This is a genomic window from Thioclava sp. F36-6 (assembly GCF_002020305.1).
Lineage (GTDB): Bacteria > Pseudomonadota > Alphaproteobacteria > Rhodobacterales > Rhodobacteraceae > Thioclava > Thioclava sediminum.
Genome location: NZ_MPZX01000001.1, coordinates 1364407 through 1533108 on the forward strand (window position 1 = coordinate 1364407; position 168702 = coordinate 1533108).

Annotated in this window: 160 protein-coding genes, 4 tRNA genes, 1 pseudogene and 3 riboswitches (1 of these 168 only partly in view); of the genes and pseudogenes, 78 read left to right on the forward strand and 87 right to left on the reverse strand. The window is 64.7% G+C overall.

The window, feature by feature from the left end; all coding sequences use genetic code 11:
• Positions 1-21 carry the 5' portion of an IclR family transcriptional regulator C-terminal domain-containing protein gene (locus tag BMI88_RS19485; protein ID WP_168173952.1) on the reverse strand. It extends 726 nt beyond the left edge of the window, so the window shows 21 of its 747 coding nt (coding positions 1-21); the start codon lies at positions 19-21; its stop codon lies off the left edge, out of view.
• A 159-nt stretch (positions 22-180) separates the two neighbouring features.
• Here BMI88_RS19485 and BMI88_RS06295 point away from each other — a divergent pair, with 159 nt between their 5' ends.
• From BMI88_RS06295 to BMI88_RS06305, 3 genes are read left to right on the forward strand one after another with little or no spacing between them, the layout of a single operon-like run.
• Entirely contained in the window at positions 181-1746 is a 1566-nt protein-coding gene (locus BMI88_RS06295; protein WP_078546920.1) for a 4-hydroxyphenylacetate 3-hydroxylase N-terminal domain-containing protein, read from the forward strand.
• 60 nt (positions 1747-1806) lie between these two features.
• Positions 1807-2436 (forward strand): FAD synthetase family protein, encoded by a 630-nt coding sequence (locus BMI88_RS06300; RefSeq protein WP_078546922.1) that lies wholly within the window; start codon positions 1807-1809, stop codon positions 2434-2436.
• Entirely contained in the window at positions 2423-2896 is a 474-nt protein-coding gene (locus BMI88_RS06305) for a flavin reductase family protein (RefSeq protein ID WP_078519234.1), read from the forward strand. The genes BMI88_RS06300 and BMI88_RS06305 overlap by 14 nt, the downstream gene beginning before the upstream one ends.
• Before the next feature lie 7 nt (positions 2897-2903).
• On the opposite strand, the gene BMI88_RS06310 is transcribed toward BMI88_RS06305, so the two are convergent.
• Genes BMI88_RS06310 through BMI88_RS06320 form a run of 3 tightly spaced genes read right to left on the reverse strand, consistent with a single transcriptional unit; the run spans position 2904 to position 6038 of the window.
• Positions 2904-3956, reverse strand: a complete 1053-nt coding sequence (locus tag BMI88_RS06310; protein WP_078546924.1) for an ABC transporter substrate-binding protein — start codon at positions 3954-3956, stop codon at positions 2904-2906.
• A complete protein-coding gene (locus BMI88_RS06315) occupies positions 3953-5365 on the reverse strand; it encodes a sensor histidine kinase (RefSeq protein ID WP_078547320.1) in 1413 nt (470 codons plus the stop codon). Before BMI88_RS06315 ends, BMI88_RS06310 begins: the two co-directional genes overlap by 4 nt.
• Entirely contained in the window at positions 5358-6038 is a 681-nt protein-coding gene (locus BMI88_RS06320) for a response regulator transcription factor (RefSeq protein WP_078546926.1), read from the reverse strand. Before BMI88_RS06320 ends, BMI88_RS06315 begins: the two co-directional genes overlap by 8 nt.
• 114 nt (positions 6039-6152) lie before the next feature.
• On the opposite strand from BMI88_RS06320, the gene BMI88_RS06325 reads away from it, so the two are divergent.
• The 3 genes from BMI88_RS06325 (at position 6153) to BMI88_RS06335 (ending at position 9165) form a co-directional block, all read left to right on the forward strand.
• Positions 6153-7118, forward strand: coding sequence for a tripartite tricarboxylate transporter substrate-binding protein (locus tag BMI88_RS06325; RefSeq protein ID WP_078546928.1), 966 nt, complete (start codon positions 6153-6155; stop codon positions 7116-7118).
• Between the two features lie 67 nt (positions 7119-7185).
• Entirely contained in the window at positions 7186-7617 is a 432-nt protein-coding gene (locus tag BMI88_RS06330) for a tripartite tricarboxylate transporter TctB family protein (protein WP_078546930.1), read from the forward strand.
• A 9-nt stretch (positions 7618-7626) separates the two neighbouring features.
• Complete coding sequence (locus tag BMI88_RS06335; protein WP_078547322.1) at positions 7627-9165, forward strand: tripartite tricarboxylate transporter permease; 1539 nt, start codon at positions 7627-7629, stop codon at positions 9163-9165.
• Between the two features lie 107 nt (positions 9166-9272).
• On the opposite strand, the gene BMI88_RS06340 is transcribed toward BMI88_RS06335, so the two are convergent.
• Genes BMI88_RS06340 through BMI88_RS06350 form a run of 3 tightly spaced genes read right to left on the reverse strand, consistent with a single transcriptional unit; the run spans position 9273 to position 12741 of the window.
• Positions 9273-10076: a 3-hydroxybutyrate dehydrogenase gene (locus tag BMI88_RS06340; RefSeq protein ID WP_078546932.1), complete on the reverse strand. Its 804-nt coding sequence runs from the start codon at positions 10074-10076 to the stop codon at positions 9273-9275.
• On the reverse strand, positions 10076-11578 hold the full coding sequence (locus tag BMI88_RS06345; protein WP_078546934.1) for an AMP-binding protein: 1503 nt from the start codon (positions 11576-11578) through the stop codon (positions 10076-10078). The genes BMI88_RS06340 and BMI88_RS06345 overlap by 1 nt, the downstream gene beginning before the upstream one ends.
• Positions 11575-12741, reverse strand: a complete 1167-nt coding sequence (locus tag BMI88_RS06350; RefSeq protein WP_078546936.1) for an acetyl-CoA acetyltransferase — start codon at positions 12739-12741, stop codon at positions 11575-11577. Before BMI88_RS06350 ends, BMI88_RS06345 begins: the two co-directional genes overlap by 4 nt.
• 94 nt (positions 12742-12835) lie before the next feature.
• Between BMI88_RS06350 and BMI88_RS06355 the strand changes: the two genes are divergently transcribed.
• Positions 12836-13402, forward strand: coding sequence for a PAS and helix-turn-helix domain-containing protein (locus tag BMI88_RS06355; RefSeq protein WP_244176527.1), 567 nt, complete (start codon positions 12836-12838; stop codon positions 13400-13402).
• Positions 13403-13471: 69 nt separating this feature from the next.
• Here BMI88_RS06355 and BMI88_RS06360 read toward each other — a convergent pair whose 3' ends face one another.
• Positions 13472-14605 carry a cache domain-containing protein gene (locus BMI88_RS06360; RefSeq protein WP_146673486.1) on the reverse strand — a complete coding sequence of 378 codons (1134 nt, stop codon included), beginning with the start codon at positions 14603-14605 and terminating at the stop codon, positions 13472-13474.
• Positions 14606-14883: 278 nt separating this feature from the next.
• Here BMI88_RS06360 and BMI88_RS06365 point away from each other — a divergent pair, with 278 nt between their 5' ends.
• Positions 14884-15462 carry a hypothetical protein gene (locus tag BMI88_RS06365; protein WP_078546940.1) on the forward strand — a complete coding sequence of 193 codons (579 nt, stop codon included), beginning with the start codon at positions 14884-14886 and terminating at the stop codon, positions 15460-15462.
• A 16-nt stretch (positions 15463-15478) separates the two neighbouring features.
• On the opposite strand, the gene BMI88_RS06370 is transcribed toward BMI88_RS06365, so the two are convergent.
• A complete protein-coding gene (locus BMI88_RS06370; RefSeq protein ID WP_078546942.1) occupies positions 15479-17467 on the reverse strand; it encodes a cellulose synthase catalytic subunit in 1989 nt (662 codons plus the stop codon).
• 12 nt (positions 17468-17479) lie between these two features.
• On the reverse strand, positions 17480-18619 hold the full coding sequence (locus tag BMI88_RS06375; protein WP_078546944.1) for an HlyD family efflux transporter periplasmic adaptor subunit: 1140 nt from the start codon (positions 18617-18619) through the stop codon (positions 17480-17482).
• Positions 18620-18863: 244 nt separating this feature from the next.
• Between BMI88_RS06375 and yghX the strand changes: the two genes are divergently transcribed.
• Positions 18864-19778, forward strand: coding sequence for a YghX family hydrolase (yghX, locus tag BMI88_RS06380; RefSeq protein ID WP_078546946.1), 915 nt, complete (start codon positions 18864-18866; stop codon positions 19776-19778).
• 109 nt (positions 19779-19887) lie between these two features.
• Positions 19888-21564 (forward strand): thiamine pyrophosphate-binding protein, encoded by a 1677-nt coding sequence (locus BMI88_RS06385; RefSeq protein ID WP_078546948.1) that lies wholly within the window; start codon positions 19888-19890, stop codon positions 21562-21564.
• A gap of 12 nt (positions 21565-21576) precedes the next feature.
• On the opposite strand, the gene BMI88_RS06390 is transcribed toward BMI88_RS06385, so the two are convergent.
• From BMI88_RS06390 to BMI88_RS06425, 8 genes are all read right to left on the reverse strand, one after another.
• Complete coding sequence (locus BMI88_RS06390; protein WP_078546950.1) at positions 21577-22272, reverse strand: SDR family NAD(P)-dependent oxidoreductase; 696 nt, start codon at positions 22270-22272, stop codon at positions 21577-21579.
• A 105-nt stretch (positions 22273-22377) separates the two neighbouring features.
• Entirely contained in the window at positions 22378-23376 is a 999-nt protein-coding gene (locus BMI88_RS06395) for a hypothetical protein (protein WP_078546952.1), read from the reverse strand.
• A complete protein-coding gene (locus BMI88_RS06400) occupies positions 23373-24071 on the reverse strand; it encodes an ABC transporter ATP-binding protein (RefSeq protein WP_078546954.1) in 699 nt (232 codons plus the stop codon). Before BMI88_RS06400 ends, BMI88_RS06395 begins: the two co-directional genes overlap by 4 nt.
• 10 nt (positions 24072-24081) lie before the next feature.
• The gene (locus tag BMI88_RS06405) at positions 24082-25224 is read right to left on the reverse strand and encodes an FtsX-like permease family protein (RefSeq protein ID WP_078546956.1); all 1143 of its coding nucleotides are present in this window, start codon (positions 25222-25224) and stop codon (positions 24082-24084) included.
• Positions 25221-25544, reverse strand: a complete 324-nt coding sequence (locus BMI88_RS06410) for a hypothetical protein (RefSeq protein WP_078546958.1) — start codon at positions 25542-25544, stop codon at positions 25221-25223. The genes BMI88_RS06405 and BMI88_RS06410 overlap by 4 nt, the downstream gene beginning before the upstream one ends.
• Positions 25544-26047, reverse strand: a complete 504-nt coding sequence (locus BMI88_RS06415) for a nitrous oxide reductase accessory protein NosL (protein ID WP_078547326.1) — start codon at positions 26045-26047, stop codon at positions 25544-25546. Before BMI88_RS06415 ends, BMI88_RS06410 begins: the two co-directional genes overlap by 1 nt.
• 134 nt (positions 26048-26181) lie before the next feature.
• The gene (locus BMI88_RS06420) at positions 26182-26796 is read right to left on the reverse strand and encodes a nitrous oxide reductase accessory protein NosL (RefSeq protein WP_078546960.1); all 615 of its coding nucleotides are present in this window, start codon (positions 26794-26796) and stop codon (positions 26182-26184) included.
• Between the two features lie 111 nt (positions 26797-26907).
• Positions 26908-27423 carry a DUF2946 family protein gene (locus BMI88_RS06425; protein WP_078546962.1) on the reverse strand — a complete coding sequence of 172 codons (516 nt, stop codon included), beginning with the start codon at positions 27421-27423 and terminating at the stop codon, positions 26908-26910.
• Between the two features lie 581 nt (positions 27424-28004).
• On the opposite strand from BMI88_RS06425, the gene BMI88_RS06430 reads away from it, so the two are divergent.
• Positions 28005-28895 (forward strand): aldo/keto reductase, encoded by an 891-nt coding sequence (locus BMI88_RS06430; RefSeq protein ID WP_078546964.1) that lies wholly within the window; start codon positions 28005-28007, stop codon positions 28893-28895.
• 73 nt (positions 28896-28968) lie between these two features.
• Here BMI88_RS06430 and BMI88_RS06435 read toward each other — a convergent pair whose 3' ends face one another.
• The 7 genes from BMI88_RS06435 to BMI88_RS06465 form a co-directional block, all read right to left on the reverse strand.
• Positions 28969-29205 (reverse strand): thioredoxin family protein, encoded by a 237-nt coding sequence (locus BMI88_RS06435; protein WP_078546966.1) that lies wholly within the window; start codon positions 29203-29205, stop codon positions 28969-28971.
• Between the two features lie 11 nt (positions 29206-29216).
• Positions 29217-30242, reverse strand: a complete 1026-nt coding sequence (locus BMI88_RS06440; RefSeq protein WP_146673512.1) for a permease — start codon at positions 30240-30242, stop codon at positions 29217-29219.
• A gap of 32 nt (positions 30243-30274) precedes the next feature.
• A complete protein-coding gene (locus BMI88_RS06445) occupies positions 30275-30565 on the reverse strand; it encodes a metalloregulator ArsR/SmtB family transcription factor (protein ID WP_078539336.1) in 291 nt (96 codons plus the stop codon).
• Positions 30566-30816: 251 nt separating this feature from the next.
• Positions 30817-31587 (reverse strand): SDR family NAD(P)-dependent oxidoreductase, encoded by a 771-nt coding sequence (locus BMI88_RS06450; RefSeq protein WP_078546970.1) that lies wholly within the window; start codon positions 31585-31587, stop codon positions 30817-30819.
• Positions 31584-32522 (reverse strand): SDR family oxidoreductase, encoded by a 939-nt coding sequence (locus tag BMI88_RS06455; RefSeq protein WP_078546972.1) that lies wholly within the window; start codon positions 32520-32522, stop codon positions 31584-31586. The genes BMI88_RS06450 and BMI88_RS06455 overlap by 4 nt, the downstream gene beginning before the upstream one ends.
• Positions 32519-33421: a bile acid:sodium symporter family protein gene (locus tag BMI88_RS06460; protein ID WP_078546974.1), complete on the reverse strand. Its 903-nt coding sequence runs from the start codon at positions 33419-33421 to the stop codon at positions 32519-32521. The genes BMI88_RS06455 and BMI88_RS06460 overlap by 4 nt, the downstream gene beginning before the upstream one ends.
• Positions 33418-34737: an NAD(P)-binding domain-containing protein gene (locus tag BMI88_RS06465; RefSeq protein ID WP_078546976.1), complete on the reverse strand. Its 1320-nt coding sequence runs from the start codon at positions 34735-34737 to the stop codon at positions 33418-33420. The genes BMI88_RS06460 and BMI88_RS06465 overlap by 4 nt, the downstream gene beginning before the upstream one ends.
• Positions 34738-34801: 64 nt before the next feature.
• Between BMI88_RS06465 and BMI88_RS06470 the strand changes: the two genes are divergently transcribed.
• A complete protein-coding gene (locus BMI88_RS06470) occupies positions 34802-35467 on the forward strand; it encodes a TetR/AcrR family transcriptional regulator (RefSeq protein ID WP_210401999.1) in 666 nt (221 codons plus the stop codon).
• Positions 35468-35471: 4 nt separating this feature from the next.
• The gene (locus tag BMI88_RS06475; RefSeq protein WP_146673487.1) at positions 35472-36212 is read left to right on the forward strand and encodes a sulfite exporter TauE/SafE family protein; all 741 of its coding nucleotides are present in this window, start codon (positions 35472-35474) and stop codon (positions 36210-36212) included.
• 21 nt (positions 36213-36233) lie between these two features.
• On the opposite strand, the gene BMI88_RS06480 is transcribed toward BMI88_RS06475, so the two are convergent.
• The 7 genes from BMI88_RS06480 to BMI88_RS06510 form a co-directional block, all read right to left on the reverse strand.
• Positions 36234-37310, reverse strand: a complete 1077-nt coding sequence (locus BMI88_RS06480) for a site-2 protease family protein (RefSeq protein ID WP_078519204.1) — start codon at positions 37308-37310, stop codon at positions 36234-36236.
• 151 nt (positions 37311-37461) lie between these two features.
• Complete coding sequence (locus BMI88_RS06485) at positions 37462-38223, reverse strand: enoyl-CoA hydratase/isomerase family protein (protein WP_078546980.1); 762 nt, start codon at positions 38221-38223, stop codon at positions 37462-37464.
• Positions 38220-39524 carry an AMP-binding protein gene (locus tag BMI88_RS06490; RefSeq protein ID WP_078546982.1) on the reverse strand — a complete coding sequence of 435 codons (1305 nt, stop codon included), beginning with the start codon at positions 39522-39524 and terminating at the stop codon, positions 38220-38222. The genes BMI88_RS06485 and BMI88_RS06490 overlap by 4 nt, the downstream gene beginning before the upstream one ends.
• The gene (locus BMI88_RS06495) at positions 39521-40159 is read right to left on the reverse strand and encodes a TetR/AcrR family transcriptional regulator (RefSeq protein WP_078546984.1); all 639 of its coding nucleotides are present in this window, start codon (positions 40157-40159) and stop codon (positions 39521-39523) included. The genes BMI88_RS06490 and BMI88_RS06495 overlap by 4 nt, the downstream gene beginning before the upstream one ends.
• Positions 40160-40296: 137 nt before the next feature.
• Positions 40297-41286 carry an MBL fold metallo-hydrolase gene (locus tag BMI88_RS06500; RefSeq protein ID WP_078546986.1) on the reverse strand — a complete coding sequence of 330 codons (990 nt, stop codon included), beginning with the start codon at positions 41284-41286 and terminating at the stop codon, positions 40297-40299.
• Positions 41287-41349: 63 nt separating this feature from the next.
• A complete protein-coding gene (locus BMI88_RS06505; protein WP_078546988.1) occupies positions 41350-42273 on the reverse strand; it encodes a histone deacetylase family protein in 924 nt (307 codons plus the stop codon).
• Positions 42274-42461: 188 nt separating this feature from the next.
• A complete protein-coding gene (locus BMI88_RS06510) occupies positions 42462-42767 on the reverse strand; it encodes a hypothetical protein (protein WP_078546990.1) in 306 nt (101 codons plus the stop codon).
• Positions 42768-43008: 241 nt separating this feature from the next.
• On the opposite strand from BMI88_RS06510, the gene BMI88_RS06515 reads away from it, so the two are divergent.
• On the forward strand, positions 43009-44742 hold the full coding sequence (locus BMI88_RS06515; protein WP_078546992.1) for an AMP-binding protein: 1734 nt from the start codon (positions 43009-43011) through the stop codon (positions 44740-44742).
• A 52-nt stretch (positions 44743-44794) separates the two neighbouring features.
• Here BMI88_RS06515 and BMI88_RS06520 read toward each other — a convergent pair whose 3' ends face one another.
• The 4 genes from BMI88_RS06520 to BMI88_RS06535 all read right to left on the reverse strand — a co-directional run bounded on the left by BMI88_RS06520 (position 44795) and on the right by BMI88_RS06535 (position 50564).
• Positions 44795-46039, reverse strand: coding sequence for an MFS transporter (locus BMI88_RS06520; RefSeq protein WP_078546994.1), 1245 nt, complete (start codon positions 46037-46039; stop codon positions 44795-44797).
• 27 nt (positions 46040-46066) lie between these two features.
• Positions 46067-48475 carry a plasma-membrane proton-efflux P-type ATPase gene (locus tag BMI88_RS06525; RefSeq protein ID WP_078546996.1) on the reverse strand — a complete coding sequence of 803 codons (2409 nt, stop codon included), beginning with the start codon at positions 48473-48475 and terminating at the stop codon, positions 46067-46069.
• The gene (locus BMI88_RS06530) at positions 48456-49601 is read right to left on the reverse strand and encodes an alpha/beta fold hydrolase (protein WP_210402000.1); all 1146 of its coding nucleotides are present in this window, start codon (positions 49599-49601) and stop codon (positions 48456-48458) included. The genes BMI88_RS06525 and BMI88_RS06530 overlap by 20 nt, the downstream gene beginning before the upstream one ends.
• Before the next feature lie 150 nt (positions 49602-49751).
• A complete protein-coding gene (locus tag BMI88_RS06535) occupies positions 49752-50564 on the reverse strand; it encodes an alpha/beta hydrolase (protein WP_078546999.1) in 813 nt (270 codons plus the stop codon).
• Between the two features lie 174 nt (positions 50565-50738).
• Between BMI88_RS06535 and kynU the strand changes: the two genes are divergently transcribed.
• Positions 50739-51929 (forward strand): kynureninase, encoded by a 1191-nt coding sequence (gene kynU / locus BMI88_RS06540; RefSeq protein WP_078547001.1) that lies wholly within the window; start codon positions 50739-50741, stop codon positions 51927-51929.
• A 21-nt stretch (positions 51930-51950) separates the two neighbouring features.
• On the opposite strand, the gene BMI88_RS06545 is transcribed toward kynU, so the two are convergent.
• Positions 51951-52859: a LysR family transcriptional regulator gene (locus BMI88_RS06545; RefSeq protein ID WP_078547003.1), complete on the reverse strand. Its 909-nt coding sequence runs from the start codon at positions 52857-52859 to the stop codon at positions 51951-51953.
• Positions 52860-53002: 143 nt separating this feature from the next.
• Between BMI88_RS06545 and BMI88_RS06550 the strand changes: the two genes are divergently transcribed.
• Entirely contained in the window at positions 53003-53686 is a 684-nt protein-coding gene (locus BMI88_RS06550) for a type 1 glutamine amidotransferase domain-containing protein (protein WP_078547005.1), read from the forward strand.
• A 66-nt stretch (positions 53687-53752) separates the two neighbouring features.
• Positions 53753-54436, forward strand: coding sequence for an SDR family oxidoreductase (locus BMI88_RS06555; RefSeq protein ID WP_078547007.1), 684 nt, complete (start codon positions 53753-53755; stop codon positions 54434-54436).
• A gap of 93 nt (positions 54437-54529) precedes the next feature.
• On the opposite strand, the gene BMI88_RS06560 is transcribed toward BMI88_RS06555, so the two are convergent.
• From BMI88_RS06560 to BMI88_RS06570, 3 genes are all read right to left on the reverse strand, one after another.
• Positions 54530-55978 (reverse strand): aldehyde dehydrogenase, encoded by a 1449-nt coding sequence (locus BMI88_RS06560; RefSeq protein ID WP_078547009.1) that lies wholly within the window; start codon positions 55976-55978, stop codon positions 54530-54532.
• 212 nt (positions 55979-56190) lie between these two features.
• Entirely contained in the window at positions 56191-59334 is a 3144-nt protein-coding gene (locus tag BMI88_RS06565) for an efflux RND transporter permease subunit (protein ID WP_078547011.1), read from the reverse strand.
• Positions 59331-60743 carry an efflux RND transporter periplasmic adaptor subunit gene (locus BMI88_RS06570; RefSeq protein ID WP_168173953.1) on the reverse strand — a complete coding sequence of 471 codons (1413 nt, stop codon included), beginning with the start codon at positions 60741-60743 and terminating at the stop codon, positions 59331-59333. Before BMI88_RS06570 ends, BMI88_RS06565 begins: the two co-directional genes overlap by 4 nt.
• A gap of 221 nt (positions 60744-60964) precedes the next feature.
• Between BMI88_RS06570 and BMI88_RS06575 the strand changes: the two genes are divergently transcribed.
• The 7 genes from BMI88_RS06575 (at position 60965) to BMI88_RS06605 (ending at position 67339) form a co-directional block, all read left to right on the forward strand.
• Positions 60965-61870 carry an ABC transporter substrate-binding protein gene (locus tag BMI88_RS06575; RefSeq protein WP_078547015.1) on the forward strand — a complete coding sequence of 302 codons (906 nt, stop codon included), beginning with the start codon at positions 60965-60967 and terminating at the stop codon, positions 61868-61870.
• A gap of 38 nt (positions 61871-61908) precedes the next feature.
• Positions 61909-63063, forward strand: a complete 1155-nt coding sequence (locus tag BMI88_RS06580) for an ABC transporter permease (protein WP_246831828.1) — start codon at positions 61909-61911, stop codon at positions 63061-63063.
• Positions 63060-63995, forward strand: a complete 936-nt coding sequence (locus BMI88_RS06585; protein WP_078547017.1) for an ABC transporter ATP-binding protein — start codon at positions 63060-63062, stop codon at positions 63993-63995. The genes BMI88_RS06580 and BMI88_RS06585 overlap by 4 nt, the downstream gene beginning before the upstream one ends.
• Positions 63992-64747 (forward strand): ABC transporter permease, encoded by a 756-nt coding sequence (locus BMI88_RS06590; RefSeq protein WP_078547019.1) that lies wholly within the window; start codon positions 63992-63994, stop codon positions 64745-64747. Before BMI88_RS06585 ends, BMI88_RS06590 begins: the two co-directional genes overlap by 4 nt.
• Positions 64748-65032: 285 nt before the next feature.
• Positions 65033-65803: an amino acid ABC transporter substrate-binding protein gene (locus BMI88_RS06595; protein ID WP_078547021.1), complete on the forward strand. Its 771-nt coding sequence runs from the start codon at positions 65033-65035 to the stop codon at positions 65801-65803.
• 73 nt (positions 65804-65876) lie between these two features.
• Entirely contained in the window at positions 65877-66557 is a 681-nt protein-coding gene (locus BMI88_RS06600) for an amino acid ABC transporter permease (protein ID WP_075774679.1), read from the forward strand.
• Entirely contained in the window at positions 66554-67339 is a 786-nt protein-coding gene (locus tag BMI88_RS06605) for an amino acid ABC transporter ATP-binding protein (RefSeq protein WP_078547023.1), read from the forward strand. The genes BMI88_RS06600 and BMI88_RS06605 overlap by 4 nt, the downstream gene beginning before the upstream one ends.
• 19 nt (positions 67340-67358) lie before the next feature.
• On the opposite strand, the gene nrdF is transcribed toward BMI88_RS06605, so the two are convergent.
• The 6 genes from nrdF to BMI88_RS06635 form a co-directional block, all read right to left on the reverse strand.
• The gene (nrdF, locus tag BMI88_RS06610; RefSeq protein WP_078547026.1) at positions 67359-68336 is read right to left on the reverse strand and encodes a class 1b ribonucleoside-diphosphate reductase subunit beta; all 978 of its coding nucleotides are present in this window, start codon (positions 68334-68336) and stop codon (positions 67359-67361) included.
• 8 nt (positions 68337-68344) lie between these two features.
• Positions 68345-70504, reverse strand: a complete 2160-nt coding sequence (nrdE, locus tag BMI88_RS06615; protein ID WP_281480154.1) for a class 1b ribonucleoside-diphosphate reductase subunit alpha — start codon at positions 70502-70504, stop codon at positions 68345-68347.
• Positions 70486-70908, reverse strand: a complete 423-nt coding sequence (gene nrdI, locus BMI88_RS06620; protein WP_078519982.1) for a class Ib ribonucleoside-diphosphate reductase assembly flavoprotein NrdI — start codon at positions 70906-70908, stop codon at positions 70486-70488. The genes nrdE and nrdI overlap by 19 nt, the downstream gene beginning before the upstream one ends.
• A gap of 12 nt (positions 70909-70920) precedes the next feature.
• Positions 70921-71142 (reverse strand): glutaredoxin-like protein NrdH, encoded by a 222-nt coding sequence (nrdH, locus tag BMI88_RS06625; protein WP_078547028.1) that lies wholly within the window; start codon positions 71140-71142, stop codon positions 70921-70923.
• A 95-nt stretch (positions 71143-71237) separates the two neighbouring features.
• Positions 71238-71433, reverse strand: a riboswitch (cobalamin riboswitch).
• Between the two features lie 77 nt (positions 71434-71510).
• Positions 71511-72560 (reverse strand): homocysteine S-methyltransferase family protein, encoded by a 1050-nt coding sequence (locus BMI88_RS06630; RefSeq protein WP_078547030.1) that lies wholly within the window; start codon positions 72558-72560, stop codon positions 71511-71513.
• Between the two features lie 130 nt (positions 72561-72690).
• Positions 72691-72996, reverse strand: coding sequence for a hypothetical protein (locus tag BMI88_RS06635; protein ID WP_078547032.1), 306 nt, complete (start codon positions 72994-72996; stop codon positions 72691-72693).
• A gap of 124 nt (positions 72997-73120) precedes the next feature.
• A riboswitch (cobalamin riboswitch) is annotated at positions 73121-73324 on the reverse strand.
• Positions 73325-73452: 128 nt separating this feature from the next.
• Here BMI88_RS06635 and ppsA point away from each other — a divergent pair.
• Positions 73453-75840 carry a phosphoenolpyruvate synthase gene (gene ppsA / locus BMI88_RS06640; protein ID WP_078547034.1) on the forward strand — a complete coding sequence of 796 codons (2388 nt, stop codon included), beginning with the start codon at positions 73453-73455 and terminating at the stop codon, positions 75838-75840.
• A 68-nt stretch (positions 75841-75908) separates the two neighbouring features.
• Here ppsA and bioB read toward each other — a convergent pair whose 3' ends face one another.
• The 3 genes from bioB to BMI88_RS06655 all read right to left on the reverse strand — a co-directional run bounded on the left by bioB (position 75909) and on the right by BMI88_RS06655 (position 78205).
• The gene (bioB, locus tag BMI88_RS06645; RefSeq protein WP_078547036.1) at positions 75909-76895 is read right to left on the reverse strand and encodes a biotin synthase BioB; all 987 of its coding nucleotides are present in this window, start codon (positions 76893-76895) and stop codon (positions 75909-75911) included.
• A 2-nt stretch (positions 76896-76897) separates the two neighbouring features.
• Positions 76898-77452, reverse strand: coding sequence for a biotin transporter BioY (locus tag BMI88_RS06650; protein ID WP_078547038.1), 555 nt, complete (start codon positions 77450-77452; stop codon positions 76898-76900).
• An 84-nt stretch (positions 77453-77536) separates the two neighbouring features.
• Positions 77537-78205, reverse strand: a complete 669-nt coding sequence (locus BMI88_RS06655; protein ID WP_078547040.1) for a GntR family transcriptional regulator — start codon at positions 78203-78205, stop codon at positions 77537-77539.
• 131 nt (positions 78206-78336) lie between these two features.
• Here BMI88_RS06655 and BMI88_RS06660 point away from each other — a divergent pair, with 131 nt between their 5' ends.
• A complete protein-coding gene (locus tag BMI88_RS06660) occupies positions 78337-80406 on the forward strand; it encodes an ATP-binding protein (RefSeq protein WP_078547042.1) in 2070 nt (689 codons plus the stop codon).
• A gap of 47 nt (positions 80407-80453) precedes the next feature.
• Here the strand turns inward: BMI88_RS06660 and queE are convergent, their stop codons facing one another.
• Genes queE through queC form a run of 3 tightly spaced genes read right to left on the reverse strand, consistent with a single transcriptional unit; the run spans position 80454 to position 82215 of the window.
• The gene (queE, locus tag BMI88_RS06665) at positions 80454-81164 is read right to left on the reverse strand and encodes a 7-carboxy-7-deazaguanine synthase QueE (protein WP_078547044.1); all 711 of its coding nucleotides are present in this window, start codon (positions 81162-81164) and stop codon (positions 80454-80456) included.
• On the reverse strand, positions 81161-81514 hold the full coding sequence (gene queD / locus BMI88_RS06670; RefSeq protein ID WP_078547046.1) for a 6-carboxytetrahydropterin synthase QueD: 354 nt from the start codon (positions 81512-81514) through the stop codon (positions 81161-81163). Before queD ends, queE begins: the two co-directional genes overlap by 4 nt.
• Positions 81514-82215, reverse strand: coding sequence for a 7-cyano-7-deazaguanine synthase QueC (queC, locus tag BMI88_RS06675; protein WP_078547048.1), 702 nt, complete (start codon positions 82213-82215; stop codon positions 81514-81516). The genes queD and queC overlap by 1 nt, the downstream gene beginning before the upstream one ends.
• Positions 82216-82410: 195 nt before the next feature.
• Positions 82411-82505: riboswitch (TPP riboswitch) on the forward strand.
• Between the two features lie 62 nt (positions 82506-82567).
• On the opposite strand from queC, the gene thiM reads away from it, so the two are divergent.
• From thiM to tenA, 4 genes are read left to right on the forward strand one after another with little or no spacing between them, the layout of a single operon-like run.
• The gene (thiM, locus tag BMI88_RS06680; RefSeq protein ID WP_078547050.1) at positions 82568-83356 is read left to right on the forward strand and encodes a hydroxyethylthiazole kinase; all 789 of its coding nucleotides are present in this window, start codon (positions 82568-82570) and stop codon (positions 83354-83356) included.
• Entirely contained in the window at positions 83353-83964 is a 612-nt protein-coding gene (gene thiE / locus BMI88_RS06685) for a thiamine phosphate synthase (RefSeq protein WP_078547052.1), read from the forward strand. The genes thiM and thiE overlap by 4 nt, the downstream gene beginning before the upstream one ends.
• Positions 83961-84764 (forward strand): bifunctional hydroxymethylpyrimidine kinase/phosphomethylpyrimidine kinase, encoded by an 804-nt coding sequence (gene thiD, locus BMI88_RS06690; protein WP_078547055.1) that lies wholly within the window; start codon positions 83961-83963, stop codon positions 84762-84764. The genes thiE and thiD overlap by 4 nt, the downstream gene beginning before the upstream one ends.
• Positions 84761-85432, forward strand: coding sequence for a thiaminase II (tenA, locus tag BMI88_RS06695; protein WP_078547057.1), 672 nt, complete (start codon positions 84761-84763; stop codon positions 85430-85432). Before thiD ends, tenA begins: the two co-directional genes overlap by 4 nt.
• Before the next feature lie 77 nt (positions 85433-85509).
• On the opposite strand, the gene BMI88_RS19855 is transcribed toward tenA, so the two are convergent.
• The 4 genes from BMI88_RS19855 to BMI88_RS06715 form a co-directional block, all read right to left on the reverse strand.
• Positions 85510-85737 (reverse strand): SIP domain-containing protein, encoded by a 228-nt coding sequence (locus BMI88_RS19855; RefSeq protein WP_281480156.1) that lies wholly within the window; start codon positions 85735-85737, stop codon positions 85510-85512.
• Between the two features lie 31 nt (positions 85738-85768).
• On the reverse strand, positions 85769-86674 hold the full coding sequence (gene rlmF / locus BMI88_RS06705; protein ID WP_168173954.1) for a 23S rRNA (adenine(1618)-N(6))-methyltransferase RlmF: 906 nt from the start codon (positions 86672-86674) through the stop codon (positions 85769-85771).
• Between the two features lie 218 nt (positions 86675-86892).
• Complete coding sequence (locus tag BMI88_RS06710; RefSeq protein WP_210402001.1) at positions 86893-87582, reverse strand: lysophospholipid acyltransferase family protein; 690 nt, start codon at positions 87580-87582, stop codon at positions 86893-86895.
• Between the two features lie 100 nt (positions 87583-87682).
• Positions 87683-87952, reverse strand: coding sequence for a DUF982 domain-containing protein (locus tag BMI88_RS06715; RefSeq protein WP_078547064.1), 270 nt, complete (start codon positions 87950-87952; stop codon positions 87683-87685).
• A 1641-nt stretch (positions 87953-89593) separates the two neighbouring features.
• Between BMI88_RS06715 and BMI88_RS06720 the strand changes: the two genes are divergently transcribed.
• The 11 genes from BMI88_RS06720 (at position 89594) to cobA (ending at position 104137) form a co-directional block, all read left to right on the forward strand.
• A complete protein-coding gene (locus BMI88_RS06720; protein WP_078547066.1) occupies positions 89594-90178 on the forward strand; it encodes an ANTAR domain-containing protein in 585 nt (194 codons plus the stop codon).
• Entirely contained in the window at positions 90175-91353 is a 1179-nt protein-coding gene (locus BMI88_RS06725) for an ABC transporter substrate-binding protein (RefSeq protein ID WP_078547068.1), read from the forward strand. The genes BMI88_RS06720 and BMI88_RS06725 overlap by 4 nt, the downstream gene beginning before the upstream one ends.
• Before the next feature lie 283 nt (positions 91354-91636).
• On the forward strand, positions 91637-92998 hold the full coding sequence (locus BMI88_RS06730; protein ID WP_078547070.1) for a CmpA/NrtA family ABC transporter substrate-binding protein: 1362 nt from the start codon (positions 91637-91639) through the stop codon (positions 92996-92998).
• Positions 92999-93075: 77 nt separating this feature from the next.
• Positions 93076-94161, forward strand: a complete 1086-nt coding sequence (locus tag BMI88_RS06735; protein WP_078547072.1) for an ABC transporter permease — start codon at positions 93076-93078, stop codon at positions 94159-94161.
• A 5-nt stretch (positions 94162-94166) separates the two neighbouring features.
• Positions 94167-95831 carry a nitrate ABC transporter ATP-binding protein gene (locus tag BMI88_RS06740; RefSeq protein WP_078547074.1) on the forward strand — a complete coding sequence of 555 codons (1665 nt, stop codon included), beginning with the start codon at positions 94167-94169 and terminating at the stop codon, positions 95829-95831.
• Positions 95831-96766: a GAF domain-containing protein gene (locus BMI88_RS06745; RefSeq protein WP_078547076.1), complete on the forward strand. Its 936-nt coding sequence runs from the start codon at positions 95831-95833 to the stop codon at positions 96764-96766. The genes BMI88_RS06740 and BMI88_RS06745 overlap by 1 nt, the downstream gene beginning before the upstream one ends.
• Positions 96767-96778: 12 nt before the next feature.
• Positions 96779-99217: a nitrite reductase large subunit NirB gene (gene nirB, locus BMI88_RS06750; RefSeq protein ID WP_078547078.1), complete on the forward strand. Its 2439-nt coding sequence runs from the start codon at positions 96779-96781 to the stop codon at positions 99215-99217.
• On the forward strand, positions 99214-99546 hold the full coding sequence (gene nirD, locus BMI88_RS06755; protein WP_078547080.1) for a nitrite reductase small subunit NirD: 333 nt from the start codon (positions 99214-99216) through the stop codon (positions 99544-99546). The genes nirB and nirD overlap by 4 nt, the downstream gene beginning before the upstream one ends.
• Before the next feature lie 13 nt (positions 99547-99559).
• On the forward strand, positions 99560-102196 hold the full coding sequence (locus tag BMI88_RS06760; RefSeq protein ID WP_078547082.1) for a nitrate reductase: 2637 nt from the start codon (positions 99560-99562) through the stop codon (positions 102194-102196).
• On the forward strand, positions 102193-103164 hold the full coding sequence (locus BMI88_RS06765; RefSeq protein ID WP_078547084.1) for a glycosyl transferase family protein: 972 nt from the start codon (positions 102193-102195) through the stop codon (positions 103162-103164). The genes BMI88_RS06760 and BMI88_RS06765 overlap by 4 nt, the downstream gene beginning before the upstream one ends.
• A 13-nt stretch (positions 103165-103177) precedes the next feature.
• Positions 103178-104137, forward strand: coding sequence for a uroporphyrinogen-III C-methyltransferase (gene cobA, locus BMI88_RS06770; protein WP_246831830.1), 960 nt, complete (start codon positions 103178-103180; stop codon positions 104135-104137).
• Positions 104138-104306: 169 nt separating this feature from the next.
• Here cobA and BMI88_RS06775 read toward each other — a convergent pair whose 3' ends face one another.
• A complete protein-coding gene (locus BMI88_RS06775) occupies positions 104307-105026 on the reverse strand; it encodes a hypothetical protein (RefSeq protein ID WP_078547088.1) in 720 nt (239 codons plus the stop codon).
• A gap of 47 nt (positions 105027-105073) precedes the next feature.
• On the reverse strand, positions 105074-107539 hold the full coding sequence (locus tag BMI88_RS06780; RefSeq protein WP_078547090.1) for a heavy metal translocating P-type ATPase: 2466 nt from the start codon (positions 107537-107539) through the stop codon (positions 105074-105076).
• 187 nt (positions 107540-107726) lie between these two features.
• Between BMI88_RS06780 and BMI88_RS06785 the strand changes: the two genes are divergently transcribed.
• The 6 genes from BMI88_RS06785 to BMI88_RS06810 all read left to right on the forward strand — a co-directional run bounded on the left by BMI88_RS06785 (position 107727) and on the right by BMI88_RS06810 (position 111302).
• Positions 107727-108122 (forward strand): MerR family transcriptional regulator, encoded by a 396-nt coding sequence (locus BMI88_RS06785; protein WP_078547336.1) that lies wholly within the window; start codon positions 107727-107729, stop codon positions 108120-108122.
• A 50-nt stretch (positions 108123-108172) separates the two neighbouring features.
• Positions 108173-108514: a hypothetical protein gene (locus tag BMI88_RS06790; RefSeq protein ID WP_078547092.1), complete on the forward strand. Its 342-nt coding sequence runs from the start codon at positions 108173-108175 to the stop codon at positions 108512-108514.
• An 80-nt stretch (positions 108515-108594) separates the two neighbouring features.
• On the forward strand, positions 108595-109029 hold the full coding sequence (locus BMI88_RS06795) for a cytochrome c (RefSeq protein ID WP_078547094.1): 435 nt from the start codon (positions 108595-108597) through the stop codon (positions 109027-109029).
• Positions 109030-109072: 43 nt separating this feature from the next.
• A complete protein-coding gene (locus BMI88_RS06800) occupies positions 109073-110401 on the forward strand; it encodes a multicopper oxidase family protein (RefSeq protein WP_281480160.1) in 1329 nt (442 codons plus the stop codon).
• A gap of 22 nt (positions 110402-110423) precedes the next feature.
• Entirely contained in the window at positions 110424-110861 is a 438-nt protein-coding gene (locus tag BMI88_RS06805; protein ID WP_168173955.1) for a cytochrome c, read from the forward strand.
• 6 nt (positions 110862-110867) lie between these two features.
• Positions 110868-111302 (forward strand): cytochrome c, encoded by a 435-nt coding sequence (locus BMI88_RS06810; protein ID WP_078547099.1) that lies wholly within the window; start codon positions 110868-110870, stop codon positions 111300-111302.
• Between the two features lie 563 nt (positions 111303-111865).
• Here BMI88_RS06810 and BMI88_RS06815 read toward each other — a convergent pair.
• Both BMI88_RS06815 and BMI88_RS06820 read right to left on the reverse strand, forming a co-directional pair.
• Positions 111866-112240, reverse strand: coding sequence for a group 1 truncated hemoglobin (locus BMI88_RS06815; RefSeq protein WP_078519148.1), 375 nt, complete (start codon positions 112238-112240; stop codon positions 111866-111868).
• Positions 112241-112317: 77 nt separating this feature from the next.
• Positions 112318-113763 (reverse strand): FAD-binding oxidoreductase, encoded by a 1446-nt coding sequence (locus tag BMI88_RS06820; RefSeq protein ID WP_078547101.1) that lies wholly within the window; start codon positions 113761-113763, stop codon positions 112318-112320.
• A 220-nt stretch (positions 113764-113983) separates the two neighbouring features.
• On the opposite strand from BMI88_RS06820, the gene BMI88_RS06825 reads away from it, so the two are divergent.
• On the forward strand, positions 113984-114673 hold the full coding sequence (locus BMI88_RS06825) for a helix-turn-helix domain-containing protein (protein WP_078547103.1): 690 nt from the start codon (positions 113984-113986) through the stop codon (positions 114671-114673).
• An 85-nt stretch (positions 114674-114758) separates the two neighbouring features.
• On the opposite strand, the gene BMI88_RS06830 is transcribed toward BMI88_RS06825, so the two are convergent.
• Positions 114759-116330, reverse strand: a complete 1572-nt coding sequence (locus BMI88_RS06830) for an oleate hydratase (protein ID WP_078547105.1) — start codon at positions 116328-116330, stop codon at positions 114759-114761.
• A 620-nt stretch (positions 116331-116950) separates the two neighbouring features.
• Here BMI88_RS06830 and BMI88_RS06835 point away from each other — a divergent pair.
• The 3 genes from BMI88_RS06835 (at position 116951) to BMI88_RS06845 (ending at position 120131) form a co-directional block, all read left to right on the forward strand.
• Complete coding sequence (locus tag BMI88_RS06835) at positions 116951-117535, forward strand: hypothetical protein (protein WP_078547107.1); 585 nt, start codon at positions 116951-116953, stop codon at positions 117533-117535.
• 79 nt (positions 117536-117614) lie between these two features.
• Positions 117615-118835, forward strand: coding sequence for a surface lipoprotein assembly modifier (locus BMI88_RS06840; protein ID WP_078547109.1), 1221 nt, complete (start codon positions 117615-117617; stop codon positions 118833-118835).
• Between the two features lie 279 nt (positions 118836-119114).
• Positions 119115-120131, forward strand: coding sequence for a LuxR C-terminal-related transcriptional regulator (locus tag BMI88_RS06845; protein WP_168173956.1), 1017 nt, complete (start codon positions 119115-119117; stop codon positions 120129-120131).
• 197 nt (positions 120132-120328) lie between these two features.
• Here the strand turns inward: BMI88_RS06845 and BMI88_RS06850 are convergent, their stop codons facing one another.
• The 3 genes from BMI88_RS06850 to BMI88_RS06860 all read right to left on the reverse strand — a co-directional run bounded on the left by BMI88_RS06850 (position 120329) and on the right by BMI88_RS06860 (position 123235).
• The gene (locus BMI88_RS06850) at positions 120329-120955 is read right to left on the reverse strand and encodes a DedA family protein (RefSeq protein ID WP_210402002.1); all 627 of its coding nucleotides are present in this window, start codon (positions 120953-120955) and stop codon (positions 120329-120331) included.
• Between the two features lie 247 nt (positions 120956-121202).
• Entirely contained in the window at positions 121203-122561 is a 1359-nt protein-coding gene (locus BMI88_RS06855; protein ID WP_078547113.1) for a HAMP domain-containing sensor histidine kinase, read from the reverse strand.
• Positions 122561-123235 carry a response regulator transcription factor gene (locus tag BMI88_RS06860; protein WP_078547115.1) on the reverse strand — a complete coding sequence of 225 codons (675 nt, stop codon included), beginning with the start codon at positions 123233-123235 and terminating at the stop codon, positions 122561-122563. Before BMI88_RS06860 ends, BMI88_RS06855 begins: the two co-directional genes overlap by 1 nt.
• Before the next feature lie 159 nt (positions 123236-123394).
• Between BMI88_RS06860 and BMI88_RS06865 the strand changes: the two genes are divergently transcribed.
• The 9 genes from BMI88_RS06865 (at position 123395) to BMI88_RS06905 (ending at position 131584) form a co-directional block, all read left to right on the forward strand.
• Positions 123395-124018: a hypothetical protein gene (locus BMI88_RS06865; protein WP_078547117.1), complete on the forward strand. Its 624-nt coding sequence runs from the start codon at positions 123395-123397 to the stop codon at positions 124016-124018.
• An 8-nt stretch (positions 124019-124026) separates the two neighbouring features.
• Positions 124027-124806 carry a hypothetical protein gene (locus BMI88_RS06870; RefSeq protein ID WP_078547119.1) on the forward strand — a complete coding sequence of 260 codons (780 nt, stop codon included), beginning with the start codon at positions 124027-124029 and terminating at the stop codon, positions 124804-124806.
• Positions 124807-124981: 175 nt separating this feature from the next.
• Entirely contained in the window at positions 124982-125728 is a 747-nt protein-coding gene (locus BMI88_RS06875; RefSeq protein WP_077701066.1) for an ABC transporter ATP-binding protein, read from the forward strand.
• Complete coding sequence (locus BMI88_RS06880; RefSeq protein WP_078547121.1) at positions 125725-126657, forward strand: ABC transporter permease subunit; 933 nt, start codon at positions 125725-125727, stop codon at positions 126655-126657. Before BMI88_RS06875 ends, BMI88_RS06880 begins: the two co-directional genes overlap by 4 nt.
• Positions 126650-127633 (forward strand): ABC transporter permease, encoded by a 984-nt coding sequence (locus BMI88_RS06885; protein WP_078547123.1) that lies wholly within the window; start codon positions 126650-126652, stop codon positions 127631-127633. The genes BMI88_RS06880 and BMI88_RS06885 overlap by 8 nt, the downstream gene beginning before the upstream one ends.
• A gap of 2 nt (positions 127634-127635) precedes the next feature.
• Positions 127636-128247 carry a hypothetical protein gene (locus tag BMI88_RS06890; RefSeq protein WP_078547125.1) on the forward strand — a complete coding sequence of 204 codons (612 nt, stop codon included), beginning with the start codon at positions 127636-127638 and terminating at the stop codon, positions 128245-128247.
• 58 nt (positions 128248-128305) lie between these two features.
• Positions 128306-128857, forward strand: a complete 552-nt coding sequence (locus BMI88_RS06895; protein ID WP_078547127.1) for a sulfur transferase domain-containing protein — start codon at positions 128306-128308, stop codon at positions 128855-128857.
• A gap of 380 nt (positions 128858-129237) precedes the next feature.
• The gene (locus BMI88_RS06900; RefSeq protein WP_078547129.1) at positions 129238-130236 is read left to right on the forward strand and encodes an LOG family protein; all 999 of its coding nucleotides are present in this window, start codon (positions 129238-129240) and stop codon (positions 130234-130236) included.
• A complete protein-coding gene (locus tag BMI88_RS06905) occupies positions 130205-131584 on the forward strand; it encodes an MBL fold metallo-hydrolase (RefSeq protein ID WP_078547132.1) in 1380 nt (459 codons plus the stop codon). The genes BMI88_RS06900 and BMI88_RS06905 overlap by 32 nt, the downstream gene beginning before the upstream one ends.
• A gap of 6 nt (positions 131585-131590) precedes the next feature.
• On the opposite strand, the gene BMI88_RS06910 is transcribed toward BMI88_RS06905, so the two are convergent.
• The 8 genes from BMI88_RS06910 to BMI88_RS06945 form a co-directional block, all read right to left on the reverse strand.
• Positions 131591-132511, reverse strand: coding sequence for an endonuclease/exonuclease/phosphatase family protein (locus BMI88_RS06910; RefSeq protein ID WP_078547134.1), 921 nt, complete (start codon positions 132509-132511; stop codon positions 131591-131593).
• 474 nt (positions 132512-132985) lie between these two features.
• Complete coding sequence (locus tag BMI88_RS06915; RefSeq protein ID WP_078547136.1) at positions 132986-134305, reverse strand: MFS transporter; 1320 nt, start codon at positions 134303-134305, stop codon at positions 132986-132988.
• Between the two features lie 168 nt (positions 134306-134473).
• On the reverse strand, positions 134474-134797 hold the full coding sequence (locus tag BMI88_RS06920) for an SHOCT domain-containing protein (RefSeq protein ID WP_078519137.1): 324 nt from the start codon (positions 134795-134797) through the stop codon (positions 134474-134476).
• A 104-nt stretch (positions 134798-134901) separates the two neighbouring features.
• Positions 134902-135678 carry an anti-sigma factor gene (locus tag BMI88_RS06925; RefSeq protein WP_078547138.1) on the reverse strand — a complete coding sequence of 259 codons (777 nt, stop codon included), beginning with the start codon at positions 135676-135678 and terminating at the stop codon, positions 134902-134904.
• Positions 135675-136199, reverse strand: a complete 525-nt coding sequence (locus BMI88_RS06930) for a sigma-70 family RNA polymerase sigma factor (protein ID WP_246831831.1) — start codon at positions 136197-136199, stop codon at positions 135675-135677. Before BMI88_RS06930 ends, BMI88_RS06925 begins: the two co-directional genes overlap by 4 nt.
• A 56-nt stretch (positions 136200-136255) precedes the next feature.
• Entirely contained in the window at positions 136256-136627 is a 372-nt protein-coding gene (locus BMI88_RS06935; protein WP_078547140.1) for a hypothetical protein, read from the reverse strand.
• A 101-nt stretch (positions 136628-136728) separates the two neighbouring features.
• A complete protein-coding gene (locus BMI88_RS06940; protein ID WP_078547142.1) occupies positions 136729-137559 on the reverse strand; it encodes an FTR1 family protein in 831 nt (276 codons plus the stop codon).
• 27 nt (positions 137560-137586) lie between these two features.
• Complete coding sequence (locus BMI88_RS06945) at positions 137587-137928, reverse strand: cupredoxin domain-containing protein (protein WP_078547144.1); 342 nt, start codon at positions 137926-137928, stop codon at positions 137587-137589.
• Between the two features lie 201 nt (positions 137929-138129).
• Here BMI88_RS06945 and BMI88_RS06950 point away from each other — a divergent pair.
• A pseudogene (locus BMI88_RS06950) lies at positions 138130-138871 on the forward strand (IS5 family transposase); the annotation flags it as partial.
• A gap of 276 nt (positions 138872-139147) precedes the next feature.
• Here BMI88_RS06950 and BMI88_RS06955 read toward each other — a convergent pair.
• Entirely contained in the window at positions 139148-140215 is a 1068-nt protein-coding gene (locus tag BMI88_RS06955) for a LacI family DNA-binding transcriptional regulator (protein ID WP_210402003.1), read from the reverse strand.
• Positions 140216-140387: 172 nt separating this feature from the next.
• Between BMI88_RS06955 and BMI88_RS06960 the strand changes: the two genes are divergently transcribed.
• From BMI88_RS06960 to BMI88_RS06990, 7 genes are all read left to right on the forward strand, one after another.
• Entirely contained in the window at positions 140388-141401 is a 1014-nt protein-coding gene (locus BMI88_RS06960; protein WP_078539249.1) for an ABC transporter permease, read from the forward strand.
• 32 nt (positions 141402-141433) lie between these two features.
• Positions 141434-142441, forward strand: coding sequence for a substrate-binding domain-containing protein (locus BMI88_RS06965; RefSeq protein ID WP_078539248.1), 1008 nt, complete (start codon positions 141434-141436; stop codon positions 142439-142441).
• 121 nt (positions 142442-142562) lie between these two features.
• Entirely contained in the window at positions 142563-144092 is a 1530-nt protein-coding gene (locus BMI88_RS06970) for a sugar ABC transporter ATP-binding protein (protein ID WP_078547146.1), read from the forward strand.
• Positions 144092-145147 carry an ABC transporter permease gene (locus tag BMI88_RS06975; RefSeq protein WP_166504566.1) on the forward strand — a complete coding sequence of 352 codons (1056 nt, stop codon included), beginning with the start codon at positions 144092-144094 and terminating at the stop codon, positions 145145-145147. The genes BMI88_RS06970 and BMI88_RS06975 overlap by 1 nt, the downstream gene beginning before the upstream one ends.
• Before the next feature lie 4 nt (positions 145148-145151).
• On the forward strand, positions 145152-146153 hold the full coding sequence (locus BMI88_RS06980; RefSeq protein WP_078547148.1) for a dihydroxyacetone kinase subunit DhaK: 1002 nt from the start codon (positions 145152-145154) through the stop codon (positions 146151-146153).
• A gap of 8 nt (positions 146154-146161) precedes the next feature.
• Complete coding sequence (locus BMI88_RS06985) at positions 146162-146794, forward strand: dihydroxyacetone kinase subunit L (RefSeq protein ID WP_146673490.1); 633 nt, start codon at positions 146162-146164, stop codon at positions 146792-146794.
• 8 nt (positions 146795-146802) lie between these two features.
• Entirely contained in the window at positions 146803-147843 is a 1041-nt protein-coding gene (locus BMI88_RS06990) for an aldo/keto reductase (protein ID WP_078547150.1), read from the forward strand.
• A gap of 291 nt (positions 147844-148134) precedes the next feature.
• Here BMI88_RS06990 and BMI88_RS06995 read toward each other — a convergent pair whose 3' ends face one another.
• The 11 genes from BMI88_RS06995 to BMI88_RS07050 form a co-directional block, all read right to left on the reverse strand.
• Positions 148135-148923 carry an outer membrane beta-barrel protein gene (locus BMI88_RS06995; RefSeq protein ID WP_078547152.1) on the reverse strand — a complete coding sequence of 263 codons (789 nt, stop codon included), beginning with the start codon at positions 148921-148923 and terminating at the stop codon, positions 148135-148137.
• A gap of 148 nt (positions 148924-149071) precedes the next feature.
• Positions 149072-149905: a hypothetical protein gene (locus tag BMI88_RS07000; RefSeq protein ID WP_078547154.1), complete on the reverse strand. Its 834-nt coding sequence runs from the start codon at positions 149903-149905 to the stop codon at positions 149072-149074.
• A gap of 86 nt (positions 149906-149991) precedes the next feature.
• Positions 149992-150747 (reverse strand): hypothetical protein, encoded by a 756-nt coding sequence (locus tag BMI88_RS07005; protein ID WP_146673491.1) that lies wholly within the window; start codon positions 150745-150747, stop codon positions 149992-149994.
• Between the two features lie 554 nt (positions 150748-151301).
• The gene (locus BMI88_RS07010) at positions 151302-151607 is read right to left on the reverse strand and encodes a hypothetical protein (protein WP_078547159.1); all 306 of its coding nucleotides are present in this window, start codon (positions 151605-151607) and stop codon (positions 151302-151304) included.
• Positions 151608-151710: 103 nt separating this feature from the next.
• Positions 151711-152013, reverse strand: coding sequence for a hypothetical protein (locus BMI88_RS07015; protein ID WP_078547161.1), 303 nt, complete (start codon positions 152011-152013; stop codon positions 151711-151713).
• A 53-nt stretch (positions 152014-152066) separates the two neighbouring features.
• Positions 152067-152414, reverse strand: a complete 348-nt coding sequence (locus BMI88_RS07020) for a GlsB/YeaQ/YmgE family stress response membrane protein (RefSeq protein ID WP_210402004.1) — start codon at positions 152412-152414, stop codon at positions 152067-152069.
• Between the two features lie 310 nt (positions 152415-152724).
• A complete protein-coding gene (locus tag BMI88_RS07030; protein WP_078547165.1) occupies positions 152725-153072 on the reverse strand; it encodes a hypothetical protein in 348 nt (115 codons plus the stop codon).
• 42 nt (positions 153073-153114) lie between these two features.
• A complete protein-coding gene (locus BMI88_RS07035) occupies positions 153115-154212 on the reverse strand; it encodes an SH3 domain-containing protein (protein ID WP_078547167.1) in 1098 nt (365 codons plus the stop codon).
• Positions 154213-154485: 273 nt separating this feature from the next.
• Positions 154486-154746 (reverse strand): hypothetical protein, encoded by a 261-nt coding sequence (locus tag BMI88_RS07040; protein WP_078547169.1) that lies wholly within the window; start codon positions 154744-154746, stop codon positions 154486-154488.
• Positions 154747-154771: 25 nt separating this feature from the next.
• A complete protein-coding gene (locus tag BMI88_RS19495) occupies positions 154772-155536 on the reverse strand; it encodes a hypothetical protein (protein ID WP_146673492.1) in 765 nt (254 codons plus the stop codon).
• A 224-nt stretch (positions 155537-155760) separates the two neighbouring features.
• Complete coding sequence (locus BMI88_RS07050; protein ID WP_210402005.1) at positions 155761-156414, reverse strand: helix-turn-helix transcriptional regulator; 654 nt, start codon at positions 156412-156414, stop codon at positions 155761-155763.
• 206 nt (positions 156415-156620) lie between these two features.
• On the opposite strand from BMI88_RS07050, the gene BMI88_RS07055 reads away from it, so the two are divergent.
• Together BMI88_RS07055 and BMI88_RS07060 are read left to right on the forward strand one after the other, a co-directional pair.
• The gene (locus BMI88_RS07055; protein WP_146673493.1) at positions 156621-158138 is read left to right on the forward strand and encodes a ShlB/FhaC/HecB family hemolysin secretion/activation protein; all 1518 of its coding nucleotides are present in this window, start codon (positions 156621-156623) and stop codon (positions 158136-158138) included.
• Positions 158139-158142: 4 nt separating this feature from the next.
• Entirely contained in the window at positions 158143-159435 is a 1293-nt protein-coding gene (locus BMI88_RS07060; RefSeq protein ID WP_146673494.1) for a hypothetical protein, read from the forward strand.
• 368 nt (positions 159436-159803) lie between these two features.
• On the opposite strand, the gene BMI88_RS07065 is transcribed toward BMI88_RS07060, so the two are convergent.
• The 3 genes from BMI88_RS07065 to BMI88_RS07075 form a co-directional block, all read right to left on the reverse strand.
• Positions 159804-160343: a hypothetical protein gene (locus BMI88_RS07065; protein WP_246831832.1), complete on the reverse strand. Its 540-nt coding sequence runs from the start codon at positions 160341-160343 to the stop codon at positions 159804-159806.
• 291 nt (positions 160344-160634) lie between these two features.
• Positions 160635-160709 (reverse strand) — tRNA-Asn (locus tag BMI88_RS07070).
• A 71-nt stretch (positions 160710-160780) separates the two neighbouring features.
• On the reverse strand, positions 160781-161653 hold the full coding sequence (locus tag BMI88_RS07075; RefSeq protein WP_246831833.1) for an MBL fold metallo-hydrolase: 873 nt from the start codon (positions 161651-161653) through the stop codon (positions 160781-160783).
• Between the two features lie 36 nt (positions 161654-161689).
• Between BMI88_RS07075 and BMI88_RS07080 the strand changes: the two genes are divergently transcribed.
• The 8 genes from BMI88_RS07080 to BMI88_RS07115 all read left to right on the forward strand — a co-directional run bounded on the left by BMI88_RS07080 (position 161690) and on the right by BMI88_RS07115 (position 168702).
• Positions 161690-163024 carry an ATP-binding protein gene (locus BMI88_RS07080; protein ID WP_078547179.1) on the forward strand — a complete coding sequence of 445 codons (1335 nt, stop codon included), beginning with the start codon at positions 161690-161692 and terminating at the stop codon, positions 163022-163024.
• Between the two features lie 210 nt (positions 163025-163234).
• Complete coding sequence (lon, locus tag BMI88_RS07085; RefSeq protein WP_078547181.1) at positions 163235-165649, forward strand: endopeptidase La; 2415 nt, start codon at positions 163235-163237, stop codon at positions 165647-165649.
• 111 nt (positions 165650-165760) lie between these two features.
• A complete protein-coding gene (locus BMI88_RS07090) occupies positions 165761-166222 on the forward strand; it encodes an HU family DNA-binding protein (RefSeq protein ID WP_078547183.1) in 462 nt (153 codons plus the stop codon).
• Between the two features lie 14 nt (positions 166223-166236).
• Positions 166237-166311, forward strand: a tRNA-Val gene (locus BMI88_RS07095).
• Positions 166312-166448: 137 nt separating this feature from the next.
• The gene (locus BMI88_RS07100) at positions 166449-167162 is read left to right on the forward strand and encodes a dimethylsulfonioproprionate lyase family protein (protein ID WP_078523362.1); all 714 of its coding nucleotides are present in this window, start codon (positions 166449-166451) and stop codon (positions 167160-167162) included.
• A 42-nt stretch (positions 167163-167204) separates the two neighbouring features.
• Positions 167205-167280 (forward strand) — tRNA-Val (locus BMI88_RS07105).
• A gap of 135 nt (positions 167281-167415) precedes the next feature.
• The gene (locus BMI88_RS07110; RefSeq protein WP_078547185.1) at positions 167416-168357 is read left to right on the forward strand and encodes a pirin family protein; all 942 of its coding nucleotides are present in this window, start codon (positions 167416-167418) and stop codon (positions 168355-168357) included.
• Between the two features lie 268 nt (positions 168358-168625).
• Positions 168626-168702 (forward strand) — tRNA-Asp (locus BMI88_RS07115).

Below are 168702 nucleotides of genomic sequence, written 5' to 3' on the forward strand. Positions count from 1 at the left end.
CACCTTGCGTAATGTCTTCATCTGGACCCTCCCGCGGTGATTTCGGGCCTCAGAATTCCGGCATTGCCGGAAAAAGTCGCGGTATTTGTCGATACCTTTCGGTATCAGCCCGGCTCCGGCACCGTGAAGGGGACAGGTCGGACATGTCTTTCGTTCATCCGACCTGATGGAGGAGGAACCATGAAAGACCAAGTGAAAGACGCCCAAAGCGGCGTCACGACCCCCTATACCGGTGACGAATATCTCGCGAGCCTGCAGGACGCCCGCGAGATCTATGTCCATGGCGAGCGCGTCAAGGATGTGACCAAGCACCCGGCCTTCCGCAACTCGTCGCGCATGGTGGCGCGCTGGTATGACAAGCTGCATGCCGAGAAGGACACGATCGGGCGTCCCACCGATACTGGCTCTGGCGGCTGGACGCACCCGTTCTTCAAGGGCGCGAAGACGAAGGAAGACCTGATCGCGGGCCGCGACGCCATCGCCGAGACGCAGCGCGTCGCCAATGGCTGGATGGGGCGCGCGCCGGATTACAAGGCGGCATTCCTTGGCACGCTGGGCGCGAATTCCGGCTATTACGGAGAATACGAGCAGAACGCGAAGAACTGGTATGCCAAGTCGCAGGAGCGTCTCGACTACTGGAACCACGCGATCATCAACCCGCCGATCGACCGTCATCTGCCGGCTGAGGAGACCGGCGACGTGTTCATGCAGGTCGAGAAGGAAACCGATGCGGGGATCGTGGTGTCTGGCGCCAAGGTCGTCGCGACCGGCTCGGCGCTGACGCATTACAACTTCATCGGCTATTACGGCGTCCCGATCAAAGACAAGAAGTTCGCGCTGACCTTCACCGCGCCGATGGACAGCCCCGGCGTGAAGCTGATCTCGCGCGCGTCTTACGAGCTCAACGCCGCCGTCATGGGCACGCCTTTCGACTATCCGCTGTCCTCGCGCCTCGATGAGAACGACGCGATCCTCGTCTTCGACAAGGTGCTCGTGCCGTGGGAGAACCTGTTCCTCTATGGCGATATCGAGAAGGTGAACGGCTTCTTCCCGGCGTCCGGCTTCGCGCCGCGCTTCACGCTGCATGGCTGCACCCGTCTTGCGGTGAAGCTCGACTTCATCGCGGGTCTGTTCTCCAAGGCGCTCGATGCGACCGGGGCAGGCGGCTTCCGCGGGCCGCAAACGGCGGTGGGCGAGGTGATCGGCTGGCGCAACTTGTTCTGGGGCCTCTCGGACGCGATGGTCATGAACCCCGATGACTGGGTCGGCACCGATGGCTATCTCGCGCCGAAATCGTCCTCGGCGATGGCCTACCGTGTCTTCGCGCCGATGGCCTATTCCCGGATCAAGGAGCTGATCGAGCGCCACGTCGCCTCGGGTCTGATCTACCTGCCGTCCTCGACGCTCGATTTCCAATCGGAAGACGTGCGCCCCTATCTCGACCGCTTCGTGCGCGGCTCGAACGGGATGGTCGCGGTCGACCGGGTGAAGCTGCTGAAGCTTCTTTGGGACGCGATCGGCTCGGAATTCGGCGGCCGTCACGAGCTGTATGAAAGCAACTATGCGGGCAATTACGAAGCGATCCGCATGGAGACCATGTTCACCGCTCAGGCCACGGGCGAGTTGGATATGATGCGCGGCCTCGTCGACAATTTCATGAGCGAATACGACCTCGACGGCTGGGTGTCGAAAGACCTCGTGAACCCCTGGGACGTGAACCGCCTCAAGGGCGGGTTCCAGGCCTGAGACTGAAGGGGCTGCGCGGGATCCTCGCGCAGCCCACGACCCCGGGGAAGGAGGAGCCCCATGAGTTTGGATTTCACAGGGATGAAGACGCAGGTGCTGCGCGACGATCAGATCGCGCTGCCCGCGAGCGTCCTCACCATCGGCGCGTTCGACGGCGTCCATCGCGGCCATCAGGCGCTGATCTCGCGCGCCGTGGCCGAGGCGCGGGCGGCAGGCGTGGCGTCGGTCGTCTGGACCTTCGATCCGCCGCCGAAAGTGTTCTTCGGGCGCGCCAAGCAATTGTCGCCGGTGTCGGAGAAACTCGCGCGGATCGCGCGGCTCGGGCCGGATTACATCGTGCTGGCGTCGTTTTGCAAAAGTTACGCGGCGCGCAGCCCGCAGGCCTTTCTGGACGATCTGGCACGGATCAACCCGGCCCGCATCCATGTCGGCGCGGATTTCCGCTTCGGCGCGAAACAGGCGGGCTGCGTGACCACATTGGCCGAACGCTTCGACGTGACGTTGGCGCCCGCGGTGCTGTGCGAAGGCGGCGAGGTGATCTCGTCCACGCGCATCCGGGGCCTGCACGCCGAGGGCCGCGCGCGCGAGGCCGTGGCCCTTCAGGGCTCGACCGATGCCGCCGCGCTGATGTCCGGCGCGCTTCTGACACAGGATATGAGATTTGGGGAGGAATTCGATGTCCGGAATTGATCCGCGCGATCTGCGCGACGCTTGCGGCAGTTTCGCAACCGGCGTGACGGTGATTTCGACGCGCACCGAAGATGGCGATCACGGAATGACGGCCAATGCCTTCATGTCGGTCTCTCTCGACCCGCCGCTGATAACCATTTCGCTCGATCACAATTGCAAGCTCCGCGAGAAGGTGCGCGCTTCCGGGCGCTACGCGGTCTCGGTGCTCAATCACGAGATGGAGGGGCTGGCGATGCATTTCGCGGGCCGCCACGATCCGGCGCATAACGACCCCTTCATCGAGCGCGCCGGGATGCCCGTCGTGCCGGGGGCTGCCTGCGTTTTCGTGACCGAGGTCGCGCAGGAGGTTGAGGCGGGCGATCACACGCTCTTCATCGGCAAGGTCGTCGAAATCGAGCGCGATCTGGAGGCCCGGCCGCTTCTGTTCTGTGGTGGCAAGTTCGGCGCGCTGGCGAGCTAGGCCAACGCTATTGCGCGAAGATATCCCGCCAGCGTTCGAGGAAACGCGCGGTTTTCATCGTGTCGGTGGCAACCAATAGCGGCGGGCCAAGAGCGATGAGGCGTTGCAGGGCCAGCGTCTCGTCGCTGTCGCTGCCGCCACCGTCGCGCGTGATCGGGTCGATCAGCTTGGTCTTCGCCAGCGCCCTCTGACCCGCTGGCGAGAGCAGGAAATCCAGCAGCTTCGCGGCGGTCGGGTTGGGCTCGCGCCCCGGCAGATAGGCTGCGCGCGACAGAACCAGCGTGTAATCGGCGGGCGCGATGATCCCCAGATCGGGATTGTCGCGCGCGGCCTGCGCCGCATAGGAGCCGAGGATATTATAGGCGATCAGGTAGCGCCCGCCCGCGACGCCATCGATGATCTCGGCCGAGCAGCAGGTGGCGACCGCGCCGGAGCGCGCGAAGGCCTCGGTCAGTGCGCCGAAGGTGCTGGCCTCCTGACTGTCGAGGAAAGCGAACAGGAACCCGAGCCCGGAATCCGCGATGTCATAGGTCGCGACCTTGCCGATGTAGGGCGATTGCGCGGGCCGCAGCAGGTCCACCAGATCGAAGCGCGTGCGCGGCACATCCTCAGGCGGGACCAGCGCGCGGTTGTAGATCATCACCGCAGGCTCGCGCGAGATGCCCCAGACCTGATCGCGCCAACGCAGGTCCTTCGGCAGCGCCGTGGTCTCGGGCGAGACCCATGTGGCCGCGCAATTGTCGTTCACCAGCTTCACGACATGCTGCACGCCCGAGCTGATCACCAGATCGGCGCCGGGTTTGCCGGACGCGCAATCGGCCTCGGAAATATCGTAGAGGTCGTTCGAACCCCATTGCTCGAACCGGATCGCGAGGCCGGGCTGGGTGTCCAGAAACGCCTCGATCGCGGGGGCGAGGATGTTGACGTCGGTCGTGGTGCGCAGGGTGATTTGCCGCGCGGGCTGATCGGGGCCGAAGGCGCGGACGGCCTCGGGCTCGGCGGCTGCGAGGGCGGAGCTCAGGCCCAGCCAGAGCGTCAGGGTCAGGAGCGCGCGGATCATGTTGTCTCCTCCGCCTGGGGCAGGGTGATCGCGATGGTGAAGCCTGTCGTATCGCTCTCCATCTCGAGCGTGCCGCCATAGGTTTCCGCAACCGATTGCGCGATGGCGAGGCCCAGCCCGCTGCTCGCACCGCGCCGACGCGTGTCCGAATGTCCCGGCGCGAAACGCTCGCCCAGACGCGCGCGCAGCTCGGGCGTGGGGCCGGGGCCTGCGTCGCGCACCCAGAGCCGGGCGCGCCCGTCGCGCATGTTCGCACCGATGGTGACCGGGGCCTCGCCATGCGACAGCGCATTGCCCAGCAGGTTCTTCGCCGCCTCCGACAGCGAAAGCTCATCGGCCAGCACGGGTACCTCCGCCTCGGCGATCTCCAGCCGGATTTCGCTGCCCGGCGCGAGGGTGGCGTGATCGCCTTCCTCGAAGATATCCAAGGCGATGTTGCGCAGATCGACCCGCTCGCGCCGCGCACTGTCGGCGCGGTGGATCACAAGCGCCCGCGACAGCATCTGATCGAGCAGGCGGCTCAGCCGCACTGTGCCGGAATGAATCTTCGCGACGATCTGGTCGCGCCGGGCTGGGTCGTCCTCTTCGGCGGCGAGGTCGGATTGCGCGCGCAGGGCCGCAACCGGGGTGCGCAGCTGATGCGCGGTGTCCGAGATCAGGCTTTTCATCGTCGCGAATTGCCGGTCCAGCCGCCCCATGAACCCGTTCGTCGCCTGCACCATCACATCGACCTCGCGCGGCACGGCGGCGCGGATCGGGGTGAGGTCCTGCGGGTCGCGTTCCGAGATGCGATGGGCCAGCCGCTCCAGCGGGCGCAGCGCGCTATGCACGATGATGATCGCGAAGGCGAGCATGGCGATGCCGCCGACCGCCAGCCCGCCAAGCGCGTTGCGGGTGATGCTGAGCGCAAGCTGGGTGCGGGCCCGCAAGGTCTGGCCCACGATTACCTCCACCGTGCCGGAGAACTGGCGCTCCGCGAAACGGCGCGTGACCCGGATGTAGCGTGCGGGCTCTCCCTTGAAGCGCGCGTCGTAAAGCTCCGAGTCCTGGGCGGTCGTGTCGGGGCGGGGCAGGTCCTCGTAGCCCGTCAGCACCGCGCCTTTCGGGCCGCTCACCTGATAGGCGATACGGTCATCGGGCGCGAGGGCGAGTAGCTCAAACGCCGAGACCGGCAGATCGACCACCGGCGCGCCGTCGCGGATCGAGATCGAGGCGGCGATGTCATTGGCGGCGCCGACCAGCAGCCGGTCGAAGGCATCCCGCGCGGCCGCGCGCCCATAGGCGAAGGCCGCCAGCGCGAGGATCAACCCGCCGACGATCATCAGCCCCGACAGCCCGGTCACGAGCCGCGCGGTCAGCGAGCGCGTGGCGGAAAGGCCGGTTTCGCGGGGGAGAGCGCCGTCAGACATCGCCATCCCGTGCCGCCAGACGATAGCCGCGTCCGCGCAGGGTTTCGATCTCGACCCCGCTGCCGGTCAGCTTCTTGCGCAGCCGCGCGATATAAAGCTCGATCGCATTGTCGCCCGGCACCGCATCGTCGAAGGCGTAGAGCCCCTCGTGCAGCCGATCCTTCGACATCACTTGCCCCGCATTGCGCATCAGAATTCCCAGCAGCGCGAATTCGCGCCCCGTCAGTTTCAGCGCCTGATCCCCGACCGTGGCGCTGCCTGCTGTCGCGTTATAGCGCAGATGGCCGAGTTCGAGATCGGCAGAGCGATCCGTGGTCTGCCGTCGCCCGATCGCATGAAGTCTTGCCTCCAACTCTCGATGATCAAAGGGTTTTACGAGGTAGTCGTCCGCCCCGAGCTCGAAGGCGGAGATCTTGTCATCGACCGAGAATTGCGCGGTCAGCATCAGCACCGGCATCGTGGCGGCCTGCGCGCGCATCTCGCGCAGAAGGTCGGTGCCGCTGCCATCGGGCAGGTTGATGTCGAGGATCACCGCGTCATAGGCCTGCACCGCCAGAAAGTCGCGCGCTTCCTCGACGGTGGCGGCGAGATCGCAGGCCATGCCCGAGCGCGCAAGCCTGCGCTGCGTGGCCTCGGCCAGCTCCTCGGCATCTTCGACAAGCAAGAGCCGCATTCTTCCTCCCTCATGCGCCTCTGAACCTGTGACAGGTTCGTGACAGGTTCAAGCGGTAAAACCCGGCAGATAGCCCGCTGCGGGAGGCAACGGGCGGACAGTGGAGGATATACCATGGCTTTTAAACTCATGCGCGCGGCGATTGCCGTCGCGGCACTCACCGTTGCGACCGGCGCCTCGGCGCAGGAATGTATCGCACCCGCGAACCCCGGCGGCGGCTGGGACTTCACCTGCCGTCAGGTCGGCAAAACCATGCAGGATCTGGGTCTCATCGACTCGACCATGCAGGTCGTGAACCTCGCCGGTGGCGGCGGTGGCGTGGCCTTCGCCGAAGTGGTGAACAAGCGCAATGACGACGACAACCTGATCGTCGCGGCTTCCTCGGCGACCGCGACCCGTCTGGCGCAAGGCGCCTATCCGGGCAACTCGATGGATCAGGTCCGCTGGGTCGGCTCGATCGGCGCGGATTACGGCGTGATTGCCGTCGCAGCCGACAGCGAAATCCAGACGCTTCCCGAACTGCTCGACAAGATCAAGGCCGATCCGAATTCGGTCTCCGTCGCGGGCGGCTCGGCCGTGGGTGGCTGGGATCACCTCAAAGTGCTGATCGCGGCTGACGCTTACGGCATCGATGATGTGCGCAAGGTCAAATACATCGCCTTCGACGGTGGCGGCGAAGCGGTGACCCAGCTTCTGGCGGGCTCCGTGCAGGCCTTCACCGGCGATCTGTCGGAAGCCAAGGGCTTCGTCGACTCCGGCGATATCCGCGTGATCGCGGTGCTGGCGCCCGAGCGTCTGGACGGCGAATTCTCGGAATTCCCGACCGCGAAAGAGCAGGGCGTGGACGCGATCGGCGCGAACTGGCGCGGCTTCTACGCTCCGGGCGGCATGTCCGACGAGGCTTACCAGGCTTGGGTCGATAAGGTCGGCCAGCTCTATGCCTCCGACGAGTGGAAGCAGGTGATGGCGGCCAACGGTCTGGCCCCGCTCGACCTGCAGGGCGCTGAATTCGAGAGCTTCGTGCAGAACTCGGTCCAGCAGATTCAGGACATCTCGCGCCAGATCGGCATCATCAAGTAAGCGAGACAACCCATGCGCGCGGCGGGCTTTCGAGCGCCGCCGCGCCTTCATACCAAGGGAGGGGATCATGAGTGATCGCATCTTCGGCGCCGTCGGCCTGTGCCTTGCGCTGTTCTACGGCTGGGCGACGCTGCAAATCCAAGAAAGTTTCCTGTCGGATGCGGTGGGGCCGAAAACCTTCCCGCTGGTGATCGCGGTGATCCTCGGGCTGGCCTCGCTCGTGATCTTGCTGCGCCCCGATCCCGACCCGGTCTGGCCGAGCCTCTCGCGGCTCGCCGAAATCCTCGCCGCCGTTGTGGTGATGATCCTCTATGCCGAGTTCCTGCCCGTCGTGGGCTTCCTGATCGCGACCGCTTTTGCCAGCGCCTACCTGACATGGCGGCTGGGGACAGGGCCGCTTCAATCCATCGTCGTCGGCGTCGCCACCTCGATCGGTATCTACGTAATTTTCAAGCTGGTTCTGGGCCTCTCGCTCGCCAGCGGCCCCTTCGGCTTCTGAGGTGAAATGATGGACACCTTAATGTCACTCGCAGACGGTTTTCACACCGCTCTGACCTTCGAGAACCTGCTGCTCGCCCTGCTGGGCACGTTCCTCGGGACCATGATGGGCGCGCTGCCCGGCCTCGGGCCGTCCAACGGCGTCGCGATCCTGATCCCGCTGGCCTTCACGCTGGGGCTGGGGGCCACGCCCTCGCTGATCCTGCTGACTTCAGTCTATTACGGGGCGATGTATGGCGGGCGGATCAGTTCGATCCTGCTCAATATTCCGGGCGACGAGCCCGCGATGATGACCTGTCTCGACGGCTATCCGATGGCCAAGAAGGGCCTTGCGGGCGAGGCGCTGTCGCTCTCGGGTATCGCGAGCTTCGTCGGTGCTTTCATCGCCACCTGGGGCCTGATCCTGTTGGCGCCGCAACTGGTGAAATTCGCGCTGCTTTTCGGGCCGGCGGAATATTTCGCCCTCTTCGCACTCGCTTTCGCGACGCTGGGTGGGGTCTCCTCGACCAATCAGGCGAAATCGGCTTTCGCCGCGATGCTGGGCCTCGGCCTGTCGGTGATCGGGGTGGACACGCAGACCGGCGTACCGCGTCTAACCTTCGGCGAGGTGCACCTCTATGACGGTCTCGATTTCCTCGTCGCCATCGTCGGCCTCTTCGCGCTGTCGGAAGTGTTCATCTTCCTTGAGCACCGCCACGGTTCGGCCACTGGCGCGGGCCACAAGGTCTCGGTCGGGCGCATCACGCCGCCGTGGAAGATGGTGAAAGAAACGACGCCGACGATGCTGCGCTCGTCGCTCTTGGGTTTCGTCGCCGGCGTGCTGCCGGGGGCAGGGGCGTCGCTGGGCTCCTTCATCTCCTACTCGATGGAAAAGAAGCTGGTAGACCGCAAGAACACCTTCGGCACGGGCGATCCGCGTGGTGTGGCCGCCCCCGAGGCAGGCAACAACGCGGCAGCCGGTGGCGCGCTGGTGCCGATGCTGGCGCTCGGCGTGCCGGGCTCGGGCACCACGGCGGTGCTGCTGGCGGTGCTTCTGTCGCTCAACATCACGCCCGGCCCGCTTCTGTTCCAGAACAACCCCGACGTGGTCTGGGGCCTGATCGCGGCGCTGTTTATCGCCAACTTCATGCTGCTCGCGATGAACATCCCGATGGTGGGCATCTTCACCCGCGTGCTGATGATCCCGCCGCGCATCCTGATGCCGATCGTCGCGATGGTGTCCTTCGTGGGGATCTACGGGATTTCCGGCTCCAGCTTCGATCTGCTGGTGATGATCGGATTCGGTGTGATGGGCTGGCTGCTGCGCAAGCTCGACGTGCCGCTGGTGCCGATCATTCTCGGGACGCTTCTGGGCAACACGATGGAGAACAACCTGCGCCGGGCCGTCACGATCTCGAACGGCGATTACTGGACGCTGGTCGGCAGCCCGCTGGCGATCGGTCTGTGGACCGTGGCGATCGTGGGCTTCATCCTGCCGCTGTTCCTGAGCCGCTTCGTGAAAGCGCGGATGCATGAGCGCCGCGATGACGAGGGTGCGATCTCGGACTGAGACCGCACCCCCTAGCGCAGGCATCACACCTCCCCCGAGGTGCCTGCGCCGGTTCGAAGGAAGGGGCGGCGGTGGTCAACCCGCCGCCCCTTTCTCACCTCCGAGCCTTATTGCGTGGTCCAACCCCCATCGACCGGGATCGAGGTGCCGGTCACGTTGTGCGCGATTGGCGCACAGAGCCACAGCGCGAGCGCCCCGATCTCGGAGGGGTCCGAGAGGCGCCGGGTGGGCTGTTTCTCCGCCAGAAGATCCGCGATCCCCGCCGCCCGGTCGCCGCCATGCGCCGCCGCGCGCTCCGCGATCTGAGGCCCGAGAATGTCGGTCTCGGTCCAGCCCGGGCAGATGCAGTTGACGGTGACGCCGCCCGCTTCGCGCGTGCCCGCCTGCGCATATTCCAGCGCCGCCACCCGGCTCATGCCGACGAGACCGAATTTCGAGGCGACATAGGGCGCCTTGTTGGCAGAAGCCACGAGCCCATGCACCGAGGCGATGTTCACGACACGGCCATAACCGCTCTCGGCCATGCCCGGCATCGCGCGGCGCATCGTGTGGAACGCGCCCGACAGGTTCACCGCGAGAATGGCGTTCCAGATTTCGGGCGTGGCCTCGGCAAGGCTCGCCGTGCGCTGGATGCCCGCGTTGTTCACGAGGATATCCGCGCCGCCCCAGTCCGCGACCGCATCCATCATCGCGTCGATCTGCGCCGGATCGGCCATGTCGGCGTCGAAGAACTTTACCTCCGGCGCGCCCGCCGCCTCCAGCACCGCTGTCGCCTCGGCGACCTGCGCCGCATCGGCAATCCCATGCAGCGCGATGCGCGCGCCCGCCTCGGCCAGCGCCTTCGCGATCGCAAGGCCAATGCCTTGCACCGAACCCGTTACCAGAGCCGTCTTTCCATCCAGTCGCGACATTAGTCCTCCTCCGTCACTTTCTTGCGCAGCTCGGTCTTGAGGACCTTGCCGTAATTGTTCTTGGGAAGCTGCGCGATCACGCGATACGCCTTGGGGCGCTTGAACCGCGCGATCTGCTCGCAGCAATGCTGATCGAGGGCGGCGGGGTCGATCTCGGACCCCGGCGCAGGCGTGACGAAGGCCACGACGCTCTCACCCCATTCCGGATCGGGCTTACCGACCACCGCAACCTCGTGGACCGAAGGGTGCAGGAGCAGCGCCTCCTCGACCTCGCGGGGATAGATATTCGTGCCGCCCGAGATGATGACGTCCTTGGAGCGGTCCTGCAGCGTGACGAAGCCGTCCGCATCCATCGTGCCCAGATCGCCGGTCCAGAGCCAGCCTTCGCGCAGCGCCTTCGCGCTCGCCTCGGAGTTCTGCCAGTAGCCCGCCATCACGGCGGCTCCGCGCACGAGGATCTCGCCGGTTTCGCCAGCGGGCAGGGGGCGGCCTTCGCTGTCGGCGATGCGCACCGAGACCGGGCTATGTGCTTGACCGACCGAGGCCAGCCGCTCGCGCCAGCGCGGATGGGTTCGGTCCGCCACCAGCTCGCGCGACAGGGCTGTGATCGTCATCGGGCTCTCGCCTTGGCCGTAAATCTGGACGAAGCGTGGGCCCATCACCTCGACCGCGTCGATGATATCGGCGACATACATCGGCCCGCCGCCATAGACGATGGTCTTGATGCCCTCGCCGGTCCGCCCCGTGGTGCGGGCGCGGTCCACCAGACGGCGGATCATCGTGGGGGCGGCGAACATCGACACATGTTGCAGCTTCGGCGCGAGATCGAGGATTTCGTCGGCCTCGAACCCGCCCGAGCGCGGCACCACATGGCGCGCGCCGCGCATCACGTGGACGAAATTGTAAAGCCCCGCGCCATGCGACATCGGTGCGGCGTAGAGGATCGCGTCTTGCGGTTCGACGCTGTCGACATCCGAGAAATAGCCCAGACACATCGCCTGCACATTGGCCGAGGTGATGCACACGCCCTTGGGCCGCCCGGTCGTGCCGGAGGTGTAGAACAGCCAGACCGTCTCGCTTTCCGCGATCTCGACCGGGGCGGGCATCGGGTCATGGCGCAGAAGATCGGCATAGGCCGGGCCTTTCAGGTCCACCGTCTCGACGCCCAGATCGTTTTCCGGGCCGCCGGTGAAGGCCAGCTTCGCCTCGGAAGCCTCGATGATCCATGTGGCCTCGCGCGGGTGCAGCTTGCCGTTGATCGGTACCGCCACCGCGCCCGCGAACCAGATGCCATAGATCGCTTCGAGATATTCGGCGCAATTCTTGGCGAATAGCGCCACGCGGTCGCCCGGAGCGATCCCTTTCGCCACCAGCCCAGCCCCGATCCGGGCGGCGCGGTCGGCGAACTCCGCATAGGTGGCGCGCAACTCCTCGCCCTGCAGCAGCGCGGGGGCGTCGGGGGTGCGGACCGCACTGCGGATCAGCCACTCCGCCGGGTTCATGCCGCGCGCTCCACTTCGAGGATCGAGCAGTAATTCGCGACGCCCGAGCCGCCCATGTTGAAGACGCAGCCCAGTTCCGGGCCGGGCAGCTGCATCTCGCCCGCCTGACCGGTGAGCTGCATCGCGGCCAGCACATGCATCGACACGCCGGTCGCGCCCACGGGATGGCCCTTGGCCTTCAACCCGCCCGAGATATTCACCGGAAGCCGCCCGTCGCGCAGTACCAACCCCTCGTCGATGGCCCGCGCACCGGAGCCTTGCGGCACAAGCCCCATCGCCTCGTAGACGAGCAATTCCGCGATGGTGAAACAGTCATGGACCTCGGCGAAGGAGAGATCATCGACCCCCACGCCCGCCGAAGCATAGGCGCGGCGGAACGCCTCTGCCGGGCCCTCGAAAGCCAGCAGATCGCGGCGCGACATCGGCAGGTAGTCATTGACCTGCTCGGCGGCGCGGAAACCGATGGAATTGGCGAAATCGCCCGCGCGGTCGTCGGCAACCATGACCAGCGCAGCAGCGCCATCGGAGATCAGCGAGCAATCGGTCATCCGCAGGGGCGGGGCGATCATCGGGTTCTTGTCGCTGACCGTGTTACAGAACTTGAACCCCACATCCTTGCGCATCTGCGCGAGCGGATTGGCGAGCGCGTTGTGGTGGTTCTTCGCGGCGATCCGGGCGAGTGCCGCGGAACGGTCGCCATGCGCCTGATAATAGGCCTGCGCGAAACGTGCGAAAATCTGCGGGAAGGAAACGCCCGCTTCCTCCATCTGGTAGGACGCCCCGGCCAGCGCCTCGGTGACGCCTGCGGTGTCCTTCGCGGTCATCTTCTCGGCCCCGATCACCAGCGCGGCCTTCACCCGGCCCGAACGGATCGCATCGCGCGCGGCATAGATCGCAGCCGAGCCCGACGCGCAGGCGTTCTCCACGCGGGTCGCGGGCGTGAAGCGCAGCCTGTCGTCGATCCCCAGCGCCAGCGAGCTTGCGAACCCATCCGGCACCAGCCCGGAATTGAAATGCCCCAGCCAGATGCCGTCGATCTCCGCCGGGTCGATCCCTGCGTGCTCCAGCGCGCCGCCGCCCGCATCGAGAACCAGATCCTCGAGCGTGCGCCCCTCCAGCTTGCCGAATTTCGTATGGCCCCAGCCGACGATCTTCGCGTCCATGCGGGTCTCCTCCCAATGATCCTCCGTTGCGGGGGAGACTAGCGCAGGGGCGGCACGACCTCTATTCGTAGAACTACGCTATCGGGAGAAGTGGATGGAGCAGGATCTGCTGGACAGCGATGAGATGGCGCTGCTGGCGTTCGAGCATGCGCCGGTCGGGCTGGCGGTCACCCGCGACCGGGTGATCGAGCGGTGCAACGCGCGGTTTTGCGAGAGTTTCGGCTATCGCGAAGACGAGCTGCCGCAGCGCTCGCTCGCGGTGCTCTACCCGTCGCAGGAGGAGTTTCTGCGCATCGGGGAGATCGGGTTGCGGCGAATGCGCGAGACCGGGCGCTATGCCGATGAGCGGATCATGCAGCGCCGCGACGGGTCGCTCTTCTGGTGCCGGGTGCGGGGGCAATCGCTGACGCCCGACGATCCCTTCGCGCGTGCTGTTTGGAGCTTTGCCGATCTGTCGGAATTGCGGCCCGTCGTCGATCTGACCGCGCGCGAGCGGCAGGTGGCAGCCCTTCTGGCCGAGGGGCAGACCAACAAGGAGATCGCGCGGGTGCTGGAGCTGTCGCCGCGCACCGCAGAGGCCCATCGCGCGCGGCTGCAGGCGAAACTCGGCGCGCGCAACACCGCCGAACTGGTGGCGCGGCTGACGGGGCTGCCGCTCTAGACGCGTTGCCCCAATGAAAAAGGGGCGCCGATGCGCCCCTTTTTGTCTCGTTTCCAGATCTGGCCCAGATCACGAATGCGGTTCAGGTGTCGCCTCAGGTGTCGACCGTGGCGGCCGCTCGCTGCGCTGCGGGGTGAGCTTGCTCTGGATGATCGCGAGCGCGCTCGACAGCGAGGCGGCTTCCTGAGAACTCGTCGCTTCCTCGGGGAAGACGTATTTGCCGTTCGCGATGCTCTTGGCATCCTCTGCCAGCCGCTCGACCGGGCGCAGCAGCAGCTTGAGGAACACCAGCGTCACGCCCAGCAGGCACAGCGCCGCGGCTGCGACCGTCGCCAGCGTCACCTGCGTCAAAACCGGCAGATCGTTCGAGATGTTGTCGCGGCGCAGAACCGCGAAGACGCGCCAGCCGAAGTTGGGCAGTTTGTTCCAGACGAAATCCGGCGCAAAGGCATAGGTCCCGCCGTCCTTGCCGTCGACAAGGTGGAAGACGCCGGAAGACTTGCTGCGCAGGCTCGCGCTCGAGGTCAGGCTTTTGGGCAGGGGCGTGCTTTCGTGACGGGTGTCGATGACGGGATCGCCGTTGATGTCCTGCACGACCACGTCGATGCCAAGCTCCTTGCTCGCCTCGAACAGGAAGCTACGCACCCATGCGATCCGCACGCGGTAGACCAGGACGCCGATCTTCTGGCCGTTCGCGCCCTTCACGGGGGTCGAGAGGTTCAGGAATTGCTCCATCTTGCCGGTCAACGCATTGGTGGCCGTCTCGGTGATCGAGTCGACCGACGGCACGCGGATACCATCGCGGAACCACCGCTTGGAGCTGACATTCTTGCCGACCTCATAGCCGTTCGAGCCGGAGATGATCGTGCCATCGGGCGCGGCGAAGCCTGCCCAAGCGACCTGGCCCCCGGTGCGGGCGACGGCGTCCATGAACTTGTTGATGTCGTCTTGCGACGCGGTGCCGATGCTTCGCGCAACGGCATGCATACTGTCCCATTCGCGCATCAGGGCCGTGTTGAAGCTGAGCGCGATCGCATCCGAGCCTCTCAGGACAAGTTTGTGTTCAATGGCTGTCTGAAATTCATGGGCCTGATCCGACACGACCTTGGCGACGAAGACGGCCGTCGCTGCCACGACGAGCACCATCGCCAGAGCGGTGCGTAGGAAAATGCCTCCGAGATTGTGATGTCGACGAATGGTCATCTTCGCTTCAATCCTACGTTAATTGTAGAAGGGGTCCGATTTAAATCATGGTTACTGAGTAAATACGGCGAGAAAGTGGTGCGGGCCCATTTCAAGGTAAATTTTTTCGCGGACCGGAAGGATGGCTTGCAAAGCGTAAAGCGATGTCAAACACTCGAAGGAACAAGCTCCCGGGGCACGGGGCTGCGAGGGCTCGATCGACGGGTCTTTCCGCAAAAACCAAATAGCAGATCGAGGGGCCGCAAAGGTCTCGGGCACAGGCTTACAGGACACGTAATATGCAAAAGATTCAAGGAGTAAGCGTCGCGATCGCGACCTGTCTGGCACTGTCACTGGGGGCGGGCTCGCAAGCCCGCGCGGATGGCGCGTTTGTGCAGTTCGACGCGGCGCAGAATACCTCCGACACGGTCTTTTCGATGTCGCGCGGGAAAGTGAGCTTCAGCGCGAATTTCTCTGACTACGATGGCGGATGGTCGACCGGCGCGGCCGTGACGCGGGACTTCGCGCTCGAGGGAATCGGCACGCTGAAGCTCGGCCCCAGCATCGGGCGCACCTTGGCGGACGATAACTGGCGACTCGGCGCGCGCGTGGGGCTGGAGCGGTATACGCCGACCAGCTTCGGGCATGTCTTCATGCTGGGGCAATACAACACGATCGATCAGGACTGGTTTGCGGTGTTTCAGGCCGGGAACCGCTCCGGGCTGGGGCTAGAGCTCTCCGCAGGCGGGAGCGACACCTATTCCGAGCGTACCATCGCGGTGACCCAGAAAATCGACGGCGGGCCGGTCTCGATCCGGGCGGGGTGGCGTGCGTTGGCCAAGGAAGCCTTCGTCGGCATCTCCATCAATACCTATTAATCGCACGCCCCGCGGCTCACTCGTCCGAGGAGAATTTCGGCAAGAAGCGGCGGTAGATGTCGTGCAGAAGCGCGCCGGGGCGAACATGGCTGACGCCCGGCTCGTCCCCTTCGGCATAGAAGCGCACGAACAGTTCTTCGCGCTGCTCCTCGGTCGGCAGAAGTTGGAGGCGCGCGCCGTCGCGGGTCTTCGCGATGACGTAGCATTCGATCGGGTCGGTGATCTGGTCGATCGTAAGCATTCCGCGGGTCTGTTCCGGCAGGGTCAGGCCGCGCAGGCGCACCGTGTCCATCGTGAAAGAGGTCATCCAGACCCAGTATTCCGTGCCGTCGGAGACGAAGGAAATCCGCTCGGGCTTGTCGGCCACATGGATTTCGCGCCGGGGCAGCTCGACGCAGGCACGGCAGGTCGCGGCCAGCAGGAACAGGTTATAGATCGTCCAGAACAGGATCACCCATTTGCCGTCGCCCGCGTCGTAATAGGCGAAGCGGTCCCAGACGATCCCGATCAGAAGGCCGCCCAGCGTCAGGAAAAACAGGATCAGGAACGGCATCATGATCCGCCATTGCACGACGACCTTCGACCGATCCCCGCCTTTCGCCGTCACCGAAAACGGGTGGCCATGGGGCCGCAGCAAACCGGTGAAGGCGGCGCGGGCGATCGGGATCGCGCCGATCAACTGGCTCACGTCGTTCAGGAGCGGTACGACCATGCCGCGGCTGAGCATGTTCAGTATCATCAGGCTCCACAGGTAATAGACCCCGAAATAGCTCAGCACATCCGCGAGGCCCGCATTCACCACCGTGATGTTGAAATACCAGTAGAGCAGCGGGTAGCAGATCGCCGCGATCCGGAAGGGGAAGGTCGTGGTCCAGTAGAAGATCGAGTCGATGACGCTCCACCGGTCGCGCAGGCGTAGATTGCTTTTCGAGAACGGGCCAAGCGAGGAGCGCGCGATCTGCATCAGGCCGAGACACCAGCGGGCGCGCTGGGTGATGTATTCCTTGAGCCCTTCGGGGGCGAGGCCTTCGGTCAGCGGCTCGGCCAGATAGACGGTGCGCCAGCCTGCGTTTTGCAACGCCAGCGTCAGCATGAAATCCTCGGTCACGCTCTCGGTGTTGAAGCCGCCGATCTCGCGCAGCGCGCTCCAACGGCAGACCGAGGAGGTGCCGCAGCAAAAAGCGATCCCCCAGCCGTCGCGCGCGGGCTGCATCTGGTCGAAGAAGAAGCGCTGCTCGTCGGGGTAGGAGCTGTCGAGCCGGAAATTGTGCTGGATCGGGTCGGAGTTGAAGAAGTGTTGCGGCGTTTGCACAAGGCCCACCTCGGGGTTGTGGAACAGCGCCAGCGTGCGGGAAATGAAGCCGCGATGGGGTACGAAATCCGCATCGAGGATCGCCACGAAATCGGGCTGCACCTCTTCCTCGGCCAGCCGGTCCAGCGCGTGGTTGATATTGCCCGCCTTCTGCCCTTCGTTATCGGCCCGGCGCATGTAGCGCACGCCCTTGGTCTCGCAGAAATCGCGCAGCCAGTCGCGGCGGCTGTCGTCGCAGACCATGATCATCTTGTTGCGATGGCGCAGGAATTTCGCGCCCACGATGGTGCGTTCGAGAACGTCGCGATCCTCGTTATAGGTAGCGATCAGGATCGCGACGAGCGGCTCTTTCTCCGTTGGGAGATTGGCGTATTTGTCCGCTTCCTCGCTGCGCAACTTGATCCGCGACAGAACCAGAAAGGCGCTGAGCGAGCCGATCAGGGTGAAGACTTCGAGCGCGTAGAGAGACCAACTCGCCAGAACATCCAGCGTCAGGCCCGGCGGGGCGAGGGTCTCGGTTCCGCGCCACCAGATATAGCGCAGCGCGAGCACCGCGCTGATCCCCAGCAAGACGGCCCGGTGCCAGTTGCGCCGCGAATTGACGAAGCTCGGCAGAATGGCTGTGATACCCACCACGAGGATGAGCTGCATCGCCGCCGAGCCAAGCTCTCCCAGTTGCGGATAGAAGAACATGCCGCCCCGCCCTCAGCGCAGGAAGTCGAGGGGGCGGTGCTCGAAGAACACCCGCCCGGTGCGCCCCACGGGACAGTCGAGATCGGCATCGGATTTCAGGTCCGGAACGAGAAGCGTCACATCGTAGCGCTCGAGATGTTTCTGGCTCGGCGCGATGGCAAGGGTCTGGTAGACGCGCGCCGCGCCGCTGCCGGCGAGCCGCGCGATCGTCGCGTCGTAGATCTTGTCGCGCGAGGCCAGCTTGAAGGTCGCGGAATCGCCCACCTTGAGGTTGTTGTAGACGCCTTCGCTCACCGAGGCGGTCACCAGCGAGACGTCGCAATCGACGAGCGACATGATCGGATCGCCGCGCTGCACCGTCACGCCATCCGCCTGCAGGGTTTCCCAGTAGATCCCGTTCGCGGGCGATGTCACCTGGCTCGAGCTCAGTGTGTTCACCCGCGTCTGTTCCTTCGCCCGGCGCGCGTCGAGCGTCTTGACGCGGGCTTGGGCCTCGGTGAGGTCCGCGTCGAGCGAGGCGATCTCCTCATCGAGAAGCGCACCGCGCTGTTCGGAGCTTGGGGCGTCGTTATAGCCGTCGCCCAGATAGACGCCGGACTTGGCGGCATCGAGCGCGTTTTCGAGCAGCGCCACGTCCTCGCGCGCTTGCGTCACGGGGCCATTCTCCGCCGGGGCGGCAGGGGCGGGCTGCGCCACTTGCGTGGCACTCGTCTCCGTGCTTTGCGCATCGGGCTGCAGCCGGTCGAGCCGCGCGCGGGCAAATTTCAGCTTCGTCTCGATCTCGGCGATGCGATGCGTGCGATAGAGCTTAGTGCGCGCGCTATAGGCGTCGCGTTGCGTGCGTTTGGCGGCGAGGTCGCTTTTGATCCGCGCGACATTCGCCTCGGCATTCGCCAGCTCCATTCGCAAATCTTCGAGCCGCGTCGTGTCCGAGAGGATATCATCGACGGTGGCCAGCCGCTCGCCCTTGTCGACATGGGCACCGAGCGGTCGTTTCGGCATCGAGAGTTTGCCGGCGGTGCTGCTGCGCACCGTGACCACGGGCGCATTGACGACGGCATCGGCGCTCACGCCCGACATCTGCTCTCCGACGATCACCCAAAGCGCGCCCGCGACTAAAACGATACCGATGACAGGGCGAAAAGTTTTCAATTCGGGGCTCCTCGAGATGACACGTTACAGCGGGGCGGGGCCAATAGGTTTAACAACCTATAAACGTAACGTAATTGCAAGATGCAACCCAAGGTCTATTGAGAATATTTGGTTTGTGATGCGACGCGGCACGCTAGATCAGCCGCGGCGTGAGGAGGGCGCCTCGCATGAAATGCGCGTCGATAATGCGACGGAAAATCACTCGTTCGTGATATGCTTCCCGGTCTCAGGAGGAGGATTCACCATGACCGATCCAGCCCATGCGCGTCGCTTGACGGCGGCCGATTTCGACCAGGAACTTCTCGATCTTTACGATTACTATGTCCATGGCAAGATCTCGAAACGGGAATTTCTCGATCGGGCGGGGAAATGGGCGGTGGGCGGCGTGACCGCTCTGGCGATCCTCGGGGCGCTTGCGCCCGATTATGCGCTGGCCCAGCAGGTGGCCGAGGACGATCCCGACATTCTGGGCGAGGACATCACCTATGACAGCCCAAACGGCACCGGCGAGATTACCGCCTATCTCGTGCGCCCGACGCAGATCGATCCGGACAATCCGCCTGCAGCGATCCTCGTCGTGCATGAGAATCGCGGCCTGAACCCCTATATTCGCGACGTGGTGCGCCGCCTCGCCAAGGCGGGCTTCGTGGCGATGGGCCCCGATGGGCTGTCCTCGCTCGGCGGATATCCGGGCAATGATGACGAGGGACGCACGATGCAGCGCAGCCTCGATCAGGGCGCGTTGCTCAACGATTTCTTCGCCGGGTTCGAGTATCTCCAGACGCTCGACGGCACGAATGGCAAGGTCGGCGCGACCGGATTCTGCTATGGCGGGGGCGTGGTGAACAAGCTTGCCGTGGCGTATCCCGAGATGGGCGCGGGCGTGCCGTTCTACGGGGCCGCCCCCGACTCTGCGCAGGTCGCGATGATCGAAGCGCCGCTGATGATCCAGCTCGCAGCGCTCGACCAGCGGATCAACGCGATGTGGCCGGAGTTCCAGAAGGCGCTCGAGGAGAACGATAAGCGCTACGAGGCCTATATCTATCCGGGCGTGAACCACGGTTTTCACAACGACACGACGCCGCGCTACGACGAGGCCGCTGCCAAGCTGGCCGAGGAACGCATGATCGCGTGGTTCCGGACCTATCTCGCTGGGTGATCTGGCGCGCTCGCGACCTGCCGGGGGTGCGCTCCGATTTGGCGCGTGCTACGCCTCTCGCAAGATCCGCGTCATCGCGCGGAGCCGCAAACGGGAGAGAGGCGCGCGCATGAGAAACGGTGGTCAGGTTCTGGTCGAAAGCCTCGTGGGGCTTGGTGCGCGCAAGGCATTCGGGGTGCCGGGCGAGAGCTATCTCGCGGTGCTCGACGCGCTGTATGACACGCAAGGCACGCTGGATTTCGTGCTGTGTCGTCAGGAAGGCGGGGCGAGCTTCATGGCTGCCGCTTACGGCAAGCTGACCGGGGAGCCCGGCATCTGCATGGTCACGCGCGGCCCCGGGGCCACCAATGCCGCGATCGGGGTGCATACCGCGATGCAGGACTCCGCGCCGATGATCCTGTTCGTGGGGCAGGTCGGCACCGATATGAAGGGCCGCGAGGCGTTTCAGGAGCTCGATTACAAGGCGGTCTTCGGCACCATGGCGAAATGGGCCGTCGAGATCGACCGGGTTGAGCGCATCCCCGAAATTCTCTCCCGCGCCTGGACGATGGCTGTCAGCGGGCGGCCCGGCCCGGTCGTGGTCGCGCTGCCCGAGGATATGCTGACGTCGATGACCGAGGCCGCGCCGCTTGGCGCGCCCGTCCGGATCACCGAGCCTCAGCCCGATCCGGCGGTGATGGGCGAGTTGCGCGAGATGCTGGCCGGGGCCAAGCGTCCGCTGATCCTCTATGGCGGGTGCAACTGGCGCGGGGACGGCACTGCGCACATTAAGTCCTTCGCGGAAGTCTCTGATATCCCGGTGCTTTCGGTATTTCGCTATCAGGACCAGTTCGACAATAACTCGCCCGTCTTCTGCGGCGATGCGGGTGTCGGAATGGCGCCGCATGTGAAGCGTCTGATGCGCGAGGCCGACGTGATCCTCGCGATCAATGCGCGGTTTGGCGAGAACACGACCGAGGGCTACACGCTGCTCGATGTGCCGCAGCCCGCGCAGCGGCTGATCCATGTCCACGGCTCGGATCTGGAGATCGGCAAGATCTACCGTCCCGAACTGGGCATCCATGCCGGGCCGAACGCCTTTGCCGCAGCTCTTGGCGCGCTGGAGCCGGTCAAAGGTGACTGGGCCGACTGGCGGGCCGAGGGCCGCGCGGCCTATGAGGCCGGCTTCGATCTGCCCGATCTGCCCTCGCCGGTCGATATGGGCAAGGTCTGCGCCTATCTGCGCGACGAGTTGCCCGAAGACATGATCCTGACCAACGGGGCGGGCAATTTCGCGGTCTGGCCGGGGCGGTTCTTCCGCTTCGGGCCTAACGCCACGCTGCTTGCGCCGCAATCGGGCGCGATGGGCTACGGGGTGCCGGCGGCCATCGCTGCCAAGGTGGCGCAGCCCGAGAGAACGGTGGTCTGTTTCGCGGGCGATGGCGATTTCCAGATGACCTCGCAGGAGCTTGCCACCGCCGCGCAGGCGGGCGCGCAGCCGATCATCCTGATCCTCAATAACGGGATTTACGGCACGATCCGTGCCCATCAGGAGCGCAATTATCCGACCCGCGTGTCGGGCACTTCGATGGCGGTGAACCCGGATTTCGCGGCGCTCGCGAAGGCCTATGGCTTCCACGGCGAGCGGGTTGAGCGGACGGAGGATTTCGCCGCCGCGTTCGAACGGGCGCGGGCGTCCGAGACCGGCGCGGTGCTGGACCTCGTGATCTCGCCCGAGGCGCTGACCCCGCGCCAGTCGCTCTCGGCGATGCGGGCTGCGGCGCTGGAGGCGGGCAAGGGGCGCTGAGCGCCCGTCGCCTCAGAACGTCTCGACCCAGGGGCGCAGCGTGATCTCGTTCGTCCAGGTGCTGCGATCCTGCTCGATCAGCTGGCGATAGGTCTTCGCTATCGCCGCAGGGCATAGCATCGAGCCGGGCTTGTCGGGCGCCTCGCTGCGGCCCGGATTGAGGATCATGCCGTCGATGTTCACCCAGGTGACGTGGATGCCTTGCGGGTGCAATTCGCGTGCCATGCTCTCGGCCAGTCCGCGCTGTGCGAATTTGCCCATCGCGAAGGGTGCGGAGCGTGCGAACCCTTTCACCCCGGCGGAGGCCCCGGTGAAGAGGATCGTGCCGCGAGTGCCCTCGGCGGGCTCGGCTTCGAGCATCCGTCGCGCGGCGTGTTTGCCGGTCAGAAACGCCCCAATCGCGGTGATCTCGACGGCGGCGCGAACCTCGGTGGCATCGAGTTCCGCCACCGGGCCGCGCACGCGTCCCGAGGGGTTGTAGACGACGACGCGCGGCGGCGCGGGCAGGGCGTCGAACAGATCGGCGATCGCGGCCTCGTCGGTTGCGTCCAGCTGCACCATACGCGCGCCGGTTTCCTTGGCCAGCGCCTGCATCTTCTCGGCGCTGCGGGCCGCGAGAGTCAGGTCATAATCGGGCGCAAGCTCCCGCGCCACTGCGGCTGAAAGCCCGTCGCCCACTCCGATAATTACCGCCTGTGCCTTGCTCATGGTCTGTCCTCCTCCAGTTCGCGTTCCCGCGCCCGGCGCGGATGCCTTACGACATAGCCCGGCGCGACACTGGTCCAAATCGGGGCCGCCCGCATCGCGGACAGCTTACCCGAAGAGGATCAGATGCGAGCGCCAGATCACGATCAGGCAGACGATCCCGTACACGGCGAACCCGGCCATCGACCAGATCAGCAGCCGCCGCATCAAGCTCGGCAGCGGCCCCGCCAGGGAGGCGCGCTTTTGAAACGGGCTGAGCGCGCCCGCCCCAAGCCCGGCTGCGGTGGCAAGAAACAGCGGCACATACAGCGCGTAGCCGACATAGCCGTATTCGGGCTTGAGGATGCAGAACGGGCAATGATGGTTGGGGTTTTCATAAATATAGAGCGAGATCGTGGCGACAATCGCGGTCAGCCCCATCCCGAACACCAGCGCCGAGGCCAGCGCGTAAAGCCCGTAGCCGCGCTTGCGGATCAACGCGGCGATCCCCGCAGCCAAGGCGATCAGCGCGGTGAGGCCAAGCAGCCAGAGCGCCTGCGCCTCGCCGACGCCCGCCATCTGGTTCGCGAGATTGGGATTGTTCGGCGTGAACAGTTTCGAGCAGCACGAGGTGATCACATCGGTCTGCATGTCGAGGAAATAGCTCAGCTCGACCGCGCCATCGGCAAGGATCAGCGGCGTGATCGCGAGGAGGGCCGCGTATTTCACGCGGGTCAGCGGGTAGTCCCGGCCCAGCCTGTCGGCCCGGTCGAGGATCAGCCAGATCACGGCGGCGAAGAACACCCCGATCTTGAGATAGAGCGCGGGGAAGCCGTAATCGTTCACGTTGAGCGTGCCGACCGCACACATCGCGCCGACGAATAGCGACGACATCCGGTCGGCATTGAAAACAAACAGCAAAAGCGCGGCGAGCTCGGCCAGCATGACAGCGGCGAAGAGGGTCGAGACGAGCTCGGTCATGCGCTCCATGCGCAGCTGGCGTGCGCCCATGTCCGTCAGGTCCCAGCGGCGCAGCACGGTGACGGCGAAGCCACCCGCCCAGAGGGCCGTCAGCGCGGCCAGACCCGCCACCAGCAACAGCGCCATGATCGGCGTTTGAAAGATCATGGCTGCGGCTCCTGCTGGGCAGGCGCGTCCTCGATCCGCCCGTCACGCATCGAAACCACCCGGTCGACGCAGTCCGCGCCCCAGACACGTGGGTCGTGGCTCGACATGATGACGGTGCGCCCGCGCGCTTTCTCCTCGGCGACGATCTGCAGGAAGGTCTCGGAGAGCGCGCTGTCGAGATTGGCCGTGGGCTCATCCGCGATCAGGATCGGCGGATCGTTGATGAGCGCCCGCGCAATCGCTGCGCGCTGCGCCTCGCCGCCCGAGAGCAACTCGATCCGGGTCTGGGCGCGCGGCCCCAGACCCAGCGCCTCGATCCGGTCCATCGCCCGCGCGCGGAGCTCTCCGAAGTGCTGGCCCAGCGGCGCGGCGGGCAGCATCACGTTTTCCAGCACGGTCAGGCCGCGCACGAGGTTGAACCGCTGGAAGATGAAGCCGAACCGCTCGCGCCGCAGTTCGGTCTGGAAGTGCTCGGGCAGGCCCGAGACGACCTCGCCATCGAGGCTGACGCGGCCCGTGGAAGGCCGCGCCATACAGGCGACGACCGACAGCAGCGAGGATTTCCCCGAGCCCGACGGCCCCTTGAGCACGGTGACGGCCCGGCCCTCGATGCTCAGGTCGATCCCGTCCAGCGCGGTCACCGCATTGGGGCGGCCCGCATTATAGGTCTTGGTCACGGATTGCAGAGTGATCATGGGGGCCTCCTCAGCGCATTACGGCATCGGGATCGGCCGAGGCCGTGCGCCAGATCGGCACCACGGTCGCGGCGATATAGGGCAGGGTGGTCAGCAGCGCGAGCGTCAGCAATTGCAGCCCGTCCACATGCGGGCTCAGCGGGAAATCGGGATAGATCACCGCCCAGCCCTTCAGGATCGGCGCGAAGAGCGGGGCGCCGAAGAAGAATACATGGGCGAAGCCCGCGACGGTGCCGATCAGGAAAGCCGCGAGCGAGATCAGCCCGCCTTCCCACATCTTCATCGCGATCACGTCGCGCGTATTCCAGCCCACCGCCTTGAGGATGCCGATCTCGCGCGCTTCCTCGGCCGAGAGCCCGCTGGCTTTTTCGGCGGCGAAAATGACGAAGGCGAGGATGCCCGCGAAGGCCAGCGCCGTCAGCAGCCCCTCGCGCCAGTCGAAGAGCTTCTGATAGGTGCGCGCGATATCGGCGCGGGTGACGAAGCGCATCTGCGGCAGCGCGTTCGAGCCTTTCTGGACGATGGTAGCGACCTCGTTGGGGTTGCGCACGCGGGCCACGACATCGGTGTAGCGGCCTTTGGGTATGTCGAAGAAGTCGCGGAAATCAGCCTCGTTCATCAGCATCAGGTCCGAGGTCATCAGCGCGGAGTCGCGGCTGAAGGTCTTGGCGACGTCGAATTTCTTCAGATCGCCCTCATAGCGCGACAGGAAAACCGGCGCGCCCGCCCATTCGAGGCCGCGTGCGCGGGGGATGCCCTCGCCAATCGCGATCTGACCGGGGTCGGTCATCATCCCGGGGTCGTTGGGCACCATGACGGTGTAATTCGCGCCATTGATCCGGTCGTAATAATAGCCCCAGAGCCGGGGATGGGCCTCGGTCACACCGCGGATCGCCGCGATCTCGTCCGCGACCGAGCCGTCGATCAGGTCCTGACGGCCCAGCGTGATCTTCTGCACGGTGATCTCGGGCGCGCCTTCGAGCACGGTCGTGGTCTCGAACCGCAGGCTTGCGGCGAAGAACATCGCCGAGGCGAGCACGAAGACCACCACGGAATAGACCGCGATCAGGGCGATATTCTTGCCTTTGCGGCGGGCGAGAGCGGCGAGGGTGAAATCGGCCAGCGCGCGCTGGCGGCGCAGGAATGGGGTCATTTCGCGGCCTCGGGTTGGAACAGGAGCCAGCCCTTGCCGGGCGTGGCGGGGGGCGGCACGAAGGTGCCGGAGGGGAAGTGGTCGAAGCTGCCCGGGTGGTCCTGAAACGGCGTGTTCAGATCGGCGAGGCTGGGGTTCCGGGTATAGCGCGCCTCGGTAAACAGTGCCGGATCGGTCAGCCCCAGCCGCGCGACCAGTGTGCGCTCTTCGAGCAGACGCCCATCACGATGGGGGCGCGCGAAGACGGGGTAATATAGCTCCACCGCCAGCAGCAGCGTCAGGCAACCGAGCGCCGCAAAAACATAGCTCGAGCGTCGCATCAGAACGGGCCGCCCTGATCGAGCGCGTCGATCAGCTCCGGTGTGACCTCGTCATGGCGCAACAGCTTCTGGCCCTTGTGGTCGCGCATGAAATCCTGCGCATCGACCGCGTTCATCAGCGGCACCAGCTCGTGCCCCATCGGGCCCAGAACGTCCGAACCCACGACATAAAGCGCCTCGCGCGCGTCGATCAGCTTGAGCCCGTAATACTCGGTCACGCCCATGCCGGTGATCTGGTCGGCTTTGCGGCCAAGGGCGTATTTCTCCATGTCGAACATGTATTTGAAGTAGTCCTTGGCACCGTCGAAATGATCGGCATAGCCATCCGCGTAGAGCACCGTGGTGACCCATTCGGGGTATTTGTAGACGAACATGCCGCAGACCGGGCAGGTGTCGCCGGGGCCGGGCGGGGGCAGGTCGAGTGTGGGCGCATCGGCACGCGCAGCACTCAGCCCCGGGCCGAGCGAGAGGGCAGCGGCGAGGCCCGCCGCGCGTTGGAGCATCTGGCGCCGCGTCGGGCGCGACGGGGGGCGTGCGGGCGTGCCCCCGTGATGGCAGGGATGGTTGCACATCGTCTTGCAACTCCTTGAAACGTATTCGGAAAGGACGGGGCCGCGCGGGCCCCGCCTTGAGGCGATCACTGACCGGCGCGGGCGCGGCGCTCGGCGCGGCGTTTGCGGATGTTGATCGTGTCGCGCGCCATATCGGCATAGGCCATGACCAGCGCCTCGTCGAAGCTCGCCAGCTTGCCCCCGTCCTTGGCCGCCGCGTCCGCCTTGGCCGGATCGGCATAGGCGTATTTCGACGTGCCCGTCATCGTGCCGGGCTTTTTCGTGTCGATCACGTAGGTCATGTCATCGACCACCGCGAGCGGCTTGACCTTGGCGGTGGCCCCCGCATCGCCCGCGTAGATCGTCTTCGGACCCGCATCCATGTTCAGCGCGAGGCTGATCGCCGCGCAATGCAGCGAGCAGGTGCCGTCGACCGTGTCGTTGTCATAGACGATCAGGTGGCGCGTCTGGCTGAACATCTGCCGCATCATGCCGCAATAGGGGCAGCGGGGGTATTTCTCGAACTCGTTCTCGAGCGGTGCGGTGTCGGTCTTGAGAAAGCGGGTCAGCCCGTTCTGGTCGGTCCAGTCCATCGGCGACATCGGCATGCCGTCCATCGGTTTCATATCCTCGGCAGCGGCGCCGGAGGCCACCAGCGCGAGGCCGGTTGAAGAGGTCAGAAGAAAGTCGCGTCGTTTCATCGGGATCATCCTGTCATATCGCAACGCACCGCCATCGAGAGACGGGCGCAGTCGCGAGCCATGTGTCTGGTTTGTAAAAAGGCACGTCCGGATCGACGTGCAGGGACGAACTCAGACGACAGGAGGGGCGCGGGCATGCCGGAAACGGGGCGCGGTCTGCACCGGGAGTGAGAGCCGCTCAAGGGACGCGTGGAGCGGGGCGATCTCGCGGTCGAGACGGGCCGGGGTGACGATGGTGTCGGGGGCCTCAAACGCGCAGACCGAGGCCGAGCCGCAGACTGCGCATTGGCTGTGGACCTGACCCGTGGGCGCGGTATGGCCGGGCAGGGGCGCGGCCCCATCCGGCGCGGCGACCGTTTCGCCCTGCGGGGTCATGTAGACGATTCCCTCGCCGGTACAGATCTGCAGCAGCCCCATCTGCGCGCCGGGCGCGGCCCGGCCGGTGGCGGCGATGGCGGCCGCGCCCAGATGATCGGTCAGTAGGACGACCTGCAGCAGGATCGCGACGAGCGCGGTCAGCAGCGCCGATTGCGCGCGGCGCAATCCAGCGAAGCGCGGCGCGTGCAGGCGCGGGCCGCGGTCGATCTTGCCGTCAAAGGCTCTGGAGGCGCGTTGGGGTCGGGTCATCACTCAAGCTCGTATCACACGAGGGTGAGCCGAGAATTGATCCGCGTCAAACGCTTGAGGGGTGACTCAGCGTCGCAGTGTCGCACGCCCAGAGCAGAGGCGGCCAGGCCATGGTCCGGCCTCACCCCTGAGCCTTCAGGCCACGCGCCGCCAAGGCTGTGCGGGGAAGTGCACGGCCTCGCCGGTCTCGATCGAGCGCTGCACCGCGCCTTTCGGGTTCCGCTGCGATATCTCGATACAGCAACTCGGAAACCTGATGATAGATCGGCAGGCCGGTGCGCAATCAAGCAGGTTGTTTACCTAAGCTAAGTCGAAGAGAAATCGCGAGGGAGAGACGCATGACTGCAGTGCGGATGAGAACGGCTATGTCGCGCCGAACCTTTGAACCGGGGTGGGGCGCGCGGGCTGTCCGCGCGGCGCTGGTGGGCTCACCCGATCAGGTGCTCTCGAAGCTCGAGGACTACCGCTAGATGGGCATTCGCACCTTCATCTTGTAGGACTATCCGCATATCGACACGGTCTCGCTGCCCGAAATCTATGGGGCTGCCCTCAACACCGCTCGCAGAAGGGAAACGCCGCTAATGGAAAAGATCGACCTTACCTCGGATGTCGCGCTCAGCCGGATCGTCTATGGCATGTGGCGGCTCGCCGACGATGCCGACACCTCGTCCGCCCATGTGCGCGCCAAGATCGACGCCTGTCTGGCGCAGGGGATCACCACGTTCGATCATGCCGATATCTATGGCGGCTACACGGCGGAGGGGGTCTTCGGCGCGGCGATGCGCGAAGACCCGTCGCTGCGCGATCAGATGGAGATCGTCACGAAATGCGACATCATCGTCTCGGCGGGCCGTCATGCGCATCGCAAGGTGAAGCATTACGACACCTCGCGCGCGCATATCGAAGCCTCGGTCGAGGCTTCGCTGCGGGAATTGGCCACCGACCGGATCGACCTGCTGCTGATCCACCGCCCCGATCCGCTGATGGACCATCACGAGACAGGGGCGGTGCTCGATGATCTGGTCGCCTCGGGCAAGGTGCGCGCGGTCGGCGTGTCAAACTTCCGCCCGTGGGATTGGGAGCTGCTGCAATCGGGGATGAAGACGCCGCTGGTGACGAACCAGATCGAAATCAGCCTTGGCTGTCTGCAGCCCTTCACCAACGGCGATCTGGCCTTCCACCAGCGGCAGGCGCAGCCCGTAATGGCGTGGTCGCCTCTGGGCGGCGGCGCGCTGATGACGGGCGAGGGTCGGGTGCAGAGCGTTCTCGATGAGATCGCGCAGACGCAGGGTGTCGATCGCGCGGCTGTCGCGACCGCTTTCCTGCTCGCCCATCCGGCGCGGATCATCCCGGTGATGGGGACGAACAATCTCGAGCGGATCGCGAAGCTTTCCGATGCGCTCAAGGTTCAGATCGACAGGGAGACGTGGTTCCGCCTCTACGAGGCCGGGCTCGGTCAGCCGGTCCCGTGACGGACGCCACCCACGAATTCGCCCCGCGCCACCCGGCGCGGGGTCTTCTTTTTCGGGAGGGTTAAGTGGCCCCTCAGGCCGACAGCCAACCCTCGAGCTTTCCGCTATCCGGCAGGCCGCCCGTGTGGACGAGCTTCCCGTCGACCGAGACACCGGGGGTCGACATCACGCCCGCCATGGCGATGGCGCGGGGATCGGTCACCTTCTCGACCGACACCTCGATGCCGAGCTTGGCGGCCGCTTCCTTGACCATCTCCTCGGTCTTTTCGCAGCGCTTGCAGCCGGGGCCGTAAACCTTGACGTCCTTCATGTCTTTTCTCCTTAGAACAATGCGTTGAACAGGAAGCCGACGGCGAGGATGCCGCTGGCGACGACCCCGATGAACACCGCGATCAGGCGCAGTTTCAGGACCTGACGCAGGATGATCATCTCGGGCATCGACAGCGCGATCACCGACATCATGAAAGCCAGAACCGTGCCGAGCGCCGCGCCCTTACCCAGAAGCGCCTCGACGATCGGGATGACGCCGGCGGCGTTGGTGTACATCGGCACGCCCATCAGTACCGCGGTCGGCACCGACCACCACGTGCCCGAGCCCATGATGCGCACCATCAGATCTTGCGGCACATAGCCGTGGATCAGCGCGCCCATGGCGATCCCGACGATGATCCAGATCCAGACCTTGGCGAAGATCTCGCGTACGGCCTCGAGGCCCAGACGATAGCGGTCGGTCATGCTCAGATCGTCGCTCTCGACTGCGCCCGGCGTGGTCGCGCCGGAATGGATGTCGCGCACCCAGTCCTGCAGCCAGCCCTCGACATGGAGTCTGCCGATCACCCAGCCCGCGACGATCGCGATGGCGAGGCCGAAGGCGAGATAGACCAGCGCCACGGACCAGCCGACGAGGCCGACTAGCAGGATCAGCGCCACTTCGTTGACCATCGGGGCTGCGATCAGGAAGGAGAAGGTGACGCCCAGCGGGATGCCCGCGGAGACGAAGCCGATGAAAAGCGGCACCGCCGAGCAGGAGCAGAACGGGGTCAACACGCCCAAGCCCGCCGCCATCACGTTGCCGACGCCCTCGCGCTTGCCCGAGAGAAGGGCGCGGGTCTTTTCCGGGCTGAAGAAGCTGCGCACGACCCCCATCGCGAAGACGATCAGGGTGAGCAGCATCATCACTTTCGGCACGTCGTAGAAGAAGAAGGCCAGCGCCTCGCCGGTATGGGTGTCGCGGGCGACCGGCAGCAGCGAGACGATCCATTCGGAGAGGGCCGGGAGCTGGTGGTAAACCACCCACCACGCGACGAGGCCTGCCGCGACGACCACGCTCCACGCCCAGCCGGGCATCCCGCCATGCGAGGTTTCATGCTGTGTCACACTCATGCCGCGGTCCTTTCCGTCTTGGCGCTGGCTTTCATGACCGCGCTCAGGATCTGCTGGATTTCCGGGGAGAGGTCGGGGTTCACCCGATACCGAACCCATTGCGCATCGCGCCGGTCGACCACCAGCCCGGCGGCTTTCAGCACGCCCATATGGCGCGACATGCGCGACTGGGTGGCATTGAGACGCGCCATCAATTCGCAGGCGCAATGCTCGCCCCCGTCATGCAAAAGCTGCATCGCCCCCAGCCGGGTGGGTTCGGCAAGCGCGGAAAGAACAGTCACGATCATCGGTGCCTCCATTTCTACATTCGCATATGCGCATTCGCGCAAATGGAGTCAACGCGCCCGAGGTGGAGCATTCGGTCGCACCCATCCACCGGGGTACGGGAAACTATCGATGAGAGTGATCGCATCACGGGCCTCCGACCTTCACAGGGTCGGAGCCAGATTAGCGCTGAGGGGGCGCATCGCTTCAATGCGCTCGATCAAGTCGGGCGCGATTTTTCTCGATCTCTAGCGAAAGGTCACTGTGTTCGGCCTCAGGATTGGCCCTTCGCGATGTTGCGCTCCATGAGCCGCTGGAACAGCCGGGGCGAGGCGCGGTTGATCCACCACGCGAGCCGCGCGACGCGGCCCACCGGGATCATCGGGCGGCCTCGCTTGAGCCCGGCGAGGGTCACCTGTGCGGCAGCCTCGGGCGTCATGTAATCCACCCCGTCGGCGGCCGCTCCGGGGCGCGCGATGCCGTCGGATTGCCGCTCGGCCCGGTCGAGATTGGTCGCCACGAAAGACGGCGCCGCGATCTGCACGCGCACGCCGTGAGGGGCCTCCTCCGAGCGCAGCGATTTGAAGAAACCTTCGAGCGCGTGTTTCGACGCCGCATAGGCCGTGCGGTGGTAGAGCGGCGAGAACCCCGCGACTGAGGAAATCGCCAGATGCGTGCCGTGGCTTTCCCGCAGGGGGGCGAGGAAATGCCGCGCCATCGCGGTCGCCGCGAAATAGTTGATCTCGAAGACCTTGCGATGCGCGGCCTCGGTCAGCTCGGAGTACGGCCCGATCTGGGTGACGCCTGCGTTGTAGATCACAAGGTCGATGCGGGGACGACGCGTCAGGATTTCTTTGCAGGCGCTGGCAAGCTGCGCCGGATCGGTCAGATCGCAGGCGATGGCATCCTCGTTCGGCTTGGCCGTCAGACTTGAGATATCCCGGTCGAGCAGCACGACCTGCCAGCCTTCGGCGCGCAGCCCCGCCGAGAGCGCCTGCCCAAGCCCCCCGGCGCCGCCCGAGATTACCGCAACCCGCGCGCTCATAGCCCGGCCTCGCGGGCCCAGAGATCGAAGACCTCGGCGCTGGTCAGCTCGGGCGTGTAGCCGAAGACCTCCTTCAGCGCGTCATTGGCCAGCACGGGGCGGTATTGCAGGAAGCGCACCTGCTCTGGCCCGTAGCGGCTCAGCCCCAGCGGATGGGCGAGGGCGAGCGCGGCCTTGATGCCAAGCGCGGGCAGGCGGCGCACCGGTTTGCGCAGACGTCGCGCCAGATCGGTGACGCCCAAAGCGCCGTCGCCCGCCACGTTGAAGATGCCCGGCGGGCCATCGGTCGCGGCGCGGATCAGGATGCGCGCGAGATCGCGGGTCCAGATGAAGACGAAGGGGCTCTCGCAGCCTCTCAGCGCGAGCAGGCGCGGCTTGCGGAAAAGCGCGGTGATCTGGTTGTCGGTGCCCTTGCCCAGAACCGTACCCACCCGCAGCACGACCTGCTCGAGGGCAGGGTGGGTGTCGCGCGCCTCGGCCAGCATCTCCTCGACCTGCCGCTTGTGATCGGCATAGGCGAACTCGGGATTGCCGCGCACAGGGTCGCTCTCGCGCAGCGGCACGGGATTGTCGGCGTGATAGCCATAGGCCGCGCCCGAGGAGGTGACGACGAGCCGCCGAACCCCGACCGAATGCGCCGCCTCCAGCACCTTGCGGGTGCCCTCCACATCGACCTTATAGGCCAGCTCGCGCCCCATGCCGGGGCCGGGGGTCACGATGGAGGCGAGATGCACGATCACCTCGGGCCGCTCGCGCGCGATGACCTTGGCGGGGGCGTCGGTGGTCACATCCATCGCCACGAAGCGCACGGCTTCGGGCAGGGTGTCGGGACATGCCAGATCGGTCGCGATAACCTCGTGGCCGCTCTCAGACAGTTCGGCGGTGAGTACGCGGCCGATCATGCCGCCCGCTCCGGTAATCAGGATCCGGGTCATCGCGCGGCCTCCTTTCGTCTCATGATGGTCGAGATCGCGAAGCCCGCGATGATGTGCCAGATGCCCCAGAAGGCCGCGACGATTGCCATGCCGCCCAGGCCTCCGAAGAAGGCGAAGATCAGCACGAGGCCGAGGCCCGAATTCTGGATGCCCGTCTCGATGGTGATCGCGCGCCGGTCGAAGGGCGACAGCCGCGCCAGCGTCGCGGTGCCATAGCCGCCCGCGAAGGCCAGCGCGTTGTGCAGCACCACCATCCCCGCGATCAGCCCGACGAATTGCACGAAATACTGCCAATTGGCGCTGAGCGAGAGCGCCACGAAGGCCACGAAAATCGCCATCGAGATCCATTTCAGCGGATCGCGAAGGCGCGTGGTCAGATCGTAGCGGTAATGGTTCAGCGCAATCCCGGCGATCAGCGGCAAGAGCAGCATGACGCCCACGGTGATCGCCACGCTCACCGGGTCGATATGGGTCTCGTGCAGCAGCGCGCGTGTCGGTGCGTAAAGGCTGCCCCAGAACGCGATATTGAGCGGCGTCAGCACGATCGCCGCCACCGTGGCGAAGGCGGTCAGCGAGACCGAGAGCGCGGTGTTCCCGCCCGCCCGATGGGTGAAGAAGTTCGAGACATTCCCGCCCGGGCAGGCCGCGACGAGGATCAGCCCCAGCGCGATCGAGGGGCTGGGCTGCAACGCCAGCACCAGCCCGAAGGTCAGCGCGGGCAGCACCAGAAATTGCGACGTGAACCCCACGATCAGCGCCCAGGGCCTCCGCACCAGCGGGCGGAAGTCGCGCGGGGATAGGTCGATCGCGACCGAGAACATGACGATGCCGAGGATCGCGTTGAGCAGATGCAGGGCGCCGGGGCTGAAATTGAGCCGAACCGCGTCGAGCCCCGTCATGCCGTGGCCTTCCCGCCGAGCGCCTTGATCCAGCCGGTGACCGCCTTGCGATAGGTCGCCTTGTCCACGTAATAGGCCATCCGCGCGAGCTTGAGATAGGCCATGCCGCCGGTCGCTCGCTCGAACCCTTCGGCCTTCTTCGCCTGCAGGCGCTTCGCGGCCTCGGCGCCGTCGCGCAGCCCGCGAATGTAGCGCGCCACCATCTCGGCCTGCTCGTGGCGGCCCTGCCAGCCAAGCCCGCTCGCCTCCAGCATTCCCAGCACGAAGAGATCGTCGCGCTTCGGGTGCATCGCGTTCAGGTACAGATGCGGCGCATCGCCCTGCCAGTTCAGCAGCTCGGGCGCGATGAATGGGTAATGCAGCTTGTAGCCGGTGGCCGCGAGGATCATGTCATACGCGGCCTGCGTGCCATCCTTGAAATGCACCGTTTTGCCGTCGAGCCGTTCGATATCCGGGCGCACTTTCAGATCGCCGTGGCCTGCGTGGAACAGCACCAGCGAGTTCACGATCGGATGGCTCTCGTAGAGCTTGTAATCGGGCTTGGGAAACCCGTATTTCTGCGGATCGCCGACGAACCATTTCAGCAGCGCGCCGTCGATCTTGCGCTTGAGCCACATCGGCAGCTTGATCGCGCCGCCCAGCGTGTCGGCGGGTTTGCCGAAGACGTATTTCGGCACGAAGTAATAGCCGCGCCGCATCGAGAGATCGCAGCTTTTGCCGTGATGGATCGCGTCCACCGCGATGTCGCAGCCGGAATTGCCCGCGCCCACGACGAGCACGCGTTTGCTGGTGAATTGCGAGGGGTCGCGATAGGCCGAGGAATGGATCAGCTCGCCGTCGAACTGGCCGGGGAACTCCGGCATGTTCGGCTCGGAAAGCGTGCCATTGGCGATCAGAACGCCTGCATAAATCTCGGAATGCTCGCCTTCGGCATCGCGCCAGCTGACCCGCCAGCCTTCGCCATCGCCGCCCAGCGGCTCGAGCTTCGTCACCTCGGCGCCGAAACGGTAATGGCGGCGAATGTCGAAATGATCGGCGAAATCGCGGAAATACTGCGCCATCTCGCGGTGGCTGGGATATTCCGCCACCTCCTCGCGCATCGGAAAATCGGTGAATTCCGTCATCCGTTTCGAGGAAATCAGATGCGCGCTTTCATACATCGTCGAATGCGCGCCCTCGATATCCCAGAGCCCGCCCACATCGCTGTGCAGCTCGAAGCCCTGATAGTCCACTCCCTGTTCGCCCAGCACCTTGGCCGCGGCCAGACCCATCGGGCCCGCGCCGATCAGGGCGAACGTGCCCCTCGTATTTGTCATGTTGCGTCTCCTCCCAGACATTCTTAAATTGAACCATTGTTCAAAATAAGCAAGCCCCGATCTGATGACGAAAAAGACGACCGAGAAACAACGACTTAGAGCGCCCTCGAAGCGCTCTCTCGCGAGTCGTTCACGGATTCTCGATGCGGCGGAAACGGTGTTTGCGCGGGACGGATTCGAAGGCGCGAAGGTGCGCGACATCGCCGCGCTGGCCGAGGTGCCGCTGGGTCTGGTGAACCATCACGGGGGCTCGAAAGAAGCGCTGTTTCGCGAAGTGGTAGAGCGGCGCGCCGAGGAGCTGGCGCGTCTGCGTCTGGAGGCTTTGGCGCAGGCGAAGGGGCAGGGGGCGCTCGATCTGACCGCGATCCTCGGCTGTTTCTTCCGGCCCTATCTGGCGAAGGCGGCGGGCAGCGATCCGCAATGGCTGGCCTATGCGCGGCTTGTGGCGATGGTCTCGGCCGATCCGGCTTGGGCGGATATTTCGACCGATCTGTTCGACCCGACCGCGCAGCGTTTCATGGATGAGATCTGCGCGCTGCATCCCAAGGTCAGCCGGGCGGTCGTCGCCGAAGGGTTCGTCTATTCGGTCGCAGCCCTTCTGGCCTTCCTGACCTCGGAATGGCGGATCGCGGCGCTGGCCTCGCAGTCCGATGCGCAGGGGTCCGTCGAGGGGCTGGTCGCCTTCTGCGCGGCAGGCTGTGCGGCGCGCATCGCGCAGGCCGCGACGTGACCGGATGTTGAGCACGACGACCCTGCTGGTCATTACGGCGGTGTTCTTCTCAGCCTTCCTGCGCGGCATCGCGGGGTTCGGTTTCGCGCTGGCCGCAGTGCCGATCGTCTCGCTGATGGTGCCGCCGATCGAGGCGGTGACGCTGGCGGTGCTGCTGCAGGTCGTGGTCGGGTGCCGCGATCTTTTCACCCTGCACGGGCATGTGCACAAACCCTCGCTCGCGCGGCTGTCGCTGGGCGCGATTGTGGGTACGCCGGTGGGGATATTCGCGCTCACCGCCGTCAGCGCCGACGCCGCGCGGGTGATGATCGCGCTCGCCGTGCTGGCGGGGCTGGCGCTGCTATTGCGCTACAAGCCTGCGCGCCCGCATCCCCATGGTGGGCTCGCGCTGTTGGCGGGCGTGGCCTCGGGAGCGTTTTCCGGACTGGCCGCGATGCCGGGGCCGCCTGCGGTGGCCTATTATCTGGGCGCGGGCACCACGGCGGTGCAGACGCGGGCCTCTTTGCTTCTGTTCTTCTTCGTGGCCTCGCTGCTGGCCACGCCGGGACTGATCTGGGCGGGCGCGGTGAATGGCGATGCGCTCTGGCTGACGCTGGTCTCGGTGCCCGCGCTGGCTCTGGGGACATGGGCGGGCACGGCTGCCTTCGCGCGGCTCGACAACACGCAGTATCGCTCTCTCGCCATCGTTGTCATGGCGATTTCGGCGGTGCTGGCGGGCTGGCGGGGGCTGTCGGTCTATCTCTAGGGCCGGGAGCGAGCGCCCCTCTTAGCTACCACGGGCGAGGATGAACCACTCGCCGATATTCTCGCGATTGATGAAGCCCACGAAATTGCCGGTCTTGCCGATCACCGCCACGGCCGGAATACGCCCTTTCGCGAACGCGTCGAGCACATCGTCCATCCCCGTCTTCAGCGACACGACGGGCACATTGTCGAACATGATCTCGGAAACGGGGCGCTGGCGGAATTCGGGGTCGGGCCGGGCCAGCACGCTCTCGCGGGTGACGAAGCCGACGAATTGCCCGTCCGGTGTGAGCACGGGGAACTCCGATTGCGAGCTGTGCAGGATCGCCTGAGCGGCTGTGTCGAGCGTATCGTCGGGCGTGAGCGACACGAAGGAGGTGATGACCGCGTCACGCGCGGCCGAACGATGGGCCAGACCACGCATCGCCGCATCCGAGCTTTCCGCCCCGGCCGCGAAGAAGATGAACGCCGCGATCAGCACGAGGATCGGGTTGCCGCTCGTCAGCCCCCAATAGGCGAAGAGCACGGCGATGACCTGCCCGGTGCGCGCCGCGACCTGCGTGGCTTTCACCCGGTCCATGAACAGTGCAAGCACGGCGCGAAACACCCGCCCGCCATCCATCGGGAAAGCCGGGATCAGGTTGAATGCCACGAGAAGCGCGTTGACCAGCGCGAGCCGGCCCCAGAAACTCTGGCCCGGATTGTCGAGCGATTGCAGATCGCTCAGCCAGCCGCTGCCGCCAAGAAAGATCGTCAGGATCAGGAAGATCACCACATTGACCGCAGGGCCCGCCACCGCGATCAGGATTTCCTGCTTGGGGTTTTCCGGAATCCGCTCCAGCCGCGCCAGTCCGCCGATCGGCAGAAGGGTGATGTCGGGGGTGCGCACGCCGAACCGGGCCGCCATCGTCGCATGGCCGAATTCGTGCAGCACGACACAGGCGAAGACCGACAGGATGAAGAGCATGTTCACCAGTGCGGCCTGCGGTCCGTCCGCCGCCCAGGCCGAGGCGGTGATCCAGATGATCAGCAGAACGAAGGTGACATGCACCCTGAGAACCGTGCCGCCGATCTTGCCGATTGAATAGGACCAGCTCATGTCATCCCTCTCTTTCCGCCGTGCGGTTGCCCCGCAACCGGGGCGCGGCACACGGATGTCCGCCGACCTCAATCTGACCCTTCGTTCCGGTCACCACAAGCAAGCAATCCCAATAAGTGACGGAGTTTGAAAAAGCTTCTGCCCGCGCAGATCAGAACTCGGTCACGCGCCGCGTCGTCTCCGGGTCGAGGAAACCCGCGACCGTGGCATCGGTCTCGAGCTGCAGCGCCCGGTGCAGGTCCGGCACCGCGGCGTGATTTAGAACGCGTTTCATCGCGCGGACCGACAGGACGGGGAGGTCGGCGAGGCGCTCGGCGGTCTGGACGGCCACCGCCATCAGCGCGGCATCGTCAACCACCTTCCACGCCACGCCGATCTCGCCCATGTCCTTCGCCGAATACCGGTCGCCGAAGATCAGCATCTCGCGCGCCTTGTTCAGCCCGACCAGCGCGGGCAGGAGCGAGGTGACGGCCCCGGTGACGAAAAGGTTCAGCGAGACCTCGGGGAAGAAGCCCTTGGCGCTTTCGGCCCAGATCGGGAAGTCGCAATTGATCGCCCATTCCAAGCCGCCGCCGACGGCCCAGCCGTTGATCGCGCCGACCACCGGCTTCGCGCCGAGCGTAATCGCATGGGTCGCGCGCTGGATCGCGTGCACGATCTCGCGCGCCTCTTCCTCGGTCTCGGGATGGGTATGGGCCTTGCGGTCGTCGCCCGCACAAAACGCTTTGCCCGCGCCGGTGAAGATGATCACCTTGGTGGCCGGGTCGGCATTGGCGTCCTCGAATGCGCGCGCGGCATCGACGACCAGCTGACGGTTCATCGCGTTGAGGCGTTCGGGGCGGTTGAGGGTAATGGTGCGCACGCCCTTGGCGCCCAGCTGGCTCAGGACGGTGTCGTAGCTGAAATGGCTCATTGGAAACTCCGGATGACGCGTTTGGTCTTGCCCTCGGTGCGCGGGAAGCTGTGGGCGGGGAGCAGGGTGACGCTCGCCGTTGCACCCAGTTTCGACTTGATCCGCTGTTCCACCTTGCGCGCAAGATCGGGCGTGGCGTGCTCGCCTTCCGCCAGTTCGGCGCTGACGGGCAGGGTGTCATAGGGCGGCGGCGTGTCGAGCGTGATGCGGTAGTCGCCCGACAGCTCGGGGATCTCGTTGAGCACGGCGGCGACCATCGAGGGGAACATGTTCAGGCCCCGCACGACCACCATGTCATCGGAGCGCCCGACGACCGAGAAACGAAACCCGGTGCAGCCGCAGGCGCAGGGCTCGGTCTCGCCGATGGTGATGATGTCGCCCGTGCGGAACCGCACCAGCGGCTGGCAGTCGCGCACAAGATGGGTCAGAACCAATTCGCCGCTCGCCCCGGCCTTCAGCGGGATCGGCGCGTCGGTATCGGGGTCGATCAGTTCGGGATGCAGCACGTCGGCGGCCATGAAATGCAGCTTCGTGTCATGCGGGCATTCCGCCGCGAAATTCGAGAAGACATCCGAGACGCCGTAATTCGCGTTGCGCGGCTCCATCCCCCAGGTCTCGCGCAGGCGGGCGCGGAAGGCGGGGTCGTCAAGGCCGGGCTCGCCGCCGAACAGACCCAGCTTGAGGCCCAGATCGCGCGGCGTCAGTCCGGGGTGTTTCTCGGCGATGACCCGTTCGAGCACGGACGGATAGGAGGGCGTGCAGGAAATCGCGGTGATGCCGACCTCGCGGATCGTCTGGATCAGCAGCTCGGTCGAGCCGACGCCGAAGGGCACGACCAGCGCGCCCGTCGCCTCCAGCGTCATGTGATCGGTAAGCCCGCCCATCCACATCTGGTAATTCAGGCAATGCACCACCGTATGCTCCGCCGTCAGCCCCGCAGAGCGGTGACAGCGCCCGCCGACCTCCTGCGTCACCAACGCGTCGCGGGCCGAGAGGGCGAGGTTCATCGCCTGACCGGTGGTGCCAGACGTCCGATGCAGGCGGTTGGCGGTGCTGCGCGTGGCGGCGAGGTAGTCGCCGAAAGGCGGATGCTCGGCCTGCGAAATCCGCAGTTGCGATTTGTCGGAGAGCGGCAATTCGGGCAGGTCGCGCAGGTCCTCGGGCGGTCTGCGCCCCTGCCAGAGCCCCTGGTAGAAGGCAGAATGCGCGGCGACATGGGCGCGCTGAGCCTGCCAGCGGCGTTCGATCTCGGGCTGCAGCTCCGCGCGGGAGAGTGTCTCGGCGCCGGGAATTGTGCTCATGCCGTCATCCCCCGGTCCCAGAGCAGCGAAAGCGTCTCCAGCACCGCATCGCGATCCTGCGATATCTCGATCACGGCGGGGTCCTTCGCAAGCAGAAGGTTGGAGAGGTATTGATCGACCATGCCCCCCAGCGCATAGGCGCGGCGCAGCAATTCGTCGCGTGGGGGCGCCGTCTTGCCCTCATGCCGCTGCCTGCGTTCCACGGAGGCGACCACCGCCTCGATCCACTCCCGGTTCAGCGTCTGAAACGCCGCCTGCGCCTCGGGGAAGCCGTCGGTCGGGTGGATCAAGCTGCGCATCAACCCGCTATTTCGCTCGAACAGACGGAGATAGGCGCGGGTCGCCGCGCGCGGCGCATCATGGCCTTCGCGCTCGCTCGCCGCGCGCATCGCCAGTTGGAGGAAGGCCACGAAGTCGCGCAACAGGCTGTCGAGCAGGGCGTTACGATCCTTGAAGTAAAGGTAAAACGTGCCGTTCGAGACGCCGGCTTCCTTGCAGATTTCCGCCACGGTCAGGCCCTGCGGCCCGCCGTCCTGAAGCACCTTGCAGGCGGCGATCTGAAGCTGGGCGCGGGTGCGCTCTCCCTTCGGGCGTCCGGCGCTGGTCGTGGCAAGATGCTCCGGGAAAGAGAACACGGCGGCGTCCTGTGACGCATTTGCGAGAGAGGGCTTCACGTTTCCGCTCCAAATATGAAACTGACGTCAGTTTTATATTTAGGGAGCGAGACTCCGTCAACGCTGACGTGACCCTGCGTCACGTCAGGGCAATGCGCTCAGGTCGTGGAAGGTGCCAGATAGACCTCGCCCGGGGCGAAGGGGAGGAAGCGCTCCGCCGCGATCCCCGAGGCTGCGAGGCTACGACCCAGCAGGGCGGGCGGTTCCTCGCGCGGCTCGTCGGTCAGCTGGAACGTCCCCCAATGACAGCCAAGCGCCTGCGTGGGGCCGATATCGGTGAAGATGCGCACGGCCTCCTCGGGCGCGACATGCTGGGGCTGCATGAACCAGCGCGGTTCATAGGCGCCGATCGGGATCACCGCGATGTCCGGCGCGCCGTGCCGGGCGCGGATATCGCGAAAAAGCGCCCCGTCGCCATAACCGGTATCGCCCGCGAACCAGATCCGGCTCTGCGGCGTGTCGATCCAGAACCCGCTCCAGAGCGCCATGCGTCGGTCGCCGAGACCGCGCGCCGACCAGTGGTTCGCAGGCGTCAGCGTAACCGAGATGCCGGGGGCCAGCGCGATCCGGTCGTGCCAATCCCCGGTTTCGATCTGCGCGTCGCGCACCGCTTTTCGCACCGTCGCATCCGTGCCCAGCGGCATAATCATCTTCGGGCGGTGGCGCTTATGCAGCTTCCGTAGAGTGACGGTGTCGAGATGGTCGTAATGGTTATGGCTGATCAGAACCGCGTCGATCGGCGGGAGAGTGTCGAAGGCGACACCGGGCGCGGTGACGCGCCGGGGCCCGGCAAAGCGCAGCGGGCTCGCGCGCTCCGACCAGACCGGATCGGTCAGCAGGTTTAGCCCCGCGACCTGAATGAGCACCGAGGCATGCCCGACCATGGTCAGCCGCGCCGTGTCGCTGCGCTCGGGCGGGACGTTCGGCTCGACAGGGACATGCTTGGGCCAGCGCGCCCGCTGCCCCTCGCGGTGCCATTTGAGAATGTCGCGAAAGGAGCGATCGGTAGAGGGCTGTCCATGCGGGTGAAACCGCTCGCCGTCGAAATGGTCGCTGACCGGGCCGGAATAGTAGCGGTTACGTGCCATCTCGTGCCTGCCTTTGTCTTTAGGGGGGAGCGGATCGGGCCCGGCCTGTCGCGTCCCGGGATATCAGCGCGCCAAGGCCTCGAGATGGGCGGCGGCGCCTTCCGCGAGCGCGGTCGGGTTGTAGCCGCCCTCCAGACAGGAGACGATGCGACCCTCGCAACAACGGCGCGCGACGCCCCGGATCGCGTTGGTCAGCCACCAGTAATCGCCCGCGGTCCAGAGCAGTCCGGAGATATCGTCCTCGCGATGCGCGTCGAACCCGGCGGAGACGATGATCAGCTCCGGCTTGAAGGCCTCGAGCCGCGCCAGCCCGTCCTCCCACGCGACCTTCATCTCGGAGCCGCCGCTCCCACTGGCCAGCGGCAGGTTGAGCACGTTGTCATGCGCCCCGGTCTCCGAGCGCGCCCCGGTGCCCGGCCAGAGCGACTTGGGCTCCTGATGCGACGAGATGAACAGGCTGCGCGGCTCGTCCCAGAGAATATCCTGCGTGCCATTGCCGTGATGCACGTCGAAATCGAGCACCGCGACGCGCGACAGGCCATGCCGTTCGAGCGCATGGAGCGCCGCAAGCCCGGTATTGCCATAGATGCAGAACCCCATCGCCCGCGTCCGCGTCGCATGGTGCCCCGGCGGGCGGGTCGCGACGAAGACGCGCTTGGCCTCGCCCGAAAGAACAAGATCGACCGCCTGCAAGGCACCGCCCGCGCCCAGACGGCTTGCACGGCGCGAGCCCGGCGAGACATGGGTGTCCGAGTCGAGATCGGCATGCTCTTGCCGCGCGAAGACCTCTTCGAGCGCTTCGAGATAGGCCGGATCATGCCCCAGCAGGAGATCCTCGTCGCTGGCCTCGCGCGCCTCGATGACGGGCAGCTCCATCTCGTCGATCAGTCCGCGCACCGTCTCGAGCCGCCACGGACGCTCGCGATGATGAGGCCCGGTGTCGTGACCGAGGCAATCCTCGTGGGTGATCGTGACGAAACTGCTCATGAAGCTCTCCAGAGAAGGGGCGTATCGGGGCTATAGGCGCGAGCCGTGACTCGCCGCACCGTTGCAAGTCCGGTGCTGCCCGTTGCGAAGCTGCGTCAGCCTTGGGGAAATGACAAGCACCCCCGGCGGAGGAAACACGCGTCCACCGTGACTTTGAAGGGACGTCGCCTAGACGCGGCGCATTGCTGTCAGCAGGGCGGCCCGATCAGAAACACGGGCGGCAGTTCGCGCGCGCGGCGCTCTGCCAGCCGTTGTTTCGCGGTGGCCAGCTTGACCTGCGTGACCTCGAGGCGCACCAGCGCCCGGCTGCGCGCGTCATAGAGCCGCCGTATCGGTGAACCCGGATTTCCGATCATTCCCGGACGACGGTCCGCGCTCGGCGGAAACCAGTCGTTCAAGGCCACAAGCGCGTCTCGCCACGCTCTGTCCGCCTCGATGTAACGCTCGAACGCAAGACGCAAAGCGCGGCGGCGCGTCGTGAGTTCCGGTCGCATTCTCTCTCCTCCCCAGAAGATTCGACATCGTTCAATTATAGCAGAAACGCGGCGAGTCGTCAGGTTTTGCTGGGCTCCGCGGCGATCGCCGTCTCGAACACGGTTTCGCGAGCAGGGCAGGAATTCCTTGTCTTGACGCTTTGGGGTTGCATTAAATGAACCATCGTTCATTTAATATGAGCGCCCCCATGGAGGATCGTTGGCCCGACGTGCCGGCGATGGGGTGTCAGAGGAGGAAATCATGCATAGCGAGACGAACCCGCACCCGGAACTCGGTGTGGCCCCGAAACGCGGTCTGGCCCATGTCGCCGGGCCGACCGATACCCCGTTGATCGAGGATACGATCCCGGCCGTGCTGAAGCGCACCGCCGCGCGTTGGCCCGATCGCGAGGCTGCCATCTTCACCTCGGAAGGCATCCGCTGGACCTGGGCCGAGTTCGCGGCACGGGTCGACCGGCTTGCCTCGGGGCTGCTCGCGCTCGGGCTTCGGCATGGCGACCGGCTTGGCATCTGGTCGCCCAACCGCTCGGAATGGCTGCTGACGCAATTCGCGACGGCGCGGATCGGGGTGATCCTCGTGAACATCAACCCGGCCTATCGCCTGCACGAGCTGGAATTCGCGCTGCGCAAGACAGGTTGCCGGGGGCTGGTGCTGGCGGAGACCTTCAAGAGCTCGGATTACCTGTCGATGATCCAGCGCCTGCTGCCGGAGCTTGCGAAGAGTGAGCCCGGCCAGCTGGAAACCATGAAACTGCCCGACCTGCGCGACATCATCACGATTGGCGAGACCCAGCATCCCGGATGCCATCGTTTCTCGGATGTGGAGGCGCTGGGCAAGGCGCAGGACCGTAGCGCGCTCGATCCGATCACCGCTCGGCTGGACCCGAACGAGCCGATCAACATCCAGTTCACCTCCGGCACGACCGGGTCGCCGAAAGGCGCGACGCTGACCCATCGCAACATCGTCAACAACGCGCATTTCGTGACCCACGCGATGCTGGCGACCGAAGCGGACCGCGTCTGCATCCCGGTGCCGTTCTACCACTGTTTCGGCATGGTGATGGGCACGCTGGGCTGCGTCACCAAGGGCGCCACCATCGTCGTGCCGAGCGAAGGCTTCGATCCCCAGAGCGTGCTGGAATGCGTCGCCGCCGAGCGCTGCACCGCGCTTTACGGCGTGCCGACCATGTTCGTCGCGATCCTGGAGCATCCCGATTTCGCGAACCACGATCTGTCCTCGCTGCGCACCGGCATCATGGCGGGCGCGCCCTGTCCGATCGAGGTGATGAAGCAGGTGCAGTCGAAAATGCACATGTCGGAAGTAACCATCGCCTACGGGATGACCGAGACCGCGCCGGTCTCCTTCCAGTCGGCCACCGATACGCCTTTGGAAAAACGCGTGTCCTCGGTGGGTCAGGTGCAGCCGCATCTCGAAGTGAAGATCGTGCGCGAGGATGGCTCGCTTGCCAATGTGGGCGAGCAGGGCGAGTTGCTGACGCGCGGCTACTCGGTCATGTGCGGCTATTGGGGCGAGCCCGAGCGCACCGATGAGGCGCTCGATGCCGACGGCTGGATGCATACGGGCGATCTCGCCCGGATCGACAGCGAGGGCTATTGCAACATCACGGGCCGGGTGAAGGACATGATCGTACGCGGCGGCGAGAACGTCTATCCGCGCGAGGTCGAGGAGTTCCTCTACACCCATCCCGATATCAGTCAGGCGCAGGTCTTCGGCATCCCGGATCACAAGTTCGGCGAGATCGTCGCCGCGTGGATCGTGCCGCGCAACGGCGCCGAGCTGACCGAAGACGCTATCCGCGCGTTCTGCCGCGACGAGATCGCGCATTTCAAGGTTCCGGCGGTGATCCGGTTCAAGGACAGCCTGCCGCTGACGGTCTCGGGCAAGCCGCAGAAATTCGTCATGCGCGATGCGATGATCGAGGAGCTGGAACTGGAGGTCGAGGCGACCGCCTGAGACGTCTCAAGCTTTAAGCGTCGCGCGGGGTCTCCGCGCGGCGCTCTCTGCGTCAGCCCGCGTCCTTGGGTTTATGCGTGCCGTTGAACCGCGCGCGCAGCGGCAACAGGCTCAGCGCCGCCGTCGTCGCAAAACCCGCGCCCGCCAGGAACGTCCATTGCGCGCCGCCGATTTCCCAGAGCGCCCCGGCAAGCACGCTTGCAATCAGAAGCCCCACGCCGGTCACGAGGTTGAACATGCCGAAGGCGGTGCCGCGCAGCTCTGCCGGGACCGCTTCGGCTACCAGCGCGGCGAGCAGCCCCTGGGTGAAGCCCATATGCATCCCCCAGAGCAGCACGCCGACCGCAAGCCCGCCGATCCCGCCGACCAGCGCCAGCGTCAGGTCCGCCGCGATCAACAGCCCCAGCCCGACCAGCAGCAGCCCGACGCGCCCGACCCGATCGGACAGCGCGCCCACCGGATAGGCGATCAGCGCATAGACCGCGTTCATCCCCACCAGAACCAGCGGCACGAGCATCACCGGGATGCCGTCGTCATTGGCGCGCAGGATCAGGAAGGCCTCGCTGAACCGGGCGAGGGTGAAGAGCGTCGCGACCACCACGACCCACCAGAACATAGGGCCCAGGAGCTTGAGTTCCGAACGGGCGAGCGGGTTGCGCACGCGGCGTTGCGTGCGGGGATGGGCGGGCTCTTTCACGACGAACAGGATCAGCCCGAGCGACAGGAAGGCGGGGATCACCGCGACCCAGAAGACCGAGCGGAAATCATCCGAGAACAGCCACATCAGCCCGATCGCGGCGAGCGGCCCGAGGAACGCGCCCACCGTGTCGAGCGATTGCCGCAACCCGAAAGCCGCACCGCGCATCTTGCCCGGCGCGAGGTCGGCGATCAGCGCGTCGCGCGGCGCACCCCGGATGCCTTTGCCCACCCGGTCGATGAAGCGCGCAGCCACCAGCCAGTCGAATGTCGGGGCGAGCGGAAAGATCGGTTTCGTCACGGCCGCGAGCCCGTAGCCGAGCGCGGCCAGCTCCTTGCGTCGTCCGATGCGGTCCGACAGCGCGCCCGAGAAGACCTTGGTGATCGCGGCGGTGGCCTCTGCGATCCCTTCGATCACGCCCACCGCCAGCGCCGTCGCGCCGAGCCCGGTCATCAGATAGACCGGCAGCAGCGCGTGGATCATCTCGGAGGAGATATCCATGAAGAGCGATACGAACCCCAGCGCCCAGATGCCCACCGGCAATCCGCGTCCAAACTTGCCCGCTGGCGTGTCCTGTGCCTCTTGCGCGTCGTCCGTCATGTGCCTCCTGCGCGCGCCGTGAGGGGCTTAGTGCCCGCGCGCCTGTGCTCTGCGATCATAAAGCGCGCGTATGAGCAAGGCCATCGCCCCCTCAAGCGGTAGCCAGACGAGACAATAGAGCCAGACCAGCAGCGCGGGCCCCCAGCCGATCGGCGTCACGAAGAGCCCGTAAACCGCAATCAGCGTGCCCAGAAATTGCGTGGCCTCGGTCGTCGCGAACAGCCGCAGCGCCGGGAAGGGCCGCCGCCAGAACCAGCTTTGGTGGCGCGTGACGAACAGCGTCATATGCCCCGAGACGAGGAGCTTGAGGAAGATGATCGTCTGGATCTCGTTGCGCGGCAGGCCGAGATAGGCATCGACGAACCAGAACAGTACGAAGGTCTCGATCACCCCGGTCACGCCCAGCGTCGCGGCCACCGTCAGCACGCGCCGCATGTCCCAGCGCACCGGGCGTGGCGAGACCGAGACATTGTCATAGGCGATCATCATGATCGGGAAATCGTTGAGCACCGCCAGCAGCACGATCATGATCGCGGTGACGGGGTAGAAATCGAAGATCAGGATCGAGAGCGTCATGAACAAGAGCACACGGATCGTCTCGGCCACGCGGAAGGTCGCGTAGCTCGTCATCCGCTCGAAGATCCGGCGCGCTTCCTCGATCGCCGTAGTGATGATCGACAGCCCCTTGTCGGTCAGCACCAGATCGGCGGCGGCGCGCGCGGCATCGGTGGCCCCGCTCACCGCAATCCCGGCATCGGCCTTGCGCAGGGCAGGGGCGTCGTTCACCCCGTCCCCGGTCATCGCGACGATGGAATGCCCGGCCTGCAACACCTCGACGATGCGGAACTTGTGCTCGGGCAGGACGCGCGCGAAGCCGTCGGCGGCGCGGACATTGGCCTCCACCGTCGCCGGGTCGCCATCGAGCAACTGGCCCGCCGGGTAGATTTTCTGCCCGAGATCGAGCTTGCCCGCGATTTGACGCGCAATGGCCTCGTGGTCGCCGGTGATAATCTTGACGTCGATCCCCATGTTGCGGGCCTCAGCGATGGTGCTGGCCGCATCCGGGCGCGGCGGGTCGATGATCGGCAGCAGACCGAGGAATTCCCAATCCTGCCCGGCGCGCTTCTGTGCGGCCCCGAGCGCGCGGTAGCCTTGCTGCGCGAGGGTTTCGACCTCGTCCTCCACCGCCTTGCGCGCGTCATCTGCGAGGGCTGCAAGCTCCACGATCACCTGCGGCGCGCCCTTCGCGACCTGCCAGTGATCGGCCTCGTGCCGGACCTCCGCCTCGCTGCGTTTGCTGACCGGATCGAAGGGGGTGAAGCTGAGCGTCTCGATAGCGTCGAGCGCAATGCCCTCCGCCGCCGCCAGCACCGCCTTGTCGATCGCATCGGGCGCGTCGCGGTCGCAGGCCAGCGCCGACGCGCGCAGCAGATCGTCGACCGCGATGCCCTCTGCCGGGCGCGGGTCCTCGACGGTCAGCTCGTTCAGCGTCAGCGTCCCGGTCTTGTCCGAGCACAGCACATCGACGCCCGCCAGTTCCTCGATCGAGACCAGCCGCGAGACGATCGCCTTCATCCGCGCAAGCCGCTCGGCGCCCACCGCCATCGTCACCGACAGAACCGTGGGCAGCGCGACCGGGATCGCGGCCACCGTCAGGATCAGCGCGAACTGAATCACCTCGAGCGGCGGGTTGTGCCGCTGAAACGAGACGATCACGATCATCGCCACCAGAACCAGCGCCGCCGCAATCAGGAAATTCCCGATCTGCATCACGGCTTTCTGGAAATGCGATTTGCCATTCGTGCTCTGCACGAGCGAGGCCGTGTGGCCGAAATAGGTCTCCATCCCGGTCGCGGTGACCTCGCCCGTCATCTCGCCCAGCTTCACGACCGAGCCGGAATAGGCGCTGTCACCGACGGCCTTGTCGACGGGCAGCGACTCGCCCGTCAGCGCCGCCTCGTCGATGGAGAGATATTTGCCCTCGAAGAGCGTCAGATCAGCCGGGACGATCTGGCCGATCGACAGCCGCACGATATCGCCCGGCACGAGATCGCGCGCGGCGATCTCCTGCCATTGCCCGTCCCGTTTCACGCGGGCGCTCGGGGCCAGCTGCGCCTTGAGCGCCGCGATGGCCGAACTCGCCTTGCTCTCTTCCTTGAAACCCACGGCGGCGTTGAGCAGCAGCATCACGAAGATCACCGCGAAGTCGGACCAGTCGCGCAGCACGAGCGACAACAGCGCCGCCAGTTCGATCAGCCACGGGATCGGCCCCCAGAAATAGCCCGCGATCCGCTGCAGAAGGGTTTTCTCGTCGCTTTGGAGCGCATTGGGACCGTATCGCTCGAGCCTCTGTGCCGCCTCTGCCGCGCTCAGACCTGTCTTGCGGTCCGTTTCCGGCACATCCTGCGTCATCGGTTCAGCGACGGTCTGATCCATTGTTCGTGTCTCCAGCTTTGGCCCCGAGCTTGCCGAGCCACTGACCGATTTCCGGCCAGACATTCGAGAGAGTGTGGCTGCCCATGAAGAGGCCGATATGACCGCCCTCGACGAGGCGGCTCACGATATTCTTGCGCGGCGTGCCGAGCAGCGTCTCGGCCGCGAAGACCTGTTCGCGCGTGGTGATGTCATCCGCCTTGCCCGCAAGCAGGAAGGCCGGGCAGGTGATCGCGCCCAGATCGAGCTTGCGCCCGAGGCCCACGAACTCGCCCTTGGCAAACAGGTTCTGTTTGAACAGCAGGTCAATCGCCTGCAGGTAATAGCGCCCCGGCAGGTCGATCGGGTTCTCGTACCAGCTCTCGAACCGCTCGGTGCGTTTCATGAAATTGCGGTCGTCGATATGCTCGTAGAGATCGACGAACTTGCCGAAATACTGCTGATCGGCATGCATGTTCTTCCAGCCGGTGAGCATGAACCGCCCCGGCATCCGGCCCTCACCGGCCTCGACCATCTCCTGATAGGCCGAAAGGGGCATCTCATGGGCGAGCTTGCGGATCGGGCCGTGCCCGGCATCGGTGTCGATGGGCGAGCCCGCCAGCACGAGGCCTGCGACTTTCTCGGGGAAGCGCGCGGCATACATCGCCGACATCCAGCCGCCCTGACACAGCCCCACCAGCATCACCCGCCCGCCGAGCTCATCGACTGCGACATTGATCTCGGCGAGGTATTTGTCGATGTCGAAATCGCGCATCTCGGGCGTCGCGCTTTTCCAGTCGGTGCAGAGTACTCGCCCCAGCCCTGCATCCAGAAGCGTCTCGATCAGGCTCTGGCCCTTTGCGTAATCCGCGATGGTCGAGGAATGCCCGGCATAGGGCGCATCGACGATCACCGGAATGCCGCCGCCCGTGCCGCCGAAATCGCGTAGCCGCATCGTGTCGAGATCGAGCAGAACGTCGTTCTTGGTGGCCCATTTCGGATCGGGCGGGTGCGTGATCTTCGCCGCCTCGTCGAGATAGGTCAGCCCTTTCTCGACCGCGTCGAGCCCGATCTTCTGCCATTCCATCGCCGCAGCCATCGGCCAGAAGAAGGGAACGCTGTGTTCGTAGGTGTTCTTGGCATCGCTCATGTTCGACACTCGCAAGACGCTTTGGTGCACAGATGCACTCTTTTGAGACCCTAAGGCCGGTTAGAATGCAAGCGCAGCAAAGCCCGAGCGCGCGAACGTGAAGCTGATGTGTGGATCGGTGAGGCGGTTTTGGCGGCGGGTGACGCTTTCTTAATCCGTGCTCAGAAGCGCCGTGACCAGCGCGCTGGACGGGTCGGACAGCTCCTCGATCACGTCGAAATGGTGCCGCCCGTAGGCCGCGACCAGATCTGCCGAGGGCCAGTGCTCGGCCAGCAAGGACGACTGACGCAGGAATTCCGGACGCTCCGCCGCGCCGACCCAGACGGTGACTTTCACGCCGGGGCGCAGTTTCAGAAGGGCGGGGCTCTCGCTCGCGGCAATCTCGGGCGTGATCCCCAGCCGCGCGTTCATCGAATGCATCTGCAGCGGGCGCAGATCATGCACGCCGCTCACCGAGATCACCCGCCGGATGCGCGCTGCGGTTTCGTCGGACAGCGCGCTGCCCTCGGACACCGAGCGCGTCACCAAATGCCCGCCTGCGGAATGGCCGACGAGATGGATTGGCCCCTCCACCAGCCCCGCTGCGTGATCGATGGCCCGCGCGATCTGCTGCGCGATGCCGGGAATGCTGTTCTCGGGGGCGAGCGTGTAGCCGGGCAGGGCGACGGTCCAGCCCTGCGACAGCGCGCCCTCTGCCAGATGGGACCACATGTCCTTGCTGAATTTCAGCCAGTAGCCGCCATGGACGAAGACCACGAGCCCCTTGGACGCGCTTTCGGGGCGGAAGATGTCGATCTTTTCGCGGGGCGCTTCGCCATAGGCAGTTTCGCTCATCCGATTGGAATGGCGCGACCGGAATTCTGCGGCGCGCTCGGCCCAGAGATCGGGATAGCTGCTGCCATTCTCGATATAGCCGCCGTTCTCGAAAGCGTCTTCCCAGTCGATCCCGCTCAGGTCTTCCATGTTCCCTCCCGCTCGTTTTGCGTCCTGTCCGGAGACAGAGCATATAGCGCGGGATATTGCGAGGGCATGGTTGCGCGGGTAGCGTGCGCCGGAGCCGAAACTTTCGTGATCCATCAGCCGATTGCCGGGTTTCGAGACTCGCTTTCGAGCCTTGAGAACAAGAGGAATACGACCATGCCGAACCTGCCGAGAAAGCATCTTTTCGATCTGCCCGAGGGGGTGATCTATCTCGACGGGAACTCGCTCGGGCCGTTGCCGCGCGGCGTGGCGGAGCGGCTGGAGAGCTGCGCGCGCGACGAATGGGGGCAGATGCTCATCCGGGGCTGGAACGAGGCGCATTGGATGGATCAGCCCGCCCGCGTCGGCAATAGGATCGGTCGGCTGATCGGCGCGCCGGAGGGCTCGGTCGTGCTGGGCGATACGCTCTCGATCAAGGTCTATCAAGCGCTGGCCTCGGCCCTCGAGATGCGCCCCGATCGCAAGGTGATCCTGTCGGACAACGGCAATTTTCCGACCGATCTCTACATGGCGGACGGGCTGATCCGCTCGCTGGCTCGCGGGCACGAGCTGCGCACGCCGGCCCCGGAAGATGTGGCGGACGCGATCACCGAAGAGGTGGCGGTGGTGATGCTGACGCAGGTCGATTACCGCACGGGACGGATGCACGATTTCGAGGCGATCACCCGCAAAGCCCACGCGGTCGGGGCGGTCATGATCTGGGATCTCGCCCATAGCGCGGGCGCGGTGCCGGTCGACATGACGGCGAACGGAGCCGAATTCGCGGTCGGTTGCACCTATAAATATCTCAATGGCGGCCCCGGCGCCCCGGCTTTCATCTATGTCCGCCCCGATATTGCCGAGACAGTGCGCCCCGCGCTTAGCGGCTGGCTCGGCCATGAGGCGCCCTTCGCCTTCGATCTCGACTATCGCCCCGGCCGCGCGGTCGAGCGGATGCGCGTCGGCACGCCGCCGGTCCTGCAGATGACCGCGCTCGAAGAGGCGCTCAAAGTCTGGGACGGGCTGACGATGGAGGAGGTGCGGGCACGCTCCGTAGAGCTGTCGGAACTCTTCATCCGCGAGGTCGAGGCGCGCTGCCCAGACCTCAAGCTGTTCAGCCCGCGCGACGCGGAGGCACGGGGCAGTCAGGTCTCGTTCGGTTTCGCAGAGAGCTACGCAGTGGTTCAGGCCCTGATCGCGCGCGGGGTGATCGGAGATTTCCGCGCGCCCGATGCGATGCGTTTCGGCTTCACGCCGCTTTATCTCGATGAGGCCGACGTGACCCGCGCCGCCGAAATCCTCGGCGATGTGATAGCCGAGCGGGCCTGGGATACCCCTGCGTTCAAGGAACGCGGACGGGTCACCTAGAGGTACGCCTTTGCGCAGCCGTCAGCCCGGCGTCGTGAACTCGGCGACCAATTCGCGGATCAGCTCGCGCAGCCAGACATGGCCCTGATCTCGGCGCAGATGCGGGTGCCAGGCAATCTGGCTGGGGAAGGTGCCGAGGTCTATCGGCACGGGAACATCGCGCAAGCCATAAGGTCCGGCGGTCATCGCGGCCACCCGCGCGGGCACCGTGGCGATGCCGCCCAGACGCGCGACTGCGGGCGCGGCGGTCAGGAAATGCGTGACCACGACGGCCGTATTCCGGTGCAGCCCCGTCGCCTCGGTGCGCTTATGAACCCCGGTGCGCCACTTGCCGGGCGGGGCGACGACCACATGCGGCAACGTCTCATAGAGGTTCCGGTCGAGCGACGCGCCCTCGGGTAACGCCTGTGGCGCGACGATGCAGCGGAACCCGTCCTCGAACAGGTCCGAGACCACGAGATCCTCGGGCGGGGCGTCAAACCGCCCGACCGCCAGATCGAAGGCCCGCCCGGCAAGCGCGCGGGGGTCCAGATCGGGCCCGATCGGCGAGATTTCGAGACGGGCCGACGGGGCCCTGTCGGCAAAGGCCGCCGCAAGTTCCGGCGCGAGAACGATCTCGGCATAGGGTCCCAGCAACAGCCGGAAGCGGCGCGTGGTGCGCGCGGGATCGAAGGGCTCTGCGGCGCGGAAGGCCTGTTCCAGCCGCTCCAGCCCGGCGGCGATGTCGGGCGCGATCTCGAGCGCCTTCTCGGTCGGCTCCACGCCGTAGCGGGCGCGCAGAAACAGCTCGTCACCCAGCGCCGCACGCAGACGTGACAGCGCCGCGCTCACGGTGCTCTGGGATTGGCCGAGCCGTTGGGCGGCGGCGGTGACATTGCGTTCTTCCATGACCGCATGGAACACGCGCAAAAGCGATACGTCGGGTGTCATGTCTCCAGAATATCGATTTCTGACGTTGACTGCATCAATTTCTCGATCAGTGAACGCAACCTATCTCTGTTGGGACGCGTTGACGGCCCGAGACGAACAGGACCGGAAATGCCCTGAAACGCACAACGAAGGAGGCCAAACCCATGGCACGTATTCTTATTCTTTCGACCGCAGCTGATGCCCTTGGCGACACCGGCAAACCGACCGGCGTCTGGTACGAGGAACTGGCGACCCCGTATTACGCCTTTCTCGATGCAGGCCACGAGGTGAAAGTGGCCACCATCGGCGGTCGTTCGATCCCGATCGACCCGAATTCCGACGTGACCGGCGACGACGCGCCGGCTTCGGTCACCCGCTTCCGGGATGACGCCGACGCCAAAGCGGTTCTGGAAAACCCCGCGCGGATCGAGGACGAGGATATCACTTCCTATGATGCGCTCTACATCCCCGGCGGCCACGGTGCGATGTATGATCTCGCCGAGAGCGATATCTCCGCGAAAGCGATCAGCACCGCCTGGGATGGCGGCAAGATCGTCGCCTCGGTCTGCCACGGCCCCGCAGCCTTCGACAAGGTGAAGGACAAGAACGGCGACTCCATCGTGAAAGGCCGCAAGGTTTCGGCCTTCACCGATAGCGAGGAACGCGGCGTGGGTCTTGCCGACGCGGTGCCGTTCCTTCTGGAAACCCGCCTGCGCGAGCTGGGCGCGAAATTCGAGAGCGTCGACGACTGGCAGCCCCATGCGGTGGCCGACGGGCGTCTGGTGACCGGCCAGAACCCGGCGTCGTCCGAGGCGGCTGCGAAAGAAGTGCTGGCCCTGCTGGGCTGATATCGAGAGGCGCCGCCCAGTCCGGGTGGCGCCTTTTTCGTTCCACATCAATTCAGAGAGGCTGGCATGTCGAAAATCATTCTCATCACCGGCGCCTCCACCGGGATCGGCGAGAGCTGCGCGCGCCATGCGGTCGAAGCGGGTCACAAGGTGGCGCTGGCCGCACGGTCCGAGGAGAAACTCGAAGCGCTCGTCAAAGATCTGGGCGCAGACAACGCCCTTGCGCTGCCCACCGACGTCACCGACCCCGACGCTCAGGAACGCATGGTCGCGCGTGCGGTCGAGCATTACGGTCGTCTCGACGTGGTACTGGCCAATGCGGGCGTCGGCGCTTCGGCGCGCGGGACCGAGGCCGGATCGGTCGAGAGCTTCCAGAAGATGATCGAGGTGAACTGCCTCGCCGTGACCTACACCGCGAAATTCACCCTGCCGCATCTGCGCGCCTCCAAGGGGCATATGGTGCTGACCGGCTCGAAGGCGTCGCAGGGCGCGATGTTCGGCTCGGTCTATTCGGCGACCAAATGGTTCATCCGCGGCTATGCCGACAATCTCGGTGAGGAGCTTGGCGAGGCGGGCGGTCGCGTCACCTGCCTGCATCCGGGCATGGTCGACACGCCGTTCTTCGACGAGGCAAAGCCCGACGCGCTGCGCCCCGACGATGTCGCGCGGGCCTTCCTCTTCGCGATCGACCAGCCCGATCACGTTCTGATCCCGCATTTGCCGGTCTACCCCAAACCGAAAACGGATTGATCCGAGCGGGCCGCCTCTGCGGTGATCCGACATTGAAAGGAGCCGGCCCATCGGGGTCGGCTCCTTGCTATTTCGACCCTCTGAGAGCCCGACTCAGATCGGGTAATGCTGTTTCGGGTCCTCGACGGTGATCCAGCGTAGATCGGTAAATTCGGCAATGGCCGCGCGCCCGCCGAACCGCCCGTAGCCCGAGGCCTTGACCCCGCCGAAGGGCATCTGCGGCTCGTCGCCCACCGTCGGGCCGTTGATATGGCAGATCCCGGTCTCGAGCCGGTTCGCCAGGGCCATCGCGCGCGAGACATCGGCGCTAAAGATCGCGCTCGACAGCCCGTATTCGGTGTCATTGGCCACTTTCAGCGCCTCTTCGTCGCCCTTCACGCGGATGATCGATTTCACCGGGCCGAAGCTCTCCTCGGCATAGATGCGCATGCCTTCCGACACCCCGTCGAGCAGCGTCGCCGCAACGATCGTCCCCTCGCGCGAACCGCCGGCGACCAGTTTCGCGCCTTTCCCGGTGGCATCGGCAATCAGGGCGTCCATCTTCTCGGCCGCCGCTTCGGAGACAAGCGCCCCCAGCGCCACCTCGCCACGCGGATCGCCCGCGGGCAGGGCACTGGCGCGTGCGGCGAGCTTTTCGACGAAGGTGTCGGCCACTTTCTCGTCGACGATGATTCGCTCGGTCGACATGCAGATCTGGCCCTGGTTCATGAAGGCGCCGAAAATCGCGGCATTCACCGCCCCGTCGAGATCGGCATCGTCGAGCACGATCAGCGGCGCCTTGCCACCCAGCTCCAGCAGCGAGGGCTTCAGATGCTCGCCCGCAAGCCGCCCGATGATCCGGCCGACGGCGGAGGAGCCGGTGAAATTCACATGCTTGACCGCGGGATGCGCGATCAGCGCCTCGACGACATCGGCCGCGTCCTCTGGGGCGTTGGTCACCACATTGAGCGCGCCCTCGGGCAGTCCGGCTTCAGCGAAACATTCCCCGATCAGGCGATGCGTCGCGGGGCACATCTCGGACGCTTTCAGCACCACGGTATTGCCGCAGGCAAGCGCCATCGCGACCGCGCGCGTGCCGAGGATGACGGGCGCGTTCCACGGCGCGATGCCGAGGCAGACGCCCTTGGCGCGCGCAACGCCCATCGCCATCGTGCCGGGCTTGTCGGAGGGGATGATCTCGCCGCCGATCTGGGTGGTCATCGCCGCAGCCTCGCGGATCATGCCGGCCGCGAGATGGACGTTGAATCCGGCCCAGGGCCCGGTCGCGCCGGTCTCGGTGATCATCGCCTGAATGAAGTCGTCGGCTCTAGCCTCCATTACATCGGCGGCTTTCGACAGGATCTTGCGCCGCCCGTTCGGCCCGGTCGCGGACCAGCCGGGAAAGGCGCGCGCGGCAGAAGCCACGACCGCCTCGACATCGTCACGTCCCGCCGCGGCGGCGCGGGTGGCGACCTCGCCGGTCACCGGATCGATCCGGTCGAAACTTGCGCCCGAGGCGGCAGGGGCGGAGGCCCCGTCCAGCAGCATTCCGATCTCTTTCATGGGTAGTCTCCTCCTCAATTTCCGTCGCATTTGCGGAGTACCGCGCGCGCCCGTCGGGTGTCGCGTCTTCCCTGGCAATCACAGCGATAGTCCGGGCACCAAGGCGCGGATTGCAAGGGGGTGTGACGTCACAAAGCCGCAGCGGCGGGATAGCCTTTAGTCGGAGAGCGTCAGGCCGACGCTCTCCGAACCAGATCGGGCGAAGACCTCGGTCAGACGCGCAGGGCGTCGGCGGGGTGCTCGACCGAGGGGTCGGTCTCCTCGGGCTCGGGATCGGCGGTACGGATGCCGAAATCCTCGAGCACGGCGAGGATAGCCGGGGTCACGAAGAGCGACAGCACCGTCGCCGCGCTCAGACCGAAGGCGAGGCTCGCCACGATCGGGCGCAGGAATTGCGCCTGCGTCGAGGTCTCCAGCAAAAGCGGGCCGAGCCCGACCACCGTCGTCAGCGAGGTCAGGAAGATCGCGCGGAAGCGGTCGCGCACGGCCTCCTTTCCGGCCTCGAGCATCGGGGTGCCGGTCGCACGTCGCTCGCCGATGAACGCGTCGAGCAGGATCGCGTCGTTCACCACCACGCCTGCCAGCGTCGCGAGCCCCACGAGGCTCGGCAGCGAGAGCGGCAGCCCAAGCAGCACATGCCCCCACATCACGCCGATCAGGCTGAGCGGGATCGTCGCGATCACCGCGACGGGGCGGATGAAGCTGCCCATGTAGAAGGCCAGCAGCAGGTAGACCCCGACCGCCCCCGCCGTCATGAAACGCACGAGCGACGCGCCGGTGGTCGCGGTGTCCTGTTCCTCGCCCAGAACCTGCACCTTCACGTCGGGACGCTTCTGCGCCAGTTCGGGCAGGTAATCGGCCCGCATCGCCGCCATCAGCTCGCGCGAATTGGCCCGCGTCGGGTCGATCGTGCCCTGCACCGAGACCGCGCGCTGCCCGTTCACATGGGTGATCGTGGTGTAGCCGCGGGTCTCGCTGACCGTGGCCACCGCCGAGAGCGGCACCAGCGCGCCGTTCTTGCCGGGCACCCGCAGTGCCAGAACATCGCCGATAGCGCGCCGCTCGGAGGGCGCGAGCCGGGCCACGATATCGACCTGACCGCGCGCATCGGCGAAGCTGACGGCGCTGTCGCCACGGAAGGCCGCGCGTAGCTCACCCGCCAGCGCAGCAGGCGTCACGCCCAGCAGGTTCGCCACCGCCGGTTTCATCCGCACCACCAGCTCGGGCTTGCCCGGCTGCAGATCGAAGGTCACATCGCGCACCCCGTCGAAGCCGCGGAAGAAGCGGCGCAGCTCGCGCGCGGTGGTTGCCAGTTCGCCAAGATCCGGGCCGGTGACGAGCAGATCGATCGGCTTGCCTCCCGCACCGCGCTCCTTGTCGGTGATCCGGAAGGCGGCCATGTCGGGCATCTTGCCGACCAGCTGCTTCCAGCGGTCGAGCACCGTGCCGACATCGGTGGTGCGCGTCCCTGCGGGCAGCAGCGAGGCGCTCACAGTGGCCATGTTCGGCCCCGTGGTCGGGCTGTCGGCATTGCTGCCATAGGTGATCGTGTAGCTTCGGACGAGGGGCTGGCCGTCCGGCTGAGCGGGGCTCAGCTCGGCATCCATCTCCTTGAGCGCCTTGACGACCTTGCTCACCCGCGCCTCGGTCAGCGAGAGCGGCGCGCCCGCGGGCAGCAGAAGCCGCGCCTCGACCGTGTCGCTCTCCAGCGTCGGGAAGCTCTGGTATTTCAGGAAGCCCCCGGTGAAGGGCGCGACCGAGAGCGACACGAGCAAGATCGCAAGCCCAAGCGTCAGATAGCGCCAGCGAAGAGCGACCCCGGCAAGCGGGACGATGACACGGTCGCGCAGCCGCTCGAAGACGCCGTTGACCGCGCGTTGCACGGGGCCGGGGCGCATGTCGTGTTTCAGCGAGTGGCGCATATGGGCGGGCAGGATCAGGAAGGCCTCGATCAGGCTGACCGTCAGCGTGATCAGCAGCACGATCGGGATGTATTTCAGCAGCGCGCCGATATTGCCGGTCAGGAAACTGAGCGGCCCGATTACCATCGCCGTGGTCAGGAAAGACGCCAGAACGCCGGGAAAGACCTGCATCGTGCCTTTGACGGCGGCGACACGGGCGGGCTCTCCCGTTTGTCGCCTGCGCACGATGTTTTCCGAGATCACGATCGCATCGTCCATCAACAGACCCGTGGCGACCAGCAGCGCCACCATCGTCATCATGTTGATCGTGTAGCCCAGCATCTGCATCGCGAAGATCGCGCCGAGGAAGCTGATCGGCAGACCCATCGCGACCCAGAAGGACATGCGCAGCCCGAAGAACAGCCACATCGCGACGAGCACGAGGATCAGGCCCTGCAGCCCGTTGACCCCGATGATGCGCAGGCGCTCGACGATGTTGCGCGTGGAATCCGCCGAGATCGCGAGCTGGATATTGCCCGGCGCCTCGGCCTGCGCCTGTGCCATCTCGCGATCGAGTGCGGCGCGCACCCGCAGCGCATCCTGCGAGGCGGTCTTCTGGACCGAGACGATGGCGGCGCGCTTGCCGTCGAAATAGGTGGCCTGCGACGGATCGGCGAAGCCTTCGCGGATCGTCGCGACATCGCCCAGCCGTACCTCGCCGCCCGCCGCACTGCCCGCAATCGGGATCTGCGCAAGCTCGGCGGGCGTGCGCCTCTCGCCGAGGAAGCGGATCGCCACCTCGCCCGAGCGCCCCTCGAGCGAGCCTGCGGGCATGTCGAGGCTGTAGCGCGCCAGCGTCGCACCGACGGAGCCCATGTCGAGCCCAAAGCGCTCCAGCGCGGCGCGGTCGAACTCGATCGCGATCTCGCGGTCGGAGAAGCCGTTCACCGAGACCAGCGAGATCGCGGGATCGGCGCGCAGCTGATCGGCGAAGCTCTGGGCATAGGCGTAGAGCACCGCCGGATCGTCCGGCCCGGTCACCGCCACCGACGAGACCGAGGCGGTGCGCTCGACGATCTGCACCACCGGATCGTCGGCCTTGTCGGGGAAGGAATTGATCCCGTCCACCGCATCCTTGATGTCGTTGTAGAAGCGCGTCATGTCCGCGCCCTCGATCATCTCGGCGGTGATCTGGGCGCTGTTGTCGCGCGCGAGGCATGTCAGTTTCGCAAGGTTCTCGACCCGCGTCAGGACCGGATCGGTCACGGTGCAGATGCCGGTCTCGACCTCCGAAGGCGCGGCGCCGGGATAGGTGATGCGGACCGAGACATCCGAGGGCGGGGTCGCCGGGAAAGTGTCGCGCTGCAGGCTCGGCAGCGCCATCAGCCCGAGCCCCGCAATCGCGATCATCGCGATATTGGCCGCCGTGCGATGACCAGCAAAAAGCGCGATCATTGCGCATCTCCCGCGGGCTTGGCGGCGCTGTCTCCGCTCGGTGCGGCGTCGCCTTCGGGCGCGGCGCCCTTGCCGCCGCCGCCACCTCCGCCGCCGCCACCGCTGCCCGGTTGCGGGCTGGTGGCCGTCTGGCCGAGCGCCTCGGCGGCGATCTCGGCCTTGCGCGCCTCATCCTCGGTCGCCTTTACCGTCATGCCCGGCACGGCGATCGAAGGGTCGGTGACGACCAGCTTGTCGCCCGCCTTGAGGCCCTGCGCGATCACAGCCAGATCGCCCGAGACGAAGCTGGTCTTCACCGCGCGCTTCTCCAGCGTACCATCCTCGGACACCACCATCGCGGTGCCGCCCGCGACCGCCTCGGCGGGCACGACGAGCAGGCTCTGCTTCGGTGCGGCGAGTTCCACCGCCACCACCATGTTGCGCCGCAGGGGCGGGCGCTCGCCCGCCTGTGCCTGACCCAGCGGATCGTCGACGCGCACCACGACGGGCGCGCTTTGCGTGGTCTCGTCGATCGCCTCGCCCATCCGCTCGACCTTGGCCTTCCAGACAATGGGATGCTCGGGCTCGGGCAGGGTGACGCGCGCCTTTAGATCGGTCACTTTGGTGCCGTCGCCCGCGAGCCGGAGCAGGGGCCCCATTCGCCCGATCGGGAATTGCGCCGAGATGTCGACGGCCGCGACGCCTTCGCCACTCAGCAGAACCTGACCGCGATTGACATATTGCCCCAGATCCGCGTCCAGCGAATTGACCCGCAGCTCAAACGGCGCCGAGATCGTCGAGAGCTCAATGGACCGGTCGATCGTCGCCGCCTGCGTATCGAGCACCTCGCGTTCGGCCTCGTTCAGCTTCAGCTGGCTTTCGAGATCGGTCACCTTGGTCTGCGCGGTCAGCTGCTGGCGGCGCGCCGCGTCGAGCTGGGGCTGGGTGATCCGGCCCAGATCGTGCAGCGTCTTCTGGCGGTCGAGCTCGTCCTGGGCCAGCGCAAGGTCGGAGCGCGCCAGCTCGAGGCTCGTGCGCACCGTCTCATCCTTGACCTTGGAGGCCGCGACCTGCGCCTCGAGACTGGCGCGCTGCAGTTTCAGATCGCTGTCGTCGATGGTGAAAAGCGGCGTGTCCTTGGCCACGATATCGCCCGGCGCGAGCGGCTTGGAGATGTCGCGGATTTCCCCCTCGATCCGGGCAACGGCGCGCCATTCGCGCACCGGCGCGACCGTGCCATAGCCGGTGACGCGCGGGATCATCTCGATCGGGGCGAGCGTGATCACCCGCACCAGCGTCGCCGGTCGGTTCGCCTCGCTCGGGCTGGGTAGAGATTTCAGATCGCCCGCAAAAACAATCGCCGCCACACCAAGTGCGCTCGGCACCGCCACCATCGCGAGCCGTGCGAGGCCCGTTCCAATTCCAACCATGACGTCCCTCTTCGCGCATGTCTTTTGACTACTTATGCAAACCTTGGCGCGTCGGGCTAGCGCAAATGTGACGCACCCCCTGAAAGGCCGCGTGGCCGGGCCGGGGCGTCGCATGCGGCTGGTGGGTCGGGGGAGGCTTGGCGGGCGCGGCGCGGGCCCTACCTCAGGCAGGATCACGTCTCGAGACACGCACAGACATCAGTCAGGGAGCCAGACCAGCCATGAAATATTCTCTCATCGTGGCCGCTGCGGTCTTCGGGGGCGCGCTCGCCTCCGCCGCGCAGGCCGATATTACCGTCTCCTCCAAGATCGACACCGAAGGCGGTCTCTTGGGCAATATCATCGCGCTATCGCTGGAAAATGCCGGAATGCCGGTGGAACGGCGGCTGCAGCTGGGCGGCACGCAGGTCGTGCGCAAGGCGATCCTCGCGGGCCAGATCGACATCTATCCCGAATATACCGGCAATGCGGCCTATTTCTTCAACGAGGCCGATAGCGACATCTGGAAGGATGCGACAAAGGCCCATGACCGCGCCGCCGAACTCGACAAGCAGAACGATATCACCTGGCTCGACTCCGCGCCGGCCAACAACACCTGGGCGATTGCCGTGACCGGCGATCTGGCCAAGGAGAACGACCTCACTACCATGTCCGATTTCGGCAAATGGGTGTCGAATGGCGGCGACGTGAAGCTCGCGGCCTCGACCGAGTTCGTCTCGTCCCCCGCCGTGCTGCCCGCGATGCAGAAGGCCTACGGGTTCAAGCTGAGCCCCGATCAGACCGTGGTTCTGTCGGGCGGTGACACGGCGGCGACCATTCAGGCAGCGGCGCGCGGCACCTCGGGCGTGAACGCGGCGATGGCCTATGGCACCGATGGCGGTGTCGGCGCGGCGGGGCTCGTCGTGATGGAAGACGACAAGGGCGTGCAGCCGGTCTACGAGCCCACCCCGATCGTGCGCGACGCGGTGCTGAAGGAATACCCGAAGATCCCCGAGGTGCTGAACCCGATCTTCGACAAGCTCGACATGCAGACGCTGCAAAAGCTCAACGGTCGTATTCAGGTCGGCGGTGAGCCCGCCGAGGCGGTCGCGAAGGACTACCTGACGCAGATCGGAGTGCTGAACTGACTGCGGCGGCGCGCAAACGGGCGGGCACAGGCTCCGCGATGGCGGGGCTGTCGCCGCCCGGCGTGCTGTTCGCGGTGCTGGGTCTGGCCGCGATCTTCGCGCCCTTCATGACCTTGGCGGCGAACCGGATCGTCGCCGGTGAGGGCAAGGCGCTCTGGACCTTAGCCGCGCCGCAGATCACGGGGCCGGGGATCGCGCTGATGCTGCTGGGGCTTGCCTTGGGGCTGCCCGCCGCGCGGCCGTATCTGCGCATCGCGGGGGCTGCGCTTGGCCTTGCGGGGCTGGTCTGGCTACTGGTTCTCGGCGCGTCTTCCCTGCTTGCAGAGGCGGGAGAGTATGCCCGCGTCTCTCCGGCGGCGGGCTTCTGGTTCCTGCTGGTGGTCTTCGCGCTGATGATGGCCGATGCGCTGAGCGCGCTGTCGCCGGGGCCTGCAGCGCGGGCGGGGCTGTTGGTTCTGGTGCTCGCGCTGGTGGCGGCCCTGCTGTGGTCGGGCGCGCTGAGCGATCTGTCCATCGCGCAGGAATTCGCGAGTCGCAAGGATGCGTTCTACAGCGCCAGCCTGCGCCATCTGGGCCTTGCCTTCGGCTCGCTTCTGGCGGCGGCGGTGATCGGCCTGCCGCTCGGCGTGATGTCCCACCGCAACGCCGGGCTGCGCCGCGCTTTGCTGCCGGTGCTGAGCTTCCTTCAAACGATCCCCTCGCTCGCGATGTTCGGGATCATGATCCCGGTGCTGAGCTGGCTGAGCGGCGTCATCCCCGGCGCCCGCGCGATCGGCATCGCCGGGATCGGCTTCGCGCCGGCCTTCCTCGCGCTGACCCTCTATTCGCTGCTGCCGGTGGTCGCCAATGTGCTGGCCGGGCTGCGCACCGCGCCCGCCGCCACGCTCGAGGCCGCGCGGGGGATGGGGATGACATGGCGTCAGCGCCTGACCCGGGTGGAGCTGCCGCTGGGCCTGCCGGTCGTGCTGGCGGGGCTGCGCATCGTGCTGGTGCAGAATATCGGGCTGGCGGTGATCGCCGGGCTGATCGGCGGCGGCGGCTATGGCACATTCGTCTTTCAGGGTCTGAACCAGACGGCGGGTGACCTGATCTTGTTGGGCGCATTGCCCACTGTCGCGCTGGCGCTGATCTCGGCCATCGCGATGGACATCCTCGTCGAACTGACGACCCCTCGAACGGAGCGTGAAGAATGATCGAAATCGACGAGATCACGAAGCTCTATGAGGACACCGCAGCGGTCGACCACGTCTCGATGACGGTTGAGACCGGCACGATCACGGTGATCGTGGGTACGTCCGGCTCGGGCAAGACCACGCTACTGCGGATGATCAACCGGCTGATCGAACCCAGCTCGGGCGAGGTGCGGATCAATGGCGAATCCACCGCCGCGCTGGCCAAGCACGAGCTGCGCCGCCGGATCGGCTATGTCATTCAGGGCGACGGGCTGTTCCCGCATTACACGATCGCGGGCAATATCGGCGCGGTGCCCAAGCTGCTCGGCTGGTCCAAGGACAAGACGCGCGCCCGGGTCGACGAGTTGCTGGACCTGTTCTCGATGGAGCCCGCGCAGTTTCGCGACCGCTACCCGGCGGAGCTGTCGGGCGGCCAGCAACAGCGCGTGGGCGTGGCGCGCGCTCTCGCCTCGCGGCCCGATCTGCTGCTGATGGACGAGCCCTTCGGCGCGCTCGACCCGATCATCCGGGCCCGGGCGCAAGCCGATCTGCGGCATATCCAGCGGCAGCTCGGTTCGACCATCGTGCTCGTGACGCATGACATGGAAGAGGCGATCCATCTGGGCGACCGGGTAGCGGTGATGGATGGCGGCAAGCTGCTGCAACATGGCACGCCCGCCGAGATCATCGCCGCGCCCGCCACCGATTTCGTGGCGCAGATGGTGGGCGGCGTGGACCGCCCGCTGCGGCTGTTGTCGCTGATCCCGGTTTCCGACGTGCTGGAAGAGGGCGCCGCCGAGGGCGAACCTATTACGCCCGAGACCAGCCTGCGCGATGCGCTGTCCCTGTGCCTCTGGCGCGGCTGCGAGGCGCTGCCGGTGGCCGATGGCGATACCCCGCTTGGCCGGGTCACGCTGGCAACGATCCGTGCCCGCGCGGCGGAGTTGGCATGAGCCGTAGCGGCATGATCCGAGCCGCCTGCGTGGGGCTGCTTCTGGCGCTGGTTCTGCGCCCGCATTGGTTCGCGCCGGTCTTTGCGCCCTTCGCCCCGGCGGGCGGCCCGGTGATCTACGAGCGCGCCTCGATCCTGTCGCTCTCGCTGAGCCATCTGGGGCTCGTGGCGCTGGCCTCCGGGCTGGCGACGCTCGTCGCGGTGGGCCTTGCCATCCTCGTGACGCGACCTGCGGGCGCGGCCTTCCTGCCGCTGTCGCGCACGATCACCAATATCGGGCAGACCTTCCCGCCCGTGGCGGTGCTGGCGCTGGCGGTGCCCGCGCTCGGTTTCGGGGCCGGGCCGACGCTGGTGGCGCTGTTCCTCTACGGGTTGCTGCCGATCTTCGAGACGGCCATCGCGGGCCTTTCGACCGTGCCGCCCGCCACGATGGAGGCCGCCCGCGGCATCGGCCTGACCCGCGGGCAACGGCTGATCCGGGTGGAGTTGCCGCTGGCCTTGCCGGTGATCCTGACGGGCATCCGGCTGTCGGTCGTGATCGCCATCGGCACCGCGACCGTCGGCTCCACCGTGGCCGCGCGGACCTTGGGCGAAGTGATCATCGCGGGGCTTCTGACCAGCAACACCGCCTTCGTGTTGCAAGGCGGCGTGATCGTGGGGCTGTTCGCGGTGCTCGTCTACGACGCGCTGAGCCTGTTGGAGACCGCGCTGACGCGGCGATTGGGCAGGCAACCCGCCGGGGCGGAAGCGTAGCGCGATGCCGGTGCAGAGCGCGCCTTTTCGCAAGATCGGGGAGGCGCGCAACCCTATGTCGGATGACAGTGTTTCGCCGCGCCCGCACGCCGTGGAACAGGCTTTCCACCGCGCGACACGGTGCTGGAATTCGTTCCGCTCCCGCCTCGCGAGAGGGAATAAAAGACTAATTTTATCATATGTTTGCCTGCCGCATCGACTTCGCCTTGCCGCATTACTAGGTAAGGCGCCTGTTATTCCGACCCGCCACAGCGCGGCGTCTTCGACCTATCGGAGGTATCTCGCATGAAACCCATTCGCACCCTCATCGCCATCGCAGCCCTTGCCGGGATCGTGGCGCCCGCAGCCCAGGCCGCGAGCCTCGCCGACATCCAGAAAGACGGCGTCTTCCGCGTCGGCACCGAAGGCACCTATCCGCCCTTCACCTACCACGACGAGTCCGGCGAGCTGACCGGCTTCGACGTCGCCATCGCCCGCGCCATCGGCGAGAAGCTGGGCGTGAAGGTGAAGTTCCTCGAAGGCCGCTGGGACGGTCTGATCGCAGGGCTCGACGCCGACCGCTACGACGCGGTGATCAACGAGGTGGGCATCACCGATGCGCGCAAGAAGAAATACGATTTCTCCCAGCCTTATATCGCGTCGAAAGCGGCGCTGATCGTGCGCGAAGGCGAGACCGACATCAGCAGCTTCGACGATCTGAAAGGCAAGACCGCCGCGCAGACCCTGTCGAGCAATTTCGGCAAGATCGCTTCCGATCACGGCGCCGAACTGATCGGAACGAACGGGTTCGACCAGTCGATCGCGCTCGTCTTGCAGAACCGCGCGGACGCGACGGTGAATGACAGCCTGTCCTTCCTCGATTTCAAGAAGCACAAGCCGGATGCCCCGGTGAAACTGGCCGCGACGCAGCCGGATGCGAACTATTCCGGCGTGATCATCGCCAAGGAGCAGCCCGAGCTGCTCGCTGCGATCAACAAGGCGCTCGACGAGATGAAGGCTGACGGCACGTATCAGAAGATCTCGCAGGAATATTTCGGCGAGGACGTCTCGAAGTAAGGCGCATGTAGAGCCGCGCGCGCCTCGGGGTTCGGCCCGGAGGCGCGCGTGAGGCTTGCAGAAAGGATCCGCTATGGCTGACTGGTTGCCCCTGATGTGGTCGTCGCTCGTGCCGCTTTTGCAGGCGACGGTGACCTTCACGATCCCGCTGACGCTTATCACCTTCACGCTGGGCCTTGCGCTCGGGCTGCTCTGCGCGGTGATCCGGCTCTTCGGTCCGCGCCCGCTGGTGTGGATCGTGCGGTTCTATGTCTGGGTGATCCGGGGCACGCCGCTTCTGGTGCAGCTGTTCCTGATCTTCTACGGGCTGCCGAGCCTCGGGATCACGCTCGACGCTTTCGTGGCGGGGCTGATCGGCTTCACGCTGAATGTCGGCGCCTACACGTCCGAGATCCTGCGCGCGGCGCTGTCTTCGGTGTCCAAGGGGCAGTGGGAGGCATCCTATTCCATCGGCATGAACTGGCGGCAGACGATGACCCGCACCATCGTGCCGCAGGCCTCGCGCGTCGCGGTGCCGCCGCTGTCGAACAGCTTCATCTCGCTGGTGAAGGATACGTCGCTCGCCGCCGCGATCACCGTGCCTGAACTGTTTCAAGCGGCGCAGCGGATCGTCGCGACCACCTATGAACCTCTCGTCCTCTATGTCGAGGCGGCGCTGATCTATCTCGCGCTCTGCTCGGTCCTGTCGGCGCTGCAGGGGCGGCTCGAACGGCGCCTCGGCCAATATGGCGGCTTTCTGGAGGAACGCACATGATCGAGCTGTCCAACATCACCAAGCGGTTCGGCGAGAACGAGGTCCTGTCGGGGATTTCGCTGTCTCTGCCAGAGGGCTCCGTGACCGCGTTGATCGGCCCCTCGGGCGGCGGCAAGAGCACGCTCTTGCGCACGATCAACCTGCTGGAGGTGCCCACGAGCGGCACGCTCGCCATCGGCGACGCCTCGGTGACGCTGAGCGAAGGCGGCAAGCTTTCGCGCGCCCAGATCCAGAGCATCCGCCAGCAGACCGGCATGGTGTTCCAGAATTTCCAGCTCTTCCCGCATCGCACCGCGATCGAGAACGTAATGGAAAGCCTTGTGACCGTGCAGAACTGGCCTGCCGCGAAGGCACGCGAGCGGGCGATGTCGCTGCTCGAAAAGGTCGGCATGGCGCATAAGGCCGATGCTTGGCCCGCGACGCTTTCGGGCGGTCAGCAGCAGCGGATCGCGATTGCGCGCGCGCTGGCGCCGTCGCCCAAGGTGCTGCTCTGCGACGAGCCGACCTCGGCGCTCGATCCGGAACTGGCCGCCGAAGTCGTGGACGTTCTGGCGCAGCTTGCCCGCGAGGGCACAACGATGGTGATGGCGACGCACGACCTGCGGCTGGCCTCGCAAATCGCCGAGACCGTGGTGGTGCTGGAAAGCGGCGGTGTGGTCGAGACCGGCCCGGCGCGGCAGGTCTTCGATGCGCCCGAGCGCGAGCGCACCAAGCGGTTCATCGCCACGCTGAAATCGGGCGGCGAGACAGCGCCGTCTGATACCGACCCGCGCCCCGTCTGAGGCGCGGGCGGCGGCGGGTTCAGAACTCCCAGTCCTCGTCCTCGGTCGCGACCGCCTTGCCGATCACGTAGCTCGATCCCGAGCCCGAGAAGAAGTCGTGGTTCTCGTCCGATCCGGGCGAGAGGGCGGAGAGGATCGCGGGGTTCACACGGGTGGCCTCGTCAGGGAACAGCGCCTCGTAGCCGAGGTTCTGCAGCGCCTTGTTGGCGTTGTAGTGCAGGAAGTGCTTCACGTCTTCGGTCAGGCCCAGACCGTCATAGAGTTGCTCGGTGTAGCGGCCCTCGATGTCATAGAGGTCGAACATCAGCGAGAAGGCGAAATCCTTGATCTCGGCGCGCTCGGCCTCGGTCACATGCTCCAGCGCGCGCTGGAACTTGTAGCCGATGTAATAGCCGTGGATCGCCTCGTCGCGGATGATCAGGCGGATCAGGTCGGCGGTGTTGGTCAGGCGTGCGCGGCTCGACCAGTGCATCGGCAGGTAGAAGCCCGAATAGAACAGGAAGCTTTCCAGAAAGACGCTCGCGACCTTGCGTTTGAGCGGGCTCCCGGTCGCGTCATATTCGTCAAGGATCAGCCGCGACTTGGCCTGCAGATGCGGGTTTTCTTGCGACCAGCGGAAGGCCTCGTCGACCTCTGCGGTGTTGCACAAAGTCGAGAAGACAGACGAATAACTGCGCGCGTGCACAGCCTCCATGAAGGCGATGTTGGACAGCACGGCTTCCTCATGGGGCGTGGCCGCATCCGCCATCAGCGCGGGCGCGCCGACCGTGTTCTGGATCGTGTCCAGCAGCGTCAGCCCGGTGAAGACCCGGATCGTCAGAGTCTGTTCGTCCTCGGTCAGCTGTGACCAGCTTTGAATGTCATTCGACAGCGGCACCTTCTCGGGCAGCCAGAAATTCGACGTGAGCCGGTTCCAGACTTCGAGGTCCTTGTCGTCCTGAAGGCGGTTCCAGTTGACGGCGCGCGGAACGGGGCGGGGCGTGTGCAGATCTTTCATGGCGGGCCTCACAGGGAACAGGATACGCAGCCCTGCACCTCGGTCCCCTCAAGGGCCGCTTGGCGCAGGCGGATGTAATAGATGGTCTTGATGCCGCGCCGCCAGGCGTAGATCTGGGCGCGGTTGATGTCGCGGGTCGTGGCCTCGGCGGGGAAGAACAGCGTCAGCGACAGGCCCTGATCGACATGTTCGGTCGCCGCCGCATAGGTGTCGATGATCGCCTCGGGGCCGATCTGATAGGCGTCGCGGTAGAACTCCAGATTGTCGTTCGTCATATAGGGCGCGGGGTAATAGACCCTACCGATCTTGCCTTCCTTGCGGATCTCGATCTTCGCGGTGATCGGGTGGATCGAGGCGGTGGCGTTGTTGATATAGCTGATCGAGCCGGTGGGCGGCACGGCCTGCAGGTTGCGGTTCCACAGGCCGGTGTCCATCACCCGGTCACGCAGGGCTGCCCAGTCGGCGCGCGAGGGCAGGGTGATTCCGAAGCGGTCGAACAGGGCGATGACGGTGTCGCTTTCAGGCAGCCAGTCGCGGGTCACGTATTTCTCGAAGAAGCTGCCATCGGCATAGGCCGAGGCCTCGAAACCCTTGAAGCTGCGGCCATGTTCGGTCGCCAGCCGGTTCGATTCCGCCAGCGCGTGATAGGCCACGGCGGCGAAATAGACGGAGGTGAACTCAATCCCCTCGGGGCTGCCATAATGGATGCGCTCGCGGGCGAGGAAGCCGTGCAGGTTCATCTGGCCCAGTCCGATCGCGTGGCTTTCCTCGTTGCCCTTGCGGATCGAGGGGACGGCGTTGATCGCGCTCATCTCCGACACTGCCGAGAGCGCGCGGATCGCGGCCCCGACGCTCGCGCCCAGATCGCCGCCATCCATCACCTTCGCGATGTTGAGCGAGCCCAGATTGCACGAGATATCCGTGCCCATCCGCGCATAGCCCAGATCCTCATCGAATTCCGAAGGCTCGGCCACCTGCAGAATCTCCGAACACAGGTTCGACATGGTGATCCGCCCCGCGATCGGGTTGGCGCGGTTCACCGTGTCCTCGAACATGATGTAGGGATAGCCGCTTTCGAACTGAATCTCGGCGAGCGTCTGGAAGAAGGCGCGGGCGTTGATCTTGCGTTTGCGGATGCGCGCGTCGTCGACCATCTCGTGGTATTTCTCGGTGACGGAAATCTCCGAGAAGGCGCAGCCATAGACCCGCTCCACGTCATGGGGCGAGAAGAGATACATCTCCTCGTTCTTCTTCGCGAGCTCGAAGGTGATATCGGGGATCACCACGCCGAGGCTCAGCGTCTTGATCCGGATTTTCTCGTCGGCATTCTCGCGCTTGGTGTCGAGGAAGCGCAGGATATCGGGGTGATGGGCGTGCAGATAGACCGCGCCCGCGCCCTGACGCGCGCCCAGCTGGTTGGCATAGCTGAAACTGTCTTCGAGCAGCTTCATCACCGGGATCACGCCCGAGGACTGGTTCTCGATCCCTTTGATCGGCGCGCCGTATTCGCGGATATTGGTCAGCATCAGCGCCACGCCGCCGCCGCGTTTCGACAGTTGCAGCGCCGAGTTGATGCCGCGCCCGATGCTTTCCATGTTGTCTTCCAGCCGCAGCAGGAAACACGACACGAATTCGCCGCGCGCCTTTTTGCCCGCATTGAGGAAGGTCGGCGTCGCGGGCTGGAAGCGGCCCGCCAGCATCTCCTCCATCAGGCGCATCGCCAGCGCCTCGTCGCCGCGCGCGAGCGTCAGCGCCACCATCACGACGCGGTCCTCGTAGCGTTCGAGATACCGCTGCCCGTCACGGGTCTTCAGCGTATAGGAGGTGTAGTACTTGAACGCGCCGAGGAAGGTCGGAAAGCGGAACTTGGCGGCAAAGGCCGCGTCCCAGATCGCGCGCTGGAAGTTGCGCGAATACTGATCGAGCACGGCGGCGTCGTAATAGCCTTCCTCCACCAGATAGCCGAGCTTTTCGTCCAGCGAATGGAAGAACACCGTGTTCTGATTCACGTGGCGCAGGAAATATTGCCGCGCGGCCATCCGGTCGGCGTCGAAGCGGATATTGCCCTCCGCGTCATAGAGGTTGAGCATCGCATTGAGCGCGTGGTGATCAAGCCCCGCGAATTCCGAGGCCATGGCCCCGCTCGGTGTCACGTCGCTATCGAGCATTCCTGCCTCCAGAAGGTTTCGAGACCCGCGCGCACGCGGGCGATGTCACTGTCCGTGCCTGCCAACTCGAACCGGTAAAGCACGGGGATATTGCATTTGCGCGCCAGCAGATCGCCCGCGCAGGCGAAGAGTGCGCCGAAATTGCGATTGCCGCTGGCGATGACGCCGCACAGGCCCGCGCGGCGGGTGGGGTCGTTGAGAAAGGCGATGACCGGTTTCGCAACCGCGCCGCGCCCCTTGCCGTCGGCGTAGCTCGGGCAGATCAGGACATAGGGGCCGGGCGGGGTCGGCATCGGAGCCTCAGCCGAAACGGGCAGGCGCAGCGCGGGCAGGCCCAGCCGCTCCACGAAGCGCTGCGTGTTTCCCGACGCCGAGGAGTAATAGATCAGCTTTGCCTGTCCCATCGCGGCTAGGTCTCAAGCCAGCCGGTTGATCATGTCGGGGCGAAAGCCCGCCCAGTGATCCTCGTTCGCGATCACGACCGGGGCCTGACGGTAGCCGAGGTCCTGCACCATCTCCATCGCGGCGGCATCCTCGGTCAGGTCAATCACGTTGTAATCGATCCCCTTGGCATCGAGCGCGCGGGTCGTTGCGGTGCATTGCACGCAGGCCGGTTTCGCGTAGACGGTGATGGTCATTTTCCTGTCCCTTTGTTTGCTGTCGGCAGCGCGGGACTAGGCTCGTGGGCAGGGCGGAACAGCACACTGCCACGCGCCCGGGCCCTCCGCCGCGGTCGTCGTCTATCTGCTCTGGCAGGTCTCCTGGCTCGCGGCTCGAGCGCCTCTGGGTCCGTCTTCCCGGCGCATTGCACCAGTGACGTTCGGACCTAAGGCTCGCCGCTTACAGTTGCGGGGGCAGCGCCGGAATCTCACCGGCTTCCCTCTTCGCCTGCGGAGTGACTCGCAGGAACCAAAGCAACATCATATTGGGCGGTGAGGGGTGGTGGTGTCAATATATAGATTGCCCCGCCGCGCGAAACTCTCGCGCGACAGGGCTGCGTCAAGCCTCAGGCTCCGTCGCCAAGCGCCCGGATATGCGCCGGGAGGCGGGCGTTCTGGCCATACATGAAGTGGTTCTCCATGCGCTCCGAGAAGCGGCTGGCCTCGGTCTCGCGGCCCACGGCCTCGGCCATTTCGCGGATATGCATCGGGCTCGCCCCGCAGCACACGCCGAGGTAATTCACCCCGATCGCCTGCGCCTCGCGTGCGAAGGCGCCGATCTCGTAGCGGTTGCAGGCCAGCGGATCGAGCGCGGTCGGGAAGGTTCGACCGTGCGGCGAGGGGCAGGTGCAGCCGTTGTGATCGGAGAGGTTGAAGAAGGTGGGCTCCGCCTTCGTGGTCCGGTAGGGCACGGGCAGGGCGCCGACATGGCAGCTTACCGCCGCGCGCACCTTGCGCAGCCACGGCATCATTGTCTGCGGCCCGCGGAAGCAGTTCAGCCCGACGACATCGGCGCCCGCCTGTTCGAGCTGCTGGCAGGTCTCGACGATGCCGACCCCGTCCATCATCTCGTTGCCCGCCATCGGCGCCAGCGTCAGCACCACCGGCAGACCTGACGCCTTCGCGGCCTCGAGCGCACAGAGCGCCTCGCCCGCGTAGTAGAAGGTCTCGCCGATAATGATATCCGCGCCTTCCTCGACCGCCCAGCCGATCATCTCGTCGAACATCGCACGCACCTCGGCCTGTCGCGCCGGATCGGTGGGGTCCCAGATATTCGTGTTCGAGATATTGCCCGCCATCAGGTTGCCGGTCTTCGCATTGGCAACCTCGCGCGCGATCTTCAGCGCCGCACGGTTGAGCGGCTCCAGCAGGTCTTCCTTGCCGATCACGCGCATCTTCTCGCGGTGGCCGTTATAGGTGAAGGCCTCGACGATATCGCTGCCAGCGCGCTGGAAATCGACATGCAGATTGCGCAGCGCCTGCGGGTATTCGAGCGCCACCTCGGGCACGAATTCCCCGGCGGTCAGATAGCCGCGTCGTTCCAGTTCGAACAGGAAGCCCTCGGCGCAGATCACCGGGCGCGCGTCGAGCAGACGGGTCAGTTTGTTGTCATTCATGGAGAGATCCTCTCAGTTCATCCATGACCATCGTTTGGAAAAGCCGAGCCTCACAGGAAACGGAGTGCCGTTTCCTGCTGCAATGGTCCTCGGCCGGGCCGCAGCATGCGACCGCAAGACGAGAAACGGGTCAGAGGCCGCGTCGGGCGCGAGCACCGCCGCGCCGCACCGGTGGAGGCATCTCGATCGGCAAGGCGAAAGGCTGCGGGGTCAGCGACTCCAGCAGGAGTTCGCAGAACACCTCCACCGCGGGCGAGATCAGCGAGTGCGGATAGGCCTGCATATGGGCGACGATCGTCGCCTTCGCATAGGGCATGTCGCCCGGCAGCGTACCGAGCCATTCCATGTAGCCGAGCGTCCCCAACTCACGCGCACGCAGCGGCGAGATCGGTCCTATATCGAGTTGTAGCAGTGAAAGCGTTCGTTCCAAAAGCATCGCGCCCTCCGCGCAAAAGGGCGGGAGTGGTCGCGGCACGGCGATATGCGAGGTCCGATCTGGTCCATCTCTCGTCTCTCCGTCCCAGGGCACCCCGCCCGGGTTTAAGGTGACCGAGATGCGCTAGGCGCGCATCCGAGATGGCAGGTCTCCTGACTCGCGGGTCGTAGCTTCACCGGACCTTCCCAACCTTTGCAGGTCAGTGGCGTTTCCGGTGGCGCTCGCCGCTTACAGTTGCGGGGGCAGTCACGGAGTTGGGCATCGCCCGCACCGTGTTCCCTTTTCAGCCGACCCTTTGGGGCCGGACACCATCGCAGATTTGATCGCAGGAAAATCTGGCGCTGTCCAGAACGGATTGGGGCCTGTGGGACAAGCGGGCCCGCGTTGACGGAGATCAAGGTCGAAATGCGCCCCTGCGATAAAGTGCCCGCAGGTGCAAACAGGGGAGGCGAGCTCATGGCCACGAAGAAAGAAGTCATTCCTTTCGATAGCTTACGCCGCGAGGATGTCGCGCTTGTGGGCGGCAAGAACTCTTCGCTTGGCGAGATGGTGCAGGAGCTTGGCGCCAAGGGCATTCAGGTTCCGCCGGGCTTCGCCACCACCTCCGACGCCTATCGGATGTTCCTTGACGAGAACAATCTGACCGAGGCCATCGCGGGCTATCTCGCGGATTACGATGCCGACAAGATCAGCCTTCACGTCGCGGGGCAGAGCATTCGCGACACCATTGTGGCCGGGGACTGGCCCGACTCGACCGAGGCTGCGATCCGAGAGGCTTACCGCGATCTGTCGAAGCGGGCAGGGGTGCCCGAGGTCTCCGTCGCCGTACGCTCGAGCGCCACGGCCGAAGACCTTCCCGATGCCAGCTTTGCCGGTCAGCAAGAGACCTATCTGAACGTCTCGGGCGAAGAGGAGCTTCTGACCGCCTGCCGCAAGTGCTATGCCTCGCTCTTCACCGACCGCGCGATCACCTACCGCAAGCTCAGAGGGTTCAATCACCTCGATGTCGCGCTCTCCGTGGGCGTCCAGCAGATGGTGCGCTCCGATATCGGCGGGTCGGGCGTCATGTTCTCGATCGACACCGAAACCGGCTTCGACAAGGTCGTGCTGATCAGCGCTGCCTGGGGCTTGGGCGAAAACGTCGTGCAGGGCGCGGTCACGCCGGACGAGTTTCAGGTCTACAAGCCCTTCCTTGGCAAGGCGGGCGTCAAGCCGATCATCGAGAAGAAGCTCGGGGCGAAAGAGATCAAGATGATCTATGCCGGGCCGGACGCCCCGAACCCGGTGCGCAACGTGCCGACATCGAAAGCCGAACGCGGGAGGTTCGTCCTGTCGGATGACGAGGTGCTCGACCTCGCGCAGCAGGCGGCGACCATCGAAGCGCATTACGGCCAGCCGATGGATATGGAATGGGCCAAGGACGGTGTGACGGGGAAGCTGTTCATCGTGCAGGCGCGCCCTGAAACGGTGCAGTCGCGGGTCTCTGCCGGGTCACTGCGGCGCTATACCATCGGCGCGCATGGTCCGGTCGTCGTCAGCGGTCTGTCGGTCGGCGAGCAGATCGCGACCGGGCGGGTCTGCCTGATCGAAGACGTCAAGGATATCGACGATTTCGTGGAAGGCTCGGTCCTCGTCACCTCGACGACGGACCCCGACTGGGTGCCTGTCATGAAACGAGCCTCTGCCATCATCACCGATCACGGGGGCAGAACCAGCCACGCCGCCATCGTCAGCCGCGAATTGGGCGTGCCCGCCATCGTCGGCTGTGGCGATGCCACCCATGTGCTGCATGACGAGCAGGAGGTGACCGTCTGCTGTGCCGAAGGGGACGAAGGTCTGGTCTATGACGGATTTGCCGAGTTCACGGTCGAAGATTTGAACCTCGATGCGGTGCCGGAGACCAAGACCAAGGTCATGCTCAACCTCGCCAACCCAGCCATCGCCGCGCGCTGGTGGCGGCTGCCGATCGACGGTGTCGGTCTGGCGCGGATGGAATTCGTGATCTCGAACACGATCCGGGTCCATCCGATGGCGCTGCTGCATTTCTCTGATATCCGGGAGACGGACGTGCGGGAGGAAATCGAAACGCTCACAAGGGGATACGAGGACAAGGCCGAGTATTTCGTCGATCAGCTGGCGCTTGGCCTTTCCCGGATCGCCGCCGTGGCCTATCCGAACCCGATGATCCTGCGGCTGAGCGATTTCAAGACGAACGAATATGCCGACCTCTTGGGCGGGCGGCAATTCGAGCCGGTGGAATCCAACCCGATGATCGGCTGGCGCGGCGCCTCGCGCTATTACGATCCCGCCTATGTCGAGGGGTTCCGGCTCGAATGCCGGGCGATCCGGCGGCTGCGCGAAGAGGCAGGCTTCGACAATGTGCTGGTGATGGTTCCGTTCTGCCGCACGCCCGAAGAGGCCGACCGCGTCTTGGCGGTGATGGCCGAGGAAGGGCTGGTGCGCGGCGCCAACGGGCTGCAGATCTACGTGATGTGCGAAGTGCCCTCGAACGTCATCCTCGCCGAGGAGTTCGCCAAGCGCTTCGACGGCTTCTCCATCGGGTCGAACGATCTGACGCAGCTGACCCTAGGCATTGACCGCGACAGCGACCGGCTCGCGCCTCTGTTCGACGAACGTCATGCCGCCGTTCAGTGGATGATCCGGAGCGTCATCGAAAGAGCGCATGGTGTCGGCGCGAAGGTCGGGCTCTGCGGTCAGGCGCCATCGAACTACCCGGAATTCGCCCGCAGGCTGGTGGAGTTCGGCATCGACTCGATATCGGTGACGCCGGACAGTTTCCTGAAGGTCAAAGGCCATGTTGCCGAGGCGGAAGGTCAGCGATGACCCGACTGTGAACCCGCGGGACGCGTCCGTTAGCCGTCTCGGGCGAGTTGCCCGAGACGGTCGCGCGCTCAGGCCACGGGTGCCGACTCGACACGCGGCTTCGCGGGGGCTACGTGCATGCCCAGCCGCGCTAACAGGTCCTGATCTCTCCAGGCTGCGGGGTTGTCCGTGGTCAGAAGCTGATCGCCCACGAAAATCGAGTTCGCGCCCGCGAGGAAGCACAGCGCCTGCCACGCGTCGCTCATCCCGGTGCGGCCTGCCGAGAGCCGCACGACCGACGCGGGCATCAGGATCCGCGCAAGTGCGACGACCCGCACCAGCGCGAAAGGGTCGACCGGCTCGGCATTCTTTTGCACCGGCACGCCGTCGATCTCGTTCCAGAGGTTGATCGGCACGCTGTCCGGGTGCGCGGGCAGGGTGGCGAGCGTCACCAGCATGGCGATCCGATCCGCCTCGGCCTCGCCCATGCCCAAGATCCCACCGCAACAGACCCGAATGCCGCCTTTGCGCACATTTTCGACCGTATCGAGTCGATCCTCCATGGTGCGGGTCGTCGCGATCTCCTGGTAATAGTCCGGCGACGTGTCGATGTTGTGGTTGTAGAAATCCAGCCCCGCCGCCTTCAGCTTCTCGACCTGCTGCGGCGAGAGCATGCCCAACGTCATGCAGGTCTCCAGCCCCAGATCGGAGACGCCGCGCACCATCTCGCACAGCGCATCCATGTCGCGATCCTTCGGGCTGCGCCACGCCGCGCCCATGCAGAACCGTTGCGCACCTGAGGCCTTCGCGCGTCGTGCCGCGCTCAGAACCTCTTCGGTCTTCATCAGCTTGGTGGCTTTCACGCCGGTCTCGTAATGCGCGGATTGGGAGCAATACCCGCAATCTTCCGGGCAGCCGCCGGTCTTGATCGACAGCAGGCTCGCGGTTTCGATCGCGCTCGGGTCGAAATGGGCGCGGTGAACCGTTTGCGCCCGGTGAAGAAGCTCGGGGAAGGGCAGGTCGTGGATCGCTTTCGCCTGCGCCATGCTCCAATCGTTTCTGATGCCTCCCGCCATGATTACGCGCGCTCCTTCAGGCGAGTGAGGCCTGTTGCGAGACCGCTGGCAATTGCGATCTTGACCAGATCCCCGGGAACGAACGGCACGACGCCGGTTGCGAGAAGTTTTGACGCGGGCACGAAATTGGCGAGCCAGGCGAGGCCCGCGGCATAGACCACGATCAGCCCTGCAAGCATCGCCAGCGCTCTGCCGAGCCAGCCTCGACCTTGTGCGAGCACGCTGATCATGGGCGCCGCCAGCAGAAAGCCCAGCAGGTAGCCCCCGGTTGGTCCCATCATGTAGGCCAGTCCGATGCCGCGCTCGGGTGTGCCCGAGAAGACCGGCGCTCCCATAGCGCCCATCATGAGATAGGTGGCCATTGCGGCAGCCGCCATTCTGGGGCCGACGCTCGCTGCTATGAAGAAGACCGCAAGCGTGTGCAAAGTCATCGGCACGGGCCAGAAAGGCACCTGAAGCTTCGCGCCGAGTGTGATCAGGGCAGCGCCGCAAAGCGCGACGCCAAGGCCGCGCCAGAGAGTGTGAGTGAGCTTCTGGGAAGTGTCGAAAACCGTCATTGAACCTGTCCTCAGTCGATAGTTGGAATTTCTATCTATGACTATGCAGGCACATCCGGAGCTATCAATTGAATTTATAGATAATTAGCCAGAAATCACGTAAGTCTCGTGTGCTTCGGCATTTTTTATCGATGACTTGCGTTTTCCTATCCAGCCGACATGGCGTGCCAAGGTTGCGCAGGCCAGGTCTGTCTGTCCCTTGTGGAGGGCGGTAATGATGATCCGGTGGTCATGGTCCGAGCGGGCTTCCCAGTCGCGGCGCCAGGCGGCGAAAAGGAAGCGTGCGCTGGTCGTCTGCAGATTGTCGATCGTCTCGAGAAGTCGTGGCATCCCGCAGGGTGTCAGGATCAACTGGTGGAATTGACGGTTCGCGGCCTCCCAATCACGGACGGTTCTAGCGCTGTCTCCAATCCGCGTAACCTGTTCAGCTTTTTGGAGAATTGCGCGTGTCATGTTCGGAGCTGCATGGCGCAGCGCCAAGGGTTCGAGGCTGGCGCGCATCTCCGCCACTTCGCGCAGTTCGGCCACGTCGAACTCGGTCACGCGAAAGCCGCGGCGCGCTTCGCTCTCGGCCAATCCGCGCGCTTGCAATTCGCGAAAGGCTTCGCGCACCGGGACGTGGCTCGCGCCGAACTCGCTCGCGATATGGTCCTGTCTCAGCCGGGCGCCGGGCGGTATTTCTCCGGAAATGATGCGATCCGAAAGTATCCGCGCGATGCGCTGCGAATGTGTTTCATGGGGTGTCTCTGTCATGCTTTATAGATAATTTTTCTCGCGGCAATTCGTCCACCATTTTTTATGTGACCGAAACATGTTTGTAAGATTAAGGAAAAGCTATACTTGTGATGCGTGGTGGAGACGCATTAACCTGCATTGGATCTTATGTGACCTGGCAAGAAGCTTTCCGGCGTGATGCGCGCGGAACTGAGGACGACGCGGCTCCCGATGCCGGCTACAAGGCCCTGATGGAGCTGATCGATGACGGATTCTGCGTCATCCAGTTCATCGACGGGCCCAGAGGTCCCCTCAGCGACTATGTCCATATCGAAGCCAATTCCGGTTACGAAAGACATACCGGGATCGACGATATCGTCGGTAAGACCGTTTACGATGTCGCCCCACAAGACGGGGGCGAGTGGGTCAAAATCTACGGCGAAGTGCTCAGAACCGGGGAGCCCCTGCGGTTCGAGCGCGAATTCGTCGAGGTTGGGCGCCACGTCGAGGTCTCCGCGACGCGAGTGGAGCCCGCCGCGAAAGCGCAGGTCGCGGTTCTGTTTCGCGATATCACCGAACGTAAACGCAAAGAGCGCGAACTACGGGAAAGCCAGCGCCGCGCGGAAAAGAACGCGCGTCATATCGCACGCGCGCTGTCCGCCGGGGCGATCCTTGGCACTTGGGTCTGGTATCTCGACAGCGAAACCTTCGATCTCGATGAAGAATTCTCGCGCAGCATGGGGCTCGATCCTGCGCAGGGGGCCGAAGGCCTGACCATCGAGCAGATTGTCGTGAACGTACATGAGGATGACAAGCCAGGCCTCATGGCGGCGATCGATCGCGCCACGCAGCAGACGACGCCGTATGCATATCAGTTTCGCGTCAAGCGGGCCGACGGGCTGTATCACTGGGTCGAAGCCAATGGCCGGATGGAGGCCGAAACGCCGCGCATCTTCGCAGGCGTTCTGATGGATCTCGATGACCGGCGCGCCATTCTCGAAGAGCGCGACAAGGCGGCGGCCGAGCTGTCCAAGCTGAATGAAACCCTTGAGCAGCGCGTCGAAGAGCAGACCGCGAAGCTCATGCAGCGGGAGGGAGAGCTCCGGCAGGCCCAGAAAATGGAGGCCGTCGGGCAGTTGACCGGAGGGCTCGCCCACGATTTCAACAATCTCCTCACGGCGATTTCCGGGTCGCTCGACTTCGTCGCAAAGCGGCTCGAAGACGGGCGTCGCGAGGAAATCCTGCGCTATCTCGAAGCCGCGCAAGCGTCGACCGAGCGGGCCGCCAGCGTCACACAGCGTTTGCTCGCCTTCTCGCGTCAGCAGTCGCTGATGCCCAAGCCGACCGACGTGCCGCACCTGGTCCGCAGTATGGAGGACCTGATGCGGCACTCCATCGGGCCGCATATTCTGGTAAGGGCGGAGGACGACGCAGAGGCCTGGCCCGCGATGGTCGACCCGAACCAGCTTGAGAGCGCGCTTCTCAATCTCTGCATCAATTCGCGCGATGCGATGCCCGATGGTGGCACGATCACGATCAGCACGACCAACGAGGTCATCGAGACCGAGAACTCGGAGCTTCCGCCCGGCGACTACCTGCGTCTGTCCGTGCACGACACCGGAACGGGAATGACTTCGGAGGAAATTTCGAAAGCCTTCGATCCCTATTTCACGACGAAGCCCAGCGAGAAGGGCACCGGCCTCGGGCTTTCGATGGTCTACGGGTTCGCGCGCCAAAGCGGCGGATGCGCGACGATCGACTCCGAACTGGGCAAGGGGACGACCGTGAACATTTTCCTCCCGCGCTCGCTCGAGACGGTCGCGCGCGCCGAGGTGGACCTGCCTTTAAGCGAGGAGCCCGCCACAGGGGGCGGACACACGATCCTCGTTGTCGACGATGAGGCAATCGTGCGTTTCGTCGTCGTGGAGGCGTTGGAAGAGGCGGGCTTCACGGTCTACCAGGCGGCCCATGCAGCGGCCGGGCTTCAGGTGCTACAGGACCAGCCCGAGGTGACGCTTCTCCTGACGGATATCGGCTTGCCGGGCGGCATGACGGGCCGGGAACTCGCAGCCCGGGCGCGAGAGGCGCGAGAAGATCTCAGAGTGATGTTCATGACCGGATATGACGAGGAAGCGGCAACGGCCACGACGCTTACGGATACTGAAGTTCTGTTGAAGCCATTCGATTTCGACGAAATGGTGCGTCGCGTCACGAGTTTCGCGAACCGCACCGCTGCGTGACGCGGGTCGCGCCCGAGTGATGTTCGGGGCGTCCGACCCTAGGCGGATCAAACGCCGCGCTTGTTGCCCCAGATCAGAACATGCAGCTGCGGCAGAATACGGGGCGCGAACCAGTTGTCCGCCATAGCGGTGTCCGTCAGCCAGCCAAGCCGGTCGGCCAGACCCTGCGGATCGACCGGAACCTCCGGGTCGACCTCGGGATTGCCCGGCTGAAGATAGAGCGGCAGATCCGGGTGGCGGGCATGGACAGACTTGGCCCAGTCGTAATCCGCGCGGTCGAAGATCACGATCTTCATCACGGTGCTGCGGGCCGAGCGTCCGGCTGCCACGCAATCGGCAAAGGCGTCCCAATCGACCTGCTCTCCGCTCGAAGGCGGCTTCGGCGACAGCACCAGCGTATCCAGATCGCCGAACCAAGGCCGCGCGACAGACCCCTGCGTCTCGCAGGCGAAGCGGTAGCCAGCGGCTCGCCCGAGCGCGATCAGCGGTCCGAAATCCTGGATGGCCGGGTTTCCGCCGCTGAGCGAGATCGTCAGTGGCCGGTCGCCCGACAGGCGGCGCAGCTCTGCCCAGACTTCCTCGGAACTCATCGGTGCCCATGTGTGGCGATAGGCGCTGTCCACCGCGTGGAGGCTGTCGCACCACGAACAGCGGTAATCGCAGCCGCCCGCGCGCACGAAAAGCGTGGGCTCGCCGATCAGCGCGCCTTCGCCCTGAATGGTCGGGCCGAAAATCTCGGCGATGCGCAGCGTCGTCATGGACGGTATTCCACCCAGGTCTTGGGCGTCTCGCTGACCAGCGCCGCGCTGGTCTCGGGCCAGCGCGCCTTGCACCAATCGTAGAAATGCTTGGCCATGTTCTCGGCGGTCGAGGGCACGTCCATCACGTCGTTCAGGTGCCGGTGATCGAAGGTGTCGTCGATATAGGTCTTGAGCGGTTTCAGATCGTGATAGTCGCGCACGAACCCGTTCTCATCGAGCGTCGCGGCGGCCAGTTCGACGACCACGATGTAATTATGCCCGTGCAGCCGTGCGCATTGATGATCTTCGGGCAGATGCGAGAGTTGGTGCGAGGCGGAGAAGTGGAATTCCTTGCGGATGCGGAACATCAGCGGGCCTCCTTCTCGGCGACGGCCTTGGCCCAGAAATCGGGATCGGCATAGACGGTCGGGTCTTCGACACCCGCAAGATGGAACGCCTCGCGCCGCTCGACGCAGGTGCCGCAGCGCCCGCAATGCACATCGCCACCTTTGTAGCACGACCACGTCTCGGCGAACGGCGTGCCTTGTTTCGCGCCCTCGGCCACGATGTCGGCCTTGGAGCGATGCACGAAAGGCGTCTCCAGTCGCACATCGGCATATCCGTCGAGCGCCATACGCTGCATCGCATCGAAGGCCTCGGTGAAGGCAGGACGGCAATCGGGATAGATGAAGTGATCACCCCCATGCACCGCGGTCGCCACCGCTTCGTCGCCATTTGCGGCGGCCACACCGAAGCCGATGGCGAGCATGATCGCGTTGCGGTTCGGCACGACGGTGATGCGCATCGTCTCTTCGGCGTAATGCCCGTCGGGCACGTCGATATCGTCGGTCAGCGCCGATCCGGTCAGCGCGGCCCCGATGGGGTGCATGTCGATGAGATGATGCGGCACGCCAAGACGGCGCGCGGCGGCGGCGGCGTAATCAAGCTCCTTGCGGTGCCGTTGGCCGTAGTCGAAGGAGACGAGCCGCGTGAGATTACCCTCAGCGGCGACGATATGGGCGAGCGATACGGAATCGAGTCCGCCCGAGCAGATGACGAGAGTCTTCATATTTGAACCCTTGTTTTGATGACCGGGTAGGCTGCGACCGGTTGAGCGGGCCTCTAAAGGATGGGGCAGGGCTCTGCAAGGGCGGCGCGCCGGATAGATCGCCAAGATCGCGCGATCGGACAGACGCGAACCATCGAGGCCCCCGCTTGTCGTCACACCGCTTGACGGACGGCTCCGACGGTGTCACCTCTTTGGGCGAAGCGACAGGGGCGCTCGGGAAACCGGGCTGAGACGAACCCTTAGAACCTGAACCGGATAATGCCGGCGGAGGGAGGCGCGTGAGACGGTCAGGCGCAGTCCCGCCTTTTGCCCCCTCGCACTCCTCTCGCTGCCCGCAGCCAAGGAGAGTGCGATGGAAGACCCCGGAAAATATCTCACGTCGATGCGGCAGACTGCGCCGCTCGTTCATAACATCACCAACTATGTCGCGATGAATGTGATGGCGAATGTGCTGCTCGCATCCGGCGCTTCGCCCGCGATGGTTCATGCGCGCGAGGAGGTGGCCGAGTTCGCCGGTCTCGCGCAGGCGCTGAGTATCAATATCGGCACGGTGTCGCCGCCATGGGCGGAGGCGATGGAGGCGGCCGCCACGGCCGCCAGCGCCAAGGATATTCCGTGGGTGCTGGATCCTGTCGCGGTCGGCGCGACGGATTATCGGCGCGCGTTGGGGACGCGGCTGGTGGAACTGCGTCCGACGGTGATCCGCGGCAACGCGTCGGAGATCCTTGCGCTTGCGGGCGAGGCCGGCGCGGGGAAAGGGGCGGATGCCACCGAGAGTGTCGAGACGGCTGAAGGCGCCGCGCGCGCCTTGGCGCGCCATAGCGGGGCGGTGGTCGCGGTGACCGGCGCGGTCGATTTCGTGACCGATGGGGAGCGCGCCGCGCGGGTTGCGAATGGCCATGCGATGATGCCGCGCGTCACCGCTTTGGGCTGTTCGCTAACTGGTGTGGTGGCGGCGTATCTGGCGGGCCAGCCCCGGTTCGAGGCGGTGATCGCGGCCCTCGCTTATTTCGGGCTTGCGGGAGAGCGCGCAGGCGCGACCGCCCAAGGCCCGGGCAGCTTTCAGGTCGCCTTCCTCGATGCGCTCCATGACATAGACGCCGAGGCGCTGAGCGCCGGTGCGCGGATCGAACCCGCATGATCCCGCCCATCTGTTTCGTCACCGACCCGGACGCCCCGCAGCCCGTGATCGCGCAGGCTATCGCTGCGGCTGAGGGCGGCGCGGGCTGGGTGCAGCTGCGCGACAAGACGCTCCCCGATGCGGAGTTCGCAGCACTCGCCCGAACGCTGATCGCGGCGCTCGCCCCCTATGACGTCCCGCTGATCGTGAATGACCGGGTCGCCGTGGCCATCGAGATCGGCGCCGCTGGCCTCCATATCGGCCAAAGCGATGGCGATCCCGCCGCGATCCGCCGCAGGATCGGGCCCGACACGATCCTTGGCCTCTCGATAGAGACCGAGGCACAGATCGCCGTTGTGCCCGCGGGCGTGGACTATCTCGGTGTCGGCCCGATCCACGCGACCGGCTCGAAGCCCGACCACGCCGCCCCGATCGGCCATGCGGGCTTTGCCGCGATCGTCGCACGCACGGACCTTCCCTGTGTCGCGATCGGCGGGATCACCGCCACCGATGCACCCGCAATCCGCGCGGCGGGCGGTGCCGGTCTTGCCGTGATTTCCGCCATCTCGCGCGCGCCTGACATGGCGCGCGCCACCCGAACCCTGCGCAACGCATGGAGCGACATATGATCCCCAATATCCTCACCATTGCAGGCTCCGACCCATCGGGCGGGGCGGGCATTCAGGCCGACATCAAAGCCATTTCCGCCAATGGCGGCTACGCGATGAGCGTGATCACGGCTCTGACCGCTCAGAATACGCGCGGCGTGCAGGCGGTCAGCCTGTGCGACACCGGCCTGATCGCGGCGCAGATGGCCTCGCTGCGCGATGACATTCGGATCGACGCGATCAAGATCGGGATGCTGGGCGATGCCGCGATCATCGAGACCGTGGCCGAGGGGCTGACCGGGCTCGAGTGTCCGGTAGTGCTCGACCCAGTGATGGTCGCGAAAGCCGGCGATCGGCTACTGGCAGAGGCGGCGGTGACCGCGCTGCGCGCTCTCCTGCCGCGCGCCGATCTGATCACGCCGAACTTGCCCGAGGCCGCTGATCTCTTGGGCTGCGCCGAGGCGACGACGCTTGAGGAGATGCGCGATCAGGCCCATGCGCTGCGCGCGCTCGGGCCGCGTGCGGTGCTGCTGAAGGGCGGGCATCTGAGGGGCGAACAAAGCCCGGACCTGCTGGTCACCGAGCAAGAGGAACTCCGCCTCGACGCACCGCGCATTGCGACGCGCAACACCCACGGCACGGGCTGCACCCTGTCCTCGGCGCTGGCGACTTGGCTGGGTGCGGGGCTTTCGCTTCCGGACGCGACACGCCGCGCGAAGGCTTATCTGAGCGCCGCGATTGCAGGGGCAGACAGGCTGTCCGTCGGGGCGGGCCACGGACCGGTGCACCATTTCCACGCTTTTCAGGAGGACAGCCAATGAGCTTCACCCAAGACCTCGCGCAGGCGACCGCGCTGCTGCGGCGCCAGATTCATGACATGCCCTTCAATCGCGAATTGGCGGAGGGGCGCCTCGATCCGGAAACGTTCCAAGGCTACATCATTCAGGACGCGCATTACCTCGAAGGCTTCGCCCGTGCGCTCGCGCTCGCCGCCGCGAAAGCCCCCGATGCACCGACCGTCGCGCAGCTCTCAGGTTCGGCGGCCGGCGCGATCGCGGTCGAGCGGGAATTGCACGCGCATTACATGGGGCTGTTCGGCGTCTCGGCCGACGATTTCGCGAAGATCGAGCCCTCTGCCGCCTGCGATCACTACGTGTCCTTCCTCATGCGCAGTGCCACGACAGGTGATTTCCCCGAGGCGGTGGCGGCCCTGTTGCCCTGCTTCTGGATTTATCGCGATATCGGCCGGGAAATTGCGCAGGTCAGCGGGGCTGAGAACCCCTATGCCGCCTGGATCGCGACCTATTCGGGCGAGGCCTTCGATCAGAGCGTGGAACGGATGCTGGACCTGACCGACAGGCTGGGCGCGAAGGCCGATGAGGCCGCTCGCCAGCGGATGCACCGCGCCTTCGCCCGCAGCTGCTGGCATGAGTGGCGGTTCTGGGACAGCGCGTACCACCGCGAGAGCTGGCGGCGGCCTGCGGCTTGAGTATCGCGCGCACCTGACGCTCTCGGTGGGCCCGGTTTCGGGCCCGCGGCGGAATTCCCCGCGCGGCCCTGCGCCTCTCACAGGTCCTTGGCCGAGCCGTCGGCCTGTCCGGCGATCCAGTATCCTGCCGCCTTCAGCCATTCCTTCGGATGACCGCGGGCGGTCAGGTCGTCGCGCAGGGCGCGGGCGACGCTGGCTTCGGCCGCGATCCAGACAAATGTTCGCGGCATTCGCGCGATGCGCCGAGAGCGCGACGTGATCCGAAGTCCTTTCGAATGCGCCCGTCGCTCTTGAGCAGGCGCCACCCCTTGCGTCCTGTCGACGAACCCGGTCCCCCTATAGGGATCGCTGTGCTTCGGGGTAATAGGTCCAGGCTATGAACCGGCTTGTCTTCTGCCCCTGCGCCATTTCGACGACCCTGGACTCGGCAACCCTCGCTTTGCGCAGCAGTCTGGAAATTGGCTGCAGGTTGTCTTTCTTCGACACCAGAGAGGTAAACCACAGGCATTGATCGGCGAAACCTGTGCTTTGCTCGATCATTCTGGCGATGAAGCCGATCTCGCCACCGGGGCACCAGAGTTCGGCGTTCTGGCCGCCGAAGTTGAGTTTCTTCGAGTTGCCTTTCCCCAAATTCCGCCACTTGCGCTGGGTGCCTTTGTCCGCCTGCTCAATGGACGCATGAAACGGCGGATTGCACAGGGTGACATGGAAGATGTCGTCGGGACCGATCACGCCGTCGAAGATGTCCTCCGGATCGGACTGGCGTCTGAGCTCGATGTTCAGACCGTTGCAGTCGCAAATCTCCGCCGCCGAATTGATCGACACCGGATCGATATCGACGCCGGTGAACTCCCAGCCATATTCATGCTGTCCGGTCAGCGGGTAGACGAGGCTGGCGCCGGTCCCGATGTCCAGCGCCTTGATCTCGGGGCCGTGCGGGATCTCATGATCGTTACACTCGGCCAGAAGATCCGCGAGATAGTGAATGTAATCGACACGGCCGGGGATCGGAGGGCACAGATAAGTGGTCGGAATATCCCAGAAATCGATGTCGTAATGCGTCCGCAAGAGTGCCCGGTTGAGCATGCGGACCGCGTCCACGTCCGCAAAATCGATCGTCATCCGACCGCGCGGGTTTCTTGTGGTAAATGCCTCCAGCTCCGGGGTTTGCACGATCAGGCGCTCAAAGTCGTACCCCGCCCGGTGTTGATTGCGCGGGTGCAACATCGGTTTGGTGGCCATGGAAAAACCTTCATGCATAGCGGTGGGGGCCGCGCGTCCAACAGGATTTCGATCCTAGAACTTCATCGCCGCGTGAGAAATGCCTGATCGGCCTGCGTGTCGCCGATATCAATATGTTCGGGATGTGTCGCGGTCGGAAATTCGAAGCTCGATAGGGACGGGGCCAGCGGGGCCGCACCACAAGAGGCGAGGGCGGCCCACTGCCAAAAGGGCGCCACCTATTTTGCGTTGTCGCTCAGAGCAGTGCAGGAGGGCAGGCGGTCTTTCTCGACATTGAGAAGTTCTTCGACCTGCGCGCTCACCTCGGCGCCCGGAAGCCCGGGCGGGATCGCCGGGAAATAGGCGACGGTGATCGTGCCACCGGTCTTCACGTCCCTGCGCCAGACATGGCCCGCGTTATGCGCGACCGGTACAATCGGCAGGCCGAGCTTGCGATAAAGCGCGATCAGGCCCGGCTGGAATTCGCAGCGATCGGTCACGCCGACCCGCGTGCCTTCGGGGAAGATCAGGATCGAGCGGCCTTTGGCAGCCTCTTCGCGCGCCTGGGTGATCATCCCGGCGAGGGCACGCCCGCCGCCGCTGCGGTCGATCAGGATCATCGGCGAATGTTCGAGGAACCAGCCGAAAATCGGGATGCGCCGCAATTCGCGTTTCGCGATGATGCAGACATCGGGCACGAGCTGGTTGAAGGCCAGCGTCTCCCATGTGGATTGGTGGTTGCAGACATAGATGCAGGGGCTGTCGAGATGCTTGTTCTCGAGCCCTTGCTCGCGCACGCGCAATCGCAGGATCCCGCGTGCGAGCGCGAAGACCCCGCCGGTCCAGACCCGCACGGCGGCGCGCACGAGCCGGGGGCGCCGCGCCAGCGCGAGGATCGGGATCATCGGCGCTTGCAGTGCCGTCCACACTCCGAAGGCCCCGTCAAAGAGTTTCGAGCGTAGACCTTCGAACCTCGGGACCGAGCCGGCCCGTCCGCGTCGCGCGCGAGACGCCGTATGTGCTGTATGATCAGGCTGCAATCGGGTGATCCATCGTTTCGAATGGTGAAAAGCCGGCGGTGGTCGCGGCCCCGAGGAATGCGCTGCGCGCGTCGCCCACGGTGCCCAGACATTCCATGGCCGCTTCGACGCGGTCAATTGCACAGATCTGTGCGGTATCAGTGACCGGCCATTTCTCGCGCAGCCAGTAATGCACCTGTTCGATGGTGCTGAAGGTTTTGACGTCGCCGTCCGGCGACACGACGAGGGAGATGGGTTTGCCCCAGTAAATTTCGATCAAGGTTCGTATCTTTCTAAGCGGTCGTGACGGCTCCGATTTGAACGGTCGCGCGATCACGGAGGCATAGTGCGGACTAAGCCGTTTCTATGCGGTGAATTAGGTCTGCGCGCGAGGGCGCGCCGGTTTGGTATCCCGAGCGGATCGCGAGGCGTCAGCGTCAATGCGCGCGGATCACGGTCCGGCCCCTCTGACATGCGAAGCTCTCGTGGAGGTCGCGAGGGGCAGAAATTGCGGTATCGACCAAGTTCATCCCGGTAGCAGGGCTGAATGGGTTGGTCTGCTCGAACGGCGTCACGGCACCATGGGCCGATGGGAAGCTCCTTTTCCTTACTGCCGCCTTTGAAAAGCTGCGGCCCGACAAAGCTCAAGATCGTCGCTGAGCCGGGAGGAACAGGGTCCGAGAATTAAGATATGCGAGTGCAGACATAAGGGATTTGCGCCCAAATTACGAGGAAATTGCGTTTCGGCACCGGAATTTTCGCGCAACGGCTTGATTGTACGAGATATAAATTGCGCGCTCGGAAAGACGTGGCCGTGCGTGCCGTTCGCTCGCTGCTGATTTCCTTTGCAAAAGGGGCCGCGGTCACTTAGGTATACCGGACTACGCTCGTCTCATCTGTAATTTCTCTTCTCTGCCGGCTCCGGTCTTCCTACTGAAATGACTGAGCTTGGCTGATCTATTCTGCAGACGGGATATCTTCGTCCACATCTCGGCCCTTGCGCGCGCAGGTCTCTCTCTGCGCGAAGACAGACAGGCCGTTACCTGAGAATTCGGAACCGGACGCGACGGTCGTGAGACCGCCTGCAATCTGGCACCAGCTGATGCGGTTCCGTCGCCGGTCTTCAGACCGGATTTCGCGACCAGAGCGGGACTATGCCCCGCAAACACGACTTCGACGGCGTCTTCCGTGATCTGCCCCCGAAAGCCCCGACGGCTCGGGACCGGACGGACGCCGCATCGCGCCTCATCCTTGGAGGCACCGCCGAGACACGAGCGAAACTGACCGAAATTTCGGTCATCCAGAGGAATTCCGCGAGTATCCCTCGCGGGTAAAATGGAGGGCCGAACATGGCTATCGAAAAACTGCCCAAGGGTAAGACGCCCCAGACGAATGACATCGCGAACAACAAGGGCCATGCCGCCCTCGCCTGGCCTCAATTCTTCCGGACTCTGTCCGAAGAGAGAGCTGCGAACGGGGAAAGCACAGCGTCGCGCAGCGCCCAGAAATAGGTCTTCGCGAAGATCAGGACCGGAATTCCCGGCATGAAGGCTGAGCGATGTGAGGTTCCACGCGAACCGGCCGATGCTCGCCACACGACGTGCCGGGACGTGGAGCGGCAGGGGGAAACTCCTGCCGCTTCGCTTTTTTGCAAGGCGGGTCAGTCGGAGCCCTTTGTGGGAGGTCGCCTAGGAGCGTCCTGATAGCGACGGCCCGACTTCGAAGGCCATCGGGCCGCGCGGGGGCACATGTTATTGGAGTGGCCGGCATTCGCCACGGACCGCACAAAATTCAGGCATGAAGCTCAAAAGCTGACCGCCAATCCGTCAGCCGTGAATTGGAGCTTGTCCAATATATGTCCGCGCTTCGCATGTTTGGCTGCCGGCTCTATGCCGGTCGTAACGGAAAACGAATGTGATCGATGCCCGAAGCCCTATCCATCATCGTGATTGAAACCGACCCGGAGCGCGCGGGGCTCATCGAGGACAGTCTGCGCGAAGCGGGCTCCTTTGAGATCACCGTGATCCCGGAGACGACCGGTCTCGCGCGGCGGATTTCCGAGATGAACCCGGATATCGTTCTGGTCGATATGGCGAGCCCCTCGCGGGACATGCTCGAAGAGCTGACGCTGGCTTCGGGGCCGTTGGAGCGTCCGGTGGCGATGTTCGTCGATCGTTCGGATGACGGGGCGACGAAGGCCGCGATCGATGCGGGCGTCTCCGCCTATGTGGTCGACGGGCTGCGCGCGGATCGCATCAAGCCGATCATGGATGCCGCGATTGCGCGCTTCAACATGGTGCAGCGGATGCGCACCGAGCTGGAGACAACCCGGCGCGCGCTCGAAGAGCGCAAGGTGATCGATCGCGCGAAGGGTCTGTTGATGAAGGCGCGCGGGATCGACGAGGACGCGGCCTACGCGCTGCTTCGCAGGACGGCGATGGATCAGGGCAGGCGGGTCGCGGATGTCGCCCATGCGCTGGTGACGGCCGCGGGGCTCCTGTCATGAGCGGTGTGCCGATTTCGGTCGGATATATCCCGCTCGTCGATGCGGCGCCGCTGATCATTGCGCGCGAGATCGGTTTCGCCGAGGAAGAGGGGCTCGCGCTGACACTCAATGCCGCGCCGAGCTGGTCGACCTTGCGCGATCAACTGATGTTGGGGCGGCTCGAGGCGGCGCATATGCTGTTTCCGATGCCGATTGCCGCCGCATTGGGTCTGGGCGGGTTCAACACGCGCATCGATATCCTGCAGATCCTGTCGCATAACGGCAATTCGATCGGCGTGTCGCGTGCGCTGGCCGATCGAATGCGGGCGCAGGGCTACGGGTTCGATTTCGCGGATGCGCGCGCGGCGGGCGAGGCTCTGATCGCGGGCGCGTCGGGCCGTCTGCGCATCGGCGTGCCGTTCCCGTTCTCGATGCACGCGGAGCTTCTGTATCACTGGTTGGGTGCAATCGGGTTGAGCGCGCCGCAGGATCTCGACGTTCACACCGTCCCGCCGCCTTTGATGGCGGAGGCCTTGGCGGCGGACGAGATCGATGTGTTCTGCGTGGGGGCGCCCTGGGGCTCTATCGCGGTGGAGAACCGGGTCGGTGAAATGCTGCTGCCCGGCACGGCGATCCGCGCCAACGCGCCGGAGAAGGTTTTGGCCGTGCGCCACGACTGGGCAGAAGCCGAGCCGGGGCTGACGCGGCGGTTGATGCGGGCGGTGTGGCAGGCTGGGCGATGGCTTGGACATGAGCGCAACCTTCTGACGGCGGCTGAGCTGCTTGCTCGGCGCGACTATCTCGACCTGCCGCCGGAACTGATAGAACGGACGTTGACCGGCAATCTCGTGATCTCGCCACGGGGCGAGATGCGGAACGTGCCGGGCTACATGAGCTTCCAGACCGGCGCGGCGGGCTACCCCTGGGCCTCGCAGGGTGCCCTCGTGGCTGCAAGGCTCGCCACAAGACTGGGGCTGTCGCGCGAGGAGGCGATGGCCTCGGCGCGTGCGATCTGCCGGACCGATCTCTACACCCGCAATCTCGCCGATCTGGGGGCGGATCTGCCCGAGGCGCGCGACAAGATCGAAGGCGCGCTGACCGCTCCGGGTGCCATTCCGGCCGTTCAGGGCCAGGTGATTCTGCCGAGCGATGCGTTCTTCGATGGCTGGATTTTTGATCCTTTCGCGAATTCATGACGGTTTCGTGAGCATTTTCTAAGCGCGCTGCAGAAAATCGTCTCTTCGCAGGCGCAGCATGAAACCCAATTGTTGACGCTGCGGGTGCAAAGGTCGTTTTCTGGTCCTATCGAAGCAAGGGCGTTTCGATTTCCAACATATTCCGCCTCGCATCGCTGTGAGGCTCCGAACAAAGCCGTTCGACCCTGATCGCCGATCTTCCTCCTCCCTTGGAAGTGGCGCGCTCGGGTCGGGCGGCTTTTTCGTTTTTGACGCACATGACGATGCAACAGGGACCGTAACGATGAAAAAGCTTCTGGCAGCCATTGCCACCACCACCTGCCTTGTCAGCCCCGCGCTGGCGGAAATGCTCGATGTCGAGAAGGACGAGCTGAAATTCGGCTTCATCAAGCTCACCGATATGGCGCCGCTCGCGGTGGCCTATGAGAAGGGCTATTTCGAGGATGAGGGCCTCTTCGTCACGCTCGAGCCGCAGGCGAACTGGAAGGTTCTGCTCGACCGCGTGATCGACGGCGAACTGGACGGGGCACATATGCTGGCCGGTCAGCCGCTGGCCGCGACCATCGGCTTCGGCACTAAGGCGCATGTCATCACACCCTTCTCGATGGACCTGAACGGCAACGGCATCACCGTGTCGAACGAGGTCTGGGACGAGATGAAGAAGAACATCCCCGTAGGCGATGACGGCAAGCCGGTGCACCCGATTTCGGCCTCGGCGCTCAAGCCGGTCGTCGAGAGCTACCGCGCCGAGGGCAAGCCCTTCAATATGGGCATGGTGTTCCCGGTCTCGACCCATAATTACGAGTTGCGCTACTGGCTGGCCGCGGGCGGTCTGGAGCCGGGCTACTATTCGCCCGATGACGTGTCGGGCCAGATCGGCGCCGATGTGCTGCTGTCCGTGACGCCCCCGCCGCAGATGCCCGCGACCCTCGAGGCCGGCACCATCTACGGCTATTGCGTGGGCGAGCCGTGGAACCAGCAGGCCGTGTTCAAAGGCATCGGCGTGCCGGTGATCACCGATTACGAGATCTGGAAGAACAACCCCGAGAAGGTCTTCGGCATCACCGCCGAATTCGCCGAGGAAAACCCGAACACCACGCTCGCGCTGACCAAGGCGCTGATCCGTGCGGCGATGTGGCTCGATGAGAACGACAACGCCAACCGCCCCGAGGCGGTCGAGATTCTGGCGCGCTCGGAATATGTGGGTGCGGATGCCGAGGTGATCGCGAACTCGATGACCGGCACGTTTGAGTATGAGAAGGGCGACAAGCGCGACGTTCCCGACTTCAACGTCTTCTTCCGCTACTACGCGACCTATCCCTACTACTCGGATGCGGTCTGGTATCTCAGCCAGATGCGCCGCTGGGGCCAGATCCCCGAGAGCCAGAGCGACGACTGGTATGACGAGGTCGCAAAGTCCGTCTACAAGCCCGAGATCTACCTGCAGGCCGCCCAGATGCTGGTCGATGAAGGTATCGCGGACAAGGCGGATTTCCCTTGGGATACCGATGGGTATCGTGAGCCCACCTCCGACATCATCGACGGTGTCGAGTATGACGGCCGCACTCCCAACGCGTATATCGACAGCCTGCCGATCGGTCTGAAATCGGGCCAGAAAGTCGTCGGCAACAAGGTCGAAGGGTAACTCCCCTGACTTGCGGGCGGGGCCGCCGAGGTCTCGCCCGTCCTTTCCTCTCTACATTCCCCCAAGGACGCCAAGCCATGACCGCCATCGATCCTGACGCCCTGACTGCACAGCAGGCCCGCGAGGCCCGCCGCGAACGTCTCTTCACCCGCATCAACAAGGCCGATGGCTGGTTCAAGGTGCTCGGCCTGAGCTGGGTCACGCCGGTTCTTCGCGCTGCGGCCGGCGATAATCCCAAGGCCCAGATGAAAGAGATCTGGCAGCTTCTCGGCGTGCCGGTGGTGGCGATCATCGCCTTCCTCGCCGTCTGGGCGGTTCTGGCCCCGAAAGTGGAAACCTCGCTCGGCGTCATCCCCGGCCCGGCGCAGGTCTGGGAGCAGGCGGAGGTTCTCTATGCCGACCACCTGCGCGAGCGCGAGAAGGCCGCCGCCTTCTACGAGCGTCAGGACGTCCGCAACGACAAGCTGGTGGCGGCAGGCAAGGCCGACCGGGTGAAATACCGCGACTATACCGGGGCGCCGACCTATTTCGATCAGATCTGGACCTCGATCAAGACGGTGTTCTTCGGCTTCGCGCTCGGCACGATCGTCGCGGTGCCGCTGGGCATCATGGCGGGCCTGTCGAAAACCGCGAATGCCGCGATGAACCCGCTGATCCAGATCTTCAAGCCGGTCTCGCCGCTCGCGTGGCTGCCGATCGTGACGATGATCGTCTCGGCTGTCTACACGACGAGCGACGGGATGTTCTCCAAGTCCTTCCTCGTCTCGGCGATCACGGTGACGCTGTGCTCGCTCTGGCCGACGATCATCAACACGGCCCTTGGCGTGGCGTCGATCGACAAGGACCTCGTGAACGTCTCGAAAGTGCTGAAGATGGGCACCTGGACCAAGATCACCAAGCTGGTGCTGCCCTCGGCGCTGCCGCTGATCTTCACCGGTCTGCGCCTGTCGCTCGGCGTGGGCTGGATGGTGCTGATCGCGGCGGAAATGCTCGCGCAGAACCCGGGCTTGGGCAAATTCGTCTGGGACGAATTCCAGAACGGCTCCTCGGAAAGCCTCGCGCGGATCATGGTGGCCGTGTTCACCATCGGCATCATCGGCTTCATCCTCGATCGCCTCATGTTCGCGATCCAGTCGATGTTCACCTTCTCGAATAACCGGTGACCCTCATGAGCATTCTTGAATTCAAATCCGTCTCGAAAAGCTTTGGCGAAGGCTCCGCGCGCAGCGACGTGCTCAACGGCATCGACCTGAGCGTGAAAGAGGGCGAGTTCCTCGTGCTCTTGGGCTTCTCCGGCACCGGCAAGACCACCCTGATCAACCTGATGGCGGGGCTTGAGATGCCCTCCAAGGGCGAGGTCCTGTTCAAGGGCGCGCCGGTCACCGGCCCCGGTCCGGAGCGCGGCGTGATCTTCCAGAACTACTCGCTGATGCCGTGGCTGACGGTGGATCAGAACGTGGCTCTCGCGGTTGAGACGATCTTCCCGGGCCTGTCGAAGAAAGAGCGTCAGGAGAAGGTCGACCACTACGTGAAGATGGTGGGCCTCAGCCACGCCGCGAGCCGCCGTCCGGCGGAGCTGTCGGGAGGCATGCGCCAGCGGGTCAACGTGGCCCGCGCGCTCGCGATGAACCCCGAAGTGCTGCTGCTCGACGAGCCGCTCTCGGCGCTCGATGCGCTGACGCGGGGCAACCTCGCCGACGAGATCGAGCATATCTGGGAGCAGGACAAGAAGACCTGCGTACTGATCACCAATGACGTGGACGAGGCGATCGTTCTGGCCGACCGGATCATCGCGCTGAACCCTGACGGCACCCTGGGCGAAGAGTTCAAGGTCACCATTCCGCGTCCGCGTGACCGGGGCGCGATGAACCATGACGAGGGCTTCAAGCGTCTGCGCGCCGCCGTCACCAATTACCTGATGGATGTGGGCATGCAGGCCAAGGCCGAAGGCTCGCGCAAGCTGCCCGATGTCACGCCGCTGCACGCGCTGCCCAAGGCGGTGTCGGACGCCGCGCGCTCGGCGCTCGAAGACAAGTATCTCGAATATTCGCAGCTCCATAAGATCTACCCGACCCCGAAAGGGCCGTTGACGGTGGTGGAGGATTTCAACCTCACCCTGAAGAAGGGCGAGTTCGTCTCGCTGATCGGCCATTCGGGCTGCGGGAAATCGACCGTGCTGACGATGACGGCGGGGCTCAACGACGTATCGAAAGGCGGCATCAAGCTCGACGGGTTCGAGGTGAAGGGCGCCGATCCCGAACGCGCGGTGGTGTTCCAGGCGCCCTCGCTGTTCCCGTGGCTCTCGGCGCGTGAAAACGTCGCCGTGGGCGTGGACAAGGTCTATCCCAAGGCATCCCGCGCCGAGCGTCAGGACGTGATCGACTATTACCTTGAGCGCGTGGGGCTGGGCGATGCGATGGACAAGCCCGCCTCGGACATGTCGAACGGGATGCGCCAGCGCGTCGGTATCGCGCGCGCCTTCGCGCTTTCGCCGAAATTGCTGCTGCTCGACGAGCCCTTCGGGATGCTCGACAGCCTCACCCGCTGGGAGCTGCAGGAAGTGCTGATGGAGGTGTGGAGCCGCACCAAGGTCACCGCCGTTTGCGTCACCCATGACGTGGACGAGGCAATCCTGCTGGCCGACCGCGTCGTGATGATGACCAACGGTCCGCGCGCCACGATCGGCAAGGTGATGGAAGTCGACCTGCCGCGCCCGCGCACCCGCAAGGCGCTGCTCGAACACCCGGACTACTACCTCTATCGCGAGCAGGTTCTGAACTTCCTCGAAGAATATGAACAGGGCCACACGCCCAAGAAATCGGAGGCCGCGTGATGGACGCTGCAACTGCAACCGCAACCCCCGCACGCGCCTTTATCGGCGTCAGCGAAGTCTGGGTGCCCGAAGGCGACCGTCTGGTCCATGCCGCGGGCGATTACGGCGCGCTTACGGCGTTCGAGGAAGCCTCGGTCCGCACCAGTTTCGCTCATGGCGAGGGCCTGCCGGGCAAAGCTTGGGCCGAAGGGCGCCCGGTCGTCCTGAAAGGGTTCGACGGCTCCTATTTCCAGCGCACCGAGGCCGCGAAAGAGGCGGGGCTGACCTCGGCTGTGGCGCTGCCGGTTTTTGATGGCGAGACGCTCAAGGCCGTTCTGGTCGTGCTGTGTGGCGATGACGAGACGACCACGGGCGCGATCGAGGTCTGGGCCGAGCGCGACGGGCTCCTGATGCTCGACGACGGATATTATGGTGCGGCCAAGCATTTCGAATGGGTCTCGAAGCATACGCATTTCCCGAAAGGGCAGGGCCTGCCGGGCGGTGTCTGGGCCGCGCAGACCCCGATGCTGATGCGCGATCTGGGGTCGGGCTATCGTTTCATCCGCTCGGAAAGCGCAGGCGCGGCCGGGCTGACCACGGGCCTCGGCCTGCCGATCCCGGTGCCGGGCGATCAGAACTATGTGGCGACGCTGCTGTCGGCCCGTGGCACGCCGATCGCACGCCGTTTCGAAATTTGGGACGCCCGCGAGGCCCGTGTGGGTCGCGACGGCGGCGCGGTTCTGGTGGATGGCCTGTGCGAGCGCGAAGGCGCGCTTTGGAACGAGGACAACCCCAAGCGGGCGCAGGACTGGCAGGGCCCGATCGGCAAGGTGCTGGGTACAGGCCTGCCGCTGGTGATCGGCGGCGCGCAGATCGCGGCCGGCTATAGCTCGATGGTCGCGCTGCCGATCCATCGCGATGGCGAGATCGCGCATATCGTCGCCTGGTATCTTTGAGGAGTGACCAAGATGCAGAAACTGGTCGTTATCGGTGCTGGCATGGCCTCGGGTCGGATGCTCGAGCATCTGTTCGAAGCCGCGCCCGGCGCATGGGATGTCACCCTTTTCAACGCGGAGCCGCGGGGCAACTACAACCGCATCATGCTCAGCCCGGTGCTGTCGGGCGAGAAGAGCTATGCGGAAATCGTCACCCATGACGAAGCTTGGTATGACACCCATGGCGTGACCTGCCGCTTCGGCGAAAAGGTCGTGGGGATCGACCGCGATCGCAAGGTGGTGATCGGTGAGCAGGGCGAGGTGGCCTATGACAAGCTGGTCATCGCCACCGGCTCGAACCCGTTCATCATCCCGCTGCCGGGCCATGATCTTGACGGCGTGATCGCCTATCGTGATCTCGACGACACCAACCGGATGATCGAGGCGGCGCGCCCCGGCGCCCGCGCCGTGGTGATCGGCGGCGGTCTTTTGGGGCTGGAAGCTGCGGCGGGTCTGCGTCTGCGCGGTATGGATGTGACGGTCGTGCATATCATGGGCCACCTGATGGAGCGCCAACTCGACGAGGCGGCGGGCTACCTGCTGCGCCGTGCGCTGACCGATCGCGGGATCGAAGTCTGCTGTTCGGCGAATTCCAAGGAGATTTTGGGTGAAGATGGCAAGCTGCGGGCGCTGAAGCTGGATGACGGCACCGAGCTGCCCTGCGACTTGCTGGTCATGGCCGTGGGCATCCGTCCCTCGGTTGCCTTGGCCAAGGAGGCCGGGCTCGAGACTGGGCGTGGCATTCAGGTCGATGCGCAGATGCACACGTCCGACCCGGATATCCTGTCGCTTGGCGAATGCGTGGAGTTCGACGGGCAGATCTTCGGTCTTGTCGCGCCGCTCTACGATCAGGCGAAGGTCGCGGCGCAAACGCTGACCGGGGAGGCCAGCGAATACATCCCCCGCGAGGTCTCGACCAAGCTGAAGGTCACCGGCTGCGACCTGTTCTCGGCAGGCGATTTCGCGGAAGGGGAAGGGCGCGAAGACATCGTCTTCCGCGATCCCGCGCGCGGTGTCTACAAGCGCCTCGTGCTGGAGGGCGACCGCGTCATCGGCGCGGTGATGTATGGCGATGTGGCCGACGGCAATTGGTTCTACGGGCTGATCAAGGACGGCACCGACATCTCGGAGATGCGCGAGACGCTAATCTTCGGCCCGGCCTTCCAAGGGGGCGCCTCGGTGGACCCTATGGCGGCCGTTGCAGCCTTACCGGCTGACGCAGAAATCTGCGGCTGCAACGGCGTATGCAAAGGTCAGATCGTGGCCGCGATCGAAGCGGGCGCGACTTCGCTCGACGCGATCAAGGCCACCACCAAAGCCAGCGCGTCGTGCGGCACCTGTTCGGGGCTGGTGGAGCAAGTTCTGGCGGTCACGTTGGGCGATGATTTCGTCCTGCCCACCGCGAAACCGATCTGCGCCTGCACCGATCACCCGCATGAGGATGTGCGCCGTCTAATCAAGGCGAAAGAGTTGAAATCGCAACCGGCGGTGATGCAGGAGCTGGGCTGGAAGACGCCCAATGGCTGCCATGTCTGCCGCCCGGCGCTGAACTATTACCTGCTGGCCGATTGGCCGCTGGAATATCAAGACGATCCGCAAAGCCGCTTCGTGAACGAGCGCAACCACGCCAATATCCAGAAGGACGGCACCTATAGCGTGATGCCGCGCATGTGGGGCGGCATGACCTCCCCCGAGGAGCTTCTGGCAATTGCCGAGGCTGCGAAGAAATACGACGCGACGGTCAAGGTCACGGGCGGTCAGCGCATCGACTTGCTTGGCATCAAGAAAGAGGACCTGCCGCATATCTGGGCGGATCTGAACGCGGCCGGGATGGTCTCGGGGCATGCCTATACGAAGGGTCTGCGCACGGTGAAGACCTGCGTGGGCACCGATTGGTGCCGCTTCGGGACGCAGGATTCGACCGGGCTCGGGATCAAGCTGGAAAAGCGGCTCTGGGGCTCGTGGACGCCGCACAAATTCAAGATGGCGGTGACGGGTTGCCCGCGCAATTGCGCCGAAGCCACCTGCAAGGATCTGGGCGTGGTCTGCGTCGACTCGGGCTTCGAGATCAGCGTCGGCGGCGCGGCCGGCATGGAGCTGAAAGAGACCGAGCCGCTGGCCAAGGTCGCGACCGAACAGGAGGTAATCGATATCTCGGTGGCTTTCCTGCAGCTCTATCGCGAGAGCGCGAATTACCTCGACCGGCCCTATAAATGGATCGCCAAGACCGGCGGGTTGGAGTGGATCATCGCGCAGGTCGTGGACGATCTCGAAAATCGCGCGGCGCTGATCGAGCGCTTCGATATCTCCCAATCCGTCTATCAGAAAGACCCATGGGCCGAACGCGCGACCCCTCACTACGAGCGCGCCTGGAGCCCGCTCGCCGATCTCACGAAGGAGGCTGCGGAATGAGCTGGATCGATATCGGAGCCCTCGACGACATTCCGGTGCAGGGCGCGCGCGTCATCAAGACCAAAATGGGCTGTGTCGCGGTGTTCCGCACCGCCGATGATGCCGTTTTCGCCCTCTCGGATCGCTGCCCGCACAAGGGCGGGCCGCTGTCCGAGGGGATCGTGCATGGCCACAAGGTGACCTGCCCGCTGCATAACTGGGTGTTCAGCCTCGAGACGGGTGAAGCGCAGGGTGCCGACGAGGGGCAGGTGCCGACCTATGACCTGCGCGTCGATGCGGGGCGTTTGCTGATCGACGCAAGCAAGCTCGCTGCGCAAAGCGCCGCCTGACCGGAGTGGAACGATGACGCGCGCTGCTCCGACCATTTGCACCACTTGCCCCTATTGCGGCGTCGGCTGTGGCGTTCTCGCTTCGCCCGACGGCGCGGGCGGCATGGAAATCCGGGGCGACAAGTCCCATCCCGCCAATGCGGGCAAGCTGTGCTCGAAAGGCTCGGCACTGGGGGAGACGGTTGATCTGGAGGGGCGCCTTCTGGCCCCGGTCGTGAAAGGGCAGGAGACGAAGTGGGACGCAGCGCTCGATCTGGTGGCCGATAGGTTCAAGGCGGCAATCACTGAGCACGGTCCCGATAGCGTGGCGTTCTACGTCTCCGGCCAGCTTCTGACCGAAGACTATTACGTCGCCAACAAGCTGATGAAGGGCTTCATTGGTTCGGGCAATATCGACACGAATTCGCGGCTCTGTATGGCCTCGTCGGTGGCGGGGCACAAGCGCGCCTTTGGCACCGATACCGTGCCGGGGCAATACGAGGATTTCGATCAGGCCGACGTCATCGTGCTCGTGGGGTCGAACCTCGCTTGGTGCCATCCGGTGCTCTTTCAGCGGATCGCGGCTGCAAAGAAGGCGCGGCCCGAGATGCGCGTCGTGGTCGTCGATCCGCGCCGCACCGCAACCTGCGATATCGCCGATCTGCATCTGGCCGTGGCGCCGGGGGCGGATGCGGCACTGTTCAACGCGCTGCTGGCCGAGATCGCCGCGCAGGGCGCGGTGGATCGTGATTACGTCGCGGCCCATGTCAGCGGGTTTGACGACGCGCTCGCGGCGGCGCAGGAAAGCGATCCGGTCGCGACTGGGCTCAGCGCCGCCGATCTCGCGGAATTCACGCGGCTCTGGATCGGTGCCGAGCGCGTCGTCACGATCTATTCCCAAGGCGTGAACCAATCCAGCTCCGGCACAGACAAGGTCAACGCGATCATCAACTGCCACCTCGCCACGGGCCGCATCGGCAAACCCGGCGCGGGGCCGTTCTCGGTCACGGGTCAGCCCAATGCGATGGGCGGGCGTGAGGTGGGGGGCTTGGCGAATATGCTCGCCTGTCACCTCGATATCGAGAACGCGGACCATCGCGACGCGGTGCAGGGCTTCTGGGCCAGCCCCGCGATGGCGCCCGGTTCGGGCCTCAAGGCAGTCGACATGTTCCGCGCGGTCGAGGACGGACGGATCAAGGCGCTCTGGATCATCTGCACCAATCCTGCCGTCTCGATGCCCGAGGCCGACCGTGTGCGCGACGCCATCGCGGGCTGCGATTTCGTGGTGGTCTCGGATATCACCGCCGACACCGATACCGCGAAGCTGGCCGATGTGATCCTGCCCGCGACCGGATGGGGTGAGAAGGACGGCACCGTCACCAATTCCGAGCGCTGCATCTCGCGTCAGCGCGCCGTTCTGCCTGCGCCCGGTCAGGCCCGTCACGACTGGAAGATCATCTGCGACGTGGCCGCGAAAATGGGCTGGGCAGAGGATTTCGCCTATGACGGCCCGGCGGCGATCTTTCGCGAATACGCGGCGCTGTCCGAGGTCGCAGGACGGTTTGGGCTCGATTTCGACATCTCTGACTACAAGTCGATCGCGAATGCGGACTATGAGGCGCTCGCGCCGTTTGTCTGGCCCCAAGGTCCTGCCAAGAAAGGCGGCCGGTTCTTCGCCGATGGCGGGTTCTACACGCCCGACCGCAAGGGGCGGATGCTGCCGATCACGCCGTGTGCGCCGCAAACCGCGCTGAGCCCGGACGCGCCTTTCCGCTTCAACACGGGCCGCGTGCGCGATCATTGGCACACGATGACGCGTACCGCGAAATCGCCGCGCCTGAGCCTGCACATGGCCGAGCCCTATCTGGAAATTCACCCTGCGGATGCCCTGAGGCTGGGGCTGCGCGCGGCGGGGTTGGCCGAGGTGTCGAATGCCAATGGCCGCGCCGTCCTGCGCGTACTGGAAAGCACCCGGATGCAACCCGGTTCGGTCTTCGCACCGATGCACTGGACGGGCGAGACCGCCTCCGATGGACGCGTCGATGCGCTGGTCGCCGCCCATGTCGATCCCGTCTCGGGCCAGCCCGAAAGCAAGGGCTGCGCGGTCCAGATCTCGCCTTATCAGGCTGCGTGGTTCGGCTTTGCGGCGAGCGTGCAGGACGTGACCCCGCGCACCGGTTACTGGGCGAAGGCGCGCAGCAAGAGCGGCTGGCGGATCGAGCTGGCCGGGCGTGAGGCGCCTGCGGATTGGGAGGCCTTCGCGCGCGACCTCTTCGCTCTACCCGAGGCCGAGGCGGTCACCATGAGCGACGCGGGCAGGGGGCTCGCGCGGATCGCGCTGATGGTTGACGGCCGCGTGTCGGCTGTTCTCTTCGCCGCGCCCGAGCCGGTCGCGGTGTCGCGCGGCCATGTCGCGGCGCTGCTGGGCGAGACCGATCAGCCGAGCTTGCTCGCAGGCCGCGCGGGCGCCGATCAGCCCGATCCGGGTGCGATTGTCTGCGCTTGTTTCGATGTCGGCGTGAACACGATCCTCGCCGCGATTGCCGATCAGGGGCTGGCCTCCGTCGAGGCGATTGGCGCGGCCCTGCAAGCGGGCACGAATTGCGGCTCCTGCCGACCGGAACTCGCGGCGCTGCTGGCGAGCGCCCAACCCCGCGAGGCCGCCGAATGAGCCTCGCCCCCTATATCCACGCGATGGGCCGCGGTCCGGGCCGGGCACGGTCGCTGACGCGCGACGAGGCCCGCGACGCGATGGGCCAGATCTTGCGCGGCGAGGCGGCCCCCGAAGCCGTCGGCGCGCTTTTGATGCTGATGCGCTATCGCGGTGAAAGCGCCGCCGAGATCGCCGGTTTCGCCGAAGCGATCCGTGAGACCCTGCCGGATTGGACCGGCCCCGCGCCCGCGCTCGACTGGCCGAGCTATGCGGCGGGGCGTTCGCGGGGCTTGCCGTGGTTTCTGCTGTCCGCGCGGCTGGTCGCGATGGCGGGGGAGCCGGTTCTGCTCCACGGCTGGAACTCTCATCAATCGCCCGTGGCCTCGGTGCGCGATGCGCTTGGCAACGCAGGGATTGCCGTGGCGACAGATATGGCAGACGCCGCCGCGCTGCTGGCGCGTGACAAGATAGCCTATCTGCCGCTGGAGAATTTCGCGCCGCGCGCGCTCGATCTGCTGCGGCTGCGCGAGGTTCTGGGGCTGCGCTCGGCGGTCAATACCGTGCTGCGCGTTCTCAATCCGGGCGGCGCGCGGGCCTCCGTTCAGGGTGTTTTCCATCCGCCCTATCGCGAGCTGCAATCCGATGCCTGCGCGCTTCTGGGGCTGGAGGCGATGACGGTAATCAAGGGTGGTGGCGGCGAGTTCGAGCGCCATCCCGGCAAAGACATCGCGCTCTTCGGCCTGCGGTCGGGGCAAGCCTGGACGGCGCAAGCGCCCGAGCGCCTCGACGCGACCCGCCGCCTTGCCGACGAAACCCCCGATCCCGCCGATCTGGGGCGCCTCTGGTCGGGCGAGATCGACGATCCCTTCGCTACCGAAATCGTTCTCGGCACGGCAGAGCTGGCGCTCGACACCGCCGGAATCGCACAGCCCCGCGCGCGCGCCGCCGATCTCTGGGCACGCCGACACAGCGCGCGCGCCGCTTGAAAGGAAGATGATCATGAAGCTCTCTGCCGCATCCCCGTTTGCCCCGAGCGACGCCGCGCTTCGCGCCCGCAAGCCGGGGATTCTGGCTTTCATGAGCGAGGTTTTCCACGACTGGCGGCTCGCTTTGGCAGGCGTCTCGCCGAAGGCCGTGACCCCGACCCGATCCGCACCCGGTCGCGCGAAACCGGGCGCGATCGCACTTGTCGGCGCGGGCCCGGGTGCACGGGATCTGCTGACGCTTCGGGCGGCTCAGCGTCTGAGCCAAGCCGATATCGTCTTCTACGATCGCCTCGTCGATCCGGAGGTTCTAGAGCTGGCGCGCAGGGATGCCGAGCTTGTCTATGTCGGAAAAGCCGTCGGCGCATGCGCCTGGCCGCAGGAGCGGATCGACGCGGTGATCGTGGCGGCAGCGCTGCAGGGTAAGCGGGTCGTGCGGCTGAAAAGCGGCGATCCGGGCCTCTTCGGACGGGCCACCGAAGAACTCGCCGCCGCGCGCGCGAACGGTATCCCGGTCGAAATCGTGCCCGGGGTCACCGCGGCTTCCGCGGCAGGGGCCGCGCTTGGCCGGTCGCTGACGGAACGCGGCGCCACCGACCGCGTGGTCTTCGCTACCGGCATGTGTCGCGCGGGCGACGACACGCCCGATTGGGGGGCATCCACACGCCCGGGCACGACGCTCGCGCTTTATATGGGCGTGCGGCAGGCGCCCGTGATCGAGGCGAACCTTATCGCGGCGGGTGTCCCGGCTGTCTCCGAGGTCGAGATCGTCTCGGATATTTCGACCGACCGTCAGAGGATCGCGACCTGCCAGCTTGGCGCGCTCGCCGCGACGATCCGGGCGGAAGCGATCGGCAACCCGGCGATCATCCTGATCCGTCACGACAAGGGAGCCGCGTGCGTAGGCGGCACGGGGGAGCTGCAGTCTCGGGAAACGGCGGAGACCGGAAAAGCTCCGCTGGTCGCCAGTTGCTGACGCCGAAGATGTTACAGGTCGCAGCGTAAGCCGCAGGTCGGGGCCGCCGAGTTTCGTCGACGAGCCCCAGCTTTCCGCCCTTTCGCCGATGAGGCAATTAAAGGCCCATCGCGGCCATTCGTCACAAAGGTAGCGAAACTCGCTTGTTCGAGTGACGTCGGTCCAGACCTCAATGCCCCATCATCATCTCGCCCTTCGCCATCGCCAGATGGTGCGGCTGATGGTGCGCGCCGACCGTCAGGATGCCGATGAAGCCGAGCGCGCGGATCTTCTGCGGATCCGCGCCGGTCACGGTCAGCGCGCTGCCGCCGGGGATTTCCTCGGCGCTCATCTTCCAGCCCTCGACCCCGTTCATCGTCGCGACGTGGGCAGGCACCATCGCACGGATGGACGCGGTGACCTCGGGGTCGTCCGAGGTCGCCTCGAAGCGGGCGCCACCTTCGATGTCACTCTCTTTGACCTTGGCGCGCAGGGTGACGTTGTTCATGTCGATCAGATGCTGGCGCAGACCCTCGATATTGACGCGGTTCCAATCCGTGTCGGGATCGGCGAGCAGATAGGCGACGATCTCCTGAATGGCCGCGAAGGCGGACTGGCCCGGCTCGGTGATCGCGCCCGTGTCCCCGGATTGCATGCCGGGCATCTGCGCGCTCGAGGTCATCGGCATCTGCCCGTCGGCATGAGCGTCGTCGGACATCATGTGGTCGTCATGTGCGGGCATGTCCTCTTCGTTGCCCATATGCTCATGGTCGCCCATGTCCGCGTCGTCCATCATCATGTGATCGCCCGACATCATGTCATGCGCGCTCCCATCCGCGCTGCCATCTCCGTGCGCGTAGCTGACGGCGGGCAACGCCACGAGGGCGAGAATGGTAAGAAAACGTGTCATGAGTCCTCCGGAGTTTTGCGTAACTCTGTCATCTTTGCGCGCCGATGTCACAGCTTCAGCCTCCGCAGCCGCAACGCGTTCCCGATCACCGACACCGACGAGAAGCTCATCGCGAGCGCCGCGATCACCGGCGAGAGCAGCACGCCGAAGACGGGGTACAGCACACCCGCCGCGATCGGCACGCCCGCGGTGTTGTAGGCGAAGGCGAAGAACAGGTTCTGGCGGATGTTGCGCATCACGCCTTCGGCCAGACGGCGCGCGCGGACGATGCCGGTCAGGTCGCCCTTGACCAGCGTGAGCCCTGCGCTCTCCACCGCGACATCCGCGCCGGTGCCCATGGCGATGCCGACATCGGCAGCGGCGAGTGCGGGTGCGTCGTTCACCCCGTCACCGGCCATCGCGATGGAGACGCCGTCCTTGCGCAGTTTCTCGACCAGTGCGGCCTTGTCCTCGGGCGAGACCCCGGCATGAACCTCGTCGATGCCCAGCTCGCGTGCGACGGCCCTTGCGGTGCCCTCGCTGTCGCCCGTGGCCATGACGATCCGCAGCCCCTCGTCGTGGAGCGCGCGGATTGCGTCCGCCGTGGTCTCCTTGATCCGGTCGGCCACCGCGATCACCCCGATCACCTTGCCGTCGCGGGCGAGATACATCGCGGTTTTGCCGTCCGATTGCAGACGCTCGACCGTGTCGGACTGAGCGGAGACATTCGCGCCGATCTGCTCCATCAGCGCCGCGTTGCCGAGCGCGATCTGCGCACCCTCGACGCGACCGGTGACACCCTTGCCGGTGACCGCCTCGAAGCCTTCGGCGTCCAGTTTGGGCGCATCTTCGGCCCCTTGCACGATGGCCTCGGCAAGCGGGTGTTCCGATCCGCGTTCCAGCGCGGCGGCGAGGGATTTGACCTCGTCCTCCGAGGCCCCGTTCGCGATCACATCGGTCAGCGCGGGCTTGCCTTCGGTCAGCGTGCCGGTCTTGTCGACGATCAGCGTGTCTACCTTGGCGAAGCGTTCCAGCGCCTCGGCGTCGCGGATCAGCACGCCTGCGCTTGCGCCGCGCCCGGTGCCGACCATCACCGACATCGGCGTGGCGAGACCCAGCGCGCAGGGGCAGGCGATGATGAGGACGGAGACGGCGGCCACGGTCGCATAGCCCAATGCGGGCGAGGGGCCGAAGGCCAGCCATGCGATGAAGGCGAGGATAGCGCAGATCACCACGGCAGGCACGAAGTAAAGCGACACCCGATCCGCCAGCCCCTGGATCGGGGCGCGCGAGCGTTGCGCCTTGCCGACCATCTCGACGATGCGCGAAAGGGTGGTTTCCGACCCCACGGCCTGCGCTTCCATCACGAAGCTGCCCTGCTTGTTCAGCGTGCCGCCGGTGACCGCGTCGCCCTGGGTTTTCTCCACCGGGACCGGCTCGCCGGTGATCATGCTCTCGTCGATGGCAGAGGAACCTTCCGTGACCACGCCGTCCACCGGCACGGTCTCGCCCGGGCGCACGCGCAGCTTATCGCCCGTCTGCACCTGATCGAGCGGCACGTCTTCCTCGCCGTTTTCGCCCACGCGGCGCGCGGTTTTCGGCGCGAGGTCCATCAGCGCGCGGATCGCGTCACCGGTTTTCTCGCGTGCCGTCAGCTCCATGATCTGCCCGACCAGAACCAGCACGAGGATCACCGCCGAGGCTTCGAAATAGACCGGCGGCAGCCCGTGCTCGTTGAGCATCTCGGCGGGGAAGATACCCGGCACCAGAAGCCCCGCGAGCGAGAACAGATAGGCCGCGAGCGTACCCAACGCGATCAGCGTCCACATGTTGGGCGAGACATTCACCACCGATTTCCAGCCGCGCACGAAGAAGGGCCGCGCGAACCACAGAACCGGGGTCGCCAGCGCGAATTGCAGCCAGAGGTAGGCTTTCGGCCCGATCCACTCCGCGAAGGGCAGCCCGACATGCGCGCCCATTTCCAGCACAAAGACCGCAGCCGCCAGAGGCCCCATGATCCACAGCCTGCGCCGGAAATCGACCAGCTCGGGGTTCGGGCCGCTATCGGCACTGGGGCTCATCGGCTCCAGCGCCATGCCGCATTTCGGGCAGTCGCCGGGCTTGTCCTCGACGATCTCGGGATGCATCGGGCATGTATATTGCGTGCCTTCGGGCATTGCCTTGGCAGCGGGACGAACGCCCAGATAATCCTCGGGCCGGGCCTCGAACTTGTGCTGACAGCCCTCGGAGCAGAAATAGAACCGCTCGCCGTCGAGCTTGGCCATATATTTCGCCGTCGCGCGCTCGACCGACATCCCGCAGACCGGGTCGGTCGCCTTGATGTAGTCATTCGGCTTGGCCACGAACTTGTCGTGACAGCCTTGCGAACAGAAGTGGTAGAGATGGCCGTCATGCTCGGCACTGGGCTTGTCGGCATTCGGGTCGACCGTCATTCCGCAGACTGGGTCACGCGTGATCGCGTCCGTCGTTTCCTGCGTGTCGTGGGTCTCGTGGTGGGCGTGCTGCGATGTCATCCGTTCATCCTTTCGGCAACTTCGCCCGATCAGATAGGGCTTCCAGCTGCTGGAGGGTCAAGAGTATAACCGATCTTTTTCCCAAACCCGGTCCCGCGTCCCTATGTTCCAGCAGCCCTCACGTGAGCGTGACTTTTGCTTCCAGTGACTGGAAGGTTTATATACCAAGCGCAGGAGGCCTATGCAGATGAATATCGGAACCGCCGCGACGCAGACCGGGCTGCCGGTCAAGACAATCCGCTATTACGAGGAGATTGGCCTCGTCACGCCCGACCGGCGGGCGAATGGCTATCGCGATTTCTCGGAGGCTTGCGTAGAGCAGCTGCGGCTTCTGGCGCAGGCGCGGCACCTCGGGTTCTCGCTCGAGGAATGCCGTCGCCTGCTCAGCTTGAGCGCCGATGAGGGGCGGGCGAGCCGCGATGTGCGTGCGCTCGCACAGCAAAACCTCGAAGCGGTGCGAGAAAAGATCGCTTCTCTCAGTGCATTGGAGGCGCAACTCCAGCGGCTGATCGCGCAATGTCATGGCGACGATGCCCCCGATTGTGCGATCCTCGACGACCTGATGGGGCAGCGCGGGAATTGACAGCCGCGCCAGAGCCCACCAGATAGAGGGCAGGGAGAACCGGGAGAGCCATGCGCAAAGCGCTGCATATCGTCATGATCGGGCTGGTCTGTTTGATCGGTCTTTCGCAGTTGGGCGCGCCCGCTGCCGCGATGACCCATGCGCGTGCGATGGATGCGATGGACGCAATCACCGTCAGCGATTGTGCGGCTTGCCCTGACAGCCATCACGATGCGGGGCCGATGCAGGACAAGACCTGCCCCCATGCGCAGATGATGGTCTCGGCCACGCTGGACTTCGCGCCGGAATTCTCGCTGAGCCGGGCGGACCTGTCCGTGACGCTCCTGCCTGCGGAGACGCCCGCGCCATTGGCGCATGAGCCCCAGCTCGACCTTCCGCCACCGCGTATCTGATCGATCACACCGTCGCTGGCCCCTGAGGGGGCTTATCTGTCGCGTCCCGAGCCCGGGCGCATGATCGAACAGGATACTCTATGAAACGCTATATTCTCTCTGCCGCCGTCGTCGCGGCCCTCGCTGCGGGCGGTTGGCTCGTGATGCAGCCCGACACCGCGAGTGAGGCAGAGGCGGCCACGCCTGCCAAAGGCGATCCGCTCGTCGCTGTCTCCTTGCCGAACACGCTCTCCGAACAGGCCCAGATGGGCAAACGCGCTTTTGACGCGACCTGTGCGGCCTGTCACGGCGCGAATGCCACCGGAAAAATGGGCTTCGGCCCGCCCCTCGTGCACAAAATCTACGAGCCGTCCCATCACGGCGACATGGCCTTCCAGGCCGCCGTTCAGGCGGGCGTGCGCGCGCATCACTGGAAGTTCGGCAACATGCCCCCGCAGGAGGGCCTGACCCGTGGCGATGTCGCCAATATCGTCACTTATGTGCGCGAATTGCAGCGCGCGAACGGGATCGAGTGAGATGCAGAATTTCCAACTGACCCGCCGCGCGGTCCTTGCCGGAATGGGGGCCACGGCGCTGACGGCGCGCATCGGAAACGCGGCAACCGCCCCGACGCCGTTGACCGCGCAGCGCGCCATGGCCCAGATTGCCCCCGAGGGCTATCCGCAGACCGAGGTCTGGTCCTATGACGGCACGCTGCCGGGGCCGCAGCTGCGGGTGCCGCAGGGCGCGCGCCTGCAACGGCGCTTCGTCAACAAGCTCGACGTGCCCAGTTCGGTGCATTGGCACGGCATTCGCATCGACAATGCGATGGATGGCGTGGCGGGGCTGACGCAGGACGCCGTGCCGCCCGGCCAGACCTTCGACTATGATTTCGTCGCGCCGGATGCGGGCACCTATTGGTATCACGCGCATACGAATTCGATGGAGCAGGTCGCGCGCGGCCTCTCCGGTGCGCTGATCATCGAGGAACCCGACGCGCCGGATGTCGATCGCGACGAGGTGCTGCTGCTCGACGATTGGCTGCTCGATCCCGACACCGCGCAGCTGGAGCCGGATTTCACCCATCCGATGGACCTCAGCCACGGTGGGCGCTTCGGCAATCTGGTCGGGACCAACGGGCATTACGCCCTGACCCTGAAGGCGAAACGGCATGAGCGGTTGCGGTTGCGCCTGATCAACGCCGCCAATGCGCGGATTTTCGTGCTGCGACTGACCGGGCTCTCGGGCTGGCAGGTGGCGCTGGACGGGATGCCGCTGCCCGCGCCGGAGCCCGTTCCCGAAGAACTGGTCCTCGCGCCCGCGCAACGCGTCGATCTGATCGTCGATGTGACTGGCGACGGGTCTCAGGCGGCGATCGAGCGGTTGGGCAATGACGACCAATGGCACAGCCAGGTCGCGTTCGAGATTTCCGGCGAGGTAAGCCGCTCGCGGCGCGACGCGCCTGCGCCTTTGCCGCCCAATCCGAACATGGCCCCGACCGATCTGACGCAGGCCCGCCCGCTGGAGATGAAGATCGAAGGCGGCGCGATGGGGCGGATGTCGCGCAACCAGATGCAGGGGCTGATGCAGAGCGGCAATTTCTGGACGCTCGCCGGCAAGGCGGGGCCGGGGGATACGCCATTTGCGCAGCTGTCACGGGGCGAGCCGGTGCGGCTGCGCTTCGTCAACGACACCGCGTTCCCGCATGCGATGCACCTGCACGGGATGCATTTCCGCGAGGTGCTTGAGGATGGACGCCTAGGCCCGATGCGCGACACGGTGCTGACCTTCGCCGGACGCAGCCACGAGATCGCGTTCACTGCCGACAATCCGGGCAAATGGCTTTTGCATTGCCACATGCTCGCCCATGCGGCGGCGGGGATGTCGTCCTGGATCGAGGTGACCTGAGATGACGTTGAAAGGAGTGACTGTGAAACAACCCCTGATGACGACCCTTTTCCTGCTCGGCTGGGCGCCGATGGCGCTCGCGCATGGCGGGGTGGAGGACCCGCAGGTTCTCGCTCGGATGGAAGGCATGAAGCGGCTCGGGACCGAGATGAAGCTTCTCAGCACGATGGCGAAAGGGGAGAGAGACTTCGAAGCCGAGAAGGTCCGGCGCGCGATCACCCGGATCGAAGCGGAAGCGGGACAGATTCCGGTGCTTTTCGAGCCCGAGGCGCAGGACCCGAAATCCGAGGCCCATCCGTCGATCTGGGACGAATTCCATGACTTCCGCGGTCAGGCGCAGGCGTTGGAGGAAGCGGCCGGTTCGCTCTCGAAGCCGATCGAGTCCCGGCAGGCGCTTCGACCTGCTCTCGTCAAGCTCGGCGTGACCTGTAAGGAGTGCCACGACGAGTATCGGGAGTAAGCGGCGATGCGAATTGAAGCCGTAGGTCTGGCTGTCGTGATCGCGCTCGGGGCAGGGGGCGCGCAAGCCGCCAGTCTGCTCGACGGGCGCGACATCACGGCGGGCAAGGCTCTTTATGCGCAGAACTGCGCGAGCTGCCACGGTGCCAATCTCGAAGGGCAGCCCGATTGGCGCGAGGCGGGGCCCGATGGCGTTCTGCCCGCCCCGCCGCACGACGAAACCGGCCACACATGGCACCACGAGACCGCGTTGCTGTTCGATTACGTCAAACAGGGCGGGGCGGATGCGCTGGCCGCGCGCGGGGTTGCCGACTTCCCGAGCGGGATGCCCGGTTTCGGTGGGACGCTGAGCGACGCGCAGATCCTCGATATCCTGGGCTTCATCCGATCGACATGGCCCGAGCGGATGCAAGCGGTGCAGGCGGCGCGCGACGCGCAGTAAGCCCCCGGCGCGGCTCCGTCGGTCCGTGCCGCAAATGTGCCTTGGAGCGTGCCGCGTTTGTGCTATCGGGAAGTGAAAAAAGAAAGCCCGGAGCGAACTCTGGGCTTTTCTCTTTGAAGTCAGTCTCTTGCGAGAGATTTGGCCCCGGCGGTAGGGAACGGGGCTGTCTTGGATTCAGTCTTAAATAGTTGAAGTCGTTAAGTATTTTCTGCGTAGTCCCGTGGTTTTTGCCACAGTTGGATGTCCTAAGGATGGGTGTTCGATTTCGGCGCGGCAAGGTATTTTCGGTAGTCCGATCACGCTATCGAGCCGAAAAATCGCTCGGCTTGACAGAAGGGTTGGTTTAGCTGCGTTCACCAAGTGTTCTTATCTCATCTCGAGATTAGCTCCGGCCAGCCAGAAGGTGCCAGTCGAATTGGAGTCGAAATACCAATACTTCGAGGTATCGGTCGCCTGAGCTTGGCACGCCGAGTGTCAGTGCCGACTAACCGAAGCGTAAAAGGCAGCGAGGTTCCCATAGCTGCGTCCGACTATTGACGACACAGCCACCCCGTCCGACACGTTCATTGGTTCGTAATGTCGCCCTTGAGAGAGTAGCCGATCATCAGCACGTCCTTGCGGGTCATCTCGTCGATCTCATGCGCGGCGAGGACCGACATGATGTCGTCGATTGCGGCCATGTATTCTCCGGTGCTGATATTCATGCCCCGATGCGCCGCCACCATGTCGCGCCCGGTATATTGCTCGGGGCCGCCACTGCCTGCGCCGAAGAAAGCGCAGAGTTGGGCCTTGGCGTCTTTCAGGTCGTCCGGTCTTTCGCGGTATGGCAGGAAACGGGCGCTGATTGCGGGGTTTACCATATGCGCCTCGAGGACATCGTCGACGAGCGCCTTGATCCCGGGCTTTCCGCCCAGCCGGTCGTAGAGGGTCTGTTCCATCGCTCTTGCTCCTTGTTCGCTATCCGAAGTGTTTGCTGCTTTGACCCCGGGCGCTGGGTCGCGCCCGGGATGAGGGCTCATTGCGCGGCCTGCTGCACACGCTGCGGCTGGATGTTGTGATTGACCCGGAAGAGGTTCGTAGGGTCGTAGCGCGCCTTGATCTCCTGCAGCCGGTTGAGGTTGCCGCCATAGGCCTCGGCAAGGCGATCCGCGTCATCCGCTGGCAGGAAGTTCACGTAGACACTGGGCGCCGCATCCGTTGCCGTTGCGTTGAACAGATCGCGCGCCCACGCGATGCAGGCCTTGTCCTTCGCGGGGTCGTCCCAGCGGGTGTGAACGTTCATGGTGAAGTGGCTGTCGCGCTGCGGATAGGCGGTCGCGTCCGACGGGACGCGGGCCATCGCGCCGCCGACATGGGCGATGAAGATCTCGCATTGCGGATCGGGAAGCTCCTCGACCGCGCCGAGTATCGCCTCCATCGTGCCGGACCCGAGCTTCAGGAAGTCCCGGCTCTTCCAGTAATTGCGCGCGCCGGGCGTCAGCAGCGGATCGAAGGCCGCCTGCCAGCCGGTGAAGGGATGCGGGCCGATCACATCGACAATGGGCGTGCCGAGGGCGCGCAGCTCGCGCATCGCCTCTTCGCCCTTGGCCATGTCGCCGACGTAACAGGCCGCGAAGATCAGCACCTCTCGTCCATGCCAGTCTTCCGGCAGGAAGGGCAGGGGCGGCGCCTTGCGCAGGACCGACCAGACCGTCAGCTCGTCCGGCGCCTTGTCGCATATCTCCTGGAATTTCGGCAGCAGAGTGGCCGCCTCCGCGAAGGGATGGATGACGAGACCGGACAGAACCTCGGTGCCGATGGCGTGGCCCTGGAATTCGAAGGAGGACACCACCCCGAAATTCCCGCCCCCGCCGCACAGCGCCCAGAAAAGGTCCGGATGCTCCGTCTTCGACGCCTTGACGCAGCGCCCATCGGCCAGCACCACGTCGGCCGACAAGAGGTTGTCGACCGTCATCCCGTATTTCCGGGTGATCCAGCCGAAGCCGCCGCCAAGTGTCAGCCCCGCGATCCCGGTTGTCGAGTTCACGCCGACAGGCACGGCAAGCCCATGCACCTGCGACTCGCGATCGACATCGCCCAGTGTCGCGCCCGGCTCGGCCCGGACGGTTCCGGCCTCAGGATCGACGTGAACCGAGCGCATGCCCGACAGGTCCAGCATCAGCGAGCCGTCCTCGACTGCGAGACCGGCAATCTGGTGGCCGCCGGACCGAACGGCCATCCGAAGCCCTTTATCCTTGGCAAAGGCGACCGCAGCCTGAATGTCGCTGGCTCCCATCGCATGCACGACGAGCCCCGGTTTGCGATCGATCATCCCGTTCCAGATCGATCGCGCGGTGTCATAGCCCTCATCTCCCTCGATCAGGGCCTTGCCGCGCAGAGCGGCTCCAAGGGCCTCCCGGTCCGCGCCGGTGATCTTCTTGCGCGTGCCGTCCAGCCCGTTCATTTCAATGATATCCGACATTTCTTTCTCCCTGTGAGATCATGGCGCACAGCGACGCGATCCACCCCTCGCGCGTCTGCCGCGTTCGATTGTTTGCGGTTCTGAAAGGATGAGCGCGCCGCGAGTCTCAAACCAGTGGCGAAACTGGACCGGCCCGCCCGGGCACAGGGTGAGCGCATAGAGTTGGATACAAGAAGCGCAATTTGCGCTATGCTGGAAAAAGCCATGGAGGAGATCTCCGATGTCCAACGCCAGCTATTTCCAGTTTTGCCCGGTCGCGATGGCCGCTGAAATCCTCTGCACCCGATGGACGATGGTCCTCGTGCGCGAACTCGTGGCTGGCTCGACCCGCTTCAACGATATCAGGCGAGGTGTCCCGCGCATGTCTCGCACACTGCTTGCGCAGCGCCTGCGGGAACTGGAAGCGGCAGGAATCGTCGAGAGACACCCGGTCGCGGGCACGCAAGCCGTCGACTACCTTCTGACCGATGCCGGGAAAGATCTGCTGCCGCTTGTCGAAGCCTTCGGCATCTGGGGGCAGAAATGGGTGGAATCCAAACCATCCCTGGAGCGGCTCGATGTGTCACTGCTGATGTGGGACATGCGCCGCAATCTCGATCCTTCCCCGCTTCCTCCGGGCCGGACTGTGCTGAATTTCCACTTCCCCGAGCTCGCGGCGTCGAAATCCTCGTGGTGGCTGATCGTGGAGGCGAACGGCGATGTCGATCTGTGTCAGGTCGATCCGGGCTTCGATGTGGACCTCTTCGTCACGACGGATCTGCGCACGATGACAGAGATCTGGATGGGCCTCACGACCGTATCGAAGGCCGCCCGCAAGCTCGACTTTATCGGGTCCCGAGACGTGGTGGCCTCGATGCAGAAATGGCTGGGCCTCAGCCCCTTCGCAGCCGAGAAAAAGCTCGCCTCCTGAGCCGCGTCGCCGTTCCGGTCAGCGCGTCGTCGACGGCTGTAGCAGACCGTGCCGGCATCGGTCACAGGCCGCACGTTCTGAAGGGCTACATGCCCATCAGCACCCGCGCGGCGTTGAAGAGCACTTTGGGGTCGAGGTCCGTACGTGCAACCGGCGGGGGAGGTGTGATCCGTCCCGTCAGGCTCGCAACCGCGGCCCGGGCCGAGCGGACGGAATATTCCACCGTGAAGACGCAATCGCGCGGGAGTTCGCAGAACTGCCCGATGATCGCGAAGTTGCTGGCACCGCTGGGCCGGGTGTCGGGGCGATCCCCGGGCTGACGCGGCATGAACTGGCTGGTGATGAACGGCATCCGGCAGGGGATTACGCGGGCGGTCTTGAACCAGCCCTGCTGTTCGGGCGTCAGGCCCATATGGCCGAACAGCTCGGTTAAGATCTCGTCGCCGGTCGCCTCCCACATCGGCTTTTTGGTGAAATCGCCGGGACGATCTCCGCGCAGGCCATATCCCCAGAAGACATAGGTGCCGTGTTTCTGGCCGCGGAAATGGGGTTGGTGAAAGAGCACGATCGAGAGCGTCCAGCCCGAATCCGCGAAGGTCACCAGCCCGCCCGTGCCCGTGCGGTTGCCGGTGAAATCCTCCATGAACTCGAAGAAATCGGCGCTGTCGAGCGTGACCGTGAAGGAATGCCACGCGGTTTTGTCAGTCTCGCCGCAGAACACCTCCGGGCGGCCGAAGCCCTCATGCTCCGCCGCCAGCTTTCGCCACAGCGTCCAGGCACCGCCCTCGTGGTCATCGCGGCTGGGCGCGCGATCGTTGGCCCCCGTCACCGAGCCATCGGTCATCGACCCTAGCGTGAGATAGACCCTGTCGGTCTCGGCTACCGGCACTTCCTGGCCACTGGCGAAAACCAGCGCACTGACGCGGCGGTCTTGCCGCGAGCCCTCAATCCGCACGTCGACGACCTGCGTTCCGGTGACGATTTGCATGCCTCGGTCGCGCAGCCAGCTCACGATTGGTGCGATAAGGGAATCATACTGATTGTAGCGCGTGCGCAGAATGCCGGCGATCCGGGTGAAACCGGGAAAGAGATGGATGAACCGTCGCAGGTAGCGCCGCATCTCGACCACGGAATGCCATGGTTGGAAGGAGAACATCGTCGACCACATCAGCCAGAAGTTGCTGGCGAGAAACGTGGGCTGGAACCAGTCCTCGATCGTCTGAGCTCCGAGTGTGCTTTCGCGATGCAGGATCAGGCGGTTGATATCCACGATGTCCTGCGCCGTGAGCGTGAGGTCAAAGCGGTCCTCTGCCGGTTTGCCGTCGCGCACGATGCGGCAATTGGCCGAGCCGGGCACCATGCGGTTGAAGGCGAAGATGTCCTGTGCTGCCGAGGTGGCGGGATCGTCCGCCGAGGGGATCGAGCCGAGCAGATCGAACGTGCAGGCGAAATGCTCCTCGAACATCCGGCCGCCGCGGACGAGATAGCCGTCCTCGCCATCGCCCGATCCGTCCAGCGAACCGCCCGCGGTGCCGAGTTGTTCGTAGACATGGATCGCCGCGCCATCCACGCCCGCGTCGCGTAGCAGAAAGACCGCCGTGGCAAGGCCCGCGATACCGCCGCCGACGATGTGATGTCGTTCCGTTGTCGCTTCCATCGCCGAGCCTCGCTCCCTGCAGTCCAGATTTCCTTCGCCCCCGTCGAAATCCTTGGGGACACAGCGAATTCTAGCATTTTATGAGAAGCGGACGAAGAAGATTGCTCGCCGAGTTTACGCCTGCTCCGCCCGCTTGCATGGTGATCAGGGAAGGCACGTCATGCGGCGGACTGCCGAAACTGTCTGAGCATGGGACCGGCCATTCGTGCCGGGTGCAGCTAATATCCATGCTCCCCCTTTGGCGAGAGGGAAAATCTCGGCCCATAGCGGACATCTATGGGCTGAGCGGCGAAGGTCAGCTTCGAATTGTTTATCTCGGTTCGGCTTCCGGATGTTCTCGTCGACTTTGGATGATGCTTCGGCCCCATTAACAGTTGGATCACTGCATGACTATTGTGGAGCTTGAGGCTGTCAAAAGGCTCTTTCGCGTTTGTCTGTTCCTGAAGCATTGGCGCAGCTTGCTGCATTACGCTGAACGATTTCGCGGCGGCCAAGCCAAGATCGCGCTGAACCCTATAGTTTCTCATAGATTGCGCGCGCGGGGGACTGTGACGTGAAATGCGCGTGATCGGTTCGAGTGTTTGGGCCGTGACAAAACACCAATAAATCGGGGTATTCTTATGACATTCAAATTCGCGCTCGCGGCGTCAGCCGCCTGTCTTGCGCTGGCCGCATGTAACAGCAGCAACGGGTCCTCCGCGGCGCTGACCTCGGCAGAGGCGCAAAACGTCGAAGCAACCTATTCCGACTACGCGGACAGGATCGGTACGGGCGACCTGACGACGACCGTGCCGACGGGGCAGGCGTCGATGTCGGGCTATATGGGCGTGAGCAACGTCAATCCCGACGACCCGACCACGACCGTGATGGGGGAACTGGCGATGGATGTCGATTTCGACGCGGGGACGCTGACCGGCAAAGGGTCCAATTTCGGCATCTATAGCGGCGACGTCCTGACCAAGGAAGCCGATGTGACAGGCTCGCTCGACGTTGCGGGCACGGTTTCGAGCTCGGACATGAGCGCGACCGCGACGGGTACGATGTCGGATGGCTCCTCTGCGGGCGCCGACTTCGCTCTGGATATGACCGGCAGTTTCTATGACGACGCGGGCACGCTGACTGCGGTGGGCGATATCTCCGGGACGATGACCGACGGCTCTGACGTCCAGAACGTCGACGGCAATTATTACGCTACCGAGAACTAAGGCGGGGCTTTTCCTGCACAGGCCGGGCGTTCTGCGCCCGGTCTCTTTCCGTCTCGCCGAGAGGCAAACGACAAGCGCGATGCGATACCGTTCTTCCTTCCTCCTGATCTGGCTCGCCTTCGCGCTTGTCGTCTGTCTGCTCTCACCGTCGCGCAGCTTTGCGGAACAGACGGTTTCGGATTGGCTCGGCGTGGCGAATGCGCAGCTCGCGCAGGGCAAACCGGGGCGGGCGCTTCTGATTTTCGGAGAAATCGCGGCGCGCCATCCGGAATTTGCCCCGGCGCAGACCGGGTTGGAGCAGAGCTTCACCAAGCTTGGCTCCGTTCGCCGCAACGAAGCGTTCCTGCGTTACGCGCTCGCCAAGGATCCAAAGCACGAAGCGGCGCTTCTCGCGGCATGGCAGGCGTTGGATCGGGCGCATCCGTTTCGCTTTTCCGCCACGGCCTCGATCTTGCCGAGCAGCAATGTCGATCACGTCGCCTCTGAACGGTATCTGGTGACCGATTTCGGCACGTTTCTGATAAATGATGGCGGCAACGAGACCTCCGGGGTCGGGCTCGGCTATGGCGCGAACCTTGACTGGTTCGTTCAGCCGCGCCCGGGGCATCGCCTCCGCCTGCGCGCCTCCTATGCGGGGGCTTGGTATCACACCGCGATTTTGCGCTATTCGGAACCCGGGCTCGCCCTGCGCTACGAGCATCTCGGTGGGGGTGCGCCTTGGTCGGTCGAGGCGTTTTTGCGCGACCGGCGCTATGGCGGCGGGTCGCAGGATATCACGTCGGACAACCTCACACGCGGAGTGCGGTTCGCGAAAGTGTGGCGGTCCGCAGGGGGCGGGCGCACGGTTTTCCGGCTGGACGGCGAGTATGCCAGCTACAGCGAGAAGCCCTACCTGACGGGCCCGAGATATTTCGTGGACCTCGCGCGCCGAACGAGATTGGGGCAACGTAGCGCCCTGAGCTATGGCCTGCGGCTGGAACGCGCCTTGCCGCGAAAGGATTACCATCGCTATTCCGGCGCTGAGTTGCGCGTGGGCTTTGACCGACCGCTTTTCGACGGAGTTCGTGGGGGGCTGTCGCTCAGCTACGGGGAGCGCCGCTACGACGCCGCCTTTCCGATCGTCGGGGTGCACCGTCGGGACCGGACCGCGAGCCTCGGGCTGAGCCTCGAATTGAAACGAGCGAAAATCCTTGGTCAAACGCCCCGGATCACCTGCAGCGCGCGGCGCACCCGGTCGAATGTCGCGCTCTACACGACGAACTCGGTTGATTGCGCTTTGTCCCTAAAGCTTGATTTTTGAACGAAATTCGGCATCTATGTCGCATGTTAATCGGTGAGCATTTTAGCTTCAGTGTTTTTCTCGGCGCATTGCTCGGCGGTCCGGTTGGCTTTGATTTGAAGAGTTTTGGGGGGGCCATGCCGAGTTTCGATCCGCGGCGCGTCGTTTTCCGAGAAACGCACGCAATTTTAGATTTGACCCGACCGCGCCGGCTGAACTGACACGATGCCACGTTTCATATCGCATCACGAAATTTATGATGCCGCGCTCGATGACGAGCTATTCACCGCGCTGCCAAACATGCTCGCGCAGGTGATCGGCATCCCGTCGGCTGTCTTCATCTGGCTCCATCCCGGCGATTATCGGGAAATCACCGCCGGAACGCAGGCGGATGCCAATCTCGATTACAATTCGTTCGAGGGTCACGATCCGTGGTTGGCGCACGGTACGCCGGATAAGTGCGGCACAGGCCTGTTTCGTTTGTCGAACCACGTGAGCGCTCAGGAATTCGAGCGCAGCGAAATGTATAACGATTTCATCGTGAAGAACGGTGTCGATCGCTACTGGTGTCTCGCGATGATGCAGAGCACGCGCGACGGTCTGGTCGCCACGGCCTTCCACAAAGGCAAGCGCGGGGGCGATTTCACCGATCCCGAGGTGGAGACTCTCGGTTTGCATGTCCAGGATCTGGGACGGCTGCACAAGATCCGTCGGGAGCTGCATCGCGCCAGTATCCAGCAGGTCACCGCGCCCGACTGCAGCCTGCTTGATGACGCCCCGATCTTCGAGCTCGACCACGAAGGGCGGCTCGTGCGGATGAACGGGAAAGCCGAGCTGCTGCTCGATCTTCATCCGCTTCTGGTGCTCGACTTCGAACGGAAATTACGGTCACGCGGGTCGATGCACGGGGTTTTGCGCCAAGCCATCGGACGGTCGACAGATGCGGTGAAGAGCCAGGCAGGCGCGCTCGACCTACCTCAAATGCGCGCGACTGACGGGCGAATTATACCGAAACTGAGGTTGAACCTCCTGCCGCGAACTGACGGGGGCCGGAAAGTCTGGGTTATCGCGACGAGTGACGAAGAGGATGGAATACGAAATCTGATCGCGGCCCCACGTGAGAAGATGCGGCTCACGCCACGCGAGCGGGACGTTCTTCAGGGAATTATCCAAGGCCGCAGGCGGGACCAACTCGCCAATGATCTCGACATCGCCATTCCGACAGTTGATCTACACAGCGCCAATCTCCGCCGCAAACTCGGGGCACGGACCATCGCGGAGGCCGTTGCCATCGCCTTGCAGTTTGGACTGATGTAGGTCCTGCGTGACGGTGTCGCTCTGGGACAAGGGCGACAATTCAATGGACGATCCGGGTCAAATGCCGCCCATGGGGTTCGGCATGATTGGCGCTGGAGGACAGGTTCAGAAGGCTACGATAACTGTGGCTGCGACACCCTCGGTCGGTCCTGCGGGCATCGCGTCAGTTCGCTGGACTACGCGGCTGCACCGAACAGTTACGCCTCACGACTTTTGAAAAAGCGTCGGACGTAGAAGCCGACCCCGATCAGGATCGCAACGAGCACCACGCCATTCAGGGCGTGCATCGTGTTGCGCAGGGCCGGACTTTGGTCCCACGCTTGGCCGAGCTTGAGGCCGACATAGGCGAGGACGAGGCACCAGGGCCAAGATCCGAAGAAGGTGTAAATCTGGAACTTCCAGAACGGCATCCGAGCGATGCCGGCCGGGAGGGAGATGAAGGTCCGCACCAGCGGCAAGAGCCTCGAGACGAAGACCGCGGCGCTGCCATAGCGGGAGAACCAGCGATCGGCCCGGTCCAGATCCGATTGGCTGAGCAAAATGTATCGCCCCCAACGTTCGACGGCGCGTCGACCGCCGTAAGCACCAATGAAATAGGCGAGGGTCGACCCGATATTGCAGCCGATTGCGCCAACGGTGGCGACGAGTAACAGCGAGAACTGACCTTTCGAGGCGAGATAGCCCGAGAAGGGCATGATCACTTCCGATGGGAGCGGGATACAGGCGGATTCGATCGCCATCAGCGCAGCGATACCGGCATAGCCCATGGAACTGATCGCATGGGTGATAAAGCCCGCGATGGCTCCCATCAGTCCTGAAATCATGTCTCATTCCTCCCGCGTCTGGCCCTGTGCTGCCCCTGAGGTTTCCGGCAAAGACCCTGCCTTGCGGTCGTGGGGTGATCTGAAGGTGTGGCGGCGGCGAAGACGGGAAAGAAAGCTCGCGAAACCGTGTCCCAGCCGCGAAAGTCATGGGTCGGGCGAGCTCACCGAGAAATGCGTGAATGCGTGCATTACACCCGCGTTTGTCCCGTCGCTGGTGGAGCGTCATTTGCGTGGCACATTTCACCCATCACAACGTCGGAAAGCGCATCTCCACCCGCAGGCCACGTTCGAGATTTTTCAGGCGCAGCTCGCCCCCGTGTATCTGCGCGATGGCGTCGACGAGGCTCAGACCCAAACCGCTGCCTTGGGTGTTGCGGCTCTGGTCGAGGCGGACGAAACGTTCGCGCACCCGCGCCAAGTCGCGGTCCGGGATACCGGGGCCGTTATCTGCCACGCTCAACACGACATGCTGGCTTGCCTCATGAACGCCAATCGAGACCCGTGCCGGGGACGGGCTGTAGCGAAGCGCGTTGTCCACGAGGTTCACGAGCGCCTGAAACAGAAGCTCGCGGTCGCCCTCGATGGAAATGCTCTCCGGCAGATCGAGCGCCAATTCCTGCCCTGCATCCTCCGCCCCCGCGCCAAGCATTTCCGCGACATCCTGGCAGAGCTGCGTGAGATTGACGGGCACACGCGTGATCTCGACCATTCCGGCCTGCATGCGGGACAGGCGCAGGATCGCGTCGAAGGTTTCCGAGACCTGATCGAGATCGTTCAGCGCTTTCCCGATCTCGCCGCGCTGCGTCAGCGGCAAGGACGCATCCAATGCCACCGGCTCGAGCCGCAGTCGCAGTCGGGCGAGCGGCGCGCGCAGGTCATGGGCGACATCGGTCGAGACCTGACGGATCGACGCGATCCCCGCCTCCAACTGGTCGAGCGCCTCATCCACGCTTTGCGCCAGACGCGCCACGTCGTCATCGCCTTCGTCGCGGATGCGCAACCCGTGGCGGCCCTCGCCGACCGCGTGAAGGACCTGCTCCATCCGGTCGATGCGGGCCTCGTTTCGCCGCGCGATGAATACCGCAAAACTGATCGACAGCAGAAGCGCGAGCCCGAGCCCCCAGCCGAAGCTTGTGGCGAGGATTTCGCCCTGTTCGCGCAGCCACGCATCGTCGCGCCCCGTCATCAGCCAGCCTGACGGAAGCTGCATTCCATAGGTGACGTAACCTTCGGGGACATTCGCACCGGGTGGGTCGAGCAGCGTCAGGCCGGCCCCCGGTTCGAGGTGTCGCGTACCTTCGAACGAGGCGGCGACGCGGACATTGCCAAGTGCGTCAGAGCCATCGGCCGGCGCGAAGGCCACGATATTCGCGCCGTCGCGGCTCGTCGTCATCCGCGCTGTGATCTGCTCGCTCAGGTCCTGCATGTCGGCGCCTCGGGCGGAGAGGGCGAGCGCCTCGGTATCGGCGCGGACCTCGCCCTCGAGGCGGAGGCTCATTTCCTTGGATTGCAGCACATAGGACACGCCGCCCGCGACGAGTGCCGCGAATGCGAAGACCGTGGAGATCGCGATGGCGAAGCGCATCGACCAAGTGAACGCACGCATCACGAGGCCTCGAACACGTAGCCGATCCCGTGCAGCGTGGTTAGGTAGGGGGTGGCGTAAGGCTTGTCGATCTTGCCGCGCAGACGGCTGATATGGGTCTCGACGACGCTGCTTTTCGGATCGAAATGGATGTCCCAGATCGCTTCCAGCAGGATCGTCTTGGTCTGGACCCGGCCGGGACGTTCCATGAAGTGCTTCAGGAGCATGAATTCACGCGGCTGCAATTCGATGCACTGGCCGTCGCGCCACGCCTCGCGGGCGAGAAGGTCGAGCCGCAGATCGCCCTGCACCAGTTCGGTCACCTCTGCCTTGAGGGCAGGGCGGCGCGCAATCGTATCGATCCGTGCAAGCAGCTCCACGAAGGCGAAGGGCTTGACCATGTAGTCGTCGGCCCCCGCGCGCAGCCCGGCGACGCGATCCTCGACGCTGCCCATCGCGGTCAGCAGAATGGCGGGCGTGGCGATCTGCGCCGCGCGCAGTGCCTTCAGCAAGGCCAGCCCGTCGAGACTCGGCATCATCCGGTCGAATATGAAGAGGTCGTAGCTCTGCGCGGTCGCTTGCGTCAGCGCCTCGCGCCCGTCGCGGAGCAGGTCGACGGCATGCCCTTCTCCGGTCAGCCCCTTGCGCAGGTAGTCTCCGGTTTCGGCATCGTCTTCGGCAATCAGGATTTTCATCGCACCATCCTTCGATAACGGACCGGGATTGTCACGGGCGGCTCCGCAAGGTCTGTGCGATTTCTTACAAATTCGTAAGACGGGAGCAAAACGCTTCGTCCTTCCGCAGGGGATTGCTGGCGGCATCGATGTGGATGCATCGCAAGCAATGAGGACCTTATGCGAAACCTGCTTCTCTCCGCCGCGCTGATCGCGGTGCCGGTCGCGTCATTTTCAATGGTCGAAATGGCCATGAGTACGGGAGCGCCGGGCGCTTCCGCGCCGCAAGCTGCAAGCCTCGGCGATATGAGCCCTTACGAGACGATCGTGAGCGATACCCAGACGCTTGCCAAGAAAGGCGAGTTCACCGCCGCAGAGAAACGCATCACCGATCTGGAGACCCTTTGGGACAAGAACGCGGCCAAGCTGCGCAAGGCCGATCCTTCGGCCTGGGGCGTGATCGACGGGGCGGCGGACAAGGCTTTCGCCGCCCTGCGCACGAAGTCGCCGGACGCGAAGAGCGTGATGCAGAGCCTTGACGGGCTGCAGACCGCGCTTGCCGATCCGGTGCCCTCGGAAGTCGGGGCCGTGCAGAAAGTCGCGGGCATCGCGGTGACCGACAAGACCGGCCACGCGCTGCCCTGCGAGGCGATGATCGGGCAAGTGCGAGATACGCTCGGCGGCAAAACCGCGTCGCAAGCGGTCTCCGATCTTCAGGCGAAAGCGCTCGAGCGCTGCAACGCGGATGACGACACCCGCGCCGATGCCTTCTCGGCGCAGGCGCTGGCAATGCTGAACAACTGAGGCGCATCATGAGCTACCAACAGACTTTCATCTACCCCGACGAAGAGTTGACCAATCCGGTCAGCCGCGTTCCCGAGGTCACGCCGGGCTTCTGGCTCATCAAACTGATGGCGGTGACGATGGGCGAGACGGCGGCCGACTTTCTGGCCGTCAATCTGGGCCTCGGCCTGACCGCGACGACGATCCTGATGACCGTGATCCTCGCCCTCGTGATCCGCTGGCAATTCGCGCAGCGCCGTTATGTGCCCGCGGTCTACTGGTCGGCGGTGGTGCTGATCTCGATCGTGGGGACGCTGATCACCGACAACATGACCGACAATCTCGGGATTCCGCTGATCGACTCGACGATCGGGTTCACGATCCTGCTGGGCGCGACCTTTGCGGCGTGGTTCGCCTCCGAGCGCACGCTCTCGATCCATGAGGTCTACACGGCCCGGCGCGAAGGGTTCTACTGGCTCGCGATCCTGTTCACCTTCGCGCTCGGCACGGCGCTGGGCGATCTGATCTCGGAGCAGTTCGGCATCGGCTATCTCGCGACCGGCATCCTCTTCGGGCTGATCATCGCGTCGCTCGCTTCGGGATATGCCGCGCTCAAGCTCGACGGGCTCTGGGCGTTCTGGCTGTGCTATATCTTCACCCGCCCGCTGGGCGCGTCCTTCGGCGATCTTCTCTCGCAGCCTACCGAGTATGGCGGGCTGGGCTTCGGCACCATTCCCACCAGCCTCGGCTTCCTTACCGTCATCGCGATCACCGTCGCCGCGATGACTGTGAAACGCAGGCGCGTCTGACTCCCTTTCCAGATCGTACGCCGCGTGGCCCTTCGTCCCGACCGTCCGGGGCGGAGGGTTTTTCGTTCCGGCCAAGCGAGAAACCCAGCTTCTCACGGATTTGTAAGAAACGGGCGAATTCGATCCGGAACGCGGCGGGCAAGTTCCTTTCAACATCAAAAGGAGGTGCCCAGAGATGCAAACAGACACACCGGCCGTCAGCACGCGGGGGCTTACCCTGCGCTACGGCGATTTCACCGCGCTCCAGCCGCTCGACCTCGACATTGGCCGTGGCGAGATCTTCGGATTTCTCGGTCACAACGGTGCGGGCAAGACGACGACGATCCGGCTTCTGACGACGCTTATGGAGCCCAGCGGCGGCACGGCGAGCGTCGCCGGCTGCGACCTCGCGCATAACCGGATCGCGCTGCGCCGTGCCATCGGCTACCTGCCCGAGAACGTCCGCCTCTACGATACGCTCACCACGCGCGAGAACCTGCGCTTCTTCGCGGCCCTCTCGCGGATCGAGGACGCCCGCGACCGCGTCGAGGAGGTGATGGAGTTTCTCGGCATCACCGATCTCGCCGACCGCCGGATCGCGACCTTCTCGAAAGGGATGCGCCAGCGGGTCGGGCTCGCGCAGGCCATCGTGCATCGCCCGCAGGTCCTGTTCCTCGACGAACCGACCTCGGGGCTGGACCCGATGGGGGTACGCCAACTGCGCGAGGTGCTCGAGCGGCTGAACGCGCAGGGCATGACGATCTTCATGAACACCCACCTGCTGAGCGAGGTGGCGCGGTCCTGTTCCTCCATCGGCGTGCTGTCGCATGGCCAGCTGGTCTTCCACGACACGATCGAGACGGTCAACGCGCGCTACGGCTCGGAAGAGGCCCTCGAGGAGCTTTACCTCTCGGTGGTGCCGGATCGCGAGGTCGCGGCATGACACCCTCCACGATCTTACGCCGCCACGCGCTCGCCGCGCTTGCGCGCGAGCGGACGATCGCGCTGGTGGCCGCTTTGTTCGCCGCGCTGGTGCTGGTCTCGGCCTATCTGGGCTGGTCCGCGACCTCGACGGTCGACGCGATCTACGCGAGCGCCACGCATTGGTTCGAAGCCAATGGCAAGCCGGTGCCGCCGAACCCGGTCACGCAGGGCTCGCCGCTGGCGCTGCTGCGCAATCTCACGATCTATATCAGCCTGATCGGCGCCTTCTCGGCCATCGTGATCGGCTACCGCATGGTCGAGACCGACCGCCGGGCCGGGGTGCTGCCGCTGATCGGCGCGCGCCCGCTGGAGCGCCTCGATTACGCCCGCGGTAAGGTCTCGGCGCTGGCGCTGGCCGTCGGCGGTCTCGCGGCGCTTGCGGGTGTGGTGGGGGCTGCAACCCTCGCCATCCTGCCTTCGGTGCATCTCGCCGCAGGGGATTGGGCGCGGCTGGCTGCGTTCTTCACATTGGGTTGGCTCTACATGATGACCTTCGGGCTGATTGCGATCGGCGCTTCGGCGCGGGCGCGCAGCGAAACCGTGGGGCTGATGGTGCCGACGGTCGTGTGGCTGGTGCTGACCTTCGTCTGGCCTGCGCTGACCGGGAACATCCTGCCCACCGCTGCGATCAACCCGATATCGGCCCTCGCACCCGCCCCGCAATCCACGATCTTCGACCTCTCCGCAAACCTGCTCGGGCCGTTCTCGCTGGCCGAAGCCTACAAGTATCTCGGCGCGGAGCTGATGGGCTATCTGCCCGACGGCCTGCCGCCGCGCGGCGCGGTGCCCCCGCTGGTCGTGATGATGCTCTTCGCTGCGGGCTCCGGCCTCTATGCGCTGCGCGGCTGCCTCAAGCTCGACATGACGAAGGGAGGCCCCGATGCCTGATCTCTCCGCTATTCCCCCCATTGCGCTCAAGGACGCACGGATCGCGCTGCGCGACCGTTTCCTGCTGGCCGCGACCCTGGCGCTCGTCGCAGCCGCGCTGATCTCGCTGATCACCGGGACGGTCGCGATGCGCACCGATGTGGCCACCTACATGGCCGCGAAACAGCAACTGCTGGCGCTCGGCAAAAGCCTCGGTTCGATCGCAGCGCCCGAATTCTACCCGCTCAAGCTGATGCGCGGCACGATCGAGCAGATCGAGATCATGGGCGCAGTGATTGCGCTGATCGCGGGTTACCGCGCCGCCGTCGAAGAGCGCGGGCGCCAGACGCTGGCGCTGATCCTGACGCGCCCGCTTTCAAACTGGCAGTTCCTTGCCGCGAAGCTGCTAGGCGGGGCCGGGTTGATGGCGACCGCGCTGGCCTTCGTCTTCGCGCTTTGCGCCGTAGTGCTCGCGCTTGGTTCGGGCATCGGCATCGGGGCGAAAGACCTGATGCGCCTCGCGATCACCTGGGGGGCCTCGACGCTCTATCTCAGCGCGATCTTCGCGGTGGGCTTCGGCCTCAGCCTCTGGCTCAAAAGCCCGGCGAGCGGGCTGCTCTACGCCTTCGCGCTGTGGCTGCTGGTGGTGCTGGTGGCACCGCAGATCGGCGACACGATGGACCCCGACAATCAGGTCGCGGGCGGCGTCTTCGCGCAGCTTTCGATCCCGAAGGCCGAGCAGACCAGGATCAAGCAGGGCTTCGCCACCTACGAGACCATCCGCAACGGGATCGAGGTCTCGTCCGTGACCAAGCATTACGAGCGCTTCACCTTCGCGGTGCTCGGAATCAAGGACATCTACACCGGCAAAGCGCTCGGGCCGATCTGGGCCGACAAGAAGGGCGATGCCTGGTTCCTCATTCTCTTCACCCTCGGCCTCGGCGGGCTCGTCCTGCTGCGTCCGATCCGTGCCGATCGTCTGACCAAGGAGACCTGACGATGAACAAGACCCTTTCCACCCTCACCGTGCTGCTGATGCTCGCCGCTGGCGGCGCCCAGGCCGCGCAGACCGATACCGACAAGGATGGCGTGCCCGACATGGCAGAGCCTCTGCTGCACACCGATCCGCAGAACCCCGACACCGATGGCGACGGGCAGAACGATCTGGCCGACAAGGACCCGGTGGTGGCGCAAAGCCCGATCCAGCCCGGGGGAACTGCCGCGCCGTTCCATATCGGAGAGCTATTGGTCGAGAACAATGTCGACCCCGCGACCCATACGGACGCGCCAGATCACCTCGAGATCCAGCTGGTCAATGACGGTGCCAAACCGCTGAGCGGCTTCACCCTCTTCAACACGATCACCGACGCCGATAGCGGTGCGAAGGAGGCCTATATCCTGCACCCCGACGTGACCGTTCCCGCCAATGGCTCGGCCCGCATCCATGTCGATGACAGCGGCAAGCCGGGGCATCTGCGGGCGAACCCGAACTCGATCTACACCACCGCGCAATCGGCAAAACAGGTCGAGGTGAGCCTGCAGCTTCCGGGCTTTGCCGCGGTGACGCAGGGCGTCAAGAAAGACGCCGGTGGCGCCGAACAGGCGGATTGATCCCGAAACGATCGGATCGCGGCCCCGCTTCGCGGGGTCGCAGAGGGAGGCAGAGGCAATGAAACTCCGTAAAATCGCGCAGATCGTGGGCACCGTATTGCTCGGCACGCTCGCGGCGCTGGTGCTCTATTTCGGATATCTTCAGGTGACTGGAAATTTCCACACCGTGGTGGCCGGCGAATTCTACCGCTCGAACCAGCCGACGGCCGAGCGGCTGAAATCCTACAAGGAAAAGGACGGCATCCGATCGGTTCTCAACCTGCGCGGAGCCCATCCGGGACAGGCATGGTACGACGAAGAGAAAGCCGCGGCGCAGCGGCTGGGGCTGACGCTGATCGACTTTAAAATGTCCGATCACGAGGTCCTGAGCCCCGCGCGCATCGCCGCGTTAGAAGCCGCCATGGCCGCCGCGCCGAAACCCTTGCTGGTCCACTGCAAAGCCGGTGCAGATCGCACAGGATTGGCCGCGGCCCTTTATCTCACGCATCAGAAAAAGCGCTCGCCGTCCGAGGCAGGCTGGCAGTTGTCTCTAATCTACGGTCATCTCGGCGTGCCCCGGCTTTCCAGAGCTTGGCCGATGGACCAGACATGGATAGCGGCCAACAGTTGACGAATGTTCAACCTCTTGGTCGCAGGTCTTATGATGGTGGGAAAGTCTCGTTTTTCTCGTGAGCGGACTTTCGAGAGACGCGCAGCGAAGGTCGGCTCTCCGCCCAGGCCACCGAGCGGGTAGCGGTCGGCCCTAAGCTGACATCTGTTTTTGTGAGAACGCTGCGTGAGAACGGCGGAGCAATAGTCGGCCACGGTAGCGGCGGGATGCTCCGGCCGCGGGCGGCGTAGAAGCCGTCCACTTTTGCCACTTTCTGGCGACACGGAGGGTGCGAGGATTTTCACCGTGGACTTGTTTCGCAAGGTTCGACTTGCCTGCGCCGAGGAGATCGTCAAGCTTGCCACCGCAAGCCTGCCGGTTCGGTAATCGAGGAGGAGCCGATGTCGGAGACAATGGAAGAGGGGCGTGCCAAGCCCCGGCCCGCCGATGACGTGGCGCGCGAGGTCGATCTGCCGTGGTGCCAGCCCAAGCCCGGCCACGAGGATGTCCGCGCCCCCGATCTGATCCGCGAGATCATGGCGCATCCGAACTACCTGCAGGCCGATGAGGATGTCGATTTCCTCAACCGCGACGAGATGCGCGGCCCGCGCCTGCAGCTCGATTACCAGAAGGCCGAGACGCTGCTGCGCGAACAGGGCATCGCCCATTCGATCGTGGTCTTCGGCGGCACCCGCATCCCCGAACCGCAGGCCGCGCGCGAGAAGCTGGCCGAGCTGGAGGCCGGCAGCGCCGCCGACCCCGGCAATGACGATCTGACCCGCCGCGTCGAGATCGCCAGGCGCATCGTCGCGAAAAGCCGCTATTACGACGTCGCCCGCGCTTTCGGCCAGATCGTCGGTGCGCGCGAGGGCACGCATGGCAACCGTCTGGTGATCGTCACCGGCGGCGGGCCGGGGATGATGGAGGCCGCCAATCGCGGCGCCCATGATGCGGGCGCGCGCACGGTGGGGCTCAATATCACGCTCCCGCACGAGCAATTCCCCAACCCCTATATCACGCCCGGCCTGTGCTTCCGCTTCCGCTATTTCGCGCTGCGCAAGCTGCATTTCCTGATGCGCGCGCGGGCGCTCGTGGTGTTTCCGGGCGGCTATGGCACGCTCGACGAGCTGTTCGAGACGCTCACGTTGATCCAGACCCGCAAGATCCGCCCGTTGCCGGTGATCCTTGTTGGGCGCGACTATTGGAGCCGGGTCTTCGATCCGGATTTCCTTGTGGAGGAGGGGGTGATCGACCCCGAGGACCGCGACCTGTTCTGGTATGCCGAAACCGCCGATGAGATCTGGGAGGATATCGGGCGTTGGTATGCGCAGTTCGGTCGCAATATCGACGAACCAATGGGAGGAGAGGATGAAGATTTCATTTCACGGTGCCGCGCATGAGGTGACGGGGTCCTGCCATCTCGTCGAATGCGCGGGGCGCAAGATCCTGATCGATTGCGGCATGTTCCAGGGGCGCTCGGAACTGACCGAGGACAATGCCGCGAAATTCGGCTTCGAGCCCTCCGAGATCGACATGGTGCTGCTGACCCATGCCCATCTCGATCACTGCGGGCGGCTGCCGCTTCTGGTCAAGCGCGGCTTCAAGGGCGAGATCATCGCGACCTCGGCCACGCGCGATCTGGCGCGACTGGTGATGCTCGACGCGGCGCATCTGCAAGAGGAGGAGGCGCGCCATCATCACCGCCATGGGCGGCGCGGCGGGTCGCATGAGGCGCTTTACGACACGATGGATGCGCTCGACGCGGTCGATCGGTTCGGGCGCAACGCCACCTATCGCAAGACGCTTTCGCTATTCGACGGGATCGAGGCGACCTTTTTCGACGCGGGCCATATCCTCGGCTCGGCTTCGATCCGGCTTGACCTGACCGAGCATGGCCGCACCCGAAAGGTTCTGTTCTCGGGCGATCTGGGCCCCGACAATCGCCCGCTTCTCAACGATGCCGACCCGCCAGAGGATGCAGATGTCGTGGTTATGGAAACCACTTATGGCGAGCGCGACCATCGCGGGCTCGAGGCCTCAATCGCGGAATTCCTCGCCGCGATCCGCGCGACCACGGGGCGGGGCGGCAATGTCATCATCCCAACCTTCGCGCTGGAGCGCGTGCAGGAGCTGTTGTGGTTCCTGCGCGAGGGGATGGCCTCGGGCGAGATCGAGAAATCGCTGCGGGTGTTCCTCGACTCCCCGATGGCGATTTCCGCGACCCGGATCTTCGCGCGCCATGACGAGGCGTTGCGCCCGGAACTGGCCAAGATCATCCAGAAAGGGCACGATCCTTTCCAGCTGCCCGAGCTGCATTTCACCCGCGAGACGCAGGACTCGATCGCGCTCAACGAGATCCGCTCGGGCGCGGTCATCATGGCGGGCTCGGGGATGTGCACGGGCGGGCGGGTGCGCCATCACCTGCGCCACCACCTCGCGCGGCAAGAAAGTGCAGTGATCTTCGTGGGCTATGCCGCCGAAGGGACGCTCGCGCGGATCATCGTGGACGGGGCGAAGCACGTGAAGCTTTTCGGCGAGGAGATCCCGGTGCGTGCGCAGATCCACACGATCAACGGCTTCTCCGCCCATGCCGATCAGAGCGACCTGAAACGCTGGCTGGCCCGCACCCGCCACCCGGAAAAGATCTTCCTCGTGCATGGTGAGAAAAAGTCGATGGAGGCCTTCGCGAAAGGGCTCGACCCGGCGAAGGTGGTGATGCCCGAGCTGCATCAGAGCTTCGAGCTCTAGCCGCGCTCACAGCCCCGGCAGGTCGATCGCGACGGCCGCGTGATCGCTCGCATGGGGGCGGTGGCGGCCGATGCCGGGCAGGTGCTCGCCTTGATAGCGGGCGGCCTCGGTGCCCAGCCCTTTGCGCAGGATACGCGGCACCGCATCGGGGTAGCGCGCGGCCAGCGCAGGCGAGGCGAGCAGCACATCGGGGCAATGGTAGCGCCCCGAATGCGGATCATAATAGGTCCAACGTTCGGACCGGGGCATCCGTGCCATCAGATCCACGCTGAACCCGTGTTCAAGCGGCGCGGTCGCGCGGGGCAGGGGCAGCTCGGGGTCGTCGGGTTCGTTGAGATCGCCAAGGATCAGCCAGAGCGCTTTGGCCGCATCGTCGAAGTGCTGCTCGATCAGCGCCCGCGTCGCCAGCGCCTCGAGGTGCCGGGTGCGCCAGGCGGCGGCCTCGTCGGGGTAGGGCGATTTGAAATGCGTCACGAACAGCGTCAGTGCGCCCACTTCGACCATCAGGCAATCGCGGCGGAAGACCGGCATCTCGGGGTCGACGCCCTCGGGCAACTCCAGCCCCAGATCGCCCGGCGTCAGAGCGGCATGGCTGCGCACCGCTTCCAACGCGCGGCGCGACAGCACCGCCAAATCGAGCCCGCGCCCGTCATTGCCCGGCAGGCAGACCCGCTCGGGATAGGGCCGCGTGCCGGTGGGCAGCAGGTAGCACGCGTGGAAGTGCTCCAGCGTCGCGAGGTCGAACACCTCCTGCAGCGCGACCAGATCGGCGTCGATCCCGGCGAGCAGTTCCGCCGTCAGCCGCCGGTCGATCGGATCGAGGCGCGGGTCCTCGGGGTCGTCGCTGTCCCAAGCCCCATGCAGCCGCCCCAGCTCCCGGTTCGGCAGCAGGCGCATGTTTTGGGTGTTGAGGCTCGCGATCCGCATCTTGGCGTCAGCATCGCATGGGCAGGGCGGTTTGGAACAGCGCGAATGCGTCCTTTGATCCTCCCCCAATCAAGTGGTCCGCCGGTATGTTTAGGAAAACGGAGGATCAGAATGGCTACGAGGCGACACAAGCCGGAAGAGAGTGTCACGGTGTGAGGGGACCGCGGCCCCAGTGGGCCCGCGCAAGCCCCGATCACGCGGCAAGTTGAGGTGCTTGACCACGTCGCAGCCAGAAGAACGAGATGTCGCTGAACAGCAGAAAACCGACATTCGGCAGAAGCGCAGCGAATGTCAGCTTTCCGTCCTTCCCTTCAGGTGCTGCGAACGGCCCAAAGTGGCCGTTAATAATTCCTGCGGCAGAAGACCGATTGCTGCACGGTGAAAATGTTACCCTGAAATTTTCGATCTGCCGCGAAGACTCTGTCTGGTCGTCGGTGCGGTCTCGTGCGACTGCCGCTCGGGACCGCCTGAGCCTCAGAACCGGGTGCCCCAATACGGGTGAAGGTCGTCGATCACCAGCGGATGGCGATGCGTGCGATGGCCCTGAAGATGCGGATGATCAGGCGAAAGATTGTCGTGGCTATGTTCCAGCGTGACCGGATCGCCGGAGGGCCAGACTCGCAGCGCCACGATCAGGCCGAACGTCGCCAACCCTGCGAGCCCGAGAAGCGCAGTGACCGCGCCAAACTCAGTCATCAGCCAGCCGGAGAGTGGATAGGTCATCAGCCAGCAGGCATGGCTCAGCGCAAATTGCGCGGCGAAGAGGGCCGGTCGATCCTCGGAGTGCGAGGACCGTCGCAGCAAGCGACCCGACGGTGTCAGCACTGCCGAATAGCCCAAGCCCGTCGTCAGCCATGCCGCGAGCAGCAGAGGCCAGCTCAGCCCGATGGCCGAGATCGCTACGGCAAGGCCGAGGAGCGTGCCGATCATCACCGCTGCACCGGACAGCATCACCGGGCGATCCGGCACGCTCTCGAGCAGGCGCGGCAGGCCGAGCGCCGCCAGCATCGACCCCGCCCCAAAGGCGAACATCGTCCAGGCCAGATCGCTGTCCGCGAGGTTGAGCCCGCCGCGCACCAGCACGACCGAATTCACCAGCACCATCGCGCCTGCAGCCGCCGCGGCGAGGTTCACTGCCAGAAGTCCTCGCAGCCGTGGCGTCGCAAGATAGATCCGGATGCCGCGTGTGGTCCGGTCGTAGATGCCGCGCCGGGTTGCCGCCTGCGGATTGGGAAGCATCACCGACACAACCAGCAGGGCCGAGCCCGCAAACCCCGCGACCGTGCCGAGAAACAGGCTGTTATAGCTCATCACCGCGAGCAGCAGCGCCGCGAGCGTGGGACTGACGATATTCTCAAGGTCATAGGCCAGTCGGGACAGGGAAAGCGCGCGGGTGTAGCGCTCTTCTTCCGGCAGCACCTCCGGCAGCGTCGCCTGAAATGTCGGGGTGAAGGCGGCGGAGGCCGATTGCAGCACGAAGATCAGCACATAGACTTGCCAGACCTCGGTTACGAAAGGCAGCGCCAGTGCTGCGCAGGCCCGGACGAGGTCGAGCGTAACGAGCAGCGCCCGCCGGTTCACCCAGTCGGCGAAGGCGCCTGCCACCGGCGCGATGCCGACATAAGCGACCATCTTGATCGTGAAGACCGTGCCCAGCACCATCCCCGCATTGTCCCCCGCCAGATCATAGGCCAGCAGCCCGAGCGCCACCGTGGCGAGCCCGGTGCCCAGAAGCGCTACGATCTGCGCGGCGAAGAGATGGCGATAGGTTCTGTCTGCGAGGATGGCGAGCATGGGCTCATGAATAGCTTGAAATGGCCTCGCGGTCCAAGCGACCCCTCTCGGTCTTCGGATCGGGGACCTGATCCAAGCGGTCATGGGAAGGGGCCAGCTTGGCGCTCGGGAGATCGCGCCCGACGGCTCTCGAATGTTCCCCGAGTCTGATCTCCGAGCGCAGCCCGATCATTCTTCGAGCGCTTTTCGGCGGGCCTGATATTCCTCGGGATCGATTTCTCCCTTCGCAAGGCGTTCCTTGAGAATGTCGAGGGCGGTGCTCTGGCTCCGTCCCGGTCCGCGCTCCATCAACCAGCGTACGGCAAGCACGGCGAGGACGATGAGCACGCCCCAGAACACAACCATCATGCCGACACCGAAGAAGCCGTAGCCTTCGCCCCACATCATCGGATGCCCGTAATAGCCCTCTGCGTAGCCGCCCGGAGCATCGGCGAAAGCGACTGCCGGGGCGAGGGGTGCGAGACATGCAGTGAAAAGAGAAAGTTTGGTCATAGTCGCCTCCACGCGTTTGTTTTGGCGTCGATACACCTTTGATGAGTGCCGGACATTGAGCCAGATCAACGGCGCGCTCCGAAGGACGCCACAGCGTAGGAAAATCATTGGCTGAAGGCGAGTTGCCGGTAGGCCGCCTCGGCCATCGGCCAGAGCGCGGTGCCGCTCAAAGGTGCGGACAAGGCGAAGCCGTAGCCCCGATCCACCCAGATCAGACTCGCCACACCATCCGCTCCCTCGGTGAGGCGAAACGCGGTTTCTCCGGTGGACAGCGCCGTGACATAGAGCGTCAGCCGCGCCCCCGCTTGGGTTTCATACATCAGCTGCGCGGCGGGGCCTTGATCGGCGGGCAGCAGGCGCCCGCCCACGAGGCTGTAGCCTTGCGCCGAGAGGTCCGGGGCGACCAGCTTGCGGTCGAGCCGTTTCGTCAGCCAGGCCATCAGGTGATCGCGCTCCCGTGCGGCCACTTCGACCGGATGGACGACCTCCACCGTGTAGACCGCATGGGCGACCTGAGCCTCGCGGGCGAGCTCTCTCAGTGGGGCGGTCGGTGGGGCGCTCCCATCCTGACGAGCCAGCCCCCAACCGGCGCCAAGCCCTGCGGCAAAGAGCGCAAAAGCGGCCGCCATCCGTGTCCAGCCCGGTCGGTTCGGCGGGTCGATGCGCAGCCGCGCCGGGATAGGCGCGGCGTGAATCGGCGCGAGGGCCGCGCGCAGGGCGTCGCGATCGGCGCGCATCGCGGAGAGCCGCTGCGCCAGCGCGGGGTCCGCCGCGAGCTTCATCTGCACCCGGGCGCGGGCCTCGGGCGGGAGCCGATCATCGAGATAGGCGTGCAGCTCCGCCTCGTTCAGCATGTTGGCCTCGACATGGGGATCTGTCATTTGAGCCTCCGCAGATGGGGACGGCGCGGGCGGTCGGGGCGGTCATGGCCGGTCATCTCGCGCAGCGCCTCTCGTCCGCGGGCAAGGCGCGACATGACCGTGCCCTTGGGCAGGCCGAGGATCCGGGCGACCGCCTCATAGCTGAAATCCTCGACACCGACCAAAAGCAATACCTCCTGCTGCTCGATCGGGAGGCGCGCCAGGGCCCCCAGCACATCGCCGAGAAACACGACCGTCTCGGCATCGGCCGTCGTCCCGGCGAGATCGTCGGGATCGACGGCGCCCGCCTCGGGGCGCCGCGCGCGATGACGATGCGCGTCGTGGTAGAGGTTGCGCAAAATGCGAAACAACCAGGCCCGCAGCTTGTCCTCCGAGCGCAGCAGGTGCCAGCGCGTCAGCGCCCGCGCGAGGCAGTCCTGCACCAGATCATCCGCCGCATCGCGCTCGCGGGTCAGCGCGAAGGCGAAGCGGCGCAGCGCGGGGATCTGCGCCTCGATCAGATGGCGGGTGCGAAGGGTCACATGGGCGGGCCTTGTTCGACCGGGCGGCCTCGATGGGACGCCGCCCGGAGATTGCGTCAGGGCTGGGCGACCTTCCAGGCGCCATTGGCGACGCCATCGCCGGTCACGTCGCCCGGTTTCATGTCGTTCTTCCAAGTATACAGCGGTTGGCCCTTATATGCCCATTGCTTCGTGCCGTCGTCGCGGGTGATTACGCTCCAGTCGCCCATCGCCTGATCTTCGGCGGTGGCCATCAGCGGCGGCCAGTTGGTGGCGCAAGGACCGTTGCAAGCGGACATGCCCTCGCTGTCCTTCGCGAAAGTGTAGAGCGTCATGCCCGCGGAATCGACCAGCGTTGGCCCCTTGGCGGTGTCGGTGACACTGGCGGGATCGGCTTGCGCAATGCTCGCGGCCAGCAAAACGGCAGTGGTCAGCAGAAATCGTTTCATCTTCCTCTCCTCTCGGAATTGGGTCCTGTAGGGAAGAAGACGACCCCGGCGCGGGAATAATCCCGGCCGGGGCAAAAAAATTTGAATTGTAAGGAGGGGCCTCAGGCCAGACGGGCCTGCAGGCTGCGGCTCTGCCAGCGCAGGATACCTGCGACCGTTGCCCAGTAGACGATCCAGCCGCCCAGCGTCGCGGCGTCCGGCGCGGCGCGATAGCCGGTCAGCGCCGAGATCAGCCCGCCAATACGGCCGCCGTCATCGAGCACCGCGCTCATATCCCAGAGCGGCGCGCCGAAGGGCAGGATACCTGCCGAGACGAGATCATCCACACCGGTGGTGAAAAGCGCCGCGCCCAGAAGCAGCAGCATGACCTCGGACACACGGAAGAAGCCGCGCCACGGCATAAATCGCGCCCCGGCCCGCAGCGCCGCATAGCTTGCACCCGCGGCAGCCACGCCCACGGCGATCGAGGCCAGAACCCCTGCCATCTCGCTCTGCTTCGCAGCCGCGAGCGAGCCGTAGAGGAAGACCACCGTTTCCGAGCCTTCGCGCGCCACCGCCGCCATCGCGAGGATGAAGACCGCCCACCAGCTTTGGCGTATCGCGGCAGCTTTCAGCCCGGCCTCGAGGTCGCGTTTCAGCGTGCGGCCATGGCCGCGCATCCAGACCACCATCTGCACGATCAGCCCGGCCGCAACGAAGACCATCACCGTCATCAAGTCCTGCCGGACATCTGCCGACAAAAGCTTCGAGAAGCCCAACAGCGTTAGTGCGAAGGTTAGCGCCAGCGCGAGGCCCGTCAGCACGCCCCCCCAAAGGAAGCGCGCCGCCCGACGTCCGGCGCCTTCATGCGCGAGCCAGCCCGCGAGAATGCCGATGACGAGCAGCGCCTCGACGCTCTCGCGCCACAGGATGAAGATGATCTGTCCGTCCATGACATTCTCCTGCGGGTGGAAGATGGATTACTTGACGACGATCGTGCCCTTGGCGGTGTCGAGATCCTCATGGAATTCCTCGACGAAGGGGTAGTTGCCAGCAGGTAGCGCCGGAAGGTCGATCGTCTCGGTCTGGCCCGGCGCGATGATCTTCTCGATACGCAGGCGCTTGCTTTCGAACTCGGCGGCTGTCTTGCCGGTATTGGAAACGGTGAGCGTCACCCCGGTGTCTGCTGGCAGGTCGATCGTTTGCGGAGCGATGACCCCGTCTGTCAGGGTGATCGTGGGAACGGCCTCATCTGCCACGGCAAGGGCCGGCGCACAGGCCAGCACGATGAACGCGGGAATGATGCGTGAAATACGGGTCATGATGTTCCTGCTTGTCTGTTCGTCCGTCGAATAACCGACAAAAACACTTGGGTCAATAATTCCCGATAAAAATGCTAAGCTGTTTCGCCCGCAAATAGGCGCTCGACGCTGAACGGGCCGAGTCTGGCTCTCTCATTGGCAGAACCTCGTCATGGAGCTTCATGCGCTTCGGCCTGCCACGCCCCCCCCCCCCCTTTTTTTCAACCGCGGGTCGATGACCGGCGGGTCATGAGCGGAATAATCTTCATTAATCGTAATGGCTTGCGTTGGTCCGATGCGCCGCCAGAGTATGGCCCGCCGAAGACCCTCTACAACCGATGGAAGCGCTGGAGGTGAGTGGCTGAACGCCACTGGTCCGAGAGAAGCCACGAACGGGGTATTTTCGCCCGGATGATGGAGGGGCTTGCTTCCGAGGCCGCCGACCGGAAGACAGTGATGATCGATGTGAGCAGGCGAACGCCATGCGTTCGAGTGAGCCTGCGCAAGTATCTCATGGCTCACCGTACGGCTTCGAGCCTGCGGTTGAAAAAGGGGGGCGTGGCAGGCTGATTGGGCGGAGTTCGAAGATCAGAAAACGATCCGGGGGATCGTTTTCCTGAGACCGGTTGGCATGAACACCAAGTTGCATGCCGTCACGGACGCGAACGGCCGCCCGATCAAGTTCTTCGTGACAGCCAGCCAGATCAGCGACTACACCGGTGCGGCGGCCCTGCTGAGCAGCCTGCCCGTGGCCGAATGGCTGTTGGCCGATCGGGGCTATGACGCCGACTGGTATCGTGAAGCCTTGCAGGACAAGGGCATCAAGCCCTTCATCCCGGGCCGGAAGTCCCGAGGCAAGCCCATCAAATACGACAGGCGCCGCGTTGCGACCCGCTACGACAGGTGCCCGAAGGTCTTTCGGTCCGCCGTAGCCCTCGCCGCATCTGTCATCTTCTGGCTTTGAAAATTAACGAGTCTGGAGCCTACGGAGCAGTCGTTCATCTATGGCGCAACGAATGACCGTTCACCGCCCATGCCCGTCGTCAAATCTGTCGGCTGGAAAGCCCTTCGACGATGGGCATTTGAACCACGGGCGCCCAGCCGAACGTTTCCCATGACCAGTGAGTGTCGCCCACTGGTCTGAAGCAACCTTTCCGAACGCGGCAGGTTTCCGCTACGCGCGGCAATTACCGAAGTTGATGCCCGTCCTCTGGCTGCACGATAGCAGAAGCATACGCGGTTAGCGCTTCCTGTCTTGTGCCTTTGCGACGCTGTCGCGCACGACCAGTTCCCCCGTCATCAGAACCTTGACGGGAGATTGGTCGCGGTCGTCCGCCGCTATGAGGTCGTCGAGCAGGCGGATCGCCATTGCGCCGATGCGCGCTTTCGGCACGTCGACCGAGGTCAGGGGCGGGTCGAAGACGCTCGAGGTGGGCAGGTTGTCGAAGCCCACGACCGAAACATCCTCCGGCACTCTGTGGCCCAATTCGCGCAAGGCCCGGACGAAGCCGAAGGCGATTATGTCGTTCGCGCAGAAATAGGCATCCGCGACGGGCCGGCCGCGCAATTGAGTCAGGGTCTCTTTATAGGCCCCCTCCAGCGTCGACATCACTGAAAGTTCCTGCGCATCCTCGCCCTGCAATCCGAGTGCCGCGGCCGCAGTCTGGAATGCCCTTTGACGCAGTCGGAAGTTCATCACCTCGCTGTAGCTCCCGACATAGCCGATCTTGCGGAAGCCTCGCGCGATCAGATGTGAGAGCGCGTCGTGGACGAGTTGATCGTTGTCCATGTCGACGAAATTCGCCTTCAGGAACGGGTGGTAGGTGTCGATGAGCACCGTGGGGAGCGGCGCGTATTCAATGATCGTCTCGATATCCTCGCGCGACAGTTCAGTGCCGAGTACGACGATCCCGCGCGGCTCCGTCCCCTCCAGATCGGACAGCATCTGCTGAAGAGATTCCTGCTCGTAGCTTACGACCTGCAAGGCGTAGTCGCGCCGCAGCGCCTCGAAGGACATGCCGTCGATATAATCCGAGATGAAGTGGTTGTGGTCGCGGTTCACCGTCTGGCCGTGCCGTGCAATTTTCAGGAAGCGGATCGTGTTTGTGGCTTCCTGCCGTGGCCGATTCGAACGCGGCGTGTAGTTCAGTGCTTCCACTGCCTGCAGGACGCGGGCGCGGGTGGCCTCTGAGATATCGCCCTTATCGTTCAGAACCAACGACACGGTGGCAGCGGAGACCCCCGCATGCCCGGCAACTTCGCGTAAAGTGACCGGTTTTTTCGGCTGAACTTCCATGGTCTCGCTCATCCCACCTTCATTTCATCGCGATTTGTCTATGCCGCACATGGGCGGAACGCACGGTCCTTTTAATCTCACGCGCCGAGAGGGGCTAGTGAACAAACGGGGTTGACTTTAGTAAACATAATAGTAGCAATTTAGTAAATAAGATAATTATTCAGTAAACGACACGGGGGAGGAGATGTCGAAACTGGACGGGAATCTGTTTGTGTTGTCCGTGCTCATCGTGCTGCTTCTCGCAGTCGGCGGCGCGGCATCCGGCGGCAATTACCTTTCGATCTACAATTTGCAGTCGATGGCGAACCAAGTGCCCGAGATCGGGTTGCTCGCCATCGGCGTGATGCTCGCGATGTGCTCAGGCAATGGCGGGATCGACCTGTCGGGGATCGCGCTGGCGAACCTTTCGGGGGTGGCCTCGGGGCTTGTGGCTCTTTCGATTTTCCCGGTGGACGAGGCCCCGGTGCTGTTCACCATCACTTTCGCTGGGGGCTGCCTGCTGATCGGCATGCTGGGGGGCGCGCTGAACGGGTTTCTGATCTCGCGCTTCGAGATCACGCCGATCCTGTGCACCTTGGGCACCCAGATGGCCTTTACCGGTGCGGCGGTCGTGTTCTCGGAAGGGCGCTCGGTCATGATCGGGTCGCCGCCCGCGCTCTATGATCTGGGCAACGGCCTGATTTTCGGAGTGCCAGCGAGCTTCCTGATCTTCCTCGGCGCGGCTTTGATCTTGGGGGGCGTGCTGCGGTTTACGCCCTATGGGATGAAGCTGATGCTCACCGGGGCAAACCCGAAAGCGGCGCTCTTCAGCGGCTTCAACCGCGACCGCATCCTGATCACCACCTACGCACTGTCAGGACTGATGGCCGGGCTTGCCGGGGTGATCATCGCGGCACGCAACATCAACGTGAAATGGGACTACGGCACCTCCTACCTGCTGATCGCGATCCTTGTCGCGGTGATGGCGGGGGTGCGTCCTGATGGCGGGTATGGCCGGGTCGTCAACGTGGTGCTTTCGGCGATCACTCTGCAGCTCCTGTCGAGTCTGCTGAACTTCGTCGGGTTCTCGAATTTCGTGCGGGATTTCGCCTGGGGCGCGCTGCTGCTGTGCTTCCTCGCGGTGAACCGCTTCGAGCTGGTCGACCAGTTCATCACACGCTTTTCGCTGGGGCGCGCGGCGCGCGCTCCGAAAAACTGAGCCGAAGAATGTAATCCAGGGAGGAGATCATCATGGCATTCAAAGGACTTAAAATCGGCCTGTTGGCCGCGACAACAGCAGCGATGCTGGCCGGTGCGCAAGGGGTCGCGGCGCAAGAGGGCAAGTCGATCACCACGGTCGTCAAGATCAGCGGCATTCCGTGGTTCGACCGGATGAAGACCGGCGTCGAGAAATACGCGCAGGAACATTCCGACATGAAGATCGAGCAAGTCGGCCCTGCCACGGCGGATTCCGCGCAGCAGCTGCAGATCGTTCAGGATCTCGTGGCGCGTGGCGTCGATGCGCTGGCCGTCGTGCCGATGGATCCGGCGATCCTCGAAGGCGTGCTCAAGCGCGCGATGGATCGCGGCATCGTCGTCGTGACCCATGAGGCCGATAACCAGAAGAACACCATGGCCGATGTCGAAGCCTTCGATAACGCCGAATACGGTGCGGCCCTGAACGAGCGTCTGGCCAAGTGCATGGACGGCAAGGGCAAGTGGACGACCTTCGTCGGCTCGCTGGGCAGCCGCACCCATATGCAATGGGTCGGCGCGGGCGAGGAGAACGCGAAGAAATACCCGGATATGGAACTCGTCGATCCGAACAACGAAAGCTTCGACGACGCCCAGGGCACCTATGAGAAAGCCAAGGAAATCCTGCGCAAGCATCCGGATATCAAGGGCTTCCAGACCTCGGCGGGCAATGACGTGCTCGGCGTCGGTCGCGCGATCGAAGAAGCGGGTCTGGCCGGTAAGGTCTGCCTCGTGGGCACCGGTCTGCCGAACCCTTCGGCGGCCTATCTCGACAGCGGAGCAATCACCGCGATCGGGTTCTGGGATCCCCAGAAGGCCGGCATGGCGATGAACTCGCTGGCTACGAAGATTCTCGCAGGTGAGGAGATCACCGACGGCATGGATCTGGGAGTCGACGGCTACCACAGTGTCAGCGTGCGCCCCGGCGCAGGTGACGGCGTACTGGTCGTGGGCAACGGCATGGTTCTCGTCGACAAGGACACCTACAAAGAGACCCTTTTCTAAGACGTGAAAAAACTGGTCGGTCGGGGGCAGCCCCGACCGACTGTCAGACCGCCCGTGCCCAGGCTGGAGGAGCTTTGGCGCATGGGATGGAAGCGACCGGTGTTCAGGGGGGAGCAATCAGATGTCAGACGGACATTTTCTGGAGCTGCGCGGCATCCATAAGCGCTTTGGCGGTGTTCACGCGCTGCGTGGCGTCGATGTGACGATCGATACAGGCGTCGCCTATCACCTGCTGGGCGAGAATGGCTGCGGCAAGAGCACCTTCATCAAGATTATTTCGGGCGCCCACGCGCCCAGCGAGGGGGAGATCGTTCTGGACGGGCAGGCGCATAACGAGTTGTCGCCGATCCAGTCACTCGAAGCGGGGATCGAGACGGTCTATCAGGACCTCTCCCTGCTGCCGAACCTCTCCGTCGTGGAAAACGTCGCGCTTGGCGACCAGCTGGTAAGCGGCAACGGGCGCTTGATGCGTCTGTTGAACCGCCGCCGGCTGCGCGAAACCGCCCGCGAGGCGATCCGCAATGTCGGGCTGGAGCCGACGGCGAAACTCCTCGGCACGATGGTGGGGGATCTGCCGCTTGCGATCCGTCAGCGCGTCGCCATCGCGCGCGCTATCGCCGCCGATGCGCGGCTGGTGATCATGGACGAGCCGACCACCTCGCTCACCCGGCACGAGGTCGACGCGCTGATCGAGCTGGTCGGCAAGTTGCTCGAACGCGACGTGGCGGTGCTGTTCGTCACCCACAAGCTGGAGGAGTGCTACCGCATCGGCGGGCAGGCGATCATCTTCCGTGACGGCGAATGTATCTCGCAGGGCCCGATCGCGGACTATTCGCGTGCCGAGCTGTCGCATCTGATGACCGGGCGCGAGCTGGACACGATGCGCTATCGCAAGGGCACGCCGCAGGCCGAGGAAGTGCTTCGCGTCGAGGGCGCGAGCTCCGGTGCGGCCTTTGAAGATGTCGCCTTTTCGCTGAAAGCGGGCGAGGTGCTGGGGATTACCGGGCTCTCGGATTCCGGGCGCAACGAGGTCGCCCTCGCGCTGGCTGGCCACCAGCCGCTGAGTTCCGGTCATTTCGAGATTTCGGGCGCGCGGGTGCATCTCGACTCTCCCGCGGACGCGATTGCGCGCGGCATCGGCTATGTCCCCGAGGACCGCCTCTCCGAGGGTCTGTTCCTGCAGAAATCGATCTACCAGAACGAGGTGACGCTGATCCTCGACCGGCTGCGCGGTCGCGGCGGCATCGTCGACAAGCGCAAAGGCCGCGAGGCGGCGAGCAAGATTTCCGAGGCGATGAACCTCAATACCGGCAATATCGATCTGCCGGTGTCGGCTTTGTCTGGCGGCAACCAACAACGTGTGCTGATCGGCCGGTGGCTCAGCATCGAGCCGAAACTGCTGGTGCTGCACGGCCCGACGGTCGGCGTCGATGTCGGCTCCAAGGACACGATCTACCGCGCGATCCAGGCGATGGCGGAGCGCGGGATCGGGCTGATCATCGTCTCCGACGACCTGCCTGAACTGCTGCAGAACTGCGACCGGATCCTCGTGATGAACCGCGGTCGCCTCGTCGACGAACTCGACGCCGCGACCACCGACGAGAACCGTATTTACCAATCGATGCTCGGCTCGGCGAACGAGGCTGCCTGATGACCATGGTGCAAGAGATGAATGACCGATCAACGCCCAAACGTCCCGAGGACAAACTGACGATTTGGGAGACCCTCCGACGCCGACCCGAGATGGTGACGCTGACCATCTTGGTCGTGATCTGCGTGGCGGTGTCGATCATCAACCCCAACTTCCTTCAGCCGGGCTCGCTCATCGACATGGGCCGCGCGAGCGTGGTGACCGGGCTCTTCGCGCTCGGCGTCTTTGCCATTCTTGCGGCAGGGGGGATCGACGTCTCCTTCACCGCGATCGCGGCGCTGACGATGTATTCGCTGACGAAATTCGTGATTACCGTGGCGCCCGATCTGCCGATGGCCGCGATCATCGCGATTGCCGTCGTGGCCGGGGCGCTTCTGGGGGCGGTGAACGGCCTTTTGGTTCACGGTCTGCGCGTGCCCTCGCTGATCGTGACGATCGGGACGCAATACCTGTTCCGCGGGATCCTGCTGGCTTTCGTCGGCACGGTGTGGCTGATGGAGCTTCCGCCGCAGATGACCGCCTTCGGCAAGGCCGCGCTCTACCAGTTTCAGGGCGCAAATGGCGTGACGGTCGATCTGCCCGCCTATTTCCTGATCTTCCCCGTGGTCGTCGGGCTGGCGTGGTTCCTGTTCGACCGCACGCTGATGGGCCGGGCGATCTTCGCCACCGGCGGCAACCCGGAGGTCGCGGCACGGCTCGGCTATGGCCAGCGCGTGGTGCATGTCTTCGTCTTCGCCTTCGCGGGCGCCCTCGCGGGGCTTGCAGGCATCATCCATGTCAGCGCGACCCGCATGGCCAACCCGTTCGATCTGGTCGGCACCGAGATCGAAGTGATCGCCGCCGTCGTTCTGGGCGGGGCGCGGATCACCGGCGGCACGGGTTCGGTGCTGGGCACCGTGGCCGGTGTTCTCCTGATCACCGTCGTCAGCAACACCCTGGTTCTGGTGGGAATCCCCAGCACCTGGCAGCGCCTCGTCGTGGGCGCGTTCATCCTTCTCGCAGCGGCCTTCTTCGTGCGCCGCAAGCAAAAACCCAAGCAACGCAAAGCAGAGTGATCCGATGAAGAAATTTCTCAACAAACCCGAAGATTTCGTCGAAGAGATGCTGGAGGGGATTTACGCCGCCCATCCGGAAGTGACCCATGTCGCGGACGATCTGCATTGCTTCGTGACGGCCAACCCGGTCCCCGGCAAGGTCGGGATCGTGACGGGGGGCGGCTCCGGCCACCTACCGCTATTCCTTGGCTATGTCGGCGATGGGATGCTCGACGGTGCGGGCGTTGGCGGGGTGTTCCAGTCGCCCAGCTCGGACCAGATCCTCGAAGTGACCAAGCATGTCGATCAGGGGGCGGGTGTCCTCTATCTCTACGGCAACTACAGCGGCGACATCATGAATTTCGACCTCGCCGGGGAATTGGCCGAGGTCGACGATATCGAGACCGCCACCGTGGTCGGCAACGATGATGTCGCCTCCTCCAAGCCGGGCGAAGAGCACAAGCGCCGCGGCGTGGCCGGGATCGTCTTCCTCTACAAGGTCGCGGGTGCCGCTGCCGCCGAGATGAAGCCGCTCGCCGAAGTCGTGCGCCTGACCGAGAAGGCGAAGGCGCGCACCCGCACCATGGGCGTGGCGCTGACGCCCTGTATCGTTCCCGAGGTCGGCAAGCCCAGCTTCACGCTTGGCGAGGACGAGATGGAAATCGGCATGGGCATCCATGGCGAGCCGGGGATCACCCGCAAGACGCTCGAGCCCGCGGATGCCGTCGTGGACGAAATGATGGAGCGCATCTTCGCCGAGCAGGACTACGCGGCAGGCGACGAGGTGGCGATCATCGTCAACGGGTTGGGCGCGACGCCGATGGAAGAGCTCTACATCTTCTACCGTCGCATCTCGCAGCTGTTCGCAGAGCGCAACGTGAGCGTCGCGCAGGTCTGGATCGGCGAATTCGCGACCTCGATGGAGATGGCGGGCGCCTCGATCTCGGTGCTGCATCTCGATGACGAGTTGAAACCGCTGATCGCTCGCGGCGCGACGACGCCGTTCTTCAAACATATCGCGAAGTGAGGGTTGCCATGACGATGGATGCGAAGGCACTGCCGGACCTGTTCAACCGTTACCGGGACCGGTTCGCCGCCGAGAAGCAGGCGCTGATCGAGCTCGACGGCAAGGTCGGAGACAGCGATCTGGGCCTGACCATGGCGAAGGGCTTTGCCGCAGCGGCGACCGCGCTTGAGGAGAAGACGCCCGAGACGCTGGCGGACGGAATGAAAACCGCAGGCGCTGCGATCGCGAAAGCTGCCCCCTCGACCATGGGCACACTGATGGCGACGGGCTTCCTGCGCGGCGCGAAGGCGCTCGACGGTGTGGACGTGATGGATACCACGGCGCTCGCCGATTTCTGGGCGGCGTTCCGCGACGGGATCGCGCAGCGCGGTAAGGCGCAGCTGGGCGACAAGACCGTGCTCGACGTGCTGCACCCGATGGCCGAGACCATCGCCGCGCAGGCGCAGGCAGGCGCATCGCCCGCCGAGGCATCACGCGCGGCGGCCCAAGCTGCGAAAGAGGCGTTGGAGGCGACCAAGGAGATGGAAGCCCAGCACGGCAAGGCTGCCGCGTTTGGCGAGAAATCCAAAGGCATTCAGGACGCGGGCGGCACCGTCGCCTGCATCCTCATCGAAGAGACAAGCGCCGCTTTTGGCGCATAGGAGAGGGCATGCACTACAATACGCTGGGACGGAGCGGGCTGAAGGTTTCGGCCCTCGCGATGGGGACTTTTACCTTCGGTGGCGAGGGTCCATTCGCGATGGTCGGCAGTCAGGGCGTGGCCGAGGCGCGCGATCTGTTCGATTGCGTGATCGACCACGGGGTGAACCTGATCGACACGGCGAACATGTATTCCACCGGCACGGCCGAAGAGATCGTGGGCGAGGCGCTGGAAGGTCGCCGCGACAAGGTGCTGATCTCGTCAAAAGCCCGGATGCCGATCGATGATGGCCCCAATGGCGAGGGCGCGAGCCGCTGGCATCTGATCCGTGAATGCGAGCGTAGCCTGAAGCGCCTGCGCACCGATCACATCGACATCTACCACATCCACGAATGGGACGGCCAAACCCCGGTCGAGGAAACGCTTGAAGCCCTGCAGACGCTGATCGATCAGGGCAAGATCCGCTATGCGGGCTGCTCGAACTATACCGGCTGGCAGGTGATGAAATCGCTCATGGCCTCGGACAAGCCGGGTCGGGCGCGCTTCGTCACCCAGCAGATCCACTACACGCTCGAGGCGCGCGAGGCTGAATATGAGCTGCTGCCGATCGCGGTCGATCAGGGCGTCGGCGCGACCGTCTGGAGCCCGCTTGCCGCAGGGCTGCTGTCGGGCAAACACACCCGCGACAATCCGGTGGCGGAGGGGAGCCGTCAGGCCAAGGGCTGGACCGAGCCGCCGATCCGGGATCAGGAACGGCTGTGGCAGATCGTCGATGTGCTCAACGAATTGGGCGAGGCGCATGGCGTCGAGGCCGCTCAGATCGCGCTGGCATGGCTGCTTACGCGTCCGGGCGTCGCTTCGCTGGTGGTGGGCGGCAGCACGGTGGAGCAGTTCGAGCGCAATTTCCGCGCGCTCGAAGTAAGGCTCTCGGCTGACGACCTAGCCCGCCTGGACCAAGTGAGCCGCCCGCCGCTGATCTACCCGCTATGGCATCAAGAGCAATTCGCCAAGCCGCGCTTCAGCCCGGCGGACGGGATCGTGACGCGCTGAAATGACCGGTTGAAGCTGGTGCACGAGGTCGGTCGCAGTAAGTCGCTCCGGTCGATGAAGCCTAAGACGACTACTGACGCTTTTGTGTGGTTTCGCAGTTGCCGCTAAGGTCGGTAGCAAGCGAATACTTGGGCGCATAGCAGGAATAGGGACCGAACGAAGCGAACGGCCGCGCACCGCCCAGACCTACGGACCCGTCGCGAACGGCCCAGAGCCGACGAACGCTGACGGCAGCGAATGTCAGCGTTCGTCTATCGGGCCGTCAGCGATTTTGTAACGTCCAAGTCCGCCTCAGAGCCGCTGCAGCGGGATGCGCAGACTAATCGAGAGCACATGGGCGTCGTTTTCGAAGCTCAGCGGAGCAACCGGCTCATCGCCACCGGTCACCGGCGTGCTGCCACCCTTCGCGGTCCCGAAGCTGTAATAGCGATAGGACATCTCGAGGATCGCCGGGTGCTTGCCGGGAGGCGTCAGCTGGTAGGCCATGCCGATGCCGAGCGAATAGGCGAAATCGCCATGGGTGTCGCCCGAGAAGGTGCGGTTTTCGGTGTCCGATGCGGGGTTCGTCCGCGTCCAGTCGCTGACCTTGTTGTTCGCGTAACCAAGCCCCGCCACGACGAAGGGATGCAGGCGGGAATTGACGCCCATCTGCTCGAACGGGGAATAGTAGAGGTTACCCATCACCGCGCTGGTCGAAACCGAAGCCGCGGTGATGTCGGCATGGTCTCCGCTGGTTGTGTGCGGACCGGTGGTATGGGCGGCGCCAGTCGTGAGGAAGCTGACATCGCCGCGGAAGCCGTTCATCCAGTCATAGCCGAAGGCGATCTCGCCGAAGCCAGTCGTGTCGTTGCTCAGGTTGAAATCGATTCGCGGATCGGACGGGTAGCCGGGCGGCAGCCAGTGCTCGTCGGACGGTCGGGTGTTTGCTGCCCCGAGCCCGAAGCGCACGTAAGGTCCGTAAGTGACACTCGCCGTGCCGACCTTGAAGAAACTGGCCGAGTCCTGCGCCGCGGCTACCGCCGGAATTGCAAGACTGAAGACAAGGGCGCAGGCTGCGGCCCGCTTGATTGAAAAAACCATTTCGATGACTCTCCGTCCGCCTCATCCATCCGCCTGACCGGATGGTCCTGTTCCGCGACATAATGGATCTCTGGCTGCGCGCGTTGAAGAAGAAACTTCTGCCCCCGCTTCACGCAAGGGCAGAGTGTTGCTTCGGTTCCATAGGGTCTCAGCCGTCGTGACCTGCGAGAACCGCGATACGCACTGCTTCGGCTTGCGCGGCGAGGCTGGTCGCCGCCGCGCCCGTCACCGGCTGGCCAAGAATGGTCGTCACCGCCGTTACCGTGGCCGCCGTGATCGGCACCGTTTTGTCCGAGGCCGTGCCGAGGAAGATCGCCTCCAGCGTTGCGGTGTTGTTCGTCACTCCGAGACTGGAAAGCGCCGAGCTGCCATCCAGCGCGTCCTTGAGAAGGGCGAGGTTCTGCAGCGGCGAGTCTATGAAGGAGACGTTGTCCCAGTTCAGCGACAGCTGGTCGATCGCATGATCGAGCGGCAGGTTGTAGAACGAGACCATGGTCGGCGAAATCGTCGCCAGCGCTTCCTCATAGGCGCGCTGCAGCACGTGATCGGGCGAACGGGCCACGTTCAGCCGCCCGAGCTCGACCTCCGGGATGCCCTCCTTGGACCAGACCGGCTTGGTGCGGCGGGTGCCGGACGGGGTGCCGGCTTGCGGGCCCTTGCCCTCGGAATCTGCGCCCGGGCCGCCCTGACCCTGCCCGGAAGACCCGCTGGCGCCGCCATGGCCACCGCTGTCCTCATGCGAGCCGTCGTCCTCATGGCCGCCGCTGCTCGAGCCATGCCCGGCCTCTCCGGTCTTGCCCTTCTGTTGGCCACCATCCGTGTGATCGCCATCGGTATGCGTGCCGCTATCCTGCGCAAGGGCGCTTGGCACGACAAGATGGAATGTCCCGAAGCTCGGGCCGGGCTGCACGGTGAGCCCCAGCCCAGCGATCAGCGCAATTCCTGCCACGGCAGTTGCGCTCTTTGCAGTCTTGCGTGTCATGACTGCCTCCTTGTTATGAGATGTTGGTCGTCTTGACCCGGACCCCGCGCCAGAGGCGGGTCCGGGTCGATGTTCGTCAGATGCGATCAGCCATGACCGGCGAGGATCGCGATGCGCACTGCCTCGGCATCTGCGGCAAGAGACGCGGCCGCAGCCCCCGTGACCGGCACCCCGAGGATCTGCGTGACGGCGATCACCGTATCGGTCGTGATCGGAACGGTCTTGTCCGAAGCCGCGCCGAGGAAGATCGCCGCGAGCGTGTCGGCATCATTCGAGACGCCGAGGCTAGACAGCGGGGTCGACCCCTCAAGCGTCGCCTGCAGAAGGCCGAGGTTCTGCAACGGGGAGTCGATGAAGCTCACGTTGTCCCAGTTCAGGGAGAGCTCCTCGATCGCCTGGTCGAGCGAAAGGTTGTAGAACGAAACCATCTCAGGCGAAATCGATGCGAGCGCTTCTTCATAGGCCTGATCGAGCACATGTTCCGGCGAGCGCGCGACGTTCAGGCGCCCCAGTTCGACTTCAGGAATCCCTTCCTGCGACCAAGTCGGCTTGCCGCCGCCGGAGGAGGAGGGCGCGCCTGCTTGCGGCCCCTTGCCGTCGGAATCTTCGCCCGGCCCGCCTTGGCCCTGACCCTGAGATTGTCCGGTCTGGGCGCCTTTGCTGCCCTGACCCTGACCGCCTTGATTCCCCTTGCCGGTCCCTTGGCCGCCGGACTCCTGTGCATTGGCCGCGAAGCTGAACGGACCGGTGATCGGTGCTTGCCATGCGATCGCAAGTCCCAATGCCGCAGCAAGAGCGACGAGCGATACGCGAGACTTGTTCGTGAACATTGAATTACGCATTTCCATATCCTCCTCCGTGTTGACGCCTTCGCGTCGAAGCAAGAAGAACATAGGAGGAGGGATTCCTCTTTGATCGTAATCAACGAGATGTATGTTTCCGGATGCCTCTCACACCGCCTGAGAAGTCGCGTCGTCACCATCGTGACGCATTGGCAGAGGGCACGGGACCGGTGATCCGGGCGCGCGCCGCGACCGGCAGCGAGCCTGCGTCGCTGCCGGTCGTGTCTGGCGAAGCGGACGTCCGTTTCCTGCCGATTTCCATCAGAGCGTCGCGGTCAGCCCTTTGCTGTCGTAGGCCCTAGCCCCAACCAATGTCTGCTATTTCCAATCAAAACAGGACGTTCGGTCCCCAATCAATATCGCTCGGAAGCTGCCCTCCCACGAAAGCTTCACGTGATAGGATTTATGAGCTCGGGGCAGCACGATGTGCAGCCCCGCATCTGTCTTTCAGGAACACACAGTTCAAAACCGGCACTGAGGCAGCTCTGCAAAAAGCGGCGTAGCGCGAATGCAGACTTCTCACGAGCCTACTGACCGGGAAACCGTAGCGTCCGTCAGCAATCCTCAGCCGGCAGCATGGTCACGTCGGAGTAACGACCGTCCGAGGTCGTGATGCGTGCGCAGGCGCCAGTGGAGCGATTGAAATACCACGAGGTTAGCCCTTCGGAGCGAATGCGCTCATAGCCGAGCGCCATGATCCCGCCTTCGGCCTGACCCGCGCGAGCGCCCTCGAAGGAGGAGAGGTCGTATTCGCTGCCGACCGCTGGGCGACCTTGCTCGGGCATGCTCGTGTCGCCGGTCTCCACGCAGGCGGCAAGCGGAAGGGCCGCGGCACAGGTCCAGATCAGTTTCGTCTTCATGTTTGTCTCCTTCGACAGTTTGTGCGCCAGTTCAGATCAATGCGCGGTTGGAAAATCTTGGCTGCGGCCCCGCTATGAGGGAGGTGAGGCCGCAGGCGGCGCGTCAGTTCGCGTATTCGCTGAAGACTGTGACGCTGCCGTTCGCTTCAAAGCGGCAGGTGTATTTGCTCCCGCCCGCCATGAGGGTCAGGATCGGGCCGCCGCCGGTCTGGATACGATCGAGGATGGCGACCGAACCCGCGCTGGTGCCGGTGAGGGTCGCAGCCTGCGCGATACAGGGGCCGGTCATGGTGTCGAACTGGGCATCGGTGCCGCTGAGCGCCGGGTCCGAGCTGCCTGTCTCGACGCAGCCTGCGAGCACTGCCGAGGCCGCGAACAGGGCCGCGATGGTCACAGTGGTCTTCATGGGTCTTCTCCCTCCAGGTTGGTCGTCGGTGAGTTCGGGCGACATCGCAGGGCTCAAGCCTTTCGGATCATCTTCACGATCAGCAGCAGTAGCACCGCTCCGAGGAACATTACGATCAGCGAGCCGAGCGCGCTCGCGATCTGAATTCCGAACAGCCGGAGCAGAACGCTCGCGAGGATCGAGCCGCCGATCCCGATCAGAATGTCGAGCCCGATACCGGAGCCCGTCCCCTTCACGAGCAGGCTCGCAAGCCAGCCGACGAGCCCGCCGACGACGACGGCAATCAGGATGCCGATGATCAGCCCCATTCCGGCGCCGACCGCATTTGCGGGCCCTTGCTGCGCGAAGGCAGGCGCTGCGAAAGCGGTAGCCACGAAGGCCATAATTAGTCTCTGTTTCATCACTGGATTCCTAAGATTGCTGTGAAATCTCTCGCGTCAGACGAGCGGGTCTCGACCCCGATCAGGATTTCCCCCGTCTCTCCCGGAGCATTCCGCCGATGTAGCCGCCCACGGCCCCGGCGAGAGCGGAGGACCACCAAGATGTGCCTCCGAAGCCCAGGGTGCGTGAAATGAACCACCCGATGATCAGGGCGATGCAGCCAATGATTGCGTATTTGACCGGTGTGCTGAGAGCGTTGAACAAGGCTGTCTCCACGTGTCGAGGCTTTCGGGGCAGAGGCCATACGCCGCCCCCGAAGGTCGGTGCCGATCAGAGGTAGCCTTCGCTGCCCATGAACATGGTTTGCGGGTTGCTTCCATCCGCACCGACGAGACAGCGCCACGGAGCCCCGTTTGCGCCGACCCGCATGTAGATGGCCGTCGCGGCCTGCGACGTCTCTCCACCGACAACGGTCACGCCACCCGCCGTCTGAGCCGCCAGGGCCGACCGGCAGGAGTCGATCGCTGCCTGGCTGACATCCGGAGACATACTGGTGATGAAAGGCGTGCTGCCGGGCGCGACCGGCATCTGGGCTGCCGATCCGCCTGTGCTCTCGACACAGGCCGAGAGTGCAGTGAGCGCACCGAGCCCGGCCATGATTCCGATCAGTCTGGGCATGTCTTCTTCCTTTCCGTTGAGGTCGAGAGTGCAGTTCAGATGTCAGTCGATCCCAAAGATGACCGTGTAGGATTGCGCGCCGTTAGCCGTGTTGTAGACGTCGATGATGTGGTCGCCCGACTGAAAGAGTTGGCCACGGTATTCCTGCGCTGCCGGCATTTCGTCGAGCAGGACGGACCCGTCCGGGTTGTAGATCACGTAAGTCATCCCGGGCCCGTTCGCGGCGAGCCGGAAATAGAGATTTTGCCCGTTAGCCGCGCCGAGGATATATCGCTGCGATCTCTGCGGAAGCAGCTGACCGGACAGCTCCGCGCCGCTCGAACCGGGCGCAAACCGCACTCGGATGTCTGCCGACCCGCTGCCCGCCATCGCCCCGCCGCCATCGTCAGCGGTTGCGCTGTTCTCTGCGCCACCCGGTCCGGGAAGGCGCAGGAAACGGGCTGCGACCCAACCCTGAACGCCCCCGCGCGAGTCCTGAACCTTGCACCATTGCCGACCGTCCGACATCGTGCAGCCGCCGACATTGCGAACGACTGTGCCGTTTGGCAGCTTGCCCAGCAGGCGACCGCTGGGGCGCGGTGCGTTGCGGATATTGAGCGTGTCGCCCGGCGTGCGGAGCGTCACGACGAAGAAATCCTCTACGGGAAGCATCCCGCCACTCTGACTGCCGCTCGAGGTCGAGCCGCCGCTGCCTTTCCCGGTGATCGAGACATTGATCGTGAAGCCGACCGTCTTTCCGGTATCCCTGTCATTGCCCATCAGGTAGACGCGGATCGCCCAGTCACGGGTTTCGGGGAGGATCACGCTGGCCGAGTTGCCTTCATTCGAGCCAACGAACAGACCATTGTAGTCCATTCCCGCGGGTAGGATGTTGAAATAGGCGATACCGTTGCCATTCGTGCCCGTGACCGTCAGGTCGACATTCATCCGTTGGCCGGCGTTCCCGCGCAGCACATAGTCGATGTAGTCCCTACCGATCACTGCGCCGTTGATGGTCACGCCCGACTGCCCGCGCGGGAAGCTGATCGGCACGCTCTCCTGCGCAGTCGCTTGGGGCGCGCCGAGCGCGAGGGAAAACGCACAGAGCGCAGCGGCTGAGGCGGCGCGAAGCGCGTGCTGGAATGGGGGCGCTTGAAACATGACGTGTCTCCTCTCGGTTCGGACAGGCCGCGCGGCCTTAGAATGGACCACGCGCGCTCGCACAATTCCGCTCGTTCCCGATCGGGGTGAGCGACGTGTGGGCTGAAAATTTCTTTTTAGACCATGCTTTAGCAAATCAGATCACGCGGACGTGAGTTTGGGGAGGGCGAAAATATGCGTTTTGGGAGAATCTGTTGACCTAAGGGCAAGGCGGTGCCGTTTTCCGGGACGCGCCGACGCACATAAACAGAAAGACGTGGTGGTTCGGGCCGCTCAGTGACGACGGCGTAGCGCTCTGCAAACGATAACAAGCACGACGAGGTTTACGCCGGGCGCAACAACCGCCCAGAGGGCGGCTGCACTTTCCGACACGGGAACGATCATGTTCCACGGCAGGCCAAGCGGCATCAGAAAGACGCCAGAAAGTGGATCGCGCTCCTGTCCGAACCAGCCAAACGTGCCGATTGCAAGCAGCAACAGCGCCGCGATCCAGAGGAGCACGAAGAGGCCGATGAGGATCCGACAGAGCGTCATCTCGTTGGTCTCACCCCTTGCGACTTCAGCAATCTTCCGCAGGAAGCATCGTGATTTCAGCGAATTTCCCGTCGGAGGTCGTGATCTTCGCGCAGGCACCGGTCGCCCGGTTGAACCAGAAGGTCGTCAGGCCTTCCGATCGAATAGACTCGAAGCCAAGGGCCTGAAGTCCGCCCTCTGCCTGACCCGCAGGCGCGCCGACGAAATCGGTCAGATCGGTCGGACTACCGACGGACGGCATGCCGCTTTCCTGCGGCGCGCCATCCATCGCACCGCCGCCATCATCCGCCGTCGCCGGATCTTCCGCAGGTGCACCGTCCATCGCACCGCCACCGTCGTCGGCCGTGGCGCTGTCTTCCGTGGACGCCGAAGCGCTGACCTGTTCCACGCTCGGGTTGCTGCCGTCATTCGAGACGAGGCAACGCCATTCGGCATTGTCGGCGCTTTTCAGCATGACAAGCGAATTCGCCTCGGAGAACTCGGTGCTCAAAACCGTGCCGCCCATCGCGCCTTGCGCCGCGCGCACCGCGTCGATGCAGGCATCTATTGCCTCTTGGCTGACTTCGGACGAGGTCGCCGCTTGCGTCGCAGCAGGCTCCTGCGCTGCGGCTTTCGGGGCCGCATCCATCGCGCCGCCGCCGTCATCTGCCGTCGCGGTATCTTCCTTTGCGGGCTCCGCGCTCTGCGTCGTCGAGGTAGTCGCCGAGCCGGTCTCCTCGGTCTTGTCTTCCTCTTCCTGACATGCCGAAAGCGCGAAGACGAGCATGGCGCTGAGAACGAGCTTGTTCATTTTGAGGACCTCTCTGAATGCGTTGCGCAAGGGGTGACGGAAGTGGCGTGGTGCCAAAAGCAAGAGGGTGGCCGCTCCCGCTAAGGTCGTGCGCCGTCGTCATTCTTGGCATTTGATCACGAAGCGGTGATCGGTGGGAGGGCGGAAATATGCGTTTTGGCGGGTGCGATGAATTGCGCAGCGAGGGGCCGATCATCCAAGCGCTGCGGCCGCCCCGGTCCCCGTCAGTATAAGGATGCGCCGTCAATCAGATGGGCGCGCTGACCCGCATGGGTGACATGAAAGGTTCCGGGATTGTCGGTCGCGACGAAGCCGATCTTCTCGATCGTGAACTCGTCATTGGCGGGGAAGTTGAAGAAAGAGGTGATGTAGTTGAGCGCCCCGATAAACTGTCCGTCCTCCGTCAGGGGCTCCCAGATCGTGACGTTTCCGTTTCCGCGCGCATTCACCGTAAAGCTGAACAGAAGCGCCGCCCCGTCGAGAAAACCGGATTCCAGCAGGTGATCCCGAAGATGCGGCGCCCCGATGCGATTGGAGTAGGTCTCGAAGGACGTCCCCATGAGCTTGAAGGGATCCTGTCCGCGATCGGTGAAGGCTTTCTTGCCGGAGGCCGAAATTTCGACAAGCCGCAGGTTGTGATCGAGGAGTGAAGCGGGGCGCAGGTCACACCGCACAATCGCGAGGCTTCTGTTGAAGGCTCGCCGCTCCTCATCGCGCTCGAGAAGTGATCTCAGACGCGCGAGCGTTGCGGGGCGCGGATTTTCCACTTGGCGCTCCCAGCGGCTCACCGTGCCCTGATCGACCCCGAGCCTTTCGCCCAGTTCGATCTGGGTGATGCCCAAGCGGCGCCGAATGTCCCGGATCGCAGAACCTTCCAACTCAGCCTCTCCCGAAATCAAAGCTTACCTTACGTTATCCGGGGGCATTGTATCTGGGAAGACAGGAACTTGCGTGATCGGCGCCGGGCGAGGTGCGCCGTGCGGCTCAGATGTCACGCACAACCTAAGCGAGAACGGTTCAGGCTAGACAAGCGACTGACCTTGGGTAAACTATTTGTGATCGAGCGGTTTTTCAGGATGTTTCCGTGGGTATTTTTCGAGTGAAACCAATCGCGCTGAGCCTCGCTCTGGCGCTGGCCGCGGCTCCTGTTTCTGCGCAAGGCACCCAATTCAACCTCACCGGGGTAACCGTTTACGATACGGCGGAAATCCTCGGATATGCCGCGCAGGTCGTCGTGCAACGCACCGGGACCGTTACGGCCGAGGATCTCGCTCAGACGCTCGAGATCATGTATCGCGAGGACGGGTATTTCCTCGCCGAAGTGTTCGTCGCAGATGATGGTCAGACGCTCGTGGTCGACGAGGGGCAGATCGGCGATGTGTCTATCGAAGGGGTGGATGAGCCGACCTATCGCCTGATCCGAAGCTATGTGGAGCCGATCGTCGGGCGCCGCGCCGTCACCCAGAAGGAATTCGAGCGCGCGATCATGCTCGTGGAGGATATCGAAGCGGTCTCGGCCACGGCAGAGGTCGACTATCCGGAAGGCGCCTCCGCCGCACGGGTCCGCGTCATCACGACGCCGGAGGATCGGGCCTCGGGATATGTGAGCCTCGATCACCCCTCGCGCGATTTCGGCGAAAGCGCGATCCTGAGCGTCCATCAGGAATTCCTGAGCGCGCTGACCCCGGGCGACCGGTTGCGGTTCGAGCTGTCCGGCTCGTCCGAATTCGATGGCGGTGGCGACAGCGTCTGGGGCGCTCTCGCCTATCGCATGCCCCTTGGCGGGGGCGGTGGGTTCGGCGAGGTCTATCTGGGCTCGGTCACCGCACGCCGGGATGCGCGTGGCACGCTTCTGTCCACCGACATCGAGGGCAACACGGCCATGCTCGCCTTCGGCTATCCGGTCCTGCGCGATGTGGATACCTATGGCTATGCGCTTCTCGAGGCGAAGCGGGTCGAATCCAACGTGGATGTCTCTGGCACGAAATTCGACAGCGCGGTCGATGTCGTCGGGGCTTCCTGGATATTCGGCAAAGCGCTTCCGGGCGGCGGGGCCTATGAATATGCACTGAACCTCTCTGTCGGCGAGCGTACATCGGATGCCGCGGGCTTCGATGACGGCGACAAGCATTTCTCGCACCTGCGCGTCGGGTTCGGTTACCAGCACCCGGTCGCATGGTTCGGCCCAGAAAGCGCCGTGCGCGCCGAGCTGTGGGGGCAATACTCCCCCGATCGCCTGCCGAGCATCGAGGAATTCTATATCGGCGGACGCGAGGATGAACGCGGCTACCGGTTCGCGGAGGCGCAAGGGGACAGCGGCGCGTCCGCAACGATCGAAGTCGGTCGCGACCTCTTCCCGAGTGCGGGGCAGGTCCGGCGCGTTCGGCCTTTCGGCTTCCTCGATCTTGGCTATGTGAAGAACAACAATCCCTCGATGGACGAGTTGGGAGAAGAAACCTTCGCGTCCCTCGGCCTCGGGGTCGATGCCGAATTCCCGGCGGGGGTGTTCGTGCGAAGCTATGTGGCAGCGCCCTTGACCGACGGGCCGTCCACCGGTGCGGGCGATCCTGCCTTCTATCTTGGTCTGACGAAAAGCTGGTGATCTCATGCGTAAACCGTCTCTTGCTCTGACTGTCGTCCTGTTCACGCTTCCAGCGGTGTCTGCCTTCGGTGAAGGCAATCACTTCGGGTTCTGCAATGGTGTGGGAAACAAGCACGGGGCGGCAGATTGCGGGCCGAGCGGCACCGGCACCGGCACGGGAACACCGGGGACGATCCCGACGACGACACAGCTTCCGACGACGGGCACTCAACCAACCCTTCCCACCGTTCCCGCGATCATCAATGTCGTTCCTACAAAGCCGACGGTCACTACAGGGTATGGCCCGGTTTCGACCGTGCAGGGACAGCCGGGCACGCCGATCGTCGGCACCGGTCAGTTGCCGATCGTGATCAAGCCTGTGCCGCAACCCGTCTTGACCGGTGTCGGCCCGGTGAACCCGGCTCAACCTTTGCAGACACCGTCCTTCACCGGCACGGGGCAGTTGCCGACTGTGATCAAGCCTGTGCCGCAAACTGTGCTGACGGGCGTCGGCCCGGTGAACCCGCCTCAGGCTTTGCAGACCCCGTCCTTCACCGGAACGGGCCAGTTGCCCTACGTTATCCAGCCGCTGCCGCCTACGACCGTCACCGGTGTCTCTCCGGTGCCGACCATTCAGCCGATTGCGACGCCGTCCTTCACCGGGCAGGGGATGCCCATTATCATCGTGGTGCCGAACCCGCCCACGACCTTTGGCGGCTATGGCCGAGTGCCCGCCTCGATCATCGTGCAGGCGAACCCGGGGCAAACATTCGGCGGCTACGGCCGGGTTCCGCAGCCCACGCCGCAGGCGATCCCCCAACAGGCGCCCTATGCCGTTCCGACGCCGATGCGACAATCCACGCCGGTGCTGGCGCCGAGCAAGGTCGCAACGCCGGTCGCCTCGCCGCAGATGGTGCCCGGCCAAGTGCCCACAGCCACGCCGCAGGCCGTGCCGGTGATGGTGCCGCGCCCGAAGCCGCGCCCGGTTGGCGTGATGATGACCAGTTCGACGGGCGGAAAGGTCACGCATGCCCCGTCGGTGCAGCAGCCCGCCCTTGGCAAACAACACGTCACTCATACGGCCGGTCGTCAAGCGCCGCATGATCCGCCGCGCTTTGCGTCCGCTGACGGAGGCGGTTCGTGGAATTGCATCGCGAGCGGCCATGGCAAGCGCAAACGCTTTATCGACGGCGAGGTCGCGGTCAGCGGAGCGCTCCGTCATGTCGGTGCGGTCGATGTGCTCGGGCGTGACTTGCCCGCCTTGCACCCCGATCATTCCGACTGCATCGTGTCCGTCAGGCGTCGCAAAGAGCGGTGATCGGACTCAGGCCCCGTGAGCTAGTGATGCGCACCGCATTTCCGACGCTTGCGCTGCTTTTCTCCGTAACCCTCTTTCGCTGCATGGCCGGAGCTATCGGGGAGCGAATGTAATGCCCAAAGAGTGAAGGGCGGCCACCGTCTGTGCGCTCCGTCGAGTGCTTTGCGGAGCTTTCTTACAGCCCATGAATGCTTTCTTGGTTGATGTCGTGACGATCGTCCCGGTGCTTCCGGCGATTTGCGCACCACGCAGCGAATAACCGCGTCGCAGCCAGAAGAACGAGATGGCGTTGACGGTAGAGAGCCGACATTCGGCAGGAGCGCAGCGAATGTCAGCTTTCCGCCCAAAAAACGCCTGACACATCCCCGTCATACCCAAAGTGGCAGAGCATCGATCGCCGGGCGCATCAGGTTGGGTGGGGTCGGTTTGTGGTAAGTCTTCTCGTGAATATCGCGCCCTTCATGGCCCACGATGTCGCGAATGATCTTGTCGTCGATTGCCGCGTGTTCGAGCGCGTTCTGAACGTAGTGGCGGAAGCTGTGGAAAGATAGTGCCGCGCCGCCGGCACCCAGCGTGTCATCGATGATCTGTCTCATCCGGCGCCCGAGTTTCTTGCCGTGCTTCCCGCTCTTGGGCTCCCGAAGGTCCGGAAACAGATCAGGGTGCCCGGCACGCTTCATTTTCGCGACATGGTCGAGAAACCCGATCTCGATCAGGCGCGCATGGATAGGCACGATACGACAAGAGGAGAGCGTTTTGACGCGGCGCACATCATCAAGCGGATCGAGGGTGTCGAACCGGCGCAGCAATTGCAGCTTTTCGATCTTCGCCCGCTCGCGCTTGATTACATCCGCCAGCCAGACGCGCGCCTCTTGGGGGGAAATCTCGGTCCTGATGATGCGGTCCATAAATGTGTCGCTCTCCGCACTAATCTTGCGTGCTAAGATAGTCGCCACACGGCGATCCGTCGTCCCCAAGGAGAGCTTCAGGTCAACGAATTTTGTGGAAAACACCCGGATTCGACGGCGCCATTGATAGGCAGTGCCGCGACGGGAGAGATGCGGTTGGCCGTGCATGGTCTTGCGTCGCCCTTGTTTCGACGGACCTACGCAAAACTCGGGTGATGGAACGCCCGTATGCCACACCTACGAAGCCATGAAAGGCTTTTGGTAGCTAAATCAACACCCTAGAGGGGAAGATGGCTCCGGCGGTAGGGATCGAACCTACGACCAATTGATTAACAGTCAACTGCTCTACCGCTGAGCTACGCCGGAACATGTGAGGGTGTATATGAATCTCGAATTGGGATGTCCAGAGGGTTCTGGCGAAAAAATTCAGGCTTTCGTCACGTCAGCGAAAATAGCGCCTCTGGGCGCAGGTCGGGCGCGGCGATGACTTGGTTTTGCACTGACATTTCAACGAGATGCGCGAAGACGTTGCGTTCGGCCGCGGGCAGGAGGGCTGCGGGCACGTCGGTGTAGATCGCGCGGGTGAGGCCCTGCGGGGTGGCGGGGCGCTCGGCGAGGGCGCTTCGGATCTGCTCGGTGCGGGCGTCGCGATGCGCGCGCTGACTCGCGATCAGGGTCTGAGGGTCAGTCACCGGGTCGCCGTGGCCGGGATAGAGGATGCGTGGGCTCTGCGCCTCGATCCGCGCGAGCGAGCGGTAATAGTCGCCCAAATCGCCGTCGGGCGGCGAAATCAGCGTCGAGGACCAGCCCATCACGACATCGCCGGTCAGAAGAGCGTCGCCGAGCGCGAAGCTCAGATGGTTGCAGAAATGGCCGGGCGTGTGCAGCGCGGTGAGCGACCAGTCGCCATGGCTTAGCGTCTCGCCGTCCTCAATGAGGATGTCGGGGTCGAACGCGTGATCGACGCCTTCGCCGCCGCCCGCATGGCCGCGCGCCGCGAGTTCCGCCATTACAGGTGCGCGCCCGGCTTCGGGCGGGCCGAAGGCGAGGATGGGCGCGCCCGTGGCCTCGGCCAAGAGCCGTGCGCCGGGGGAATGGTCGAGATGCGCATGGGTGACGGGGATATGGCTGACACGTTCACCCGGTGCGAGCGCGTCGAGCAGCGCCTGCAGATGGGCAGGATCGGCGGGGCCGGGATCGACCACCGCGACCTCGCCTGTGCCGATGACATAGGTGCAGGTGCCGGTATAAGTCATGGGGGACGGGTTCGGAGCCACGATCCGACGCAAGCCGGGCTGCAATTCTTCCATCTTTCCCTCCATCGCGGCCATCGTTAGGGTTCTGGCATGAAATTTCGCTGGCTGAAACAGATGATGCCGCGCGGGCTTTATGGGCGGGCCGCGCTGATCCTGATTCTGCCGGTGGTAACGATCCAGCTCGTGGTCTCGGTCGTCTTCATTCAGCGCCATTTCGAACGCGTCACGCAGCAGATGACCGAAGGGATGGTGCGCGAGATCGCTCTGCTCGATCAGGTCGCGACCAATGCGCCGACGGCAGAGGTCGCGCGCGAACGGCTCGACGTGCTCGACAAGACGCTGAACTTCGCCTCGCAATTCCCGGCGCCCACGAATCTTGCCTCGCAGCGGGGCGATACCCGCAGTTTCTTCGATCTGACCGGAATCGTGGTGATTTCGACGCTGCGGGCCAACCTGTCGCAGATCCGCTCCATCGATCTCGACAACAACACCAATTCCGTGCGGGTGGTGCAGGAGACGCCGAACGGGCCGCTCGCGGTGACCTTCGCGCGCAGCCGGGTGTCGGCCTCAAATCCGCACCAATTGCTCGTTCTGATGGTCTTTGTTTCCATTCTGATGACGCTGATCGCCTATATCTTCCTGCGCAATCAGCTGCGTCCGATCCGCAGGCTGAGCCATGCGGCGGAGGAATTCGGCAAGGGGCGCAACTTGAATTATCGCGTCTCGGGGGCGACGGAGGTGCGCGCCGCGGGCCGCGCTTTCCTCGATATGCGCAACCGGATCGAGCGCCAGATCGAACAGCGCACGCTGATGCTCTCGGGGGTCAGCCACGATCTGCGCACGCCGCTGACGCGTCTGCGGCTCGGGCTGTCGATGATGGAGGAGAATGACGAGGTTCGCGCGATGGAGCGCGACGTCGACGAGATGGGGCGCCTTGTCGATGCGTTTCTCGAGTTCTCGCGCGACGGGGCGTCGCATGGCGAGCCGGAGACGCTGCCGATCTGCGGCTTCGTTGCAGGCGTGGTGGAGGATATGCGGCGGATGGGGCGCGATGTGACGCTGGTCGATTGTGACAGCGAGGAGGAGGCGACCTTCCGCCCCGATGCCCTCAAACGCGCCTTGGCGAATCTGATCGGCAACGCGGTCCGCTACGGCACGCGCGCGGAAATCACCGTCTCTATCGCGCGCACGGGGTGGCGAATCGCGGTGCATGATGACGGGCCGGGCATCCCGCCCGAACGCCGCGAGGAGGCGATCCGGCCATTTACCCGGCTCGACCCGGCGCGCAATCAGGATCGCGGGCAGGGCGTCGGACTGGGTCTTTCGATCACCGCCGACATCCTGCGTCGCCACGGTGGATCGCTGAAACTCGGGCGATCCGAACGGCTTGGCGGCTTGATGGCCGAGATGATCCTGCCGCGGTGAGCGGCTACACATTCGATCACGCGCGCGCACGAACCGCTCACGGCAGCGAGATCGCCTCTTGCGGCCTGTCCCGGGGCCACGCATTGTGACGGGTGAGTGACATGCCCTAGTTGAATGGATGCTTCACGGCTCCTAGATATTGGGTTGAACAGGGGAGGGACGTGGTCGCCGAAAACGGGGCCGGACCCTCCTGCCAAGAGAGGAACGCCGATGACCGAATTTAGCTCTGTCACCCATCCGGTCCTGCCGCTGCGCGACATCGTGGTTTTCCCCCACATGATCGTGCCGCTCTTCGTCGGGCGCGAGAAATCCGTGCGCGCACTGGAAGAGGTGATGGCGGAGGATCGTCAGATCTTGCTCGCAAGCCAGGTCGATCCGTCGCAAGACGACCCCGATACGGACGGGATCTTCCGCGTTGGCGTGCTCGCCAACGTGCTGCAACTGCTGAAACTGCCCGATGGCACCGTGAAGGTGCTGGTCGAGGGCAAGAGCCGCGTGCGCATCACCGATTTCGTCGAGAATGAGGACTATTTCGAAGCGAATGCCGAACCGCTGATCGAGACCGAAGGCGACGTGGAGACGATCCGCGCTCTGCTGCGCTCGGTCGCCGAGGAGTTCGAGCGCTACGCGAAGATCAAGAAGAACATCCCCGAAGAGGCGCTGTCGGCCGTGGCCGATGCGACCGAAGCTGACAAGCTGGCCGATCTCGTTTCGGGCCATCTGGGGCTGGAAGTGGCCCAGAAGCAGGAGCTTCTGGAAACGCTCGACGTCTCCGAACGGCTGGAGCGGGTCTACGGTCTCATGCAGGGTGAGGTCTCGGTTCTCCAGGTGGAGAAGAAGATCAAATCCCGCGTGAAGACGCAGATGGAGAAGACCCAGCGCGAGTACTACCTGAATGAGCAGATGAAGGCCATTCAGAAGGAACTCGGCGATGGCGAAGACGGCCAGAACGAGATCCTCGAGCTCGAAGAGCGCATCGAGAACACCAAACTCTCGAAAGAGGCCAAAGAAAAGGCCGAGGCCGAGCTGAAGAAGCTCAAGTCGATGTCGCCGATGTCGGCGGAAGCCACCGTCGTGCGCAACTATCTCGACTGGATGCTGTCGATCCCGTGGGGCACCAAATCCCGCGTGAAGAAAGACCTCAGCAAGGCCGAGGCCGTGCTCGATGCCGATCACTACGGTCTCGAGAAGGTCAAGGAACGCATCGTCGAATATCTCGCGGTGCAGGCGCGCTCGGCCAAGCTGAAAGGCCCGATCATGTGCCTCGTGGGTCCGCCCGGCGTGGGTAAAACCTCGCTCGGCCGGTCTGTCGCGAAGGCAACGGGGCGCGAATTCATCCGCATCTCGCTCGGCGGCGTGCGCGACGAATCCGAGATCCGCGGCCACCGTCGGACCTATATCGGCTCGATGCCCGGCAAGATCATTCAGGCGCTGAAGAAGGCGAAAACCACGAACCCGCTCATCCTGCTCGACGAGATCGACAAGATGGGTCAGGACTTCCGTGGCGACCCGGCTTCGGCAATGCTTGAAGTGCTCGACCCCGAGCAGAACGCGACCTTCGTGGACCACTATCTCGAAGTGGAATACGACCTCTCGAACGTGATGTTCCTGACGACGGCGAACTCCTACAACATGCCGGGCCCGCTTCTGGACCGGATGGAGATCATTCCGCTCGCGGGCTACACCGAGGACGAGAAGGCCGAGATCGCCAAGCAGCACCTGATCCCGAAGCAGATCAAGGGTCACGGGCTCAAGAAGAACGAGTTCGAACTGACCGACGGCGCGCTGACCGACGTGATCCGCTACTACACCCGCGAGGCGGGCGTGCGGAACCTCGAGCGTGATATCGCGAAGCTCGCCCGGAAAGCAGTGACCGAGATCATCAAGTCGAAGGGTGCGACCAAGCACATCACCGTCGATGAGGCGAAGGTGGGCGATTACCTGGGCGTCAAGAAGTTCCGCTACGGTCTGGCCGAGAAGGAAGATCAGGTGGGCGTCGTGACCGGCCTTGCCTGGACCTCCGTGGGCGGCGACCTGCTGCAGATCGAAGCGCTGCGCCTGCCGGGTAAAGGTCGGATGAAGACCACCGGCAAGCTGGGCGACGTGATGAAGGAATCGATCGACGCGGCGTCCAGCTACGTCCGCTCGGTCGCGCCGCAATTCGGCATCAAGCCGCCGCGCTTCGAGAAGTGGGACATCCACGTCCACGTCCCGGATGGTGCGACGCCGAAAGACGGGCCCTCTGCGGGTCTGGCGATGGTGACCTCCATCGTGTCGGTGCTGACCGGGATCCCGGTGCGCAAGGATATCGCCATGACCGGCGAAGTCTCCCTGCGCGGGAACGCGATGCCGATCGGCGGCCTGAAGGAGAAACTGCTCGCAGCGCTGCGCGGCGGGATCACGACCGTCTTCATCCCCGAGGAGAATGAAAAAGACCTCGCGGATATCCCGGACAACGTGAAGGAGGGGCTGGAGATCGTGCCGGTCACCCACGTTCGCGAAGTCCTCGCCCGCGCGCTGGTTCGCCAGCCCGAGCCGGTCGATTGGGACGAGGAGGCCGAAGAGGCAGCAGCCGCTGCCGCCGCCGCGGCCAAATCGGACGGGCAGGGCGCAACCGCGCACTGATCGCCTTCGAATTGAAATCGAGAACGCCCGTCGCACATCGCGGCGGGCGTTTTTGCATTTGACCAGGTTTGCCCTTAACCTCTTCGTATTGCGATCAAAAAAGGAGCCGCCATGGCCAAGAGCCAGAAACCGAAATCGACCCGCAAGCCTCCCGTCGCGACACCCGAGGCGCCTCCGGCCTCCGCCGCGACGCTCACGCCCGCCACACCTGATCCGGCGCCTGAGCCGAGCGAGGCGAAGGGGCTAGTGCGCAAGAGGAGCTTCGTGGATCGGGTGATGGTCGAGGCCGGCGTGAAGCGCGGCGAGGCGAAGGCCATGTCGGAATCGGTCCTCAAGGTTCTGGGCGAGGCGCTCTCGGAAGGCGAGGAACTCAGCATCCCGCCGCTCGGCAAGCTGAAGATCAACCGCCAGTTCGAGAAGAACGGCGACGAGATCCTCGTGGTCAAACTGCGCCGCCCCTCGGGCATGCTCGAAGCGGTCGCGGCAGAGACGAATGCGGGTGGAGATTACCCCGCGCAGGACGGTGGAGATTTCGACGAAAACCCTCTTGCGGAGCCAGAAGAGGGGCGCTAAAAGCCCGCCACGGAGGGCGATTAGCTCAGTGGTAGAGCGCATCGTTCACATCGATGATGTCGGGGGTTCAAATCCCTCATCGCCCACCATCTTCCTACGAAGGCGCGTCTTGAATAGACGCGCCTTTGTCGTTTTCCGGTTAGTTTTCTGCGCCCTGCGGCGTCAGATTATGGGCCAGACAGCACGCCAGAGATGCGCGCCCCATGCGCAAGATGCGGAGGATGCGATGACCGAGACCACGCCGATGTCCGACGCCCGGCCCGACGAGGTGCTGCGCGTCTCCGATTGCCCGGACTGGCTGTATCTGCTGCGGGAATTCGACACGCTCTACCGGCACGGCTCGGCAGGCGGCAGCCGCCTGATCCGCAGCCATCGCAAACGGGTGCGCGATACGCTCTCGCAGATCATCGACACCAATCCCCCGGTGACGCCGCGCCAGCCGCAGCCGAAACCGGTGACAGCACATCTGTCGCGGGCGCTCGATCTGGGCGAGCGCGGCGCGGTCGCGGGAATGGCGCGGGCGCTCTCGCGCGTGACGGGGCAGCTGACTTGGGAATATGGCTACGAGAAAGTGCCGAAGGCGCTGGCGCGCAAATACGCCTATTGCGAGGTGCTGGGGCCGCGCGGACCGGTGGCTTCCGATCGGCTGGTGCTGGGATTCGTCCTGTTTGCGCCGCGCACGACCTATCCGCAGCACAGCCATAAGGAGATCGAGGAGAGCTATATCTCGGTCGCGGGCCCGTGGTCGGAGAATGACACTGCCGTGCATGCGCCGGGCTCGCTGATCCTGAACCGTCCCGATCACGAACACCGCATCACCACTGCCGATCTCGACCCCTGTCTGCTGGCCTATGCCTGGGTCGGGCCGGAGGCGCGGCTGACCGCGCCGGGGATGAAACTCTCCTCGACCCGCAAGGTGCGGATGCGCGAGGGCATCTGAGGTCTTGATCCCCGCGCAAGGCGAGGCTAGAGGAAGGGCCGGGGGCGGTTAGCTCAGTTGGTAGAGCGCTTCGTTTACACCGAAGATGTCGGGGGTTCGAGCCCCTCACCGCCCACCATTCCCTCCGAAGTCTAACGATATTAAAGGCTTGTGTCTCGTTGCGCGGCCGCGCTCAGACTCTGTTCGCGCATGGCTCTATGATATGCGCGCCACGATGCTACCTTTCCCTCAACCACAGGAAAGGAGCGCCTCAATGAGCTGGAACCCCGCCCTCGACCCCGAAATTCCGATTGGCGACGCCGTCGACGCCATTGAAACCGTCATCGCGCCGCGGGCGCGTGACCTTGGCGGATTCGAGGTGCGCCGCGCGCTCCCGTCCGCCGCGCGGCAGATGATCGGCCCCTTCATCTTCTTCGACCAGATCGGCCCGGTCGAATTCCTCTCGGGCCAACGCGGCATCGACATCCGCCCGCATCCGCATATCGGCCTCGCGACCGTGACCTACCTTCTGCAAGGCCGCCTGCATCACCGCGATTCGCTGGGCACCGATCAATGGATCACGCCGGGCGCGGTGAACTGGATGAATGCGGGCTATGGCATCACCCATTCCGAGCGCACCGACGGCAAGGTCCGCGACACCGGCCAGCATCTCGCGGGCATCCAGACCTGGGTCGCGCTGCCCGAGGAACAGGAAGAGGGGCAGGCGGCGTTCAAACATGTGGGCGCCGAGGCCCTTCCCGAACTGCAGGCCGAGGGCAAGACCGTTCGGCTCGTGCTTGGCGATGCCTGGGGCGCGCATGCGCCGATCGATCTGCCCTCCGAGATGTTCTACGCCGATGCGAATCTCGATCCGGGCGCGCAGCTCCCGCTGCCCGACAATCACGAAGATCGCGGCGTCTATGTGCTGCAGGGCTCTGTCACCGTGGCGGGCGAAACCTATGAGGAAGGCCGGATGCTGGTCTTCCGCCCCGGCGACCGGGTGTCGCTCAAGGCGGGCGGGCAGGGAGCGCGGCTGATCGTGTTGGGTGGCGCAACCATGGGCGGTCCGCGCTATCTCTGGTGGAATTTCGTGGCCTCGTCGCGCGACAAGATCGACGCCGCAAAAGAGGCATGGCGCGCGGGCGACTGGGCGCATGGCCGTTTCCAGCTGCCGCCTGCCGACGATGCGGAGTTCATTCCCGCGCCGGAGCGGTGATTGCAGCCGTTGAAGAGGGGGCTCTGCCCCCGACCTTCGGTTTCCCCCGGGATATTTCTGCCAAGAGGAAGCAGAAAGCGCATCTCATCGGGGCGCGTGCGGGCGCGATAAATAAGGGTCGCGGGCGCGCACTGAGGAGCCGCGATTTGCTTGCCCGAACGGCAGGTGAAAATTCGTCGGTTTTTTGCTCTCAGGCCGCTTGACGGGGGCAGGTCGCCCGCGTAATACCCTCCCCACGCTCGGACGGCGATCCGGGCAGATGATGCGAGCGGTTGTAGCTCAGTTGGTTAGAGTACCGGCCTGTCACGCCGGGGGTCGCGGGTTCGAGCCCCGTCAACCGCGCCA

What these genes read in the sequence shown, in the direction of transcription:
- ppsA (WP_078547034.1), top strand. Translation starts at nt 73,453, where the DNA reads ATGGCCACGAAGAAAGAAGTCATTCCTTTCGATAGCTTACGCCGCGAG.
- BMI88_RS07065 (WP_246831832.1), bottom strand. Translation starts at nt 160,343, where the DNA reads ATGGACCGCATCATCAGGACCGAGATTTCCCCCCAAGAGGCGCGCGTC.
- cobA (WP_246831830.1), top strand. Translation starts at nt 103,178, where the DNA reads ATGAAGCTCTCTGCCGCATCCCCGTTTGCCCCGAGCGACGCCGCGCTT.
- bioB (WP_078547036.1), bottom strand. Translation starts at nt 76,895, where the DNA reads ATGGCGGGAGGCATCAGAAACGATTGGAGCATGGCGCAGGCGAAAGCG.
- BMI88_RS06650 (WP_078547038.1), bottom strand. Translation starts at nt 77,452, where the DNA reads ATGACGGTTTTCGACACTTCCCAGAAGCTCACTCACACTCTCTGGCGC.
- BMI88_RS06635 (WP_078547032.1), bottom strand. Translation starts at nt 72,996, where the DNA reads ATGCTTTTGGAACGAACGCTTTCACTGCTACAACTCGATATAGGACCG.
- BMI88_RS06605 (WP_078547023.1), top strand. Translation starts at nt 66,554, where the DNA reads ATGATCGAGCTGTCCAACATCACCAAGCGGTTCGGCGAGAACGAGGTC.
- BMI88_RS06990 (WP_078547150.1), top strand. Translation starts at nt 146,803, where the DNA reads ATGCACTACAATACGCTGGGACGGAGCGGGCTGAAGGTTTCGGCCCTC.
- BMI88_RS06530 (WP_210402000.1), bottom strand. Translation starts at nt 49,601, where the DNA reads ATGAGCGATGCCAAGAACACCTACGAACACAGCGTTCCCTTCTTCTGG.
- BMI88_RS06890 (WP_078547125.1), top strand. Translation starts at nt 127,636, where the DNA reads ATGAACAAGACCCTTTCCACCCTCACCGTGCTGCTGATGCTCGCCGCT.
- BMI88_RS06905 (WP_078547132.1), top strand. Translation starts at nt 130,205, where the DNA reads ATGAAGATTTCATTTCACGGTGCCGCGCATGAGGTGACGGGGTCCTGC.
- BMI88_RS06360 (WP_146673486.1), bottom strand. Translation starts at nt 14,605, where the DNA reads ATGACCATTCGTCGACATCACAATCTCGGAGGCATTTTCCTACGCACC.
- BMI88_RS06840 (WP_078547109.1), top strand. Translation starts at nt 117,615, where the DNA reads ATGCGATACCGTTCTTCCTTCCTCCTGATCTGGCTCGCCTTCGCGCTT.
- BMI88_RS06560 (WP_078547009.1), bottom strand. Translation starts at nt 55,978, where the DNA reads ATGAAAGAGATCGGAATGCTGCTGGACGGGGCCTCCGCCCCTGCCGCC.
- thiM (WP_078547050.1), top strand. Translation starts at nt 82,568, where the DNA reads ATGGAAGACCCCGGAAAATATCTCACGTCGATGCGGCAGACTGCGCCG.
- BMI88_RS06775 (WP_078547088.1), bottom strand. Translation starts at nt 105,026, where the DNA reads ATGACACGTTTTCTTACCATTCTCGCCCTCGTGGCGTTGCCCGCCGTC.
- nirD (WP_078547080.1), top strand. Translation starts at nt 99,214, where the DNA reads ATGAGCTGGATCGATATCGGAGCCCTCGACGACATTCCGGTGCAGGGC.
- BMI88_RS06430 (WP_078546964.1), top strand. Translation starts at nt 28,005, where the DNA reads ATGGAAAAGATCGACCTTACCTCGGATGTCGCGCTCAGCCGGATCGTC.
- BMI88_RS06515 (WP_078546992.1), top strand. Translation starts at nt 43,009, where the DNA reads ATGCATAGCGAGACGAACCCGCACCCGGAACTCGGTGTGGCCCCGAAA.
- BMI88_RS19495 (WP_146673492.1), bottom strand. Translation starts at nt 155,536, where the DNA reads ATGAACAAGCTCGTTCTCAGCGCCATGCTCGTCTTCGCGCTTTCGGCA.
- BMI88_RS07000 (WP_078547154.1), bottom strand. Translation starts at nt 149,905, where the DNA reads ATGACACGCAAGACTGCAAAGAGCGCAACTGCCGTGGCAGGAATTGCG.
- BMI88_RS06535 (WP_078546999.1), bottom strand. Translation starts at nt 50,564, where the DNA reads ATGGAAGACCTGAGCGGGATCGACTGGGAAGACGCTTTCGAGAACGGC.
- BMI88_RS06795 (WP_078547094.1), top strand. Translation starts at nt 108,595, where the DNA reads ATGAAACGCTATATTCTCTCTGCCGCCGTCGTCGCGGCCCTCGCTGCG.
- BMI88_RS06330 (WP_078546930.1), top strand. Translation starts at nt 7,186, where the DNA reads ATGAGTGATCGCATCTTCGGCGCCGTCGGCCTGTGCCTTGCGCTGTTC.
- BMI88_RS06345 (WP_078546934.1), bottom strand. Translation starts at nt 11,578, where the DNA reads ATGAACCCGGCGGAGTGGCTGATCCGCAGTGCGGTCCGCACCCCCGAC.
- BMI88_RS06865 (WP_078547117.1), top strand. Translation starts at nt 123,395, where the DNA reads ATGCGAAACCTGCTTCTCTCCGCCGCGCTGATCGCGGTGCCGGTCGCG.
- BMI88_RS06720 (WP_078547066.1), top strand. Translation starts at nt 89,594, where the DNA reads ATGCCCGAAGCCCTATCCATCATCGTGATTGAAACCGACCCGGAGCGC.
- BMI88_RS06580 (WP_246831828.1), top strand. Translation starts at nt 61,909, where the DNA reads ATGGCGGGGCTGTCGCCGCCCGGCGTGCTGTTCGCGGTGCTGGGTCTG.
- BMI88_RS06730 (WP_078547070.1), top strand. Translation starts at nt 91,637, where the DNA reads ATGAAAAAGCTTCTGGCAGCCATTGCCACCACCACCTGCCTTGTCAGC.
- BMI88_RS06595 (WP_078547021.1), top strand. Translation starts at nt 65,033, where the DNA reads ATGAAACCCATTCGCACCCTCATCGCCATCGCAGCCCTTGCCGGGATC.
- nirB (WP_078547078.1), top strand. Translation starts at nt 96,779, where the DNA reads ATGCAGAAACTGGTCGTTATCGGTGCTGGCATGGCCTCGGGTCGGATG.
- BMI88_RS07010 (WP_078547159.1), bottom strand. Translation starts at nt 151,607, where the DNA reads ATGAAGACGAAACTGATCTGGACCTGTGCCGCGGCCCTTCCGCTTGCC.
- BMI88_RS07090 (WP_078547183.1), top strand. Translation starts at nt 165,761, where the DNA reads ATGGCCAAGAGCCAGAAACCGAAATCGACCCGCAAGCCTCCCGTCGCG.
- BMI88_RS06440 (WP_146673512.1), bottom strand. Translation starts at nt 30,242, where the DNA reads ATGCCCGGCTGGGCGTGGAGCGTGGTCGTCGCGGCAGGCCTCGTCGCG.
- BMI88_RS07100 (WP_078523362.1), top strand. Translation starts at nt 166,449, where the DNA reads ATGACCGAGACCACGCCGATGTCCGACGCCCGGCCCGACGAGGTGCTG.
- BMI88_RS06295 (WP_078546920.1), top strand. Translation starts at nt 181, where the DNA reads ATGAAAGACCAAGTGAAAGACGCCCAAAGCGGCGTCACGACCCCCTAT.
- BMI88_RS06780 (WP_078547090.1), bottom strand. Translation starts at nt 107,539, where the DNA reads ATGACATCGCAGCACGCCCACCACGAGACCCACGACACGCAGGAAACG.
- queC (WP_078547048.1), bottom strand. Translation starts at nt 82,215, where the DNA reads ATGAAGACTCTCGTCATCTGCTCGGGCGGACTCGATTCCGTATCGCTC.
- BMI88_RS06740 (WP_078547074.1), top strand. Translation starts at nt 94,167, where the DNA reads ATGAGCATTCTTGAATTCAAATCCGTCTCGAAAAGCTTTGGCGAAGGC.
- BMI88_RS06900 (WP_078547129.1), top strand. Translation starts at nt 129,238, where the DNA reads ATGTCGGAGACAATGGAAGAGGGGCGTGCCAAGCCCCGGCCCGCCGAT.
- BMI88_RS06850 (WP_210402002.1), bottom strand. Translation starts at nt 120,955, where the DNA reads ATGATTTCAGGACTGATGGGAGCCATCGCGGGCTTTATCACCCATGCG.
- BMI88_RS06460 (WP_078546974.1), bottom strand. Translation starts at nt 33,421, where the DNA reads ATGACGGGGCTCGACGCGGTTCGGCTCAATTTCAGCCCCGGCGCCCTG.
- BMI88_RS06505 (WP_078546988.1), bottom strand. Translation starts at nt 42,273, where the DNA reads ATGAGCAGTTTCGTCACGATCACCCACGAGGATTGCCTCGGTCACGAC.
- BMI88_RS07075 (WP_246831833.1), bottom strand. Translation starts at nt 161,653, where the DNA reads ATGGAAGAATTGCAGCCCGGCTTGCGTCGGATCGTGGCTCCGAACCCG.
- BMI88_RS06510 (WP_078546990.1), bottom strand. Translation starts at nt 42,767, where the DNA reads ATGCGACCGGAACTCACGACGCGCCGCCGCGCTTTGCGTCTTGCGTTC.
- BMI88_RS06545 (WP_078547003.1), bottom strand. Translation starts at nt 52,859, where the DNA reads ATGACACCCGACGTATCGCTTTTGCGCGTGTTCCATGCGGTCATGGAA.
- BMI88_RS06415 (WP_078547326.1), bottom strand. Translation starts at nt 26,047, where the DNA reads ATGCTCCAACGCGCGGCGGGCCTCGCCGCTGCCCTCTCGCTCGGCCCG.
- BMI88_RS06745 (WP_078547076.1), top strand. Translation starts at nt 95,831, where the DNA reads ATGGACGCTGCAACTGCAACCGCAACCCCCGCACGCGCCTTTATCGGC.
- BMI88_RS06895 (WP_078547127.1), top strand. Translation starts at nt 128,306, where the DNA reads ATGAAACTCCGTAAAATCGCGCAGATCGTGGGCACCGTATTGCTCGGC.
- BMI88_RS06570 (WP_168173953.1), bottom strand. Translation starts at nt 60,743, where the DNA reads ATGGTTGGAATTGGAACGGGCCTCGCACGGCTCGCGATGGTGGCGGTG.
- BMI88_RS07015 (WP_078547161.1), bottom strand. Translation starts at nt 152,013, where the DNA reads ATGAAGACCACTGTGACCATCGCGGCCCTGTTCGCGGCCTCGGCAGTG.
- BMI88_RS06825 (WP_078547103.1), top strand. Translation starts at nt 113,984, where the DNA reads ATGTCCAACGCCAGCTATTTCCAGTTTTGCCCGGTCGCGATGGCCGCT.
- BMI88_RS06525 (WP_078546996.1), bottom strand. Translation starts at nt 48,475, where the DNA reads ATGGATCAGACCGTCGCTGAACCGATGACGCAGGATGTGCCGGAAACG.
- BMI88_RS07030 (WP_078547165.1), bottom strand. Translation starts at nt 153,072, where the DNA reads ATGCCCAGACTGATCGGAATCATGGCCGGGCTCGGTGCGCTCACTGCA.
- BMI88_RS06395 (WP_078546952.1), bottom strand. Translation starts at nt 23,376, where the DNA reads ATGATCTTTCAAACGCCGATCATGGCGCTGTTGCTGGTGGCGGGTCTG.
- BMI88_RS06925 (WP_078547138.1), bottom strand. Translation starts at nt 135,678, where the DNA reads ATGACAGATCCCCATGTCGAGGCCAACATGCTGAACGAGGCGGAGCTG.
- BMI88_RS06425 (WP_078546962.1), bottom strand. Translation starts at nt 27,423, where the DNA reads ATGACCCGACCCCAACGCGCCTCCAGAGCCTTTGACGGCAAGATCGAC.
- BMI88_RS06475 (WP_146673487.1), top strand. Translation starts at nt 35,472, where the DNA reads ATGTTGAGCACGACGACCCTGCTGGTCATTACGGCGGTGTTCTTCTCA.
- BMI88_RS06355 (WP_244176527.1), top strand. Translation starts at nt 12,836, where the DNA reads ATGGAGCAGGATCTGCTGGACAGCGATGAGATGGCGCTGCTGGCGTTC.
- BMI88_RS06585 (WP_078547017.1), top strand. Translation starts at nt 63,060, where the DNA reads ATGATCGAAATCGACGAGATCACGAAGCTCTATGAGGACACCGCAGCG.
- BMI88_RS06940 (WP_078547142.1), bottom strand. Translation starts at nt 137,559, where the DNA reads ATGGACGGACAGATCATCTTCATCCTGTGGCGCGAGAGCGTCGAGGCG.
- BMI88_RS06465 (WP_078546976.1), bottom strand. Translation starts at nt 34,737, where the DNA reads ATGACAAATACGAGGGGCACGTTCGCCCTGATCGGCGCGGGCCCGATG.
- BMI88_RS06500 (WP_078546986.1), bottom strand. Translation starts at nt 41,286, where the DNA reads ATGGCACGTAACCGCTACTATTCCGGCCCGGTCAGCGACCATTTCGAC.
- BMI88_RS06920 (WP_078519137.1), bottom strand. Translation starts at nt 134,797, where the DNA reads ATGACCAAACTTTCTCTTTTCACTGCATGTCTCGCACCCCTCGCCCCG.
- BMI88_RS06455 (WP_078546972.1), bottom strand. Translation starts at nt 32,522, where the DNA reads ATGACCCGGATCCTGATTACCGGAGCGGGCGGCATGATCGGCCGCGTA.
- BMI88_RS06885 (WP_078547123.1), top strand. Translation starts at nt 126,650, where the DNA reads ATGCCTGATCTCTCCGCTATTCCCCCCATTGCGCTCAAGGACGCACGG.
- thiE (WP_078547052.1), top strand. Translation starts at nt 83,353, where the DNA reads ATGATCCCGCCCATCTGTTTCGTCACCGACCCGGACGCCCCGCAGCCC.
- BMI88_RS06400 (WP_078546954.1), bottom strand. Translation starts at nt 24,071, where the DNA reads ATGATCACTCTGCAATCCGTGACCAAGACCTATAATGCGGGCCGCCCC.
- yghX (WP_078546946.1), top strand. Translation starts at nt 18,864, where the DNA reads ATGACCGATCCAGCCCATGCGCGTCGCTTGACGGCGGCCGATTTCGAC.
- BMI88_RS06550 (WP_078547005.1), top strand. Translation starts at nt 53,003, where the DNA reads ATGGCACGTATTCTTATTCTTTCGACCGCAGCTGATGCCCTTGGCGAC.
- BMI88_RS06405 (WP_078546956.1), bottom strand. Translation starts at nt 25,224, where the DNA reads ATGACCCCATTCCTGCGCCGCCAGCGCGCGCTGGCCGATTTCACCCTC.
- BMI88_RS06835 (WP_078547107.1), top strand. Translation starts at nt 116,951, where the DNA reads ATGACATTCAAATTCGCGCTCGCGGCGTCAGCCGCCTGTCTTGCGCTG.
- BMI88_RS07080 (WP_078547179.1), top strand. Translation starts at nt 161,690, where the DNA reads ATGAAATTTCGCTGGCTGAAACAGATGATGCCGCGCGGGCTTTATGGG.
- BMI88_RS06860 (WP_078547115.1), bottom strand. Translation starts at nt 123,235, where the DNA reads ATGAAAATCCTGATTGCCGAAGACGATGCCGAAACCGGAGACTACCTG.
- BMI88_RS06785 (WP_078547336.1), top strand. Translation starts at nt 107,727, where the DNA reads ATGAATATCGGAACCGCCGCGACGCAGACCGGGCTGCCGGTCAAGACA.
- BMI88_RS06310 (WP_078546924.1), bottom strand. Translation starts at nt 3,956, where the DNA reads ATGATCCGCGCGCTCCTGACCCTGACGCTCTGGCTGGGCCTGAGCTCC.
- BMI88_RS06470 (WP_210401999.1), top strand. Translation starts at nt 34,802, where the DNA reads ATGACGAAAAAGACGACCGAGAAACAACGACTTAGAGCGCCCTCGAAG.
- BMI88_RS06810 (WP_078547099.1), top strand. Translation starts at nt 110,868, where the DNA reads ATGCGAATTGAAGCCGTAGGTCTGGCTGTCGTGATCGCGCTCGGGGCA.
- BMI88_RS06300 (WP_078546922.1), top strand. Translation starts at nt 1,807, where the DNA reads ATGAGTTTGGATTTCACAGGGATGAAGACGCAGGTGCTGCGCGACGAT.
- BMI88_RS06855 (WP_078547113.1), bottom strand. Translation starts at nt 122,561, where the DNA reads ATGCGTGCGTTCACTTGGTCGATGCGCTTCGCCATCGCGATCTCCACG.
- BMI88_RS06760 (WP_078547082.1), top strand. Translation starts at nt 99,560, where the DNA reads ATGACGCGCGCTGCTCCGACCATTTGCACCACTTGCCCCTATTGCGGC.
- BMI88_RS06915 (WP_078547136.1), bottom strand. Translation starts at nt 134,305, where the DNA reads ATGCTCGCCATCCTCGCAGACAGAACCTATCGCCATCTCTTCGCCGCG.
- BMI88_RS06445 (WP_078539336.1), bottom strand. Translation starts at nt 30,565, where the DNA reads ATGATCGTGACTGTTCTTTCCGCGCTTGCCGAACCCACCCGGCTGGGG.
- BMI88_RS06590 (WP_078547019.1), top strand. Translation starts at nt 63,992, where the DNA reads ATGAGCCGTAGCGGCATGATCCGAGCCGCCTGCGTGGGGCTGCTTCTG.
- BMI88_RS07060 (WP_146673494.1), top strand. Translation starts at nt 158,143, where the DNA reads ATGCGTAAACCGTCTCTTGCTCTGACTGTCGTCCTGTTCACGCTTCCA.
- BMI88_RS06575 (WP_078547015.1), top strand. Translation starts at nt 60,965, where the DNA reads ATGAAATATTCTCTCATCGTGGCCGCTGCGGTCTTCGGGGGCGCGCTC.
- BMI88_RS06370 (WP_078546942.1), bottom strand. Translation starts at nt 17,467, where the DNA reads ATGTTCTTCTATCCGCAACTGGGAGAGCTTGGCTCGGCGGCGATGCAG.
- BMI88_RS06340 (WP_078546932.1), bottom strand. Translation starts at nt 10,076, where the DNA reads ATGTCGCGACTGGATGGAAAGACGGCTCTGGTAACGGGTTCGGTGCAA.
- BMI88_RS06315 (WP_078547320.1), bottom strand. Translation starts at nt 5,365, where the DNA reads ATGTCTGACGGCGCTCTCCCCCGCGAAACCGGCCTTTCCGCCACGCGC.
- BMI88_RS06995 (WP_078547152.1), bottom strand. Translation starts at nt 148,923, where the DNA reads ATGGTTTTTTCAATCAAGCGGGCCGCAGCCTGCGCCCTTGTCTTCAGT.
- BMI88_RS07110 (WP_078547185.1), top strand. Translation starts at nt 167,416, where the DNA reads ATGAGCTGGAACCCCGCCCTCGACCCCGAAATTCCGATTGGCGACGCC.
- BMI88_RS06975 (WP_166504566.1), top strand. Translation starts at nt 144,092, where the DNA reads ATGACCATGGTGCAAGAGATGAATGACCGATCAACGCCCAAACGTCCC.
- BMI88_RS06410 (WP_078546958.1), bottom strand. Translation starts at nt 25,544, where the DNA reads ATGCGACGCTCGAGCTATGTTTTTGCGGCGCTCGGTTGCCTGACGCTG.
- BMI88_RS06960 (WP_078539249.1), top strand. Translation starts at nt 140,388, where the DNA reads ATGTCGAAACTGGACGGGAATCTGTTTGTGTTGTCCGTGCTCATCGTG.
- thiD (WP_078547055.1), top strand. Translation starts at nt 83,961, where the DNA reads ATGATCCCCAATATCCTCACCATTGCAGGCTCCGACCCATCGGGCGGG.
- BMI88_RS06875 (WP_077701066.1), top strand. Translation starts at nt 124,982, where the DNA reads ATGCAAACAGACACACCGGCCGTCAGCACGCGGGGGCTTACCCTGCGC.
- BMI88_RS07005 (WP_146673491.1), bottom strand. Translation starts at nt 150,747, where the DNA reads ATGCGTAATTCAATGTTCACGAACAAGTCTCGCGTATCGCTCGTCGCT.
- BMI88_RS06955 (WP_210402003.1), bottom strand. Translation starts at nt 140,215, where the DNA reads ATGAGCGAGACCATGGAAGTTCAGCCGAAAAAACCGGTCACTTTACGC.
- BMI88_RS06480 (WP_078519204.1), bottom strand. Translation starts at nt 37,310, where the DNA reads ATGAGCTGGTCCTATTCAATCGGCAAGATCGGCGGCACGGTTCTCAGG.
- BMI88_RS06985 (WP_146673490.1), top strand. Translation starts at nt 146,162, where the DNA reads ATGACGATGGATGCGAAGGCACTGCCGGACCTGTTCAACCGTTACCGG.
- BMI88_RS06735 (WP_078547072.1), top strand. Translation starts at nt 93,076, where the DNA reads ATGACCGCCATCGATCCTGACGCCCTGACTGCACAGCAGGCCCGCGAG.
- BMI88_RS06305 (WP_078519234.1), top strand. Translation starts at nt 2,423, where the DNA reads ATGTCCGGAATTGATCCGCGCGATCTGCGCGACGCTTGCGGCAGTTTC.
- queD (WP_078547046.1), bottom strand. Translation starts at nt 81,514, where the DNA reads ATGTTCCGCATCCGCAAGGAATTCCACTTCTCCGCCTCGCACCAACTC.
- queE (WP_078547044.1), bottom strand. Translation starts at nt 81,164, where the DNA reads ATGACGACGCTGCGCATCGCCGAGATTTTCGGCCCGACCATTCAGGGC.
- BMI88_RS06910 (WP_078547134.1), bottom strand. Translation starts at nt 132,511, where the DNA reads ATGCGGATCGCGAGCCTCAACACCCAAAACATGCGCCTGCTGCCGAAC.
- BMI88_RS06880 (WP_078547121.1), top strand. Translation starts at nt 125,725, where the DNA reads ATGACACCCTCCACGATCTTACGCCGCCACGCGCTCGCCGCGCTTGCG.
- BMI88_RS06435 (WP_078546966.1), bottom strand. Translation starts at nt 29,205, where the DNA reads ATGAAGGACGTCAAGGTTTACGGCCCCGGCTGCAAGCGCTGCGAAAAG.
- BMI88_RS06335 (WP_078547322.1), top strand. Translation starts at nt 7,627, where the DNA reads ATGGACACCTTAATGTCACTCGCAGACGGTTTTCACACCGCTCTGACC.
- BMI88_RS06350 (WP_078546936.1), bottom strand. Translation starts at nt 12,741, where the DNA reads ATGGACGCGAAGATCGTCGGCTGGGGCCATACGAAATTCGGCAAGCTG.
- BMI88_RS06630 (WP_078547030.1), bottom strand. Translation starts at nt 72,560, where the DNA reads ATGAATGACAACAAACTGACCCGTCTGCTCGACGCGCGCCCGGTGATC.
- BMI88_RS06490 (WP_078546982.1), bottom strand. Translation starts at nt 39,524, where the DNA reads ATGAGCACAATTCCCGGCGCCGAGACACTCTCCCGCGCGGAGCTGCAG.
- BMI88_RS06565 (WP_078547011.1), bottom strand. Translation starts at nt 59,334, where the DNA reads ATGATCGCGCTTTTTGCTGGTCATCGCACGGCGGCCAATATCGCGATG.
- BMI88_RS06365 (WP_078546940.1), top strand. Translation starts at nt 14,884, where the DNA reads ATGCAAAAGATTCAAGGAGTAAGCGTCGCGATCGCGACCTGTCTGGCA.
- BMI88_RS06965 (WP_078539248.1), top strand. Translation starts at nt 141,434, where the DNA reads ATGGCATTCAAAGGACTTAAAATCGGCCTGTTGGCCGCGACAACAGCA.
- BMI88_RS06830 (WP_078547105.1), bottom strand. Translation starts at nt 116,330, where the DNA reads ATGGAAGCGACAACGGAACGACATCACATCGTCGGCGGCGGTATCGCG.
- BMI88_RS06970 (WP_078547146.1), top strand. Translation starts at nt 142,563, where the DNA reads ATGTCAGACGGACATTTTCTGGAGCTGCGCGGCATCCATAAGCGCTTT.
- BMI88_RS06845 (WP_168173956.1), top strand. Translation starts at nt 119,115, where the DNA reads ATGCTCGCGCAGGTGATCGGCATCCCGTCGGCTGTCTTCATCTGGCTC.
- nrdH (WP_078547028.1), bottom strand. Translation starts at nt 71,142, where the DNA reads ATGACCATCACCGTCTACGCGAAACCGGCCTGCGTGCAATGCACCGCA.
- BMI88_RS06870 (WP_078547119.1), top strand. Translation starts at nt 124,027, where the DNA reads ATGAGCTACCAACAGACTTTCATCTACCCCGACGAAGAGTTGACCAAT.
- BMI88_RS06325 (WP_078546928.1), top strand. Translation starts at nt 6,153, where the DNA reads ATGGCTTTTAAACTCATGCGCGCGGCGATTGCCGTCGCGGCACTCACC.
- BMI88_RS06420 (WP_078546960.1), bottom strand. Translation starts at nt 26,796, where the DNA reads ATGAAACGACGCGACTTTCTTCTGACCTCTTCAACCGGCCTCGCGCTG.
- BMI88_RS06655 (WP_078547040.1), bottom strand. Translation starts at nt 78,205, where the DNA reads ATGACAGAGACACCCCATGAAACACATTCGCAGCGCATCGCGCGGATA.
- BMI88_RS07035 (WP_078547167.1), bottom strand. Translation starts at nt 154,212, where the DNA reads ATGTTTCAAGCGCCCCCATTCCAGCACGCGCTTCGCGCCGCCTCAGCC.
- BMI88_RS06800 (WP_281480160.1), top strand. Translation starts at nt 109,073, where the DNA reads ATGGGGGCCACGGCGCTGACGGCGCGCATCGGAAACGCGGCAACCGCC.
- BMI88_RS06945 (WP_078547144.1), bottom strand. Translation starts at nt 137,928, where the DNA reads ATGACCCGTATTTCACGCATCATTCCCGCGTTCATCGTGCTGGCCTGT.
- nrdE (WP_281480154.1), bottom strand. Translation starts at nt 70,504, where the DNA reads ATGCTCGATAGCGACGTGACACCGAGCGGGGCCATGGCCTCGGAATTC.
- BMI88_RS06935 (WP_078547140.1), bottom strand. Translation starts at nt 136,627, where the DNA reads ATGAAACGATTTCTGCTGACCACTGCCGTTTTGCTGGCCGCGAGCATT.
- BMI88_RS06385 (WP_078546948.1), top strand. Translation starts at nt 19,888, where the DNA reads ATGAGAAACGGTGGTCAGGTTCTGGTCGAAAGCCTCGTGGGGCTTGGT.
- tenA (WP_078547057.1), top strand. Translation starts at nt 84,761, where the DNA reads ATGAGCTTCACCCAAGACCTCGCGCAGGCGACCGCGCTGCTGCGGCGC.
- BMI88_RS06555 (WP_078547007.1), top strand. Translation starts at nt 53,753, where the DNA reads ATGTCGAAAATCATTCTCATCACCGGCGCCTCCACCGGGATCGGCGAG.
- nrdI (WP_078519982.1), bottom strand. Translation starts at nt 70,908, where the DNA reads ATGGGACAGGCAAAGCTGATCTATTACTCCTCGGCGTCGGGAAACACG.
- BMI88_RS07020 (WP_210402004.1), bottom strand. Translation starts at nt 152,414, where the DNA reads ATGAAACAGAGACTAATTATGGCCTTCGTGGCTACCGCTTTCGCAGCG.
- BMI88_RS06520 (WP_078546994.1), bottom strand. Translation starts at nt 46,039, where the DNA reads ATGACGGACGACGCGCAAGAGGCACAGGACACGCCAGCGGGCAAGTTT.
- BMI88_RS06485 (WP_078546980.1), bottom strand. Translation starts at nt 38,223, where the DNA reads ATGAGCCATTTCAGCTACGACACCGTCCTGAGCCAGCTGGGCGCCAAG.
- BMI88_RS06320 (WP_078546926.1), bottom strand. Translation starts at nt 6,038, where the DNA reads ATGCGGCTCTTGCTTGTCGAAGATGCCGAGGAGCTGGCCGAGGCCACG.
- BMI88_RS06820 (WP_078547101.1), bottom strand. Translation starts at nt 113,763, where the DNA reads ATGTCGGATATCATTGAAATGAACGGGCTGGACGGCACGCGCAAGAAG.
- kynU (WP_078547001.1), top strand. Translation starts at nt 50,739, where the DNA reads ATGCCGAACCTGCCGAGAAAGCATCTTTTCGATCTGCCCGAGGGGGTG.
- BMI88_RS06980 (WP_078547148.1), top strand. Translation starts at nt 145,152, where the DNA reads ATGAAGAAATTTCTCAACAAACCCGAAGATTTCGTCGAAGAGATGCTG.
- BMI88_RS06790 (WP_078547092.1), top strand. Translation starts at nt 108,173, where the DNA reads ATGCGCAAAGCGCTGCATATCGTCATGATCGGGCTGGTCTGTTTGATC.
- rlmF (WP_168173954.1), bottom strand. Translation starts at nt 86,674, where the DNA reads ATGGCCACCAAACCGATGTTGCACCCGCGCAATCAACACCGGGCGGGG.
- BMI88_RS06765 (WP_078547084.1), top strand. Translation starts at nt 102,193, where the DNA reads ATGAGCCTCGCCCCCTATATCCACGCGATGGGCCGCGGTCCGGGCCGG.
- BMI88_RS07040 (WP_078547169.1), bottom strand. Translation starts at nt 154,746, where the DNA reads ATGACGCTCTGTCGGATCCTCATCGGCCTCTTCGTGCTCCTCTGGATC.
- nrdF (WP_078547026.1), bottom strand. Translation starts at nt 68,336, where the DNA reads ATGAAAGATCTGCACACGCCCCGCCCCGTTCCGCGCGCCGTCAACTGG.
- BMI88_RS06450 (WP_078546970.1), bottom strand. Translation starts at nt 31,587, where the DNA reads ATGAGCGCGCGGGTTGCGGTAATCTCGGGCGGCGCCGGGGGGCTTGGG.
- BMI88_RS06725 (WP_078547068.1), top strand. Translation starts at nt 90,175, where the DNA reads ATGAGCGGTGTGCCGATTTCGGTCGGATATATCCCGCTCGTCGATGCG.
- BMI88_RS06390 (WP_078546950.1), bottom strand. Translation starts at nt 22,272, where the DNA reads ATGAGCAAGGCACAGGCGGTAATTATCGGAGTGGGCGACGGGCTTTCA.
- BMI88_RS06815 (WP_078519148.1), bottom strand. Translation starts at nt 112,240, where the DNA reads ATGGAACAGACCCTCTACGACCGGCTGGGCGGAAAGCCCGGGATCAAG.
- BMI88_RS06600 (WP_075774679.1), top strand. Translation starts at nt 65,877, where the DNA reads ATGGCTGACTGGTTGCCCCTGATGTGGTCGTCGCTCGTGCCGCTTTTG.
- lon (WP_078547181.1), top strand. Translation starts at nt 163,235, where the DNA reads ATGACCGAATTTAGCTCTGTCACCCATCCGGTCCTGCCGCTGCGCGAC.